This is a genomic window from Marinobacter sp. CHS3-4 (genome assembly GCF_030053415.1).
GTDB lineage: Bacteria > Pseudomonadota > Gammaproteobacteria > Pseudomonadales > Oleiphilaceae > Marinobacter.
Genome location: NZ_JASGBJ010000002.1, coordinates 171,719 through 402,404 on the forward strand (window position 1 = coordinate 171,719; position 230,686 = coordinate 402,404).

Consider the following 230,686-nt stretch of genomic DNA (forward strand, 5'->3'; position numbering starts at 1 on the left):
TTGCATGAGGTGTGGCAGTTGATCACGAACTCATCGCTTGGAGCCGTTGCTCTGTGGTTGACCTGGTTTACTGCCGACGGAAGAGGCAAGGCAAGCCTTATCGCCTTACTGGTAACCGGGGGCTTCCTCGCCGCGTTTGCCATGCAGGATCTTTATGGAGGATCCATGGTTCACCCAGATGGCACCGAAAAAACAGCCTTTGGCATCAACGTTGGTGTTCTGGGTTTTGGCTGGGTATTTCTTAGCTCCCTGTTTACGTTGGCGAGGGCAGCAAAAGACGCTTCCGCAAAGGCACAATCAGGAGTCTACCAATGAGCAACCAGCTGATTCTTTACCCGGTGCTGGCCCATATGTTTCTGGTATTTGGTCTGTATATCCTTCTGGGCAAACGAAAGTCTGCCGCTCGACGCAGCAAAACCGTCGACTTGAAGAAAGCAGCTCTGGATACGAATGCATGGCCTGGCGACGTTATTCAAGTGTCCAACTGCATCACTAACCAGTTTCAAACACCGGTCATTTTCTATGTGCTTGCGATGATTCTTTTAACTCAGGAGTTCACCAACGTTTATACCCTTGGGCTTGCCTGGGTATTCGTCCTTGCGCGTTACACTCACGCCTATGTGCACGTAGGCAGTAATTATGTGCCGATGCGATTACGATTCTTCTTGATCGCAACGCTCTCACTCTTAATCCTGACCGGGATGGTGATGGTGCTTCTTCTGATGCAATGAACTTTTCATCAATCCAAACGCAAACGAAGAACCCAAATTTATCGAGATGCCATCACAGTGATAGGCGCGACAGAAAAGACCGGAGATACGGAATATGCAAATGAATGTGATTGCGCTTGTAGTCGGCACCATCATTGCTGCGATAGTTATCGGGAAGCTGGGACGCGCTCGCTCTGCTAACAGCATCAAACTTTACGCAGTTTTCCTGGCAACATTTCCTGTCTATTACTTCGTTTTCGCAGTTTGGGCAGGGGATTTTGATGCACTCTTTAAAGAAATACTGGTGAGTCTCGGATTTTTATCCCTTGCCATCATTGCCCACAAGTCAAAAAGCCTTGCCAGTCTTATTGTGCTCGCCGTCGGATACATAGGGCATGCCATCTATGATGTGGCTCATGATGAACTATTCATTAACTCCGGTACGCCCAACTGGTGGCCGGAGTTCTGCGGCGCTGTCGACGTCATTATTGGGGCGTACTTGCTGTACATCGTGCACGTGACACTGCATGGGCGGGGAAAATCGCGAGAGGGATAAGGGAACGGTTTCCAACAATAAGCAGTTCTTCTTTCTGGATTCCACGACTAACCAATCGTGGTTGTGCTCAGTTTCTTCCATTCTCTGGGAGTCAGGCCGGTATTTTTTTTGAACGCACGAGCAAATGCCGATGGATCCTCATAGCCAACTTCGAGGCCTATGAGGGACATTGGCAGATCTTTCTTGATCCGTTTTTTTGCCGCTGCAATCCTTGCATTTTGCACATATTCACCGGGGCTCATTCCCAGTAGATTCTTAAAATTCTGGATAAAACTGGAACGGGACATGGCCACCACTTCCGCCAATTTATCGACCGTTAGATCCTGACTAAGATTAGCGTCGATAAAATTGATGACCTTACTCATCTGGCGATCTGCCAGCGCTGCCAGCATTCCTTTGTTCGAATTGCCGCCGGAGACAATATGCCTTAATACATTCACAAAAATGAGCTCCACGAGTCGATTCATGACCGCATCTCGACCTTCGTGGTTCGTTTCCGCTTCAGTAAAGAGAACCTCTACAAAAGCGCCCAATCCCGGCACGGAGTCTAAGGGTAGGGTAACGGTGGCCGGCAGGGCCTCTAAAACTGGGTGTCGTTCCCCGATCTGAAATTTAATTGAAGCACAGACCATCTCAGCGCCACTGCGATCTGCACCAAAGAGCCGGTGGGGCTGGGGCTTTACCGAAAAAATCAGAGTTGGTTCACTAAGCGTGCTTTTTTCGCCATTTGCACCAGTGATTTCCAGCACCCCCGACCGGAGCACATGAATGTAGCCGGTTCCTTCATCTTCAAACGACGCAAGTCCGCAGAGCTGCCCTCGGAAAAACACCCCTGCGTTCACATTCAATTGTTCGAGTATGAAAGATAGCCTGTCCATAATAAGTATCAGATTCCCAAGTCACTTAGACCAGGATGATCATCCGGTCTTCTGCCAAGAGACCAACGAAACAGCCTGTCTGATTCCTTGATCGGACTGTCATTGATAGACGCAAACCGGTTTTTCATCAGACCGTTCGCGTCAAATTCCCAGTTTTCGTTGCCATAGGATCGAAACCAGTTCCCGCTGTCATCGTGCCATTCGTAAGCATACCTTACAGCGATCCGGTCGTCTGAAAATGCCCATAACTCTTTGATCAGGCGGTAATCCAGCTCACGATTCCACTTTCGGGTTAAAAATTCCTCTACCTCTGTACGGCCATTTGCGAATTCTGCTCGATTTCTCCAGCGCGTGTCCTCAGTGTAAGCAAGCTTAACTTTGGCTGGATCTCTGCTGTTCCATCCATCCTCCGCAAGACGAACTTTTTTTATAGCAGCCTCGCGGTCAAAGGGCGGAATTGGCGGGCGTTCGTTGCTCATCATTGATCTCCATTGAAAGCAAAATAAAAACTAGACCGGTTGGTCTATTTTGATTATAGACAGATCTGTCTATATCTAGCAACATAGGCCAGTCAAAGATGGGGGGAAGAAATGGGACGACGGCAGCATTTGATCGACACGGCATTGAAACTGTTTTACGAGCAGGGGATTCATGCCACCGGTATCAATCAGGTCCTGGATGTAGCTCAGGTCGCAAAGCAGACGCTTTATAATCACTTTGAGAGCAAAGACAGCCTTGTTGAAGCGGCAGTTGTGCATCGCGACTTTGTTTTCTATGGCTGGCTGGCTGATCGATTGAGCCAGTGCGCAGCCGGCAAGGAAGCCCTACTGGAGGTATTCGATGCCATTCACGACTGGTTTAACAATAAAGTTCCCATGCTAAACCGCTTTTGCGGATGCTTCTTCATTAACACTTGTGGCGAGTTCAGTGACCCGGAACATGAGGTACACAAGCGTTGCGCTGAGCACAAAGCACGGGTGTTTGAGCTCTTGCTCGGCCACGCCAGGAAAGTGACCCGCTCCGAGGCCGAGGCCAAAAATCTGGCCTATGCACTCTCGTTATTGAAGGAAGGGGCCACGATCAAAGCACATGTTGAGGGCGATCTCGAAGCCGCTCTGTCAGCAAAGCAGATCGCCGCCAGAATGATCTCATCACACTGATTCAGGCTGCGTTGAGACCAACGGATCTTAGCGATACCGTGTAAGAGAAACGTTTATTCCTGAGCGTTTTTGCGAGGCCCCCCGGCCGACCACTTACCTAGCAAGAAAACGAAAAATGGCACGCAGTAGGTCAGTACAGCTGGTAACCAACGAATTTCATCGTGTCCCAACAGGGCATCCAGTTGATTAATGACCAATAGAACGGTACCAACCAGCAGAGCTACTTTTATTGCTTGCCGGGTGTGACGTTTAAACAATACGAGCAGTGGCATAAACATCCTCCTCATTCTGCGCTGTATCCAGCTGCGCGGCCGCATCTCTGAAGGCTGTGCGCACGCCCTCTTCAACCACCGGGTGGTAAAACGGCATCGCTAGAATTTCACCCACTGTGAGAGACTGTTGGACCGCCCAGGACAAAAGATGACCTATGTGCTCGGCTGCAGGGCCGAACATTTCGGCACCCAAAAAGATACCAGTGCGTTTCTCCACATAGACCTTAAGCATGCCTTGATTTTTTGCCATGACGCGGCTGCGACCCTGATTATGAAAGCCCACCTTGCCCGTAACAAAACTCTGCTCTTTCAGTTGCTGGGCTCGTTTTCCTACGCTAGAAATTTGTGGGTCGGAGAAGACTACACCCAGACCGGCGCGGCGATGGCCGACCTCAACCAAGGGAAAAACGCCCGCGTTACGACCCGCTATGCGCCCCTCATCTGAAGCTTCATGCAGGAGGGGGATTTCATTGTTAACATCACCCGCAATGAAAACATGGGGCAGGCTGGTCTGAAGGGTGTGCCGGTCAAATACAGGCACGCCACGACCATCTAGAACCAATCCCGTTTTCTCTAAATCGAGCTTGTCGGTATTCGGAACTCGTCCGGTCGCCGCAAGCACGTAGTCCACATCTTCCTTTCGCTGGACGCCAGTTGCATCGCGGTAGGCGAGCCTGACCCCGGAAGGGGTCAACTCCGTTCCGAGGACCTCAGCATTCAATCTCAGGTCAAATTCGGACTGGAATGTGGCGGCCGCGATACCGCGGATCTCTGGATCGCCTATACCGCCTATCGAATCACCGCGCGCCAGCATCGTAACGTTTACACCCAGGCGGCTCAGGGCCTGTCCCAGTTCAAGCCCAATCACGCCGGCACCAACAACGAGCACGGATTTCGGGAGTTGCTCCAGCTCGAAAATATCATCATTAATGACAACTCGATTGCCAGCACCCTCGAGTACTTGGGGAATAGAAGGCCTCGACCCGGTTGCGATGACAATCCGTTTGGCAATGATTTCGAGACCGTTATCGATCAATAGCCTGTGAGCGTCCAAAAACCGCGCGTACCCACGAACTTTGTGCTTATCATCGAACCCATCGACGTCGTTTTCGACGAATCCAACGAACCGATCACGCTCAGCCTTTACCCGCGCCATAACAGCTGCGCCATTGACCTCCACGGAAGGCACATTCACTCCAAAAATTTCTGCATGGCCGGCAGCATGGGCTGCTTCAGCTGCCGCTATAAGGAGTTTGCTCGGCATGCAGCCCACACGCGCACAGGTTGTGCCGTAGGGACCGCCTTCGATAAGCGCAATACTGTCGGTATGTTTTCGAGCCTCTCGATAGGCGCTCATCCCCGCCGTACCGGCACCAATAATCGCAACATCAACGTTCCGCTTGAGCATTTCTTTCTCCAATCTTTTCCGTTGCACCATTCGCACTGTTATTGAGCTTCTCAAGCTGCTCGGCGTCTTAGGTATTGAATGATTGCTTGAGACTCATAGAGCCAATGCGACTGACCATTAGAGTCAATTCTGAGGCAGGGGACCTGGGCTTTACCTCCGCCTTTGACCAGCTCTTCTCGATACGCCGAGTTACCTGCGATATTGCGCAGCTCTACTTCGGTGTCGATAGAGTTCAGCGCGCCCAAGGTGACCTGGCAGAAAGGGCAACCGGGCTGATGGTAGAGAGTCAAAGAAGTGATCTTAGGATTGAATGACATTAGCAATTTCCTCCGCTGTGTTTGTTAACGGTATTGTCATTGCAAATGTCAGGGATAAGGCGGCAGAAAGTTCATAAAAATGGGCTAAGTGTTCAGTAGAAGCACCAGGGAAGGTTTGAGAAACGATTGAATGCCTGACAATGCGTCTCTTCGGAACGCTGAAACTCTTGCAATCAAGTCAGGCTTAATTCATTAGAGAGCCGTTGTGCCATCAGGTCGATAAAACTTCGCACCTTTGAAGAGGACAGTCGACTTTCTCTGTGCACGATGTGAATCGGAATCCTTGGCAATTCATAATTCTCCAGGACGACCTTGAGCCGCCCCGCCTTCAGCTCATCGGCTACCTGGTAGGAGATCACCCTTGTAATACCGAAGCTTTCCAAGGCGGCATTAATCGCTGCTTGGTTCGTGGAGACCATTAATCTTGGATGAATATGAAACGCCGTCTTCCTACCTTTCAGGTCAAATTTCCAGTCGTGCGACATACTTCCGGACTGAGACGAAATCAAGGTGTGATTTTTTAGATCGTCCAGGTTTTGAGGTATGCCGCGTTGTGACAAATAGTCTGGCGAGGCGACCAGCAATACCCGAACATGCCCGACTTTTTTCGCTCTCATGCTGGAATCCGGCAACACGCCTATCCGTATTCCTACATCGAAACCCTCCTCGAGTAAATTCACCACCCGATCAAGGAAAATGGCTTCAACCTGGGTTTGTGGATAGCGATTGAGGTATTCAACCAGGCCAGGAACGATATAGCGCTGACCAAAAAGAACCGGAGCTGTCACGCTCAGAAGCCCCTTGGGCTCCGAGTTGATCCCTATTACGGCTTCATTGGCCAGTTCGATATCCTGGATAATTCGGCGTGCGTCCTCCAGATAACGTGAGCCTGCGTCGGTTGTTTTGACGATGCGCGTGGTCCTGGTGAAAAGCATGACCCCTAGCTCGCTTTCGAGCGCTGCGACGGCTCGAGTAACGGCTGGGGGCGACATGTTTAATCGTCGGCTGGCTGGTGCAAACCCTCCTTCCTCCGCCACCGCGACAAACACTTTCATGAGATGAAGTTGATCCATAGACATTCCCGGTCATTCCAGTGATTGGCGCCCTGATTATTCCGCTATTAGGAATAATGTATTGTGAATTTCGGGTATTCTTTAATCAAGGGTTTTTGGCCAAACTTGCTCTCGTCGGCGAATGAAAGCTTTCGCTAGATCGCCTAAACCACCATTAATTATTAAGGAGCAGACCATGAGCAGAATTAACCTAGTCACCAATGAGCATGCCAGCGATGAACAAAAAGAGCTTTATTCGGCCATTCACGGCCAGTTGGGCATGGTGCCGAATTTCCTGAAAATATTTGCGAACTCGCCTGCAGCACTTCGTGCTTTCCTGGGTCTGCACGGAATCGCAAGCGAAGGAACTCTTGATCCAAAAACCCGTGAACGAATCGCGTTAGGCCTGGCTGAGCAGAATGAATGTCAATATTGCGTGTCTGCACATACTGCAATCGGCCGTAAAGCAGGGCTGTCAAACGATGAAATCGAAGCGAACAGGGCCGGAGGAAGCCAGGATGCAAAAGCAGCGGTCGCAGTAAAATTTGCCAGATCTCTCGCTGAGCATAACGGCGCCGTTTCTACCGCTGAACTCCTGGAAGTTCGGGCTGCGGGCTACGACGATGCCGACATCGTCGAAATAATTACGCATGTCGGGATGAACGTACTCACCAATATCCTGGGAAAAGCCAGCCGGGTGGAAATCGATTTTCCCAAGATAGAGCTAAATACAGCGGCATAGTAGTAATCATTTGATCAAATTGTTGTTAACGCCGCGCTTTGGTTTTCAAAATATTAAGCGCGGTTCTTCAGCTCAGCGAGGCCAACGTCATGCCACATAAATATGCGCAAATAGCTTTTACGGACAGCGTTAGGCAAGTCCAAATTGAGCAAAACAGCCGGTCTGGCTACGCCAAAATGGACCAGGGCGAAGACTATAACCATTTATTGAGCCAGCACGAAGCTGACTTTATCCAGGAGAGAGATAGCTTCTACATGGCCAGTGTCAGCGAGACCAACTGGCCCTATCTGCAACATCGTGGTGGGCCGAAAGGTTTTATGCGGGTACTGGATGCGTCAACGCTGGGGTTCGCAGATTTTAGCGGCAATAGACAATATGTAAGTACCGGAAACTTTCAGACGAACGATCGAATCGCTCTGTTTTTTATGGATTACCCCAATAAACGGCGCCTGAAACTCATGGGCCGGGTGGAGCTGGTACCTAATCAGGACTGGGAAACCCTCGCGAAACTGGAGGTAGACCATTACCGAGCAAATGTAGAGAGAGCTTTTCTGATTCATGTAGAGGCATTTGACTGGAATTGCCCGCAGCATATTACGCCAAGGTTTACCGAGCAGGAGTTAGAGCGCCTGATTGCGCCGTTGGCGTCTGAAAATGAAAGGTTGAAGCAGCAAGTAAAGCGCGCTCAAACGCCCATACAACATCTGGATGAAAATGGCTTGGATGACCGAAAGGCGATGGGAGACGGAGAGCTGCCGCTGGTCATTAGTGGCATTCGGCAGTTGACGCCAAGGGTCCGGGCCTACGAGTTAAGAGATCCGGGTGGTAAAGCGTTGCCTGCCGTAAATGCGGGCTCTCACTTGCGAGTTCCCGTCCGTTTAAAAAGCGGGGAGCTGGTAGAGCGTCATTATTCTATTTGTTCCAATCCGAGACGAAGGGATATTTATGAGATCGCGGTCTTAAAGGACGAAAATGGGCAGGGCGGGTCAGTAGCACTGCATGAAACGTATCATTTGGGAATGCAGTTGAATTGCCATCCGGCGGAAAACCATTTCTCGTTACACCAAGATAGACGACCTGCGGTTTTATTGGCAGGAGGTATTGGTATTACTCCCATCAAAGCGATGGCACAAGCTTTAGAAGCTCGCGGCTCACGTTTTAATTTGCATTATGCCGGCCGCGGAAAAATGGAAATGGCGTTTAGAGATCGCCTGGAAAGAGCTTTTCCAAGCGAGATATCTCTTTATGACAGTCAGACACGGAAGTTAGATGTCAGGCATGTCATGGCGAGCGCTGACCCAGACAGTGTCTTTTACGTGTGTGGACCACAAAGCTTGATTGATACAGTGCTGGACGAAGGCAGGCAGCTTTCTATCGATGCTGATCGAATTCGCTACGAGCGTTTCAGTGCTGCGAAGATTGATAATTCAAACGCATTTACAGTTCACTTGGCGAATTCCGGTAAACAGATCCACGTGGACAAACAGACCAGTCTTCTTGACGCGCTGCTTGAGAACGGCATTGATCATCCCTTCAGCTGTAAAACCGGAGACTGTAAAACCTGTGCGGTCAAAGTCCTGGATGGTGAAGTTGATCATGCCGATAACTGTTTGAGTGAAACTGAAAGAACAGTTGAGCGGGTAATGTGTCCTTGTGTCTCAAGAGCCAAGGGATCGAGTCTGAAACTAAACTTGTAGTTTTTTAGGTGCTACATCGTGCACGTCAAATTAATGGAGCGCCGGCATGCGTGATAGAGCGATACACGCTCGTCGAGCGCTGACCTTTTAGCCTTGATATTTGCGATTCTTGTCTTCTAGTTTTCTTGCAGTGTCGTCGAAAGCTAAAAACTCGACGCACGACGGCAATTTCCAGAATCACCTTCCCTGATAGTTTCTATTTAACTAAAACAAACAGCCTTGATAGGCACCAAATAGGAGCTATCCAGATGTTCAAGCCTGCTTTAGGTTTTGCTGCCCTTGCTGCTTTGAGTCCGCTAGTAGCGACCGCAGCCCCCACCCAGGTCTTCTGGGGCGATACACACCTGCACACTTCCTTGTCTGGCGATGCGTTCGCCATGGGGAACGAAACCGCAGATCCCGACACCGCTTACCGTTTCGCCAAGGGTCAGCCGGTAGTGCATCCCTATAACCGTGTCCGGGTTCAGCTGGACCGTCCTTTGGACTTCCTGGTGGTTGCCGATCACGCCGCTTACATGGGCCTGATGCAGCAAGTCCGTGATGAAAGTGACCTGCTTGAGGGCAGTGAAAATGGGCAGCGTCTGATCGACCTGTGGAAGAACAAAGGTTCAAAGGCCGTTTACTACGATGCGGCCGGCTCCATCGTTCGCGACAAACCCTATCAGGATTTGCTGAAAGACAGCATGCGTGAACCCGTCTGGAATCGGATTGTCGAAGCTGCCGAGGACAACAACGAGCCCGGTAAATTTACCGCGTTCATTGGCTGGGAGTGGACGTCTTTTCCAAACGGCGCAAACCTGCACCGTGTTGTCTTTACAGATACCGGTGGAGAAGTTGCCAAGCAGTTTCTGCCTTATTCAACAACTGATAGCAGCAAGCCTGAAGATCTGTGGAACTGGCTTGACCAGACTTCCGGGTCAACCGGCGCGGACTTCGTGGCAATTCCGCATAACTCCAATATCAGTAAAGGCATGATGTTTAACGACGTGGACAGCAATGGTCATCCCATCACGGCCAGCTATGCCCGCACTCGTATGCGCTGGGAACCCATCGTAGAAGTAACCCAGGTAAAGGGTGATTCAGAGGCTCATCCCGATCTCTCGCCGAATGACCCCTTTGCTGATTTCGAAACCTTCGAGCACGTGATGTCGTTTGGTGCGAAGGAAGAAAAAGAATTTGACCAGGTAGGCAACTACGCCCGCAGTGCGCTCAAGCGCGGTCTCCAGATTGAAGACCGTACCGGCGTTAACCCCTACAAGTTTGGCATGATTGGTTCCACCGACTCTCATACTGGCCTGGCTTCGGCGGATGAGCCCAATTTCTGGGGCAAGTTCGGTGTTGATTCCATTCCGGAAAACAAAGACCGAGAAACGACACCGGGAGCCAGCGGCTGGGCAATGTCTGCTGCAGGCCTGGTGGGAGCCTGGGCGGAAGAAAACTCTCGCGAGTCCCTTTTCGCCGCGTTCAAGCGCAAGGAAGTGTATGCCACTACCGGTCCGCGAATGCAGGTTCGCATGTTCGGTGGCTTTGATTTCAACGAGAGCGATCTCCAAAAGAATAACCTGGCAGAAGTCGGCTATGACAAGGGCGTACCCATGGGCGGCGACTTGCTGGACGCTCCCGAAGGTGAAGCACCGCGTTTCCTGATTCAGGCGGTGAAAGATCCTGTTGGCGCCAATCTGGACCGGGTCCAGGTGGTTAAAGGCTGGCTGGACGAGGAGGGCAACAGCCATGAACAGGTGTTCAACGTTGCATTGTCTGACGGACGTGAAGATCGCGGTAACGACACCAAGCCCGTTGGTAGCACAGTTGATCTGAAAACCGGCCGTTACACCAATACCATCGGCGCAGAGGAGTTGGTGACAGTCTGGACCGATCCTGAGTTTGATGCCGATCAGCGAGCGTTCTATTACGTGCGTGTTCTGCAGATCCCGACTGCGCGTCACACGACTCTGGACGCCCTGGCATTGGGCAAGCCAAGAAATACGATTGCCTACCGGACGGTGATTCAGGAAAGAGCCTATTCCTCACCCATCTGGTACACCCCGGGTAAAGGAAACTAGGCCATGCTGGGTAAACTGTTAAAAGATCCGTTGGTGCATTTCACCCTGGCCGGCATGGCCCTGTTCGCAGGCTACTATGCGGTCGGTGGTCAGGAAGATCAGCTAGATGAAACCACCATTGTGGTAGATCGCAGCGCTCTATTGACGTTTATCCAGTATCGATCAAAAGCGTTCGACGCCGAGCAGGCAAATGAGAAATTGGCCTCTATGAACGAGCAGAAGCGGAAGGAGCTGATTCGCGACTACGTTCGCGAGGAGGCACTGTTCCGAGAAGCCAAGTTGCTGGGAATGATGGAGAACGACTATATCGTTCGTCGTCGCTCGGTGCAGAAGCTCGAGTTCATTGCTCAGGGTGTCGCCGAGAGACTGGGTGAAGTGAATGACCAAGAGCTGACGGCTTATTTTGAGAAATTCCGTGACGATTATTACGTGTCTCCTTCTTACAGCTTCACTCACGTTTTCATCAAAGATGGCGTGGATAATCCTGAGCTGAGGGCAAAGGCTCTACTGGAGAAGTTGAACGCAGAAAGGGTGGGCAATGCAGATGCGACGCCTTTTGGTGATCGTTTCCTTTACCACCGCAACTACGTGGAAAGAACACCCGACTTTATTGCCAGCCATTTCGGCAACCGGTTCAAAGACGGCCTTTCCCAGTTAGAAGCAAGCGTAGAGCGCTGGCAGGGGCCTATCGTGTCCAAATATGGTCTGCACCTGATCAAATTGAACGCCTATCGTCCCGGACGCGCGCCGGAGCTGGCTGAAGTTCGTCATCAGGTCGAAAGTGATTTCCTTCGCTGGCAGAAGATTCAGCAGCAGGAAGTGGCCATTCAGGGAATAGTGGAGCGGTACGATGTGGAAACTCGCCTTTAAACGGCTGCTGATTGCTGCCCTGATTCTGACGCCGTGCCTTACCCTCGCACACGATGCGCGGCCACTGTTCGTCCAGATCAATGAATCAGGCGGCACAGGCGCTGGCATTCACCAGTACACGGTGAAGCTTCAGGTGCCACCTACCGTTGTAACGGGTAATAGGCCATATCTTTCGCTGCCGGAAATCTGCACGGCAGAGCGGATGGGCGTTATCACTCAGCTGAAATGCAGTGCGCCTTTAACCGGTCAGGCCCTTACTATTGGATGGCCAGAACACAACCCGTCTATCAGCACTTTAATCCGGGTGAGCCTGGCATCGGGCGAGAGCTATCAGCAGCTACTGGGCCCTGATGAGAATAACTGGCAGGTTCCCGCAGAGAGAGATTCCCTTGCGGTCGTTAGCGAGTACAGCGTGCTGGGCATCGAGCATATTCTCATGGGTTGGGATCATTTGCTGTTCCTGCTATGCCTGATCTTTATAGCCGGTAATTTCAGGCGCATCCTGATCACGATATCTGGTTTTACCGTGGCCCACTCGTTGACGCTGGTGCTCACCACCCTGGGCCTGATCCGGCTGCCGATTGCCCCGGTCGAGGCCGTGATTGCACTGAGCATTCTGTTTCTGGCGACCGAGATCATCCGCGACCGGCGCGATACACTGGCCTGGAGATACCCGGTTGCCGTCTCGACCTTGTTCGGGTTGATTCACGGTTTCGGTTTTGCGTCTGTATTGCAGGAAATTGGGTTGCCCCAGAATGACCTTGGGCTGGCATTATTGTTCTTCAATATCGGCGTGGAGCTCGGTCAGATTCTTTTTGTGGCCGCAATTATGGCCGCTTTTGCGGTTCTCCGGCGGATCGAAACGTTTCCGCTGGCCCGAGCGCAAGGCGTCCTCGTGTATGGTGCTGGCAGCTTGGCGGCATTCTGGACCCTGGAGCGAGTTTCTGGATTTTAATACTTTGAGCTAGGAAGTATCTGACAGAGCTTCTCTCATTTTCAGAGTCACCAGTACCGTATTGAGGTGCGGCACCTCAATGTTGTAGCGCTTGGCAATTTCAACCACGTTGCCCAGAATGGCATCCCTTTCGATCGGTCGGTTATTCAGATAATCGAGCGCCATGCTGTTTTTGTAGGGCGGCATCTTGCGGGTGCCTTCTATCAGCTTATCAACCGCGTCTTTGGACATCTGGTAGCCATCGGCCGCCGCCACATCCATCACTTCACTGATCATCGCCCTGATCAAATATTCGCCGCCCTTGGCGTCAAGCATGGTTTTTGTGTCGGCGCCGTTTGCTATCACTGACAATGGATTAAAGGCGGTATTCCATAAGCACTTCCTCCAGCGTTCTCGCACGACGGCTTCGGTTAACTTTACTTTTATGCCAGCGCCGGTGAACAGGCTGGACAGGCGTTCACAGTGATCGTCCACCCCTTGGGGATAACGCCCCATCACCAACTGTCCGTACGAGGTATGCTCAACCACACCCGGATCGGTCCGGCTGACAGCGATGAATGCCAGGCAACTAATCAAAGGATTGTCCGGGAACGCTTCAGCCAGTTCGCGTTCAATGTCGATGCCGTTTTCAATAAGGACGAGGGCTGTCTCTTTGCCCATCCAGGGACGTACCAGGGCAGCCCGATCGGTTTGCGGGAGTACCTTTACGCACAGGAACAGGTAGTCCGGAGTTTCCCTGGGGGTGTCACCGTCCCGGTACACATTATCCGGTTGGAAGGACAGGTCGCCCATCGTGCTGTTGACTCGGATGCCGTGATCTTTCACAACCTCGTATTCGGAGCGCAGTACCAGGCTCACCCGGCATCCGGCTCTCTTTAAGAGGGCACCGTAAAAGCTGCCGATGGCCCCGGCGCCTACGACAAGAACCTCAGGTTTATCCGTCATTGAACCGAACTCCTTTCTTTTTGTTTCGGGGGTTCAGGGGGCAGTTGCAGTTTGAAGACTGTTTGCCTCAGATGCCAGTTGACCTTGCTATAGCCGGGAAGTCGCACATAAAAAAGCCACTGCGGTGCAGTGGCTTTGAGCGTGCTGTTGATGAGCCGCTATTGGCCAGGCTTGACCAGTATCTTCACGTCGTACTCAGGCTTAGCGAGGCGCTCGAACGCGTCGGCCATGCCGTCGAGGGAGACGGTATCGGAAATCAGGGCAGATGCCTCAAGATTTCCTTCGGCCAGGTTATGCAACGTTGCGCCAAACTCTTCCGGGCTGTAGAAGCTGGCAAAGCGAATATCCAGTTCTTTCAGAATCGGGAATGCCGGGACCATGGTGTCTTTCTCCATGCACAAGCCGACAACGACAACACGGGCACCAAATGGCGCACCAGCACAAATGTTCTGGATCAGCCCGGGTACACCCACGCATTCGAAGATCAATGAGGGCTTGAGGCCGTCGCCGCCAAACAGGGGAGAGACAGGTCCGTTCTCGTCGCCATTTGAGGTTGCCGCAGCTTCTGCCCAACTCTGATAAGGCGAGTTCTCTGCCGGGTTTACCACCACATCCGCACCCACCTTTTTGGCCAGTTCACGACGCGCCTTTGAAAAGTCAGACGCCACGATGGGTCCGATTTTCATCATTTTCAGGATGGCGATAATGGCAAGCCCGATAGGGCCACAACCGATAACCAGGGGCACATGGTTCTGGTTCGGCTCACCACGGTTAACTGCATGCTGGGCCACAGCCATAGGCTCGGTCAGTGATGCAATATCCGGGTCGAGACCGTTTGGCACTTTCATGGTCAAGCGTCCATCAACCAGCAGGTGCTCGGAAAACCCGCCCGGGATACCAGGCGTGCCGAAGCCCACCATGCGCAGGCCATCTTCTCGAAGGAGGAAGGGCAGGGAAACGACCTTATCACCCTCTTTAAAAGGCGATTCGGGCATGCGGCTCTCAAGCACTTCACCCACAAATTCATGACCCATCAGAATAGGTTGGTCTGTGTCGACGATGGAGGTTCCGACGATCTGGCGGGAACTTTCTGCCAGCTCGTGGGAGTGATGCAGGCAGTGAAGATCAGAGCCACAGATGCCGCAAACAAGCGATTTGACCAGCAGCTCGTTTTCACGGGGTTTGGGGTCTGGAAGGTCAACAATTTTCAGGGCGTCCTGCTGGACGATAGCGCTTCTCATAAAATGTCCTCTTAGTCTTGTTTTTCAACGCTGCTTAGTAGCCAGCGATACGGTCTCGAGGGTGCCGGGTGGATGATTCCACTCCAGGGTGGCGATAACGGAGAACTGTGAGAAGCGAGTAACATCGCTTTAAAAAGATACGACCACAGTGTCGCGCAAGCCAACCAGTGAGACCGCTTCGGAGCCGGCAATAGCCGGCTCTTGCTACCCATTGTTAAAGTGAAACCATGTCAGCGTAGTCAGGGAAGGGCGCCTTGATGTATACGGAAGGCTTCAGGCCTCGATCTGCAATTGCCCCTTCGATCATGGCGATAATTGAACTTGCATCCATGGTGCTGTGGTAGTTGCCCTCGTCATCAAAATTCACGTTGGCACCCTGAACAACCATGACCATTTCTGTGACTTCAGAGTTGTCGGCTGGTACTTCAAGGGTATGAACGCTTCCGCCCGGCTCGAACAGGTAGGAACCAGCGATCTGAGGCTGATCTTTATGCTCTACGTAGTTCCAGCGGCCTGACAATGTCCACAAGTGAACGGTACCGGTGTGGTAATGGGTGGGCAGCTTTACGCCCGGTGCCATGTAGGCGCGAACAACCCAGGTGCCATTGCATGGGTCCAGCATTAGAGGCTGGACATCCAGGCCTGGCACGAGAATGTCTTTGTATATGGGCGAGTCTTTGACGTTAAGCGTCAGTAGTTCTGTGTTGCTTTGTACGGTGACGGGTAGCATGAGCTTCTCCTTCTGGTTTTGTTGTAACTGTCAGAAGTATCTTGTGCTTTGGGAGAAGCTCATGGTTTCTCTTTTCACGACAAAGATTTGATAATTAAACCTCGGTTTTTGCCGTTAAAGAGCCTAAGGTTTCGTTTATTTAGACAGGGCCAGTTCCTCTCTGATGGCCTTTGGAGACTTGCCGAACCAGCGAATGCAGGCACGGTTAAAAGAGCTCTGCTGACCGTAGCCAACGAGGCCAGCGACCTGACTGATTGGCATGTCGCCTTCTTTTAAATAATCCTCGGCCAACTCGCGTCGGATCTCTTCAACCATTTCCTCGAAAACAACGTCTTCTTTCTTGAGAGCCCTTTGCAGTGTTCTTTCACTGACGGCCATATGGCGGGCAATCAGAGAAATCGTGCATCTTCTTTCGGCGGGTAAGAGAGAAATGAGCAAAGAGCGCACGTTGTTCTTCAGCGAGTTCACCGTGCTGTCCATCTTGCTGGCCACGTATTCTTCCATGGTGTTCAAGATCACCGGGTCATGTGTTGGTATCGCCCGGTTAAGATCTTCGGCATCAATCAGAACGGCATTGGAGCGTGAATTGAAGGTAACCCGGTTATTAAAAACCGTTCTGTAACGAGCCGCCGGGCTGATGCGCGCATGCCGGAATTGCACCGGGAACGTTTTGTCATTTTGGCCAATAAGTACCCTCATCAGGCTAACCCCCACGAGTATCGACATCTCCACCGTTTGCGCCCTGACATGGCCCTGCGTAATCGAGATATCGAATGTCAATGCCCATTGACGGGCATCGTTGGTGGGCTCCAGGCTCAGCTGGATACTCGGGCTGTGGTACCAGATGTATTTCAAGACACCTGTCAGTGCCTCTCTCACTGTCGCTGAGTTTTGCGCAATGAGAGCAATGGGCCCCAGCACCGCCATTCCCTGCCTGACGCCGACCCTCAGGCCAAAATCAGGGCAGTCAAATTCCTCTGCCGCTTTCTCCATCAACTGGATCAGCGTGGGGTAGGGCATCATGTGTTTGGGATCGTCGATCATCTCCCTACGGAGATTGAAGTCGGCAAGGAATCTGTCCGGGTTTCCACCCAGCTCTTCAATGATTTCGGGAACGCCAAGCAGTGCTCGCGTTCGAAGAAGTGAGTTCTGGATCATCTGACTGCTCTTTTATTGTGATTCGACGGCGTCGATAGATGATTTTTTTAAGTCCAGCCTGCTGTTCCAGCGCAAAAACCGAACGCTTATCAGTCATTATTTTTTTTAATTTCCAGTGTTTTACCGGCCTGATTTTAGAGTAGATCAAATCCTGTTTTTTCTCTCATTTTTATTTTTCCCCATCTTTCCGACTGTCGTCAAAGGCTAAAAACCTGTCATTACAAACCAAACATCCCGTCGCGCCTCTTTTTAATACTAGTCACCGTCGAAATCGATAAAAACAAACAATCGTTCAGGCAACGCTAGTTGTCGACGGGAGATTCTCAAATGAACCGATATGCTTCTTTCAAGCTGAGCAGGCTTACCGCCAGCATCATTCTGGCTACGACAGTCACTGGCCTCTCTACGACTGCAAACGCGGTCCGTTTCGATGCAGGTGAGTGGGACGGCACACTTAACACAACCATTTCATTCGGCACCAGTTGGCGGATGCAGGAACCGGATCCTGGTCTCTATTCGGCGGCCAATGCCGCGGAAATCGGCGTTGAGCCCGGCACCGGTGGCAAGTCCGATGGCGGCAACCTGAACTATGCCAAGGGCGACCGCTTCTCCACCGTGGGCAAGTTCCTAACCGAGCTTTCTTTGCAAAAGGATTACATGGGTGCCCTGGTGCGGGTGAAAGGCTGGTACGACCAGGCGCTGGAAGACGAGGGTGTCCGTTTCGGCAACCAGGCAAATGGCTACGAGCAGGGTGAGCCGCTTTCGGATCGCGGTTACGACAATCTGCTGAAGTACTCCGGTGTCCAGCTGATGGACGCCTTCGTATACAACACCTGGGACATCAACTACATGCCCCTGCAGGTGCGTCTGGGCCGTCAGGTGGTGAACTGGGGCGAGAGCCTGTTCATCCAGGGCGTCAACCAGGGCATCAACCCCATTGACGTTCCTGCCTTCCGTCGTCCCGGCACCGAGCTTCGTGAAGTGCTGCTGCCCAGCAACATGTTGTACGCCAACTTCGGTTTTGGCGGCGGTGCATCGCTGGAAGCCTACTATCAGTTTGAGTGGCAAAACTCTCCGGTCGAGGGCTGCGGCCACTACTGGGCGGTGACCGAGGCTGCAATTTCCCCAGATGTGCCCGGCTGTGTCATGAATCCGGGTGTTGGTCCCGGCTCCAGTGCCGACGATCTGGCCAACGGTATCTACTATCCACAGGGCGAGCGCAACGACACTGACGACATGGGTCAGTTCGGTGTGGCACTGCGCTTCCCGGTGGATGCCATTGACGCCGAGGTTGGCCTCTACGGTATCAACTGGCACGCGAAGTTTCCGGTTCTCCTAATTAACACCGGTAGCGGCTTTGGCTCCACCACCGACATCACTGGTGGATCATTCAATGGCGTTCCCACGAAGAATTTTGAGGCGGCCGGTCTGACCCCCGGCGATGTGTCCTGGTATTACCCGGAAGATATCCAAACCTATGGCATCAGCGTGGCCGCCAATATAGCCAGCTGGTCGGTGGGAGCGGAGTTGACGCATACCGTCGATCTGCCAGTGGTTCTCAACGGTGGTGACCTGGTTGCAGGTGCGGCTGCGGGCGTTGGCCCAATGGGCCAAGTTTTTACCAACGCTGGCGCCAACGCCAACGTCAAGGGTTATGACCTTTTCGACAAGACCCAGTTCCAGATCAACGGCCTGAATCTGTGGTCGAACGTGCTGGGCGCCCAGACCGCGTTGCTGATCGCCGAGGTTGGCTTCCAGTACGGCGGTGATATTCCAGATTCGTTCACCGGCCGGCGCTATGGCCGGGGCTTCACGTTCGGGCTGGGTCAGCATGCTGACGTTGCTGGCGGAGCCAACACCTGTTTGGCTCCAAATGCCTCCCCCGAAGGCTGCAAGAACGATGGTTACGTCACCGATTTCTCGTGGGGTTATCGGGTCCGTGGCTCCCTGGACTATCAGAACCCGTTCGGCTTAGGAATGCTGGTTCAACCCTCCCTTTTCGTTGGTCATGACGTGAAAGGTAATGCGCTTGACGGACAGTTCAGAGAAGGCCGGATTTCTGTCGCTGCGGGCACCGACTTCACCTACCTGAAGAAGCACAAGTTCGGCTTTAACTACGCCTACTTTGCCGATGTTGATTACAACGATCTGCGCGACCGCGACTTTGCATCTGTTAACTACAGCTACACGTTCTAAAACAAAAAACTGAGGTATTGATCATGCGAATTTTCAACACAACCGTATCGAAGGCAGTCACTCTGTCTGCCGCCTTTGCAATCGCAGGCCCGGCCTTTGCCGACCTCACTGCGGAGCAGGTTGCCAAACTGGGCAGCGAGCTGACCCCGATTGGCGCTAACCCGAATGCCAACGAAGACGGCACCATCCCGGCCTGGACGGGCGGTCTGAAAACGCCTCCCGAGGGTTGGGACCCAGAGCAGGGCTATATTGATCCGTTCCCCGGTGACCAGGTGAAGTTCACCATCACCCGCGAGAACATGGACCAGTACCGTGACAAGCTGAGTGCTGGCCAGATCGCGCTGCTCGAGAAGTATGACAACTTCAAGATGCCGGTCTACCAGACCCGTCGTACCGCAACGCTTCCCCAGGAAGTGTTTGAAGAGGTCAAGGAAAAGGCGCCAAGTGTTGAGCTGAACGGTTTTGGTATCAAAAACCTGAATGGCGTAAACGTGCCTTTCCCGATTCCGGAAAATGGCCTTGAAGCCATCTGGAACCACAACGTGCGCTACCTTGGCGGCGGCGTAAAGCGGAACTACCACTGGTTCCCGGTTCGCGGCAATGGCGATTACTACAAAGTCGGTTTCAACGAGAAGCGAATCTTTGATGAAAACATGGACCGTCAGTCCGAAAATCGCCTGTTGAACTACATTGCCGAGTTCACTGCGCCGCCCACTCTGGAAGGGACTATTCAGCTGGTTCACGAGCCGATCGATCAGGTTGAAGAGACCCGTTCAGCTTGGATTTACAACGTCGGTCAGCGTCGTGTGCGTCGCGCCCCGGATCTTGCCTACGACAACGCCAACGACGGTACTGAAGGTCTGCGTACGACGGACCAGTTTGACGCCTACAACGGTGCGCCTGACCGCTACAACTGGGAGCTGGTGGGCAAAAAGGAAATCTATGTTCCTTACAACACCTATAAGCTGAGCGACAAGTCCATCAATTACGAGGAAATCCTGCAGGAGAACACCATCAACGCGGACCTCGTGCGCTATGAGCTGCACCGGGTATGGGTCGTTGAGGCAAAGCTGCGTGACGACAGCAGCCACATCTATGGTAGCCGTACCTTCTACCTGGATGAGGACTCTTGGACCGTACTGCTTGAAGACGCCTATGACACTCGTGGCGACCTGTGGCGCGTTGGTGTGCATGGCCTTGTTCAGTTCTACGATGCACAGGTCCCCTGGTATCGCTTTAACCTGTGGCATGACCTGAACAACGGCGCCTACATGGTTTCAAACCTTTCAAACGAGGTTGAGGAGCCCTGGGAGTTCGGCGCGACAGGACGCTACATCGAATTTCAGCCGGATGCGCTCCGCCGTCGCGGACGCTAAGTGACAGAGGCGGGGACTGCGGTTCTCGCCCCCTGTAACTCTCTGAATTCTCTGAACAGGTATTCCTCTCATGTTTACTTCAATATTTCGTGCGGGCACTGCCGCACTCATGCTTGGCTCGGCGTCTTTCGCCGCCTGGGGGGAAAAGCCACCCCTTGAGTACGATATTTCTCCTAAGCATGTGGCGATCTTCGATGTGGCCACAGATGGAGAGCAGAGTTTTGCTGCTGGTGAGAGGGGTGTTCTCCTTACTAGCAGTATCAGCAATCCCGGTTTCTGGAGCAGCATGCGTCTGCCAGTGACTCAGTCCATCATGGGGATTGCACTAGGTGAGGGCGACAACGCGGTTGTCGTTGGTCACGGCGGAACCATTCTTTTCACCGAAGACTCGGGTTTCACCTGGGAATCGGTGGATGTGTCTGAACATTCCCGCGGCGACCCCTTCATGGATGTTGCTTATCTTGGGAATGATCGTTATCTGGCCGTGGGAGCGTTCGGGCTGGTAATGAGCTCCGAAGATGGTGGCCATAACTGGTCCGCTACTACGATTTCTGAAGATTATTTTGATCGTCACCTTTATTCCGTCGCAAATGCCGGCACCGACTGGTTGCTGATCGGTGAGAGCGGATCACTTTTCGTCAGTGCTGATCAGGGTGATAGCTGGACGAAACTTGAGTCGCCCTATGAGGGTTCGTTTTTCGGTGGCATGGGCACACCTGATGGCGCGTGGTTGCTGTATGGCATGCGCGGACAGGTTTGGCGGTCGGAAGACCGTGGCCAGAGTTGGCAACAGAGCCAGACCGATACAAAGGTCGCCTTTAATGCCCACGAGACCAACAGCAACGGAGACATTTTGGTGTTTGGCAATGGTGGCCAGGTTCTGGTCAGTGAAGACGACGGCAAGACATTTGCTCCGGCAACCCGCACAGGGGTACCTGGCGATATTACTGCGGTTGCCCGCGTGAACGGTGAGCTGCTGGTGGGCAGCACTGCCGGCATCCGTTTGTGGCAGGAGCAGGGAGAATAAAACAATGACTACGACAACCAATCAACAAGGCGGTATTACCCGCAAGATGGCCCAGGTGATCCTGCGTCATCGCAAGATTCTGCTGGTGTTCATGGCGCTACTGACACTGGGCCTGGGTTATTCCGCCAGTAAGCTTCGCATTGAAGCCGGTTTCATGAAGATGATTCCGTTAAGCCACGAATACATGTCAGCGTTCCTGGACTACCAGGGCGAATTCGTTGGCGCCAACCGGATCATGGTGTCTTTGCGCAACGAAGAGGGCTCGGTCTTTGAGAAGGAATTTCTCGCGTCGCTGAAAAAGGCCACCGAGTCTGTCTTCTACCTTGACGGCGTCGAGCGTAGTTCGGTCACCTCGATGTTTACACCGAATGCCCGATACTCGGAAGTCGTTGAAGAGGGCTTTACGGGTGGCAACCTGATTGAAGCGGATTACTCGGGAACCGAGGAAGAGCTCAAGGAAATCCGTGAGCGCACGCTCAAATCAAACTGGGTAGGGCAGATTGTTTCCAACGATCTCCGGTCCGCCATGGTGGTCGCCACTCTGCAAGAGGTAGATCCCACAACCGGCGAGAAGATTGATCTACAGGAAGTCGCTAACAAGCTGGAAAACATCCGCTCAGAGCTTGAAACCGAAAACGTCACGGTAAACATCATCGGTTTCTCCAAAGCGATTGGCGATATTGCCAACGGTGCCCAGGGAGTTCTGGTGTTCTTTGCGGTGGCTTTTGTGATTATCGCGCTGCTGCTGTACTGGTACACCCGTTCAAAGCGCCTGACCGCGCTTACGCTGGTTACCGCTGCCGTTCCGGTGGTCTGGCTGCTGGGCTTGCTGCCATTGATTGGCATGAGCCTGGACCCGATGTCGATCCTGGTGCCTTTCCTGATCTTTGCGATCGCGGTTTCCCACGCGGTTCAGATGTGCAATGCCTGGAAGCTGGATGTAGTTCAGGGTGCTGACATTCGCACTGCCGCTGAAGACAGCCTGGCGCAGCTGATGATCCCGAGCGTGGTAGCCCTTGCGGCCAACGTTCTTGGCTTCCTCGTTATCGCCTTCGTGGATATTCAGATGGTGCACGAACTGGCCATTACCGCAACTCTGGGTGTTGGCGTGATGATTCTGACCAACTCCTTGTTGCTGCCTCCGATGCTTTCGATGACGAAGATGGACGAGCATGCTCTGGACCGTCTTACCAGCAAAGGTTCTCACTACTGGTTCTGGGAAAAGCTCAGTGTGCTGGCTACGACTCCAAAGGCCTATATCCCGGTCTTTTGCGCTCTGGCCCTGACCGGCTACGGCATCTATCAGGCTGACAAGATGCACGTGGGTGACCTCGGTGACGGTGTGCCCGAATTGCGCGACGATGCGCGCTACAACCAGGACGTTCGTGCGGTAACTTCCCAGTATTCGGTCGGCGTTGATGTCTTGCAGGTTATTGTTGAAGCCAAGGGCGACAACATGCCGTGCGTGCAGCCAAACATCATGCAGCAGGTTGAAGAATTTGAGCTTTTCCTGCGCCAGCAGCCGGGTGTGGCATCCATCGGCGCGCTGCCCGGTTTCGTGAAGGGAGTGACTCAGAATTACGCAGAAACCAGCCCGAAGTGGCATGTGGTGCCGGGTAACAAAGCCCAGGTGGCGCAGGGTGTCGCGTTCGCGACACGTAATGGCAGCACCATGATGAATGCCGATTGCGACGCCATGGCCATCTCGGTCTTCCTGACCGATCACAAGGCCGAGACCATCTCGACGATCGTTGCCGCAGTGAAATCTTTCAAGTCTGTGTATGACAACGATGAGCTGACCTACCGCCTGGCATCGGGCAACGTGGGTGTTATGGCGGCCACCAACGAGGCCGTGACAGCTGCAAACCCGTGGGTTAACGGCGCGCTGTTCATGGCCGTAACGTTGCTGTGTCTGGCCATGTTCCGCAGCTTGAAAATCAGTCTGTGCATCATTCTGCCACTGGCGCTGGTTACCCTGTTGTGTAACGCCTTCATGTCACTGCTGGGCATTGGCCTAAAGGTAAACACTCTGCCGGTCATTGCACTGGGCGTGGGTAGTGGTATCGACTACGGCATCTATCTGTTCGAGCGCATGAAGTCCGAGCTCGACCGTGGTGCGAGCGTCCAGCAGTCATTTTACGAGGCACTCAAGCAACGCGGCACAGCCTCTGCGTTCACCGCTCTCACCATGACAGTGTCTGTAGCGACCTGGTACGTCTCAGCGCTCAAGTTCCAGGCAGACATGGGCATCTTGCTGGCGTTTATGTTCCTGGTGAATCTGTTCGGAGCAATCCTATTGTTGCCGGCGATCGCAGCGTTGTTGTTCCGTGACCGAAAAGCGCCAAAAGCAGTTGCGGACGCAACCACCAACGAGGAAAAGCAATATTCAGGCAACGCTCCGAGCTTTCAGGAAGCGAATGCCACGCACTGATTAAGACCCCAGGTCTTCCTCTGGAAACGATTTGGCCTCTCAGCCTAGAGAGAGTTTCCAGACCTTTCGCCACCCTCTCCCCGGGGGTGGCCTTTTTATTTCTGGCTGTTCGACATGTCGATGTCATGAAATGGCAAGAAGCTGACACATGATGAGAATCCGGGTTGTTGTGAATTTCGGCATGATCGTGTGATGGAAATTCATGACACGGGACACACCGAATGGACAGCAGCAACCTCTCAACACGATTTTCAAAAAGCTATTTAAGGCTCTCATTGAAATCAAGGTGGGCGGTTATTCTTGTCCGCTTGATCTTGCGACCCTTGCTGGCGTTCATCATGGCAGGTAAAGAAAAGCGTATAGCTTGGGGTCAGACACTGTTTGCAGGCCGATTCCCGAAAGAGGGCATTGCCGACTGCGAATACGATTTCTGGGGTGAAAACGGCGCTCGCATTCCTGGCCATGTCCTCGGAAAACCATTTTCGGGAGGGGAGGCGCCGGTCGTTCTCTGGCTCCATGGCGGAGCTTTCTTCTTGCCAGCCATGCCAGAAGGTCACCTCAAGTTTGCGCGCAGGCTTTGTGATGACCTATCAGCAAGCGCGTTTGTTCCAGATTATCGCCTTGCGCCTGCACATCCTTATCCGGCAGGGCTTGATGACTGTGAAGCCGCTTACCGATTACTGCTTGAGAGCGGGGTACCAGCCTCTTCGATTGTCATCGGCGGTGAGTCTGCCGGTGGCAACCTGACGGTGAGCCTGCTTTATCGAATTCGTCGCAAGGGATTGCCCATGCCTTCCTGCGCGGTTGCCGTTTCTCCCGCGCTGGACCTCAGTCGGCAGCATGGCTTCCCTGCGAGATCCCTGAATGCGAGGCGGGAGGCGATGCTGCCAGTCGCCTCTCTCTCTGTCGCGTTGAGCTGGTATCTCGGGGGTGCTGATGCCACGGATCCGGAGGTGTCTCCGCTGTACGGAGACTGCAAGGGGCTTATTCCGATGCTGGTATTTGCGAGTGAAGACGAAATTTTAAGGGACGACAGCATTGCCTTTGGAAATCGGTTAAGTGCTGCTGGCGTCAGAACCGAACTGGCCATCTGGCCACACTTACCCCACGCGTTCCCGCTGCTGGAAGACTGGTTTGCTGAAGCCTCTGAGGCCAGACAGCAGATATGCACTTTCATCGGGGAGCACCTCGGTAATAACAATCAAAAGCGCGGTACAGAATCATGAGCTTTGCAAAAAAAATGCTGCCTATGGATGCAGCTTTCGTTCAGATGGAAACGCCGAACACCCCGATGCATGTGGCGGGTTTAATGGTGTTCGAATTGCCTGAAAAGGCTGGTCGCAACTTTATTGCGAAACTGGTTGAGGATTGGCGAAACGAGACTCGGATCCAGGCACCCTGGAACCAGAAGCTGGTGTCGCCTTCACGCTGGCAATTAGCCCCAAGCGTGAAAACAAGCCATGACCCTGATCTTGAATACCACGTTCGCCATTTGTATTTGCCCAAGCCCGGTGGGCAGCGCGAGCTGGGGCAGCTGGTTGCCCGTTTGCACAGCCAGCCGATGGATTTCCGCAAGCTGCTGTGGGAATGCTTCATTATTGAAGGTTTGGCAGACAACCAGTTTGCGATATACATGAAAATCCACCATTCGATCGTGGATGGCGTCAGCGCCAGTTCTTTGCTGATGAATGGTCTCTCAGACAAGGCGTCGGACAAAAAGACACCTCCTTTCTGGATTCATCAAGCCCCGCCCAAGCCTTTCAGTAAGGTGCCGCTTGGCATCCCGACTCCAGAGGCGGCATTTAAGACGGTTAGAAATGTTGTGCGTCTGTTTACCAGAAGAGACGATCTGACAACCTTCCGTTCAACACCAAACACACCGCTGAATGGCTTGATTGGCGCACAGCGTCGGTTTGCTACGCAGAGCTTTGAGTTGGATCGAATCAAAGCGGTTGCAAAGAAAGGCGGCGTAACCATCAATGATGTAGTTCTATGCCTGGTGGGCGGCACCCTGCGAAAGTACTTGCACAGCATTACTGCGCTGCCTTCCGAGAGCCTGACGGCTGCCATTCCCATTTCTCTGCGTGCGGAAGAGGATAAGAGTGCCGGTAATGCGATTGGCATGATTTTCAGCATTATGGGCACCAATATTGCCGATCCGGTGGTTCGTCTGGAAAAGATCAGCGAATCCACTGAGTCCGCAAAGGAACAGGTCTTGGGTCTGTCACCGGAAATGCGTGTTCCCTACTCAATGGCCAGCATGGGCACCCATATTATCCGGATGATGACAGGCCAATCGGGTAAGAGATCTCCTCTCTTCAATACCGTCGTTTCCAACGTGCCCGGTGGTAAGAGTGATAAGTATCTGCGTGGCGCACGCCTGGTTAATGTTTACCCGGCCAATATTGTGTTCCCCGGTATGGCCGTTAGCTTCACCTTCTACAGCCATGCAGGAACTCTGAATCTGGGAATCACTGCCTGCCGCGATACCGTACCGCACATGCAAAAGTTGGCGGTTGGTATGGAGGATGCCCTGTGCGAGCTAGAGGAACGACTTGCCGACATTGAACCAAAAAACAAACCTTCAGAAGCAAGAAAGGAGGCTGCAAAATGACGCTCAGAAAAATGCCACTGTTAGACGCCGCCTCGCTTCAGCTGGATGGTAAGAACATGCCCATGCACATTGCGGCTTTGATGACCTTCGAGTACCCGGAATCACTGGACAAGGATGACCGCAAAACATTTATCAATGAGCTCATCGAACGTTGGCGAGAAGAGCCGAGGGTAGAGTATCCCTGGAATCAGGTACTGACCAGGCCAACCCGATGGCAGCTCAGGCCGGTAACCCGTGAAATCTATTCGTTGGATCTTGAGTACCACCTGCGTCACTGGTCATTGCCATCGCCCGGTGGCGAGCGGGAACTCGGGCAGATGATCGCATGGCTGCATGAGCAAAAAATGGACCTGGAAAAGCCGTTATGGGAAGTCCATATGATCGATGGACTTTGCGAAAGCCGGTTTGCTGTTTATGTGAAGATTCACCATTCGTTGGTGGATGGTGTAAGCGGCAGCAGCCTGGTTGTTAATAGTCTATCCAGCGATATTGAATCACTGACAACGCCGATTTGGGCAAAGAAGCAGCACGATGGTGGAGAGAAGAAAGTTGCCCCTAAATCCATCATGGACGCGGAAATGCCAACGATGGATGACGTTAAGAAAGTCGTTAATGAGGTCAAGGAAGGATTTTCAGCTTCCCAAAAGCTACGGAGTCATTCGTCTTCTGGCCTGACCACCTTCAAAGCGACACCGGATTGCATACTGAACGGTCGAATTGGTCCGCACCGTCGAGTTGCTACTCAGAGTATTGAGTTGGACCGCCTGAAGAAGTTGGCAAAAAAGGCGGAAGCTACTGTCAACGATGTGGTCCTGGCTATTGTGGGTGGTGCTTTGCGTGAATATTTGATTGATGCCAATGCGCTGCCCGAAGACTCGCTGACGGCTGCCTTGCCAGTGTCGACTCGCAAACCGGGTGATACGTCGATTGGCAACCAGGTAACCATTATGTACGGAAGTCTGGGTACCAATGTGGCGGACCCGGCTATGCGTCTTCAATACGTTAAGCAATCGACGAAGGCGGGCAAGTCCATGTTGAGTGAGCTATCACCCAATGCAGTGAATGCCTACTCCTTATTCTCAACCGGGCCCTTCCTATCGACGGTAATGCTTGGGTTGAACAAGTCGCCGAAGCATCTGTTCAATACGACCATATCAAACGTACCGGGATTGAGAGAGCCGAAATACCTGGATGGCGCGAAGCTTCTCCACGTTTTCCCGGTCAGCCTGATCATGCCTGGGCTGCCCCTGAACTTCACGTGTGTGAGTCACGAGGATCACCTGAACTTCGGCATCGTTGCGTGTCGGGACCGGGTGCCTCATGTGCAACGTCTGGCGGTGGCTTTGATGTGCTCAATGGAGGAGCTCGAAAAGCACATCCTTTGACTCATAGAAAGAAAGTAATTGGCTACACTGGAGAAGTGGGGTTTCCCGCTTCTCTAGCCATTGATTCTTTCTATTCATCACGCTTGGACAAGCCATGCCTTTTAAATTCGAAGACCTGAAAGCCAGCTGCCCTGATGATTGGCGAGCCTATATTCAACAAGAGTGGGGCATTTCGGAAGGGGAGCTTGCCAACCTCGATGAGTCCCGAGCCTCCATGGCGTATACTCGCTACGTGTTGGACGCGGGCAGTCGCGGTGATCTGCTGAATCTTCATGTTGCTCTCTCGCCCTGTATGGTGGGTTATGGAGAGGTAGCGAACTGGCTTAATAGTCGGTCTGAAACCGTTCGCGGCGAAAAGAATCCCTACAATGCCTGGATTGCGATGTATGAGAGCGATGAATTTCAGGAAGCCATGCGCGCAGAGCTGAACTGGCTCGATAAACACCTTGCTGACGTTTCGGAATCCGGCTTTCAACAGCTGACAAAGATATTTCGGGATGCAACCCGGTTGGAAATTGATTTCTGGGCAATGGGGTTGCAACTGAGTGATTGACAAGACGTTGGACTCAAGCCTGCTCGTTAATGCGCTTTTCGTGCTGATGTTCACGGCTGTCCTGTCATTTCTCATCATCAGTCGCAAAATCAGATCAGACGAATTTGATGCGGAATCGTCGAGATTCTACTGGATATATTTCCTATGCGCGCTCGTGGGGTGGGGTGTTCTCTGGATCAAAGAGACTCTGGGTGTTGTCTCTGACTTTCGTCTTTCCGTTTTCCTGTACGTCGGTGTCACTGGCATTCTGGTGATGGCGGTTCTTTCGCAACGAGAACGGCTGTGTTGCAGGGTGGTAGCGATCGTTGTGCACCTTGCAGTTGGCCTGTTGGCTTTCTTTATCAGCAGTAATCTGGACCTGTTGCTGCTTGCCTCCGGAGCAAGCATGGTTTCCTACAGCATAATTTCTGTGATTTCGTTTAAACGAGCCGCCGTCGAGAACAATCTCGGTCACTCGATCATTGGCTTTGCCGCACTGCTGGTGGGGATCGCAGCTCCTTTTCAGATCTACCAGGTGGTCTTCAGGGATAACTTCGAGCAGGGATTTGCCATCCTCTTTATGGCAACGACTTCGGGTTTTGTTCTGGTTGGGATTGGCTATTTGAGTTCTGTACTGGTTCGTGATCGGCAAAAGCTGACTGAATTCGCCCTGATGGACCCTCTCACTGGGCTCCATAATCGACGTGGCTTGACGCTGTCAATGGATGTGACACTGAATCAGGCCAGTCGCCACGACAGAAAGGTGAGTGTCATCGTTGCCGATATCGACCACTTCAAAAAAATCAACGACCGGCACGGGCATGATGCGGGTGATTCAGTGCTCAGGGCCTTCAGTGAGTCGTTAAAGAGGGAGTCTCGAGAGGGGGATGTTTGCGCGCGACTGGGCGGAGAAGAGTTTGCGCTGGTTCTGCCCGAGACCGATGCTGCAAGCGCCAGCGCTGTTGCCGAGAGAATCCGATCGACGGTGGCAAGCTCGCAAGTCACTTTCAAAAACCAATCGATTTCGATTACGTCCAGTTTTGGGGTGGCGACACATGCCGGTCAGATCAACCTTGAGTCCTTGTTTGCGGACGCAGACATGGCGCTGTACAAGGCAAAAAGCACAGGCAGAAACCAGGTCTGTGTTAATTCGTGATTGAAACTGGTCATAGTCCAAAGTTCTAGAATTGCTTAAACATTGTCGTATTGAAGGAAGCAACAATCCCTCTAAACGGCAGAGGGGGAGCTAACGCTCCCCCTCAATTCCTCACTCTTCTTTCTCTTATCCGATTTCGCCGATTTCTTTAAGCCATTCTTCTGAACGCTCAAGACCGTCTTTGAGCCTGACCTTCGGCTCCCACCCAAGCTGTTTACGGGCATTCTCGATCGAATAACCGCCTTTGCGGGCCCACATGCGCATGACGTCCGACGTGGTTTCATTCGGCCTGTTGAGTTTGCGATTCACCCACCAGATTCCATCTGTTAGCTTGAACGCGGCACTCAAAGGCATGCTTGGCGGGTTTCCTTTCTTACCGGCCCAGCGCCAGTGGTTAGAGAAAAACTCGCGACAGGTGACTTCTTCATCTCCCCAGAGAATGAAAATGCGGCCACTCCCGCTCTCCAATCCTGCGGCCAGAACAGTGCCATCGACCAGGTCATCAATATAGACCGGTGTGAAGATGCCTTTACCGCCATTCGGCAGGATCAATTTTCCAGCACGAGCCATTTCCAACGGCACGATCAGCCAGGGCCGTGACCCGGGTCCGTACACATCGCCGGGTCGTATGATCGTGCAGTCGATTTCACCAGCGGCATGAGCGGCAAGGACGGCGTGCTCGGATGCGCCTTTGGCGACGCCATATCGGTATTCTTCACCGATGGCTACGGGTGCCCTTTCATCTGCGCCCGGCTCGTAGTCCCAGCCCATTGCAGCGATGGAAGAGTAGTGAACAAAACGCTTTGCACCGCCGGCAATGGCAACGTCCAGAGAATTTCGGACACCTGCAAGTGACACGTCCTTATAGGCTTGCCAGTCACCGGCAAGGGAAACCAGAGAGGCAATGTTCAGAAACAGATCGCATCCCTTGGCGTGATCCCTCCAGGCTTCTGGCTTGGTTAAATCGCCGGCGATGACGTTGCGGGATTCATCCGCGACCAGGTCCATACCGCGAACTTCGCAGCCCAGGTCCTGGTACCGTTCATAGAGCTTCCGACCAATAAAGCCGGAAGCACCGGTGATAAACACTTTCTTTGGAAGCTCAGGCGTTTGCCCTTTGCTGCCCTTGGGAAGAGTTGACGTACTCATGATCAAATCCTTAACTTATCTGTTAGCGCAATTCGCGGCGCAGTATTTTGCCGACGTTGGACTTTGGTAACTCGTCCAGAACGATGACTTCTTTGGGCACCTTGTAAGCCGCCAGGTTCGCTCGGCAGTACTCGGTAACAGCGTCAACATCAAGGTCACCTTTGCCGGAAGGCGCAACGTACAGTTTTACCCGCTCGCCCGTTTTCTCGTCTGGGGCGCCGACACAGGCGGCCTCGGCAATAGCCTCCAATTCACAAGCTACGCTTTCGACTTCATTCGGATAAACGTTGAAGCCTGAAACAATCAACATATCCTTCTTGCGGTCAACGATTTCGAACTGACCGTTTTCGTGCATTACGGCAACATCGCCTGTGCGGAAGTACCCGTCGCTGGTGAAAGACTCAGCGTTGGCATCCGGCCGGTTCCAGTATCCCTTCATCACCTGCGGGCCCTTGGCGCAAATTTCGCCCGGCTCGCCGGCGGGTTGAATTTCTCCGTTTTCACCAAGAATCTTCACGTCAGTTGAAGGGACGGGGTAGCCAACCGTGCCACTGAAACTCTTTTCGCCCATCAGATTAAGGGTCAGGATTGGCGCGGTTTCAGACAGACCAAACCCTTCAAGAATGTCGTTGCCTGCGAATTTCTTCCAACGTTCTGAGGTGCTGGCAAAGATCTTTGAACCGCCGCCAAATGCAACCTTGTAAGCCGAGAAATCTACGTTCTCGAATTCAGGATGCATGGTCATACCGGCGAATAAGGTGTTCACGCCGCCCATAATCGAGAACTTGGCGTTTTTGATGGTATTGATAAAGCTATCCATGTCTCGAGGGTTCGGGATCAGAATGGCCTTTGAGCCAATCGCCGCATATGCGACGTAAATCATCAGGCCAAAGATGTGATACATCGGCAGTGCGAGAATCAAAATCTCTTTGCCTGGCTCGTTTGCGTCGGGTACGAAGGCCTTGAACTGCTCGGTGTTGGCAATCAGATTGCGGTGAGTCAGCGTTGCGCCTTTTGAAGGACCCGTAGTGCCGCCGGTGTATTGAAGAAAGAGAACATCTTCGCCATGAATCTCAACGGCTTCAGGCGAAGCCCCTTCATATTTGCTCAATACATCGGCGAGTTTCAGGGTGTCTCCCAGGTTGTCCGCCAAGGGCGGGGCAGGGATGTCTGGGTTAACGCCATCCCCTGGACCAACCGTGATGACATTCTGGATCTCTGTTTTTTCGCGCACAGCTGCGAGGGCAGCGGTGGAACCGGTATAGATAAAGATGTGTTGGGACCCAGAGTCGTTCAGCTGGTGTTCCAGTTCTCTGGGCGTGTACAGCGGGTTAACATTGACCTGAATTGCGCCGGTTTTCAGGATGCCCAGCATCGCAATCGGATAAGCAAAGAGGTTTGGTAACATGATTGCGACACGGTCACCTTTTTTCACGCCACACTCTTTCTGCAAAAACGCGGCGACCGCGTTGCCGGCGTCATCAAGCTGCTTGTAAGTCATAGTCGCGCCGAAACATTCGAGAGCGACATGGTCTGGATACTGCTCAACCGATGACTCGAACAGCTGAGTTACCGATTCATACTTATCAGCGTCGATAGTGTGGGGGACGTTTTCAGGGTAATTATTTAGCCAGGGCTGAATTGTCATATAATCGCTCTCCCGGAATCCTTTAAAAAGGGGCCGACTAACTCGGCCCCTATGAAAAAGTTGTAATAAAGGTTATTGGGCTCGGAAATCGCTAGTTAGAGCTTATTCGCGTGACCCACCTGAGGCGCACGAATGTACACAGCTGGCTCAAGTCCGCGCTCTTTGATGGCTTCTTCAATCATGGCAATAATTGAGCTTGCATCCATCGTGCTGTGGTACTCGCCGTTCTCATCAAAGTTGATGTTGGCGCCCTGAACAATCATCAGAGTCTCGGTGGGTTCTTTGTTATCTGCAGGAACTGAGAAAGTGTGTACGCTTCCGCCCGGCTCGAACAGATAGCTTCCGGCAGTTTGGGGCTGGTCAGGATGCTCAACGTAATTCCAACGTCCAGACAGGGTCCAGAGGTGAACCGTGCCAGTGTGATAGTGCGTTGGCAGAATAACGCCAGGCGCAAACCAAACGCGCAGTGTCCATACTCCGTTTGTTGGGTCCAGGAATAGGGGCTGTACATCAACGCCCGGAACCAGAATATCTTTGTAAATGGGGGAATCTTTGACGTTCAGAGTCAGAAGGTTCTCGTTGTCTTGAATAGTAATTGGCAACATGATGCTCCACCTTTTTTTTTGTCGTTAGTGACCATGAATATGGTGACTGACAATGGAAACAACATTTTTCGCCTTTCACGCCAAAGAATTTACAGATTGCACCTCGAACTCAGCCACTGAGCCTTTTTATCTTCATTGGCCCCCAATCATTAGCACAACTTTGCCTTTAGCCTGGCCACTGTCCAGAAGCTCATGAGCCTTCAAACCCTCTTCCAGCTTCATTCTATGGCTGACTTCAGGGCTGATCTTTCCCTCGGAAAGCCATTGGAAAAGGGTCAATAGATCTTCTTTAAACCAGTCGTGGTGCTTCCTATGCCAGGCGCCAATGGAATAAAACGCAGTGGAGGGCAGCCATGGCAACAAGTCCCACAAACTGACTCGTAAGAAGTCTTTTATTAAATCGGCCGACGAGGTTGAATTGTATGAGCCGTAGGCAACAAGCGTCCCATGGTTTGCGATCACTTTAAGGGAGCGCTTGAAGTGGTCTGTGCCCATGGCGTCGAATACCGCGTTGACACCCTTTGGGGCGTAAGACTTCATCCGGAGAACAAAGTCCTCCTTCTTATAGTCGATTGGCTCGCAACCCAGGTCCCGCAGGCGATCGTGATGCGAACCTGAGGCTGTCCCGTACATCTTCAGCTTCATTGCCGCTCCAAGTCGCACCAGTGCGTTTCCGACAGCACCTCCGGCACCGTGGATGAGGACACTGTCGCCCGCCTGGACTTTGGCCAACCGGGTCAGCATTTGAAAGGCGGTTACGTAGCTTAGGATCAGAGACAGGGCGTCAACGTCGTCAAGGCCGTCTGGAACCCGAACCAGTTGTTTGGCGTCGAGAATCATGTACTCCGAATAAGCGCCCAGGATAGTCAGTTCGGCAACCTTATCGCCTTCGGCAAGATTGTCTACGCCGCCACCCACTTTATCGACAACCCCAATCATGTCGTAGCCCAGCGTAATAGGGGGCTTTTGCTTCACGTCCGGATAGATGCCGCGTCTTATCAACGTGTCTGTATAAGCGGCGCTGCATGCCAGAACTTTTACGCGGGCCTCGCCAGACCCCGGCTCTGGAATCTCCGCAATGTTTTCAACCTTTAGAACATCCGGCCCCCCAAACTCATACAAGGTCACCTTTTTGTAGGGCATATCTTGTTAATCCCAGCTGGCCAAAAAATAGTCGTCATTTTACCCAGGAGGTAATCGCCGCAGGGATTGCCTGATGCGAGCATAGAAAAAGAGTCAGGTTGTGGAAAGCCCCGCCATCAGTCATTCAAGGCGGTGAGGAGGTTCAGTAAGTGTTCTGAGAGTTGATCGACTCCGTCTGACCCCAGTCTTTGGTCGATCAATTCGTTAATGGCGGCAAACGGGCGCTCCATTTTGCTCAGAGCAGCCTTGCCTTCTTCGGTGATGGTGAGATCCCAGGCCCTTCCATCGGTTGCGGATCGTCGTTTTGCGACATAGTCAGCTTTTTGAAGGCGAGTTGTCATTGTCATGACGGCACTTTCGCGTTGAGAAAGCTCGTTGGCTATGAATCGTTGAGAGACCGGTTCGTGCCTGGCGACTACCGATAGGGCAGCCGCCTGCGCGGTTGTCAGCTCTGCAGCCTCAGTTAGGGCAGCATCCGCATGCTTTTTAAGCCGATGCGCTGTGAGCTGGATGAGAAAATACAATCGCTTTTCTGACGCTGTCATATTTTCCTTTGCCGAATCTGCCAAGGGTGAGTCATTTAACTACATATGTGTAGGGCATAGAAGGCCCTTATGTCACAGCACGATGCAAAATATCCGTTCTCAACCATGATCCGGGAGGTCATCTATGAATTCTTTGGTGCTTCGAACGGCGCTTGGCGCCAACGCGTTTTTCTCCGGAATTTCGGGCATAGCTCTATTGGCCTATCCGAGCACATTCGCACAGCTTTTGGGAGGAATTGGTTCGGGCTGGTTGGTTGCGCTGGGAGGCGGTCTAGTTATTTTCGCTCTCGATTTGCTCCATCAGGTGTCGAGAACAAAAATGATGGGCTGGCGGGCTCTGATGGCATCGATTGCGGACTTTATATGGGTGATTGCATCCGTGGTCATTCTCATCGCTTTTCGAGATGTTCTTCCGGCAACAGGCGCGACAATTATCGGTGCTGTGGCGTGTGCCGTTACGCTCTTCGGAGTGACACAACTTTTGGGGCTTCATCTGCTGTACAAAGTGACGGGGAAACAGGTTTACCGTTACTGCCTGACGGTATCGTCGCCGCTAGCGGCTAGCAGAATGTGGGACGTAATTTGGGATTTGAAAAGCATTGACCGGTTTAGCGCTATGGTGAAATCGTCGAGCGTTGTAAACGATGAAGATCCAGCCATTGGTGTGGTCAGGCGTTGCGAGGACCAAAAAGGCAATTCATGGACCGAGGAGGTGATTGACGTTGACGAGGGAAAATCGTTCATGCTGCTATTCAATGCCGATGATCCGGACTTCCCGATGCCAGTCTCTGAGATGAGGGGAGGTTGGTTTCTTAATCCTGAGGACGGCGGCTGTGATGTCTCTGTTTGGTGGGAATTCAAGCTGAAGGCGCGATTCATGGGGCCTGTCCTCGTGCCTTTGTTTGCCCTGGGAATGGATCGTGACTTTGTTGATGTTGTCACCAACATGGCAGCCGAAGTGACGGGAAATCGTGCATCATCGATCGAGGGCATTCGTTTATTGCCTCGAATTTGTTGAGGAGGGTAAGTTATTGATCTTTATGGCATCGCTGATGCTCTGTCGCGAACTGAATGAGCCTGCTCTAGGCGCATTGGAAATTTATAGAACGAAGACTCTCATGGCATTGTTTCCCAGAAAGTTGCTTCTCTGTTCTTCCGACAAGCCAAGACTTTCAAGATGCTTCAAGCATTGGGCGGGTGAGAGCATCGGCCAATTTGTTCCGAACATCACCCGTTTTGACCCCATCCCTTTGAGGAAATCGACAAAACTCGTTGGCAAGCGATGTAAAGCGTAAGCGGACGTATCCACGTAGAAATTTGGGAACTTGATGGTGAGCGAAATTAATTCGTCGATCCATGGAAAGCCAACGTGCCCACCGACAACCTTAAGTTCAGGGAAATCGAGCAGGACATCTTCAAGATAGGGAATGGGCCTTCCTGTTTCGGAACGAAGTAGGGGGCCTGTATGCCCAATTTGCGTGCAGAAAGGCACGCCAAGATCAACGCAGGCGGTGTAAATCGGGTAGTACTTTCGGTCATTGGGTGGCAGATCCCATAGCCAAGGTACGACTCGAACCCCCACAAATCGGTCGTTATCCACCCAGCGACGTATTTCCCGAACGGCTTCCATCGGGCGATTGAGGTCAACTGACACGAGGCCGCGGAATCTCTCAGGTGCCTGATCAATCTGAGTGGCCACTTCCTGGTTGCTGATTAAAGATCCGCCGGGGCCGTGCCAGGCCGATAGGATCGAAATGTCGACCCCAGCCTCGTTCATTGCCTCAAGAGTAGAGTCAACGGAAGGTATGACCAGCGAGTCCGTCTGACCTGTCCACTTCAGAAGCGGTTCTAGCCAAGGCTCTTTGGCCATTCGCTCTGTCTGTATTTGAGACCATACGTCTATAACTTTCATCGTTGCCTCTCAATCTACTACATATGTGTAGTATAAGCTTAGTGCAAAAATGGCACGCGTTCACGAGCACAATCAGGCTCGTGACGTTGATTGTTGCCTTGAGGGCTCAATGGCCGCCATTACCCAAGAGGTAAATTGGTTCCAGGCGTCTGCAAACTATCGCTCGAAGGGGCTTCGCGCCATCAGGTTTTTTTGCAGCTCATTTGTTCCACCGGCCCAGAGAGCGAGCAAGCCTTCCCGCAGCCAGCGCTCAACTGGGTATGACAACAGATAGGCCCTGCCGCCCATAATCTTCATTGCGCTCATACTGACTTCTTGTTGCATAGTGGCGGCGAACGATTTTGCAGCCGCAATTGCGTTTGTAGGATTGCCGCCACTCAAGAAGGACTTAATCGCCTCGTTCACTAAGGCATCCGCAGCCCGAACCTGAATAGCGATGTCGACGATTTGATGGCTAATGTTTGTCATGTTGTACATGGCATGGCCAGCGATTTGACGTTCTTTGGCATAGCCGTGCAGGTACTCGCCAATAGTCCGGCTTAAACCAACACAACACGCTGCGACTAAAAGACGTTCGATTGCGCCGCCAAGCGCAAGGGCATCCCAGGCTACGTTTGCGCCTCCGACTGCGGCGTCGATTGGGACTCTTACATTTTTGAGCGTAATGTGACAGCTGGCGTATCCATTAACCGCCATCTTCGGGATAGGTTTGATATCAAGCCCTGGTGCATCCTTTGGAATGGCTATTAGAGAGGTGCCTCGATTCATTGGCACTTCCGGGTCCGAGCGTGTCACGATTAGCAAAACATCGGCGACCTCAGCTCCTGTCGTCAGGTACTTCTCACCATTTACTTGCCAGTGATCACCATCCCGATAGGCTGAAGCGCACAGACCTTGAACATCTGTCCCGGCCTGCGGCTCTGTTAAAGCAAACGCGGAGAGTTTCTGACCAGTCAGAAGCGAAGATGCAAGCTTTTTGTGATCACCTGCTCCATACCTTCCCAACATCATGGCGCATGCCGCATTTACGCAGATCATGTTACCCAGGACGCCGGAATAGCTGTTCACAATTTTGCACACCTCAGCCAAGCGAAAAAGGTTATCCGGGGCTTCGGTAATATCGGCAAACGTTAGCCAGCCACATTCGGCTAATTGTTTGTAAAGGGATATCGGGCATTCGCCGGCATCGAGCTGAGCTGCTTTTTCCAACGAAACATTTTCATCACACCAAGCGATGACGTCTTCTCGAAGTTCTCTAAGCATTACCTTCTCCAAACAGAAGTAAGTGTGGGATTGCCAGAAACTTCTCAGATCGGCGTCTCCGGATCGTCTCAGTCGGAGTCAGTTTTAGGAATTCATGTAGTCGCGGACTTCACCGAGACTGTATAGGCTTAGAGATAACCGGTTTGCAGAAGAAATCGAATGCGACTTACACCATGAGTATTCCAGTCATTCAATTGCTTGGCTCGCCCGAAATTGGCTTCGGCCAGAACGACGCCCTGCATTTGCGGAAGAAAAGTATCGAGCTACTTGCCTTTTTGGTTACGAATCCTCGCAGCCATCCCAGAGATCGGCTGGCAATGCTGCTATGGCCTGATGCTGTGGATTCTCGAAAATTATTGCGCAACGCGATTTATGAACTCAGGCAACGGTTAGGTCGGAACGCTTTGGTTGCCCATGCCGATGTAATAAAAATTGATGATTCAATAGCATCAGCCTGTGACATTGGTCACTTGAAGAGTCTCTCCGCCAGCAGTGCAAAGCACGCTCCCATTCTTTCTTTTGAAGAGATCGAAAGGCTGTGTTCCGGGGATTTTCTCGAGGGTTTTCAATTCGCAGATTGTGACGGAATGGCGGATTGGTGTTACGCGATGCGTGAGTCAGTGATGCGGTGGAGGTGCAAGCTTTTAGAGCAACAAACGGATATTCACCGCAGCCTTGGCAAGATAGACGTGACCTTGCAGTTACTGAGACTGTGGTACAGCCTGGATGAATACAACGAGTGCGTCGTACGCCAGATTATCGAAGCACTGATAGAGAAAAACCAGCTCTATGAGGCGGAGCGTCTTTACGAAGCATTCAAACGAAGGCTCCACGAACAGCTTGGCATTGCGCCATCAAATGACTTAGCCCGGTTAATCTTGAAATTGGGTCAGGCGCCGCGTGCCAGCAATAAAGACAATTTCGCAGCTGCCGTTCCAGAGACCCACTACCTGCAATCAAATGGTGTGTTCTTGGCCTACCAAACGTTAGGTACTGAGAGCCGCACTCTGATTGTCATCAACGGATTTATGTCCCACCTGGAGCAAATATGGGAAAACCCAGAGCTGGCTCGTTTTTACCGGCAATTAGCAAACCAGTTCCGGCTGGTTCTTTTTGATAAACGTGGCTGTGGAATGTCCGATCGCGTAGCAAGTGCGCCATCACCCGACGACATCGCACTTGATGTGCATGCAATCATGTCGAAACTGCACCTCAAACAAGCCGTCATTCTCGGATTCTCGGAAGGAGGAGCGGCAGCGATCACGTTTGCAGCCCGGTTTCCGAAACTCGTCGAACGACTCATTTTATACGGCTCTTCCGCCAAGTGGATGCGGACGCCAGATTACAAACCCGCTTTAACACCGCAACAATTTGACGTCTGGCAGGAGCAACTGGTCTCGCAATGGGGGAGCGGGAAAAGCATAGAAGAGTTTGCGCCCTCACAACGCTCAAGCATCCAATCCATCAACTGGTGGGCGAAAACAATGCGTCTCTCGTCCTCGCCCGGCGAGATTTCCAAAATCATGCTTTCGATTCGTGAGATAGATGTGCGAGCTCAATTGGAGAAGGTTAAACATCCAACGTTGATCTTACATAAAATCGATGACCGAATTGTTCGCTTTGATGCAGCAAAAGATCTTGCAAAACGGCTACCAAATGCTGTGCTGAAGCCTCTTGACGGGATAGATCACTGGTTTTGGACAGAGTGTGCCGACGAAATTCTCGACCTCATCAATGACCAATGCCGAGGCGCTGGTCCTGCCAATTGTGCTTCTCATTTAACACGGATCTGAACCTCCTTTCGTCATCAAACCTCGTCTAGTGTGTTTCGATCGCTGAAATAGAGGGAGTGTTTGAGTGAAATGGCTATCTAGAATCGTGTATGCCTATGATCGCCACCGATATCGTCAATGGATTCGATCACAAATAGCTTATAGTGGAGGACCTGAATACTTAAGGCGACTGGAGTGCGACCTTGGCCTTTGCACAGGCTACTTTGAAACAGAAGCGAAAAAGTCATTTTGGTCCACATGACAATTTCTCTTGTTGGTCACAGTTAACGGATCAGAGATTGGCCGCCATAAGCACTCTGCTGACTACGTGGGTTCGGTCTAAGATGCTTAAATTGTTCTGGTAAGAGCCGAAATGAATGAACAAAAAATATGAGGTAATTGCTGAGAAAATAACCCTCTGGATTAGTAATTCAAGCTACGGTCCCGGGGATCGATTGCCCAGCATTCGCGTTCTCTCGGCAAGAATGGATGCAAGTATCACCACCGTTGTGACCGCGTTGCGTTTGCTGGAAAGTCGCGGGCTCGTCCACGGCAGAGATCGAGCGGGATATTTCGTCACTCAATCGGGTGCCGAAACTGGCCTTGATCCTGCTGACACGTCGTCTGATTCGCCCGGCCTGAGAAAGCAGCGAGAGAGTAGGGACCACCTGAAACTCACCCTTAGGCACGATCAAGCGATACTGCTGAGCAGCACAACCCCGGTCGAGTCATACCTTCCTACCCGACAGATTCAGAAGTCGCTTCTGCGAGCATCAAGACGCGCCCTGGATTCGCTCAGCTATTCTTTTCCCGGTGATGCGCTGTACCTCCGCGCTATTGAGCAGCGAATGACGAAGCTAGGTATCAAAAGTGCTTCTTCAGAGATCATTGCAACTGGGGGCGCACAAGAGGCACTAGCATTGGCACTAAGAGCGGTGACTCGAGAAGGAGACACTGTCGCTGTGTTTGTCCCGTCCTCTCCAGGCATTCTCCAATCGATCAGTGCTCTTAACTTGAACATCGAAGAAATACCTTGTGATTCGGATGGTCGGCCGAACCTGAATATTATGGAGAGAGCTTTAGCCAACCCAGCAATCAAAGCGCTCTGTCTTTCCGCCAATGTCAGCAACCCAACGGGTTACACAATGACGGATCAAGACAAAATCCAGATGCTACGGATAGCAAACGGAAAGGGCATTCCGGTCATAGAAGATGATGTGTTCGGCGATTTGCATTGGGACGCAAACCGTCCGCTCCCCCTCAAGGCATTTGACGAGATGAACTCTGTGATTTATTGCAGCTCATTCTCCAAAACCATTTCTCCGGGCTTACGATCTGGCTGGATCTTGCCCGGTAAGTTTTACGCTCAGGTATCTGACGAAAAATACTCGTTTAATTTTTCGTCGCCGGCAGTGACTCAAATGGCCGTGGCCGACTATCTTCAGAGCCGCGCTCACGACCTGTATTTAAGAAAAGTCCGAAGTATCTACCAAAACAATCTCTCACGGCTGCGCGAGTTCGTAATGTCCGAATTTCCAGAAGGTACAACGTGCTCCGACCCCAATGGTGGATTCACGTTGTGGGTTCGCCTGCCGGGCAACATTGATACAACAAAACTATATCCTGTCGCTCAGGAGGCGGGCTTTTGTTACGCCCCAGGTCAGCTCTTTTCAATGCGAGGAGAGTTTTCGAATTGCTTGCGCATTTCGGGAGTACGACCGATTGATGATGAGTTTGAGCGTGGAATGGCCTTTCTCGCCAGTACATTTGCAAGAACGATGTAAGGAGCATCCTTTTTCTTTGGCAGAGCAGCTTCAGCAGCACTGCCAGAAGTGTTTGACGCCCCTGGGCAGTTGATCGAGCAATTCGTCGAAAGCCTTTTCATCGACATGCTTTCGTAGAGAGTCCGCTACTGACCGAATAGCAGAGTCGGGGGAGAAATTATGGGCTGCTCGTAGTTCCCGGACTTCGCGTCGCATCGCTTCACAGTCACCAAAGCACCGTATCTCTTCCTCGACGTCCCAATCTGCAGTAAAAAGGGCCCGCAATCCTACCGGCAGAACGGCCGCAAATTGGATGGCTTGGGCCAAACACAACCTCCTGCGGAACACTTGGAAAACTCCTTGAGTCATGGTGTAGGCGGCATGAGTGCTCCATAGACCTGACGCATCCCGCGCATCGACGAGAAATTCAACAAATTTACGAGATGCTAATTCGTACTCAAGGGGGACCGTCATATACTGGCTCTCTCTGATTCCAGATGGCGACACTTGGGAAATTCTTTTCCGGCGGCCATCGTTGGAATAATGACAAGCTTTTCGAGGCGAAAACATTCACAGAACCCGTCAAAAATACAGGCACAGATACTCGTCATCTGTGCTGCATTTTTTCGCAAGCTTTGTATCTGATAACGCAAGGGCGTCACCGTTACCTTATCCGGAGACTCATCTGGATGAACGACGTATGATTCAAAAAATCTTGAGGTCATGTATTCGAATCAGCCTTGCAATCACAGCCTGCTCGGCTCACGGGCACGATCAGATACAACATATCCGAAACGCTACCGTTAAAATCGACTACGCAGGCGTCACTTTTCTCGTGGATCCATTGCTGGCAAGAAAAGAGGCCTATCCTGGTTTGCCTGGTACTTTTAATGCTGAGACGAGATACCCAACCGTTGAGCTTCCTCTCCCAACTTCGCAAATAGTTGAGGGCGTGGATGCGGTTATTGTCACCCACACTCATCCCGACCATTGGGACCAAGCTGCACAGACGTTACTTCCGAAGGACACCAGGCTTTTCGTTCAGAATAATGCGGATGCGAACATAATCCGATCCCAAGAATTTCGAAACGTCGAAGTCTTGAACGAAAGCACCATCTTCAAAGGCGTAGAGTTATATAAGACGGGTGGCTGCCATGCCCCGGAATTTTTATATTCTGTTGAAACAATTGCCGCGATCCTGGGAGAGGTGATGGGCGTCGTTATGAAGGCGCCGAATCGTAAAACGATTTATTTGGCAGGCGATACCGTCTGGTGTGAGGAGGTGGAAGTTGCACTTAAAACCTATCGTCCTGATATAACCGTGTTAAATGCGGGCAAAGCCATGCTGGATGGTTTAGAGGAGTTTCCGATTCTCATGGGAGAGCTAGACGTACTTCGAGTGGTAAACGCGGCATCCGATACGCAGATCATAGCGGTTCATTTGGAGGCACTAAACCACAGCACTTTGTCTCGGTCTCAGCTTAGAACGTTTGTAAATGCGAATGGACTAGAAGGCCGAGTTCTCGTCCCCGAGGACGGTGAGGTTACCAGGTTCTGACCGTTTCGGTGCCAATAGAGCCACAAAAACTATGAAAAATGGGGTGATGGGAGTGAAAGTATACGGGGATCTGCAATCTGGCAATTGTTATAAGATAAAGCTGATGTGTGCGTTGTTGGGCATTCAGCACGACTGGGTGCATATGGACATATTGGCAGGCGATACGAGAAATGAAGCTTTCGGCGAGAAGAACCCAAATCAAAAGATCCCGGTTATTGAGCTTGCGGATGGCCGACTGCTTTGGGAATCGAATGCGATTATCAACTTTCTGGCGCAGGGCTCGTCATTGCTGCCTGAAGCCCCCTTCGATCTAGCCAAGGTTCAACAATGGCAGTTTTTCGAGCAGTATAGCCACGAACCCTACATTGCCGTTGCGCGATTCATTAACAAATATCTCGGTCTTCCTGAAGACCGAAAAGCTGAGTTTGAAACCAAGCAAGCCGGTGGCCGTAAAGCGCTGTCCGTCATGGAAAATCAATTAGCCCAGACGCAATACCTGGTCGGAGATTGTCTAACAACAGCCGACATTTCTCTTTACGCCTACACACATGTGGCAAACGAGGGAGGTTTTAGTCTGGACGCGTATCCTTGTGTGACGGCATGGCTTGAACGTATTCGATCGCAGCCTCAATTCGTGCCGCTCGGTTAAATCAGCGCAATCTACCGCTCCTCCATCCTGGAACTGGACGTCGTTAACGACCAGCTACAGAAGTCTATTTTGTCCGCCAGCAAATTACCGTTTGCTTGTAAAGACCTCTAGTGCTGCCTATTCTCTATTAGTTGGAGATAGCAAATCGTACAGGAAGTCGGCGTTACGTCACCCACATGATACGAAGAGGCACACTATGAGAACTCTAGCTTTTATCTCCCTGTTGATTATGTCGAGTTTTACATTCGGCGAAAATTTGGAAGACATCAGGTGGATTAGCGAACAGTATCCGCCCTATAACTATGTCGACCCTGATGATGGAAAACCCAAAGGTGTCACTTTCGACATATTGATGGTGATGTTCGACCGGCTCTCGGTCGATGTGGCTCCCGAGGACATTGAGTTTTTGCCCTGGGCCCGGTCATATCGAGATCTACAAAATGAGCCTCAAACAGCACTCTTTTCAATGACCTACACGCCAGAGCGTGAAAAACTGTTTGAGTTCGTTGGCCCCATCATTCCTTCGAAAATCACTCTTATGGCTCCGAAAAGCGCCGGGGTGAGTGTGGATTCAGTGGAAGAAATGAATCAGCTACAGATTGGCGCAATTCGGGACGATATTGGCGAGCAGCTTTTGCTATCGAAAGGTGTCGACCCCGGTCAAATCCAGCTATCCAGCAAGACCGATGCCCTGATCAGGAAACTACAGGCTGGTCGAATCGACGCCATTGCCTATGGTCAGGACATCGCGCTATGGACGATGAAAAGCATGGGCATGAATCCCAACGAATACGAGTCGGTATTCACACTGGCAGACGGCCAGATGGGTTATGCCTTCCATAAAGACACGGATCCGGCACTGCTGTCTAAGTTGCAAAAGACACTGGATGAGTTGATTGCCGACGGGACAGTTCAGTCCATCTCCGATGAGTATCTGAAATAACCGGACCGAAACGACATCCAAACCAGGGTTGAAAGGGGCGTGTTGGCGCCCCTTTCATGGGTTAAGGCCCCCAGCGCTTAGCCTGATACACCACCTCTTCAAGCTTCAGCCATACACCAGAAATTACCCTACCTCAAAAGCTCAGAATCTTTTTTGCATTTAGTGTGATCATTCTAATTATTGAGCCTACTGTGCATGTGTCGATTGAAAGAGCGGCCACACAAAAGTGAGCCGGCCGATGCAGATTTCAATTTCGAAAACATGCATTAAAACCTTTAAGGAAAGATCATGGGTAAGCTTAAAACATATCAGGAACAGCTTCAGGAAATCGTAGAGAAGGGTATCAACGCAGCTGAAGAGCAGCAGAAGAAGCTGGCTTCCAAGCCGTTCGAATACGCTGAGAAGTTTGAAAATGATGTTCGTGAGTACAGCGTTGCAACTCTTCGCACCCGTTACTACGGCTACAGCGAGAGCCTGTTCGAGCAACTGCGCGAACTGAACACCCGTTTCGGTAGCTTCGCTGCTGATCTGGTTGCCAAGCTTGAGAAAGAAGTTGTTGAAAGCGCTGACGAAGTTGCGGAAGCTGCCGACGCTGTTAAAGAGTCTTTCGAAGAGCCGAAGCCGGCTGCCGAAGAGACTACAACTGCCTCTGCCTGATAAGGCCGGGTACAGTTGTCGAGAGGCCGCCTTTGGGCGGCCTTTTTTTATGCATGTTTTGTGATTCCTAAGAGCGCTGGCGAACCGACTGACCAACTCCCCTCGAGTAAGTTAGACCCTCATCCTGGGTTTGAGATGCAGTAGTACGTCATTCTTCTTACCTGCTATTGCGTCGGAAAAGGAAAAGAACTATGAACATTTCCAAAACCCTATTGGCCCTCCTGTTTGTGGGTGGCCTCACAATCACACTGTCTGCTTGTGAAGATCAGGGGCCACTCGAGGAAGCTGGCGAAAACATTGATGAGTCAGTTGAAGAGACGGGCGATGCCATCGAAGACAAAACAGATGGCTAGTGAGTTAACGTTTGAACGATAAAGACTCAAGCCGGTCTGTTTCACGTTTAACAACGGCGTAGCACTCGCAGCACTGCGTCTCAAGCTCGGCGCGATCAACCACAGAGATGTGGCCGCGCCGATACTGGATAATGCCCGATTTCTGCAGTCTGCCTGCGGCTTCAGTCACGCCCTCACGCCGGACGCCAAGCATATTGGCGATCAATTCCTGAGTCATATCAAGCTCGTTGCCATGCAAACGGTCGAGTGACAACAACAGCCACCGGCAGGCGATAGGCAAACCCTTTGCTTTGAACGACTGCACGGTTCGTTGTGCTATCTCCACCCATTACGACCGTCACCCCGAGCATACCCTCGTTTCCGATGACCGCTATTTCAGCCGACTGTCCGCTAATCATCACGTTAAGCAGAGAGATGATGCAGTTTGTTGGAAAATAAACAAATTCAATGGGCTGGCCGGACTCGTAGATAGCGTCACCCAGCATCAGTTCCACCAGGGCCAGCTTTGAAAAACATCCTGGGTTCGAATTTTTCAGGATTGCTGCCAGCAACTGGTTCTGTTTCGGGTCAGCGGCGATCAACATCTGACTACTTTTTGCGACACGTTCATCGACAACAATCATGACGATCTCCTTGTCAGCAACATTCTGGTGCATCAATGCGGTTTCTGATCTAGAAGCCGATGTAAACATGTTTGTGGGAGGAAACATATGTATTTTTTCTATGCCTCAAGCTGTCGTTCTCAATGTCAAAAATTCGCCCCGACTGTGTTCGGTAGCGTACAGAACTCGTCTCCGTATCAGTCAATAATGTGGAAGCGGCGATGCGGAGGAGCAGTTGCAATTTCTCTCCCGTACCGCCTGTAACACAAGACTATTTCGAGGCATTGCTAAACCGCGGTGCACCTTATTAAGGGCAAGAAAGATATCGTGACTCTCTACGGCTTAAATCCCGATACCCGCGCTTCTGTGGCAGCGTTTGACACCGCCCTGGAACAGCTTGCGCTGACCCACCAAAGCAACCCTCTGGCGCCGAATACCGAGGTACTGGACGCGGCGCTTCAGGTCATGGCCGATCCCGGCGGACTTGATGCCTTGTACGATAGGGTGCCGGCAATGGAGGCCAAGGGCGTATTCGCCAACAGTGACTGGAACCAGCCTGGCATTTTGCGGCCAGCACTGGCCGTTCGAACGTTACGCCAGGGAGCGACTGCCTATACGGTCATCGAAGCCCTGAGTGAGCTTCGCCTACTGGCCGTGGCCATGGGTGATTATCGGCATCCTGGCATCTCGTCCGAACAGGCCAGAAACTTCCTGACTCAGGTGACAGCCCTGAACCTGGACCTGTTGTCAGGTCAGATGAGCGAAGCGGATCGGGAGCGGCCGCAAGGGCTAGGGCACATCGTCAATTCGCTTTATCAGTTTCTGCTTAACAGGCTGGGCTATGAGAGTATTCTCGACAGCCTGGTGGATGAAGTACGGCGTCTTCTGGCTCAACGCCCGATTCAGACAGACAGCATCAAACAGATGGTCAGCCAGATTGCCAAATGCCTGTTCGATCCGGCCATCGAGACGACGGGCATGTTCAAAGCGGCGCGTCTGGTCAGCGCTTTATTCGGGCCAACTCCGGGCAGCCGTGACGATCCGGGCCTTGCGGTCTACGGCGAACGCCTGGATGCCATGGACGATGCGGCACTGTTTGAAGAGGCGAAAGGCTTTGCCAGTGGGATGCAGGAGACCGGCATGGTTTCCCCCTATCATCCGATGCTGTTACGGCGGCTGCGGGAGCACCGGGATGACCTGTTACCCCTGGCATTGGGCCTGAGTATCACCGGCAACGATGGGCTCCAATGCTACCGCCAGATCGTTCATGAACTGATTGATCAGGTTATTCACCCGGAAACCTGCCAGGCGGTTTACGGCCTGGCCATGTTTCTTGAACGCGGGTCCCTGTTTACCCCGCCCGTGGCTGCGGGTTTATGGCGGCAACTGGAACTGAAGCTGTGTAAAACCGCTGAGGACAAACTGAGCACGGTTTTCGGTGATGCGCACCCGCCGCGGGTGTATCTGCTGGCCGGTGTGCTGAGCCTGCTGGGACAGCCGTTAGGCGTTGGCCAGGGTAACAACCCGACCTGCCAGTCAGTCATTGGCCTGTCCATGTGGGCCTTCAACGATGCTGACTTCCTGTTGCAACTGGTCGCCTGGGCTGCCCGTGATGACGATGTGGTTATGCGGTTCGAAGGCCAGACCATTAACTCTCAGCACCTGGAAGCTGGCCTCGCGAAGGAACCCCCAACCGATGTCGATCCGATTTCATTGATTTTGATCCCCCACCTTGACCGCTTATACGGCGAGATGGGGCGACTGTGCGGCGTGCGCGACGACGATTTGCATCGCTGGATCAATCCGGAAATGTATGGCTGGTGGGTAGGACACGGCTTTCTCAGTGTTATCAGCCGGGAGACAGGGAAAATCCATGATTATGAGGGTTTTGTTCGCCACTTTTATGCCTGCTATCACCCTTATTACAACGGCAATATACCCGTCATACACCCACAGCCAGCGGGTATAGCGGTAACCGATAGTGGAGGGCGCCTCGTTGGACGTCATGCCATAACCATTATTCGCGTCAATCTTGATCGCGATGGCTTGATGCGGCTCTATTTTTTCAATCCCAACAACGACAGCGGCCAGGATTGGGGCCAGGGCATTAACTGCTCAACACAGAGTAATGGTGAGCGCTATGGCGAAGCGTCGCTCCCATTCGCTGAGTTTGCTTCCCGTTTGTGTGTGTTCCATTACGACACGAGGGAAGTGGGGGACGTGTCGCTGGTTCCCGATACAGGCATTGCACGGGCCACAGAACTCGGCCGCACCAGCTGGGCTGCGGATTATGATCGGTAGTGATCTGTAAATGATCCGCGAGCTGGAAATTCCTTGCCTCAAGATTTAATTTTAAGGCAGGGAGGGGCTGCGCAATGCGTCAGAACTATAGCCACAAAATGAACAGCAGTTTGCCCGAACACAGCGCTGATATCCGGGTAGGCCAAGAGCTGCTTCAAGCCACCAAACCTTACGTTGAAGAGTCTTATGTCCAAAGTTGGTGGCAAGTCGGCCCGACTTTCGGGTTACTGATTGCGGCCCTAATAGCCGCAGGAGCGCTTCCGTGGTGGCCGCTTCAGCTTGTGTTTTCCCTGCTGGGCGCACTCTTGATGGTGCGGGCCTTTATCACCTTCCATGATTACCTTCACGGGGCCATACTCAAAGACTCACGCGCTGCTTACTGGCTTTTCCATACCTATAGCGCTTTTGTCCTGACGCCAAGTCGCTCGTGGAGAGCAAGCCACAACTATCATCATGGCCATGTGGGGCAGATCTCAGACGCCAGTGTGGGAGCGTTTCCGCTTTTGACCACCCGGATCTGGCGGGCTTCAACACGGTGGCAGCGCTTTGCTTATCGCGTTCAGCGCCACCCCTTGGTGGTGGTACTGAGTTATCCGATCGTTTTCGGCCTCAACATCACACTCATACCGTTAATTCGATCCCCAGCCCAACACCTAGACTCCCTCATTGCACTGATCGCTCACTTCGGGCTGATTGGATTGCTTTGGTGGCTGGGAGGCTTCAGCCTGGCATTTTTTGTCATTCTGCTGCCCATGTTCGTTGCCTCCGCGTTAGGGTGCTACCTGTTTTTTGCCCAGCACAGTTTCCGGCGTATGCAGATTGCTTCGCCCGAAGCCTGGACTTATTACCGGGGTGCCATGGAGTCTTCAAGCTTCATGCGGATGAATCGGGTCATGCAGTGGTTTACCGGAAACATTGGCTTTCACCATATCCACCATCTCAACGTCCGAATTCCTTTTTATCGCCTTCCAGAGGTGATGGCTGCGATTCCGGAGCTACAATCGCCGTTGACCACGACCCTGGCCCCGAGGGATATAGCAGACTGCTTTCGTTATGCACTTTGGGACGAAGACAAACAACGCATGGTTTCTTATCAGGAGGCTCTTCAATAGCTACTAGCTTCCTGATTCTCGATTTAGAGCGTTTTTTACCTTCCTTTTGTCCTGCGAAATGAGAAGCCTATGAAGGACGAGATAGCACTGGCTGGCGACACCATAATTGCCGAGTTTGCCAGCATCAATGACCTTGCCGAAATGGTTATTGTCCTGATCAGGCTTTTACTGGCCGGCTTCTTGGCGGCCTCCTGGGTTTAGAACGGGAACAACGCGGAAAGGCCGCCGGGCTGCGCACTCATATGCTGGTTTGTATGGGAGCCGCCTTGTTCATCCTGATTCCACAGACAGCCGGAATATCCGACTCGGAAATGAGCCGCGTTATCCAGGGTGTGATTACCGGGATCGGTTTTCTGTGCGCCGGCACCATCATTAACGGTAACGACGAACAACGTGCCAGCGGGTTGACCACGGCAGCAGGCATCTGGTTTACGGCAGGGATAGGGGTTGCGGTGGGGCTGGGTCGAGAACTGACAGCAATCGTATGCACCTTGCTGGCTTGGATCGTACTCTACGTGGTGCCGATGGTCGCGGGCTCAAGACGCCCAGGTGTAAAGGAAAACGGAAAGTATAGTGAGAGCTAGTTATCCCGAAGTGGCAGGAGGCCAAACCTTGCAGGGCCGAGTTTGGCTACGTCCTTGATCTGAAGCAGTGCGTGAACCAAAACTCTAACCAATACTGCGTATAATGTATATTATGTTAAACGCGAGATGGAATGAAAGCACATCTCACGGCAGGCTTTGGCCGACCAAGCGAACTGCTAAAGATTCGCCACCTAAAGAGCTAAATTTGCTCACAAAGTGCTGAAGTCGTCGTCCACCACCCTAACTTAATGATCCGAGCACATTTTATGGTTTTCGCTAAAGGCAGCTGATTGGACGTCGCATTTTGTTGTAATGTCAGAGAGACTAGATCCTTAAGGCTGATCCCTTTATGGACCGGCTGCAGGACGAACGACACCTTAGTGAAATTGGGTTAACGTTTCTGGGGTTTCATGATTACAGCGCGGCTCAATCGTCAACAAGCGATCATCGACACCGGGAAACGAAATAACACTTTTTTCGAGTCGGATGTTTTTACTGAAATGCTCGGCGTCAAAGCTGACGATAGTGAGCAGTTTCTGAATGTTCGGCGCGATCAGAACATGGTTTTTTGTGTTTCTTATGATTCGCGCGCCTTTTATCCAACTTTTCAGCTCGAAGGGATCGATCCTGGCAAATTTGAGTTGCTTCCTGAGATGCCAATGCTTCTTTAAGCCCTATTTGGTGCTGGCTTGAACGATTGGAACATCATGTTTTGGCTGGATTCTCCGAATAGATTTCTAGATGGCGATAAGCCCATAGACCTACTGACGATACCCCGTGATCGAACGAAAATCTTGAACGCTGCAGAGAAGCTTACCCAAGACGGAACGTATTGACACACATTATAAGCCGGTGCGTCGTAAACCTCGGTCGATTATGGAGTGTGTTTGAGCGCTTTGATTAAGTGCTTTGAGTGGAAAACTTTATAGTTGTCTCCCACCGGTCAATAATCCGTTAAAATAACATGTTGCAGTGGCAGCAAGGTCGCAAAACGAACATTCAGGTTCATCGCGAGAGCGAGCATACAGGCAAAGGGCAAATCAGCTCATAACCCCGATAGCCTGGGACGAAAAGCGCGGCTCCGCAAACAACCCGAGGAGCCAGCAGCTGGCGCCGAATTATTCAATAAACCAACCTCAGAAAATAAAATCTACCTTTTTACTGGTCGTGGCGGATGACAACGTCACTGAAATTCATCAGCAACGGGTCAAACCTTTACATCTTTCTCAATCAGTAAAGGTAAACAGAGCCTGCATTCGACGCAGAATTGTCAGATTGATCACCGTTAATTCCTGTGGCATTGCTATCTTCCCGGTTTGCAGAAACAGCGAGCACCCCGCCATTAGCAGACAGAACGACATCAGACTCGGCCGTGCCGAAAAAATCCCCTTCCTCGGTATTACTTGCTTTTACGTAAACATTCTGTGACCAGGCGCCATCTGTTAGTCTGAACAAATAAACAGCACCGGAACCGGAGGCAGAGCTATCGAGTTGATCTCCGTTAAGTCCAATCGAACTGCTATTGTCGCGGGCACCGACGGCCAGCGATTTTCCGTCGGCGGACAAGGCAACATTTAATCCAAACTGTCGGGAATTTGTGGTGCTGGCTTTGATATAAGCTTGATCAGACCAGATTCCACCCACTCGATTGAACATATAAACTGCACCGCTGCCGTATAGATCATTGTTGAATTGGTCACCATTCACTCCAGTGGAACTGCTTTTTTCAAAGGCAGCTCCAACAGCTAAGGTCTTGCCATCACCAGAAAGCGAGAGATCGACACCAAAGCGATCAGAAGGGTCGGTATTGCTTGCTTTGATGTACGCTTCTTGTGTCCATGTTTCTCCATCGCGACTGAATACGTAAACAGCGCCAGAGTCGGGTGCATCAATGTTGTTTTGATCACCATTTACGAGCACTGCACCGCTATCTTCTCCACTTGCGGCAACCGCCAATATATTGCCATCCGCGGACAACGACAGCTCCCGGCCAAAGAAATCCTGAGAGTCGGTATTGCTGGCCTTTACATAGGCTTGTTGGGACCAGACACTATTTTCTAAGGTAAAGACCCAGACGGCGCCAGAGTCCGGAGCCAGGTTATTGGTATCGTCGCCATTGACTCCAGTAGATCCGCTTTCCTCTTCCGACCCGCCAATAGCCAAGGTTGTCCCATCGGACGACAACGCCACGCTTTCACCGAAGAATAAAGGGCGCCCCGAACTAGCTTTGACATAGGCTTGCTGACTCCAAATCCCTCCAATTCGGTTGAAGATATAAACCGCACCTAACGCCTCTGATCCACTAGCGTTAATCGACTCATCACCGTTGACGCCAGTCGCAGTACTCAGTTCCCTGGGCGCTCCAACTGCAAGTGTGTCCCCGTCCGCCGACAACGTTACGCTGTAACCAAATTGGTCCAGAGCATCGGTATTACTTGCTTTGATATAAGCCGGTGCTAGCCACTCGCCGGCATCATCACGGGTGAAAACATAGACAGCTCCCGAATTTGAAGCACTGTTGTCGGCTGGGTTACCGTAAGCGCCCGTCGCACTACTGTCTTCGCGGCTTGCGCCAACCGCCAGCGTCGTACCATCAGCAGAAATCGCCAAACTGCTGCCAAATGTATCGTTTGCATCGGTAGCGCTGGGTTTTAAATACTCTGGGATTCGGTTTATTCCAAAGTCATACTCGAAAGTCATGGATGCGCTGAGACCAGTAACCGTATCCAATACTTCAACGGTAGCTTGATTGAAGTCCGCAGGAATCGTCAGACTCTGTGTGTCCGCGTCAATAGCAGTTAGCGTGGGCGTGCCACCTACAACATCGACGAGCTGGAACTCAAAGTTTGGGGTCACATTGATCCAGCGAAGACGAGCATTGATCGTCAGAACGGTGTCTGCAACTACAGGTTGAAGCAGGTCTGCCGGTTGGGCGGCCTCGGGCACTCGTAGCAATACTTCCGGGACAATATCCGTAAACCCGGTGGCATCGAAGGTACCGGATATGGAGTCAACACAGCCTTCCACGCTTGAGAGGCAACCCCGATCATCCGCCAAAGAAATGCTTACCGTGTGCGTACCCGAACGTTTAGGCGTCGCATAATAGACGCGATAGAGCCCCTGGGTCTGCGCCAGCGCATCAGCCTGAACCTGGGCCAGCTGAGCTGACAGCTCGGAGGTGTCGGCCGCACTGGCAATCCGGTCGCTGCTGCCGGTAAGCGCTGCCAAGGTTCGAACGTCTACCAGCTCACCAATTGAAATAGCAAACAGATCTTTGCCGGCCACGGCTGCTTGAGCTTGGCCTTCAGTGGCAAGGCCGGATGTGTCTTCCCCGTCAGAAATCAGTATGCCATAGCCAAACTGGGCGTTGTCCAAGCGGAAGAAGTTGTTGACTCTATCCATTGCAGTGACGACAGCACCATAAAGGTTGGTGGAATTACCGCGTTCCAAAAGGCTCTCAGGGATGGTATCTATGGCAGCATTGAGTACGCTGTTATTGGAGCTGAAGGTCTGCACCTGAGTCACCGCACTATCAAAAGTAAAGATCGCAATTTCCTGGTTGTCCGGTTTGGCTGCGACGACCGCTTTGGCGGCATCCTTGAGAGCGACGATGTCGGCTGGCAGCAATGAGGTTGAAATATCCAGAATTAATACTGATTGCAGGGCCAGATTAGCATCGCCCACCTGCTCTGCATCCACAAAGGATTCCAGTGGATTCACAGCTGTGCCATTTTCCAGCACGATGAAGTCTCCACCGGCCAGGTCGGAAAGGGGCAAACCGCTACCTAAATCCGTCACACGCAGGCTTCCCACCACTACTGATGGGGCTTCCTGGGAAATACCGTAGTCGGTAAGGGTAAAGCCGTCGCTGCCCAAGCATGTTAGTTGCACATTGGCCACATCAGCGTTTGAAACTGTCCCTGTAGCGTTGCTCAATGAGCAGGTGTCCGTAGAGGACTGGGAGTCGATGCTGACGACGTAGCCGTCACCATCCAGAAGTGTCTCGGTAAAGTTGAAGCTGGTGTCTCCGGCGTTAATGGTGACCATAGCACTGCCGTTCAGGGCAAGGGTATAGCTGCCATTGGTCAAATCGCTGACCGATCCGCTGACAGAAAAATTGGACAGTGTCGAACAACTCACGCTTACGTCGGTGACATCTGCGCTAGAAACACTCCCACTCTCGTTGGCTAGAATACAGATTTGATCTGAGGGCTGGCTCGCAATACTCACGGAGTAACCGGCACCATCATTCAGTTCGGCAGAAAATGTAAAGTTGCCATCTGCGCTTACTATCAAGTCGTCAGCGCCGTTATTCTGGAGGATCAAAGTTCCTGACAGTCCGGAAACACTTCCCCCAACGCTGACTTTCGGTGAAGAGTTCGTCTCACAGTTAATCAGAATATTGCTGACGTCTGCGCCCGATATGGAACCTGAACCGTTGGTGACTGTGCAGGTTTGCCCGGTTGGTTCCGTCAAAACAGTGATGTTGTAACTTGTGCCATCTGCGACGCTGGCCATGATGGTAAACTCAGAATTATCGCTAACTGTGAGATTCTCCGACCCATCGTACTGCAACGTCACCATGCCAGTTGCACCGGCGAGCGTTCCCGTGATCGAAAAAGTCTGCGCGGAAGGGCTTCCGCCATCATCGCCACCGCCACAGGCGATCAAAGAAAGAGAAAATAAACTAGTTAATAGAAACTTCAAAGCGGTGGTCAAATGCACGGAGAGTCCCTTCAGTGTGAATTTCCAATCAAAATATGGCCAACCAAAGAAAGCAATTGGCGGGCCAACTAGAAAAAACGACTACGTTATCAGGCTGGGACTGAAGAAATCTGGGTATTAGTCAGTGAATAAGGTGTAAAAAGAACTGACGGCAAGTATCCGATGTGGGCAAAAGCTTAAACCAGCTCTCAAAGCGCCCCATCACTGATCACGCGCATGTTTGCGGAAAACTACACGATAACGATTCGCTCGCGCTCAGGCTTTATGCGCGATTTCAATTACTGAAAGTTCGCTTTTTTTAGAAAGCGGTTCAAAAGAGGCTAATCTCTGTGAGCCCAAAAAATAGGGAACGTGAAATCTGAGCCCATCCAACAATGACGTGATTCGTTCGGCCAGTTTATTGTTGATTGACTAAAAGCCTTGGGTAGAAGAATTTTTAAGCTTCAACATTTGGAAAATGTTATCGGTAGAACCACACCACCATTCATGTCATTTGTGACGAGTGTGAATTGATCGCTAGTTTCCAGAAAAAATAATTATCTCCTAAGTTCCCTTCTCCCATCCTGCTTGTATCTTTTTTCGTTTTGTAGTTTTCTTGACCAACGTTAGATCGCTATCGAGAACGTGAATCTCATCGGATCGAGATTTTGGGTCCACATAGGGACAGGAACGCTCATACTTGTGTCGCATAATGCACGCTTTCTGGGCTAACCCTCTCCACGAGTACGAACCTCTCGCTCTTCAGATTTGAATCATCATTCTTCTCCGCGGTTTGTTAACGTGTAAAAGCAGAATGCGCTGATTTTTTTTAAACTGTGTATCTAAACTGGAGAGCTACTGTGAAAGAGTCGATTCGTGCTTTAATCTTGGGAATTCTTGTGTTCGTTTTTCCCTTTTTTGCAAATGCATCAAATGCTTATCTCGATGCGCCAGCAACCGATCCTACATCCGAACAATATAGCGAAGTGACCTCCCCAGCATCGCTGGATCTCGAAGAACTTCAGGCATTGGAAGCTGCGGAAATGGCAACCGGATCCGAGGCAGAACAGATCGTGGCAGGAGACGAAAGAACCGGCATTATGGTCGCTGGTGTGCTACTTTTCGTTGGCTTGATGACCCTTCTCTGGGCTTGATACAGCCTGTCAGGCGGGCAGACTGACAGCCTCAGCCAAGCTTTAAACTTGCAAAGCGATTAAATGTGAAATTCGAATCCAGGCTCTCAGCCTTTTGTTGCTCCCTACTCCTAACGGCGCTGTCTGGCTGTTCAATCCTGAGCACTCAGCAGATTGAACAGTCGGATCCAGCAAATTTTTCGGTTCGGAACAGACTGCAGGCAACGGAGCAATTAGAAAGCTACAGTTGTGGCTCGGCAGCTCTGTCTTCAGTCGTCAATTACTGGTCGTCTCCAGATGGCAAACAGCTCACTGAAGAGGAAATCCTTTCAAACTTTCCCCCACGCGATACCGATGCTGGTTACAGTCTGGGTGAGTTAAAAGCCATTGCCAAATCACAAGGATTTCGGGCATTCAGCTTTCAGTCTGATCTTAAATTTCTCAAAGGCCAGCTTGAGAAAAAAAGGCCAATCATCGTAGTCCTACGACTAAAACAGAAAATACCTGTTTTTAAATTTCTCCATTATTTACCCATCACTGGGAGCCTTGCCGAATGGCTTCTCGATGACTACGAACATATGGTTGTCGTGGTGGGGCTAGACGAAAAAGGGGTGCAAGTAATGGACCCCGCTGACGGAGAGTTTGTCGCTTTTAGAATTGAGGAATTCAATCAAAGCTGGGAGGCGCTAGGCAATCCCATTCTTCTCGTATCGCGTTAAGGCCCCAACTACAAAAGCACGCTTTCTATTCAAACGAATTGAGCTTTTCCGCTATCTCGAAATAATCGTTCACTGTCGATGATGATTAATAATTTGATTAGCCGCGGCATATCACCCGGCTCGAAACATCATTGATAGACTCAAGACCCAGACTCTATCTTGACATTGAGCCCCTCCAATTGCTCCTTGGCTAACGGGATTATGCTCTCAAGCTCAGATGAGAGTATTCCCTCTCTTTTCATCTTCTGCAGAATTTCGAGCACCTTCTCTAGAGGCAACTTTGCCTGCGCCCAATCCTCTTCAGCCTTATTTAGTTGAGAAAGCTTAAAATGAGAGAACATAAGAGCCCGCTGAAACTGAATGTTATGTGGCTCGAGCTCGACCAGTTTGCGAGCAATGGCCGTCCCCCTCGCGAAAGCGCTTTTTGCAGACTCAATTTCGTCTTTCATTAGCCCTAATTCGCCAACACTGTTGTAAATAAGAGATTGGTCGTTCAGAAACTCGAGGTTTTGAGGCTCGCGCTCAACTAACTTCTGGCTTATAGAGATACCCTCATCAAAAGCGCGTTGAGCCATCTGGATATCGCCAAATTGCAGATGCAGGCGCCCGAGGCGAAAATGCGAAACCCATACGATGCGCTGAAAAATGTTATTTTCGGGCTCGAGCGAGACCAATTTCTCTCCAATAAGTAAAGAATCTTTGTAGGCGTTTTTTGCCGCTGCGAAGTCTTCCCGGTCTTCCGCAAGGGACCCAGAATCTTGATGAGATACCGCAAGATTGTGCAAGTAATTGACCTTAATAGGATTGAGGCTAACCAGTTTCTTAAAAATGGCCATAGCTTCCTGATGGGCGCGCTGGGCCGCCTCGATATCACCTTGATGAGAAGCAAGATCGGAAAGCCTTCCGAGAGCTGAAGAAAGATTGTTCATCCATTCAACATTAGTTGGGTCAAGGTCGACCAGTTTCTTAAAAATGGCCACGCCCTCCGCGTAGGATCGTTGAGCCTCATCATTGGCGCCGCGACGCAAGGCTAAGTCTCCCACTTTGAGGTAACTTGAAGAGAGACTGCTCAGAAATTCGGTGTTCTGGGGATCGAACGCGACCTGTTTCTGGTCAATAGATAGGCTCTCCGCAAATGCACGTTCCGCGCCGTCGAGGTCACCGCGACGGCGCGCCAGGTCTCCGAGCCTGTCATGAGAGTTGGCGAGGTCCCTCATGTACTGGGTGTTCTGGGGATCGAGCATGACCAGTTTCTGGACAATAGATAGGCTCTCCGCAAATGCACGTTCCGCGCCGTCGAGGTCACCGCGACGGAGCGCCAGGTCTCCGAGCCTGTCATGAGAGTTGGAGAGGTCCCTCATGTACTGGGTGTTCTGGGGATCGAGCGCAGCCACTTTCTGGTGAATAGATAGGTTCTCCGCGAAAGCACGTTTCGCAGCCTCAATATCGCCCTCACTAATAGCGAGGTTGCCAAGCCTGTTCAAGGTGACCGCAAGGAAGCTCATGTCTCGGGTATTTTGTGGATTGAGCTCTACCAGCTTCTGTCGCAAAACCAAGGTTTCTTCGAAGGCCTTTCGGGCAGAATCGCGATCACCCTGGCGGACGGCGAGGTCGCCCAGTTCACGCTTGATGACGGCGATATTCCTCTTAAAGCTTGTGTTTTTGGGAAAGCGAGCGGCCAAACTTTCGTAAATAGCGAGAGATTCCTCCAACATCAATTTCGCACTGCCCAGATCGGACTCGCCACTGCTTAATATAGCAGCGGCTTTTTTACCCAATGCATATGCCTGCTCTATACGGTCCTCACCATGCGAGCCGTGGTTTTGACCCTGCTCTCTCAACACAGATAGCAAAGAGTCGATTTCACGGATTAACATCAGGCGCTGCTTTGAAGGCACATATGTGTCTAGTGCACTGCGTAGATCTACGTTCATGAAACTGAGATTTTGCCGTACAGTGGCAAGAAGATCTTCCGCACGCTCTCGCTGAATCTCAGCCTCGCGCCTCTGTTGTTCAGCCACAAATCCTGCACTAACAGCCAAAACCGCCAGGCACGCGACCCCCGCCAACCACTGGCGCAGGCGTTTGGCCCGTCGCTTTTCTTTGTTAAGTTGATGCACTTTATCCCGCTGGGTCAGTTCGCCCAGGGGCACACCAATAATGCCGGCGATGATTTTCAGCAGCATCAGGTTTAGTTGCTGCTCGTAGGCGTCGACTTTCTTTTTGATGTCACTGGAGGGTAGACCAGAGAGTTTGAGTGCCTGGCGGTAGGCCTCAGGTGTGGTCCATCCTTGTTGGAGCATGTCGTTATCGGCCACACGAAAATCCGCCGCAATCGGCTCGGCCAGCTTTTCAGTGGGTTTCCCATCCACATACTCGCGCTGTAGGGGTAGGGGGAAGCATTCGTCGGCGGCGGAGAAACCGCTGGATTGCTTGCCTAGGTCATGACCGGCGTTGGGTTCACCATCGATGATGGCAGCCAAAATTCTGTCGGAGCGTCCCAGCCTTTTGAAATAATCGATCTCATCGGCCACGTATGTGGACTCAACTGCGCGAGGCGTGCACAGCACGATCAGGCACTGAGAATCATCGAGTGCCCGTGTGATGGCACCTTCAAGATTGGCATCCGCAGGCAGCTCCTCTTCGTCCCTAAACATCGGGAAAATTCGCTGGGGAACCGTACCGCCGCCCGGCAGCGGCTGCCCTACAAGATCCTCTGGGATTTCATAAGTTTCAATAGCCTGGTGCAGCCAAGTTGCCCACTGACGCCCTTCCTCGCGGTTATCTGCGTGACGATATGAGATAAAAGCCAGATAACGGAGCCCAATATTTTGTTTTATCATCCCAAAGGCCCTCTAATGTAGTCTCCTTGAATTACTGACTACCGACCTCGAAGGTGCGAGACAAATCGAAAATCAACGATTGAGCTCTGCCCGAATATCTTCTGCAATTGAAGAGACAATTTTAAAAGCGAGTTCATTGATTGCCCTGCCGCTCGATTTTATGATCTTTTCGGTTTCTACCTTCTTGTCTGCGTCGACTATATGTTCGCGAAACAGGATCTCCCCGCCGGATATTTCCTTATTTTCCGTAGAATCAATAAGCGAATATTCTGCAATTGCAAAGAATTCAAGCGTGTTCTTCTTTTCACTTTCCTTTACCAGCTCAAACTTCCTAAGGCTGGTTTTGAGTTGCATTGAACCGACAGCCCCTGAGGCCCCCCTCACAACTGATGTGGCAAGACCTGACTGCTGAAGTCCAAAAAATAGGGCTTCTTCAAGTGTATTTTGTGGCGGACTCTCGAATCTGGCGTTTTGCAAAACGCGCACTTCGACAACATCACCTTTTGTGACGCTGACAATTTCGACGGATCCGGCGAGCCGTCCTTCTGCCTGAACATGTCGAACCGAAAGTGAATCGAAAACGGGTTGGTTAAAAAAAACATTTTCCTCGATGTTGACCTCGAGCCGGTAAACTTTCTCGGGGGCCTTTGCCTTGAATGCGCAACCAGAAACCAGAATAATTATAAAAAAGACCGCGGCCCGTCGGTAAATAGTTCGAAAATAATTGGAGTGCCTACCGTTCATAATCGTCTCCCTTACCTGATACAAAACCATATGGATCACGCTTAAGCCGTCTCGATATTTCAGAAAGGTTTCGAGTCGTCGCCAGCAGATTCTCAATGACTACGATTGACTGATTCGAGCTGGTAGAAACGAGGTCCTGGAAGTCAATTATGGATTTCTTCATGCTTTCGATTGTTTGAGGATCAAGAAGTAGGTCAAGCCTGTTGTTCAAATCCTGCCTGAGCGCCTTCACCTCCGGAGAAAGCGCCTCTATTGACTCATTACTGGTTAAAACCATTCTGTCGATATTAGAGAGAGAGCCCTCGACGGCCGTTGGTAGCTGATTCAGGCGCGAAATGAGAACTTCGAGTTCAGGCCCTATTCTTGAAATAGAGCCATCAACCGTCGAAGTTGTGCCTGCCAACGTGTCCATTATGTTATTGGCTTTAAATATTGTTGACCTCGCCAGACAAAGAATCTCGTCCATCTGATCAACCAGGCCGCCTATATCACCCTTATCTGCCTCGACCTTCCACGCTTCCCTGATACAAGCGCTTGAGATATTAGCGCCCCCAACGTTCTGCTCATTCGCTACCGGACACTCTAACGGAGGCTTTATATCTTCTGCCCGAGCGCGTGTGGAGCAGCTTTGAATTTCCGGGCTCATTTCCTTTTTGCTGTCTTCTGTTTTTTGCTGCACCAATTCTAGTCGTGCCAGAGTAATCGGCGAAGGCCTGAAGACGCGCACCCTGGCGTTTTCCTCGTCAAGCGATACTGGCGAACTCAAGTTAAAGTCCACCCTGAACATAGGATTTGATGCATCTAAATATCGCTCGCCATCGTCCGTAGTTTCATTGCGTGGATTGAAGATTGATACTTTGTTTACCGCTCCAACCTCCCGACCGGCAAGCATTATGATGCTACCTGGCTGGATGCCATCGACAGATCTTAGATAGGTGTGCAGCGACGGCCCCTCATAATTCTCACCATCGAGCCAATAAGAGAACGCTGTCGCAACTGCAAGAATCACCAGCGATACCGCAACTCCTGCGACTCGATTCTGGGCTTTTAGCCGATCTTCCCACCTACTCATAGTGAGGCTCCGAGAAATATTCAGGTTTTGATGGCGTATTTGAAGCCCTGCATTTTGCCAAGCTCCAACACGTTTGCACCGCTAACAAGGCGAGTGTCCGTTTCATTGCCGCTGGCAACAACCGTTGCCATTCTCTCATTCACTGGACAAAGCATTCTCAACAAAAGGTCTTTGGCGTATGCATCGACACCTGAAAGAATGTCATCCAGGATAAGGATGGCCGGTTGCATGACGTAGGCCCTCGCGACCAGCGCCAATCGAGATTGCCCCCGAGAAATCTCCGAGGGGCTTTTGTGCATTTCATCCACCAGACCCAGTTGAGAAATCATTGCCTCGGTTCTCAAAAAGATTGATCGGCGATCAGAAGACCCTTGGACCGCCAGCGGTAAAGCAATATTTTCAAAGACAGTAAACTGTTCCAGTAAACTATCGTTTTCAAATACGGCCCCTATCCCACCCGTCTTCACCAACCCAAAAGGCGAATACTTGCCGATTCGAATTGAACCACGTTGGGCTTCTTTTAAACCTGCTATTGCTTCCAACAAAGTAGACTTGCCACAACCACTATCGCCTGTCACCCATACCAGTTCACCCGCTTCCGCCTGTAGGTCTAAACCGGTGATAACGGAATTATGACCAAAACTCAAAACCAGTCCTGAAATGTTTAGAGGCAAGGCATGATGAGCCTGGTTCTGCTTTCTCTTTATCATCTTCATCTGAGAATTAAATCAGGTATCTGGTCAATTTTTGGCAGTACTACAACGACCTGCATCACCAGTACAACCAGATATGATTGAGTCATTGTTCTCATTCCAATAATCGAAACCCTGTTTTTATTCTTTGGTTGGCTGTAGCCATTCACCGCGCCAACGGAAATTACAAGCAATGCGGAAATTAAGACATGCACAAGCACAGATAAAATAGGCAAGCTTGAAACCTTCTCAAAAAAGCCGGAAACGAGAAAATATAAATCTAAATCCAGGCTTACGTACAAGTACAAAGTCGCAGCAGATATTGACATCAACATCGACAGAAAAGAATGAAATAGCGATGCGGTAGTAACCGCAATTGTTCTTGGAGCGGTGATCAACTGCCTCGTATCTATGCCCAGAATTTCAAGGGAGTGCGTTTGCTTTTTGTCGGCCATCGTACCGAGCTCAATGGACAGCGGTAACGCTCCTCTGGCGGCCAGCATGCCAGACGAGAGTGCCGGCGCCACCTGCTGTACCAATATGATTGAAACCAGCAGGATAACATCCTGATTTGTCAGCAAGCTTCCTGATGCATGACTAATAGCAAAGCTTACGGCAAACCCGAAAATGATGGACATGATGATAACACCCGATACAGGGGCACCGAACATCTCCATCACATCGCGCCCAAGCATTTTCTTATAGATTCCAACCCGGTCGTTGCCGGAGAGAACGAAAGCTGCAAGTTTGATGCTATCCGAGAACAGCCTGGCCCCCATGCCAACAATCTCAAAGGGAAACGCAACCACCTTCCCCAAACTGGAAAGCAAACTCGAACCCAAACCCCTAGCCATTCTCTGCCTCAATGCCGGAACCTTCGAATTGGGAGGCCGTAACTTTGATTTTCGCACTCGAAACAATTTCTAAATGGATAACATCGGGCGCCTGTGGACCGGGGAGTGACAGGTTCTGGTGGCTCAATAAAACGAAAAGGGCATCACCATAGCCAGCGTCGGAGTGATTACCAGCGCTAATGCCCGAATTGCCGACACACACATTGAAACCAGCATCCAACAGCCGATTGCCCCACAAAACATCATTTTCGCTAGATGCATTAACCTCAAAATATAGGACATTGGACTCGAATTCCGAGAGCACCATAGCCCCTACTGTGCGAGCAAATTTCTGCGAGGCAAGGCGAGGGTCGTAAACAGAGACAATTCGGGCGTTGATAACTGGTGCACAGCGCTTGCCGTCGAAGCTCAGTAACAGAGGAATGGAGCCTACAGCGCTTCTGTCTTTATCGATGACGGCCTCTGACAACTTTTCAAAGGGGATGAGATCAGGATGCAGCTTACGACTATCATCTCTTTGCTCGCCGAACTTCCACCCTTTCATAATCCTATTGACAGACCACCTGTCATGTTCAATGAACGCTAACTTTTCAGAAACGGATTGAATGTTGAAGGCCTTAGAATTTGATTGAAGGCTCGTATTCTGATCAATTCCCAAGCCGATGATTTCTGTTTTGAGCAGGATGCTGTCGGCCTGGCTTCGGTTCGCGTCTTTGTATCCATCATCCAGCTCCTCCCAGGGTCTCAGCGCTGGCGTACTGCCAAGTTTCTCCCCTCGTGACCAGGCTGACTCAAGATAATATTCATGGATGATGCGTGGCAGCCTGTCCTCATCGATTTCTGCACCTTGCAGTTTTTTGTCCAATGATTCCTGAATGTTGATGTTGACTGGTACCAAACCATTTCGAACAGCGTCACACAACAAGCTTTTTAATGAATCATCGATGGCGCATTGATGAAGCAAATAAGTGGCTTTAAGAGGCTTTAAATGCAATATCTCTTTTATCAGCTGTCTTGATTCATGCTCATCCGGAGCAAATATCAACGTTATTTCAGAATCTGCCTCGTGCAACTCGCCGATTGAAATAGTCTTGAAATTGAAAAGGCGGGAAAACTCCGGATGGGTGTCGACCAGGGAACCGAGCGCGTACTGGTCACAACCCATCAGATGAATCGTATATTTGTCGCGAAATGGTCGAACCAGCATTGGGCTGATTTGCGATAAAATTTCGATGGAAGTTGCAGAAAGTCCGATCAGGATAACGCGAATATCGTTCTCGCCATTGGCAACGAAATTATTCGCTAAAACGGGGAGAGACCGTCTGACGGCCGCACGAGCCCACAAACTGCCAGTTTCACAATTCTTGAAACCCCCAAAGTTTTCCGCCTTCTGCTTGTCTTGGTTTTCGATAAGTAAAAATCCTTTTCAACTGTGCTTTTCTCCAATTGCAGCCTTGGCAAAGAGCCACAATTCCATATCATGGCATGAAAGCCCGATAGGTAGGCTAGTTTTTTTTGTTGGACAGATCCATATTGCGAAACGGATTTCAGCATTTGGTGACCTACCTATTTCACACTGAGGAAACGGTCCTGCTGACATTGAATAATTAATCAGCAATACTGGCATTGGCCCAGTTCATGGGTCATACGATGGCTCTTAAATGCCGGATAATCGGGTGCGACACACGTCAGAACCGGGAGCAGGGTTTCCTCTAGTCCCCTCTGAGGATGAAGAAAGCCCTCAATCAGCCAAGGAAAAGCTTTTAGTAGCTGCGGTTTAAATAAAGATGTCAGACAAGCCCGAAAATCTCCGTTATCTCGCCTTCATTTCGTATCGCCACGCGGACAACAACGAGCCAGGCCGACAATGGGCCAACTGGCTTCATCAAGCGATTGAAACCTACCAGGTTCCTGAGGACCTCGTTGGCCAACCAATGCCTGGCGGTGGCGAAATCCCGCAACGCATCTTCCCCATTTTTCGGGATGAAGAAGAACTGCCAACCGATGCGAATCTTGAAGGCGCAATAACCCGGGCACTGGACGACTCCCAATGCTTGATCGTGTTATGCACACCCAGAGCCGTAGCTTCGACCTACGTGGCCGATGAAATCGACTACTTCAAAAAGATTGGTCGATCTGATCGCATCATGGCAGCGATCATTGATGGTGAGCCCAATACCCAGAATGATACTGCCAAACAAAACGCCGGATTTTCAGCAGAGGACGAATGCTTCCCATTGCCTCTGCGACGGGAATATGTGGACCGGAAACCCACCGACAAGTTGGCCGAACCCATCGCCGCTGACTTTCGCACTGTTGACGAAGGCAAACCCCGACAAGGCTGGACAACACCCGAAGCTTACCGCCTGGCGTTGAAAAAGTCGGGGCTGACTTCAAGCGACATCAAAGAACGAGTCGAAGCCTACGAACAGCAACTGAACCTGATGCTGCTCAAGATCATTGCCGGCATCATCGGTGTGCCGCTGGGCGACCTGACGCAGCGGGACAAGGCTTATCAATTGCAGCAGGAAAAGCAGCGAGCCAAAAGGCTGCGCCGATGGCTGGCTGGCGTGGTGTGCCTTGCGGTAATCGCGGTGGGGGCAGGTTTGGTTGCTTATGACCAAAGACAAACTGCGCTGGAAAACGAGCGGCAGGCAAAAGCACAACGTGACGAGGCATTGCTGATCCAGAGCAACTTTCTAATGGATCAGGCAAAGCAAGAGAATGACAAGGGGAATTACGATACAGCTCTGTTACTCGGTCTGAACGCCATCCCGGGCATCCATGGTGGCGAGCGGCCGATGCCGACTTATCTGGAGCCCTTGAATACAGCGATAAACAAAACGACGAAGATTGCGACTTTTGATAACCGGTTTGGTTTCATGCCAGTTTTCAGCCCCGACGGAATTCACCTCCTCACTGATCAGCCAAACCAGTCTGCGGTTCTCTGGGACATCCATACAGGTGAGCAAAAACACACGTTCCAATACGATAACGGTTTTCTCAATACAGTTTCTTTTAGCCCCGATGGGCGACGCCTTTTGACTGTTGATAATGCCCGAGGCGTAATAGTTTGGGACGTTTTCACTGGCAGGAGGCATCAATCTCTTCCGCGGGAAAAGGGCATATGGCGAGGGACTTTTGGTCCAGATGCTCAAACGATCCTTACCTCAAACCGCACGGAAATGGACGCCACTCTCTGGAACGCCGAAAATGGCGAAGAAATCCAACATTTTCCGCATGACGCAGACATTTATCATGTCGCATTCAGCTCGGATGGCCTGACCGTCTTAACGGCCTCTGACGACAACACTGCCGCCCTTTGGGACGCTCGCACTGGTAAGAAAATAACGACTTTCAGGCACAACGCTGGCGTTCTGCACGCTTCGCTTAGCCCGAACGGCCAGAAGCTGCTGACCGCCTCTTCTGACGGTACCGCAGTTCTCTGGGACGCCAGAACCGGCGAAAAACAACAAACCTTCCCTCACAAATGGATTAGTAAGGCGGAGTTCAGCCCCGACGGCCAATATATCCTTACTGCTTCGGAAGGCGATGCCATTCTTTGGAAAACTGCAAATGGCGAACAACACGAGCTGTTTTCAAGTGAGGAAGAGTTATCAAATGCCAGTTTTAGTCCCGATGGAAAATTTTTGGTCGTCGCAAAAAAAAGCAATGAGACAGTATTGTGGGATCTAAAAACCAAGGCAAAGATACAAGAATTTCAGCACACTGACTCCCCAAATCTCGTCAAGTTTGGCCCCAGTGGAAAACTCATCCTAACGTCCCACGGCTCTTCAGCCGCTCTTTGGAACATCATCGAGAGCGAAAGACGGAGTGGCATTTCGCACGACCTCGACGTCACTCAAATCGCCTTTAGCACCGATGGACAAAAGTTAATCACCGGATCCTACGATAAAACGGCCGTGCTTTGGGACGCCATTACAGGCAAAAAGCTTAAAACGTTCCAACATAGGGCAACCGTAAGCCATGCCGTAATTAGTCCCGATGACCAGATGGTCCTTACCTCATCACACGACAATACCGCGTCCTTATGGGAGGCTCGAACAGGCAAAAAACTGCTAAGCCTCTCCCATGAAAGTTTCGTTGTTCAGGCCGAATTTGATAACGACGCAAGCCTCATACTTACCGCCTCCTATGACAACACGGCAGCGCTATGGGACATCAAAACGGGCGAAAAAAAATACACTTATCACCACGACGATCCTGTCGAACACGCGGTTTTCAGTCCCGATGGAACGCTAATTCTTACAGTTTCCTGGGACGCAACCGCTGCACTTTGGGATGTTCAAACTGGCGAGAAAATCAGGGTCTTTCCGAGCTTTGCTGCTCAGCATAAAGCTTACGCATCATTTAGCAGCGACAGTAAATCTATTCTGATACCAGCTAATGAAAACGCCGCAACCCTCTGGAACATAGAATCCAGAGAAAAACAACAGACCTTCAAACACAACGGCGCTCTGCTTCATGCGGACATCAGCCCGAATGGCGACCTTGTTGTTACATCAGCTCAGGACAACATTTTCCATGTTTGGGATGCGAGGAACGGTAAGCTCCTGCATACCTTTCGAGATGGTGATTCTGCGGGTCACCCCTTTGATTTCTCTTCAGATGGTCACCTCCTACTGACTACATCCTCGGACAATTCGGCAAATCTGAGAAACTTGAAGACCGGCGAAACCCATGCATCCTTTCAAGAAGCAGGTCGCATTTCATTTGTCGCTGCCGGCCCTAACAATAAAGCCGCACTTGCCTCTGCTAGAAATAGCGATCTCGGTTTCAACATCCATTTACGATCATTTGCGAGGTCGCTATCTCAATTCCAATCGGCGGCTTGGCAAAGACTGCCATTAAGGAAGACCTGCCTCAGCCCAGAGCAAAGGGAGGCTTTCCGACTCAAGAAGCTGGACAGAAACGAATGGATCGCGAGGGGCTGCGGTCACTACGCCGACCCACCCGAAGACACTCACGGATTATTACCGGGTATTTACGCAATTCTTCGGGGCGATTTGGAATCACTCAGTAAGTCAGAGACTACACGACAAACACGTCTTGCCTTTGAGCTATCGCCTGTGACACCACTCATTGCATTCAAAAAAAGTGAGCATCCATCACCAGAATTAGCTGCCGCTATTCTAGGCTTGCTGGATGATGATTTCGTCGACGCAGAGAGACTGACCTTACAAGACTACCTTTCAGATGATGTTTTTTTTGAAGCTGCCCAAAAAGCCCGCAGTGATATTTCGGCCTCAGACTAAAACAAAGCCCGAAACCCGTTACTTTTTGAAAGAATCTAGGGAAGATGATTGAGTTTCAGGAAATACTCTAAGCAGCATTGAAGATGCGCGAACAAATACGAGGGGGTTCCAGCGTTTGCATTCACAAATCAGTCCATCTAAAGCCCGCAAGGGCCGGTACCCTGCCTTGCTCACACTTATGGCGGTAGTCTTTTTTACGGGCTCTGCAGTAGCATCCGAATCCGAAGACCTAGCCTGGCAGTATGATGGTCCGCTGAATCACATCTCGTTAGAGCAGATTCGCCAACTGCCAGCCGGTGTTTCTCTGGACGAGTTGGTGGAACGCTTTGGAGATCCCATCAAGTCCAGCATAAGAGCGGGCACCTGGCCGCGAGAAGAAGGCAGAGGCGTTGATAATGGGATTAATCAGTGGCGAATGGGGTACTGGTTTTTCTTCGAGCGTGGTGATAGAGGGCGGCTCAAAAAGCCGCTTACGCTGCAATACGTTGCCTCGCTCAAGCAGACGCCTGAGTCCCCGGTGCCGGCCATGTACGAGCTTATGCATCTCATGACGATCGACTGGCCGGAAGCGGATATAGGAAAAAACTTCCTCGAGCTTTACCAGTAAAGCGCCCTATTCCTGAGCTTCCCGCCTCCATCCGAGGAATGTCGCCCGCACCCAAGGCTTTAAAACCTTAACTCCAGGCCCGGGTAGTCTAGGGCAAAACAATCTCGTAGTTTGATGTCATACTTTGGCTCATAAACGGCTGCAAAGTACGCGAGATATTGCGTCGAGCGTCGCCTATGTTTTCGTCAACAAAAACAAGGAGATGAGTCTCCGTCCACTGAATGTTCGCAAAAGTCTCACTGATACCATTCATGCTCGCGCTTAGAATTCTCTCGTCGATTGCCAAAGCGAAGAATTTGGGATTCCCCTCATACAATTCCCTTGTTGAGTATTTGGCGTGATCGGCCGCCGAATATACGGTTAACACTCCCGGAGTTTGTTCTAAAGACAATTGCATTGAATCCACCAGCTCGACGTTTTGTTGATTCAATGCCTGGTCACGCTGGGTTTTGACGGTAACAATCAGGAGACGTTCCTTAAAACGTTTTTTCATAGCTGCGACTTCTGCGTCGAGCGATAGAACGTCGACATTATCCGTTTTCATGATGTCTGACGCTGACACCCTGACGACACCATGCTCGCCTGCCACCAGCGCAAAATTTTCATCAAGTGAGAGAATATCCGTCGTCCCTCGCACCCCCGGCAGTCGAATTGAGCTCCAGCCATCGTTTTGATTTTTTGTTACTCCAAATTCGGAGTTAGCCATCAACACGAGCTTTCCACCCAGATAAGCACCGGAAAACAGGTTATCCAGGACGCCGTTAACTTCGACCTTGTCCCAGACTTGGCCTTGACGTTCCGACGCGTAAAAGTAAGAACCACGAGGTAGAAGCAAAAGTAACTCAGGATTGACTTCAACTAGATTCAGAAAGGTCGTCTCTCCGTCATCCACGTTCACCGTCTTCCATGAGCGGGTTAGATCCTCTGATCGGAAAAAAACTCCATTCTCGCCGGCAACCAGAAATGCCTCATCCTTTGTTACCAGAACAGCATTCAAATTCCAGCCATTACGGTTATCTATCGCTCCACTTTTGTCCTCCCAACTTTTGCCACCATCTACGGTGCACAACAAAAGCCCAGACGGCCCTACTGCACAACCGACCTTCTCGTCAACGAAGGCCACGTCCGAAAATGCATAGTTACCGATTTTGGCAGCCACTTCCGCATCTTCTAAAGCGAACTTCACATCCTCTAATTCCCACTCCAGGTCGTCTAGCTTCTGCCCTGACGACCGCTTCATCTCCTGCTCGTATTCGGCCACCTGATTATCAAGCCTTCGAACCTTCATGGCACCGATGTCAAAACCATCGAGTTGCTTGCTCCAGGTCTTGCCGCCATTGGAGGTATTCAAAACAACACCGGCATGTCCTACCGCCCATCCCATTTTAGCGGACGGGAAATCAGCCGCCGTTAAAAGCACAGATACCGGAGACTCAGCCTGCTCCCAGGAATTGCCTCCATCTCTAGAGCTGATGATGATGCCCTGACGTCCAACGGCAACATAGGAGGCGCCGGCTTTTGCAACGTCCGTCATAAAAACCCGCTGAGGAGTATCAACCATAGGCGCTGGCCGATCAGGACCTGTAAAAACACCCCCAATGACGGTCCCCGGCAGCAGCAAAAACTGGATGACAAAGCAGAGTAACGTTCTCATTTTTATTCCTTTTAAGTCAGGGCCTTCACCCAAATTTAGGTTTGACAAGGAGTCTGAACCATCCGCCACTTCTAGCCGCCTATGCCGTATAAAATGAGCGCTCCACACAGAACCACGTAAAGGGCTATCAACCCAGAGTCATCACGACCTGCAGTTATTTCGCTAACCTGAGTGGATGAATCTTTTTCCATCAGAGCTAACTGCCCGCTTTCCTCTTCTGAGACGGTGACTGGATCAGAAATTTCTGACGGCAGTATAAGTTGGGAATCGAGAGATTTCTCAGGCTGACCTGAGGGTTGGCCATCCGAAGCACTGACATATACCGGGGATAGACCAAGAACAATCAAACTCAAAAGAACTGTGTAGACCCTGACTAGCATCGCAACTTCCCTATCAAGATTTTGAACACTATGCTTCAAAGGCAGCTTTCACTGCTCTTTTTTAATTTAATCGCACAATTTTCTATCCAAGGCAACTGTTCTCTTTACATGCTGCAAAGCTCCGCAGAGACAAGACAGATGCACAATCTTAATTCGTTTACTTTTTTATATACGAATCACCTTCCGCTTTCAGCTCACATTAGTCGGCAGTTACAAATTCTACCCGCTCATCCATTTGTTCAGAGCACCCTTAATCGAACAGTAAAGAGACCGATTAAACTCGTTGAGTCCAAATAACGATCTTTCAATGCCCATACTTTCTATTTTGAGCTTTACCAGTAAATTTCCCGACTCTGTCCGCGAATGTCGGCTTTTGTTTAATAGCTTAGGAAGTTCGGCCTGGTCGCAAAGCGGACATCGAGATGACAGGCATCAAAGTCACTGGATAAAAACTCTCTTGGCCGAGATGAACTCTGAGCAATATTGGTCTCTATAAAGAGTTTAAATTATTTGATTTCCAATACACTGTACGAATTATCTCGAGTACATCTACTTCCTGTCGCATTTCACGGGTAAAAGGGCAAAACGGAAAAATGTTGGTTTTTAAGGAGTCTAGGACAACCTGTCCAAACTCCCCGTTGCCAAAGGGGTCGACAATACGAAGATCTCTTAGAGATCCGTCGTAATTGATTCCGATTAATATTCTTCCCACATCTATTTTGACTTCTAGCGAACGGGCAACCTTCGCCAAAGTGCTTTGGGTTAAAGGATTTTTCTCCATCTGGTACAGAACAAATTCAACATAATCGGAAGTTTTTTTTACATCCTCACAAGTCTTAACGGGTATAGGCTCTGACTGTGTAAGAAATTCTGTTATCTGTATGTCGCCTGACTCATCGTAAGGAAGGGGCTTCACTGCAATAACACATACTGGAAATGCTAAAAGGCATATCATGCAGAGTCTAACCAATAGAAATTGAACTTTTCCCAAAACCTCATCCTTCAGTTTTTTTATTTTAACGCCGGCAATAAACGGCGTGATCTTGCAACACTTTGGTGGACACGTTAAAGCACTGAGCTTGTCATAGCTGTATTGATGAAGGCAATTGTTTGCCTCAGTTGTAGAATTCGGGTAGCTCGACTGGTGCGGCAAGAATGTCCGCTTTTGTTTAAATGCGTCTTCTTCAAACAGGGCTCGTTGCTTGCCTCCAGTCTTTCCGTTTCAGCGAGACCATTCCGAACTCCAAGTCGGACGCCAAATTTAGCACTTTGTGTGGAAACCGGAATGAGCGCCCTGTTCTGGAATCTGCTTTAAGTTTGTTTAGCACTTTGTATGGATTTTGGAGACTAACTTATTGATATACGGTGGCGGGAATTCAGTACTTTGTGTGGTCGTCCAGGACTCTATCCACTCCCACCTTTCCCCAGTGCTTCGGGTAAAAACGAACCATCGCGGTTTCGGCTCCTCGCCCCGCATTTTCAATATCAATTGCGCAGTTTTTTTAGAAATGGCCCAAAACCGTGAGATCCCATCCAATAGCGAAGGCTGTTTTCTACGCCCCGGCTGGTATAGGTGGCTCCGCTCAGTTGATCGACATGGTGAAGCGCGCTGGTTTCGCCCTGGCTCGAGTCCGGCCGTCCAACTGCTATGCGGATGTCTCCCGCCTCGTTTCTGATTTTTTTTCCTTCCCATTGCGCGAGCCATCTGGAGTTATCAACACGCCCTCCCATACCTGGCGTTTCTTCATGCTGATAGAAACTTATTGCGGCGATGGTGTTGCCATCCGGTTTTAATCCGACAAAGCCATGCAGAGTTGAAGCATAACCCTTGCCGTATATTGGCAAGATAATGAGTTGGAGACGCCCATCTTCTCGAATCTCGTAGACCCGCGCATACTTTGAACGGCGCTTGATGCCGGCCAGATCCAGCTCTGTCGGGATGTCGATGCTTTGGTCAGGATCGCGCGAGGATGCCACTGGGTCGAAGCTTGTGGCATCCATTGAAGGCACTGGTGCGCCGGTCTTCAACTCAATCAACTGTGCTCTGATACTGTCCGCACCAATCTGTTCGAACAGCTTTTCGATACCCGGCTGCTGCCGCGCAATGGTTAGCAGGTTTGCGCGTTGCTCGGCCACCTGGTTGGCAAGATAGCGCGGCTCAAGCAGTACCGTTGTTGTGGAGACCAGAAGTCCGCTGACAAGCGCTACGGCAAACGCAAGCGCGAGTGCGTGCGGGACACTGTTTTTGTTGTCCCTGGTCATGCGGTAGACGCGTTCCCACACGCCTTTGGATTCCGCATGCCGGGTCATCGGTCGCCTCAGTGGACCCTGGCTGCTGCTTCCCTCGCCCACTCGATGCTTTTATCGGTGTGGCAGGACATACAGACATAATCCAGCGTCAGATAGGCGCGCTTCTGCGAGTCAACCCGGACGAATTTACCGTCGTCGGTGAACATCCTCCAGTCCGGATCAAGTGTAATCCGGTGGATGTGTGCACGGATATCGCCCATTCGTACTTCGCCTCCATCATAGGCGATGGTTTTGGACAGCGCAGACGTGACAGCATTCGGCATGTGGCAGCTCTGGCAGTCGGCATCTTTTTTGTCGGGAAGCTTGATGGCCACATCCGCATGGCAGGTCTCACAGGTTTTGTCGGTACCCTTGAATCCGCCCTGCTGGTATTTCGTGCTCTGATGGGGGTCGTGGCAGGTGCCGCATGCAAGCGTCTGATGCGGCGAAGCCAGCAATGCCTCGTATTGCTCGTGGTGGCGTATTAACCCATTTTTCGCGTCAATCTGTGTGACGTCACCCCGCGAGTGGCAGCCACCGCAATTTTCCGCGGTCGTTGGCAATACCTGGCTAGGTGCGGCTGCATGGTCAGCGCTTGGACCGTGACAGGCCTCGCAGGTTACGCCGGGCTCCTGCCAGGTTCCGTGAATGCCGGGCAGCCCGTTCTGGTGAGGTCCGTCGGCACCGGTCTGTTGCCAGCCGGTGGTATGGCAGCTGCCGCAGACGTATGGTTTGCGGGAATGCTCCTTGCCGTCATAGGCAACCCAGTGGGGTTTGGAGCTAAGTTCGGGGTTGGCCAGGTTATATTGCCGCCCTTCGCCGGTGAGGATGTAACCTTCCTCGTCTATGAAACGAGCTTTCCAGCCGTAGCCGCCAATCACATAACTGATCTGTGCCCAGTCAAAACCCTGGGGCGGCTCTGGAACCCCCGGAGAGGTACCTTCGGGGTATATCGGAGGGCCGTCAGTCACGGCGATTAGTTTGTGGGGATGACCACTCCGCTGGACTTGTTTATGAATTTCAGTGTGACAACCTTTGCAGCTTTCCGAACCTGCAAAGCCATCAGCAAAAGTAGCTGAACTAAGAACTACTAGCGCAGCGATGAAAAAGCCTGACTGGAAAGAAAACTGATTCATTCGCCACCCTCCGTGAAAAGGCGAATATGAATGCGTGGGTTCTTCCTGAGGGAACGTAACCCTAAACAACGTATAGTAGGAAGATTGAGATTTGGCCAGAGTGAAGCGTTACTGATCGAATTTAAAACGCACCCGTCGAAGCAAGATCTCTGATGATCTGAACGGTATCGATGTCCGTCATTACGTAGGCTTGCTTTAGGTATTCATCATAGGGCATTGAATCCCCAGCGCTTTCTATGCTTCCTGCGTGGTAACTAAAGCGCACAAAAAGCGCTCCCGGTTCGGGCTCTTCGATGTCCATAACAAGGCTGCTTGCCGGCACAGTTTCCGAAGGGAGAATGCTGTAGTCCACCTGGTATTCTGCAAAGAATCGAACTTCGTCAATCACCTCGACCCCTGGCAATTGAACGCAGCGCTTCAAATAGCCGGGTGTTTGCTCAAGGATCTCGTAGTCTTCAACACCAACCAGGAATTTGTCCGGCCGCCTCGCCCGCAGAACCAAACCCTCCCAGACTTGGGATCGGGTCAAAGGTGGAATCTCCGGTTTTGTCAGATCGTTAATCTGGACAATGTGTTCGAACTTCATGCGCACTACCTTTTCGTACTACGAGTGTATGCTTCCAGCCAGCCTCTCACTTTCTGGACAGAACACGCAATGTAGCCGCCCTCTGACACAATCTGGCACTTAAATCTTGCGACATGGCGGCTATACTTTAAGACCAGCCTAAACAACTTTTGAGGTTTTAGCGTCAATGACCGTGCGAACAATCACCGCTTTCTGGATGTTGATGCTTTGCCTTTGCGCGCCGGTAGCTGCCGATAACAAGATCGTCCTCGCCAGCGGCGACTGGCCTCCCTATCTTGGTGAGCAGTATCCAGATGGCGGCTTCGCAGCGAGGATTATCACTGAGGCTTTTGAGCTGGAAGGCATTGAAGTTGAATACATTTACCTTCCCTGGTCACGAGCCCTTGCCTCTGTAAGAACGCCCGAAGTGCAGGCTTCCGCCGTTTGGTCTTGCACAGAATCCAGGGCTGTCGACTACCTCTACTCTGCGCCATTGCTGCCCTACCAGTATGTGTTTTATCACCGAGCGGATATGGCCTTTGATTGGGATTCACTTTCAGACCTTCAAGGGCTAAGCGTCGGCCTGACTCAGGATTACAGCTACGGTGAAATCCTGTCTGCTGCTATTGAAGATGGCGTGATTTTTGGGGACGTAACAACCTCTGATTCCGCAAATTTCAAAAAGCTGCTGCTTGGAAGAATTGATCTTTTTCCGATGGATCCGGTCGTGGGCGAGGCCATGATCAATGAGGAATTCCGCCCCCAGGCTGACAAGCTGACCTTTCATCCCAAGCCTTTGCGAAGGGCGTTCTACCATCTGGTGTTTGACAGGGAATCGGAGACCGCGCCCCAGCTGATCGAACGCTTTAACCGGGGGCTGCAGACACTGCGTCAAAACGGCAGATATGAAGAGATCATTGGCAATGCACTATCGAAAAGCAGCCAACCTGAAGCTGCGCTGATTCTGCGCCAGTCGTTAGTCGATTGGGATAGCGGAACAGAAAGCGGTATTTGTAACGACAGTTAGTATCCGTTGAAGTCGGCGAACGCCTCTCTGACATAAGAAGCCAGCGCGTCAGTGATCGGATTACTTTGTCCTCTGACCAACGAGATCTGGTAATCGCCAAGGTCGGGCAGGCTGCTGTCAGTAATTTTTCGCAGTGGTGAGCGCACCAGGCCCAATGGAAAGGCGGCAATTGCCAGATCCGCAATCATTGCTGCTTCCTGGCCTGTTGAATGCTCGCAAGTGTAAGCAATGCGATACGAAATGTTCTCCTGATCCAGCGCCTTCGTCGCCATACGGCGCCAGACACAACCGGTCGGCGCCAGTGCAATTGGCAGAGGCGACTGATGAGCTGCTATACCCCCTTCCCTGCCTACCCATACCAGGGGCTCCGAATGAACCACTTCGCCACGGGCATTCTGTCCTTCGTTGCCATTCACAATAAGAGCCATATCAAGCTCACCGGAGTCCACTCTTTTCAGGTTCGTTCGACTGCTGTCCACCATCACGTCGATCTGGACCGCCGGATAGGTGCGGGAGAACTGAGCAAGCAAGCTGGGTAATATGCGGGTGCCAACATCGTCTGACGTACCGAATCCAACCCTGCCTTCGAGCGTGGGACTCAAAAACTGCTCCATGGCTTCTTCGTTAAGCTTCAGCAACCGCCGCCCGTAGCTCAGTAATACCTCACCCTCTGATGTCAGTTGTACGTGGCGGGCATCTCGAATGAATAACGCCTTGCCCACTGTGTCTTCCAGACGCTTTATCTGCATGCTGATCGCAGATGGCGTTCGATGAACCTGTTTGGCTGCACGCGTGAAACTGCCACTTTCAGCAATGGCCACGAAGGTTCTCAAAACATCATTATCCAGTAGCTGCATGTCGCGGGTTCCGCTAATAGTCAGGCCTTAATGAAACTGGTCCAATGGCAAGCCAATCAAGGTTCAATTTATCTTAACTAAGGTATCAGGTCTTTTCGTTTGATTGAACCTTGAGCGTGAGCAATGATGATCGTGAACAAAGACATCCACCAACGTGTACCGGGAGGTAGACTATGAACACCGCCGAACTACAGTCCGCAGGACTTCACCATAAAGGTACTGTTGGTGGGCTGATGAGCGCCGCAGAAACCTGGACAAAGCGCATCTCCCGCCGGCAGCAGTTTCGCCAGACCTTTCTTCCGTTGCTGGAAGAGCGCGATCAGATTCTGTCGGACATCGGATATAGCCGCTTTGATATCCATCGCGCACTCAGATTGCCGCTTCGGCAAGACGCCATGGAGTACATGGAAGCCAAACGGCAATTCCATCAGAAGCAAGCGTCTTAAATCTTGCTCACGCGATGAATGCCGCTGATGGCCTCGCCATTCCAGACAAATTCGAAATGCGTGCTTTGAACCACGCTTTTCACATGTCTTGGAGTGAACAGGCCCCAACAAAGAGCGCCGGGGTTGCGTACGGAAAAGTATTGCAATCCCGAGGCGCCCTCTTTCTTTAGCGCCTTGCCCAAGGTTCTGGACGCGGTATAGCTGACCGGATCATAGATGGCGTTATTCGCACTCCATTCAGTGGCATCGTGCCAATCTGCCTCCCCCACTTTTACTCTCAAACCTCGGAAAACGAACCGGTCATAATCAAGGCCATGCACGCCTGCCCAATAGCGGCCCTGGTGGTATGCCACTTCCTTTACGGCTGTTGCCACCGAGTCCGCAATGTAAAGCACACCAAATTGGCCATCACTGAAACGACTACCGTCTGGATTCACATGCGTGAATGCGCTGATCGCGTATGAGCAACCGGTGATTCCGAACGGAATCTCTGACGGATTGATCAGGTTAAGATTGCCAATCTCTGTCTGTATCCGCGGGTTGGTGAGTGCTTGGAGTTGATACAGCAGTTGGAACTCACTCTCGTCAGCGACATCATCAAACAGGCTGATCGGCGGGAATTTGGAGTTGATCAGGCGGAAACCGGTAAATGGCTCCAGAGTGCGAACGGGCGGCAGAGAACTGTTTGCCGAGTCTGTCACCACAGCCCTCCGCGCAGGGCGTCGATCCGTTTAAAGGTTTCATAGAGCGCCGCAAACTGCCCGGTACTGATGATGTCCAACGGGCTTTTGCCGTTGAAGAACGGGTTATCGTTTTTCAACGCCATAAATCCATAGACGTTTTTGGGGTTTTCGAACAGTGTACGTAGCGCACTGTGAATGTTCAGCAGGTAGCTGATTCGCTCAAGCTGATCCTGGCTCAGGCTGGTTTGTGCCGGGTTCTTTCGGTATTTGTAATAGGCGGGCCGGGAAACCTGCAGAATCTTCTGAACCTGGTCTGCACTGCACCCCCAACGGTCCAGGATGGCAAACACTGCTTTCAGGCCAGCAGCGGACATTTGATCACTGTCATTTCTTGGAAGTGCAGACGCCTGGCTCATACCGGAAATCTCAACAGACCATGATTTAGTAGTCTCAGAATAGACAATGTAAATACAGGTGTCTATCGAAAGACTGAATCAGCATGGCCCTGAAGATCCGGAAAAAACGCAAGAAAGTGCTCTTCTAGCGCGGATTCGTGGTCGCAAATCTCTTCGATAATTCCATGAAACGAATGGGTAAAGCGAACACGATTGGCAACGCGATCAATCGCAAAGCCAATGTTGTCCAGCCTCCGGTAAGAGCGAAACCAGTCATACCGAACAATTCGGCCAGTCACCTTTTGCATTGGCTCTGGCATATGCTTGCGGTGACGTCGAAGCTCCCGATAGACCTGGCCGATAAATTCTTCCTGACTTACATCACTGAATCTGTCCCAGTGACGCAACAGAAAATGGTCATAAAGGATGTCCAGCGCAACGCCCGCGAATCGTCTGCGTTGCTTTGAGAAAAGCTGTTTGCTGGCAATCACTTCCGGATGCTGATCCGTAAAGGTGTCGACCGCCAGGTGATGTAAAAGGCCTTCCCGCACATCAGATGGCAATTCATCTCTGTCCACCCATTTCGCAAAATCCCCCATCAGACTGCCGACCCGGTGCAGTTCGCTGTCTGGTGCAAGAAACAAATGCGCGAGATGATTCAAGAGGATCTCCAGAGTCAGAAACGAATCGTAGCCCCCAGCCCCATTCCATCTATGATCGTGGTGCCATTGTCATAGTACTGCAAGTATTCGATGTTTCCAGACAGGCCGGGCGCAATCTCAATGTCCAGACCAGCACCGAATGAAAAATCGGAATCTTCTTCGGTGGTTGTACCGGCGGACGAGGTTGCAATGATCTCCACGTGGGAAGCGCCAAACAGAAAATAGGGCGTCACCGGCGATTGATTCGCCAAATGAAGCACTGCGTATGCACCCAAGGTATTATCCAGGGAATAGTCCACTCCTCGGAGATGATGGTCGTCAGTGCTGAAGCCAATTCTACCCTCAATACCAAAATACGGGTGTGGTTGGGCGCCGATTTTCGCAGACATCGTTTCCACACTTAGCCGATCAAAACCGTCGTCAATCGATGCAAAGTTATAATATACCCCCGCATAAATGTCCGGGCCGGACTTATAAGGATCCGCGAAAGCCGGGGAGCTGATAATGATCAGCGGAAAGATTGCCGCCGCTGCAGTAAGTAGGTTCATTCGATTGCTTGTATTCATCAGACGGTCTCCGGTTTGGCTGAACTGCGTTCCCTAGCAACTACTTCCTGAAGCCTGCCCTTACCTGACCAGCAAAACCAGCTCCCGAACCCCGCTTTACCTTAAATTTACCTGCCTTGAAACTGCCTGTAACACCCTGACACAACGGGGGTTCCACCTTGCGAATGGGGCATGCCGGATGTATTCTGACGCTCTCTCTGTTCAGCCGGCTTGAGCGTCCTTTGAGAAATCTGAGTCCTGTCGTTTTCATTGTCAGCATCATGTTCATACTTTTGAGTATTTTCATGGTCTTACCGGTGCTTCTTTTAGTTAATTCTGAAGCACCGAATGCTATGGCATTTGCGGAATCGTCTGCCATCTGTCTGGGCACGGGACTTATCGGGATATTGATGACCCGTCGCAGTGCTCAGGACCTGAAGCCACGCTTCATGTTTGTACTGACCGTTTCCAGCTGGTTCATTCTTTCCCTGCTGTCTGGCCTTCCCCTGTATCTGAGCGATCTTGATCTGACGCTTGGCGAAGCTTTTTTCGAAAGTACTTCCGGTATTACAACGACGGGCGCCACCGTACTGTCCGGACTGGACACCATGGATGCAGACCTGCTTCTGTGGCGCTCGATTCTTCAGTGGATCGGCGGCATCGGTATCATAGGCATGTTCGTTGCGGTACTGCCGTTCCTTCGGGTGGGCGGCATGCGGCTGTTTGCCACCGAGTCCTCAGAGTGGACAGACAAAGCCCTGCCCCGGATGAAAACACTCAGCCGCGGATTGCTGGTGGTTTACGTGGCTTTTTCCATAATCGCAGTGGTGGTGTACTGGCTATCGGGAATGAGCCTGTTCGATGCCTTCAACCACGGCCTGACCAGCATTGCCACAGGTGGCTTTTCAACCTCTGATTCGTCCATGGCTAAATTCGACTCGAATCTGATCTTGTTGGAAGCCACCTTCTTCATGATGATTGGTAGCCTGCCCTTCTTCCTGTTCGTCCGAGAAATGCATGGCCAACACGGCGTGCTGTTCCGCGATCAACAGGTCCGGCTGTTTGTCACCATTCTATTGGTGGTACCGGCACTGTTGACCTCCTATCGCTGGACGGTCTCCGGCGGTGAACTGGACCTGATCGACGGCTATGTGTCGACTCTGTTCAACGTTACCTCGGTGGTAACAACCACGGGATATGCGTCTGACGATTATTCGTCGTGGGGGCCGCTGGCCTTCGTTGTGTTTTTCTTCCTGATGTTCGTGGGCGGGTGTTCGGGCTCTACAGCGGGCGGCATGAAAATTTTCAGGTTCCAGCTATCGCTGCTGGTGCTGAGAGAACAATTGATGCGGCTTCTCCATCCTCGGGCGGTACTGACACGCAATTACAACGGGCGAGCCGTCAGTGACGAAATCATTGCGTCGATGATTGCCTACACGTTTATCTTCCTGCTTTGCCTTCTGCTGATTACAACCGCGATGGCGGCGTTGCAGCTGGATTTCATCACCAGCCTGACCAGTGCGCTGACAGTTTTGACGAATGTTGGCCCAGGTCTCGGGGAAATCGTGGGTCCGGCTGGCAACTTTGAGCCCATTCCAGAGATCGGCAAGTGGATTCTCTCGGTGGGAATGCTGATGGGCCGGCTCGAGATTCTCAGCGTTGTGATCGTGCTCTCGCCGGCCTTCTGGCGCAGTTAAATCACAGAACGTGTGCTTTCAGAAACTCACCGATATCGACGATCTCTTCCAGGCACACACTGTGTTCCATCGGATAGGTCTGGTAAGACGGGCTGAACCCTAACTCTTTTAGCTGCTCCACACTTTTGCGCCCCAGAGACTCTGGCACCATCGGGTCAAACGAACCGTGGTAGACCTTGATGGGAATGTCACGGTTACTATCAGAGATCTTTACGGTTTTAGCTGTCGCAAAATAGGTTGATAACGCGATGATTCCGGCCAGTCGCTTGGGATAACTCAGCCCCAACTCGTAAGCGACAGCCCCACCCTGGGAAAATCCGGCAATCACAATGTTATCGCTGCTGACACCACGTTCGATCTCTTGATCGACCAGCTTTGCCACAGCATCCGAAGAAGCCATCAATTGCTCGGTGTCCACCACCCGGTCAATGTCCATCGCCCGAATGTCATACCAGGCAGGCATTCTCATGCCACCGTTGATGGTCACTGGCAGGTTCGGTGCGTGTGGGAAAATAAAGCGCACGGCCGCGTCTGAAGGCAAGCCAAGTTCTGGAACAACGGGCTCAAAATCATGGCCACTTGCGCCCAGCCCATGAAGCCAGATCACAGAGGCTGTCGGGTTGGAATTGGTTTCTATCTCAATGGTTTTCAAAGCTTCCACAAATACCTCAGAAATCAGTTCGAAGATTCGTTTGGAGACGGATTTCGGCCATTCGCTTCCAGAGCGCTCACCACCGGGTTTGCGTACATATCCAGAAGATACGGCTGCGCGGCCGGAGCACAGGCGTCCAGCCGCCGCTTCATTTCCGCTTCGGCCGCGTCAATATCGGCAGGCGACCAGGTTTCTGCCGTTACCACAGAATCACTGACAAAGTCTTCCGTGCTACGGGCATCTGGATGAATGGATCGCTGCTGATAGGCCACCAGATTGGATAAGTGCAGATGGTAATTGGCGTGCATTTCGTGGTCGATTCTGGCGGCAAATTCTTTGGGGTTGTCTTCTGCATCGGCAATTGGCTTTCCGAAATGCACGTGCACGTGACCCTTGTAGCCGGTCAGGCCTTTCATGATGGATTCGGTGTCTTCGTCTTTGGTTTTCGCGTATTGGCCGGTTCTGGCGCGGGTCTCCAGCTCACGGGCCTTGTCCAGATCACAGGGGTCATACTCGTAAGCGATCGACACCGGAACAATGTGCAAACGGTTCATGGCTTCGGCAAAACTCAGGCCGGTCTTCTTCCGGCTCATATAAAACATCTTGATGATCGCCGGGTCTGTACAGTCCAGCCCGTCCTTTGCCCGCCCTTCCCGCTGAGCAATCCATATGCTCTCGTTGTTATCGATGCTGTGGTTGATAAACCCGGAAAGCGTCAGGTAGGCGTCACGCATCTCACGCGGGCTGGTCATGTTCCGACGAACCACAAAGCTCTTGTTTAGCCGCATCATTTCCGCAAATACACGATTCGACAGCAGGTTATCGCCGATCGCAATTCGCGTGGTATTAAAGCCGTTGGCGAACAGAAGGTAGTTCACCACCATGGGATCAAACACGATGTCCCGGTGATTGGAAATGAACAGATAAGCGCCGGTTTTATTAAGGTTCTCCAGACCGCTCTGGGTGACCCGACTGGTGGTGTCCCCCACCAGATCCCCCACATACCCGGACAACTTTGCCTGCAGATCGTTGATCCTGGTTACCTGGCCAAACTGGCGTATCAACCAGCGTCGAATCCAGCCCCGTAACAGGGCTGGCGCCCACCGCGAAACAACTGGCGCTTTGAAACGGCCAATCATGTCCAGAAACTCAGTGTCCCGGACCAATTGATTGATTGCCGTTTGGGTTTCGTCATCGCCGTATGGGCGGATGGCATCAAAGTCCTGCATGAATTTCCTGTCCGTTGATTGCAGAAAAAGCGGTATTGTAGCCTCCAAAGCCCCCGCCTGTCTTTTGCGTTTCTGGTACCATAGCGCGTTCGCAATGAACCCCCTACTAAACGCACGCTCTTGGCACCCGACCGGTTCGAATACACTATGGATTTTGAGCAGTTAAGCACCGTTCGCCCCGAAACGACCGGAGAAAGCCCCGAAGACGTTCTTCACCGGGTGTTCGGGTACGAATCTTTCCGGCTGTTGCAGGGCGACATCATACGGGAAGTCGTCGCTGGTGGTGATGCCCTGGTACTGATGCCGACTGGCGGGGGCAAATCTCTCTGTTACCAGGTGCCGGCGCTCGTTCGAACCGGCACCGCCGTGGTGATTTCGCCCCTGATTGCTCTGATGCAGGATCAGGTCGCAGCGTTGAAAGAACTGGGGGTAAAAGCCGCTTTCCTGAACTCGACCATGGACGTTGATCAAGCCATGGACACCGAAAACGCACTGATGACCGGTGAGCTTGACCTGCTCTACTGCGCACCAGAGCGGTTGATTCAGCCGCGCACCCTGAATCTTCTCAAGGAAGCTTCGCTGTCACTGTTTGCTATCGACGAGGCGCACTGCGTTTCCCAGTGGGGACATGATTTCAGATCCGACTACCTGGAACTCACCCGTTTGGCCACGGAGTTTCCAGGCATACCCAGAATCGCACTGACGGCAACCGCCGATGAACGCACCCGCAAGGAAATCGCTGAACGGCTGTCACTGACCCGGGCTCGTCATTTTGTCAGCAGTTTTGATCGGCCGAATATCCAGTACCGTATCGCCGCAAAAACCAACGCCAACCGGCAACTCCTGGATTTTATATCAGCAGAGCACAGCGGTGACTGTGGCATTGTCTATTGCCTGTCCCGAAACAAAGTGGACGCAACCGCCAAGTTGCTTCAGAAGCAGGGCTATGCGGCGCTTCCCTACCACGCCGGGCTGGACGCCCGCACGCGGGCTAGCCACCAGGAGCGCTTCCTGAGGGAAGACGGCATTATTATCGTTGCCACCATCGCCTTTGGCATGGGTATCGACAAACCCGATGTTCGATTTGTCGCTCACATGGACCTGCCCAAAAGCCTGGAAGCCTATTACCAGGAAACCGGGCGTGCGGGCCGCGACGGAAAACCCTCCACTGCCTGGATGGTGTATGGCCTTCAGGATGTCATCAAACTGAGGCAAATGCTGGAAGCGTCACAGGGGAACGACCAATTCAAGCGAGTAGAACGGCAGAAGCTGGATGCAATGCTGGGGCTTTGTGAAGTCACCCAATGTCGGCGTCAGGTGCTACTTCGCTACTTTGGTGACACGCTGGACACCCCCTGCGGAAACTGCGATACCTGCCTGAACCCACCAGAAACCTGGGACGGGAAAGTGGCTGTGCAGAAGGCTCTATCCTGCGTTTTCCGTACCGGCCAACGATTTGGCGTCACTTACCTGATCGATGTTCTGCGGGGTTCTGAAAACGAACGGATTATTCAGTCCGGCCATCAGGCTGTATCCACCTACGGTATTGGTCAGGAACTGTCAGCGAACGAATGGAAATCTGTGTTTCGCCAACTTGTCGCAAACGGTTACCTTCGGGCTGATCCGGATGGGTTTGGTGCACTGCAATTGACCGAAGAGTGTCGGCCTCTTTTGAAAGGCGAAGTGGATATCGAGCTTAGAAAGGACCCCGTTCAAAAACCGGGCAAAACCAGAGCGTCTGGCGGAAGTTCAAGCCGCAACCGTAAATACGTCGATGAAGTCGAAGACAAGGAAGCCTGGGAGGCACTGCGGGCTTGCAGAAAGGCGCTGGCCGAGGAAAAAGGCGTTCCGCCTTACGTTATTTTTCACGACGCCACATTGTTCGAAATCCTTGAAAAACAGCCCGCGACTTTGGCCGATATGGCCGACATCACGGGCGTTGGCGCTGCCAAATTGGAGAAGTACGGCGCTCAGTTCCTATCCGCGCTGAAGCCTTTCTTGCGAACCCGATAATGAGCGACGGAAGTAGCCACGTGGTTTCCCTCCTGATCGTACATCAGGCCCTCCAGCTCGAAGGCGGCCCGGCCGGTTGAATCCGCTTCGGCTTTTATCGCTTCTACAGCTTCCTCATCCAGTGAAAATTCAACAACCACATCGGAATTGGCCGCTTGCAGAAACTTCAACGTCATTTCTTTCAGAATCGGAGTGTAGGCCGGACCAAGATCAAACAGGGTCAACACCCCGCCCGGTATTTCAGCCACCAGGAAATAGGCCCCGGCATATAGGCTGCCAAAGTGATTTTTATTGCCCTTTAGCGGAATGTGCGCCTTGACGTAACCCGGCCGCAATTCGACGACGCGAAAACCGTTGCGGGGCGCAAAAGGAATGGAAAGTCCGATAATCCGATTCACAGCGGCATAACCGCTGGTTTTGCGCAACCACTTCAGAGGTGAGCCCAGGCCCGCCTCTGGGTCAGAACCGGCCACCCACTGCCCTGTCGCACCAATTACATTGTCGATCCACGCCATTCGTTTACCCCAAAACAATGATTAACAATTCAACGCTGTTGCCCGGCGGATTCTGATCTAGAATAAGACCGTATTGATATCAACCAGCCGAAACTATTCGCTTAGTGTAAAGCAAAGGAAGCATGAGTTGTGAACGGATGAAGTGTCTTCGGCGAGGGAATCTCGCCCTTTCTATCGCTGTAGTTTTGCATCTGGCAACTCCTGTGCAGGCTCTCGAAGTAAAGGCAGATCAGATTCAGGACCCGGATCGGTTCCTGCTCTGGTACCGCAACTACGACAGCCCCCCTGTTCGGGCGTTGGTCAAACTCGCCTTTGAGAAAACCCCGGAATACGGCCCCTATACCCTTGCCAGAAGCACTGAAATGTCCCAGGGGCGTGCCATCAGGGAATTGAAGAACCCGGAATCGGATCTTCTGGACATCATTAACGTTGCCAGCGACAGCCGGCGGGAAAAAGAGCTGAGCGCCATTCCCATTCCAATAGACGGCGGCTTGCTGGGCCTTCGCGTGTGCGTGGTCAGAAAAGACGACCTGAAGAAATTCGAAGGCATTAAGACCATCCAGGATCTTTCCCGGCGGGACATTCGCATTGGGCAGGGTACCCATTGGCCCGACACCAGCATATTGAAGGTCAATGGTGTGCAGGTAGTAACCCACTCGCGATATGAAATCCTGTTCCGGATGCTGGACAACGATCGTTTCGACTGTTTTGCCAGGGGCGTCAGTGAAGTGCTCTACGATCTTCGTCTGGAGAACAATCCGGAATATGTGGTAGAACCCGGCGTTCTGATTGCCTATCCCATGCCCTCATTCTTTTTCGTCAGCAGAGATGATTTCGATGCAGCTCATCGACTGCAACTGGGCATGGAGCGAGCTATCCTGGACGGCAGCTTTGCCAATTATCTCGACCGATACTACGGCCAGGCCATTGAGGAGCTGAACCTGGGTGAGCGGAATGTGCTCGTGCTTGACAACCCTTTTCTGGGTCAAGAGTCCTGGGACATTGGCCAGAGAACGCTCCAGGAGCTTCGAGAGCGCATCGAGCAGATGCGCGAATAGCCTCCTTACACTTTGAAGCGGGAAACGTTGTCGCTCAGCGATGTACCAATAGACTCGATCTGACCACTGTATACGTCGTTTTCGCTGGCAGCGGTTGCGGCCTCCTGCCCCTGATCCGCAATCCGGGTGATGGATGAATTCAGCTCTTCGGTAACCGAAGTCTGTTCCTCAGATGCGGTGGCAATCTGGGTCGTCATTTCACTGATTGAGGTAATCGCGTCTGCGATTCGCTTCAATGAATCCATCGCGTCCTGCGCTTTTTCCATACTCACGTTTGATACCGCGGTGGATGCCTGCATCACTTCTACCGCATTCTTCGCGCCGTTCTGAAGTTTCTCAATCATACTATTGATCTCTTCAGTACTGTCCTGCGTTCGACGGGCAAGATTGCGAACTTCGTCAGCAACCACTGCGAAACCTCGCCCTGCTTCGCCAGCCCGGGCAGCCTCGATAGCAGCATTCAACGCCAGCAGGTTGGTTTGCTCCGCAATGCCCTGAATGACTTCCAGAACCGATGTAATGTCTGTGACGTCTTTGCCGAGCTTATCGATAACTTCCGTCGCCGCGCCGATCTCTTTAGACAGCTTCTGGACCGCATCGCGGGAGGCCGACACGGTCTCTAGTGACTCGCGGCTGTCGGAATCGGCATTCTGGGACGCATCGGCCGTTTGCTGGGCGTTCTGGGCAATCTCGGCAGCCGCCGCCGACATCTCGTTGATTGCTGTTGCTACCTGATCAATTTCCGCCTGCTGCATCTCTACACTGTGACGGCTGGTACTGGCCGTTTGACGCAACGATGTCACGTTTTCCTTGAGCTCAGCGGTACCCCGCTGAACATCATTAACCACGGTTTGTATGTTCGCAACGAACTGATTGAAACCAGACGCCAATTCTCCGAATTCGTCTTTGGCACTGTCATCCAGACGGTTTGTCAGATCAGCGTCACCGCTGGCAATGTCAGCCATTGCAACATTCAAGCGGCGAACTGGTGCCATAAGCGCGCGGATACCGAACCGGAGAATCACGAGAGAGATAATCAAACCCACGGCCGCAATAATCAGACCAGTGATGCGGGCCTGCTGAACCGGTGCGTTGAGCTTATCCAGGTTGACGAATGTGCCCAGATACCAGTCTACGCCACGGGCGTTCTTGATCTGGTGGAACCGGGCAGACCAGTCAGCCTCCTCAGTTTCGTAGTTGTGTGGCTCTCCATCCAGGTTGGGCGCCTCATTCAACAAGGCTTTGATCTTCTTGCCCACCAACTTTTTGTCCGGATGGAACAGAACCGTCCCAGCTTTATTGATCAGCGTGGCGTAGCCAGTATCGGCAAGCGTGACGGTCGACAGCAGCTCTTCAATCGTCTTCAGAGCAATATCGCCGCCCACAACACCCTGGAAGTCACCGCGTGATACAGGGGCAAGAGTGGAAATAATCGTTCCGCCCGTACCCGCATCCAGATAGGGTTCTGTAAAGGATGCCTTACCTGTTGCCTTGGCCTTTTTGAACCAGGGCCGGACTCTAGGGTCATAATCATCCGGAAGAGTGGCTTCGGATTTGTCATCTTTCATCAACATATAGCCATCGTCACGACCGACGTACACATCGATAAAACCACCGCCGGAGGTCGCCTGGGCCAGAACGACTCGAGCTTCTTCGTCTGAGGTCGATGATTCCAGTGCCTTGGCTGTGGCGGTGGTCATTTCAAGTCGCGTATTCAGCCAATCCGCGATGCTCTGGGTACTCTGAGCCACCGTGTCGTCGATGAGGGCTTCGACATAGGTGTCGGTTGTATTCTGAAGCCTGAGATTTCCGCTGAAGGTAAACGCTCCCATGACCAGCACCAACAGTACGCTAAAAGCAATCAACAGCTTTTGCCCGAAACTCAGATTCATCGCAATGACCCTTTTATAAGTTCTTAATGCTTATTGTTCGGCACATCATGAAAAGTCTTTAACGGTATTCCGTGAAAGTCTTTAACCGTAATGAATATTAAGTGTGCAACCGACTCTGATAAAATATAGCCTCAAATCAGACATTTTTGGGATATTCACCAAAATCACCCGACCGGAGCTGTTTCTATGGCCCACGAAGAACTTCATCTGAATCTTCGTAATCTTGAAACCCAGGACTACCCACAACTTCAGGTACTGATGGACAGGATCTATGACGACATAGGCGGCTCCTGGCCTGAGGACACCATTAAAGGTCTTGTGGATCAGTTTCCCGATGGGCAAATGTGCATTGAGGAATCTGGCGAGCTGGTAGCTGTGGCGTTAACGGTGTGCGTTCAATATGAAAGGTTCAGCAATCCTCACACCTACGACGACCTGATTCTGCGCAACGAAAAGATCTGGCATAACCCCAAAGGTGACTCTCTTTACGGGCTGGACGTGTTGGTACACCCCGATTATCGCGGCTATCGCCTGGGTCGACGGCTGTATGAAGCGCGCAAGGAGCTCTGCCGCTCAATGAACCTGAGGGCCATCCTGGCCGGTGGTCGTATTCCTGGCTATTTCAAGTACTCGGATCAGTGTTCGCCGGAAGAATATATCCAGAGGGTCGACCGGAAAGACATTTACGACCCCATTCTGACCTTCCAGCTGTCGAACGATTTCCAGGTCACACGCCTGATGCACAAGTATTTGCCTGAAGACGAGAAGTCTCAGGGCTACGCAACGTTGCTGGAATGGCGAAACATTCTCTATACGCCGCCTTCGTCGCTTTTGAATGCCAAGAAGACTCAGGTCCGGCTCGGCGCTGTTCAGTGGCAAATGCGGGAATTTACGTCGGTGGATGAGGTTCTGGAACAGGTTGAATACTTTGTCGACGCTCTGTCTGATTACAAAAGTGACTTTGCACTGTTCCCGGAGTTTTTCAACGCACCCCTGATGGGCCTGACAGACCAGATGGACCAAACCCGTGCCATACGGTTCCTGGCTGGCTTTACGGAGCAGTTCCGTAGCGAGATGTCTGAGATGGCAGTTAGCTACAACATCAACATCATTACCGGCTCGATGCCATTGCTGGAAAATGATCGTGTCTACAACGTGTCGTATCTTTGCCACCGGGACGGGCGAGTCGACGAGCAGCGGAAAGTTCATATCACCCCACACGAGCGTCGGGACTGGGTCATTGAAGGTGGTGACCGCTTCCAGGTGTTCGACACCGACGCGGGCCGCGTGGCCATCATGATCTGCTACGACATCGAATTCCCGGAACTGGGTCGCCTCGCCGCCGCTGAGGATGTCGACATCATCTGCGTCCCCTTCTGGACAGACACCAAAAATGGCTACTTGCGCGTGCGGAATTGTGCACAGGCTCGGGCTATTGAGAACGAATGTTATGTGGTGATCACCGGCAGCGTTGGAAACCTTCCGAAGGTTGAAAATCTGGACGTTCAATACGCCCAGTCAACGGTGTTCTCACCGTCAGATTTCGCCTTCCCCCATGACGCAGTGATGGCCGAAACAACGCCGAATACCGAGATGATCATGTTCTCTGACATGGACCTGGAGAAGCTGAAACTGGTCAGGAACGAAGGGTCGGTCACGAACAGGAAAGATCGGCGCACGGATATTTACGAGGTCAATACCCTGAAAAATTCTGACTGATTGGCCGTTATTGACTTCAAATGACAGTGAGACATGGAACGTATGAGCCTGAATAAATTGCCAAACATTTCCAGTATGGCTATTGTTTAACCAGTGTTTGGCTTTTTTTACATTTGTAGGCCGTTAATTGACTTGAAACAGACAGTCTGTAGATAACACTTATGCTGACAATGAACGAAGCGCTTCCAGATCTATTTGCGCATTTCAACGTAAAACAGGGTCTGTTCCGCCGTAGGGAACGGGTTCAGGCTGCCCTGTTTGAGCTGGACGACTATGGTTGCGTGATGAAGACCGACAAGCTGTTCGAGCCAGGCGACACGCTGGTACTCGATCTAGTTATGGAAATGCCTTTTGACGACATTCGGGCAGACGGCATTAACGGACTGGTTACTGAGCGCAGAAAACATTGCAGCAACTTCTTTTATTCCATTGATTTTTCAGAACTTAACTCGGACGATCAAGCGGGTTTGCCAGGCAAACTCCGGCGCATAAGGGATGTGCTTAGCAAGAAGCAGTCACTCAGATCAAGGCGTGCAACAGGACCTGCGTCCAGCATTCGCCAATCGGCCTGAACCACTTCACTAAAGTCGCTACTGAACCATCAGGAGAAAGTGCTCATGGGCAAGAAAGCCAGCAAACCAAACGTCGACAAAGTCGTCGAGCGAGTCAACAAGGAATTTGAAAAGAGCTCCGAGCGCATCGAGAAGCTGATCAACGATGCTCTCAAGCAGTTCGATGGGCTTCAGAACCAGATTCAGGAGCCGGTCAAAAAACTGTTGAAAGAAGTTGATGAGTTGCGGGACCGTGAAGTAAAACGGTTCACCGATGAATTTGATCGTCGCATGGACGAATTCCATGAACTGCAGAACAGCGTCATGGAACGTCTCGGTATTTCCGGCTCTGGTTCAAAAGGTAAATCCAAGGCGTCTGCAGGCAAGAAAAAATCGACTGCATCCAAGACCAAGAAAGCGAGCACTAAAAAACCTGCGGCCAAGAAAACAGCTGCGAAGAAACCTGCGGCCAAGAAAACCGCCGCTAAAAAGCCCGCTGCGAAGAAGGCTCCAGCAAAGGCCGCTGACAACGGCGACCTGACACGCGTTAAGGGTATTGGGCCCGCCACTGCCAAGAAAATGAAAGAGGCAGGCATCAGCAGCATCGAACAGATTGCCAATCCATCCGCCGCTGACCAGGAGAAGCTAGCTGCGTTCAGCAACGTAAAAGGTTTTAGCACCTTCAGCGCAGAGGCCAAGAAACTTCTTTAATGCAACAAACTGACCAGCCTGTATTACGGGACATTGTCCTGATAGGCGGTGGACACAGCCATGTCGGGGTCCTTAAGCGTTTTGCGATGGACCCCGTGCCTGGCGTCCGCCTTACCCTCATCTGTCGTGACACCCATACACCCTATTCCGGAATGCTGCCCGGTTACGTTGCCGGACACTACAGCTACGACGAAGTCCATATCGACCTCAGTCGCCTTGCTGAATATGCCGGAGCGCGTTTTTACCGTGATGAAGCTATTGGCATTGATCGCCGGTCCAAAAAGGTACTGTGTCGCTCTCGCCCGAACGTTCCCTATGATCTGTTGTCGATCAACATTGGTTCCTCGCCGCGGGTAAGCGAAGTCGATGGTGCCAGTGAGCACGCTGTGCCGGTCAAACCAATTAACGGATTCAACCAGCGTTGGCTGTCTTTGCTGTCTCAGCTTGAAAATCACGACGGCCCTTTGAGTGTTGCCGTCGTAGGTGCCGGTGCCGGGGGTGTTGAACTTACACTGGCAATGCAGTTCAGGCTGCAGAACGAATTGAAAAAACGTGGCCACGATACCGATCAACTTCAGTTCCATTTATTCGATGCCCAGCCCCGGATCCTGCCCACCCACAATGACAAGGTTCGAAGCCTGTTTGAGGAAACCCTGAAACAGCGTGGCGTCAAGGTACACCTAGGCGCCGCTGTGTCCGGACTTGACGGGCAAACGCTGAAAACAGACAGCGGGGAGACTGTACGGGCAGACCATGTTCTATGGGTAACGCGCGCTGGCGGACCTGCCTGGCTTGAGGACACCGGCCTGGCTCTGGATGAAGGTGGATTTATCCGGACCCGGGATACCCTTCAGACCGAATCCGACGAAAATATCTTCGCCGCCGGCGACATCGCCAATGTGGTGAATCATCCTCGCGAGAAAGCGGGGGTATTTGCGGTTCGCCAGGGGCGTCCGCTGGCGGACAACCTGAAGCGTCTGGCGCTTGGTCAAAGCCCCAAGCCGTTCAAACCGCAAAAGAAATGGCTTGCGCTGATCAGTACCGGTGATAAATACGCCATTGCCTCCCGCGGAGACCGGTCTTTCTCCGGGGCCTGGGTATGGCAATGGAAAAACTGGATCGACCACCGGTTCATGGCGAAATTTAACGACCTTCCCGCCATGGAGCAGGAAGCTGCCCTGCCCGACACGGGCGCCGCTCAAAACCCGGAAGAAGCGTCGCAGGCTATTTCCGCCGTTGCGATGCGCTGTGGCGGATGTGGTGCCAAGGTTGGCAGCACGGTGCTCTCCCGGGCCCTGGGGGAACTTAAACCCATTGAACGGGATGACATCATCATAGGCCTGCATTCGCCGGATGATGCAGCCGTACTCAAGGTGCCTGAGGGAAAAGCCGTTGTTCACACCGTGGACTTTTTCCGGGCGTTCATAGACGACCCTTACATTTTCGGACGAGTCGCAGCCAATCATGCACTGGGCGATGTCTTTGCCATGGGTGCAGAAGCTCAGAGTGCCACGGCGGTTGCCACCGTGCCCTACGGCATTGAATCCAAGGTCGAAGATGTGGTTTACCAGATGATGTCGGGTGCCGTTGAGGTACTGAACGAAGCCGGTTGTGCGCTGGTGGGTGGCCATACCGGTGAGGGAAAGGAACTGGCGCTGGGCTTTGCGGTGAATGGCTTTATCGACCCTGAAGAGGTCATGAGCAAAGGCGGATTGCGGGCAGGCGATGCCCTGATTCTGACCAAACCCATTGGCACCGGCACCCTGTTTGCGGCTCATGCAAAACTTGAAGCAAAGGGTCGATGGATCGACAGCGCGCTGGCCTCCATGATTCATTCCAACAAGTCCGCTGCTGAATGCCTGCGTCGCTATGGTTCCAGGGCTTGCACGGATGTGACCGGTTTTGGGCTTCTGGGTCACCTGGTGGAAATGACCCGGCCGTCTGGGGTCGATGCAGAGTTGAACCTGAGCGCTATTCCGGTTCTGCCGGGTGCAGAAGAAACCGCTGCAGCCGGCATTCTCAGTTCACTTCAACCGGCTAACATCCGCCTGCGCCGTGGCATTCGGGATCAGGAAAAATGGGTCAAGCATCCAAGGTACCCGCTGATATTCGATCCACAAACCGCGGGCGGTCTCATGGCGAGTGTGCCTGCGGATAAAGTGGATGCCTGTGTGGCTGAGCTGAAATCGCTGGGTTATCCCCATACGGCTATCATCGGGCGAATTCTGCCTCAGGACGAGAGCGGTCCCATAGAGCCAATCACCCTGACCGAGTGAGTTCTGATCGCTGAGTTGTCGCCATTGTCACGGCGGCAGCGAGCGACGCTTTCTCGTTCTCCGGGCTGAAGTCGGAGGCCAGCTTGGCAACGGCGGCCTCCAGCTCCCTGACGAATTGCGGATTCTGTTCAGCTTTCAGCATCAGTGCCGCTAGGTCTTTTTCGTCACCAGTACGAAAATAGCCAGGGTACGCAGGCCCCAGCAAACCGGTATTGCCCGGAATGTCCGAGGCCAGAATCGGCAGCCCCATACGGCACGCTTCGGAAACAACGTTTGCGCCACCCTCCATGATCGAGCTGATCACCATCACGTCGGAATCCTGCATCAGCCGCCGGGTTTCATCGCGCCCTATTTCACCCATCCAACGGAAACGTGGATTCGTCTCCTGCTCTGTTCTAGCCCGGTTTTCCCACTCGGCTGTGTGAGCCTTCCCAGCATTAAGCACACGGATACCCGAATTCGCTGGCAGCAAACGGGCGGCCAGCGCAGCGCGCAACGAATCCTTTTCATCACGAAGATGCCCGATTACGCAAATCTGGAAACCTTCCCCACGAGAGCCAGTCTCTCTGCTGGATAACGCGGCCGATTGCAGAACGGTGATCAGTTTTTGCCTGAATTGGTCGGGGATATCCTGGTCAACCTGTCGATGGAGGCAAATCAGGCAGTCGGCCTGCTCCATCGAATAAGCCGTTTCTTGTGGAAACCGGTATTGGTGGTCGTAAATATCGGTGCCGGTGAGTGCAATAACCAGTGGCTTGGTGGGATAATCCATCCGGAATTGCTGCACCGCATCGTGGCTGCGCCAGGCGTGAAGTGCAATCAGCAAATCACAGGGCAAGTCAGGGTTGTATTCCGTTACAATGCAGACCTGATGCCCGTCTTGCTCGAGCAGCTCGGCCCAGCGCTCCGCTGTGGCCCGGTTGCCGGCCCGAGACCCCGCAGGCGCAGGCGTAATAAGAACAATCTGCATGTTTGGCCCAATTCTGTGCGTTGAGAAAATCAGTCATTTTTTTGTTCAAACTAAGCCGTTTGGCCTATCAAATCGTATACATGTTCCGACTCGCCGTAAATCACGGTATGCTGTTTGGGCCTGTATTTTCGGTACCTTACAAGACACAAGTCGACTTTGATAAGAATCATTCATCCCTTACAAAAAGGACATTCAAATGGCCCTGAATCTGATACGGAAGTTTGCCGCAGCAAGTGGTTTGTTGTTCGCGTTCTCCGCAGCTGTTTCGGCCCAGACGCTGGTTTTCACTGCTATCCCCGACGAAGACGAAACCAAGTTGGTCGAAAGGTTTCGTGGTATCGCAGATTATTTGTCAGAGAATCTTGAGGTAGACGTTCGCTATATTCCGGTTAAGTCCTACGCTGCTGCCGTTTCTGCGTTTCGCAACAATCAGGTTCAGCTAGCCTGGTTTGGCGGTCTGTCTGGAGTGCAGGCACGCTCTCTGGTCCCTGGTTCTCAGGCGATCGCGCAAGGCGTCGAAGACAAAGCGTTTTACAGCCACATCATTGCGCACGAAAGCACCGGCCTGAACGAAATGGACGAGTTAAGCGACGAACTGCGCGGCAAGACCTTCACCTTCGGTTCAAAGGGATCGACGTCTGGCCGTTTGATTCCTGAATACTACATCCGCGAAGCATTCAGCGAAGCGCCAGAAGACGTTTTCTCCCGCGTTGGTTTTAGTGGTAACCATACCCGCACTCTCCGTTTGGTAGAAGCAGGCACCTATGATGTTGGCGCCATCAATTTTTCAGTCTGGGACAAGGAAACCAAAGCGGGAAATGTCGATCAGGACGCCGTAAAGGTCATCTGGACAACACCCAGCTATCCCAACTATCAGTGGAGTATCCGCGGTGACGCCGACGAACGCTTTGGTGAAGGCTTTACGGATCGCGTTCAAAAGGCGCTGCTGAACATGAAAGACAAGGAGCTTTTGAACAGCTTCCCTCGTTCCGGCTTTATCCCGGTGTCCAATGACGCCTACAAGCCCATCGAAGTGGTTGGAAAACAGATCGGAATCATTGATTAATGTCAGGATTTGATCTGACTGGCCTTACGGCCTCATTCGGGGGAGAGAGGGTGATTGGCCCGCTCTCCCTTAGTGTTAAAAAGGGCGAAAAGGTGGCCCTTGTCGGGCGCAGCGGTGCGGGTAAATCCACACTCATCAGCCTTATACATCAGCAGGTCGGTCGTGCGTCGTCGCTGGTACCCCAGGACCTGGGCCTGGTGAACGCCTTGCCAGTGTTCCATAACGTATTTATGGGACAGTTGGACGCCCATTCGGCCTGGTACAACACCCTTACGTTGATACGGCCTTTCGCGAAAGATTCAAACGCAGTTCGTGGCCTGCTGAAAGATTTGTCCATGCCCGAAAAAATATGGATGCCAACGGCGTCTCTTTCCGGAGGACAGCGACAGCGGGTGGCGATTGCCCGCGCCCTTTTCCGACATTCGAATCTATTGTTGGCGGACGAGCCAGTGTCGGCACTGGATGGCCCTATGGCTCATCTGGTTATGAAAACCTTAAGCGGGCGCTTTGACACCAGCGTGATTGCGATGCACGACGTGGAGCTGGCCCTGAAATACTGCACACGGATTGTCGGCATTCAGGATGGGCAGATTGCCCTGGATGAAGCCAGCGAGCGCCTGACGCCTGCCGACATTTCGCCTTTGTACTGACGCGCCCCATGTTTTCCTCCCCCACGGTACGAGTCAGCTTTCTTTTCCTTGGCATTGCTCTGGTCGCACTCTTGTTTGCCGACATTGCAATCACCGCAGCAAACCCCTGGAAAGACCTGGGACGATTCTTTCTGGGTGTTGTCACACCGGATTTTTTCAGTTCTGAAGGCGTGGCCGTTGCCCTTCTGCGAACCGTAGCCTTCGCCTTCGTTGGGGTGGCCCTGGGCAGCCTCTGTGGTTTTGCGTTGTCCCTGGTCTATCGAAACCCCATCGTAAGAACCTTCTGTGCCTTTATCCGCGCCATTCACGAACTCTTCTGGGCGCTTATCTTCCTGCAATTCTTTGGCTTTCATCCGCTGACGGGCGTGCTGGCTATCGCCATTCCCTACTCTGGCATTTTCGCCAAAGTCTACTCCGAAATTCTTGAAGAAGCTGATCCGGTGCCCGGCCGTCTGCTGCCCCCGGGCACAAGCACCATTTCGCGATTCCTGTACACCCGTATTCCGGATTGCTGGGTTCAGCTTCGCACTTACACCGCGTATCGCCTGGAATGTGGTCTGCGTTCAAGCGCCATTCTCGGGTTTGTTGGCCTGCCTACTCTTGGCTTCTTTCTGGAGTCCGCTTTCTCTCAGGGGCACTACTCTGAGGCAGGCGCCATGCTGATTCTGTTCTACGTCGTGATAGCCACCATGCCGCTCTGGGTTAGGCCCAGGCTACTGCCCATTTACGTGTTGGGCGCACCCTTTTTTCTGGGCGAAGGCCTGCCTATCGTCTGGGGAAACGTTGAGCGTTTTTTCACGCAGGATATCGTGCCCTCGCCCATTCGGAATGGAGAGGGCTTCTCAGGACTGCTCACATGGCTGAACGACGTGATGGTCACGGAAGCCTTACCGGGCATCTGGAATACGCTGGTGTTGACCCAGATTGCGCTCGTGGCAACCGGCATTATTGCGTTACTGGCGTTTCCGCTGATTTCAGCTCATTTCGGTGGGCCGGTTCGCCGAACCGGCGGCCACATCTTTCTGGTCGTCGTCCGCTCAACGCCAGAATACATTCTCGCTTATATTCTGTTGCAGCTCTGGGGGCCGTCCATGCTGCCTGCCGTGATCGCGCTGGCGTTGCACAATGGCGGCATCATCGGCCACTTGATTGGCCGGCAGACAAGCGCGATCCGGCTCCGCCCGGATGCCCCGATTGGTTTTAATCGCTATACCTACGAGTTGGTGCCACGGGTGTACCGTTCGTTCCTGGCGTTCCTGTTCTATCGCTGGGAAATCATCATGCGGGAAACCGCCATTCTTGGCATCCTCGGCATCTACACCCTGGGCTTCTATGTCGACAGCGCCATTCAGAACATTCAGTTCGACCGCGCCATGATCCTTATCGTTATAACCGCCCTTCTCAACATTGGCATCGACGTTCTTGGACGATTTATCCGCCGAAAATTGGCCTTACAAACCATGCCAACCTGCTGATCCTGCCTACCCCATCACAGTTCCGAAGATTACCGGCGTCATTCAGGCCAATAGTGTTTAGAGGCGTGGGTAACAATTGGTTACACTCTGTATCCAGTACTTACATGGAATCTGAAGTGGTAAGGAATCGCTGAAAAATGAGTAGTCTGATTATTCTTCTGGAGCTGGGGCTGTTTGCGCTGTTGCTGCTATTGGCCTTCCGCGTGCTGAGTCTCACCCGAAACGAACCTCTGATACCCGCAACACCGACAGAGGTGTCAGACGCTCACCACTCTTATATCGAAAGCCGAATGGCGCAACCAGCCTCAAAAAGCTCGTTTCTCTCATCGCCCTTTGACAGACAACAGGCCATGAGCCGAAGCCATGATAAGTGCGAACTGATTTCCCGGCTGCATATTTTGACAAGCCTGCAGATTCGGGACTGTAAGGAACAGGATCTGGAGATTGAAACCGCGCACCTGGCTGTGAGGGAATACGCCGTTTGCTGGCTATACGGTGCCGCCTGTGCCTTAAGCGGCCCCACGGAGCGGAATTCTGAAGAGCTTGCCAGGCTCGTGAGTCAGTTTGCCAGCCGCAAAGCCGGCATTCGTCAATCCGAAGCCATGACCGTGATCGCGACCATCACCCGCCAGTCTTCGTTTCTATCCTGTTTCAGGGGTGGCATTGAAGGTGCAGAATTCTGGAAATCCCACCATTTTGTGCCCAGAGAAAAGAGCCTGTTTGAGGCAGTTACCTCAAACACATTCGTGTGACTGAATGGGGGCCTTTAGTGCCCCGCACCGACGGGCGAATCCACGGCCGTCAATTCCCAATCCTTGCCAAGCGACGTAACCTTGCCCGTTCCTTCCGACCCGTCTACCACGCCGGAAACCTCTGGCTTTCCAAAGCTACCGTCCTCGTTGCGCGTCATTGAATCCACTTCAACGGATCGAACCTGGTAAGTCACGCCATTGCTGACAACCTTTGAGCGATGGTTGAGCCCGAAAATAAACCGACAGTAGTCAAGTTTGAGCTGCATCAGGTCTTGTTCGGCCTTCTGAATCTTTCGCAACAGAACTTTTTGGACGCTATCGCCGTAATCCATGAGGTCGGAATCCCTTTCAGTACAATTTCTGGAATTCTACACAATTTAACAACGGTCTTGCGGGACTTTTTTCACCGATTGTTGAACTGATGACAGCGCTTCCTAAACGAATAGCCGTCATGAGAAACTAGCGTGCCCTGGAAACCAGCCACAGGACGACAAAGTGCAACCGGATATCTCCGTTAAACACCTGAACAAGACCTACGGTGATGGCTTTCGAGCCCTGAAAGACATCAATCTGGACATCGAACATGGCGAGATCTTCGCCCTACTCGGCCCCAACGGCGCCGGCAAAACCACGCTGATCAGTATCATCTGCGGCATTGTGAACCTCACTTCTGGTCAAGTCACAGCAGGTGGTTTTGATATCGTGAAAGACTATCGCCAGGCGCGAAAAACCATTGGTCTGGTGCCCCAGGAGCTGAACACCGATTCCTTTGAGACGGTTTGGGACACGGTCTCTTTCAGCCGTGGTCTGTTCGGTAAACCGGCTAATCCGGCGCACATCGAACAAGTGCTCAGAGACCTGTCGTTATGGGACAAGCGGGATAACCGGATCATGTCGCTGTCCGGCGGCATGAAACGGCGTGTCATGATTGCCAAAGCGCTGTCTCACGAACCTCAGATACTGTTTCTGGATGAACCCACGGCCGGTGTCGATGTGGAGTTGCGCCGTGATATGTGGAATATGGTGCGCAAATTGCGGGAGAGCGGCGTCACCATCATCCTGACGACGCACTACATCGAAGAAGCCGAGGAAATGGCCGATCGCATCGGCGTGATCCGACAGGGTGAAATCATCCTTGTGGAAGAAAAGACCAGCCTGATGAGCAAGCTTGGCAAGAAAGAGCTCAGGCTCCAGCTTCAGGCACCTCTCGAAAAAATACCGGGCGAGTTAACCCTCGAGCCTGTCGAGCTGTCCAGTGACGGCTACGAGCTGATTTACTCCTTCGATTCTCAGGAAGAGCAGGCTGGCGTGGCGCGGCTCCTGCGCATGCTGGGTGACATCGGTATCGAATACCGAGACCTGCGAACCCGTGAGAGCTCTCTCGAAGACATTTTTGTTGGCCTGGTCCACGAATAACCCAAACCTTTCAGGAGCCCTACCGTCATGAACCTTCATGGTGTGAGCGCAATCTATCGATTCGAAATGGCGCGTATGCGCCGAACGCTGATGCAGAGCGTGGCGTCGCCCGTTATCTCGACCTGCCTGTATTTCGTGGTGTTCGGTTCGGCGATCGGCAGCCGTATGGGCGATATCGACAACATCAGCTACGGTGCCTACATCATTCCCGGCCTGGTGATGCTGTCGCTGCTGATGCAGAGCATTTCCAACGCATCGTTTGGCATTTATATGCCCAAATTTTCCGGCACCATCTACGAAGTTCTCTCGGCGCCCGTCTCCTATGTGGAAGTTGTCCTGGGCTACGTCGGCGCTGCGGCCACCAAGTCGGTGATTCTCGGCATTATCATACTGCTGACTGCCAAGCTGTTTGTTAACTATGACGTGCTGCATCCCTTCTGGATGTTTGGTTTTCTGGTGCTCACCGCCATAACGTTCAGCCTGTTTGGATTCATCATCGGAATCTGGGCAGACGGCTTTGAAAAACTTCAGATTGTCCCGCTGATGATTGTGACGCCGCTGGTGTTTCTGGGTGGAACTTTCTACTCCATCAACATGCTGCCCGAGATCTGGCAGACCATCAGTCTGTTCAACCCGGTGGTGTATCTGATCAGCGGATTTCGCTGGGCATTTTACGGCGTCTCGGATGTGCACGTGGGCATCAGTGTGGCCATGACGTTCTTCTTCCTGACCGCCTGCATGGTGGGTGTATGGTGGATTTTCAAGACGGGTTACAGGCTGCGCTCATGAGGCTGGCTAAAGCAGCTTTGAGCCTAATCGCAGCGATGTCATTCAGCGTTGCTGCGCAGCCAGTACCTGCCTGCTTCCTGTCACTGACAGGTGACCGTCATGCGGTGAGCCTGGAAATTGCCCGAACACCCGCGGAGCGTCGGCAAGGCCTCATGGGGCGCGAGAGCCTGAAAACCGGCCATGGGATGCTTTTCATCTATCCCTCAGTGAACAAATCCAGTAGAGGCTTCTGGATGCGCAATACCCTGATCCCATTGGATATTGCTTACCTGGGTTCAAACAAGCGAGTGGCATCCATCCGTCACATGGAACCCTGCATTGCTGAATCGGACGCTGATTGCCCCATTTATTCCGCTGGCGTGCCTTATCAGTATGCTGTGGAGATGAATGCTGGCTTTTTCGACAAGCTCAACATCAAACCTGGCTACCAACTGTTGTGGGGGTCAGAGGCGCAGGTGTGCCATCAAGCTGAGCAAAGTCAGTGAACAGATCTTCAAGCGGCATGGGTCGACCAATTCCGTAGCCCTGTCCGTAATCGACGCCCAACTCCGTCAGAACCGCTAGAATACGGTCATTCTCGACATACTCGGCAACCGTCGTCAGGTTCATTTCAGAGGCCACATCACAGATCGCTTTTACCATGTGGCGATCCGTGTCATTGGTGTCTATCTGCCGCACAAACACGCCGTCAATCTTCAAGGTATCGAACTGAAAAGACCTGAGATAATCAAAGGTGGCCAACCCGGTTCCGAAGTCGTCAAGCGACACTGCGCAACCAAAACTACGCAATTTATCAATGAGGGATCTGGCACAGTCACGGCTCAGAATTTGTTGGGTTTCAGTCACTTCAAACCCGATTTTCTCCGGTGGAACGCCCGTCTGTTCGAACACCTCGGCGATATAGTCGATGACGTCGTCGGAGGACAAAGTCGCACCTGCCAGATTGATCGAACATTTCTCGGTTGCAGCCATCCACTTGGGGTTAGCGGCCAGAAATTCGAGTGTTTTGCGAATAACCCAGTAATCAATCTGTCGCATCAAGCCATGGGATTCGGCGATGGGCATAAAGCTGGCCGGGCTTAGAATTTGCCCATCAGGATCTCGCAGGCGAACCAGAATCTCGTAATGCAAGGCGGAGCTTTTGTCGCCAAGCCCACAGATAGGCTGCGCGAATAGCACCAGTTGATCCCCGGAGAATGCTTCTTTGAGCATTTCCAGGCGTTGGGTTCGGCTACGGCGTTCCTGAATCAGGCTTTGTAGATCCTCTACTACCTGAATGCGTGGCAGCTTGTCACGAGCCTGCCTTGCCGCCATCGTGGCTGCACTCAGATATCGATCAGGATTTCCGAGCGAGCCATCGATCTCAACCGCACCGATAGCGACCCTGACCCTCGTCTGCTGGTGCTCTGTGAAAAAGACCTGGTTATCAAACGCCTGGTAAATGTGGTCAAGATCCTGTTGAAGCCTCGCTGGTGTCGATGAAGGCAAGATCAGACCAAACACGCCCTTGCCCAATCTAGCCGGGCTGGCGTCTGCCCCCATTGTGCTCATTAGGCGGGCTACCAGGGCGCTTTCAAGTTGTCGGGCTGCTCGATAACCCATCAGGTCTTCGACCGGGTCGAAATCCAGGAACCGCAAATTAACGAGCCAGGCGCAGGTCTGTTGCTCAATCTCCGTCTGAACCAGGCGTGAAAATGCCCGGTCATTGTTCAGCCCGCTTACAAAATCTGTGTAAGCCTGCTCGCGGAACTTTGCAATCATCTGGCGGCGTCCGTAAGTCATAGTACCGATCACCTGAACCAGTACCGTCAGGCCGGCAAGCGAAAGCAGTGTTCTGACGGTTTCACCAATCGAAGTGATTTGAGGAAGACCACCGAGCCCGTTCAGGCTGAATACCACGAAGATCGACGCAAAAACCGGCAGCACAACCAGCACAGAGGGGCTTCGGGCCACCAGAACAAACCAGCAAAGCGCGGGAAAGAAACAAAAGCCAAGAGCCGCAGCGTAGGTGCGATCCAACAGGACCTGGGGCGCCACCAGCACCATGATAAACAGAATTGCGACAGTGCCGTACCATAGGGAAATTCGGCGGGTACGGGCGTCGCTTACCCATTCGGAAACAAATTGTGCGGGTTGTTTCAGAAAGAAGTAGGCCAGAGGCGCAAACAGCAAAAGCCCCATTGCTTCAAGCAACCAATACACAAGGAACAGATCGTAGAAAGCGAAGTCATCCTGGCCGAGATCTCCAAAGTAAAAGCCGGCGGCGCCCATGAGTGCGCTGATCGTGGCCGACAGTATGCCAGCACGGATGTAAAGATTGCGGCGCCAGTGATCACCCCGCTCACCCACACCAGACTGCATTTCCGACCTGATGATTAACCACAGAGCCCCATAGATCCCCACACCCTGGGCGATGGGAAGGTAAAGCGCGGTGGCAAGCGACGCTTCTTGCAGGACGAACAGCCAGGCCGCCAAAGCCAAACAAGAGACAACCAGTGCCGGCAATCCGAGAATCAACGTTGCCCCGAATATCACACCGCCCGGAGGCCAGATAAGGGAAATAGGCAGGCTTTCTACGGTGAGGTATCGCGACAGATCGGCCAGCACTACCACCGTGATTGCGAGGATTAGATAATCCCTTGCCTGGATCAGCCTGAATGTGGCTCTGCTCGAAATCAACGTCGCTTCCTGTTCGTCTTCCTAACATGGGTACAATACGAAGCGATCGTGATACGGTTTGCCCGCCTACCGGGATTGCGTCTGAGTTCTGCGAACCAGTGCCACTTTAACCCTCAATATGCCCTACACTAGCGAGGCAATACTTGCTCCGGAGACCAATTGGAACAAACACACCTTAAAGGACTGGGCATCGCCGCCCTCGGCGTGCTGTTTATCCTGCCAGACGCCCTGCTGGTAAAAATCACCTCTGTGGAGCCGGTGATTTTCCTGTTCTGGCGTGGTCTTATGCTGGCCAGCAGCTTCCTGTTAATTAGCGCCGTCCGTTATCGTGGACGTCTGGTGGGCGAAATCCGCAAATGCGGCCTCAAAGGGCTGTACTGCGCAGTGGCCTTTTCACTCAGTACGCTTGGCTTTGTGATGGGCATGAAGAATACCGCAGCCGGTAACGTGCTGGTTATCCTGAACATGGCCCCCATGATTGCCGCGTTGATTGCCTGGGCCATATGGAAAGAGACCCTGCCCTGGCGCACCTGGGTGGTCATTATCGTGTGCGTCGCGGGCGCCACCCTCATGGCCATCAGTGAATGGGGCCGCGGCGACCCTATCGGCTTGATCATGGCCGGCGTGGCCGCCACAGCACTGGCCACGAATCTCAATGTCGCCCGTTCAAAACCTGAAGCGGATATGAGCGTCATGCTTATATTTGGCGCGGCCCTGGTCGCAGTCGTGGCCGCCATGTTGGGAGGCGCCGTCATCCCCTCAACGCGGGACCTGCTATTCATCGCCCTGCTCTGCCTGGTATTCCTGCCGGTATCAAGCATCCTCATACAGACTGCTCCACGATACATACCGGCTGCCGAAGTCAGCCTGATGTTGTTGATGGAAACCGTCTTCGGGTCGCTGCTGGTGTGGATTTTCCTGGGTGAAGTGCCGCCCGAAATGAGCTTTGTGGGAGGGACTATTGTCTTTACTGCGTTGGCAGTACACGGGTGGCTGGAAGTAAGGCGGTATCGCAAATCCAGGAAGGTCAGCTTCTACTAACGAGGTTCGATGAACGGACACTTACAAATGGTCTGCGAATCAGGTCATTGTTTTGTAGAAACTACCCCTATTTCGAGTTAAATTAACAGAGAGCCCAATAGAGACATGGCATATGCGCAGGATTTCAAAGCGTGTGTCCTATGCAGCTGGCAGCGGGTCAACAGTACAGCACCTGCATAAGGGAACCAATGCTCATGCTGCATTCCTCCACGTTCGTGTGGATGGATGTTGGCTTAGTTCGTCTTCCGATTCTGGCTCTGCGCAATCATCGAAACCAAGGCCTGTTGCAGGCGCCTTGCGTCGTAGCTCGGTGTTGGCAGACTTTATCCATCATAAGCGGGCTCTGCGTTGCCGGGTATTACCTCGTCTGTCTCGAGATTACCTCACGCCTCTTTTGCTGCCTGACGGCAGTTATATTTCTGCAGAATCCTTCAGAGTGGGCGTCCACGAGGACGTTATCCGTCTTTTCACGGGAAAAGCGGAATCCAAGGCAAAGAGCGCCATTCCGGAAAGCAACCGAGTGCAGCTTGGTGCTCTTTCCCATGTGGCGCCCATGGGCCTGTTGCAGATTGATTTAACATGGAATTCGGTTTACGTAAACGAGAATTTCTGCAAATTGGCAGGGCTAAGCGCCGATGAAATGTCGGGACGCCAGTGGGTGCGAGCTATCCACCCGGAAGATGCGGAAAGAACTCTGACCGACATGCACGAAGCGTTTCTTTCGCTTACCACGTTTAAGGGGGAATTTCGGATTCGTACCCCCCTTGGTGAGTCGCTTTGGGTATTCTGCACAGCAACACCCGTGCGTACGCAACCCAGCGGAGTCACTTACCTTCTGGTAGTTCAGGACATTTCCCTATTGCACGAGGCCCAGCAAAAACTGCGCAGCCTCGCCCATTTTGATCCGTTAACCAAACTTGCCAACCGCGCGTTGCTGGATGAACGTCTTGCTAATGCCTGCGCCCGTGCCAAACGAGGCGCAAAACTGGCGGTTTTGTTTGTGGATCTGGACGGTTTTAAAATCGTCAATGACAGTTACGGACACCGTGTGGGCGACGAACTCCTCAAAACCGTGGCTCACCGGCTGCAGTTATGCGTTCGCGAAGAAGACACTATTGCCCGCACCGGCGGGGATGAATTCATCATCATTCTGGAAGATATGCGGTTCCCAAGCGATGCCATGAAAGTGGCAGAGCACATCCTGGACAGCCTGAGCCGCCCGACCCATATTGATGGCGAACCACAGATTGTCACTGCGAGTATCGGTATTTCGCTACCTGATGCCAACAACGCCAATCCGGATGAAATTATCCGGCAGGCAGACAGTGCGATGTACCATGCCAAGCGCGCTGGCAAGTCCACATACCGCCACTACACTGAGGATGTGTCGAAATCCGCCGAGCGTCATCTTTCGCTGGTGCGGGAGTTACGTGCGGCGTCGGTTGAAACCGATTTCTGCCTGTATTTTCAGCCGCAATACGATACAGCCAAGGGCAATCTGATAGGGCATGAAGCACTTTTGCGTTGGCAGCGCGACAACGGCGAATGGGTATCTCCGTCAGAATTCGTCCCCATACTTGAGCAGACTCACCTCATCCATGACATCAGTGAATGGGTATTTGAACAGGCTTTCAGCGCCCACTATCAGTGGTTGCGTGAGGGTCGTATAGGGCGTGATGTTCATATATCGATCAATCTCTCGCCCCAGTTGTTCCTGCGCAGCAGCGTGGCCTCCCAGCTTAGCCGCTACTTGCGCCGTTACAGACTAGAACCCAGCATGCTTGTGGCAGAAATTACGGAATCGGTTTTGCTGGATGAGCGACTCACGAACGTTTATGGCGACCTGAAACAGCTTTCGAAATTGGGTATCAGGCTATCATTGGACGATTTCGGCACCGGCTTCTCCTCGCTTCATTATCTCAAACGGTTTCCAATCAACCAGGTGAAGATCGACAAAACCTTCGTCAAGGATATTTTTGAGGATACGAATGACGCGGGCATTATCGCTGCCATTCTTCATCTCGCAAGCGCTCTCGATCTGGAAGTCGTGGCGGAAGGTGTTGAAAATGCTGAAACCTCGGACTACCTGTTGGCTCAGGGATGTACGCTTCAGCAGGGCTTCTTTCTTGGGCGGCCAGATCCTCACCCTGCCTCAATAATTCTTCCCGAATTCGAACGAAAGTGCCAGAACTAGTATGTAGGATGATACGTCATGAATGACGAACAGAAGCCAGAGGTCTCACCGCCACCGTTTGAAGAACTGGGAGACAAAGCTGATTATCCTCGCGTCGTGGGAATAGGGGCGTCTGCGGGCGGGCTCGAGGCGCTGCAGACTCTGCTGGAACAATTGCCGGACGATACCGGCGCAGCGTTTGTCATTACGCAGCACCTGTCAGCAGAATACAAAAGCTATATGGACGAAATACTGGCCAGGCGCACGACGATGCCGGTACGGATTGTTCAGGAACGGGAATCGATTCAGCCGAATACGGTGTACCTGAACGCGCCAAAATATGCCCTGAGTATCGTCGACGGCCATATAGAACCTGTTGTTCTGGATCAGGCAGACCTTCACAACCCCATTGATTTGCTGTTCTCGTCACTCGCCGAAGCCAGAGCCAGGGCAGACAGCGCCATTGTTGTGGTTTTATCCGGTACCGGTAGCGACGGCACCAGAGGGGCACGAATAGCCAAGGACGCGGGGGGGCTAGTGATTGTCCAGGACCCGATGGACGCCAAGTTTGATGGCATGCCCAACAGCGTCATACAGGCAGGACTCGCTGATATCACCATGGATGCGGGTTCAATTGGAGAGTTGCTGGGGCAGCTTCTGCGACATCCGTTAATGACAAATGATAATTCCATTAAGCAGCAGATTGCGACTCAAGACGATCTCGTACTGCGGATCTTCTGGCTACTGAAGCGGCGGTGGGACGTCGACTTTACGGCTTACAAACCTTCCACCATTGCCCGTCGGCTAGAGCGCCGAATTGCGCTGTCCAATATGGACTCGTTGCAGGAATATTTTGAATTTTTGCAAAGTAACACTCCGGAGGTGGACCGGCTGCGAAATGATTTGCTGATTGGTACGACCCAGTTTTTTCGCGACGTCGATGGGTTTGATTACTTAAGACACAAACTGCTCCCAGAAATGATTGCCCGAAAACACCGTGAACAATCAGAGCCACTTCGAATCTGGTCTGTCGGTTGCTCTACGGGTGAAGAAGCCTACGCACTGACAATCATTGCTCTCGAGGCCATGGAAGAAGCCGAAGTTGCCCTACCGCTCAAGGTGTTTGCCACTGATATTGATCCTGCAGCCATCCGCCGCGCCGCAGCGGCAGCGTACTCCCCGTCAATCCTTGCCGATGTCAGCGAGGAAAGACTGCAACGCTATTTCCATCAGACGGACGGGAATTACACCGTACGAAAAGACGTTCGACAAAATGTGGTCTTTTCAACTCACAATGTCCTGGCAGATCCGCCCTTCTCTAACATCGACCTGTGTGTCTGTCGCAATGTTCTGATCTATCTGACGACACCAACCCAACGTCGGGCTCTTTCGCTGATGCATTTTGCCCTACGGGATAACGGTATTCTGTTTCTCGGTAGCTCTGAATCCCTGGGCGAGCTTACGGGATATTTCTCGGTGGAGAACGAAAGCGAGAAACTCTTCCGTAAGCGGGGAGCTCAGCGCATACCGGTGGAAATGGGGCAGACCCGTCCTAATGACAGGTATAGCAACCAGGCCGGCACTCTTGCTCCACTGGTGCGCCATCGGCAGCCAGGGATCTCTACCCACTCCAACATGTCTTCAGTGCTGAATTATCTGGCAAATACCTATGCGCCGCCGACGATTGCGATCGATGAGAGTTATCAGGCGTTTCACAGCTTCGGAGATACAACTCCCTACACCTGCAAACCCAAGCCTGGGGTTGTGGACTTCAAGATCGATAGTTTGCTGATCGATGAACTTAGAATCCCTGTACTCAACGCCCTGAGCAGTTTCGAAAATGACTCAAAAGACATCAAAGTGGAAAACGTGCCCCTCTCTACCAATGGGAAAACCCGACCAGTAACGGTTCACATTCACCAGATTGGCGCCGAACGGGCGTACAGCCGGAACGCCCTTTTGGTTTCCTTTCTCGAACCCGAAGACACCGACGCATCAGCACTGGCCAGTGTCGACGCTAAGCCTTTTGACCACGAAGCGCAGTCGCTAGCCAGGATCAGACAGCTGGAGACCGAACTTCGTGACAATAAAGAGGAGTTGGAATCCTCAACTCACGATTTGGAAACAACGAACGAGGAACTTCAGAGCACCAACGAAGAGCTGATGACTGCGAACGAAGAACTGCAAAGCACCAACGAGGAGCTGCAGTCGGTCAATGAAGAGCTACACACGATAAACAGCGAATACCAGAACAAAATCATTGACCTGGTCGAGGCACAGAACGACATTGATAAGCTTCTCGAAATGACCCACCAGGCGGTTATCTTTCTCAATTCCGATCTACAAATACGGCGCTTCAGTAGTATCGTGAAGACTATGATCAATCTATTGGATCAGGACATCGGTCGTTCAATTTATGATGTCACCCACCAATTCGTTGATATGGACCTTTATAGCGTTGTTAAACAAGTCCACGCCTCGGGTGAGCCTCATCTGGAGACCACGAAAACCACGGACAACCGTCTGATTAAAGTGCATGTGCGTCCCTATATCACTATTGAGGGTCAAAGCGAAGGATTGATTCTGTCGTTGATTCAGTTAGATGCACCGTGAAAAAGATCGCGGGGCCTACCACGGCTTGCCCGTGCTCGAATTCAAGTGATTATCTATATCGGATGCTTCCAAAATTCGGAAGATCAAAGCCCCTCGGCGAACAATGCCTTTGCTTGCTGCAAGAAAGTATTTCAAGAATTTTATTTTAAATTAGTGCCTTGCAGGCATTTTTGACGGGAATGATGGTGCCCGGGGCCGGACTTGAACCGGCACGACCTAACGGTCAACAGATTTTAAGTCTGTAGTGTCTACCAATTTCACCACCCGGGCATCGGAGGGAACTGACAGCAGATTGCGGGGCGGAATTGTATAAGGCCGCGCCACGTAACGCAATTGGCAAACCGGCACTCTTCTCTTTTATAGCCTCTGTCGAAGCTTTCGGACCGGGACTGTCGCCATGTTTCATAGAGTGGGCGTATTCCAATATCTCCTTCATGCCGATGCATAAAAGCCAGCATCAGAAGAGTGGATAACAGGCACTAGTTACGAAAGCTGCCCTAGCTTTCTTTAGTCGCACGCCCCTTGTACACATAACCTGCAATTCTCGGCGCTTTTGGAATATACAGGTTCTCCAGTTCAACAATCGTAAAACCAGCATCGCGGATCAAATCGGCAATCCGTCGGTTCAGGTGACAGCCACCGGCTAGCTTTTTCCAACCCGGAGTGATCCGGTGTTGCCATTTACAAACACCCTCGTCTGGGGACTCCCCATGCTCCAGGAACAGCAGTTCGCCGCCTGGCTTGAGGACCCTGCGCATTTCAAGCAACGCTTGATGGGCGTCAGGAATGGTGCAAAGGGTGAACGTCAGCAACACCGTGTCAACTGAGCTATCCGCCAATGGAATTTTCTCACCGGGCAGATCCAGCCATTCCACCTTGATCGGCGACTTGGCCAGATTGGCTGCGGCCTTTCGGCGCATTCCGTGAGATGGCTCCAGGCCATACACAAGGTCTACTTGATCTGGTCTATAGAACTCCAGGTTGATCGCAGAACCGATGCCTACTTCCAGTACCCGGCCTTTTGCTCGTGGAACCACTTGGCTGCGCAGCTTCATGACTTGGCCCATAGAGCAGGCACAGTCAATGATATGAGGCAGTACGCTGTTTTCGTAAAAGCTCATAAGTGAGCCCTGTCCGCATTGCGGTGGAAGGAAGAGGTTGGTCAGCCCGGCTCACGGGCCGGATGCCCTACCGGGCTCCGACCGCGTGATTCACCCGGCAGGTTATCCGAAGGGTTAGCTGGTTTCGAGAACCTCGAATGTCAGCCCGGCCTTGCTGGTCAGGCGATCAAACAGCTTGCCATCCATCAATGAAGACGGTGTCCAGAATCCGCCCGGTTTATCTGCCATATCGAACGCCAGGCAAGCGCCTGCCTCGCCCAACATTTTGGACGTGGAACCGTAGCCCGGATCCCGGTCGCCAACCACCTTGGTTTTGATCGTCTTGCCATCTTCAGTTTTACCCACGAACCGCAGGTCATAGTATCCTGCTTCCTGTACTTCCGGGCTGGGGCCTTCGCCGGGCTTGGGAACGAACTTCTCTACTACCCAGCGGGATGGCTTGAACGCCGATGCGGTGACAAAACCACCCAATGCAGCGGTGACACCGTAAGCCGTCAGGCGACCCTGCAGGCCACGGCCAACGATCATGGCTTCGTCGTAGGTGAATTCCTTGCCATAGCGGGCATCCTGCAGCGCATTAGAGCGGTGAACGATACGGTTGTTGATCGCACTCATCACAAACGGAGCCAACCAGACATCAAGCTCTTTGTCGTGTTGAGCCCCTTTGATATTGGGCTGACGGACTTCAGAGCGATGGCCCTCGGGGCAAATGGAGAACGGATTGGCCATTTCCTTGCGCAACGCAGGATCGGCGGCCGCTTCTTTCACGGCGTTGACCAGACTGGCTACCGTACCGCCGGAGAACTCGCCTTTTGCCGCTTTCACACGCATGCGGACATCCCGGCAAGGCTTGCCAAAGGTCTGCTCCGCCTGCTGCTGAAGGAACCACACGCCCATATCAGAGGGGATAGAGTCGAAGCCACAGCTATGGACAATACGCGCACCGGAGGATTTGGCCGTGTCCTCGTATTTATCGACCATTTTGCGAATCCACTGCACTTCACCGGTCAGATCGCAGTAATCGGTGCCTGTTTCCGCGCAGACTTTCACCAGCGGCTCCCCATAGAGGGCATAGGGCCCAACGGTGGATATGACCACACGGGTCTGGTCACACAGGGCTTTCAGCGCAGATTCGTCAGAAGCGTCAGCGACGATCACCGGCAACTCAGAGCCGTCTTTTCCGAGATCCGATTTCAGCGTCTGCAGTTTGGATTCGGAACGGCCGCCAATGGCCCACTTCAGATCCTTGCCAGTGCCGTAGGTCTTTAACAAGTATTTGGTCAGTATCTGGCCCACGAAACTGGTGGCGCCAAACACGACGATATCGTAGGTTGTGTCCGTTTTATCGCTCATTCGTCATCCTTTAGATTCAGTGCATTACTTTGAGTTAGCTTTCTGCGCCGCTCTGGCGCCCATCAATACCAGGAACAAGGCGACACCCAGTCCCCAAAAGCCATTCAGAACCAGACCGCCGGTCCAGGTTTTGGCTGTTACTTCCAGCCCTTTCATCGGAAATACGACGAGCATAGCAACTGCCGTGGGGCCAATGGCACCCACAATCACGTTACCCAGCCAGAAAAACAGCCCGCTCAACCGGCCCAGAATCAGCCACAGCACCATGCCCCATAGTCCGCCAAAAAAGGCCAGCGACAATACGGCGGGAACGCCCAGAGGGGGAACCGGCGCGAGATTGTAAGGCGCAGACGGCACCATACCTGCCAGATAAAAAACCGCAAACAGCCCCTGATGAAATATCAGCGTCGCCAGCAAACCACTGATAAATGCCTTGAACCAGATCATTCGATTTTCCTTATTGGTATTTCCCTGTAAGTTGAGTTCCCGCGTCGCAACGGCCAATCGCTTCAGCCGCAGTTTCACGCACACTGTTTAAAATAACACTTATGTTGATGGAGGTTGTGTTTTGACCATCCTTTTGATCGTAGTAAGCACGATACTCGCATTGATCAGCGCCTGGCTGTTCTGGCAGGTACGCGCTCAAAAAGCCCTTATTGAAGATATCCGACAAGAAAGTCATGGGCCAGATTACAGCCGGGATCCAGAGATGCTACTTACGCTGAAAGTTCTGGATCCGATTGCCGTAGCACGGCGCGAATCGCGTTCCGCCCGGCTTCTGGCAGACCGGATGCCGATTATGGTGACTAAACTTGTATATCAGGAAGTTATGAAGGAATTACAGAAAGAACTTGAAGACAGAGAGATTGCAGTTGTGATGCAACTGGATTATCGATAGGAGACCTATGAACGCTCTACTTGTGTCCAGTTCTATTCTGACCCTCACCTCCGCTGGCCTTCTGGGCCTGGCGATTCCTGCGCATATTTCAAATTACAGGGCGCTGTTACGGTTGCGGGCTGCTCAGCGCCATGCCAACAGCCATGTCCAGAAAAGTCGCCTTGAGCTGATGGAAACACGAAATCGGGCTCGCCTGCTCGAGGATACCGTAAAACAGGGAACCAGTGCCGTTGAAAAGATGCACCAGGCCATCGCCACCACGACCTTCAGTCTTATAGACCACTTTGCGCGGGATGAAGAGTTTCGGGAAAGCGCACGGCGGGCCCGCGACACTCACCATGATACAAGCCGCAAGGTTTATCAGGCGGCACGCACCACCAACAAAGCCATTCACCTGCTTGCAGATTCACTGATTATCAGCCGTAAGGAAAAGAAACTGACAACGCAGGGGCTCCGTAAAGTCAAGAAGCAATAGCCTCACCCGGGTACCCACCCAGGCTGAAAAACGCCCAACAAAAAAGGCACCCGAAGGTGCCTTTTTTCTGATCACTGGACGTTACAGAACTTTCTTGAGTTCCGCTTCCAGCTCAGGTACTGCTTCGAACAGGTCTGCAACCAGGCCGTAGTCCGCTACCTGGAAGATCGGGGCTTCTTCATCCTTGTTGATCGCAGCGATCACCTTGGAGTCACCCATACCCGCTAGGTGCTGGATAGCACCGGAGATCCCTACCGCGATGTACAGCTGCGGCGCGACAATCTTACCAGTCTGGCCTACCTGCATATCGTTCGGGACGAAGCCAGCGTCAACTGCAGCACGGGATGCGCCGATAGCGGCACCCAGCTGGTCAGCAACGCTTTCCAGCATCTTGAAGTTGTCGCCATTCTGCATGCCGCGACCACCGGAAATAACGATGTCAGCGGAGGACAGATCAGGACGGTCAGACTTCGCCAGCTCTTCGCTCACGAATTCTGAAAGGCCAGAGTCCTTGACGATATCCAGAGCTTCGACAGACGCCGCACCACCTTCTGCGGCAACCGGATCAAAGGCAGTCGGACGAACCGTCACGACCTTGATGCTATCGCTCGCCTTCACAGTAGCGATGGCGTTACCTGCGTAAATCGGACGTACAAACGTGTCTTCAGATTCAACACGCATGATGTCTGATACCTGCGCAACGTCGAGCAAGGCAGCGACACGCGGCATGAAATCCTTACCGGTGGTGCCAGCAGACGCCAGGATGTGGCCGTAGCCCTTACCTACTTCGGCGACCAGCTCGGACAGGTTCTCAGCCAGTGTATGGCCATACGCAGCGTTATCTGCAACCAGAACCTTGTTAACACCTTCGGCCTTGGCCGCTGCTTCACCGACAGAACCACAGTTTTCACCGGCGACCAGAATGTCGATATCGCCACCGATGGCTTTAGCCGCAGCAACCACATTCAGCGTGGACTGCTTCAGGCTGCTGTTATCATGATCAGCAATTACAAGGATGCTCATTTAGATCACCTTCGCTTCGTTCTTCAGTTTGTCGACCAGCTCAGCTACGTCACCTACCTTGATACCTGCCTGGCGGGAAGCCGGGGCTTCAACCTTCAGGGTGGTCAGACGAGGTGACACCTCAACGCCCAGATCGGCCGGAGACATGGTGTCCAGTGGCTTCTTCTTAGCCTTCATGATGTTCGGCAGCGAAGCATAACGGGGCTCGTTCAAGCGAAGGTCAGTCGTAACAACCGCTGGCAGCTTCAGGCCAACAGTCATCAGGCCGCCGTCGATTTCACGGGTTACCTGAACCTTTTCGCCGTCAACAACCACTTCCGAAGCGAAAGTGCCCTGACCCATTCCGGTCAGTGCAGCCAGCATCTGGCCAGTCTGGTTGTTGTCAGAATCGATGGACTGCTTGCCAAGAATAACCAGCTTAGGCTCTTCTTTCTCAACAACAGCTTTCAGAAGCTTGGCCGCCTCAAGAGACTGAACTTCTTCATCGGATTCAATGTGGATACCACGGTCAGCGCCGAGTGCGAGAGCGGTACGAATCTGCTCTTGTGCAGCCTTCGGGCCAATGGTTACCACGACGATTTCACTGGCAACGCCCTTTTCTTTCAGGCGAACCGCTTCTTCTACAGCGATTTCACAGAAAGGGTTCATTGCCATTTTCACGTTGGCGAGGTCGACACCGGTGTTGTCCGGCTTAACGCGCACCTTTACGTTGTAGTCAATAACTCGTTTAACAGCGACCAGAACCTTCATAGATTCCTCGTTCTTCATACAATGAGTTTACAATTGAGGACAGCATCAACGTGCAGAGCTGCTGTCTGTCAGGGCGACATAATACTGCCGACAATGGTCAGTGGGGTCAATAGAACAACCGTACTCGCCCTGCTGAGTGAAACAATGCCAAAGCCCGACCCAAATTTCAAACAAACGTTTGTTTGATTTTCGATTTACGGTATCCTCTCATTGACACAAGCTGAGCACTTTCGGGTGGAAGCGGTCGTTTATAAAGCAATTTATCGTTATCATACGGCGTCAAAGATTGCTTCGAGCGCTTCTGAGTAGGCTATCTGGGAAGTGCCCATTGGCACCCAATAAATAGAGATGTTTGAGGAGACCAACGTGGAACGCGAATCGATGGAATTTGATGTTCTGATCGTCGGCGGTGGGCCAGCTGGCCTTTCGGCAGCCTGTCGCATCATGCAGATGGCACAGGAATCTGAACAGGAACTGACTGTCTGTGTGGTGGAAAAAGGCTCGGAAATCGGTGCGCATATTCTGGCCGGCACCGTATTCGAGCCTACGGCACTGAACGAACTGTTCCCTGACTGGAAAGATAAGGGTGCGCCGCTGAATACGCCGGTAACCCGTGACGATATCTTCCTGCTCAAGGGTCAGGACAACGCCAGCAAGATTCCGAACGCGTTCGTCCCCAAGAACATGCACAACCACGGCAACTACATCATCAGCCTGGGCAATCTGTGCCGCTGGCTGGCCGAACAGGCAGAGCAGCTTGGCGTCGAGGTATACCCGGGCTTTGCGGCAGCAGAAACCATCGTTGAAGATGGCCAGGTGAAAGGCATCATCACCGGTGACATGGGCGTGTCCCGCGACGGCTCCGAAAAAGACGGCTACATGCCAGGTATGGAACTGCGCGCCAAGTACACGCTGTTCACCGAAGGCTGCCGCGGTCACCTGGGCAAGCGCCTGATCAACGATTTCAAGTTGGACGAAGGCAAAGACCCGCAGCATTATGGCATTGGCATCAAAGAGCTGTGGGATATCGACCCGTCCAAGCACGAACCCGGCCTGGTCGTACACACCACTGGCTGGCCGCTGAATGAAAGCGGTACCACGGGCGGTTCCTTCCTGTACCACCTGGAAAATGGTCAGGTGTATGTAGGCCTGATTACAGACCTGTCCTACAGCAACCCTCATTTGTCCCCATTTGAGGAATTCCAGCGCCTGAAGACTCATCCCGAGATCAAAAAGCACCTGGAGGGCGGCAAGCGTGTGGCCTACGGTGCGCGAGCTATTACCAAGGGCGGCTTTAACTCATTGCCGAAGATGAGCTTCCCCGGTGGCCTGCTGCTCGGTTGCGATGCTGGTACTCTGAACAGCTCCAAGATCAAAGGCTCTCATACGGCGATGAAGTCCGGTATGCTGGGCGCTGAAGCGGTGTTTGAGGCTCTGAAAGAAGGCAAAGCCGGCGAGGAAATTACCAGCTTTGAAGATCGATTCAAGGACAGCTGGCTGTACAAAGAGCTCTACAACGAGCGTAACTTCAGCCCGGGCATGCACAAGTTCGGTAACTTTGTCGGTGGTGCTATCGCTTACATCGAGCAGAACATCCTGCGCAGCAGTCTGCCGATTACTTTCCACGACACCGTGCCGGACCATGCGACTCTGAAGCCTGCAGATCAGGCCAAAAAGATCGAATACCCGCGCCCGGACAACAAGCTCACGTTTGACCGACTGTCTTCAGTGTTCATTTCGAACACCAACCATGAAGAAGACCAGCCGGTTCATCTGAAGCTTACGAATCCGACTATCCCGTTGGAAGAAAATCTACCCAAGTACAACGAACCGGCACAGAGATACTGCCCTGCGGGCGTGTACGAAGTGGTCGAAAAGGACGACGGCAGTGGTCTGAAATTCCAGATCAACGCGCAGAACTGCGTTCACTGCAAGACCTGCGACATCAAGGACCCGGCTCAGAACATTACCTGGGTAACGCCGGAAGGCGGCGGTGGTCCGAACTACCCGAACATGTAACGCCCGGCCCATTAAAAAGCCCCTCAATCGAGGGGCTTTTTTTGTTCTAACGGATAGGCGAAAGGTCCATTTAAGTCTAGCGAATTTCAAAATAATCAATCGCACCGGAACTATACTTACGGTATCGCAAAACCGGTTGGTTTTTGCTGTATCCAACCTCCTGTTTCAGCTCAGAAGCGAAAGATGGAGGTCTTATGAACATCTCAAGCAAACTGCTTCTCTCCTGTGCCTTATCATTGTCGGCGTCACTGGTATCGGCTGAAAACCATCAGGCGTTGATCGATCAAGCCCGTTCTGCCGCTCCATCAATGGTGAGTTCCAAGGCAACCATCATGTATCAGGGAAAGGTTCTGTCTGAGGGCACCAATGGATGGGTCTGCATGCCAGAGACTATGCCCGGCGACAACTCCCCGATCTGTAACGATGCCACCTGGATGGAAATGCTCCACGCGGTTGGCACCAAAGGACCGTTTGAGGCCAGGGAAATGGGTCTTTCCTACATGTTGGGTGGTGATGGCGGGGTTAGCAACTCCGATCCCTATCACGCTGATCATGCAAACTCAGGCGATTTCATCAAAGAAGGGCCCCACCTGATGCTTATCGTTCCGAAAGCAATGCTTAAAGGGATCACCGACAATCCCCACGCGGGCGGGCCTTATGTGATGTGGAAGGATACACCCTACGCTCACATCATGATTCCGGTTGGTGAACGGGATTAGGAAATGCCCAGCAAGTCCGATGTTCGTTAACAGGCAGCGCCTGGAGGTTAATCATGAATAACGAAAAGATCTACCAAGGCAGTTGCTTCTGTGGGGCGGTTGAGCTGAGCGTTCGCGGGGATCCGACCGGAATGGGCTACTGCCATTGTGAATCATGCAGGCATTGGTCGGCATCTCCGGTCAACGGGTTCACCCTCTGGCAACCAGAGCAAGTCAAAATCAGCAAGGGTGAGGAATACATCGGGACCTATCACAAAACGCCTAACAGTTACCGGAAGTGGTGTATGCAGTGCGGTGGTCACCTTTTAACCGACCATCCCGGAATGGGGCTGGTTGATGTCTACGCCGCACTGATTCCGGACTTCCCTTTTGAGCCAGGCGTCCATGTCCACTATCAGGAGCATCGCCTGGCAATCAGAGACGGAGTGACAAAAATGAGGGACGTTCCTGCCGAGATGGGCGGAACTGGGGAAGTCATAGAAGAATAAACTCAATTCAATAGAGGCTAGGGTCATGATAAAAGTGGCTATTTCTCAGAAGCCGCCTGCGATCTTGGATCTAAAAGGGTCTGTTGCCCTGGCTGTGAAACTTATCCAAGAGGCTGCCAACAACGGCGCAAAGCTCATTGTTTTTCCCGAAGCCTACCTTCCGGGTTATCCGACCTGGATCTGGAGATTAAGACCAGGTGGCGATATTGGCCTCGCAAACGAGATCCACACCAGACTTCGTGAAAACTCGGTCGACGTAAACAAGGGCAACCTCGACCCTATCGCGCAGGCCGCTGCAGATAACAGGATAGTTGTCGTTATAGGAGCACACGAACTGGAATCTGAGTTCAGTGGCTCTACTTTGTTTAATTCCGTTTTCGTCTTCGATGCTGACGGTTCCTTACTGAATCGACATAGGAAACTTATGCCGACCAACCCGGAAAGAATGGTTTGGGGTTGTGGTGACGCATCCGGATTAAAAGTCGTGGAAACAGCGATCGGTCGTATCGGTTGCCTCATATGCTGGGAAAGCTACATGCCGCTGGCAAGATTCGCACTCTACAGCCAGAACATCGATATTTATATCGCACCAACCTGGGACAATGGGGATACCTGGATAGCATCAATGAATCACATCGCCAGAGAAGGTGGCTGCTGGGTATTGAGTACGGCTACGGCTATGACTGGGGCGGATATCCCGGCAGACTTCCCGGGTCGTTCAACACTGTTTGAAAACGATGAGTGGATCAATACAGGGGGCGCTGTGGTTGTGAAACCCTTTGGAGGAATCCTTGACGGTCCGCTGCATCGTGAAAAGGCGATACTCTATTCCGACATTGATATCGACGCTGCCAGGAACGCGAGGAAATCACTTGATGTGGCCGGGCATTACAACCGCCCGGATATATTCCAACTCCATGTAAATCGGAATGCATGTCCACCCGTGGAGTTCATAGAATGCAAGTGATACCCGGATTTCTGAGTTATTCAGGTAAATAGAAGCAAAAAAAAGCGGCCACTGGCCGCTTTTATCGTTTACGCCTGACGAATAGGCTGTTTAGTGAGCGTGACCGTGCTCTTGCTCTTCGTCAGTCGCCTCGCGGGCTTCTACCACTTCCACGTCGAAGTGCAGGGTCTGGCCGGCCAGAGGATGGTTTGCGTCAATCTTGACTTCCTCATCGCCAACTTCCACTACACGAACAACCTGAGGGCCGCCCGGAGTCTGAGCCTGGAACTGCATGCCTGGCTCGATGGTGTCTACGCCTTCAAAGGCAGAGCGAGGAACCGGCTGAATCAGTTCTTCGTTGACTTCGCCGTAGCCTTCGCTCGGCTCGACAGATACTTTGACTTGATCGCCAGCAGCTTTCTCGTTCAGGGCGTTTTCAAGTCCACCGATGATGTTCTGTGCACCTTCCAGATAAGACAGAGGCTCGCGACCTTCTACACGGGAGGAGTCCAGCTCTTCTCCCTGATCGTTGGTAAGCGTGTAATGGATGGTGACAACACGAGGTTGGGCCATGTGATCTCCTTGCGTGTCGCAATGACTGTTTAATGAATGTATGGGCAATCGAAAGTGATCGTGAACAGCCAGACTGCACAGAGGAACTTACGACCACCGGGCCTCGTTAGAGAGCCAGGCTCGGTAACAAGTTTGAAAACCCAGTTTAACAAGTGTCATCCTGCGTTTTCTACCGTCATTTGGTGGGGCCGCTACCGGTTTTTTCAACCGTCTCAGGCAATTTTATAGAAATTTCCGTGACTCCAGACACCTATCGGTGCTTCCGCATCCGGATTCTCGGCGGCAACAAGCTCGGCAAGATCGTAATACGCTGAGGTGACCAAGCGAGCTTCGAGACCGTGAGGCAATTTGATCACCGGGCGCGGCTCTCCGGTATCCGGATAGGTACCGACAGACAACGGGTGACTCTCATCAATATCGAGGACCTCACCCACATTGGTCGTCACCGAGAGGTTTCGAGCCTTGCCCTCGCCTTCGGAAACCAATGTATGGGCCAGCAACGGCGTGTCCTCAACCTGAATACGCCACTTCTCAACGGGCGTGACCAGGTAGAATTCGCCGTCCTCCTCGCGTCTCAAGATGGTGGAGAACAACCGAACAATGGCTTCCCTCGGAATGGGTTTTCCCTGGTATACCCACTCCCCTTTCCGGTTCACCACAATATCGATGTCGCCAGACAGTTCCGGATGCCAATTCTCGATCGGCGGCTTGGACAGGTTGCCAGTGCCTGACTTGATCTGTTCGGCGATCGCTTCGGGTTTCTGACTCATCAATAGCTTCCTTAGTGGCGTTACAGGCCACGCATCCACTCTTCCCGCAACGGCACAGCGCCCGGATTGGTGATGGCAAGGTTCACCTGATCCAACAGGCGCTGTTTGTCTCGACCAAGAGTGCCTTTAAGAACCAGATAGTTAGACGCGTGATCACTTCGGAAAATTGTTCTGTCGAGCTCCAGATGCTCCAGGAACAGTCGGATCTCTTCAAACAGGCTATTCTGCTCCAGCGGGACAAAATCTGACCCAAAACCTTCCCGAAAACGTTCTTCGCCCTGCGGAAAGCTCACCACCAGTGTCGACAGAAAATCCGGCTGGGTTTCATTGCACAGAGTGGCGGTATTGATAGCATGCTGCCTGGAGAGGGTTTCTCCACCCAGGCCGTTCAGGACCATCACTGAACTGGTCAGACCGGCTTCTTTGATCTTTAGCAACGCCGATCGGGTGGATTCCCAGGTTTCACCCTTGTTGACCCGGCGAAGAATCTCGTCATCACCGGATTCCATGCCGACGTAGAGAATGTCGAGCCCGGCTTCTTTGAGTTGCATCAGTTCATCAACCGATTTTTTGGCGAGGTTTCGGGGTAAACAATAGCTGGAAACCCTTTCAAGCTCTGGAAAGGCCTCCCTCAACTGGCCCAACACCTCCAGAAGACGACGGGTTGGCAGCACCATGGCGTCTCCGTCGGCGAGGAATACCCGCCGAACGCCGCCCAGGGTCTGCGACGCACGTCGAATGTCGGCCAGAACCTCGTCGGGTTTGCGGGCGCGAAACTTTTTTTGCGGCTGGGTGTACATCTCACAGAAAGTACACTTGTTCCAGGAACACCCGTTGGTGACCGGTAAAATCAGTGACTTCGCCTCACTGGGCGGCCGAAAAACCGGTTCTGTGTATTCAATAGGAAAGCTGTACATAGACTAAAAATCCAAGGAGCATCGACTCGTCTGGTCGGAGTGTTTACGGCATGAACTGCGCTTTCAGATCTGCGCAACCGGGGCCGGCAACCGGCATATCGAGTACGATAGCCTGGGCGGTCATCAGGGGAATGCCATGGCGATGACCATCTACAAACAGTGTGGCCAGGCTACCCACCAGCGGCATGTGCGACACGATCATCAGCGGAGACTCGGGTATTTCCAGTACCGCGTCGAGGCACTCGCCGGGGTCATCATCCGGCGTGATGAACGACTTCTCTTCCACCGGGCAGTTGAGTATTTCTGACGCGATGGCCGCCGTCTGGCGGGCCCTCACCAGCGGGCTGCACCAGATGGCACGCGGCCGCCAAGGCGATTCGGCGATCTGTGCAGCAACATCCGCCACCGACTGCCGCCCGAATTCCGTCAGTTCCCGCTGGCGGTCCAGAGAGTGATAACCCGCTTCTCCGTGGCGCATGATGATCAGTTGCATGAGGGCCTCCTCATTGGGTTCATGCCTACTGAGAAATGGTGCGTGGCAGAATGAATTCAACATCCGAGTTCTGGACGGACATCATCAGGCTATTGATCACAGCGTTGATAGACGCGCCGTCATACAGAATTTCGTAAAGGCCGCGTACCAGGGGCATGTATATGCCGATGGATTCGGATTTCTCTTTAACCAGCTTGAGGGTGTAGATGCCTTCAGCCACCTGGCCAAGCTCTGTTACGGCGTCATCCAGGTCTTTGCCCTGGCCAACGGCATAACCCACCCGGTAATTCCGGCTTTTTGAGGACGTACAGGTCACGATCAGGTCACCAACGCCTGCGAGGCCCATGAAGGTCATGGGGTTGGCGCCAAGGCTTACCGCAAACCGGCTCATTTCAGCAAGGCCACGGGTAATCAGCATCGCTTTCGCGTTCTCGCCCAGATTTTTTGCCGCGGCCATGCCGGCAATGATGGCGTAAATATTCTTCAGAGCGCCCGCCAGCTCAACGCCGTAAACATCCACATTGGCGTAAACACGAAAATACTCGCACCCCAACAACTCCTGAACGATGTTCCTAACATTCGGATCCTTGGCTGCGATGGTGGTGGCGGTAAGATCACGGCTGACAATTTCGCCAGCCAGGTTTGGGCCACCCAATACACCGATGCGGCACCGGGGAATTTCTTCAAGCAAAATCTCACTCATTAACTTGAAGCCGTGTTCCTCAATGCCTTTGGTCAGGCTGACAACCACTTGTCCGTCGTGAAACGCATCGCTGTTTTCGCGGATAACGGCGCGAAATGCCTTACTGGGGATGGCCACCAACACTGTGTCGGCTTTGCCAACCGCCTCTTTCAGGTCTGTCGTGGTCTGAATATCACCGTCCAGTTTCACGTCTGGCATATAACGGGAGTTGCAGCCGGTATCTCGTATCTCATCGGCCTGAGCCTGATCCCGCATCCAGAAATGCACTGTGTGGCCATTTTCCGCCAGCACTTTGGCCATGGCGGTACCGAAACTGCCTCCGCCAAGCACAGCTACATGCTTGCCACTGGCCGTTATAGGGGCCTGGTTTCCCTCTTCGTTCTCAGACATATCGGTTCCCTTAAGTCGGGTTCCCTTTCATGGTTGTAAATGGGGGTCAGCTGGGCTTAGCCCGGCTCTTCACATTCCAGGGCGCGAACAAGGTTCTTGAACTCTTCGCGGTTACGGGTATTCATCCCCATGAGTACTCGATGGGCTTCAAGCACTTTGTCACGAACTTCCTGTTCACTGGCCTTCAGCACCGGTATTTCTTCGAGTTCTTCAATGCGGGATGCCGGCTCGCGAACAATGATGAAAATCTTGTCGAAGCCCATGGAGGTCGCGATGCGGGTGATGTCTGGATTGGTCGAGATCAGGGTTGGAAGGAAATGACTGCGTTTATGAGCGGCCATGGCGATTTTGGCCAGCAAACCAAGCGTGGTGCTGTCAATGATCTCGGTTTCGGTGAGATCGATCACCACCGTTTTGAAATTCGGATCCTGCGTGATGGACTCAACAAGGTTGTCCAGCGTCGAACAGAGGTTTAGCCGGATTTCTCCGATAAACTTGAGGACATAAATGCCCTGTTGTTCCGCCTGCAGGATTTTATAGCCAGCCATTGAGTTCACTGCCACTTTGTCACGTATTCACGCTATCAAATAATTACGTTGGCCCGTTAATGACGGACCTTGTATCCGTCACTGATACAATAGCAATATCGTCCGGTAACTCTGTGATCTCGTCCAGATTCAGAGCATCGCTTAACGATGCGATAGTGTGACTACCTCCAGATACGACTTCAAGTAGCCTGCGTTCCTTTTCATCCAGAGACTTTTCCCGGATAACTTCCAGAATTCCATCGGAAAAGAGAATGAGATTAAACGGTTCGTACAAAGGCACTTCATAAACCTCCCATTCCGGCTCCTCGAACAGGCCTACCGGAAGTCCACTGCCTTCCAGAAATCGTTTCTCGCCACCCTCGAACGACAGTATCGGAAGCGGGAAGTGGGCACCGACGGAATATCGTAATGTACGCTCCGACATGGAGATGATCCCGACAAACACCGTTACGTGCTTACCCAACCCGGTATCAAGCAACTCTGTATTGATTCGCTCAAGGAACTGATCCGGATAAAGGATATCGCTACTGGAACCACGGCGGAGATTGCGCTGCAACCGGTTGGTCAGATTCTTCAGCAGCACTGTCACGAACGCTGAACTGGCGCCATGGCCGGATACATCGGCGATGTATACCAGTATTTTGTCGTCTGACAAAGGGAAATAATCGAGGAAATCGCCGCTCAAATACAGCGACGGCTTAATCAGATAGTCAATCGTCAAGCCGGTCATGACCTGTTCACGATCCGGCAACATCTTCAACTGAACCTTCCGACCCGCATTCTGATCTGCCCTGAGCTCTGCAATACCATCCCGTAAATCCCGGTTGGCCTCTTCCAGCTCCTGTCGGTAAAGGTGGTTCAGTCGGTTCAGTCGCACCCGGTCAAACAGTTTGCCGATAACATCGTCCAACGCCCCTTTATCGTCGGCACAGGGTTTCAGAACCACGTCGTCAGCGCCCGCCCGCATGGCTTCAATCACATCTCTCGCCTGAGTGGTGTGATAAATCGCCACGATCGGTGCAAATACTTGCGCGTCCTCCAGGCGCCCAGACAGTTCCTGAATGGCGCTGGGAGGTAGGTCCGCGAAAATGATGTCAGGCGAATCATCATTGAACAGCGAGCGAGCATAGCTCAGGTCAGGATAACCGGTGACATAGAATCCCCTGGCAACCAGATAACGGCCAAGCTCGGAACGGGCGTGTTCGTCAGAATCGATGATCAGTATGCGCTCGGTGCGCGAAGCCATGTTTGTGCCCTAAACTGCCAGCGTTAAAAGGAAAATCGCCCATCTGTTACCTATTCTGGCATGCCCTTGTGATATAACAAGGCATCTTGACCGGAATTTGGAGGAACGAAGCAATGCGAAGTGCTGTCAACGACCTGCTTGGTGCCTACGATAAGCTCATTATGGACCCCGTCCACGGTGGTATCCCTCTGTATCGGCACGAAATTCAGGTTATTGACCACCCATTGTTCCAGCGCCTCAGGAATATCTGTCAAAACGACATCCTTAGCCTGGTATTCCCCGGCGCCACACACTCCCGATTCCTCCATAGCATTGGCGTGATGCACGTCGGGACCCGCATGTTCCGCTCGATGATCGACGCCTATCTGAGAGAGCGCAAGCTCAGCGACCAATCGGATTTGAGCCTGAGCCAGCTGGATGCCATCGACTACCTCGCAAAAATCATCCGCCTGGGCTGCCTGCTGCACGACAGCGGACATTCCAGTTTTTCCCACCAGTTCACCCAGGCGCGACGAATACATGAACTGATGGCACGGCCGGGGCGGTTTGAAGATTTGTGGAAAGATGCCGACTACACCCTGTATCACACGTCAGACCCGGGCGAACTGGAACATGAACATTATTCAGTTCGAGTGGCCCATGACGTTCTGTCGGCCGTTGATATGAAAGACGCGGGCCTGGACGCCCGAGACGTCATCGGCATCATGGAGACGACCGACGTCCGGCCCAGCGACACTTTTTGCCAGCACGCCCGCACCTTCTGGCACTTCATTGCCGGACAGGACGCCGGTTCCGGCGTACTCAGCGAGTCAGACACCCCAAAACTGGTCATGGACCTTCTGTCTTCCATCGTCTCGGGTGAAATTGACGCTGACCGCGCCGACTATATGCTCCGGGACGGCTTTCACTCGTCGGTCACCATCGGCGGATTCAACCTTGACCACTTGCTGAGTAACCTGCGCTTTGGCTGGAACGTCAAAGAACCCTGGCTGGGGCTGGCGATCACCCAGAAAGGGCTGGGAGCCCTGGAGGATTTCGTCTACAGCCGCCACCAGATGTACCGGAAGGTCTATGCCCACAAAACCGCGCTTGGTTTTGACTGGCTATTGCGGGAGGCCATCAACGAAGTGCTGGATGACCCGGAGCAGTTCGAATGGGTCGATACCTGCCTGAGCGATATGCGGCTCTTTGCAGAGCTTACTGACAGCTTCTTCTGGGAGGCTTTTCGCAAAGTGTCACGGAACAACCCGGCCAGCTATTCCCGGTGCATCGTTGATCGAGTAAAACTGAACCACCTGGATACCCGGGAAGATCTGTCTCCCGACGGTATCAGCAGCCACAGCCATTGGCTGGCGAGTGAATTGGGACTGGATCCGGATCGGGTGGTCACCTGCTCAATGAAAGCGCGGTTCTCGAATATCCAGGACAATTTCAACGGCATCAAAGTGTTGGTGCGCGACCCGATAGACCGGTCCCGAACACTGAAAAAAATTACCGAAGTCAGCGCCTTTTTCAGCAAGTTTCAGGACGGCACTATCACTCACTTTTACACGCCGCCCGATTCGACCACAAAGAATTGAACCGTCAGGCTTAACGACTCAGCGCTTCAATCAGCGAGCTGGCACTGTTGAAGGCACCCTCTACACGCCCGCCATCCAGCCAGTCCCCTGCAAGTCCGATACGCTCATCGTCGAACCAGCGGTATCCGGGTGTTTCAGTGGCCGAGGACTTGGCGTACAGCCACCGGTGAGGCACCAGGCCATCGGGCTCAAGCTCTGTACCGGTGATCGCCCGGAATTCACTCACCATCTGTCGGGCTACCTCGTCCGCCGGAGTTTGTTCATTGGCGTGGGACCATTCGGGGGCGCCATGCAGTACCCACCACTGACCCACATCGTCCCGGCCAGGTTTGCTGGAATTGTTGGCGACCCAGCTCAGAATCTCGCTCATAGGCCTCATGCCGTCGTAATGGGCAAACGGTGATTCGGCAAAGTGAGCGGCCACCGCCCAGCAAGGCTGAACGTGTTGCACAGGTTTTTCCATTTCGGCCGCCAGCGCCGGAAGATTGCTGTTAGCAAGCAGCTCCATCGTCTGGGCGGGCGGTGCCGTTACGATCACTGCATCGTATGGGCCGTGGTTCTCGCCCTCAGTTGTAACCAATGACCAACGATTGGAATCCGTTGAACGGTTGAAACTATGAATTCGCGTTTGTGCTAACACATCTACATGTGCGGACAGCGCTCGGCTTATCGCTGTCATGCGCGGCACCCCTACGTAGCGGTCTTCTTCCGGGAAAGCTTCCCAGTGATTCTCGCCTTTCTGGTAGCCAAATCTTCCCTGCCAAGGCTGGTAAGTGTCGGTCCCTGCGTAGCGCTCCAGGAACTGACTGAATCCGGGGCTTCGTACCGTAAAGTACTGAGCACCAATGTCCGCCGAGCCCCCTTCCACCCTTTTCGACGCGAGACGGCCTCCTGGCCCCCGACTCTTTTCAAAGACAGTAACCTCACACCCTTTTTCTTTAAGCAATATGCCTGCGCAAAGCCCTGCCATGCCTGAACCAATAACGGCGACTGAACGTACATCTGACGGTAATTGCGTTTGGTTAATCATTGTTAAGAATGCATCCAACAAAGGTTGATTGAACGTAAGAGGTGTGAGCGTTTGGTTAAGTATCAAACAAGCGCACAACGAAGTTTAAACCATGAAACACAAGGCAAGCAGGGTATGACCCGAGTTCAAAACTGGCTCACAAACATTCTGAGATGGTTCGACTCCTCCGCAGGTTCGGATCACCTCAACGTGAGTTCCCGGTCGTTCAACATGATCAGGGTGCTTCCGTTTATTGCACTTCACCTCGCCTGTTTGTTGGTCATTGTGACCGGAACCAGCCCCTTTGCAGTTGGGTTTGCAATCGCGTTTTTTGCCGTTCGAATGTTTGCTATTACGGGCTTCTATCACCGGTATTTCGCCCACAAAACCTTTAAAACGAGTCGGGTTGCTCAGTTTTTGTTTGGAGTGCTTGGCGCCAGCGCCGCTCAACGCGGGCCGCTGTGGTGGGCTGCCCACCACCGCCATCATCACCAGCACTCTGATGATGAGAAAGACCTCCACTCACCACATCAGGGCGGTTTCTGGTGGGCACATGTTGGCTGGTTCACCTGCGACGCAGGCTTCGCAATGGACGAACGCAGGGTAAAAGACTGGCTGAAGTACCCGGAACTGAAGTTCCTCAATCGGTTTGACTCGCTTGTCCCTGCCCTGGCGGCTGTGGCGATTTATGGCCTGGGCGAGTTGCTGGCAGCCACCGCTCCTCAGCTTGGCACCAACGGTCTGCAGATGCTGGTCTGGGGCTTTTTCATCTCCACGGTTGTTCTGTTTCACGCCACGGTGTCGATCAACTCGCTGTCCCATGTGTGGGGCAAGCGACGCTTCGAAACCTCGGATGACAGCCGTAACAATTTCTGGCTGGCGCTCATTACGCTGGGTGAAGGCTGGCACAACAATCATCATCGCTGGCCGCAATCGGTTCGCCAGGGCTTCCGCTGGTACGAGATCGACGTAACCTGGTATGGGTTATGGCTACTGTCCAAGCTCGGCATCATCTGGGATATGAACCCGATTCCCAAGCACATACAGGAAGAAACCCAACAACTCGATAAAATGAGGAGGAAGTGACCATGAGTACTGCCTCGGTCATTGATATGGGTAAAGGGGGCGCGACTGTCACGCAGACGCTCAAGCAGTTCACCCAGCTGTTTAACAACCTGTCTTCTGGCAACGTCAAGGACATCAGGAACGTATACAGTGACGATGTTAAATTTCAGGATCCGTTCTCATCTGTTAACGGCATTGAAGATCTGACAGCCTACTTTTCTGGCGCCTACGCCAACGTTATTTCCTGTCATTTCGACTTTGGCGAACCCGTGATCAACGGCCGGGATGTTTGCATCCCCTGGATCATGCGGCTTCGTCACAAGCGCATCCGGAGCGGGAAGCAGGTTAATGTTGACGGCATCAGCCAGCTGGCGATCCATAACGGAAAGGTCACCCACCACCGTGACTATTTCGACGTCGGCCAATTGTTGTATGAAAATCTGCCAGTTCTGGGCAAGGCCATTCGCTGGATAAGGAGCAAGGCAGGATGAGCCAGCGTCTGCAATCCCCTTCCAACATCTGGATTACCGGTGCCAGTTCGGGCATTGGAGAGGCCGTGACAAAGGTCTTGGTAGAACACGGACATCACGTGATCGTTACCGGCCGTCGCCAGGAAGCGCTGGACGAATTGAAGCGTTCCGGTGATGACAAAATCACCACGGCACGCGCAGATACCACCAATCGTGAGGATCTGTCAGCGATTGAAGGTTCGCTGGAGAGCCATGGCAGCCTGAACATGGCAATCCTGAATGCAGGAACCTGCGAATATCTGGACGTAAGCCAGTACGACAGCTCTGTTATCGAGAATAACGTCGTGACAAACGTCGTGGGAACGGCCCGAAGCCTGGACATTGCCTTGCCCGCGCTTCGTCGGTCAGTTCAGAAAGGCGAGCCCGCCACATTGGTCATCGTAAGCTCATCAGCCTGGTGGTTCCCGTTTGGTAGAGCTGAAGGCTACGGTGCCTCAAAAGCGGCATTAACCTATTTCGCCCATGCATTGCGTGCGGATCTCGCCGCCGAGGGCATCGACGTGGTTGTGGTGTCGCCCGGATTCGTAAAAACGCCATTGACTGACAAAAACGACTTTCCCATGCCGTTTCTGGTGAGCGCAGAAGACGCCGCCAACCGCATTGTGAAAGGCCTTTCAAAGGGCAAACGGGAGATCGCATTCCCTAAAAGATTCACCTGGAGCCTCAAACTCCTGGGCGCGCTGCCCCAGACCCTGATAGACCGGATGTCTGCCAGCATGAGCCGGCAGCAAGCCTGAGCACTTAACATTGGAATATGAAAGGAAGAAGGAATGAGCCAACCCAGCCAGCGAATCGCAGTAATTGGTGCGGGCGTATCCGGATTAACGACTGCCTGGTTGTTGGCCGAAAAGCACGATGTCCAGCTTTACGAAGCGAGTGACTACGCAGGAGGCCACACCAACACAGAAAGGGTTCCCCTTGGCGGGAAGACCTGGCCGGTGAATACCGGGTTTATCGTTTTTAACGATTGGACTTACCCGAACTTCATCAAATTGATGGATCGGTTGGGGGTGGCGTCGGAAGTCAGTGATATGAGTTTCAGCGTGGATTGCCATGCCACTGGCCTGCAGTACAACGGTACCAGTCTCAATACGCTGTTTGCCCAGCGCTCAAACCTTCTCAACCTGCCGTTTCTGAAAATGATTCGGGAGATTCTTCGATTTAACAAGGAATCCCGGGAAGACCTCGCCTCTGGCGCCATAAACGATGAGGAAACCCTTGGCGAATACCTCAATCGTAATGGCTATTCCCGTTATTTCCGTAACTACTACATCGTGCCGATGGGGGCCGCGATATGGTCTGCACCGGAAATTGTGCTGGAACAGTTCCCTATTCGCTTCTTCCTTCAGTTTTTTAACAATCACGGCATGTTATCCGTGGACGACAGGCCCACGTGGCGAGTGATTTCAGGTGGCTCGGCCACCTACGTGGAAGCCATGATGAACCGCCTGGGTGACCGAACTCATCTGAACAGCCCGGTGCAGTCGGTCACCAGGGATGCGGACGGAGTGACTGTGGAGGTAAACGGAAAACGCGAACGTTTCGATCAGGTAGTGTTCGCCTGCCACAGCGATCAGGCCCTGCAAATGATCCAGAACCCAACGGATCAGGAACGGGAGGTACTGGGCGCCATCCCCTTCCAGAACAATGACGTAGTGCTGCACACAGACAGCTCGGTCCTGCCTTCTAACCGTCGGGCGTGGGCCGCCTGGAATTACTTTATCCCCAGCCACAGTACCGAGCCGGTATCGGTCACCTACAACATGAACATTCTGCAGAATTTTCATGACGCGGAAGAGACTTTCTGTGTGACGCTGAATCGCACTCGCGATATCGATCCGGAAAAGATCATCAAGCGCTTTGAGTATTCACACCCTGTTTTCAGTCTTGAAGGCGTCGCCGCCCAGAATCGCTATGACGATATCGGCAACCAGAACCGCAGTCACTTCTGTGGTGCCTACTGGTTTAACGGGTTTCATGAAGACGGGGTATGCAGCGCTTTGCGAGTCGCCAGCGCCTTCGGAGTGGAGTTGTAGCCATGACCGCCGCCTGGTCTCGCCACATCCTGGCAACCGGTCTGCAAAGCCAGTGGCTTGAGGGAACAATTCGCCACCGCCGGATAGCCCCGGTAAAACACGAGTTTTTCTACCACACCGGTATGCTGGCGCTGGACTTAAGGGAATGGGACTCGGTTACCGACATCAGCCGTCTGTTTTCTCTGGAGCGGTTCAACTGGCTGTCCCTCCGCAGAGCCGACTATTTCAATCCAGACGAGCCGGATATATTGAATGCGGTATCTGATCAGGTCGAAAAGGCCACTGGCTGGCGACCGGACGGCGCAATACAGCTGATCACCCACCCTCGCTACTTCGGTTACGTATTCAACCCGGTGAGCTTCTACTTTTGCTATGAAGCGGGAGCTCGGCCGTCCGAAGGCGCCGTGCCAAAAGTGATTCTGGCCCAGATTACCAACACGCCCTGGAAGGAACGCCACACCTACTGCCTGGAAACCCAGCGGACAGGACCTGCCGAAAGTGGCTGGTCGAGCGAGCGGTTCGAATTCAGCAAACGCTTCCACGTATCGCCATTTAACCCAATGGATCAGCATTACCGGTGGACCTTCAGTTTCCGGGGCCCAGAATTGCGTATTCACATGAACATCCTGCAAGACGACACCAAGCAGTTTGACGCAACTCTGGTGGTCTATCGCACCCCACTTGATCGTAAAACATTGCACAAGAGCCTGCGGGAATTTCCGCTGGAAGCTTTCAAGGTAACCGCCGGCATTTATTGGCATGCGCTGAAGTTGAAGCTCAAGGGAGTGCCGTTTTTTACACACCCCGACAAGCTCCCAGAGCAGGATCCAACGTACCGCCGGGGAACAGAAGACACCGGCCAAACGGTTTCACCAACCGACGATCGGGCAACAACAACCGGAAAGGTAAGCTCATGGAGAACCTGAATACACAGTATCCGACAACAGACGTTATTGATCGGGGAAGCCTGACCAGCCGGGTTGCCCGCTCACTGGTGTGCAAGCAGTTGTCGCAGCTAAGGTTTGGCACACTGAAAATTGCCGAAGGCAATGGTTCTACCCTGACCTTTGGTGACGGCGACACCAGGTTTCCTGCCGCCGAGATGAACATAAACCATCATAGCGCCTGGAAAGACCTCCTTACCGGGGGAAGTATTGGCGCTGCCGAGGCGTTTGTCGCCAAAGACTGGACCACGCCGGACCTGGTTGCCCTGTTGCGATTATTTACCCGCAATCTGGACGACATGAACCAGTTTGAAGACCGTTTCAGCTGGGTGACCAAACCCGCGCTGAAGGGTCTTCACTGGCTAAATCGAAACACCAGAGACGGTTCAAGGAAAAACATCAGCGCCCACTACGACCTGGGCAATGATCTGTTCGAGACGTTTCTGGATCCGACCATGATGTACTCGTCGGCCATTTACCCATCGGAAGACGCAACCCTGGACGAAGCAGCCGTTTACAAACTGGACACCATTTGCCGGAAACTGAACCTCCAGCCGGAAGACCGCGTCATTGAAATAGGCACGGGATGGGGCGGTTTTGCGGTACACGCAGCGAAGTACTACGGCTGCCACGTCACTACCACCACGATTTCACAGGAACAGCTGGATTTCGCCCGTGAAAAGGTCAAATCGGAAGGGCTGGAAGATCGCATCACTCTGCTGTTTGACGATTATCGGGATCTCGAAGGCCAGTTCGACAAGCTGGTGTCCATCGAAATGATTGAAGCGGTAGGTCCGCAATTTCTGGACAGTTACTTCTCTCAGATCAGTCGCTTGTTGAAACCAGACGGTCTGGCTCTGGTGCAGGCGATCAACATGCCGGAGCAACGGTACGAGCGCGCCCTGAAAAACGTCGATTTTATTCAGCGCTTTATTTTCCCGGGCAGCTTCATACCTTCGTTCGGCGCCATTCTGGGGTCTGTTCGTAAAGGATCGGATCTTGTGATGACTCACGCCGAAGACATTGGCTTCCACTATGCCCGAACCTTGCGGGATTGGTGCCAGCGTTTTATGGCGAACAGTGCTCAATTGACCCGGGCCGGCTATGACGATGAATTCCAACGACTCTGGGAGTTCTATTTCGCCTATTGCGAAGCGGGATTCACCGAAAGAGCCATTGGCGTCTCCCAACTGGTTTTCGCCAAACCCCAGAACAAACGCAGCAATATCCTGAGCCCATGATTCAGTCTGATACCGTCCGAAACGTCATCAACTTTGTTCTCTTTCAGGCTGGTTGGTTTGCGTGTGTGCTGTATCCGGGGCTGGCGGCTGTTGGTGGAGTGGCGGTGCTGTTGGCCTTTCACCTCACGTTTATCAGCCAGGCGCGCTCCAGCGAACTGCAATTTATCGGTTTTGGTGTGGTGCTTGGCGGTCTGCTCGATGGTCTATGGTTTAACCTGGGCGTGCTGGATAACGGCGTCAGCGACTTTCAGCTTACCCCTATCTGGATCATCGGCCTGTGGGCAGCCTTTATGACCACCCTTTCACACTCGCTGTCCTGGATTGGCAGTAAGCCCTGGCTGCCTTTCGTCTGTGCGCCTGTTGCCGGGCCTCTGGCCTATTGGTCCGCCAGTAAAATGGGGGCGGTTGATATGCCGGACCTGGCGTTTTCCCTGACTGCCCTCGCACTTGGTTGGCTCGTGATTTTCCCTCTACTGCTGTACGTCCGAAAAACGTTGTACCCGGAGCTGGCTCAATGAAAACACTGACCACTGTCGTCGCGCTCGCTTTGCCCGTCGCGGGGCTGGCCGCTGAAGCGCGCTTCACCGGAACAGCCAAACCTGTCGGCGGCGGTGACGTGATCTACAAGGAAACCCACACCATCACCGGTGAATGCCAGAGCGGCATTTTCCGGCCCAGAGAACACACTGTTGTCTATCGCCGTGGTGACACGGAACCGTTTGCCACCAAAGATCTGGATTACAGCCAGTCCGCACTCCGCCCGACCGTGGATTTTCAGCAACCGGACTTTTCCGAACGCATGGAGATTGCCAATCCAAATGACGAGTTAATCAGCATTGACTGGCAGACGCCGACCGGCAAGACGAAAAGCTTCACGGTTGACGTACATGAGGATCTGGTCGCCGATTCGGGTTTCGACAATTTTGTTCGTCAAAACTGGGCAGAAGTGGTTGAACGCGGCAATTCTGTGGATTTCGACATCCTGGCACCAACGCGCGGCGACTATTATGGATTCACTCTGGAGCCCAATGATGATGAGCGTATCGATGCCCCCTACCAGGTCAAGATTTTACCATCAGGCACACTGATGGGCTTTCTGGTTGACCCGATTCTACTTGGGTACAACTCCGACGGCATGCTGACAGATTATCTGGGGTTGTCGAACATCCGCAAGAACGAAGACACCAACTACATAACCCACATTCGCTATAGCATTGAAGCCGCCCCGGAGTGCGCCCTGACCCAATAACACTGGCCTTGTTACCAGAGCGTCAGAAGGCTTCAATGTGGTACGCTTCGGGTTTTCTGCTTTGAACTAGGAGCCCGATGCCCCATGATGTTCGTGTCTTTTAACGTCAACAGTATACGCACCCGTCTTCACCAGCTCGAAGCCGTCATCGAGGCGTTAAACCCGGACTTCATCGGCCTGCAGGAAACCAAAGTCACTGATGCGGAATTTCCGGAAGCAGCGATCCGCGAACTTGGCTATCACGTCCATTACCACGGTCAGAAAACCCATTACGGCGTCGCCCTGCTCTCACGGGCCGAACCTGTCTCTGTACAGAAAGGCTATCCCTGGGATGAAGAGGATGCTCAACGTCGCCTGATTACGGGTCGATTTGACGTCAACGGCCGAACTCTAACAGTGATCAACGGTTATTTTCCCCAAGGTGAAAGCCGGGATCATCCGGTCAAGTTCCCTGCCAAAGAGCGGTTTTACGCCGATTTGATGCGATACCTCGATGAGATCAAAGACACAACCGATGATCTTGTCGTGATGGGTGATATCAATATCTCACCGACAGATCTGGACGTCGGTATCGGTGCAGATAACGCCAAGCGCTGGCTCAGAACCGGTAAATGCAGCTTCCTGCCGGAAGAGCGAGAGTGGCTCGAACAGGTGCAAAGCCGCGGTCTGACCGACGTATTCCGCCAGCTTCACCCGAATGAGGCAGACACCTTCAGCTGGTTTGACTACCGTAGCCGAGGCTTTGAACGCGAACCCAAACGGGGCCTTCGAATTGATCTGATCATGGCCAGTAATGAGCTGTCTGCACGGGCCAAGTCCGCTGGAGTCAGCTATGATGTTCGGGCCATGGAGCGGCCATCAGACCATTGTCCGGTTTGGGCCAGCTTCGATCTCTAACCGCCAGATCCGGCAGGCGACATGAAAAAAGTCAAAACCCGCGATCGTATTCTAAATGCCAGCCTGGCGCTGTTTAACAGCATCGGCGAGCCTAATGTGACGACCTTGCTGATTTCAGACGAACTGGATATCAGCCCTGGTAACCTGTACTACCACTTCAAAAGCAAGGGCGACATTGTTGAGGAATTGTTCGACAGCTACGAGCACGAGATGGCGGACCTGCTGGCGGTTCCGGAAGATGCCGATATTTCCCTCGACCAGCAAAGCTTTTTCCTGCACTTGATGTTTGAGACAGTCGCCCGCTATCGCTTTCTTTATCAAGACCTGGTCAACGTCCTGTCGCGCTACGACCAATTGCAAACGCGTTTTCGCCGAATCCTTAAAAAGAAGACCGACGGTTTTCGCACCTTGTGCGAAAGCTTCCGGCGTCAGAAGCTGATGACAATCAGCGACAGCGAACTTCACGCTCTTTGTGAACAGCTCACTTTAACTGCTTGTTATTGGAGTAGTTTTGATAGCCTGTCTCATCTGGGAGATCGAGATGCGGTAGACCCGGGGCGTGGGGTGTATCAGATGATGTACCTGATGCTGCCGTATTTTGGTGAGGACGAGCAGACAGAAATTGCCATGATGAGCCAGGACTACATCAACTGACGATGACAGCCCTGGCCCAACGTGGCCAGGTGCTCACTCTTCTTCTGACCTGTCCTCATATTTGTCACGGAGGCCTTCGAGCTCCGCTTCCAGCGCCTGAATGCGGCGCTCCATCGCTTCTATTTCTTCCCGGCGATGAATCCCGAGGCGACGCAGTGCCCCGGAAACCCGTTCATCGAACATGTGCTCAAGTCGATCCCAGGTGCCCGTCGCTCTCTGGCGAACGTCACCAACCCGCTCTTCAACGGTTTTGATCTGCTTTTCCACCACGCCACGGGTTTTCGTTTCCAGCTGCTCGCCCTCCTGGACCAGCCGCTCGAAAAATTTACCGGCGTCATCCTCCGCTTTGGTATAAGCGCCCAGACCCGCCAGCCAGATTTGCCGTGCAGAACCTTTTATCTTGCCGGCGAGCTGGTCGTCGGTTTCCGGCTTTTGATCGTTTTCGTCAGACATGCAAAACCTCTGGAGCGTTGACTGGTTACAGAGCCTGATTGTATTACACCAGGGCGCCAAATAGCCATTTCATGCGCCTTAGTATAAGCGCTGCCTGAATATGCAAAAATGTGATCAATCAACCCATCAGCTACGCTTGATTTGCACAGATTTTGTACAATACTGGATAGACCGGTGTCCCTGCTGACATCGGTTGTCTGGAAGTCTTTCATGGATACTACTCGCACGCCTCTGCCCGGCCATCAGCGCCGGGCTTTTTTGTTCCCGCGTTTTAGTTATATACTTAGGTCATTAGGTTATAACTTGCTTAAATGAGGACATCATGATGGACATTGCCTGGGCACAATTCACCCCCTGGACCGCTTTGGCCGGCGGCGCCTTGATTGGTGCCGCTGCGGCTATCCTGCTTTTGTTTAACGGACGAATTGCCGGTATTAGCGGCATTCTCGGTAGCCTGCTGACAACGAGAGGCTCCGACCTGCCCTGGCGAATTGCGTTCATCAGCGGGTTACTGCTCGCGCCCCTGCTCTGGTTGCTGGCTGCCGAGCGGCCGGCAATTGAAATCAATGCTGGCTACCCGGCATTGATCAGCGCCGGACTGCTTGTTGGCATTGGTACACGATACGGCTCGGGTTGTACCAGCGGCCATGGCGTTTGCGGGCTCTCGCGATTTTCGATGCGCTCACTGGTTGCCACGCTGAGCTTTATGGGCGCCGGTTTCGTCACTGTTTACATCATCCGACACCTGATTGGAGGAGCCTGAATCATGGCCTACAGCATTGCATCGCTCATCGCAGGCCTGGTCTTCGGTTTCGGGCTTATTCTCAGTGGTATGGCCAATCCCGAAAAGGTTCTAGGTTTCCTGGACCTGGCGGGCCAGTGGGATCCCTCTCTGGCACTGGTGATGGCCGGTGCCATTGTCATTGGCGTTTTCGCGTTTCAGTGGGCAGGAAAACGTCCGATGACGTTCTTCGGACGTGAGTTTTCCATCCCGAACAAAACCTCTATCGACAAACGCCTGGTGGTCGGTAGCCTGATGTTCGGTGCCGGCTGGGGGATTGCCGGCTTCTGTCCAGGGCCCGCCATGGTCGCTCTGGGTGCGGGTGAGCAGAAAGCCTTCGTGTTTGTCCTGGCGATGGTCGCCGGCATGATGATTTTTGAAGTTGCCGAAAAACTTCGGGCTCCGGCCTAAACCAACCTCAAAGGCCTCTGACAGTCAATGCCGCCTGTGGCATGATGGCTGTCGCTTTTTTTGTTTCCGATCAGGAGATTCTATGGACATCAGACCGATTGATGACCGCATTGCGGTTTCCCCGCAGCTGGCAGTCAACGATATCGCAGAGTTGGCAAAACAAGGGTTCAAAACCATCGTTGCAAACCGACCCGACCGCGAAGAGCCGGGCCAGCCACCCATGAGTGACCTGGAAGCGGCCGCGGAAGCAAACGGTCTGAAATGGATCTATCAACCCGTAGAGTCCGGTAATATTCTTGACAGTGATGTTGATCGGTTTGACCAGATGATCCGTGAAGCAGACACCCCCGTACTAGCTTTCTGTCGCAGTGGCACCCGCTGTACCGTGCTCTGGGCCCTCAGCTCAGCCAGACGAGAGCCTGCAGATGAAATCATCAATAAAGCTCGCGGCGCCGGTTACGACATCAGTGGCCTGACTCCTCGCATGGCACAGCAGGCCGGACAATAAACCCGATTCGCACCAGCAGCAGGATCCACCATCATGCAGTACACGGGTACCGCGAACTTCAGTCACGACCACCCAGAAAAAATAGGCGTATTGGTTACCAATCTAGGCACTCCGGATGCGCCCACCACCTCTGCCCTTCGTCGTTATCTGGCCGAGTTCCTGTGGGACCCGAGGGTGGTTGAAGTACCCAGACCCATTTGGTGGATGATCCTGCACGGAATCATCCTGAGGATTCGGCCCAGCCGCTCGGCGAAAGCTTATTCTGGAGTCTGGCAACCAGAGGGTTCGCCGCTGCTCATACACACTGCCAACCAGGCAGAGGGCATCAGAAAGGAACTGCAGGGCAAATACGGCAACAATCTGTTGGTGGCTTTTGCTATGCGCTACGGCAATCCTGGCATTGGTCAGGTGCTGGACGAGCTGCAATCGCAGGGTGTCCGCAAGTTACTGGTTCTTCCGCTGTATCCTCAGTATTCAGCATCTACCTCCGCGAGCACCTTTGACGCTATTGCAAAGGATTTTACCAAGCGACGCTGGTTACCGGATCTGCGATTTATTTCCCATTACCCGGACTACCCGCCTTACATCGAGGCCATGGCCGAGCATATTCAGGCCCACTGGAAGGCTCATGGCCGTAATCAGAAACTGATTCTGTCCTATCACGGCGTGCCCCTGAAATACCTCACCAAAGGCGATCCGTACCACTGCGAGTGCCATAAAACCTCTCGCCTGTTGGCCGAGCGGCTGGGTTTATCGAGTGACGATTACATGACCACCTTCCAATCTCGATTCGGGCGCGAGGAGTGGTTGCAGCCCTACACCGACGAAACGCTGAAGTCCCTGCCGGAAAAGGGTGTAAAATCGATAGATGTCTTCTGTCCTGGTTTCTCATCGGATTGTCTGGAAACCGTCGAAGAGATTGATGAGGAAAACCGGGAGTACTTTGAGGAAGCGGGCGGAGAAAGCTTTAGCTACATTCCGGCACTGAACGCAACCAGCGGCCACATCCGTGCGCTGAGCCAGCTGATTGAAGAAAATCTTCAAGGCTGGCAGATTCCCAAGAACAGCCCGGAGGAGCTCTCCGCGAGAGTTGAGCGTGCACAGGCGCAGAAGAACGCACAGTATGCCGGCCGGGACTTGTGATTCCAGAGTCAGGTAATCCAAGAGACCAACGATGAAACTGAATTGCGATCTGGGGGAAAGCTACGGCGCCTGGCAAATGGGCCAGGACGAACAGGTCATGCCGCTGATCGACATGGCGAACGTCGCCTGCGGTTTCCATGCGGGGGACACCAGCGTCATGCGCCAGACAGTAGCCCTGGCTGCCAGACATGGCGTTGCCATCGGCGCTCATCCCTCCTATCACGATATTGCCGGTTTTGGCCGGCGCTCGATTCCCCATTCGCCAGATGAAATTGAAGCCCTGATGCTCTACCAGCTGGGGGCACTAGATGGCATCTGCCGCGCAGAGGGATTAAAGCTCTCGTACGTGAAACCCCACGGCGCCCTGAACAACGACATGATGCGGGACATGTCGACCCTTGAAGCCGTCATGGCGGCCATTCACAAGTACGACAGTTCACTTCCCCTGATGCTGCCCGTAACGGTGAACCACGACCGTCATAAAAAGCTGGCTGCCTATGTAGGCATTCCGGTGCTTCTGGAAGCATTTGCAGACCGCGCCTATGACGATGAAGGCCAACTGGTCTCCCGGCGCCTGCCAGGCGCAGTGCATCAGTCTGTCGATAAGATCGTCGATCAGGCAATATCCTTCGCCAACAAGGGCGGCGTTCAAAGCACTTCGGGCCAGTGGCTGGACCTGCCGGCGGACAGCCTGTGCGTTCACGGTGATACAGAAGGGGCTCTGGCCGCTATTCGCCACATCAGAGACGCGCTTCAGAATCCAAAGGCATGATCAGGCCGGTTTCTGAAAATGCCCTGCTTGTCACCCTGGCTGACGAAATCCGCCAAGAGCTTCCTGCCCAACTCCGCTCGCTGTGCGAGCAACTTGAGGCACAGAAATGGCCGTGGCTGGAAGACCTGATTCCGTCCTACACAACCCTTTTAATCATTTACGACCCCGACCAGCTGGATTTCCGGCAGGCGATCGCAGCAATCAGACCGATACTGGCTGCCGAGGGCTCAGGTTCGGCGAATAAGCCCGAAAGCAGGACGATCGAACTTCCGGTCTACTACTCCCCGGAATCCGGTCCAGATCTTGAAGCGCTGGCCGCTGCCTGTTCACTTTCCGTCCCCGACGTTATCGAAATGCACACAGCACAAACCTATCAGGTGTTCGCCATGGGCTTTGCGCCCGGTTTCGGGTTCCTGGCAGAGGTAGACCCTGCAATCGCCCATCCAAGAAAAACCACGCCAAGAAAATCCGTGCCCGCAGGCAGTGTTGGGATTGCCAATCGCCAGACCGCTGTCTATCCGGTGAGTTCGCCCGGCGGGTGGCAGCTGATTGGTCGTTGCCCAACAAGGCTATTTGATCGAGATTCCCTGTCCCTGCTTGCCACTGGCGATCAGGTACGTTTCCGCAGCATCAGCCGCGAAGACTATCTGGCACAGGGAGGTGAATTGTGAGCTTCGGACATAAAGGCCTTTTGATTAGCAAGCCCGGCGCCAGTGCTACCGTTCAGGATGTTGGACGCACGGGATTTCGACATCACGGATTGGCAAAAGGCGGCGCAATGGATCTGCACGCTTTTTACTGGGCCAACAAACTGCTGGGCAACGCATTGGACGCGGCCTGCCTTGAAATCCTGCTGGGGGGATTCGAAGCCCGGGCTGAAACCGACATCACCATAGCCGTCACCGGTGCCTGTGCAGATGTTGCTGTAAACGGTCAGGCGTCGGACCTCTGGCAGACCATTGAACTTAAAGCTGGCGACACCCTCAACATTGGTCATGCTAAATCCGGCCGAATCCTGTATTTGGCCCTGCCCGGCGGTATAAAAAGCCCTGAATGGTTCGCCAGCCAGTCCGTTGTGCCGCGAGAAAAGATAAAAGGACTGGAGCCTCTTAAAGTGGGTGGTCACCTGGCCGCCGCAAGACCTCAACAGAACATTGGTCGTCGCTGGCTTCCTCTCGCTGACAGGCCCGACTATTCGAGAGATCTTCGTCTAACACTCATTCCCGGCTATCAGCACCACCAGTTCAGCAAACAAGATTTGCTGCGTTTAACCACCCACGACTATCAGGTTACCCAGCAATCCGACCGAATGGGCTATCGCCTGCAGGGGCCAGCCCTTCAGGACGTGCCCTCCGGAATTATTTCGGAAGGCATCGCCGACGGCGCTCTGCAAGTTCCAGGCGATGGTCAACCCATTGCGCTTATGAACGATTGCCAAACCATTGGCGGCTACCCGAAACCCGGCGTTATCGCAGCCGTCGGGCGCTATCGGCTCTCACAACGTTTACCGGGACAATCGATTCGGTTCGAATTTGGTGATTTGGCAGATGCGCAGAACGAATTGCGGTTGTTCAATCGCTTCTTTGCGAAGAGCCAATGGCGTTCAGAAAAGGAATGCTGGACTTGGGAATAAAAAGAGAGGAAAAGTGGCGGTGGGCCAGGGATTCGAACCCCGGGAAGGCTACTAACCTTCGGCGGTTTTCAAGACCGCTGCATTCAGCCACTCTGCCAGCCCACCGTTTTTCCACAGCCGTCGTTGCGACAGCGGGGTGAATGATACCGGAATTGCCTGTGCTGTCAACGCCCTGCAACCAAACTGATGATTGTTGAAAGGAAGAATCGATTCATTCAGGTCTGAGGGCTTGGATTACACGTATTTAACGGAATCTTTCCCAACGTTTGGGGTCAGAAACGATTGAAAGTTGGGAATTCGCCATTATTATGGACTTAACACATTTTGGAATGGGCGAATGGTCGCCCAGACCTACAGGCTGTACAAACCGGAGATGACTGAGAATGGATAACAGACAGTATAGCGTTCAGAGTCAGAGAACCACGGTTCACCGCGGTTCGGCTTCTACGCCAATCGGCGCGGAAGCGAAAAAGGTACTGCGCAATACCTACACTTTACTGGCCATGACTCTGCTGTTCAGCGCAGGCACGGCGGGCGTTTCCATGGCCATGGGCCTGAGCCACATGGTGGGTCTGATGTGCAGCATCGGTGCCCTTCTGCTGATCTGGCTGGTTCTGCCAAGAACCGCTAACAGCTCTGCTGGCATTGGTGTTGTCTTTGCCTTCACAGGCCTGCTTGGCCTCTCGCTTGGCCCAATCCTTTCCTATTACCTGGCCATGTCCAATGGCGGCCAGATTGTAATGCAGGCGCTGGGCGGCACTGGCGTTGTGTTCTTTGGTCTTTCCGGCTACGTGCTGACAACCAAGAAAGACTTCAGCTTCATGCGCGGCATGCTGGTCGCCGGCCTGATGGTTGTGATCGTCGGTATGCTGGGTTCGCTGGTTGCCAGCATGTTTGGCGTTGACGTGACTGTCTTCAGCCTTGCGCTGAGCGCTGCGATCGTGTTCCTGATGTCTGGTTTCATCCTGTATGACACCAGCCGCATCGTGAACGGCGGTGAGACCAACTACATCCTGGCGACAACAGGTCTGTACCTGAATATCTACAACCTGTTCGTAAGCCTTCTGCACATCATCGGCGCGTTCTCCAACGAATGACCGACGCGCAGTCTGAGCTGACAGGAACCCCGGCACATGCCGGGGTTTTTACGTTAGTGATCACCGGAGCGCCTTATTCTTCCCAGGCTCCGCAGACAGCCCTGGACTTTGCCCGTGCCGCATTGAAGGCAGGCAAGCAGATTGACCGGGTGTTTCTGTATGGTGACGGTGTCCATCTTGCGTCCGCGTTACTGGCTCCGCCATCAGACGAAGCAAATCTTGCCCGGGCCTGGGCTGATCTGCTGACAGAACACCAGATCCCCGGCGTCGCCTGTATCGCATCGGCACTGCGTCGAGGCCTGGTGGACGAATCAGAGCAGAAGCGATACCAATTGCCCGCCTCCAACCTGGTTGCTCCGTTTGAAATTGCGGGGCTGGGTGAATGGGTAGCGAGCACCGCTTCCGACTCTCGCGTCCTGTATTTCCACAAAGGCGCCTGACCATGAGTACCCCGAAACGCACACTGATCATTATTGACCAGGCGCCCTATGGGTCCTTCGAAGGGCGCGAAGCACTGGATATGGCTTTCTCTCTGGCTGCCTTTGACCAAACCGTGTCGATACTATTCAGTGGGCCCGGCGTAAACTGGCTGCGCAAAGGCCAATTGGCTGCAGATATTCATCAAAAGTCCGTTGAAAAGAACCTGGCAGCGGCACCGATCTTCGGCGTCCAGGCGTTACTTGCGAATGCGGCGGACTGCGAGTTGTTTAATCTCACCCAGGACAATCTGCTTGAACAGGTCGAACTGGTGAAGCTCACACCAGAATTGACTGGCCAGTTTAACCACATCACCTTTGCGGGTTAGGAGCTGACGTCGTGGCACCGATTCATACGCTTCATATCCTGAACAAAACGCCAGGCCACCAGAGGCATGAGGCGTGCCTCGCTGCGCTGGGGCCACAGGATGCTCTTGTGCTGATCGAGAACGGGGTGCTCGCCCTGGCCAAAGGCCTGGATACAGACGTTGCCTGTTATGCCCTCATGCCGGACGCATCGGCCCGAGGCATTGAGGATCCAGCCTCCGAAGTGACAATGGTTTCCTTTGACGATATGGTGGCGCTTACCTCTGCGGCCGAGAACGTGATTAGCTGGTGAACCATGTCAGATTTGACGATGCCCGAACGTAACAACGAAGGCTTTCTGGAAAACGCGTGGGACTGGAACGACCGGGTCGCGGAAACGATTGCCGAAGACGATGGCTTGGAGCTGACCGAAAAACACTGGGAAATCATAAGGTTTCTGCGAACTTTTTATGCTGAATATGAAGTTTCGCCGCCTTCAAACCGGCTCTTCGTCAAAGCTGTGAAAGAAGCACTGGGCGAGGAAAAGGGAAACAGCATTTACCTGATGCAACTGTTTCCCGGCACGCCGGCGAAAACTGCGTGCCGAATTGCCGGTCTGCCGCGTCCGACCAACTGCCTCTAGGCTCATCGGTCTCCAGAATTCCTACGCCCCCCATCGGGGGGATCACCCAGCAGACTGCTCAGTCCGTTCTCGAATAAGCCGGAGCCAAACCGGCGAAACTGACGCGAGGACTCTTTCAGGGTTGCCTCTGGTAAGTCCTTGAAGGTCTCTTCCACGCCTTCCCGAACACCGCGTTTAACGCCGGGTTCGATCTGACGCGCCGCTTCAATGACCTCGCCTACTTTCTTATCGAGATATGGCCGCACGACGGCGATCCAGAAACCCGCAAGTACCAGCAACACGGTCAGGCCCGTGGCAACCACCACGGCAAGCAATGTCCATCCAAATGCCATATCGGTTCTCCTTGTCGTGGTGTGATCTAACCCACGAATCCAGTAAGTGCAAAGAACTGAACTGCGCCTGCCAACAACCCCAGCAAACCGCCAACAGCCATCAGTTCCCACTCTTCCTCACGAAACGCAGGGCGAAGGATGTCCTGGAATTCCGCAGGGCCCAGAGCTTTCATTTGTTCAGACAATACACTGGCCACAACCGGTGCCCGTTCGCGATTGAAAGCGGGATCAGAAAATACATCATGCGTCGCCAGAACCGCTTTCTGATTCATGGCCTTTTTCAGGTCCGTGTATCCGGTCATACCAACCGTCACCTGTGCCGTCAGTTTCATCACGACGGAGTTGTCCAGCAAAGGCCGCAGGTGTTTCTGGATAATAGCGCGGGTTCGGTCCCCGTGACGGCCGTTAATCATGGCATCTGCCACTTTCTCCACCGTTATCAACTCCTCCGCCACGAGCTTTGCCCAGACATCGCTGATTTCAGGCTGACGCTTCAGAAACAAGCCCTGCACCTTCCAGAACAGAAACCTGCGAGGCTCCAGAGGCCGAAAAATAAGATTGATGGCTATCCAGTTGGTGAGAAACCCCACTGCAAAACCTCCGACCGGTAACAGCCAGGGTTCCGGAAATCTCAACCACAGCGGCACCAGAATCGCACCCAACAGGCCGCCGATGATGGCACCACGACTGATCACCGAGCGCAGCTCCGCAGAGCCTGCCTGTTGGAAAATACGGTTCATCAGGTCCGGGTGCTCCGCAAGTTCGCGGCTTAGCAGTGCTTTGAGATCCACAAGGTCATTCAAATCGTCGCCGAAATCTTCAACCAGAGACTCAATGCGGTTGGGCAACTGCTCTCTTCCCCAGCGGTATATCCGGTTTCTGACAAACAGCGGCAAGTTATCCCAGAGCACCGGCTGAAGGTCGTACATGACCTCGTCAATGTATTCGTCCATTCGAGGGCCGACCTGGGAGATCACCTGCTCAACGATCTTCTCTGGCTCCAGTTTTCGGTAAACTGCGTTCAGGTCTCCAAACTGCTGAAGTGTCCGGTCAATGCAGATGTGAGCCATCTTTTCAGCTTTTCGGGGGATAACGCCCTGCCAGCCAATGGAGCCGACCCCCAGAAACTGCACCGGATAAAACGACATCTGAATCGCGAGCCAATTGGTAAACCAGCCCACAGCTGCTGCCACTAAAGGCACTGAAATAAGCGCTACATCAAGCAAGTGGTGCCCCAACCAGATAAATAAAAGCGCATGATAGCCATCCTTTGATCGTCATTATGTGATGATCATGCGGAAATGGGACTTCAAGGACATTGGCCGAGTCGACCTGGAATCCGCGGTTAAATGGCAGCAACCCCCAATCCTCGGCAAACAGGAACGAAAAAGCCGGCAAATGCCGGCTTTTAATGACGCGAGCGTAGTAAATCGTCGTCTTGGCTTACTGGTAGTAGGCGTTTTCTGTGTAAGAGTGGTCAGTCACGTCGCGAACCGCCGTAATCTCTGGCACACGCTCTCTGAGCGTGGTTTCAACGCCTTGCTTGAGCGTCAGACTTACAGCACTGCAACCCTGGCATCCGCCGCCAAAACGAAGGACGGCAATGGATTCGTCAGCCACTTCAACCAGCGACACCTCACCACCATGAGCCGCCAGGCTGGGATTGATTTCAGAAGCCAGCACGTACTGAATCCGGTCTGGAAGCGGCGCGTCATCGTCCACTTTGGGCACCTTGGCATTGGGCGCCTTGATGGTCAGCTGACCGCCCATCTGATCCTTGGAGTAGTCCACATACGCTTCTTCAAGGAAAGGCACCGAATTATGGTCCAGGTACAGGGTGAACTTCTCCAGATCAACCTGCTCGTCAGTCGGCACGACCTCATTTGGCGGGCAATAGGCCAGACAGGTCTCAGCATTCTTGGTGCCGGGCTGAGTTACGAAAATGCGGACACCCATGCCTTCTACATCCTGCTTTTCGATCAATTGTGCAAGATAGTCCCGAGCGGGATCAGTCACTGTCACCAAAGCCATAGTTACAACCCATTGGAAAGTTTCCCCCGTATTTTAAGTGAGATCGCGCCAACATGAAAGACCAAGTAAATTACTCAGGCTTTAGTTGCAGATCCGTGTCTGGAAGTTGACATGGCAACGGGACGACCTGACCCAATTTTGCTATGATCCCGCGCCTTGGAACCAATCATGAAATCCGGAAGTTATTATGACCGATCGCGAAACCCGTCTGAAACAGCTTCATAAAGCCCTGCAAGAGCGCATCGTGGTGCTCGATGGTGGTATGGGCACGATGATTCAGAACCTGAAGCTGGACGAAACAGCGTTCCGCGGCGATCGGTTTGCTGACTACGACCGGGAAGTTCAGGGCAACAACGATCTGCTGAACCTGACACAACCTGCCCTGCTGCGAAATATCCACGCCGATTACCTGGAAGCCGGCGCCGATATCATTGAGACCAATACCTTCAACTCAACGCAGCTTTCGCAAGCCGATTACGGCCTCGAATCCATTGCCAGAGAGCTGAATGTGGCCGCAGCAGAATTGGCAAGGGAGATTGCAGACGATTTCACGGCCCGCAATCCTGACAAGCCCCGGTTTGTGGCGGGTGCCGTTGGACCAACCTCCAGAACCGCGTCGATTTCTCCGGATGTGAATAATCCCGGCTATCGCAACGTGGATTTTCAGACCCTGGTCGACAACTACTACGAAGCGGTGGATGGGCTTGTCGCGGGTGGTTGCGACCTGATCCTGATTGAAACCATTTTTGACACCCTGAATGCCAAGGCGGCCATTTACGCCACGCAGCAGTTCTTCGAAGACAGCGGCGTTGCTCTGCCGATCATGATCTCCGGCACCATTACAGATGCGTCTGGCCGCACGTTGTCTGGCCAGACGACCGAAGCTTTCTGGAATTCAATTGCGCACGCCAAACCCATCTCTGTGGGCCTGAACTGCGCCCTGGGTGCCGACGCATTGCGGCCTTACATCGAAGAGCTGTCGACCAAGGCCGACACCTATGTCAGCGCCCATCCCAATGCGGGCCTGCCCAACGAGTTTGGTGAATACGACCAGACCCCAGAGGAAATGGCCGACATCATCGAGGGCTTTGCCCGGGATGGATTCCTTAACATCATTGGAGGCTGCTGTGGGTCCAGGCCGGACCACATCGAAGCCGTAGCCAACGCGGTCGCCAAATACCCGCCCCGCAAAATCCCCACACCCAAGCCGGCGTTACGCCTGTCAGGGCTGGAACCCTACACTGGCGACGAAAACACTTTGTTTATCAACGTCGGTGAGCGCACCAACGTCACCGGTTCCAAGCGTTTCCTGCGCCTGATCAAGGAAGAGCAGTACGAGGAAGCCCTGAGCGTTGCCCGTGATCAGGTTGAAAACGGTGCCCAGATCATCGATATCAACATGGACGAGGGCATGCTGGACTCAAAGGAAGTCATGGTGACTTTCCTGAATCTGGTTGCCTCGGAGCCAGATATCTCCAAAGTTCCATTGATGATCGACTCCTCCAAATGGGATGTGATCGAAGCTGGCCTGCGCTGCATCCAGGGCAAAGCGGTGGTGAATTCCATCAGTCTGAAAGAAGGCGAAGACGAATTCCTGAAGCGGGCCAAAGACTGCATGCGTTACGGCGCTGCGGTGGTTGTTATGGCGTTCGATGAAGACGGTCAGGCCGATACTTTCCAGCGCAAGACCGAAATCTGTAAACGGTCCTACGACCTGCTGGTTGACGCGGGCTTTAACCCGGCAGACATCATCTTCGACCCCAACATTTTTGCCATTGCCACCGGCATCGAAGAACACAACAACTACGCTGTGGATTTCATCAATGCAGCGCAGTGGATTCGCGACAACCTGCCCCACGCGTCGATTTCCGGCGGTGTCAGCAACGTGTCCTTTTCTTTCCGGGGCAACGACGCAGTGCGGGAGGCTATCCACTCGGTATTCCTGTACCACGCCATCAAAGCTGGCATGAACATGGGCATTGTGAACCCGGGCCAGCTGGTAATCTACGACGAGATCGATCCGGAACTGAAAGAACTCGTGGAAGACGTGGTGCTGAATCGCCGGGAAGACGGCACTGATCGTCTGCTTGAGATTGCCGAACGCTACCGCGGCAAGGGCGGCAAAACCCAGGAAGAAGACCTGGCGTGGCGGGAGTGGCCCGTCGAGAAGCGCCTTGAGCATGCCCTGGTCAAAGGCATCACCAGTTATATCATTGACGACACGGAGGCCTGTCGCCAGCGAGCAGAGCACCCCATTGAGGTGATCGAAGGCCCGCTTATGGACGGCATGAACGTGGTGGGCGACCTGTTCGGCGACGGCAAGATGTTCCTTCCACAGGTCGTCAAAAGTGCCCGGGTAATGAAACAGGCTGTTGCACACCTGATCCCTTACATCGAAGCGGAAAAATCCGAGGGACAACAGGCCAAAGGCAAGATTCTGATGGCCACGGTAAAGGGCGATGTTCACGATATCGGCAAGAACATTGTCGGCGTCGTCCTGCAATGCAACAACTACGAAGTGATTGATATGGGCGTCATGGTGCCCTGCGACAAGATTCTTGAGAAAGCCCGAGAAGAAAACGTCGACATCATCGGCCTGAGCGGGCTGATCACCCCGTCGCTGGACGAGATGGTTCATGTCGCCCGCGAGATGCAACGACTGGACTTCCACGTCCCATTGATGATCGGTGGCGCTACCACCTCAAAGGCTCACACGGCGGTCAAAATTGAGCCTCACTACGAGAACGACCTGTCGCTGTACGTTTCCGATGCGTCACGCTGCGTCAACGTGGCCTCGCAGCTGCTGAGCAAGACTGCGAAGGGCAAGCTGGTTGAGGATACACGCAAAGAATACGACGAGATTCGCGAGCGCCGGAAAAACCGCGGCGAACGAACCAAGCTGGTATCACTGAAAGAAGCCCGCGACAGAGCTCCGGAAATACCCTTCGAGGGTTATCAGCCACCCAAGCCGGCTTTTACCGGTATTCGCACCTTTGAAACCTGGGATCTTGAAGAGCTGGTTGACTACATTGACTGGTCTCCGTTCTTTATTTCCTGGGACATGTCCGGCAAATACCCGGCCATATTCGATGACCCCAAGCGTGGAGACGCTGCCAGAACGCTCTTTAACGACGCCCAGGAAATCCTCCGACAGATGATCGAGGACAAGCGGGTGTCAGCCAAAGCCGTCATTGGTTTCTGGCCGGCCAATCGTCGCGGCGACGACATCGTGTTATACACCGATGAAACCCGATCAGAAGAGCTGACCACCCTGCACCACCTGCGTCAGCAAGATGAAAAGGCCAAAGGCAAGCCTATGACGGCACTGTCTGATTTCGTGGCACCTGAAGGTGATGGCCCCGTCGATTATGTGGGCGGGTTTGCCGTGACCACCGGCATCGGCGCCGAAGAATTCTCGGTGGAGTTCAAGGACCGGAACGATGACTACAACGCCATCATGGTCAAGGCACTCGCTGATCGTCTGGCCGAAGCTTTTGCCGAACGCATGCATGAGCGTGTCAGAACCGAGTTCTGGGGCTACGCAAACAACGAGAACCTGAAGAACGAAGACCTTATCCGCGAACGCTACCGCGGTATTCGTCCAGCGCCGGGTTACCCGGCCTGCCCGGACCACACCGAGAAAGCGACTTTGTTCGAGCTATTGAAAGCGCCGGAAAACGCCGGAATCGAACTGACCGAACATTTCGCCATGTATCCCACCGCTGCCGTGTCGGGATGGTACTTCTCCCACCCGGACGCCAAATATTTTGCCGTGGGCAAGATTGGCGTCGACCAGGTGGAAGACTATGCTGACCGCAAAGGCATCTCCAAAGCTGACGCAGAACGTTGGCTGGCTCCAAGCCTGGCCTATGATCCCGCCGAGTAATCGTCGGCGGGATCATAGGCATACTTCGAGAACGGACCAATACACCGAGCAAGACAGGATTCGCGAAATGAAACAGGATGAGCAGGAGAAAAGCGGTAAGCCTCGCAAAGGCCCGGGCGTTCTTAAGGTACTTCAGAGCGTTCTCGCGGGCGCTATTGGCGTTCAATCCAATAAGCGCCGCGAAGAGGATTTCTCAAGCCACAGTCCGTGGCCCTATATCGTGGCAGGCATCATTTTCACGGCCGGGTTCGTGATCACCCTGGTGGTCGTCGTGAAGATGGTTCTGGCCAGCCAATAACTTACTGGCCGGAAACCCAAACAACCGCAAAAGCGACAACGAGCATGACCAGCAGCACCGCTGCAACGGCATCGGCCTGACTATCGGTCGTTGAAGACTTCTTCATAAACCCTTCTCCTTGTTGTTCTCTGTTAATTATTGATTATTGTCAGAATGACACGGACTTAAACAAACAATCTATGCCTTTAGCGGCGTTGAGTCTACCCCCGCACCGCCCGTTTCATATCGCTAAAATCGATTAACATATTTGAAAATAATCATTTTAACAATAATGAAGCGGTGATATTCTGCCGCCCATATTGGTGCAGATCCCGTTTTTAGCGCTTCAGCAGGACATCCCACTATGTACGTTTATGACGAACACGATCGGCAGATCGCTGCCGAGCGGGTTGAGCAATTTCGTGACCAGACCCGTCGAGCACTGGCCGGCGAGCTTGCCGAAGAAGAGTTTCTTCCGCTTCGCCTTCAAAATGGCCTTTACGTTCAACGCCTCGCGCCTATGCTGCGCATCGCCGTGCCCTATGGCATGCTGAGTTCAAAGCAGTTGCGCGCGCTGGCACGCATTACCCGCGACTACGATAAGGGTTATGCGCATTTTACCACCCGCCAGAACGTTCAGCTTAACTGGCCGGCCCTGGAAGACGTGCCTGATATCCTCGCCGAGCTGGCCGAGGTAGAGATGCATGCCAACCAGACCAGCGGTAACTGCATCCGAAACACGACAACCGATCAGTTCTCTGGCGCCCAGGACGACGAAATAGCCGACCCTCGCCCCTACTGCGAAATCATCCGCCAGTGGTCGACGTTTCACCCTGAATTTGCTTTTCTGCCGCGGAAGTTCAAGGTAGCAGTGAATGCTTCCGAGCATAGTGATCGTGCAGCGATTCAGGTTCACGACATCGGACTGCAACTGGTTCGCGATAACAACGGCGAATTGGGCTTCCGAGTGCACGTCGGAGGCGGTCTTGGACGCACCCCCATGGTGGGGCCCGTCATTCGTGAGTTCTTGCCAGAAAAGGACTTGCTGACCTATCTGGAAGCTGTTCTTCGTGTATATAACCGGTACGGCCGTCGTGACAACAAATTCAAGGCGCGGATCAAAATCCTGGTGAAGGCGCTGACGCCCCAAGGATTCGCAGAAAAAGTGGAAGCGGAATGGGCTCACATTAAGGATTCCCCTACTCAGCTGACACAGGACGCCATTGAGAAGTTCAAAACCTACTTCACTGAGCCGGCCTATGAGCAGGTGCCCGATGTGAAGGAGACCCTGGCCACGCAGCGTTTCGAAAATCGTGCTTTCGATCAGTGGATCGCACACAACGTGGATGCCCATAAGAAGCCGGGGTATGCCATCGTCACGCTGACCATGAAAAAGACCGGTACTCCTCCGGGGGACGTCACCGACCGGCAGTTGGAGCAAATTGCTGATGTGGCGGATCAATACAGCTTTGGCGAAGTGCGCGTAACCCATCAGCAGAATGTCGTGCTGGCCGATGTGCGGCAGGACAAGCTGTTTGAGCTTTGGGAAGCCATCACACCGATGGGTTTTGCAACGGCCAACCTGAACACCCTGACGGACGTTATCTGCTGCCCCGGTGGCGACTACTGCTCGCTGGCAAATGCCAAGTCTATTCCGGTCGCAGAAGCTATCCAGCGCAAGTTTGACGACCTGGACTACCTCTACGATATCGGCGATGTGGACCTGAATATTTCGGGCTGCATGAACGCCTGTGGCCATCATCACGTTGGGCATATCGGCGTACTCGGTGTCGACAAGAAAGGCCAGGAGTTCTATCAGATCAGCCTGGGTGGCTCCTCCCATCACGATGCGGCCATCGGCAAGATTCTTGGTCCGTCGTTTGCCCGTGAAGACATGCCAGATGTTGTGAAGAAGATCATCGATGTGTATGTCGATAACCGCACTCAGGAAGAGGCCTTCCTGGACACCTATCGCCGAATCGGGATTGATCCATTCAAGGAGCGCGTTTATGCCTGAAGTGATTACACATGATGGGGCCATTCTCAACGACGAATGGATTGTGGTTGAACGCCCGGCTGAAGGTGAATCCCTGGATATTCCAAGTCGCCCGGCATTGATCCCGGCCGACTTGTGGCTGGCGGGGAAAGAGCATTTTCTCGGCCGCCAGGACATTGGCGTGTGGTTTGACAGCCACCAGGAGCCGGAAATGCTGGAAGGCCTGGTGAACGAGCTTTCCGTGATTGCGGTGAATTTCCCGAAATTTGCGGATGGTCGCGGCTACAGCATCGCCAGATTACTTCGGGAGCGCCTGGGATACGAAAACGAACTGCGGGCTATTGGTGACGTACTGCTGGATCAGCTTCAGTTCATGAAGCGCTGTGGTTTCGACCGCTTCGTGCTCCGGGCCGATAAAAATGCCGAAGAAGCGGCTCGCTGCCTGAACTTCTTTACGCAGGGTTATCAGGCGGCAACGGACACCGATATTCCGCTGTTCCGTCGCCGCGCTTCCTGATATCAGGGCTGAATCACAGCCTCTGACTCACTGATCAGAGGCTGTGATCGAGAACGATTTTCCCGGACGACATTCCTTTCAGAAACGCGCTCAGCGCATCATCCAGGTCACCTCGCCCAATATCTCTGGCAGACGCTTCCGTGACCGGGCACGCCCAATCACCCGCCAGGCGCCCCCAAACAAGCTGCTTCTCGGCCAGCGGAATCTCTACCGAGTCGACACCCAACAGATTATTTCCCCTCAGAATAAACGGCAAAACGGTGGTTTCCAGCTGCGGGCCGGCCACCAGGCCGCAACAGGCCACAGAGCCACCGGGTATAATCTGCTTCAGCATTTCAGCGAGTGGTGAACCACCCACCGTATCGATGCCGTTTGCAAAGATGGGCTTGAGCATCGGCTTTTTGGTGGCATCGAATGTATCTCGCCCCAAAACTTCACTGGCTCCCAGTTCTTTCAGATTCTCGGCGTGCTCAGCCTTGCCGCTCACCGCCACAACGTCAAAACCAAGACGCCCCAGGATTTCAACCGCAACACTGCCTACAGCACCACTGGCACCACTGACCACAACTTTACCCTGCTCCGGTTCGGCACCCATGCTAAGAAGTTTCTTGACGCACAAACCGGCTGTAAGGCCGGCGGTGCCGTATATCATGGCCGTGCGCGCATTCCATCCGGAAGGCATAGGTACGCACCAGGCCGCTGGCACTCGAATATACTCACCGAAACCACCGTCGGTGTTCATGCCGAGATCGTAACCGGTTACAAGCACTGGATCGCCGGCCTTCAAAGGCCCGGCTGAGGCCTCCACAACCTCCCCGGCCGCATCAATACCCGGGGTGTGCGGAAACTCCCGGGTAACGCCCTTATTTCCGGACGCAGACAGCGCGTCCTTATAATTGAGGGAAGAATGAGTCACTTTGATCAGCACTTCGTTATCCGGCAGATCAGACAACTGCAGCGTCTTTTCAGAACCAGCATAACCGCCATCGACTTCTTCAACGCGCCACGCTTTAAATTCTGTTGTCTCTGTCATCATGCTTCCCCGTTGTGGTTGGCTTTACTGTATTTTCTGATTCCGAAACGCCCCGATGACGCGCCACACTGTGTGCTCAAGCGCGGCACTGGTCGCAAGGCCAAGTTTTTCCGGCAGCGTACGTTTACGCTGATAAGTCACCGAGATTACGTCTGCGCGATCACAGGCTTCAATGAGATATTCGTCTGAGGTCTTGATCTCATCAATCAGGTTGACCTCAAGAGCCCTGCGGCCAAACCAGATATCCCCGTTTGCAACGGCGGAGACGTCCAGGCTCGGCCGCCGCTCGCTGACGTAGTCCTTGAACAAAACGTGGGTGTCTTCCAGATCCTCCAGGAACTTGGCCCGCCCTTTATCGGTGTTTTCGCCGAACATGGTCAGCGTGCGCTTGTGCTCGCCCGCCGTCAGAACTTCGAAATCCACATCGTTCTTTTTCAGCAGCCGATGGAAGTTAGGCAACTGAGCAACGACACCGATGGACCCGAGGATCGCGAAAGGCGACGCGACTATGCGATCCGCAACGCACGCCATCATATAGCCGCCACTGGCAGCGACTTTATCGACACAGGCCGTTAACGAGATGCCCTTGGCACGAATGCGGTCCAACTGGGCTGCGGCCAGGCCGTAGGAGTGCACCATGCCACCGCCACTTTCAAGCCGGACAACCACTTCGTCTTTTTCCGGATCAGCAATGCTCAATACGGCAGTAATCGAACGGCGCAGCGGGTCCGTGTCACTGGCTTTGATATCGCCATCAAAATCCAGCACAAAAACTCGAGCCGCCTGCTCTGGAGACTCGTCACCGGACTTTTTCTGTTTGGCCTTCTCTTCTTTTTGCTTGGCCTTGTCTTTCTTCTTGCGCAGTTTCTCAAAGCGCTTTCGTTCGCCGTCGGAGCGCAGCTTGTCCTGTAAATGCTCACGGAGTTTGCGGTACTTGTCATTGAGCTTGCGAACTTTAAGCTCACCTTCGTCACTGGCATCACCCTTGTCTTTCTGCGCAGCGGAAGCGATGACTGAAATAATGACGAGTATCGCCACTACCAGCGTGACAGTTTTAGCAATGAACAGTCCGAAATCGGTCAGGAATTCCAAGTTATTTCTCCAGAATGAATCTTGTAGCGCTCGATTGTAACCGAGGAGTTTCAGGGTACAAGCCAACTGACGATTAAAGCGCTGGAGGCAAATTAAAACAAGCGTTCGATCGGGCTTGACACCGCTTTTCACTCACCCTAAAGTCGGATGGCGATGCTGGCTCACATAAAGCCAATACCAATCATACAAAAGGGTAACCACATGTCAGTAGCAGAGGTTTTCGACAAACTCGAACAGAATTTCAACGCCGATGCAGCCCAGGGCCTGGACCTGGTGTTTCAGTTCGACATTGAAGACGACAAGACCTACCACCTGGTCATCAAAGACGGCAGCTGCACCAAGGCCGAAGGTGCACATGATGATCCGTCCGTCACTCTGATCATGAACTCAGAAACGTTGAAGGGTATCGTTTCAGGTGAGACCGATGGTATGCAGGCGTTCATGGCCGGTCAGCTTCGCGCCGAGGGCGACATGATGCTGGCTACTAAGCTGGGCGAGCTGTTTGATATGGGCTGATCGCCGCTTCAAACAAAAAACCCTGCTCGATGGCAGGGTTTTTTTATACCTGATAAAAGACATCTCCATCAGCCGTCTTCGTCACTACAACCCCACATCGTCCAGAGACGACTCTGCAAGTTTCAACAGGTCTTTGTTGCTTTCCTCATGGCGCCCGACACTCTCGATGTAGTACTCCAACGATGTCAGCCCGTCGGCCAGGGCTTCCAACACCTGCGCTGCAGGCGCTTCTTTTGAATCCAACAAACGATACTGTATCGATTGCGCGACCCGCTCCAACACTTCTGCGGCGGCGGAATCATTCAGCATCTGAAGCCCGCCCCATATGCTGTGCAGGGTTCCTGGGAGATTGGCAAGGTGCAACTTGTCGTAATCGGACTCGATAAACGCAGTAATGGCCCGTTTTGCCAGGGTGAGTGCACTTTTGGCCTCGTCTGCAACCACAAAAGTGGCTTCCCGAAGGTACAGGGATTCTTCCCGGGTACGCTGACCACCCGCCAGCGCATCGGTTTCAGACGTAATTCCGCGAGTCACGATCTGCAATACGGCGTCTTCAATCCCCAAGACGGAGTCTGCCAGCAAATACAGCTCGCTTTCTCCAGGAAGCCGATTCTCTTCTTCCCAACCTCGCAGTTTGGCCGCTTCGCTTCTTGCCATTGCACCCAGCTGATTCAAATCCAACATGACCAGGGTGTTGGACAAACGCTCAAGTGCGTCGGCAATCGAACTCAGCTCTGCAAGATCCGGTTCAATGCCCCGCTCCACAATATCCAGTTTGTCCTTCAACTGATTGAGCTCATCCTGCAAAGCGCTAGACAGCGATTGCAGAACATCGGTGCCGGGGCCGTATAGACGACGGGCGTGCGCCTCAAACATGCGATCCGGAAATTCGGCGGGTGCCAGATCAAACGCCGATAAAACGGAGACTACTTCGGGGTTGGCGGAACCACTCCGGTAAAGCAGATAAACCAGATCCCTTATTAGAGAATCGGGCGCATCCTTGGCGGTCGCAACCTTGCCCACGTATACCACTTCTCGTGAGTATTTCTCGATGCGCATGAACAGGCGCTTGCGAGCCTTACTGAAACTCATGGAGCGATCCAGCATGGCATCTGCCACCATGGCCACCAGGCACCACATCTGACCCATAGGCGCGCCCTGGCACAGCCTCACAAATCCACGGGCAGCCCTGCTGAAAAGTTTCTGACTGACGACCGGGTTTTTTTCTCTCAGCACTCCCAGAAGCGCCACCTGAAAGGTCAGGCGCATTCGGCGAGCCAAAATCTCATAATCTGCTTCGTTACCTTCGAACCCCTCCACAGATACGTTCGTGCAGAAATCAGGGCGTTCTTTGACGTCAACATCGAAAAAACAGGATTCCGGGTAGGGCTTCTCGCGGCGGGCTTCCCGCAAATCGTTGATCACAGGCAACAGGAGCTCTGGATGATCAACCCGCTGTTGGTGGTAATACTCGACGTAGCGCCGAAGGATAAACAGGGCGCTGTTCAGAGTCGTCAGCAGAATGTTCTTGTCATCGTTGGCGCCAACCGGAACGTCGTTGGCCATGGTAACCGCTTCCTGGCACAGCAACGTTCCTGCTCGCAACTCAACCAGAATAAAGATACCCCGAAGCTGGTTGAGAAAATCCACGCAGTTTTGCAGGTCCTCGCCACTTTCCCGATTTTCCTGAAAACGTTCCAGGCTGGATTCTGCGTTTTTTATGGTCTGTTCGATCTCGCTTTTCACGAGATCAAAGGACTGCGATTTCGTCGCCAGAGACGATTGAACCATAAACGCTTCCTGTTATTTGTGCGGACCTTCTTGGCGCAACGCTTCTTGCATTGCATTTCCGCCGCGCGTCCCAACGCGCCATGTTCCCGGATGCTGCCTTGCTTGTTTTTCTGCATGGCGTTTATAAACGTCCGCAAAAAAATGGCGAACTAACCATTACTTATAACACAAAACTCAAGTAGCTCAAGAAAGCGGAAATGTAACAGTACGTGACTTAATTTGACGTTTGAAGCCGATCCCACACTGTCTGACCCGACTTTTTGGCAAGCGTAGCCATAAACTCGTCGTGGGCCGCCGCTTCTTCTTCATTGGCAGTCACGACCGGCAAGACCTCGCGACTGGAAGGCAGGCGCCGAACACCCAGTCCGCCACCGGCGGTATCGCTGCCGGCATCCAGGGATAGCGCTGTCTGACCGCCCGTCAGTAACAGGTAGACGTCGGCAAGGATTTCGGCGTCCAGCAAAGCGCCGTGAAGGTCACGACTGCTGTTATCCACGCCATAGCGCTTACACAGGGCGTCCAGGTTGTTCTTCTGGCCCGGGTGCTTCTTTCGCGCCACCGCCAGGGAGTCCACAACGGAACAATGTTCGTTCGTCTTACGAACCGGTTTCAAACGGGCGAACTCGGCGTCCATAAACCCGATATCGAACGCCGCATTATGGATGACCAGCTCAGCACCCTTGATGAACTCGAAGAACTCGTCTGCAACGTCCTCAAACCGCGGCTTATCCGCAAGGAATTCATTGGTAATTCCATGGATTGTGATGGCTTCGGCCTCGACTTCACGCTCTGGATTGATATAGACGTGATAGTGCCGACCGGTAAGCTGTCTCTCCATGAGTTCCACACAGCCGATTTCGATAATCCGGTGGCCTTCAGCCGGATCGATGCCAGTGGTCTCTGTATCCAGCACGATTTGTCGCATTGCCTAGTTTCTCCCGCTTAAAAGATCATCGACACCCTGATTGGCAAGCTGATCTGCCATCTCATTACCCGGGTTGCCAGCGTGCCCTTTGACCCAGTGCCAGTTAATCTGGTGCCGACCGACTTCTTCGTCCAACTGACGCCAGAGGTCTTCGTTTTTTACTGGTTTTTTTGCGGCTGTTTTCCAACCGTTCTTCTTCCACCCATGCATCCATTCCGTGATGCCCTTCCTGACGTACTGGGAATCGGTGTAGAGCTCCACCTCGCAGGCACGTTTGAGCGCTTTCAGGCCTTTGATCGCAGCCATCAGTTCCATGCGGTTGTTGGTTGTGTCCCTTTCACCTCCGTGGAGGCACTTTCTCGCATCGCCGTAATTCAGTACGGCGCCCCAACCACCCGGGCCAGGGTTGCCTTTGCAGGCTCCATCCGTATAGAGAACCACCTTGCCTGCCATTTATTCTCCCATATAACTATTCCTGGATACGCCACGGGAAGCGCCCACTGTGCCTCTTGCTGGCATCGGAATGACCTTCTGACTGCGCCATACCGGCTTTCGAGGTAAGCGCGAGTAAACCCGTTTTTTGGCAAGGATACAGTAATAGGCCCCGACAGGCAGGAACCGATTACCGCACAAGCGCTCGACAATTCCCCGCCCTTCACTGAGTGCAGCGGCCTGTAGCGGCATTTTGAAGAATCCCGATTCTGTAGATTCCACCGAAAAGTCCAGCAACCTGAGCCAGTCTTCCATCCGCGATTTCAGCATAAACCTGCCACCCCAAGGGCCCAGCTTGTGCCGGGAGACCAACCTGCGGATGCCCCAGAGCCCGATCGGGTTAAAGCCCATCAACACGATAGAGCCCTCACCTCTCAACACTCTGGAGGCCTCCCTCAACGCCTGGTGCGGGTGCGGGGAAAAATCTGCGGTGTGATGAAGAATAACCAGGTCCATGGATTCACCGGGAAACGGTAACTCGTCTGCGTCACAGACCGCGACGCCATCGGGCATACGATCATGCCAATTAGGGGTTGTGAGAATTTTCTGTGAAAAATCCGTACCTGTTGCCAGAGGAAGCCGATGACTCAGGGCCACATGCAGCTGCCTCGCCCCGGTCAGGTCACCGGCCAGCCGATCAATCCGGGCGCGCTGGTCCGCCAGCAGAGATCGGCCAAGGGGCGTCTGATACCAGTCTTCAAAACTGATGTGACGGGCCGAAAAATCGATCTGGCGTGACTGTTTTGGGCTCATGGCTGATTCTTGCTCATGGCTGTATTCCTCTATGGGTGATGCTCTATCATAACAGCCACATTCCGACTGCACATGGGGTAGACCAATGCTGACCATGACACCAATTCCGGCCTTCAGCGATAACTACATCTGGTGCCTTGCCAACAGTGAAGACGGCAAAGCCCTGATTGTCGATCCCGGCCAGGCTGACCCGGTCGTTGATCATCTGAGCCAGAACCATCTGACACTGGACACTATTCTGGTCACCCACCACCACCCCGACCACACGGGCGGTATCCGGCAGTTGGCCTCTCGATATCCGGATTGCCGCATTGTAGGCCCAGCAGACTCGCCCTTCTCCGGAGTGACAGAGTCTGTGAACGCCGGGGATTCGGTGTCCTGGAATGGCCTTAACTTCGATGTCTACGAAGTTCCGGGGCACACGCTTGACCACATTGCCTTTTACTCAGAAACCGAAGTGGGCGGCCACCAGATACTTTTCTGTGGCGACACCCTGTTCGTGTGCGGCTGCGGTCGATTGTTCGAGGGCTCACCAGCTCAGATGAAGCAGTCCCTGGCTTCGCTGCGCCAGCTGCCCGATACGACGGCAGTGTACTGTGCCCACGAATACACCCTTGCCAACCTCAAGTTTGCCCGCCACTGGCTGCCGGATGATACCGACCTCGCCGCCTTTGAGAGCCGATGTAAAGCGCTGAGAGACAAGGGTGAGCCAACCGTGCCTTCAACCATCGGGGACGAGAAGCGACTGAATCCATTTCTTCGCTGGGATGACAGGATGGTGGTCAGTTCGGCCCATCGTTACGCAGAACATCATCAGCTCCAGTGCAACAACGAGACCGAGGTTTTTGCCGCTGTCAGACATGGCAAGGATCACTTCTGAACACTTATTAACCGATTCTGTCGCTGCTGTAACACAGGGCCTGTTGACCGCTCAGAAAGGCATCCAATAGACTCAAGGTAATGTTTTTGCATTCTTGAACCCGCCGGGAACCCGCAACATCGGCGGGTTTCACCCATCCGGACGCGCTATTATGACCCATCGCCACCTGCCGACCCTGATACTGATTGGTGCCCTCATCAGCGGCTGCCAGTCGTTTAGTTCCAAGGAACAGGCTGCGAAAGAAGACGTACTGGACTCGGAAACACTGACCGTAGCAGCTGGCGATGAAGGGCTAAAAGAGGCGGTAGAGAGCGGCTCAGAGTCGCAACAACAGGAAGCCATAAAGGCGACCCGTACGAAACTCGATGACGCAATCGAACCGTCCATGAAAGAAGCGGCCGAGAATGCGCGGGAAAAACTGGATACTCCTGCCGATGGCGTTGCGGAATCAGAGGCCAATCCCGAACCCAAGACACCGCCAGATCCGGACCTGTGGGTGAGACTTCGTGCCGGATTCAAGCTGGATCATGACGTGGATGAACGCCGGATCACTTCGCAGTTGAACTGGTACAAAAGACATCCGCGTTATATTGACCGGGTTGCCGAACGCGGTAGCCGGTATCTGTTCCACATTCTCAATGAAGCAGAGAAACGTAACCTGCCGACGGAGTTGGTGCTTCTACCCGTTGTCGAAAGTGCCTTTGATCCCTTTGCCTACTCCCATGGGCGCGCCGCTGGCCTGTGGCAATTCATTCCATCAACCGGCAAATATTTTGGCCTGACCCAGAGCTGGTGGCATGACGAACGTCGGGACGTCATTGCTGCCACTGACGCTGCATTCAATTACCTCGAGCGCCTGGCCAACCGCTTTGACGGCGACTATATGCTGGCGCTGGCTGCGTATAACAGTGGCGGTGGCACCGTATCCAGCGCCATGCGCAAGAACCGCAAACGCAATCAGCCCACCGACTTCTGGTCACTGGATCTACCCCGGGAAACGAGGCATTACGCCCCCAAACTTATTGCACTGGCGCGAATTTTTGCCGACCCAGAGAAATACGGCATTGAGCTCCCACCGTTGAAAGATGAGCCCTACTTCGAGGTTGTCGATACGGGTTCACAGCTGGATCTGGCGCAAGCCGCCAAACTGGCGAATGTGGACATTGACGAAATCTACCTGCTCAATCCGTCCTTTAACCGATGGGCGACCTCTCCTGATGGCCCTCACCGTTTGCTGATTCCCAAGGAGAACGCTGAAACGTTCCGGACCGCTCTGGCCGAAATTGCCCCGTCGGAACGCGTGTCCTGGCACAGTTACGAAGTGTCTTCCGGCGACACGCTGGGGTCCATCGCCTTGCGCTACGGCACCACTCCCTCGGTGATTCAGCAGGTGAACAAGTTGAACAGCCACATCATCCGTATCGGACAGCGCTTGATGATTCCGTCCGCCAGCCAGGACGCCGATACCTACAGCCTGAGCGCATCAGAACGCCTCAGCCGCAAGCAGGACAACGCGGGCAAACGGGCCGGCGGCAAGCGCGTGGACTATACAGTGCGCTCTGGCGACACGTTCTGGGACATTGCCCGGGAACACAAAATTGGCGTTCGAGAGCTTGCCTCCTGGAACGGCATGGCACCCGGTGATCCGCTAATGCCGGGTCAGGACCTGGTGATCTATTCCAAATCACCGCAGGCCGCAAAAATGGCGAGCCCACCGGTGACCACATCCCGAGGCGACGGCATGGTCCGTAAAGTGGGTTATCGGGTACGCAAAGGCGACTCGCTATCCCGCATCGCCAGCCGTTTTGCCGTCAATGTGAGCGACATCGCAAGCTGGAATAACCTGAACACCTCTCGTTATCTTCAGCCCGGACAAAGTCTGGTACTCTACGTGGACATCAGAAACAGCCCCTGAACCTTTCAACTGAACGTGCGAGTTCTATGATAACGACTAATAACGCTTACCCGTCTGTTTTGACCCGGCAAGTACGTCGGTTCCTACACTCAGTTATTGTCTTGGGAGCCTGTCTATCGGCTTCCATCGCAGCGCCGCTGAGCGCCGCACCTGTGGCTCAACACGGGCTGGCTCTTCATGGGGAAGTGAAATATCCGGAAGACTTTAGTCACTTCGATTACGTGAACCCTGATGCCCCAAAGGGTGGGACAATACGAAGAGCCGTGATCGGAAACGGTTATGATTCCTTCAATCCGTTTGTAGCCAGGGGCATTCCAGCCGCAGGAATTGAGAACTACCTGTACGACTCGCTTCTTGAATCATCCGCTGATGAACCATTCTCAGTTTACGGCCTAATTGCAGAATCCATCGAAATTCCAGAGGACCGTAGTTACGTCATATTCAACTTGAGAAAGGAAGCCCGATTTCAAGATGGAGAGCAGATCACCGCTGCAGACGTAAAATTTACTTTCGATTTGATCAAGACTAAGGGACATCCTCGCCGCAAGGTTTATTACGAAGATGTAGTTGAAGCCATAGTAATAAATCCGCATCGCATTAAATTCGAATTCTCAGAGAAACGAAACCGAGAACTTCCGCTGATAATCGGTCAGCTTTCTATTTTTCCAAAACACTACTGGAAAGATCGAGAGTTTGGTTAAAATGGCCTAGATCGTCCTATTGGTAGTGGACCTTATAGGATTGGTGATTTCGAGGCAGGCCGGTCGATAAGCTATGAAAGGGTCGAAGACTACTGGGCTGAAGATCTGGGTGTTCGCAAAGGACGGTTCAACTTCGGAGAAATAGTTTTTGAATACTACACCGACGAAACGGTGGCACTGGAATCGTTTAAAGCGGGAAATTACGACTTCAGGATAGAATATATGGCCAAGAATTGGGCTACCGCATACACAGGTGAGGCGTTCGACTCAGGTAAAATTGTCAAAGAGTCTATAGACCATGATCGTCCAGTAGGCATGCAAGCCTTCGTATTCAATACCCGCCGGGCAGTATTCGAAGATCCGGCCGTGCGCCAAGCTCTATCCTACGGCTTCGACTTCGAATGGGCCAATAAGGACTCATTTTTCGGTCAGTACAAGCGCACCAAAAGCTATTTCGAAAACAGCGAGCTTGAATCATCAGGCCTCCCAACTGGCAGAGAACTGGAAATACTAGAGCCTTATCGTGAACAATTACCAGATTCGGTGTTCAATTCCGAATACCAGCCGCCGACGACGTCCGGAGAGAGGACCATCCGCGACAATCTTTTTGAGGCCCAAAGCCAACTAAGAGCTGCAGGATATGTAGATCAGAATGGCACCATGGTAAAAGAAGACTCGGGAGAGCCTTTAACGTTTGAAATCCTGCTCGATCAAAAAACCTTTGAACGAGTGGTCTTGCCGTTCAAGAAGCAACTGGGAAGACTAGGAATTGAAGTTACCGTTCGCATCGTCGACACAAGCCAGTACGCCGAACGCTGGCGTACGCGAGATTTCGACATGACCGTCTTTACGTTTCAGCAATCTGATTCACCTGGTAATGAGCAAAAAGATTATTGGCACTCTTCTTCTGCTGATGTAGATAGTTCCGGTAACTTGGCGGGCGTGAGCCATCCGGTGATCGATGAACTCGTGGATTACCTGATCCAAGCACCGAATCGTGAGGAGCTGGTTTACCGCACGCGCGCACTCGACCGGGTGCTTCTGCATCATCACTACGTAATTCCCAACTGGTACGTGCCCAGTGACCGGATCGCCTACTGGTCATTCCTTAAGCGGCCAGACACCGTCCCCAAAGACGGCGCCGACGTGAACAATTGGTGGATCGAACGCTGATTGATACTGCCCTTGCCTGACCGAACGCAGACGGAGCACCTGTAGATGGGTAGTTACATACTCAGGCGCCTGGCGCTGATTATCCCCACCCTGGTGGGCATCATGCTGCTGAATTTCGTGATTGTTCAGGCGGCACCAGGCGGCCCTGTAGAGCAGATGATCGCTGAAGTCGAGGGATTTGGCGGTGACGCTCTGGATCGCGCGAGTGGCGGAGGATCCGGCGGGGAAGTATCAGGCAATGGAGACAGCCGGGGCTCTCGGGGCCTGCCGCCAGAACTGTTAAAAGAAATTGAAGTGATGTACGGCTTCGACAAGCCCGCCCACGAACGCTTTCTGAAAATGCTTGGCGACTACGCCACTTTCGACTTTGGCGAGTCTTTCTATCGCCAACGAACGGTAACGGACCTCATCGTCGACAAGATGCCCGTGTCCATTTCGCTGGGGCTCTGGTCCACGCTGATCATCTATCTGATTTCAATTCCTCTGGGCATTCGCAAGGCCGTCACCGACGGCTCGCGTTTCGATGTCTGGACCAGTTCGGCCATCGTTATCGGGTATGCCATCCCCGGCTTCCTATTCGCGATTCTGTTGATCGTTCTGTTTGCCGGCGGCAGTTATCTAGACTGGTTCCCGTTGCGGGGTCTGACCTCCTCCAATTTTGACGAGATGACCTGGTACCAGCAGATCGGCGACTACTTCTGGCATCTGGCACTGCCCGTCACAGCGAACGTCATCGGGGGCTTCGCTACCCTGACCCTGCTGACTAAAAATTCGTTTCTGGATGAGATTGGCAAACAATATGTGGTGACCGCCCGCGCCAAGGGCCTGGAGGAAAAGCGAGTCCTTTATGGCCACGTATTTCGTAACGCCATGCTGATTGTCATTGCGAGCCTGCCCGGCGTACTGGTTCAGCTCTTTTTCACCGGATCGTTGCTGATTGAAGTCATCTTTTCACTGGACGGTCTCGGGCTGCTTGGTTTTGAAGCGGCTTTGAACCGGGATTATCCGGTGGTATTCGGAACACTCTACATTTTTACTCTGATGGGTCTGGTGCTGAAATTGATCAGCGACATTACCTATGTGCTGGTGGACCCACGCATTGATTTTGAAAGTCGGGAGGGCGCATGAGCCTGGCCCCGACACTGACTCCAATCCAGCAGCGGCGTTTACGTAATTTTCGCAACAACCGACGCGGCTATTGGTCGTTGTGGATATTTCTGGCGCTGTTCGGGCTCTCGCTGTGCGCGGAATTGATCGCCAACGATAAACCGCTGGTTGCTTCCTACAAGGGCGAGCTTTATTTCCCGGTGTTTGAGGTGGTCTCCGAAGAGACCTTTGGCGGATTCCTACCCACCGAAGCCGATTACCGCGATGACTTCGTGGCGGACGAAATCAACGCCAACGGCTGGATGCTGTGGCCACCCATCCGCTTCAGCTATAACACCACCAATTACGACCTTGAGGTGCCTTCGCCTGCGCCGCCCAGTGAGGTCAACTTGATTGGTACCGACGATCAGGCCCGCGACGTGGCTGCCAGGGTTATCTATGGCTTTCGTATCTCGGTGCTGTTTGGCCTGATCCTGACCATTCTGAGTTGCATTGTGGGCGTGGCCGTCGGCGCCGTTCAGGGCTTTTACGGCGGCAAGATTGACCTGCTTGGTCAGCGTTTCATTGAGATCTGGTCCGGTCTGCCGGTTCTGTACCTTCTGATTATTCTATCGAGCATTGTTCAACCGAACTTCTGGTGGTTGTTGGGCATCATGCTGTTATTCAGCTGGATGGGTCTGGTCGATGTGGTTCGGGCAGAGTTTCTTCGAGCCCGTAATTTCGAGTATGTCAAAGCGGCGCGGGCTCTGGGCCTGGGCAACCGTAAGATCATGTTCAGGCACATTCTGCCCAACGCCATGGTCGCCACCCTGACCTTTCTGCCGTTCATTCTGACGGGCGCCATAACCGGACTGACCTCATTGGACTTTCTGGGCTTTGGCCTGCCCTCCGGCTCGCCGTCGCTGGGTGAGCTCATTGCTCAGGGCAAAGCCAACCTGCACGCGCCGTGGCTGGGTATCTCAGCCTTCGTTTCACTGTCGATCATGCTGACGCTGCTGGTGTTTGTGGGCGAAGCCGTGCGCGATGCGTTTGATCCGAGAAAGAACTGATATGTCATCATTGCTTGAAATCAACAATCTATCGATCAGTTTCGACGGCGCGAAAAACGTTGTAGACGGGCTGTCTCTGTCCATACAGAAAGGCCAGACGCTGGCGCTGGTCGGTGAAAGCGGATCCGGCAAATCTGTCTCTGCGCTTTCCATTCTGCGCTTACTGGACGAACGGCACGCCCATTATCCGTCGGGCAGTATCGTGTTTCAGAGTGAAAACATGCTGTCCATCAGCGACAAGCGCTTGCGTAAAATCCGCGGCCGGAAAATCAGTATGATTTTCCAGGAGCCAATGACGTCCCTGAACCCGCTTCATACCGTTGAGAAACAGATTTCCGAAGCTCTTGAGCTTCACCGTGGCCTGCGTGACGCCGCGGCAAGGAGTCGATGCATCGAATTGCTGGAGCTTGTCGGGATACCCCAGGCCGAAGAACGGCTGAATAGCTATCCGCACCAGCTGTCAGGCGGACAAAAGCAGCGGGTCATGATTGCCATGGCGCTTGCGAACGAACCGGACCTGCTGATCGCCGACGAGCCGACCACCGCGCTCGATGTTACCGTTCAGATGCAGGTGCTGGAGTTACTTCGCGAACTTCAGAAAAAGCTCGGCATGGCCATCCTGCTGATCACGCACGATCTTTCGGTTGTGCGCCGGTATGCCGATCAGGTGGTGGTCATGGAACAGGGTAAGGTGGTCGAGAACGCAGCGACCGAATCCCTGTTTACTGATCCCCAGCACCCGTACACCCGAAAGCTGCTGGACGCAGAGCCGCCCTCTTCTCCATCCCATACGAATATTCAGGATGAACCGCTGCTGGAAGTCTCGAATCTTGACGTGCGTTTCACCACTCGCCGTTCCTGGCTGGGCAAGCCCAAGGCCTGGTTCCAGGCGGTCGACAATGCCAGCTTTGGCCTGAATCGTGGCGAGACCCTGGGCATTGTTGGCGAGAGCGGTAGCGGCAAGACCACGATCGGCCATGCGCTGCTAAAACTGACCGCCTGCACAGGCTCGGTACGCTTGTCTGGTAACGATCTCGGTCCGATGAATCAGAAGCAGTTCCGACCCTACCGGCGCCAGATTCAGATTGTGTTTCAGGACCCGTTCGGAAGTCTCAGCCCGCGGATGTCAGTGGCAGAGATTGTCCGAGAGGGACTGGAGATCCATACGCCTGCTTCTGCGGAGGAGCAGGACAGGCGCGTCATCCAGGCGCTCACTGATGTGGGGCTGGACCCGGAGGCACGCCACCGCTATCCCCATGAATTTTCAGGTGGCCAACGTCAGCGCATTGCCATCGCCCGGGCGCTGGTGTTGCAGCCGGAACTGATCATTCTTGACGAGCCTACGTCTGCGCTGGATCGCACCGTTCAGAAACAGGTGATTCACCTGCTGCGAAATCTGCAGGAAAAATATGGTCTAAGCTATGTGTTCATCAGCCATGACCTTTCCGTGGTAAGAGCCTTAAGCCACAAGCTGCTGGTACTGAAAACCGGAAAAATTGTTGAATACGGCAGTGCCGAAGAGATATTCAACCACCCACAACACACGTACACGCGGGAGCTGCTCAACGCCTCGCTGTTCTACAACTGATATTACTACGACCAATTGGGCGTTACTTATCAGGCGCCGGTTCAGGGATAATTCCCCGAACAGCATCAAAGGGAGAATCATAATGGGATTACTCAGCGGAAAACGGGCATTGATCGTCGGTGTGGCCAGTAAGCACTCCATTGCTTACGGCATTGCTCAGTCGTTCTACGAACAGGGCGCAGAACTGGCGTTCACCTACCAGAACGAAAAATTGAAGTCCCGGGTAGAATCCTTTGCGGAAGGCTGGGGCAGCAACCTCATATTCCCCTGCGACGTGGCCAGCGATGAGGAAATCGAGAATGTCTTTACAGAGCTGGGAAAGCATTGGGACAAAATCGACATCATCGTTCACTCGGTGGGTTTTGCCCCCGGCGAAGAATTGAACGGCAACTATGTCGACGTAACCACTCGCGAAGGCTTCCGCATTGCCCACGACATCAGTTCCTACAGTTTTGTGGCACTGGCGAAGGCTGGCAAAAAGATGCTGCACGAAAACAGCTCACTGCTGACCTTGAGCTACCTGGGCGCAGAGAAAGTTCTTCAGAATTACAACGTGATGGGGCTGGCAAAGGCCTCTCTTGAGGCAAACGTACGCTATATGGCCAACAGCCTGGGCCGGGACGGCATTCGCGTGAACGCCATTTCAGCAGGCCCCATCAAGACCCTTGCGGCCTCTGGTATCAAAAGCTTTCGCAAGATGCTTTCGGAAAACGCCAGACGGGCACCATTACGGCGCAATGTGACGACTCAGGAAGTGGGCAATGCCGCGGCGTTCATGTGCTCGGATATGGCCAGTGGTATTACCGGCGAGATCATGTATGTAGACGGTGGCTTCAACATTACAGGGATGGGCGAGCTGGAAGACTGACGTTCAGTCTTCAGCCATCGCCCTGGCAACAGCCTCAACCCATTCCAGATAAGAGGTGTCGTCCGACTCCAGAATTCTCAGGCCCACCAGCCACTGGCCTGACGAAGCGGGGCGACACCACACCACATCGACCATCAACTGAAAAGCGTCGGATTCACCATCCAATCGAATCGAGGCGCTGAGCAGTGCGTTTTCCGTCAGGGGCTCACGCGTCAGCAGGCAAAACCCCTGGGCTGAAAGATCCCGGGTCCTGGACACCAGCGTCCGGCCGGGAGACTCTTCGGCCGCCTCTGGCTCTGAAGATTCCAATTCGAGAGTTACGTGCGCACTACCCGTCAATCGGTACTCAGAGCGGTTGTCAGAGGATAACTGGCCATCATCGTTGCCGAAATCGTAGTCAATATCACTCATAACCTGCATCCATCATTGTTTCCCCACCCGTATGCGGCCAACCACTCTGGACAGGGTGTCATCGAATTCTGCCGAGGCTCCCAGTACCCGCACTTTGCCGGACAAAACGTCTTCAATCAGTTCTTCTTCGCCGTATTCCCGCCGGTTCAGACCGAGCCTGTCCACGAAAACAAGCTTGCGGGACGCGTTGATTCGAACCGCAAGTTTCAGGCGCTGCGATTCCTCAGGCTTGTCGGAATTTTCCAGAACGATCCAGCCGCCGAGCTTGATCCCCTCAACCAGCGATCGTGCGGCCGCTTCTTTTTCCTGCAACAATCGCTGAGCCTCGGCCTCTTCATCCGCCATGCGCTGAGCCTCGGCTTCCTGCCGCTTACGTTCCTTATCCGCCTCCAGCGCTGCACGTTCTTCTTGCCGTTTCTTCTCGGCCTTTTCTTTTTCCAGGCGAAGCTTTTCTGCGCGTTCTTTCGCCTCGGCCGCGGCCTTTTTGCGTTGCTGAACCTGGCGTTTGAGAACCGAGAAAAGTGCCGTAACAGTTTCCGCGAGAACCTCACCAAACGGTCGTATGGGCGGCAAAGGACGCAACGATTCCTCATCGTACTGCGCCTTGAAACGGCTCCAGGACAGGACGCCAAGTTTTACACCGGCGCCATTGGTCCAAAGAACTTCCTGGGTATCCTCCAGAAACGCCAGGAAGTATCGCCGCTGCTCTTTCGCGCCCTCGCCTTCCACGTACCACTTGTGCTGAAAATCGGTGTATTCATGGGACTGCACTGGCTTTAGATTGAGCCACGCCGAATCCCAGTTGAACTTGTCCTCCGGCGGCAACGCCGGGACAAGCTCGGGCACCTCGCCACGCAGACGCGCAACCATCACCGATTCAACACCAGCCAGCGCTTGCGGCGGTAGGGGCTCTTTGTTCAACCGCCCCCAGACATCTGTGATGCGATCGCCAATCTGCTCACCCACGGTGTACAGGCGATTCTGGTCCTTATCCGAGAGCTTGGGATCACCGATCCAGACCAACCATTCGAGCAGTTTGCTGGCATGGCGCCAATTGTCGCCGTCCAGACCTTCTTCCCAGACGATTTGCTTTAGCAAGCCAAACCAGGTGTTCATGACGAAGTCCACAATGGGTTGTGGCAGCTGTCGGCCCTTCATCGCCCGACCAATCAATGCCCGGGCCGTGTGTTCAGCCCGCCTTTGCCGAGCAGCGCCTTGTTCGGTTTTGAGGAGCCTTTCCCGAAGTCGCCCTGTCTGCTGCTCACGTTTTGCAGCATCGTCCTGCCATTGCTGACAAAACGCCATAACCGGCGAGACATCCTCGGATTCAAAGGCACTCGCTACTTCGATGGTGAGGGAATCCAACTGATCAAGCAGTACTTTCGAGGACCGACCGCCGTTGGCGCTCCAACCTCGGTGATTCTGAAAGCTGTCAAGCCATTCCAACAGGGTGTCATTGAAGACACCTGCTCCCTCCAGATTCATGCGCCAGGCGAGAAAAAATCTCAGCCTGGCGATGCGTTTGGCCAGCTCAGGATGAAGCCCGCTGGATTTCAGAAACACATCCATAATGCGGTCGGCAACATAAGCCGCATTGATTTGTCGGACCGACCAGGTGAGTGATACCGAGCGAATAACGTGGCTTACGGGCTCGTCGCGCTGTTCCGTCCAACAGGACATCATCAGCGGCTTCCAATCGCTGATGGCGTCGCTTTCCAGCTTACCCACGGGGTAAGGAAGATCCGGCACCCGAATGTGCGAAAGCACATCGCCGATTCGTTGTGTGGCCTGCTCTAGAGACAGTAATTCACGCTTGTTCTGCCTGCCTTGCTGCATCCATTCTCCGCGCGTCAGAAGCGTTGAAAAGGTGGTTCAAATAACGCAGTATAACCACCTCTCCGGGGTTTACCGCAATCTTACCGGACGAACATGATTTTAATGGGACAACAAGAGTATGTCGGGCACCAAACTAGAGAATCTGAATGTGGCGAGTCAGGAACAATTAATTACCCCTGAGGCGCTGAAGCAGGAATTACCACTGTCTGATAAGGCAGCGGAGACGGTCGAGAACGGTCGCCAGGCCATTTATGACATCATGGATGGCAAGGACCACCGGCTGTTCGTCGTTGTTGGCCCCTGCTCTATTCACGATGTTGATGCGGCCCGAGAGTACGCCAGCAAACTCAAAAAGCTGGCCGATGAACTGAGCGATACCCTGTTGATCGTGATGCGGGTGTACTTCGAAAAGCCGCGCACCACCGTGGGCTGGAAAGGTTTGATCAACGATCCTCACCTGAACGATACCTTTGATATTGAACAGGGGCTGCACATCGGCCGCCGCCTGCTGCTGGACATCTCGGAACTGGGCCTGCCCACCGCCACCGAGGCGCTGGATCCGATTTCGCCACAGTATTTGCAGGACACCATTTCCTGGTCCGCAATTGGTGCACGCACGACCGAGTCTCAGACTCACCGTGAAATGAGCAGCGGCCTTTCGATGGCCATCGGCTTCAAGAATGGCACCGACGGCAGCCTGGATGTGGCCGTCAACGCCATGAAATCGGTTTCCCATCCTCACAGTTTCCTGGGCATCAACCAGCAGGGGCAAGTCGCCATCATCCGTACCCGTGGCAATAATTACGGACACGCCGTTCTGCGCGGTGGCGGTGGCAAACCCAACTACGACTCGGTCAGCGTGGCTCTGTGCGAGCAGGCGCTTGAGAAAGCAAATCTGCGCAAATCCATCATGGTGGATTGCAGTCACGCCAACTCAAGCAAGGATCCGGCCATTCAGCCGCTGGTCATTCAGGACATTGCCCACCAGATTCTGGAAGGCAACCAGTCTATCCAGGGCCTGATGGTGGAAAGTCACCTGAACTGGGGCAACCAGTCGATTCCGGAGAATCTGGACGATCTGAAGTACGGCGTTTCCATCACGGACGCCTGCATCGACTGGGAAACCACCGAGAAGGCTCTGCGTGATATGCGGGACAAACTGAAAGACGTTCTGCCGGGCCGCAACAAGGCCTGATATTCAGTTTTCCGAATCGGCAGGTTGGCCAGGCACACTGGCCAGCCAGTCGAGACGCTGTCTGAGGCCAACCACCTGACCAATGATAACCAGCGTCGGCGGCGACACAGTTTCACCGTCCACCTTTTCCACGATCGTAGACAGGTCCCCCACCACCACCTTCTGTTCTGACGTGGTGCCCTTCGAGACCAATGCCACTGGCATATCCTCTGCCATACCGTGAGCGATGAGTTCACGACAGATAATGGGGAGGCCTACCAACCCCATGTAGAACACCAGAGTCTGGTTATTTTGTACAAAATCTTTCCAGGGGAGATCGCAAGTATCGTTCTTCAGATGCCCAGTAACGAAACGCACGGATTGGGCGTGATCACGGTGTGTCAGCGGAATACCGGCGTAGGAAGCACAGCCGGAAGCCGCGGTAATTCCCGGCACAACCTGGAAACGAACCCCCGCATCCGCCAGGGTTTCTATCTCCTCGCCGCCACGACCAAAAATAAACGGGTCTCCGCCCTTCAGCCTGACCACTTTGCGACCACTGCGGGCCAGCTCAACCAGACGATTGTTGATCTGATCCTGCGGCAATGTGTGCTTCGAACGCTGCTTCCCAACGTGAACCTTCATCACGTCATCCGGAACCAGCGCCAGGATTTCCTGAGAAACCAGGCGATCGTATAGCACGACATCGGCCTCTTGAATCAACCGCCAGGCCTTAAGGGTCAGCAATTCCGGATCACCTGGGCCGGCACCTACCAGCGCCACTTCGCCTTCCGAACTGTTCGGGTTATCGGTAATCGGGTTTTTGCGATACCTCACCGGCGAAGGCGTTACGCCAACGCCTTTCCAGGGAGCTACGTTGCTGTCTTCGCTCATTGGATCCTTTCCAGTCCGCCCATGTAGGGCTTCAGCACTTCCGGTACCTCGATGCTGCCATCTTCCTGCTGATAGTTTTCGAGAACCGCGATCAAGGCTCGCCCAACTGCGAGGCCCGAACCATTCAGCGTATGAACCGGTTCCGGCTTTTTGGTTTCAGGATTACGCCACCGGGCGTGCATGCGGCGTGCTTGGAAATCACGGGTATTCGAACAGGAAGAGATCTCACGGTATTTGCCCTGCCCTGGCAGCCATACCTCGAGGTCATAGGTGCGAGCAGCAGAGAAGCCCATATCACCGCCACACAGGTCGACCACCCGGTATGGGAGTTCCAGAAGCTGCAACACTTTTTCAGCATGGCCGGTCAGGGCTTCCAGTGCTGCCTCTGAATCCTCTGGGCGAACTACATGGATAAGCTCCACCTTGTCGAACTGATGCTGGCGAATCATGCCACGGGTATCGCGCCCATAAGACCCTGCCTCGCTCCGGAAACAAGGCGTGTGACAGACGAATTTAAGGGGCAATTCGTCAGCATTAACAATGGTATCGCTGACCAGATTGGTTGCCGGAACCTCCGCTGTAGGAATCAGGTACAGAGGGTTTTCTCCCTCCATCTTGAACAGATCTTCCTCAAATTTGGGCAATTGACCGGTGCCGTATAGGGTATCTGCGTTCACCAGGTACGGCAGATAGGCTTCCAGATAGCCGTGTTCTTCCGCATGGAGGTTAATCATGAACTGCGCCAGTGCGCGATGCAGGCGCGCAACCGGGCCACGCATGACAGCAAACCGGGAATGCGCCAGACGGCTGGCTGTTTCGAAGTCCAGGCCTCCGAGAGCCTCCCCCAGGGCAACGTGGTCCTTGGGCTCAAAGGAAAAGGCCTTCGGCTCGCCCCAGGTACGGATTTCAACGTTATCGTCTTCGCTGGCGCCCTCAGGAACGGTTTCGTCGGGCACATTGGGAATGCCGGACAAAAATCCGTTTATTTCTTCCTGTAGCGCTCTCAGCTCATCTTCAGCGGCTGACCGATCCGCTTTAAGCTGCTCAACCTCGTCCAGTAACGGCTGAATATCCTCACCGGCCGCCTTGGCCTTGCCAATGGACTTCGAACGACGATTCTGTTCACTCTGGAGAGTTTCGGTCTTCACCTGCAGCGCACGGCGGCGCTCTTCCAACTGATCAAAAGTAGACTGATCGAATGTGAAACCTTTTACCAGCAATCGGCGGGCAATCTCTTCGGTCTGAGAACGAACACGTTTGGGGTCGAGCATGATGATCCTGAATCTGTCGGTTCTAATAAAGTTGGGTATCGTAATGTCACAACGAGAACTGGGCATTATACCGTTGAAGGGCGTTGTGACCACACCGTGGGGCGTCACCAGTGGTGAATCAATCCTGCGGATAGCGTTTTTGCGGGCTATTGCGGTTTTTCTCTGCCAGCCGGTCCAGTTTCTCGGACAGTTTGATTTCCAGACCACGCTGGACCGGCTGGTAATAGCGCCGCTGGTGAATTGCCTCCGGAAGATAGGACTCGCCGGCTGCAAAGGCGTCTGGTTCGTCATGGGCATAGCGGTAGTCATCCCCATGCCCCATGCTTTTCATCAGTTTGGTGGGTGCGTTACGTAAATGCACAGGCACTTCGTAATCCGGATCTCTCGAGATATCGGCCATGACCTGATTAAACGCGGTGTAGACCGCATTGCTCTTGGGAGCAACTGCCAGGTAGGTCACCGCCTGGGCCAATGCCAGCTCGCCCTCGGGCGATCCGAGTCGTTCCTGAGCTTCCCAGGCGTCCATGGAAAGCTGCAAGGCTCTTGGGTCGGCGTTGCCAATGTCCTCACTGGCGATTCTCACCAGGCGCCTGGCAACGTAAAGTGGGTCGCAGCCGCCATCGAGCATCCGACACATCCAATAAAGCGCCCCGTCAGGATCCGAACCCCGGACCGATTTGTGAAGCGCAGAAATCTGGTCATAAAAAACATCGCCACCCTTATCAAAGCGACGAAGGCTGGTCTGGAGCACCTGCTCCAGATGCTGGGAGGTAATCCTGGATGGGCCGCCCTCTTCGGGTTCTGCCAGGTCTGTGGCCACTTCGAGGATGTTCAGGGCGCGACGGGCGTCTCCGGATGCGGCCGCCGAAATCAGCTCGAGAACCGCCCTTTCGGCGACATACTCACCATTGAGCCCATCGGCTGACGACAACGCTCGCTCAAGAAGCTCTATCAACTCCTCTTCGCTGAGATTCTTCAGCACATAGACACGGGTCCGGGACAGAAGCGCGCTGTTTAATTCAAAGGAGGGGTTTTCCGTGGTCGCACCGACGAAAATAAAGGTTCCGTCTTCAATATGAGGCAGAAAAGCATCCTGCTGGCTTTTGTTGAAGCGATGCACCTCATCAACAAACAGCAGGGTATCCCTGCCCTCCATGTGCTTGCGGTCCTTTGCACGATCGACCACAGCGCGAATGTCTTTGACACCGCTGAGGACCGCCGATACCGTTTCAAAGCTCAAATCGCTCAGATTGGCCAGTAAACGGGCAAACGTGGTCTTTCCAACCCCCGGCGGGCCCCACAGAATCATGGAATGCAGCTGATGCTGCTCTACCGCTCTGCGAAGCGGCTTGCCGGCGCCGACCAGATGGCTCTGGCCAACGTATTCATCGAGACTGTTTGGGCGCATACGCGCGGCCAGTGGCTGGAACCCACCGCTGGTCTCAAACAGAGTCTCTTGCATCAGGCGCCATCCCGGATGACGTCCACGGAGTCAGGATAATCGAGGCTGAAAGTGCTTTTGGGTATGGAACCATTCACCTGAATGTTGTTGAAACTCAGAACGCTCAACTGAGCGAGTGAGTCCTGCATTCTCATTTCCTGCAACTCGCCACCGTTAAATGTCAGCCTCAGAGACACGAACAGAGAATCCTGATCTCGGGGTTCCAGCGTAAATTCGCGGCTGTTTTCGCCAAATGAACGCACGGAAACCCGGTAGCTTTCGTCCAAATTATCGACCTCACCACTCAGAAGCAGGGCCGGTGTGGTCGCAACCCGATCGTCCAGTGTATGAATGGTCACTTGTTCCAGATCGGGGTCGTAGACCTCAACCTGCTCACCATCACTGACAACGAACTGGGAATGCGGAGACGAGGTTTCCCAATAAAAGAGTCCGGGACGCCGCGCCTTGAGCTCGCCTCGGGTTTCCTGAACACGGCTACCGTTCTCGTTGACCACTATCTGAATAAACGTAGCTGAAAAGGACTCATAGCCCCCCAGCAAACCGGCCAATTCAGCGGCGGCGTCAGAACCGTCGTTCGCGGCACTGACGGAACACCAGGGCACTATCAGAAAGGCCAACAGCGCAACAACTGACCAACGATTGAGACCTTGCTTGCTTTTGATCACGGACCTACTCCTAGTCTCTGGGGGGCGGCGGCGCCAGAACTTCTCGGGCGCCATTGTTGCCGGCCGCACTAACAACCCCGGAGGCTTCCATTGCCTCCACGAGATTGGCGGCGCGGTTGTAGCCGATCTTGAATTTGCGTTGAACCGAAGAAATTGAAACCCGTCGCCCCTCGGTCACAAAGGCCACGGCCTCGTCGAACAGAGCGTCGCCTTCGCTGTCTCCGCCACCTTCACTCAATGTAGGTACGCCTGGCAGGCTCTCGCCTTCCGCGCCATTCAGCACGTCGTCCACATAAACGGGCTCACCACGGTCTTTCCAGGCGCTGACAACCCGATGCACTTCGTCGTCGTCCACAAAGGCGCCGTGGACCCTCACAGGCAGCCCGGAGCCAGGCGGCAGATAAAGCATATCGCCGTGCCCGAGAAGCTGTTCTGCGCCGCCCTGATCCAGCACCGTACGGCTGTCAATTTTTGACGACACCTGGAAAGACATTCGGGTTGGAATGTTCGCTTTGATCAAACCGGTGATAACGTCCACGGAGGGGCGCTGGGTTGCCAGAATCAGATGGATACCCGCAGCTCGGGCTTTCTGGGCAATCCGGGCGATCAGCTCTTCCACTTTTTTACCGACAATCATCATCATGTCGGCAAATTCGTCGATCACCACCACGATGGCAGGCAGTGTCTCAAGCTCCGGTCTTTCCTGCTCATCATTGGCCAGGTATTCGTCCGGCTTCCAGAGCGGATCCAGAATTGGCTCACCGGCAGCGGCAGCGTCTCGAATTTTACGGTTATAACCCGCAATGTTCCTGACACCCAGGCTGGCCAGCAGCTTGTAGCGGCGCTCCATCTCTGCCACACACCAGCGCAATGCGTTGGCAGCATCCTTCATGTCAGTCACCACCGGTGACAACAGGTGCGGTATGCCCTCGTAGATGCTCAGCTCGAGCATTTTCGGGTCAACCATGATGAACCGCACTTCTTCTGGCGTTGCCTTGAGCAACATGCTCAGAATCATGGCATTCACGCCCACGGATTTACCGGAACCGGTCGTACCCGCAACCAACAAGTGGGGCATCTTGGCCAGATTGGCAACCATGGGGTTACCGCCAATGTCGTTACCCAGCGCCAGCGTGAGCGCAGAAGACGATTCCTGGAATACCTTAGCATTCAGCACTTCGCTGAGGCGCACCATCTCGCGCTCTTCGTTCGGTATCTCAATACCGACAACGGATTTGCCAGGAATCACCTCAACCACGCGCACACTCAGCACAGCCAGAGACCGGGCCAGGTCCTTAGCCAGGTTGGAAATCTTGCTGACCTTCACCCCGGCGGCCGGCTTGATCTCAAACCGTGTGATTACCGGGCCAGGGTTTACCTCAACCACTTCGACCGACACCCCGAAGTCTGCAAGCTTCTCTTCCAGCAACTGGGACATGTGCTGCAGTGATTCTTCGGAGTAACCTTTTTCTTTATGCTCCTCCGGCGGATCGAGCAACGTAATGGGAGGAATGGGACTTTCTATATCCTCAAGTAACGAGCCCTGCTTTTCCTGGGCTTTTTTCTCTTTCGACTGCTCGTCCCGCTTGAAGGGCGATATTTTCAGAGACTTGGCGGATTTGCTGTCCTGAGATGGCGTGTTGGTCGACTTTTTCGGCGCGTCGGACACGTCCCGAGAGCTAAAACTTTCCAACCGCGGTTGATCTTCAAAAGAGCCGGCTGGCATACCCTCTATTGCCGGTTCCATGCGTTCTCTGGCAAGCGATTTAGCTTTCTTCTTGCCATCCGGCAGCCATTTCTTCCACCAGGACGTCTTTTTGGGTTTCGGGTAGTGCGTCACCTCATCCCGAACCACAGGTGGATCATTTTTTGGTTTGGCGTTGTCTGCCGTTTTGACCTTTTCAACGGCGCCCTTGTTGGTCTTATTCGATGTTGAGCCCTGGAATATCATCCGGAGGCTGTTTAAGAAGCGAAGGGTGATGGCGCCGATCCGATCCATTAGCCAGAACCAGGACAAACCGGTGCTGACGGTGATTGCAAACAGGAAAATTGCGATCAATAACAGAGTAGTAGCGGGCAAATTGAAAAAACGCACCATGGACTCGGATACAGCGGCACCCAGCACGCCACCGGAAGACACACCCAGTCCGAATACCGAATACAGCGACAACAAACTGGTGGCCGACAAAAGAATCAGCAAAAAGCCGCCGAATCGCACCAGAAACAAAGGAATATGGGGATCGATGGGTCGACTGCGCAGGCGAATCAACATCAGCGCATAACCGGCCACCATCAACGGGAAGAGATAGGCCACATCACCAAAAAAATCCCGCAACAGGCTGGCCAGCCAGGCACCTGTGCGCCCCGCGTGGTTCTGCACCGCGGTCTCGTGGCCAATGGACGCCCAACCCGGATCAGACGGGCTGAAGGTAACCAGAGCCATGCCAAGGTAGATACACAGGGCAACCAGCGCGATCACAGCGCCTTCGCGGGCACCCTGGGCTACGAACCGCTGGAACCGTTCACGTTTTTCGTCCTGTTTGGCAGAAAGTCCCTGCTGTTTCTTCGCTTTTTCGCTCTCAGCCATGAATGCTCAGACGTTTCCCTGACGATGATTATCGAGCGCCTCAAAGCCTCTCTGCAGATCGGCTTTGAGATCGGACACGGCCTCAATCCCAACTGAAATCCTAACCAGGTTTTCAGTGATACCCGCCTGTTCCTTGTCTTCGTCGGACAGACGACCGTGGGTAGTCGTTGCAGGATGGGTGATGGTGGTTTTTACATCGCCCAGATTGGCAGTAATCGAAATCATTCGGGTCGCGTCAATAAACGCCCACGCCTGCTCTCGACCGCCTTTTACGCGAAAAGAAAGCACGCCACCAAAGCCACTTTGCTGTTTCCTGGCCAATTCATGCTGGGGATGGCTTTCAAGCCCGGCGTAATAAACTTCCTCAACGGAATCCTGCGTTTGAAGCCATTGGGCCAACTCTAACGCATTGTCACAGTGAGCGCGCATACGGATTGGTAAGGTTTCCAGGCCTTTCTGGAACACCCAGGCGTTGAATGGGCTCATGGTAGGCCCGGCCGAACGCAAAAACCCGTAAATTTCTTCCATCAGCTTTGCCGAGCCAACGACGGCGCCGCCAACGCAGCGCCCCTGCCCGTCCAGATACTTGGTAGCGGAGTGAATGATAATGTCGGCACCCTGCTCTAGCGGGCGCTGGAGAACTGGCGTACAGAAACAGTTATCCACCACAAACAGCGCATCGTTACGATGGGACAGAGCCGCCAAATACTCCATGTCCGCCACTTCGCACAGAGGGTTTGACGGGGTTTCAATAAAAATCATCCGGGTTTCCGGCCGGATGGCAGCTTGCCATTCAGCCTTGTCGGTCAGTTTGACGAATGACGTTTCAACGCCAAACCGCGCCAGGTATTTCTGAAACAACACATTGGTTGTACCAAACACACCCCGCGAGCAGATGACATGGTCACCCGTCGTCAACAGCGACATACAGGTCGCCAGGATTGCCGACATGCCAGAGGCCGTCGCCACGGCTCGCTCTCCACCTTCCATCGCCGCCAGTCGGGCTTCAAAAGCCTGTACTGTCGGGTTGGTGAATCGGCTGTATATGTTTCCGGGTTCGTCACCGCCGAACCGCGCAGCCGCCTGTGCGGCGCTACCATATACAAAGCTGGACGTGGGGAAGATGGCGTCGCTATGTTCCAGCTCACCGGTACGTATCTGGCCGGCTCTAACAGCAAGCGTATCCACGGACATGCCTTCCAGATCAGATTCTGGAATCTGGACATGTTGGTCGCGGTGTTTGGTCATAGCCTGCTCCTGGTTACACAGAGACGGTTTCAGCCGTCAATCAGTCTTCGTCGTTATAGAGATCGATAATACCGTTGTCTGACGAATCGACATTGCCCGTACTGAACCGCTGCTCGTCATTGCGCGCAGCTTCCAGCTTCTGAAGATAAGCGTCGTCAACATCGCCGGTAATATAGTTACCGTCGAATACCGAGCATTCCCAGCCTTCAATATCCGGATTCACATCGTTGACACAAGTAATCAGGTCATCGAGGTCCTGGTACAACAGCCAGTCAGCGCCGATCAACTCGCCGATTTCCTGAACGGAACGGTCGTGAGCAATCAGCTCATTCACCGACGGCATGTCGATGCCATAAACGTTCGGGTAACGGACAGGCGGCGCAGCAGATGCGAAATACACCTTTCGTGCACCGGCGTCGCGTGCCATCTGAACAATTTCCTTGCAGGTTGTCCCGCGAACGATCGAGTCGTCCACCAACATCACGTTCTTGTCACGGAATTCCAGATCGATGGGGTTCAGCTTCTGTCGCACGGACTTTTTGCGCATCTTCTGGCCGGGCATGATGAACGTGCGGCCGATGTATCGATTCTTGATGAAGCCCTCTCGGAACTTCACCCCCAGACGGTGGGCCATCTGCATTGCCGACGTGCGGCTGGTGTCGGGGATTGGCATGACCACGTCAATATCGTGGTCCGGATGATCCCGCAATACTTTTTCCGCGAGGGTTTCGCCCATCCGCAGACGCGCCTTGTAAACGGAGACCTTATCAATGATGGAATCCGGGCGAGCGAAATACACATGCTCGAAGATGCAGGGAAACAGATGCGGATCTTCTGCACACTGCTCGGTATACAGGGTTCCGTCGGTCTCGATGTAAACCGCCTCACCCGGATCAATATCGCGAACCAGCTTGAAGCCTGCCGCATTGAGGGCAACACTTTCCGAGGAGATCATGTACTCGTCACCCTCGTCGGTGTGACGAACGCCGTAACAGGCCGGACGAATTCCGTTGGGATCACGGAAACCGACGATGCCGTAGCCGGTAATCATAGCAATAACGGCGTAGGCCCCTCGACACCGCTTATGTACGGCACGAACCGCAGCAAAAATCTCGTCCTTGGTAGGGTCTAGCTTGCCCAGCTTCTGCAGCTCGTGCGCAAACACGTTCAGCAGGACCTCCGAATCAGAGTTGGTATTGATGTGGCGCAGATCTGTCCGGAACAGGTCGTTGCTCAGATCGTCAGCATTAGTGAGGTTGCCATTGTGGGCCAGTGTGATGCCGTAGGGGCTGTTCACATAGAACGGCTGTGCTTCCGCGGAGCTTGAGCTGCCCGCCGTGGGATAGCGAACATGCCCGATACCCACGTTGCCCACCAGACGTCGCATGTGGCGGGTACGGAAGACATCCCTGACCAATCCGTTGTCTTTACGCAGGTAAAACCGTTCATCCTGAAAGGTCACAATGCCAGCAGCATCCTGGCCTCGATGCTGCAGAACCGTCAGCCCGTCGTAGAGCGTTTGGTTGACGTTAGAGGTACTGACTATGCCGACGATGCCACACATGGCTACGGTATTCTCCCAAGCGTTAAAACTGAATGTTAACGGGACGCAGACGCAGGTTCCACGATATTACCCGTTTGCAAATCGGTGGGAAGATCCGTATTCCCTCGTTCAGGCGTTCCATTCGAAATTCCTCCGGACTCACCCGCAGGCCCAAGGAACCGGGCGAACTCATCGCCCAGGGTTCTTCTGGACCAGTCTTCTACCACCGCAAGGTGGTTAATCATCACAGACGTGCGCCACCAGGTGTCTTCAGCCAGAGGCGTATAGCGGGTAAACGCAATACCCACGATCACCACAACAACACCACGCAAAAGCCCGAACCCCATGCCCAGAACGCGATCTGTCGCCGATAGCCCGGTTGCACGCACCAGATGGCCGATCATATTGTTGATGATGGCTCCAACGATGAGGGTTCCGAAAAATAGAATGGCGAAAGCCGCAATCAGTCGCACAAGTGGCGTTTCCACTGTACTTTGAAGAAGAGACTGCATTTGCGGGTGAAAGGTGCGGGCAAGAATAAAGGCGCCAACCCAGGTCACCAGTGAAAGCGCTTCTCTGACAAAGCCACGCTTCAGACTGATGAGAGTGGATACGGCTATCAGGGCAATGATGACCCAATCGATCCAGATCAGCGTGTCCATTGGAAACCCGGTGCAAAATAAGAAGCGCGAATTCTATCAGGAATCCGCATCTGACCAAACCGCACTTTCACGGATCTGCAGCCAAAGCGCCAGACTCTTTCCGACTGGCTATTTACCGCCGGACGTAACAAGGCTATTGAGACCAAACGCTTTATCCAGCACCTGCTTGGCCTTTTCCGCCTCTGCTTTTTCGGCAAAGGGCCCGCTGAACACTCTGGTCAGCTCTGCATCGCCACGTGTGACGCTCTGTAGGTGGGAGTTATAGCCCTTCTCGCGCACTCTTTCCCGCAGCCGCGTTGCGTTCTCGGCGCTGCCGAAGCTGCCCAGCTGAACGACCCAGGCCCCTTCCAGCGAACGCGTATACTCCTGCGCTTTAACCGGCTCCCGCTCTGCTTCTGGCGACTCTTCCGCAGGCTCGGGCCCAGCGGTCGGCTCTGATTGAACAGACTCTACATCTTCAGAGACCGCTGCACCGGGAGAAGAGCCATTCGAAGAAGATTGCTCGGCCCCTGATTCTGTATTGCCCTGATCCAGCTCTTCAATGCGGTATTCGGGTGGGGATTCAGCGTCCGGCTCTGGCATATCGACTTCTGGAAACGGGGGCTCTTCCGGAATCTTGATGGTGCTGGTTTCGCGCTCTGAGTGTGGCTCATCGAACATCATGGGCACGAAGATGACAGCCAGTGAGACCAGCACCAGTGCACCAATAATCCGCTGTTTCAGTCCGTCCACGCTGCGAGTCCCCTTTGCTGCCCTGTGATGAAGAATGAAATAGCCGGTGCATCGATTCTAGCCCGATACTAACTGTCCGAGCCACGGAACTCAAAACATCACCAGCGTGATGACGAAGATTTAAGAAAGGCTCATAAAACCGCAGCCCGGCCTTCTGCAACTGTGTAAAAAGACCCGAAAATCAGAACCATATCTTGACTATCGGCCTCTGACAGAGCGGTAGCCACGGCCTTGCTTACAGTCTCGAAGCAACGGGCATCGGGTATGTCAGTGGCAAGCCCAACTCGACGGGTCAACTGCTCACACCCCACTCCCCTTGGAACAGCCAGCGCAGCCAGTAACCACTCGTCAACCTGACTTTTCATGGCGCCGGTCACTCCTTCTATATCCTTATCACCCAGCGCGCCATAAACCGCAATGACTCTCTGGCCAGGTCTTTTGAGAGCACTGACCCGCTCTGAAAGCCATCGCGCCGCATGAGGGTTGTGCCCCACGTCGGCGATGACCAGCGGCGACTCTTTCAAATGCTCAAAGCGGCCAGGCAAGCGAAGCGACTGCAGAGCCTGCTCGATCCGCTCAGCTGGCAGATCTGGTTCCAGTTTCCGTATCGCGACCACAGCAGCCGCCAGACTTTTGACCGGCAGACTGGCTGAGGGAACTTCCACGGAAAAAGAATCTTCGTCGATCGAAAGGCAAGTTGACGGCGGCGTGTCAGCAGAAACGGCAAGCTCATATCCCTGCCCTGGACGCAGCAGCCGGATTTTCTGTGCAGCTGCCTGTTGCAATATGGATTGCGGCGGGTCAAAGTCCGCGAAAATCGCCGTTTGGCGCGGACGTAGTATTCCAGCCTTTTCAAATCCAATGGTTTCCAGGTCATTCCCCAGAAACGCCTGATGATCCAGGTCGATGGAGGTAATGATGGCGATGTCGGCATCCAGAATGTTGACTGCATCAAGACGGCCCCCAAGACCGACTTCGAGCAACCAGTCCTGAACTCCGGCATTACTGAAGGCAACGAACGCAGCCAGAGTCCCGAACTCGAAATAGGTCAGTGAAGTCGATCCTCTCGCCTTCTCGACTGCCTCAAACGCCCGCACCATCGCTTCATCGGATATTTCTTCACCGCCTATACGAACTCGCTCGTTGTAGCGTGCAAGGTGCGGCGAGGTGTAAGCGCCCGTGGTTCTGCCAGCCGCCATCAGCATGCCTTCAAGGGCTGAAACCGTACTGCCTTTTCCGTTGGTGCCACCCACGGTGACAATCCGCGCGTTCGGGTTGCGACGAAATAGCCGGCGAAAGACGACCAGAACCCGATCAAGACCCAGATCAATCTCGGTGGGGTGTATGGACTCCAGGTATTGAAGCCAGCTTGCAAGAGAAGAGTCAGGGCCCGGCGCAGAGAGAGGCCGGGCCGACGTGTTATTCGGCAGGGACATCAGATTCCGGTCGTTCGGATACCTCAAATTCGATGGGTTGCTCTGATTTGGTTTGTTCCAGGCCACTGAACTTCGCCAGCAGCGCGGCTATCCGCTCACGCATCTGGTGACGGTGCAGGATCATGTCGATAGCACCATGCTCCAAAAGAAATTCGCTGCGCTGGAAGCCTTCCGGGAGCTTTTCCCGAACCGTCTGCTCAATGACCCGCGGTCCGGCAAAACCAATCAATGCATAGGGCTCAGCGATGTTCAGATCGCCCAGCATTGCCAAACTGGCGGACACGCCACCAAATACCGGATCGGTCATCACCGAAATATAGGGAATGCCTTCCTGCTTCATGCGCTCAAGAACAGCAGCCGTCTTCGACATCTGCATCAGCGACAGGATGGCTTCCTGCATACGGGCACCGCCACTAGCCGAGAAACACACCAGCGGAATGCGCTCTTCAAGACACACGTTAGCTGCCTGAACAAAACGCTCACCAACCACCTGACCCATGGATCCGCCTAGGAAATTGAACTCGAAGGCGACCGCAACGAGTGGGATGTCGAGCGTGGAGCCCCGCATGGCAACCAGTGCGTCCTTTTCCCCGGTCGCCTTCTGATTCTGACTCAAGCGATCCTTATAGCGCTTGCTGTCCTTAAACTTCAAGCGATCCCAGGGCTCCAGATCGGCGCCGATTTCCAACCGGCCGTCCGGGTCCAGGAACACATCCAGGCGACGCCGCGCGGTAATTCTCAAGTGATGATTACACTTCGGACAGACATCCAGATTCTTGTCCAGCTCGGGCTTGTACAAAAACGCTCCGCACTTGGGACACTTCTTCCAGAGCCCCTCTGGCACGCCCATCCTCTGCTTGGAATCCGAGCGGATCTTGCTCGGCATGATCTTGTCCAGCCAGTTACTCATCGTCTCATCCTATCCTGTGAACACCGCCTGAGAGTTCCGGTCAGACGGTCAGGTTGTCCAACGCCTCTCGCATCGGGTGAAGCAGATCAGTTAGCGCTTTGTTCAACTGCACCGGATCTGCCTGATTACGGGCTATTGTATCGACCAGCACACTACCGACAATTACACCATCGGATACCCGGCCGACAGCTGCCGCCGTTTCAGCATCACGAATACCAAAGCCAACACCCACCGGAAGTGCCGTCAGCTCGTGGATATGGGCAACCTTGGAGGCCACCTCATCGATATCGATGGTGCCCGATCCGGTGACGCCTTTGAATGAAACATAGTACACATAGCCGGAAGAGTGTTCGCTGATTGCCCGAATACGGTCATCCGTTGTTGTTGGTGCCAAAAGAAAGATGGCGTCGAGGTTGCGCTCGGTAAACAGTGGCGCGACTTCGTCGGCTTCTTCAGGAGGCAGATCCACGGTCAGAATGCCGTCCACCCCCGCCTCCTTTGCGGAATTGGCAAACAATTCGTAGCCCATCGCTTCCATGGGGTTGAGATAACCCATGAGCACAATAGGGGTCTGGTCGTCGGTTTCACGGAAGGTTTTAACCATTCCGATGACCTGGCGCAGCGATGTGCCATGAACCAGAGACCGTTCACAGGCCTGCTGAATCACCGGGCCATCCGCCATAGGATCAGAAAACGGTACCCCCAGCTCAATGATGTCGGCACCTGCCTTCACCAGAGTGTGCATCAGCTCGACGGTCTGATCCGGATGCGGATCACCTGCCGTGATGTAGGGGATCAGTGCTTTCCGACCCTGGGATTTAAGGGATTTCAGAACCCCTTCAATTCGACTCATGCGTGCTCCTGTTCGTCCTTTATTGCCGTTACATCTCAATGCCATCGAGTTTGGCAACGGTCTGAATATCTTTGTCGCCACGACCGGACACGTTGATTACCACAACCTGGTCCTTCTCCATCGTCGCTGCCAGTTTGATTGCATAGGCAACCGCATGGGCTGTTTCCAACGCCGGCATAATACCTTCCACCCGCGTTAATTTCCGAAAGCCTTCCATCGCCTCATCATCCGTCACCGACACGTAATTGGCCCGACCAATATCCTTCAACCAGCTGTGTTCAGGGCCGACTCCCGGATAATCCAGACCTGCACTGACCGAATGAGTGCCTGCAATCTGGCCGTTCTCATCTTCCATCAAATAAGTCCGGTTGCCGTGCAGAACACCAGGACGTCCGGCGCTCAACGGCGCAGCGTGCTTACCGGTTTCGATACCCAAGCCACCTGCTTCGACGCCGTACATCTGTACGGACTCATCGGTGAGGAAGGGATAGAACATGCCAATCGCGTTTGATCCACCGCCAACACAGGCAACCAGCGCGTCTGGCAGTTTACGGGCCTGTGCCAGACACTGCTCACGGGTCTCGCGGCCAATGACCGATTGGAAGTCCCTGACCAGCAGCGGATAGGGATGTGGCCCGGCTACGGTGCCGATGATGTAAAAAGTGTCGTCAACGTTAGCAACCCAATCGCGCATGGCGTCGTTCATGGCGTCTTTCAGGGTTTTTGTGCCGCTTTGAACGGAATGTACGGTAGCGCCCAGAAGTTTCATTCGGTAAACGTTGAGCGATTGACGCTGCACGTCTTCTGCTCCCATAAACACATGGCATTCCAGCCCAAGCCGGGCACAGACCGTTGCAGTGGCAACGCCGTGCTGGCCGGCTCCGGTTTCGGCAATGACGCGCTTTTTACCCAGAAAGCTAGCCAAAAGGGCCTGCCCTATGGTGTTATTCACCTTGTGCGCACCCGTGTGGTTCAGGTCTTCGCGCTTGAGCCAGATTTGCGCTCCACCGGTCTCGCGGGAAAGTCGCTCTGCAAAATACAGAGGAGAAGGACGCCCCACGTAATGGGCCAGGTCCTTGTCGAACTCAGCCTGAAAATCCGGATCGTTCTTGAGCCGCTTGTATTCTTTCTCAAGCGTCATCAGCGAATCGAACAGGGTTTCAGACACAAAACGACCGCCATAGGCACCGAAGTGACCCCGCGCATCGGGAAATCCGCTCAACATTTCTTCAGTCAGTTTCATCGACACGGTGTACCTCACTTATAAAATCAATCATTTTGTCGGCGCTCTTGATGCCTTTGCTTATCTCCACCCCACCGCTTACGTCGACACCCCACGGGCGGACCTGTTTCACAGCGGTGGCTACGGTATCAGAAGCAAGACCACCGGCCAATATCAGGGGCAGCGGGCGTTCATCAGGAATCAACTCCCAGTTGAAAGACTGCCCGGTGCCTCCGTATTTATCGGCGACCCAGGCATCCACCAGCAAACCACTGGCACTGGAAAAGCGCTCAAATGCCTGCTCAATTTCGCCCTGTTCACGGACCCTGATGGCCTTCATCCAGCGAGCCGGGAAGCTGTTACAGAATTCAGGTGTTTCGTCACCGTGAAATTGCAGCAAGTCCAGCGGCACAGACGCAAGAACCTCTTCCACGAATTGCCTGCTCGGATTCACGAACAGGCCTGTTGTTACTACAAAAGGCGCCACTGAACGCACAAGCCGTGCAGCCGCGTCCACAGACACGCTTCGGGGGCTGGGCTCATAAAACACGAAGCCTACCGCGTCTGCGCCCGCTTCAACCGCTGCGGCGACGTCCTGCAATCGAGTAAGACCACATATTTTTACCCGTGTTCTCATAGCGACACTGTTACTTACGATGAATGTGCGTGGGCTTGATGGGTTGATTATCGCGATCGTCAAACCAGGGAGCAACGAAACCAGGCCCGCATTCGGCTGCGGGAATACCGAAATCCGATGAATACCCAACATCCACCAGATAAAGACCATGGGGCGGCGCCGTCACCCCAGCGCGCCGCCTGTCTCGTGATTCGAGTATCTCACGAATCCATTCCGGGCGCTGCTCTTCCTTGCCAACGGCCATTAGCGCACCGGCAATGTTACGCACCATGTGGTGTAGGAACGCATTGGCTTGTACGTCAATGACCAGGTAATGGCCTTTTCTGTGGACCTGAATGGATTCTAAAAAACGAATCGGAGACCGTGACTGACATCCCGCTGCGCGGAAGGCCGAAAAATCGTGCTCTCCAACCAGTTGTTGCGCGGCCTGATGCATCAGCGATTCATCCAGCGTTCGATATATCCAGGAAACCTGCCCATGCTGGATACCCGGGCGTACCGGGTGGTTATGAATAACGTAACGGTAACGGCGGTAAGTCGCTGAAAAGCGCGCATGAAAATCGTTCTCGCCCTGCCCCGCCCAGTGAACCGCAACATCGGCTGGCAACGCGGTGTTGATCCCCATCACCCAGGAACGAAGGCTTCTTTCAGAAGTGCTCTCAAAATGCGCGATCTGGTAGCTGGCATGGACACCCGCATCCGTTCGCCCCGCGCACACCAGCTCAACCGGATGATCCGCCACTTTTGCTGCGGCTTTACTTAACTCGCCTTCCACGGTTCGTAAACCGGACTTTTGATACTGCCACCCGTGAAATTTTCGGCCGTCATACTCGAACGCCAATACGACCCGGCCGTTGCCGATAGACTTTTCAGTGGTCAGTGCCTGAGGTTGTTGAAACAAAGGACTTCCTGAATGGGCTGGTCACACACGAGAAACGCCGGACTAACCCGTGCTGAACACACGAGTCGCCGGCGTTTCTTATTTCAGATCCTGATTATAACGAATCAGGAGAGATTTTTGAGCAGATCCTGTGCTTCGGCTTTCTGCTCATCGTTACCTTCAAGAGCGACTTCCTCAAGAATATCACGGGCACCATCCACGTCGCCCATTTCGACGTAGGCTCGGGCCAGATCAAGCTTGGTTGCCGCCTCATCGGTTCCTGCCAAGAAATCGAAATCGTCGTCATCACCAAGATCCGACTCATCAAGATCCTTTTCAGCCCCGTCTCCGCTATTGTCCGGGGAAGCAACCGGAACCGAAGAGTCATCAGCATCATCTTCTTCAGGCAGCTCCGGCTTTTCTTCGGCCAGGGTTTCATCGGCCTGTTCCGCACCTTCCACTTCCTGCTCAGGATCTGCCGGCTCGTCGCCCTGCAAAGCATCCTCGAGACCTAGCTCTTCTTCCAGCGACGCGTCTTCAGACGGCTCATCACTCGAAGCCTTCTCAGACTCTGTATCGTCGTCCGACTCTGAAAACTCTTCCATCAACGCAAGGTCTTCATCGGAGACGTCCAGCTCCAGATCATCCAGCTCAGAGCTTTTCTCGGCGCTGGACGACCCGTCTTCATCAGCTACCTTGTCCAGTTCCGCATCCAATTCATCGAGGAAGGACTCGTCGAGCGAATCTGCGTCAAAATCACCACCGTCAATATCAATTTCATCCGTATCGGATGATTCGGCAGACTTGGTGGGAGCTTCCTCAGTCGGACCATCCGATTCCAGATCCGATTCCAGATCCGAAAGGTCAAGATCGCTGCTGTCGTCATCCTCGGACTGAACGTCCAGACTTTCTAAATCAGTTTCGTCTGCGTCAGAATCCTCAAGCTCTGAAGTGTCAAAGTCAAAGCTCAGATCGTCCTCATCGGAATCAGTCTCTGAGGTCTGCTCAAGGTCCGCTTCGTCCAGAGAATAGTCCAATGATTCGTCAGCATCCGACTCTTCGTCGTCCGACGACTCGAGGCTAGACAGATCGTATTCGATCATGTCGTCGCGGCTGTCTTCCTCATCTTGCTTCTCGTCAGCGTCTGACGACTTCGGTTCTTCATCCGGGAGGTCCAGATCCATGTCCTCGAAGTCTGACTCGTCAGAGGATGTTTCTGACTCGGAAAGGTCTTCCTCTCCGGTTTCTGCAGTGTCTGTTTCGTCGTCCGGGAGCTCTGACTCAAAATCGGAACTCAAATCATCGGTGTCTTCAGACTCATAGCCGGAAGTGTCACCACCGTCGGAACGCAGCTGGGACTCAAGATCATCAATGCTCGGCATTGACTCCGCTTCTTCCAAACGCGCCTGAATGGCTTGAGCTTCCGCAGTGGCATCTTCATCATCCAGCGCTTCAACTTCACGGAATTGCTTGTCGAAGGATTCACGGTCCTGGCTGTCTGCATAAACACCCAACAGCTTCAACCGGAGATCTGTGCGACTGGGCTCACGTGAAATAGCGGTTTCGAGCGTCTGTGCAGCCTGGTCCAGACGACCATAGGCAATGTAGGCGTCCGCCTCAGCAACCGGGTCATCGTCAGAGGCCTGGTCACCGTCTTCCTCATCAAATGTCAGATCGAAGGAATCGGTTTCGTCGCCCTCGCCTTCACTGTTCAGTTGATCGTAAAACGCCTTTTCCCGATTGGCATTTCGTCTTGCGAGCAGCAAAAGCAGCAACAACAGAACAATCAGTCCGCCGCCAAGAGCCACTTGATAGATAAAGTTGTTGGTAATGGCATCAATAACATTGCCCGGGAACGGCTTTTCAGCAGGGGCGGTGCTTACTGGCTCAGAAACCGGATCAGCGGGTTCTTGCTCAACAGGTTCCTCCGCAACGACGGGCTCAGAAGACTCTTCCGGCTCTTCTCCTGTCGCGGAGTCGTCAGCGCTTTCCGCCATTTCACCGGCAGGTGCGTCGCCTTCGCTGCCCTCGGCCATTTCAGACTCATCCGTGCCTTCTTCCGCCATACCTTCTTCAGGCATCGACTCTTCAGGCATAGACTCTTCCGGCATCTCCCCATCGGCCATTTCCTGCTCGGCCGCCATTTCGCCAGACTCCGAAGCGGCATCAGACTCACCAGTCACAGCGGATCCATCGGCCATTTCGTCGGCTTCCGAAACCTCACTGCCGGCGTCGCCCACTTGTTCGGTATTCTGCATCTCAGCGAGCTGGCTGTTCTTGAGCTCAAGCAGTCTTTGAAGCGTCTCAACCTGGTTCTGAAGGTCATCTACACGACCTGTCAGTTCCTCATTCTCCCGACGGGCACTTTCAAGCTCTTCCATGGCGACCGCAGTTCCGGCATCAACGCCACCTGCTGTTTCACCATCACCACCGGCAGACCCACCGTCTTCGGGGTCCCGGCTGGAAGCATCATCGGCCGTGACCAGACGGAGCTCATCGCCTCCGCCCGTTGCGGCTTCTTCTGTTGCAGATTCTGTAGCCGTTCCGGAGGCATCAACCGTGCGGGTTGGCGCCGAAAATTCACGATTCTGTACTGCGACTTCCTGATTAGCCCTGGCCTTGCTGCGGCTGCGAATCTGGCCCTCATCCGGGACACGCAATATTTCACCGCGCTTGAGACGGTTGATATTGCTGTTGATGAACGCATCAGGATTCAGATCTTGAATGGCCAGCATGACCTGCTGCATGGATACGTCATTGTTTGGACGTACCTGAGCCGCAATCGTCCACAGGGTGTCCGCAGAGTTGGTCGGACCCAGGGTACGTGCGCCGTAGGAGCGGGTCTGGGTTACCTGGGAGCTCGTCTGCCTGGTGGGCTGAGACGGCGCAGACTGCTGCTGAGGCTGGCTTTGCTGACTCACGGTTGGCGTAGTCACCGACTCCTGTACGCCGGATTCTTCCGCGTAAACGGGCGGGTCAACCAATACGGCGTATTCCCGCATCAGCCTGCCATTGGGCCAGGTCACCTCGACAAGGAAATTCAGGTAGGGTTCGCGAAGCGGTTCGCGGGAAGACACGTTGACGACCAGGTTGCCATCTGGCGCGGTCGTCACCTGGAAATTCAGTTTGGTAAGGAAATAACTTCGATTTATGCCGACTCGCTCATAAGCGGAATCGGGCGCAAGGTTAACGAACACCTCGCCTGGTGCGACCCCGGCACTTTTTCGCAGTTCGATGTCTGCGTCCAGAGGTTCATTCAGGTAGGACTGTAATTCTATCTCTCCCAGCCCCAGTGCCTGAGCGACACCTGAACCGAGCCCTCCCGCTAGAGCCAGAGCAACCGCAAGCTTGCGTACCTTCATGCTTTTTCCTTACCAGTCTCCGTTGTTCGTTACTGTTCTGCAGAACAGGATCGGACGAGGTTGGATGACTTCCGCCGAATTTTCTATCGTTATTATGTAATCTTTTGAACAATCAGTCCGGCAAGTATTGTTGATAAAACCTCTTTTATCAATCAATCAGCCGCATTCCTTGTACCGATTTTTCACTTTTAGAGGGGAAGATGTTGTTAGGAAACGATGATCCCCGTCTGTATATGCCTCGTTTAGGCGTCAGATTATCGCCGGTTTCCGCTATTCAAGCTGAAAATAACAGGGGCGGAGGCATATTTCAGCCTCCGCCCCTGTTGGTTTCTTCGAAATCGAACGCAGTTGGCAGAAACCTGCCTTCATAAACGACTGGTTACTGCTCTTGCAGTACCCGTAGCATCCTGCGCAGTGGCTCTGCAGCCCCCCACAGCAACTGATCGCCGACGGTAAACGCGGAAATGTATTCCGGCCCCATGGTCAGTTTACGGATTCTACCAATCGGCACACTCAGCGTGCCGGTAACCTTGGCGGGCGTCAGTTCCTGAATGGAGGCATCCCGTTCATTAGGAACAACCTTCACCCAATCGTTGGCACCTGCCAGGATGGATTCGATTTCAGACACCGGAAGGTCTTTCTTTAGCTTGATGGTCAATGCCTGGCTATGTGAGCGCATCGCGCCGATCCGTACACAGATGCCATCAATTGGAATCGGGCTGTCGCTGCGACCCAGTATCTTGTTGGTCTCAACGCCCGCTTTCCATTCCTCCTTGCTCATTCCGTTATCAAGCTGCTTGTCGATGAACGGGATCAGGCTGCCAGCCAGCGGCACTTCGAAGTGCTCGGTGGGAAAGCCATCAGACCGCATGGTCTCAGTAACCTTGCGATCAATGTCGAGTATTGCCGATGAAGGATCTGCCAGTTCTTCACTGACGTTGCCGTTCAGCTCGCCCATCTGGTTAAGCAACTCTCGCATGTTCTGGGCACCGGAACCGGATGCCGCCTGATAGGTCATGGGCGAAATCCATTCGATCAGATCCTTCTCAAGAAGCCCGCCAAGAGCAAGCATCATCAAGCTAACGGTGCAGTTGCCGCCAATGTAGTCTTTCACACCCTTCGCGAGGGCGTCATCGATGACGTTACGATTGACTGGATCCAGAACAATCACTGAGTGATCTGCCATACGAAGCGTTGATGCCGCGTCAATCCAGTAACCAGTCCAGCCAGCGTCTCGCAGCTTCTGATACACCGCGTTCGTGTAATCACCACCCTGGCAGGTGACAATCACATCCAGCGCTTTCAGAGCGTCAATGTCGAACGCATCCTGAAGAGGCGGAACACCCTCTTTGCCTACATCCGGCGCCGGCTTCCCGGTCTGGGAAGTGGAAAAGAAAACCGGATCGATATCGGCAAAATCATTTTCTTCGCGCATGCGCTGCATGAGGACCGAGCCCACCATGCCACGCCAACCTACAAGTCCAACTCGCTTCATGTGCGACCTTTGAACCTCATTTTATGCCCGCCCGCTGACTCTATCGCTGTCAGGGACGGGATGGATTATCCCGCAGCGACCGCATCGCGTCGCTATCGGGAACTGAATATCGTCTTCGCCTTTCGCGGAGCTTAGAGCGCGGCCAGAACCGCGTCTCCCATCTCTCGGGTAGACACCTTGCGGCCTTCCGGTGACATGATGTCTGCTGTGCGCAGCCCCTGATCCAGTACCTTGCTGACAGCGGCTTCGATCGCCGCAGCCGCTTTCTCTTCGTTCAGGCTGTACCGCAGCATCATGGCTGCACTCAGGATGGTCGCCAGCGGATTGGCAATACCCTGACCCGCAATATCCGGGGCCGAACCGTGACAGGGCTCATACATGCCCTGCTTGTCAGAGTTCAGAGACGCCGAAGGCAACATGCCGATCGAGCCAGTAAGCATGGCCGCCTCGTCAGAGAGAATATCACCAAACATGTTACCCGTCACAATCACGTCGAATTGCTTGGGCGCGCGGACCAGCTGCATGGCGGCGTTATCGACGTACATATGGGACAGTTCGACATCCGGGTATTCCCGGCGCAGGTCTTCCATGATTTCCCGCCATAGAACAGTCACTTCCAGTACGTTTGCCTTGTCGACAGAGCACAGTTTCTTGCCACGCTGCTGTGCGGTTTCAAAGGCCACTCGACCAATCCTGCGGATTTCGGATTCGGTATAGGCATAAGTGTTGTAACCCTGACGGTCGCCGCTCTCCAGTTCTCTGACACCACGTGGCTGTCCAAAGTAAATGCCGCCGGTCAACTCCCGGACGATCATGATGTCCAGCCCAGACACGACCTCCGGCTTCAGCGAAGACGCAGAGGCCAGCTGAGGGTAAAGGATGGCCGGACGCAGATTGGCGAACAACTCCAGGTTCGAGCGCAGTCCGAGCAAACCCTTTTCAGGGCGACTGGCCATCGGCCGGCTATCCCACTGAGGGCCACCTACGGCACCCAGTATGATTGCATCGGCTGCCCTGGCTTTGGCCAGGGTATCGTCTGGCAGCGGGGTTTCGTGCTGCTCGATTGCGGCGCCACCCACCAGGGCAGTTTCAAAGCTCAGATTCAGGCTGAAATTTTCATTGACCTTGTGCAACACCTTCTCGGCTTCCGCGACGATCTCGGGGCCAATTCCGTCGCCGGGTAGCATTAATACGTTTCTAGACATCTTCTTCCCTTGTACAAGTCGTATTGATTGAATCCTTATCTGGCCGCGGTCCTGCTCATGCGCCGCGACTGAACAGCCAGGGCGCGGTCTTGCGACGGCTTTCTTCGTAAGACTGAATCAGCTCAGCGTCCTCAAGCGTTACGCCGATGTCGTCCAGGCCCTTGAGCAGGCAGTGACGGCGAAAGTCGTCAACCTCAAAATTGAACACCTGCCCCGAGGGAGTAGTTACGGTTTTGGCTTCCAAATCCACTGACAGCTGATAGCCTTCCTCCGCCTTAACTTCAGCGAACAGCTGGTCTACTTTTTCTTCATCCAGAACAATCGGCAACAGACCATTCTTGAAACAGTTGTTGTAGAAAATATCGGCAAAGCTGGGCGCAATAATGACTCTGAACCCAAAATCCTCCAATGCCCAGGGCGCATGCTCACGGCTCGATCCGCAGCCAAAATTTCTACGTGCCAGCAGAATGCTGGACGCTTTGTACCGGTCCTGATTGAGCACGAAATCCGGGTTGATCGGTCGCTGCGAACAATCCTGGTCCGGCTTGCCCTCATCCAGGTAACGCAACTCATCAAACAGGTTAGGACCAAAGCCCGACCGTTTGATGGACTTCAGAAACTGCTTGGGGATAATCATGTCCGTATCCACATTGGACCGGTCCATGGGGGCAACGACGCCCTTGTGCTGTGTAAACGCTCTCATGGTTCTTCTCCTGGTCTACTAGTGGATCAGTTCATCATTTCTCGAACATCGACAAAATGGCCGTGGATGGCAGCAGCAGCGGCCATTGCGGGGCTGACCAGGTGGGTTCGGCCCCCAAAGCCCTGCCTGCCCTCAAAATTCCGGTTGGACGTCGACGCGCAATGCTCGCCCTGCCCCAGTTTGTCGGCGTTCATCGCCAGACACATGGAGCAGCCCGGATCACGCCACTCCAGGCCGGCTTCGATGAAGATCTTGTCCAGACCTTCCTGCTCCGCCTGAGCTTTGACCAGACCAGAACCCGGTACCACCATGGCTTGCTTGAGAGACGGAGACACTTTCCGGCCTTTAACCACTTTTGCCACTTCGCGCAGATCTTCGATACGGCTGTTTGTGCACGAACCGATAAACACACGATCAAGCTTGATATCACCAATCGACATGTTGGGCTGAAGGCCCATGTATTTCAGCGCCCTGACAATGCCTTCACGCTTGATAGGATCCGCTTCGGCCTCTGGGTCGGGCACGTTGCCACCCACTGCCGAAACCATTTCCGGAGAGGTTCCCCAGCTCACCTGAGGCTGGATGGCGGAGCCGTCCAGTTCAACGACTTTGTCGAAGACTGCGTCTTCGTCACTGTGGAGCGTTTTCCAATACTCGATGGCTTTATCCCGCATGTCTCCTTTGGGTGCAAACGGGCGATCCTTCACGTAATCAATGGTGGTTTGGTCCACCGCGACCATCCCGACACGTGCACCGGCCTCGATCGACATATTACAAATGGTCATGCGGGCTTCCATGGAAAGGTCCCGAATGGCTTCGCCACCAAACTCGATGGCATATCCGGTACCGCCAGCGGTACCGATCTTGCCGATAATCGCCAACACCACGTCTTTGCCAGTAACCCCCGGACCAAGCTTGCCATTCACCTTGACCAGCATGTTCTTCATTTTTTGCTGAACCAGACACTGAGTGGCCAGCACATGTTCGACTTCTGACGTGCCGATGCCGTGGGCAAGGCAGCCAAAGGCACCGTGAGTCGAGGTATGGGAGTCACCACAGACAATAGACATTCCAGGCAGCGTAGCGCCCTGCTCGGGGCCGATCACGTGCACAATGCCCTGGCGCTGATCTTTGATCTTGAATTCCAGAATGCCGAACTCGTCGCAGTTCTTATCCAGGGTTTCCACCTGAATCCGGGAAACCGGATCAACGATCCCTTCAACACCCCGCTCTCGATCGGTTGTAGGTACGTTATGGTCCGGCGTGGCCAGATTGGCATCCAGGCGCCACGGTTTCCGGCCTGCCAACCTGAGACCTTCAAAGGCCTGAGGCGAGGTGACTTCATGGAGCAACTGGCGATCGATATAGATCAGTGCAGAACCATCATCCCGCTGCTTGACAAGATGATCGTCCCATAATTTGTCGTATAAGGTTTTGCCCGCCATGACTCTCTCTCACTGTGTTGGTATCGGGATTGTTTGACCAATATTACCGCAGCCCGCAGAATAACCTCAATTCATGTTTTTTATAGATACCATTCCATATAGGAATGCACGAGAGATAAAGCGATGGATGCCCACCTTCTTGAAGCGTTCGTGACCATCATTGACCAGGAATCGTTTTCGGAAGCCGCCGAACGATTGCACCTGACCCAACCGGCCATCAGTAAAAGGCTTTCTGCACTGGAGAGCCTGGCTGGGAACCGGCTGATCGACCGAAGCAACCGGCAGATTCAACTGACCGATGCCGGCGCCCGGCTGCTGCCCCATGCCCGCAGGATCATTGATGAAGTCCACAATGCCAAATTGGCGTTGTCGGATAAGCGAGACACCGTCGCCGGACGCCTGTCGGTGATCGCCAGTCATCACATTGGCCTGCACCATTTACCGGCCTGGCTGCGGAGACTGAACCGTGAGTTCCCGGACGTTTCATTGGAACTTAAATTTATGGATTCCGAGAGCGCACTGGATCAGATGGAGAAGCGGACAGCCGAGCTCGCGTTCGTCACCCTCAGTGAAAGCATGAGCCATTCGTTTGAAGTTCAGGTTCGTTGGGAAGATACGATGGCGTTCGTGGTGTCGCCTGAACACCCGCTGGCAAACCTGGAACAGCCGACGCTCACTGATCTCGCCCGTTACGACGCCCTGTTGCCGGAGGCGGGAACCGCAACCTACCGAACGGTCAGCCGATTGTTCCTGGATCAGGGGCTAACCCTGAAACTGCAGATGCCAACCAACTACATGGAAACCATCAAGGTGATGGCAGGTGTCGGGCTTGGCTGGAGCGTTCTGCCGGTAAACATGATGGACTCGACCCTGGTTCGGCTGCCAATGGAGCCGAGGGTCAGCCGCTTGCTCGGAGGCATCGGATTGGTCGGCCGAACCCTCAGCCCGCAGGCCCGGGCCCTTCTGAAAATCGCATCGGAATTACGCTGATTCGTCTGTTTCGGCAGGTGGCGGACGCAGGCCCCACCAGGTCAACACGATGGCAATGGCCATGGCCACAGCACCACCCCAGAACGCGGCTGACGTGTGAAAGCCATCCACCAGGAATCCGGATAACCAGGCACCAATCGCCCCGCCCGCTCCGAAAGTTAGCCCGCTGTATAGAGCCTGCCCCTGGCCATGATGGTGCTTTCCGAAGAATCCCTGAATGTACTGCACGGAAATGGCGTGCAAGGCGCCGTAAGACGCTGCGTGAAGCAATTGGGCGAAAATCAGGACAAACACCAGGTCCGTCACTTCCGCAATCAGAATCCAGCGAATCATGGTAAGCGCGAGGGCTGAAATGGCAATCTGACGAACTGTGAAGTGTCGGGTAAGGTGGTGCATCACAAGAAACAGACCGATTTCCGCCAGCACACCTAACGACCAGAGCAATCCAATGGAAAGCTTGCCGTATCCATGCTGTTCCAGGTGGATACTGAAAAAGGTGTAGTAGGCGCCGTGCGACACCTGAAGCAGGAAATTCATCAAGAAAAAGGTCATCACCGCAGGGTGTGTGACGATCGCTTTCAAGCTGCCTTTAGGGGCAGGAGGTTTCCGCTCGCCACGTTCCGAGGGAACCAGAAAGGCAGAGACCGCGATGCCGGCAAACACCGGCAACAGAAGCCAGGGCAAATTCGTGACAGGCACGTAGTCCAGAATGGCGCCCACCAAAGCCACGGCGCCAATGAACCCAACCGACCCCCAGAGCCGCACCTTGCCATATTTTTCTTTGGCAGTGCCCAGTGTGCGCAGGGTGATCACTTCATAAAGCGGGAGAATCGCGTTCCAGAAAAAGGTGAAGGCCAGCATGACCAGCAACAACCCGTAAAAACCGGGCTCCATGAACACGCCGGCGAAAAACAGCGATCCGATCAGCGCGCCAGCCCTTACCAGCCTCACACGCTGGCCGGTGCGATCGCCGAGCCAACCCCAGAGGCTGGGCGCAACGATCTTGGTCAACTGAATCGTTGCCATCAGCGTGGCAATTTCAAGGTAGGAAAAGCCCCGCCCTTCAAGGTACAGGGACCAGTACGGTAGCAAACCGCCCAGTAGCGCAAAAAACCAGAAGTAGAGGTTCGATAGCCGCCAGTAGATGGTACTGCCTCCGTTCTGTGGTATCAGGACTGGCCGATGTCAGGCGTTGACACGGTTACGTCGCCGTTCTGGCCCCGGTGTCTGAGGTAATGATCCATCAGTACGATGGCCATCATCGCTTCGGCGATCGGGGTTGCACGAATGCCCACACAGGGATCATGACGCCCTGTGGTAATCACTTCCACCGGATTTCCGTCCACATCAATACTGCGGCCTGGAATACGGAGGCTGGAAGTCGGCTTGAGGGCAATACTGGCCAGAATCGGCTGACCGGAGGAAATGCCGCCCAGAACGCCGCCGGCCTGGTTCGACAAAAAGCCGTCGGGCGTCAGCTCGTCACGGTGCTCCGTCCCTTTCTGCTCAACGCAGTCAAAACCAGCACCAATCTCGACACCCTTTACGGCGTTGATGCTCATCAGCGCGTGAGCCAGATCCGCATCCAGTCGATCAAAAATCGGCTCGCCCAGCCCTGGCGGAACCCCGTCAGCAACAACATTGATGCGAGCTCCAATGGAATCACCGCTTTTTCGCAGTGCGTCCATATAGTTTTCCATCTCGGACACTTTCGATGCATCCGGGCAGAAAAACGGATTCTGGTTCACCTGATCCCAGTCAAATTGCTCTGCGCGGATGGGCCCGAGCTGAGACAGATAACCACGAACCTTGATGCCCAGGCGCTGGTGCAGGTATTTGCGTGCAATGGCGCCTGCCGCCACTCGCATCGCTGTTTCACGGGCTGACGATCGACCACCTCCCCGATAGTCCCGCACGCCATACTTGTGCATGTAGGTGTAATCCGCGTGGGCAGGCCTGAACTGCGTGGCAATTTTGGAGTAATCCTTGGAGCGCTGATCCGTGTTTTCGATCACCAGGCCTATTGGCGTGCCTGTGGTTTTTCCTTCGAACACGCCGGACAGAATCCGGACTTCATCGGCCTCCCGCCTCTGGGTGGTGTGTCGCGACGTACCGGGTTTGCGCCGGTCCAGATCTCCCTGAAGATCAGCTTCAGAAAGTTCAAGCCCGGGAGGGCAACCATCTACGATGCAACCCAGGGCAGCACCATGGCTTTCGCCAAAAGAGGTTACCGTGAACAATTTTCCAAAGCTGTTTCCAGACATATCAGTATCTTAAATAGGTTTTATGAGAATCGTGTTTAAGTCAGGACCTAACCTGCTCCAGATCTTCCGCAGTGAGAAGGAATACCCCGTCACCGCCATGTTCAAATTCGAGCCAGGTAAAGGGAAGATCCGGATACGCTGCTTCCAGAGCTGGCCAGCTATTACCTACTTCAACAATCAGCAGTCCGCCGGGATTCAAATGATCGGCAGCCCCGGACAATATTTTATGGGCAATATCCAATCCATCCTCGCCGGCAGCCAGGCCCAGCTCAGGCTCATGCCTGAATTCGGCTGGCATATCCGCCATATCTTCGGCATCCACGTAAGGCGGATTGCTGATAATCAGATCGTATCGCCCTTCTATCCGATCAAATACGTCTGACTGGATGGTGCTGACGCGATCGGACACATCGTGGGTGTCGATATTAATGGCAGCCACCTCCAGCGCATCGGTTGATAGATCCGACAGATCCACTTCCGCTTCCTCAAATACCAGGGCGGCCCCAATGCCGATGCAGCCACTACCAGTGCACAGATCCAGAATCCGCTCCGGATACCGGTCACCAAGCCAGGGTTGTATACCGTTCTGAATCAACTCTCCCAAAGGCGATCTGGGCACCAGCACCCGCTCATCAACAAAGAACGGCAACCCCATAAACCAGGCCTCTCCGAGAAGATAGGCAAGAGGCACCCGCTGATCGACTCGGCGGGACAGACGCTGAAGTATCAGCTCTTTTTCAGCCTTGGTCAGCCGAGCATCCAGAAACAGGGTATTGTTCTCGAGCGGCAGGTGTAATGACCGCATGACGAGCTGAACCGCTTCATCCCAGACATTGTCGGTGCCATGACCATAAAACAGCGGTGACTCTGCAAAACGGGAACACACATAGCGCAGATAATCACGAATGGTCTGGAGATCGTCGGCAACGGCAGTCACTGAAACGTCCTGTTACTGAAAATTGAGCGGGGATTATACGCGTTTTCGGTCGCGCCCTACAGCACCGCGTCTAAACTCAGGGCCAGCGCTTAGAGGGCGAGAGGGCCAGAACTGTTTTGATCCTGCTCGTACCGATCCAACGCCGCAGCCATTCTCTCCCGGCCAAGCTGAATGAGCTCTGGCGCACGGTGATAATCGTAACTGCGGCTGGCATTTTTCGGGACATTCACCAGCAAGTCCGGCGGGTATCCGGCAATTTTGTACTGAACCAGGGCACTTTGCATGGTTTCGATGGTCAGGTTCATCACATCGAACTTACCGATACCCAATTTGTTCCAGTCGATCGTTTCGTAGTCTTCTTTCTTTTTGCTGGCAGGCTTCGACGTTGCTTTTTTCTTTTCGGCCTCTTTCCTTGCGAGGGCATGCCCAAGCTTGTCCTCTGTAGAGGATTCATCACCCAGGCCTTTGTCACGCCACGCGGACAACGTTTTCAGCGTGTCCAGGTCGAACCAGCGCGATGCCTTATCCCGAAGCTTCTCTGTCCATTCGTCCTCGTCCGATTCTGCAAGGCTTGCCTCAATGGCGGCGTCGGCGATTCGCTTGCGGCGATCGTCCTCGCCACTGAGGTTCACGGCGACAATCAAATCAGCATGGGATGAAATCGTCGGGATAATAGGCAGAGGGTTCAGTGCGGCACCATCTACCAGAACACGGCCGTTGAGCACGAGCGGAGTCACTACTGATGGGATGGCAACGGAAGCCCTGATCGCCTGGTCCAGAGGACCTTCCTGGAACCAGACTTCTTTGTGACCGAGCAAGTCTGTGGCAACGGCGGTGTAGGCAATTGGTAAATCTTCGATACGTATATCGCCAATCATATCCCGCACCACCGAGAAAATTTTCTCTCCGCGGATCGCACCCATCGAGTTGAATGTGACGTCCAGAAGCTTGAGCACATCGAACTGACCAAGGCCGGTTACCCAGTCTTTGTAGTCTTTCATCTTGCCCGCCGCGTAGACACCGCCCACCAATGCTCCCATCGAACAGCCAGAAATGGCGATAATGTCGTAATTCCGCTCTTGCAGAACCTCAATGGCGCCAATGTGGGCATACCCCCGGGCGCCACCGCTTCCCAAAGTTAACGCAACGGTTTTGCGCTCACCCGTCATGCTCACTTATTCACCTCGTAATAACCATGATTTCTACCCGATTTCCCTGGCGGTCCGGGTTTGGAATAACGATCGACGGCCCTGCGATGATGCGTTTCTGCTGACTTTCAGATACCCCACTTTTCACAAGCACCCGAGACAGCGAATCGACCGCCCGGCCAGCCCTCTTCATGGCATCTTCCAGAGTTTCGTTTTCCCCCAGTTCGCTATATCCCACCAGAACCACTTCCGCGCCCTCAAGACCGGCCCATTCGTTCACCAGTCGACGGTCAGTCGCGGTCCACTCGAAATTGTAAGTAATGCTGCCCTTCCATGGCACCAGAACAGGGCCTTTTATTCTGGCGCTGGCAGTGCCCAGACCGGGTATCGAGGTGCCTGGGGGAGATTCAAGTTGTTCCACCCACACATACTCACGTTTGTTCGCTCGAGTCACTGTATAAATCAATGTCAGCGACGGCTTACCGTTCTCGTCAATCGATCCGGCAATCAGATAGTCCTGGTTTTCATCCCGTCCATAGAGATTAGACTGCTCGAAGACCTGATTGGCCCACACGTTACTGCGACCGCAGCCACGTCCCGAACATTCGAAAATTATCTGGGCACCTCGAGCCTTCAGCCTGCGAAGGTAATGGTCGCGGGCCTCTTCACGGCTGGCACCTTCGAGAATGCGGTAAAGATGGCCAGAACCTTTGATCGGCAATCTGGCCATTGAGGCCGAGCGAATCTCGTTATTCACCTCCCGAACCGGACTAAAAAGCACCAAACGCCCCGGAGAGGACAGCGTTACCTTCTCCTCCAGCACCGATTCCTCAAAAGGCTCGGGTGGCAATTGGTTGGCCAACACAGTCTCTGCCAGCATCATGGACAACACCAGGGCCGCGGCACGCTTAAGACACATCAATAAAATTCCTCACTGCGTGAATAACTGGGCGTACATCGCCCTCGAGATGACAATGATGACCACCAGGCACAGATACAAGTTCCAGCCCCTTGATGGCATCAATACGGTGATCAAGTTCGGGCCGGCTAGCAAGCAGGCCTTTCTCTGCCCGTAAAAATCCAACGGGAAGTTTCACCGCGTTCAGGCATGCCGTGACCTGGGCTTCGTCCATCATCATCATTGAGGGATACCTCAATTCTGCATCAGTGGACCACTGAAACTTTTCCTCGCCCTCTTTATTCAACTGCTTCAGATTTCGGGGCACAAGCAACATGGCAGCCTGATGTGACAGAGGAATCATTCCCCCTTCCCGCGCCCTGGCAGCCTCTTCCACACTCGAATAGACAACCGGTTCGCCTGACCCCGCCAACCGCTTCCTGATCGCTTTGCGGAGCTGAGGAATCACCTCAGACGGTTCCCGGCTGAGCGGCCCAAGACTGTCAATCATTGCCAGACGGCGTACTCGCTCGGGAAAAGCCGCGCCGTAAAACAGCGAAATGATGCCGCCCAATGAATGGCCCACCAGATCAATGCCTTGCGGATAGGCTTCCTTGTCGAAGTGATTCGCCACCAGCTCGGCCAGATCGGCCACGTAGTCAGGCAAGGGATAGCCCTGCCCTGCGGCCCTGTGCCCTGATTTACCGTGGCCTGCCAGATCAAGTGCAAACACGTCCCTGTCTTCGGCAATCGCCGGAGCAAGCTTTGCAAAAGACATGGCATTATCCAGCCAGCCATGAACCATCAGAACCGGAACTTTGTTTTTCTGGGAAACGGCGGGCCAATGAAGACCAGCGAGGGAGAGATGACGCAAAGGCCAGTCTATTTCGTGCGGAGCGACGCCCTGCCCGGACAAAGAATCAGAATCAGGTGCCGCACCCTGGAGTACCTCATTCATTGAAGGCCTTACATTGTGTGGGTGGGACGGTCCGAGGTCAGAGACCCTGCCAGGTAGGATTCAATTTTAGTGCGTGCAGTTTCATCATCACCATTAAACTGAACGCCAATACCCGCAGCCCGGTTGCCCTGGGCGCCTTTCGGCGTAATCCAGATAACCTTTCCCGCAACGGGTATTTTTTCTGGTTCGTCCATGAGATTCAGAAGTAGAAACACTTCATCGCCTAACTGATACTGCTTCTGGGTAGGTATAAACAGACCGCCCTGACGGATGTAAGGCATGTAGGCCGCGTAAAGGACCGCTTTGTCCTTGATAGTCAGGGTGAGAATACCACTGCGTGCTCCGAAACCCGGGCCCATAGAATACACCTGTGTTAAAACTTTCGATATTTCGCAATCATAGCAGCACTTTTTAACGGCTGCCTAGACTACCCCGCCCGCTTCACTGGCATCAGCTTCTGCCAGGCAATCAGTAATCGGCTTGCCTCAAGCTCTACACTGACGTTATACACTCCTGCTGACCGTGACTCGTGGATCAGATCAATAAGCTCATGGGCCCGCCAGACCGGGTTATTCTTTGCCAGAAAATCCAACATATCCGAAGCCTGCTCGTCCCTGGCAACGCCACCTGCACCCAATCTAGCCAGATCGGCCGCCCATCCTTCGAACAGCCACAGTGAAGCCTCAAGGCCCAGAGTCTTGAACGGTTTTGCAGCCTCACCCACGGAAACTTGGCCTTTCATGAAACGTCTGAACTGGTCGAATGCCTCGTCACGAACCGATAGAAAATCTTCCGTCAGATACTCGAGAGCCAGCCGCGGTGCATTGGCGGCAAGCCTGAGAGCTCTGGCCTTCTGGTTCTGATCTGGTCGTGCGTCGGGATCCAGCTCATCCAGCTTCTGATCAAGCCAGATCCTTGCCTGCTCCATATTGGGCGTAGGCAGATTCTGAGTCTGACAGCGAGAACGGATGGTCGGGAGAATGGGTCGGCCACTCTCCTGCAGCAGAATCAGCACCACGTCATCAGCCGGCTCTTCCAGGGTCTTCAGCAAAGCATTCGCGGAATTGATGTTCAGCTGGTCGGCACGATCAATCATCGCGATTTTACGCGCAGCCACCTGTGGTGAGGCCACAGCAAAGCCCGCGAGCGATCGGATCTGGTCAATCTTGATCATCCGGCTCTTTTCAGGGGCATAGCGGCGAATATCCGGATGGGTGCCAGCAGAAACTAGCTCGCACTGCTTGCAGCTACCACAGCGATTCCCGCTGGCGATATCCGGACGATCACAAATCAACAGGGCGGCCAGTTCATCAGCAAAAATTCGCTTGCCAACGCCCTGCTCGCCTGTGAGCAATAGCGCATGAGGCAATCTGTTTTCAGCGAACATCTGACGAATTCGCTCCCAGGGAGCATTCAGCCAGGCCATGGATTCGATGGGCATAATTCAGGAACCACTGTAGTCGGTCATGAGTGACGGCCTCGGTTCCGTCTGACCTGTTTTTTCAAGGTTGCCAGCAACCGTTTCATTCGTCCGAAATCTTCGGGGGCACCGAAACGCTGGTCTGATGCATAGTAATATTTGTTCACCAACCGGGCAAAAGTCAGGGCCGAAGTCGCCGCGGCTGGCTGTGCCTTGGCAAGCCGTGATGCCTGCTGGGACGGCGTTTCTCCATGGCGGGCCGGCACGCCTGCCTCCTGACACAGGTTATTCCACCGCATTAACAGCCTCGAAAAAGGGTCCCGCCGGCCGAAAGAACGCCCCTGCAGCGCAGAGAAGACTCCTGCGAGCAACAATGCACCCCCGACAAGCGCTGCAGTTACGTAGCCTAACTCCTTCAGGCTGAATCCTCCCGGCAGCCTGGACATCAAATCCATTTGAGACTGGCCCTGGTAGCCTACGACCCAGCGTTGCCACTGATAATTGATTTTATCAAGCTGCAGTGACGCCCATTGCAATACCGCCATGTCACCGTATCGCTGCGGGGAGGTCCAGTCATTTTCGAGGAACGAGCCCTCTTCCTGGACCGCTTCTCGCAATCCGGATTCAATGCGCTCCGGCGAGATCGCTGCCGTGGGATCAAAGCGGGTCCACCCCGTGTCGGGCATCCAGGCTTCAACCCAGGCATGGGCATCGTACTGACGTACTATGAGGTAGTCGTTGTCAGCGCCGGGCTCCCCACCCTGGTAACCCACAACCACCCTGGAGGGAATGCCCGCAGCTCTCAGAAGAAACGTCATCGCGCCAGCGTAGTGGGCGCAAAAGCCCCGCTTGCTGTCAAACAGAAGCGCATCTATGCCATCCCGGGGCATTTGCGGAGGCCTCAGGGTATAGAAGTATTGCTGATCCCGAAACCGCGAGAGCAAGGCATTGGCAAAATCCCGCGGAGACGAAGCCTGGCTTTTCAGGGTTTGTGCCAATTCGCGGGCCCGGGGGTTTCCAGTGATAGGCAACTGCAGATATTGCCTGGCATTACCAAGTCGTCCGGCCCGATCAGTACCGTCCGAGTCGAGGGATAAACGATAGCGCACAGTCGTGTCTGCAGGCCTGTCAAAGCGGAAAAGACCGTTTTCGTTCTTTTTCACATTACTTGATACAGCGGACGAACCCTTGAGTGCGTAGGCCCAGGTCTGATCAGTCGGCTCCAGAAGCACGTCATATTCATTGGGTTGAAGCTCACCTATGCCCCCGTCCACCGCCACCCGCCCGGGTCGTCTGAAAGGCTGCCCGCGGCTCTGACGCCATGTTTCGCCGTCAAGTCGATCCAGGAACAACCCTCGCCAATAACGATCGCGATGGGCGGGAATGTCATCACCAAAAGTGACACGAAAAGCTCGCTCGCTGCTTTGGGCAAGACTGGAAATGTCACCCGGGGTCATGGTGTCACTGATACCCGAGCGTGCTTCCCCGGAGACCAATGGAACACTCCAAAGTGGCGACATTCGGGGAAAAAACACGAACAACAGAACGACAATGGGCAAGGTTTTCAGAAACATCATGCCAAGTCGCTTCCAACCGGACCTGGCCGCAGCGGGTGCCTCCGGGGCATTCAACACCTGCAGACCAATGAACATCAGCAGGACCGACGCCAGATTTACCGCCGTCCAATGTATCTCCTGATGGAACAGGAAATTGACCGAGCTGAGGTAGATCAGAATAAACAACAACACATAGAAATCCCGGACGGTGCGGGTTTCCAGCCATTTGAGGCCTACGGCCAACACGAAGAACGAGGCCGCAGTATCGACGGTAAAGCGGCCCTGAACCGTCGCTATGTAGATAGCTACCAGAACCACCATCAATCCGGCCCTGGACCATTTCCCGGGCAGCCTGAGCCTGCCTTTCTGAGCCAGCCAGCGCCACGCCGCCAGCAGCACACAGCTCACCATTAGCCATATTGGCAACCGGTCCCACTGCGGCACAAGTAAAAGAGCGAACGCTGCCATTAACCAGATCAGGGCGGCACCGGGGATCAACTGTGGTGCTGCTGTAGCGGCTGAGCCGCGGAGCATTCTGCGAATCATGATCCGGTGCCTCTGTTGAGCTCACTGGAGGCATACCTGGCTGAATCGGTCCTGCGCGTGCCGAATGGCAGATTTTCACCTTCTCTGGGCTTTTCCAGCCCAAAGACCGCGAGGGCTTTCAGGCAACGGATTCCGTGTACAGAGCCGACGTCAGGATCTATCGCCTGCCCAGGAAGGCTCAGACCAAACGGTTGTTTCGTTTTCATGCGCTCAAGTACCTGTGATGCGAGGTAACTCAACCGGAGCTCTCGATCAACGCCCTGAAAGGCATCGTAATCCAGCCATTGCGGGCTTCCCTGTTCGCCCTCCCAATCTGCAATGACCATCTCTCCCGTTCGGGCAAACCGCTTCCAGAGTACACGCTGACTTAAATCACCCTCTCTCCAGGGCCTGAAATCAGCATGATCGTTGCCATCGAGTGAGCGGGATTGAGATGCCTGGTCGCCATCCTGAACGGTACTTTGCGCGTCGGGCGCAGGCAAAGGCCTGGGATAGACAATGCCGAACGACTCTGGCCGAAGCCATGACCAGGCCTTCAGCAAGCCGAAAGGAAAGCGGGACTCGACGCGGACTCTGTCCGGCCTTATATATCCTCGCCTGCTCGGATACACCATAAGCGGTATTTCCTTGGACTCTCCCTGCAACACATGTTGCTGCTCAACCTGTGAGCCCTCGCAAATCAGAGATATAGCCAATGAATCGTGACCTTTGACACTGGCCCGAAACAGAAAACTGACCGCTTCGCCCGGAAAACCTTCCCCACCTTTCAGCAAGACCATATCAAGGCCCGCCAGATTTTTATGGGTTTGATGCATGGCTGCTACAAAGACAGCCCCAAGGATAAATGTAAGCAGGTAAATCAGACTGTTCTGGTAGTTGATGGCTGTAATCAGCATGATCAGAAGAAGCAGCCCAAATACGAGCCCAGCGCCCGTTGGCAGGATAAAAATATTACGTTGGCCAAGAATCTGATGGTCGCGACGGGGGATACGATGATTCACCCACCGTTGCCAACGGTTTTGTATTCGGCTGTTCATTGTCATTCAGGATGTTACTCGTTGTTGGTCACTCACAGACGGAATTCACAGGGGCTAACAAAACAATACTCGATTAACACGGCAATTGATCACAAACCTGCGTGGGAGCCCTTGAATTAGACTAATCAGCAGCGAATACTAGTCAAAGTATTTAATCACGATGAATCGAGGCAAAGTCATGAACAGGCTCAAGTATCTGTCCACTGCATCTCTGGGGCTTGGCGTATTGATCAGCGCGCCTGTCTTATCCGGTGTAAAAACACTTTCCTCGGATGAAATGGTAGAAACTTACGTTGAAGATTCCGCGCTCATTCTGGTTCGTCCTGACTCAGAAGAGCGACAGGAAGAACGCGAAAGAGTTCTTCAAACCCTCACGATCTCCCCAGGCGAACCCGTATTAACGGAAGCCGAAGAAGAGGCCTACCGGGAAGCACTGGCACGTCTGGAACAGGAAGGAAAGTTGGATGCGCTGCAAAGCGCTGAAGAGGAGTTCCTGAGAAGAGCACTGGCGCTATCCCAGGAAGAGTTGGCCCGAGCCCAGCCTCAGCGAGAATTCACTCCACAGATTCCGCCGATTATATTTGGGCAACAGGCAGAGATTCCCGACGAGCCTTTCACACAGAACTTTCTGAACAACCAGTTGGGCATCAATTACGATGGCGAGAATCTGAACTTTGGCATCGGTAGCCCACCGGGTATCGATAACATTCAGGTACCCAGAGCCATTAACGAAGGACCAATTTCCCTCGTTCCGCGCCCAGGCGGCGGCTTCGATTTGTCGATAAAAGTACCAGACCAGTAAGCATGACTCGCGGGACTTGTTTTGCCCTCCGCGGAACCAGGGCTATCGCATAGCCCTGGGGTTTATTCTGGGACTCAGGGTTTGAGGGTAATGATGGTGTCTGAAATCTGAAGATTGTCCAAGGCCATTCGCCCCATATCGGCCGTTCCAACCGAAATATTCTGAGCGCCAATGTCGGCAGCAAATCCGGATACCTCAATGGCCAGGGTATCACTTACTGCGCCCTGCTCTCCTGCGGCCAGAGAGTACACAGTGTACTCTGACGCTGCGAAGCCAGCCCGGATATCATCCATCGGCGTGGTTGACCTTGCTCTCTGGGCGCCCGCCCAGGATGGAATCTGATCGGTCAGGTCCATATCGTCCACGGAATTACCGGCAAAATCCGGGCTTTCGATATAGCCGCCCTCGATACCGATAGTTCGGCGGTTTTTGGTTGTTTTAAGGTTCTCAACGGTAAACGCGAGGTAATTGTAGGAAACATCGCGACCAATACCAGACAGAGACGCAGAGAGCACGCTGTGCTGTGCCGTTTGTAAAAAGCCCCACGCCTGAAGCCCGTTGAATACAGGTGTCTTCGGCCCCGGATTGCCATCGCCCAACGCAACGCGACCCACATCCAGGCCCCAGTCGATCGGCTGACCATTCTGGGACTGCCAAAGCACATCCAGCCCGCCATCTGATGCAACATCAAATGTCAGCCTGGCGTTATCAAAATTGTCACCGTAACCAGCAGCCATACCTGCGTCTGTCAGGCCTGCGCCACCAGAACGAATGTCTTCAGCGACGTATTCGCCGTCGTTTTCGTAACGGAACTCCTGCATCGACACTTGACCACTGTAGTCAATGGTCAGGCCACTCTGACCTGTCACTTTCGACAGCTCACCATCCTCAATCGATTCCATTTCTGCATAGGCGCCTGAAGACACGCCGAGCAATAGAACCAGACGGACTATTTTATTCATTCGAGTGGACATAGCAGCTCCGGACTTTCCTCGTTGAGCCAAAACGAAAAAAGGCGCCCCAAACGGGCTGGGGCGCCTCTTCTCAGGTTACTTGCGTATCCTGATTCCCTACGTCTTAGTGACCGTAGATCTTCATGTCGGCAGTCACAACCAGATCGGTCATGTACAGGCTACCGATGCTAGCAGTGCCACCAGTGTTGATGTTCTCCAGGTCGACGTCAGCGGAGAAATCTGTGACGTTAACGCCCAGAACATCTTCGCCCGCTGCGTTTTGAGTTACACCAACATCAGCCTGGGCGTGAGCAAATGGTCCAGCACCTCCGCCGCGCTTGTTGCCAATGTACAGGTCGAAGCTGGTGCCAATAAACGGCATATCGATGTTACCGTCAGCGTTGAAGTAAGCGTTGATGTTCATGTTGTTTGATGAACCATCAATCACGATGTCGACAGGACCGATCAAACCGTCCAGGCTCAGGTTAGAGACCAGAACAGTTCCGCCGCTTCCAGCTACGTCACCGATGGTAGAACCTGAACCGCCCAGGGCTACAGAGTCGATGCCCAGGTTGAAGTCGACAGGGTTACCAGACTGCGAGCGCAGCGAAATAACCAGGTCGCCGTCATCAACGGCCACGTCATTATGAGTAGGAAGAGCGTCGGCGCCCAGGTACGCACTAGCCATGGCTGTATTGCCAAGATCTGTGCCGTCACCAGCTACGTCGATAGTCAGACGAATGTCGTCAAGATCGCTGCCAGCCTGGCCAGTCAGGCTAACGCCGGAGAGAGCCAGGAAGCCCTGATCCTGATACGCGATTTCGCCGATAGAAACGTTGGCAGACAGGTCGATGGTCACACCAGCCTGACCAGTCACTGAACCCATGGCAGAGTCGTCAAGTGCGGTCATTTCGGCGTTAGCGGCAAATGGCGCCAGGGCCACTGCTGAACACAATGCAATTTTTTTCAGGCCTTTCATTTGTTTCTCCTTGAAGGATATTTCTATTTTTGTGTGCGGCTTTCTCCAAACCGCAGAGTCAGTTTCCCAGAGCTTATCCCTATTTTCTGAGATTTCGCGCACACAATCTGACGTAATTTATACAAACCGTAACAATTTGAACCAGTCGACATTACATGCTTTCTGCGTGCGAGAAACCGACCTCACTGCTCTGCGGAACCGGTGCTACCGAAACCCGCAAACACCTTTGCTTCAAACGACTGGCTACCGGAGGTGGTGTATTCGATGCCGTCCTCACCCTGCTCATACTGCGTGGCGATCACTTCTGCGTAGCCATTCAGGTACTCGAGCTCGGTATTGATCTGAAGTTGAGTCTCGCCATCCACCTCTTTCTGGTACTGGTAGACGACAGCAGAACCGAGAATTCGACCTGCTTGCGCCTGACTGGAAAGCGCCCTTCTCACCGCATTCAAGACCATGACCGGATTAACACCTTCGGTGCTTTCACCTGGCTTGATCGCCCAGACGTACTTGACCTCCCCCTCCTGAAACATCCCTGCACCAAAAGGCGCAAACTCGCCATAGGCATCCAGAAGCGCTTTTGCCTTCTTGAGCGACTGGGCGGCCAGGTATTTTGTATTCGCCTGCGCTTCCTTCCTGGCTTCCTCCGGGGATGGCATCACCAGATTTTCGGTTCCCTCCTGCGCCTGAACACCAAAAACACATCCAGCGAAAATCAGGGCAGCAAAAATCTGTTTCATTGGCATAGGAAAACCTCTTTCTCTTTGTATGTTTGTATTTGTCGTATCTGGACCAGAAGCGAAGACAATAAGGTAAGATAGTCATGGCTTCAGTTCCGGCCGTTGCGGCAGGCCTGCCATTAGAGCAATTGCCATATGGTGCCTACAACGGCATTTTTGTGGCCGGCTTATCATTCTTTCCAATTTCCCGAGGGCACATTGAGTCACGCTGACTGCATTCCGATCGAACCGGAGATTTACGAAAGACTTCTTTCCCACGCATCTCAGGAAAATGATTTTGTATACCTTGGCAGCGTCGGTAAGGGAGATAACCGGGGGCAACTGACGGGGTTTTCAGCCCTCGCGAGTGAGAAACTGAGCCGCTCTTTCGATAGCAATAAACCATGTGGTCCAGATTCAATAGCGAATCTGATCGAAGAAAGTCTTGAGCCCTTTTCCCTACCTGTTTCTGATAACGCCGGTTGCCTGAAAGGTGGCTGGATCGGTTTTATAAGTTACGAATTCGGGCATGAAGTCGAAACCAGACTACACACCCATAGACGAAAGATGCCCGCGCCCCTTATCAACGCAGGCCTCTACCTGTGGATGGCAAGCTATGACCGCCCTACCGGTTCGCACTGCTTATGGGTTCACCCTGGGGCTCCTCACTGGCTTCGCGAAAGACTCGACGCCTGGCAAACAACGCCTACTGCTCCTATCGCAATGTCCTGGAAAACCCTCAGTCCTTTTCAGGCTCGCCAGGACAAAAGCCAGTTTGAAGCAAGCGTAGAAAAAGTGCGGGACTACATAGCAGCGGGAGACTGTTACCAGGCCAACTTATCCCAGGAATTTACCGCTCCCTACACCGGAGACCCCTGGCAGGCCTTCCGGGCCCTTGCCGAAAACAACCCGACACCCCATAGCGGCTTTATTCGCAGCGATGGCGCAGCCGTTCTTTCTGTCTCGCCCGAACGGTTTCTGCGAATTGAAAACAACACGGTGACCACCAGCCCCATTAAAGGCACCCGCCCCCGGGGGCACAACCCAAGTGAGGACGAAGCCCTTGCCAGAGAGCTGCAGAATTCCGAAAAGGACCTGGCAGAGAACCTGATGATCGTGGATTTACTGCGAAACGACCTCAGCAAAAGTGCGGTCGATGGCAGCGTTCAGGTCGACGGTCTTTTTGCGCTTGAGTCCTACCGCAACGTTCATCATCTGGTCAGTCACATTCGCTGCCAACTGGCTCCGGGCGTATCGCCCATGAAAGCCCTGTTCGATGCCTTCCCGGGCGGTTCTATCACCGGCGCACCAAAAATACGGGCCATGGAAATCATCCGGGAACTGGAACCACACGACCGCGGCCCCTATTGCGGTTCGGTGTTTTATCGGAGCATGGACGGTTTACTGGAGAGCAATATCGCCATCAGAACGCTTTACGCTGACGATAACGGCGTTGTTCATTGCTGCGGAGGTGGAGGAATCGTCGCTGACTCAGATCCCGAAAGTGAATACCAGGAAACCCTCACCAAAGTGAAATCGCTAATGGAATTTCTGGAGACACTCGGAGGTGGTTCGTAATCGGGCAGACCTGTTCAGAACACGCTGTAAATACGTCCCTGTACGCTCGGCCTCCGCCATCCATGGCTCCGGACGGTTCTGAACAGGTCTGCCCGATTACTCGATCAATCTGCGGAATGGACCTGACTGGCTTTCAGGAATTCTTGCTTTAGATCTTCAAACTCATGCACCGCGGGGTACTGAGGGAATTCGCCAATCACGTTTTCCGGGGCATGGAACAGAATCCCGGCTTCTGCCTGGCCCAGCATGGTGGTGTCGTTGTAGGAATCACCCGCCGCGATTACACGATAGTTCAGCAACTGGAACGCACGCACTGACTGGCGCTTTGGATCGCGCTGGCGCAGCAGGTAGTTGGTAATCTGCCCGGTCTCGCTCACTTCCAGTTTGTGGCACAGCAGCGCCGGATAGCCAAGCTTCTTCATTAAGGGCATGGCAAACTCATAGAAAGTATCCGACAGAATGACCACCTGGAAGCGCTCCCGCAGCCAATCCAGAAACTCCCGCGCGCCTGGCAGCGGGTCAAGCTCGCCGATCACTTCTTGAATCTGTGGCAGCCCAAAGCCGTGCTGGTCCAGCAGCTTGAGGCGCTGGCGCATCAGTACATCGTAATCAGGGATGTCACGGGTCGTCGCCTTGAGTTCTTCGATGCCGGTTTTTTCAGCAAATGCGATCCAGATTTCGGGGATCAGAACACCCTCAAGGTCCAGGCAGGCCAGTTCCACAGTATTCTCCTGTTCATGTTGGACGTTGCCGGTAGAAGCCAGCACGTGAATTCAGGGCGACATGATAAGAAAAACCGGCCATGAATGCACCGTTGGCAAGGCGCTATATCCTTATACGCTAGGATTCCTTCAGACCCCGGCCGCTTAATGTTAGATTAATCACACATTTACTGGTGCAGGTTACAGATTCAATGACGGACATTGCAGGGTTGCAGAACGAACTGGAAGGTCAGAGCCCAAGGGCCATCCTCAAGGCCGCTTTCGCGAAGTACGACAATATTGCCATCTCCTTCAGCGGCGCTGAGGACGTTGCCTTGATTGAGCTCGCCCACAGGCTTACTGACAACCTGCAGGTGTTTTCACTGGATACCGGGCGCCTTCATGCCGAAACCTACGAGTTCTTCGAAAAGGTGCGTAATCACTATGGCATCAACATCCAGTTTCTATTTCCGGATGCCGAGGAAGTTGAAGATCTGGTAACCCGCAAAGGTATGTTCAGTTTCTATGAGGATGGCCACTCGGAATGCTGTGGCATTCGCAAGGTAAACCCTTTGCGCCGCAAACTGAGCACTCTGGACGCCTGGATTACCGGCCAGCGAAAAGACCAGAGCCCTGGCACCCGCAACGATGTACCAGTAGTTCAGATTGACGACGCGTTTTCCACCGAAGACAAGCAGCTGGTGAAGTTCAACCCACTGGCAAACTGGTCTTCAAAAGAGGTCTGGGACTACATCCGCATGAGCGAAGTTCCCTTCAACGAACTGCATAACAAAGGCTTTGTCAGTATCGGTTGCCAGCCTTGTACCAGGCCCATTCTGCCGGGCCAGCACGAGCGCGAAGGCCGCTGGTGGTGGGAAGAAGCCACGCAAAAAGAGTGCGGGCTTCACGCCGGCAACATCATCGCCAACGATTAGTCGTTGCGGACGCTATTTCAGTTCTCGAGTTATCAGTAGGTGGGCAGATCCACATCGGAGAACAGATCCTCAATCTCTGATCGACTGCCCTGGTGACTCACGGCCTCATCCACCCTTTCCCTGGTCAGGTGCGGAGCGAATCGCTGGATGAAGTCGTACATATAGCCTCGCAGGAATGTCCCTTTACGGAAGCCGATGCGGGTTACGCTTGGACGAAAGAGGTTGCGGGCATCGAGGGCAACCAGATCGGAATCCGTGGCCTCGTCGAACGCCATACTGGCAATAATACCGACCCCCAGACCCAATCGAACGTAAGTCTTGATAACGTCCGCATCCGCGGCGGTGAACACTACTTTCGGCGTCAGCCCCTGAGCCTGAAAGGCTTCGTCCAGTTTGGACCGACCGGTAAAACCAAAAACGTAGGTGACCAACGGGTATTTCGCGAGTTCCGTAATCGACAACTCGGAAGCCTGTGCCAACGGGTGGTTTTTAGGAACGATGACGCTTCGATTCCAGCGATAGCAAGGCATCATGATCAGATCGTTGAACAGCTCCATCGCTTCCGTGGCAATGGCAAAATCAACAGCGCCATTGGCGGCCATTTCGGAGATCTGCATGGGTGTGCCCTGATGCATGTGCAATGAGACTTCCGGAAACGCCTCGATGAAACCGCTGATAATAGGGGGCAAGGCGTAACGGGCCTGGGTATGCGTCGTAGCAATGCTCAGTTCGCCACGACGCTGATTGCTGAATTCCTGGGCAATCTTTTTGATGCCCTCAACGCGGCGAAGGATTTCGCCCGCTTCCCGGATAATAATCTCGCCACCGGGCGTGATACGGGTCAGATGCTTGCCGCTGCGGGCAAACACCTCGAGGCCGAGTTCATCCTCCAGCAATCGTATCTGTTTGGAGATGCCGGGCTGAGAGGTAAACAGGCTCTGCGCGGTCGCCGAAACGTTGAGATCGTGGTGCGCTACTTCCCAGATATACCGTAGCTGTTGTAGTTTCATTATCAGTGCCACTCCCAACTAATATCGACGTGCCTGGATGCAATGTCGCCTGAACTCAGTAGTGGGATCTTACGTATAAGGACATTTGTTTTCATTCTTTTGGAGTATACCGCTGATTGTTTTTCACAGTTTAGACCAAAACTGGAGAAACGCAGCCAGCCTACAACCCAAATGCGGAGGTGGTACCGTCGCTGCTGCCCTTGACTTGGCTGTGACAAAGCACACAATCCCCTATCGAACCTGTTACCGGTATTCAACGACGTTCAAAGACGCCCAAGAGACCCGATGCTCCTAACCACTAAATTCCTGAGACCTTCCCCCGATCCTCGTTCTGTTGACCGGCAGCGCCTGTCTTCATTGCTGGAAGGGTCAGATACGAAACGGCTCAATCTGGTGGTTGCCCCGGCTGGTTTTGGTAAAACCACATTGGTTTGCCAATGGTGTTCAAGCGCCACAAGACCCACTGCCTGGTTGTCACTTGATGAACATGACGATGAGCCCCGGCGTTTCTGGCAATACGTGGTTGGAGCTTTTGAGGCCAATGGCCTCACAGGTCTGGAAGAATGCCGTCAGCAACTTGCTCAGTGCAGTCTACAGGAGCTTGAAGGCCCGATTACCTCATTGATCAATGCGCTGACGTCGGATCAGGCACCCTGGTCCCTGGTGCTGGACGATTATCATTTTATCCAGGACACCCAGATCCAACGACAGCTGTCTTTTTTCCTGGATTACCTGCCCCCGGAAGTGCTTGTCACTCTGACCTCCAGAACAGAACCTGCGTTGCCACTCGCCAGATGGCGTGTGCGTCGCTGGGTTGAAGAAATTCACCCCAGCCTCCTGGCTTTCTCAGAAGAGGAATGCCGTGATTTTTTCCGGGATACGATGGGCCTGACGCTCAGCGACCATGAAGTGAGCCGCATTTGCGCCAGAACGGAAGGCTGGGTGGCCGCCATGCAGCTATCCGCCTTGTCCGGCGGTCGGTTTGAGTCGCAAGACCAGCCGTTCGCCAAACCACAATTGGACGTCGACGAACGAAAAATAAGTGACTACGTGCTATCCGAGGTTCTGGAACAGCAACCCCGGCCTATCAGGGATTTCCTGCTCGATACGGCATTCTGCCCTCGGCTTTGCGCATCACTGTGCGATGCCGTCCGTCAGGCCTCCAACAGTCAGGCGCTTCTGGAACAATTACTGCGCGAGAACCTGTTTCTTATTCCTCTGGACACTCGCAATGAGTGGTTCCGGTATCACGACCTGTTCCGGGAAGCATTATTACAACGGGCGAAACAACTTGACCCTGAGCAGGCCGAATCCAAATGGCGGCGAGTGGTGGAATGGCTGCTGGCACATGGTCACGTCCAGGAAGCCATTGGCCAAATTGTTCTGCAACGGGACTGGTCCTGGCTGGCAAATGTTCTGGCTGAGCACGGAAACAACCTGATCCATGCAGGATTTCATCTCCAGGTTCTGGACTGGCTGGATTCGCTTCCCGGAGACATTCTGTCTGAAAGCCCCCAGCTCTTAATGCTTCAGGTCTGGGCGCTGTTCTTTGGCAACCGGGTCGATATGCTGGATCCTCTGCTCACCGAGCTTGAAGACATGCTGGACAAGAGGGTCGCCGATTCTCATCCGGATTCTGCAGGTGCTCTTGGCCTGCAAAGCGAGATATCGCTAATACGGTCTTACCTGGCCCGGTCTCGGAGCGACGACAAAAGTGCCAGCGACCTGACTCAACAGGTCCTGAGGGATATCGACTACACGAGAATACCCCTCAAGTCCGTGACTTATTATGGTCTGGGTCTGGATTACTATGGCAAGGGCGCCCTGGCTGATGCCGAAGAAGCACTAAAATCCTCGGTCCGTTATGGCCAGGTTGAGCGGAAACCCAGCACGGTACTTTCTAGCGGTGGGCTGCTGGCCTGGATCCAATACAATCGTGGCGACATTGATACTGCGCTGGAAACCTGCACGTCCGTGCGCCAATGGGTCGATCAACATCACAGTGATCCGCGTCAGCCCATGCTGATTTCCTGCTGGCAGAACAGCGCACTGATCGAAATCTATCGGGAACGGAACCAGCCCCAGCTAGCGGCTTCCTACCTGGCACCACTTCTGGATCATGTAAATAGTGGCACCGAGCCAGGCCAGCACGTCATCATACAATTCGTACGCGGCCACCTTGCGTTTAGCGAAGGCCGATTCCAGGAAGCCATCGAAGTGCTTGAGGATGCGGTTAGCGTGGCCAGACGCAAACGAGACCACATCCTGTTCGAGCCGCCCGCCTGCTCCGCTCTTCTCGCTCGCTGCTATCTCGCCACCGGGCATCTTGATCTGGCCGAAGAATGGCTTGAACAAGTTACTTCAGAAACCTTCACTAACCCTCTGAATCAAGAGCAGAATCAAATAAGCGTAGCTCGAGTTCAGGTTGCTCAGGGCAAACCCAGAAAAGCGACCTCCACACTGGTACCGCTGCGTTTGAGTGCTGAAAAAGATCAACACTACCGACATCTTGCAGAAATTCAGCTGGTGTACAGTGAAGCTTTGGCAGCAGAGGGCAAACACTTGGATGCTGAAAAGATGCTGACGTTGGCCATTCAGCGGGCCTCCGAAGCTGGCTTCATGCGTCTGCTGGCAGAAGAAAGCAAAACCATTCAACGCATGTGCCTCAACCTGCCAGCCCTTCGTGCACCCGGGCAGTGGAACAAACGTGTACTGAGGATGCTGGAAGAACTTCAGGAAAAAGTCGCGGAGACATCAAGCAACTCCGAATCTGGGCAGAAGGCTGCGGAAGAAAACGAACGGCTGGTGGAGCCTCTGAGCCAGCGGGAAATACAGGTGCTTGAATTGATTAACCGCGGTTTGGCCAACAAGAACATCGCCGCTGATATGGGGGTCGCTCCAACGACCGTAAAAGCGCACATTCGAAACCTCTATGGCAAGCTGGCCGTTGGCTCCAGAACAGAGGCGCTGGCGAAGGCTCGCAGACTTGGCTTGCTGAGCTGAGCGCTCTTTTTTGTGACGCACGTCACACTTTTTTTAGCTTTTCTAATCCCTCTACGCCCTTTGGACGATCCAGATACGCCCTCTACTCCCCTATTATTCACTCAACGCTGAGGGAAACCTCAGACAGAATTCTGAAATTCAGGCCTTCAGACTTCTTGTTCTGCGTTATTTCGACGCCCGGGTTCAGATCGAACCCTTTTCATAAGAGCCATCCCCTAAAGGTTGGCTCTTTTTTTATGTTTGGCGCTTTCAGGATGCTTTACGGCTCAATGATTCGGCGAAATGGGGGAAGCGCGTCAAGTAATAGCTGGCCGTAACGCCGAACAATAATTCTGCGGTCCAGAATCGTGACGCGGCCAGTATCCGACTCGGTTCGCAGAAGCCGGCCAACGGCCTGCACCAATTTGATGGACGCATCCGGTACCGTTATTTCCATGAACGGGTTGCCACCTCTGAGTGTTACCCATTCGGCGAGGCTGGCCTCAATCGGATCGTCTGGCACGGAGAATGGCAGCCGAGTGATCACAACGTGGCTTAGGTATTTGCCTGGCAAATCGATGCCCTCAGCAAAACTTGCCACCCCGAACAGGACGCTCGGCAAACCTTCATCCACGCGAGCACAGTGACGCCTCAGCACTTCACCTTTTGCCATATCGTCCTGAGTAGTGATCAGTTCGGGGAATTCTGGCGAAAGCACTTCATGAACCATTTTCATCTGGCGCCTGGAGGTAAACAACACGAGGGTTGCCTTTTCTCCCGCCCAAAGTTCCGGCAATCGCTGCACCAGAGCATCACCGAACCCTTCATCGGTGGGCATCACCTTGATATTCGGCACTTCAACCGTCGCCATTTCCTGGTAACGGAACGAGCTGGGCACTACCACGAAGCGACTGTCTGCTGGCAGCCCTGCCCGGGATTTGAGGCGATCAAAGCGCCCGAGTGCTGTCAGGGTGGCGCTGGTCAACACAGCGCCGAACGCTCGTGACCAGAGACGTGTGAACAACAAATTGTCGGCAAGTACCGGGCTGCTATAGAAAGTAATGTCTTCTGCGTGGTCCCAGCGCTGACGGATAGCCCACCGTGCCGGGGGAGGTCCTGATTTTCTGGCTGACTGCGAATCGGAATCGTCCTGGTCGGTTGCTAGGACTGCCGGGTTGTCGCACCAGGCTACCCAGAGGCGCAGCTGATCCTCCGCTCGACTGTGAAAAGACCCAAGTATCGGATACCAGGCTTCGGCGGTGTCTCGGTCAATATCGCTTTCCTTGCGGTCATCAAAAGCGGCCTGAAGTTCATCAACCATCACACCTAACTGGCGCACCAAAGCTGCCGTCGCCAGTCTCGATTCAGTGGCCAGCTCAGCCAGCCCGTCCGGTAACTGGCCTTCGGGATAGCGCCATTGGGCGGAGCGCCGCTCCTCACTGAATTCCCAACCGGTATTTTCTTCCGCTTCGGAGTAAATATTGGCCAAAGCCCCATCCAGTTCGCGGGAGGCGGAACTGATTTTGTCGATGCTCTTGGCTGCCGTTGTCCCAGGCGCGAAAAACGGCTGCATCTTCCCCAGTGCCTGGGAAAGCTGCTTCAGCCACTGCCGCGTCGCGTTGAGAGGCACAGACGCAGCGAAATGATTGAGAGCCTTCTCCGGCAAATGATGTGCTTCGTCGAAGATAAACAGGGCGTTCTCCGGCTCAGGCAGTATGGCGCCCCCGCCCAGTGCCAGGTCAGCCAGCACCAGATCATGATTCGCAACGATAATGTCCGCTTCATCAAGATCTTTCCGTGCCTCGAAGAAGGCGCAGCTGTCGAAATAGGAACAGTGGCGATTGGTGCACTGCCGGTGATCGGTGGTCACCTGGCGCCAGATATCATCAGGAATCTGATCCGGCCAATGATCCCTGTCGCCATCCCAGCGACGAGCGCCATAACTGGCCAGCATATCTTCAAAAAATTCCCGGGTACCAGGTTCCTGTTGCCCCGGTTCATCCATGAGAAACAATGGCATGGTGTCGCTGTCGCCATTTCCCTCATCGTGAAGACGGGCTTCGAGACGGGAAAGGCACAAGTAGCGCCCCCGGCCTTTGGCAAGTGTCCAGTCGAAGTCCAGATGACTGTGTTTTCGAAGGTCAGGCAGATCCTTGTTCACGATCTGATCCTGTAGCGCCACCGTCGCGGTGGAAATCACCAGGGTTTTTCCCAGGGCTTTGGCAACAGGAATGGCCGAGATCAGGTAGGCCAGGGTTTTACCGGTACCCGTGCCTGCTTCCACTACGCACGCTGCGGGGGGCGAGGTACGCAGGCCATCCTCTTCAGTAATCCCGCCCATGTAGCGGGCGATTTCTGCGATCATCAGCCGTTGCCCATATCGGGCTTTGATGTCCTTGCCCGCCAGTACATCACGGTATGCCTGCTGTATGGTCTGTTTGGTTTCCTCTGTCAGTGCCATATTATTCGGGGCTCACCCAGTCTCGAACACTGCCAACCCTGAACTGCCGGCCATTCTTACTCAGCACAACGCCTTGTTCGGTAATCTGATCAACCCGGATGCCCGAAAAGCTATCTCCCGCTCTCAGATATTGGTTGTTAATCATCACGCGGCGGGATGAAGGTTCGGACGCATAGATATGACTGTTAAAAACCAGATCGGGAACGGACTTCTGGAACGGCAGAGGCATTTCAACAAGGTGTGGCACTGAGCTTGCGGACGATGGCTGGGCCTGAACCTCGTCGCTCGCTGGCTCAGAACGTCTCCGGGAAGGCACGATAATTGTCGGCTTCTCCTGCTCCTCGGCACTGCTGGCTACTTCTGGCCGCTCTACCTGCTGAGCGGGTTCTGACAATGCCTCCTCAGACTCGTTCGTTTGAGCGTTGCCAGTCGCATCTACTTCGGTCTTTGGCTCAGTGACCGGCTCCGGTTCCGGTGCTGTGGAGGGTGCGGGGTTTTCCGCGGCCTTTGGCTCTATAGCGGGAACAAAGGCGCTGGGCCGGAAAATATAGATCAGCACTGCCGCATTCAGCATCAGCCCAACACCAACCCAGACAAGCACCATAGAAGATCTCTTCTTGGGTTTGTGGATCAGTTGTACCTGTTGACCGAGGTCTGGTACCCGGCCCTGCCGCCTTTCAGATTCGGATTTTCGCAGCGCATCCAGTATGTATGACATATCAACCAGCCCCGCCTTGCTTTGCCAGCCGATCAAGCCTGGGAACCGGCGCATTCAGATCGTTGTTCATCTGTATGATAGTCATGGCACCGGCGATGCCGTCCACGGTCAACCCTTTCTTCGACTGATACCATCGAATCTGTTCGTCCGAATTCATCCGGACAACCTGATTTTCTTCGGTGCGATTGGCCGACTGCTGACCAGCCAACTCCATTAACCGCGCACTGAGCCAGATCTGCTTATCCGTCAGAGCATCGGGAGAGTCACCGGAAACCTCAGAATCAAAAGGAGGAACCTCCCAAAGCACCGTAAACCGCCCATGCCAGTAGGGCTCCACGCTGCTGAAGGCGACTGTCCTGCTGCCCTGCGCGTTCACAATGCTGGCTTCCCCGTCATTCAACGAGTTCAGAACCACAAACCCGGTCTGGCCCGCGCTATCGCGCAGGTAAAGAATGGCAGGTCGGTTCAGAAACATCAGGCCCTGACGAGACATGCGGTTGTCCAGGCACCGTAACCCCTGTGTTTCGGCGAAATCGCAGGCAATGGGCGCGCTGGATGGTTCATAGTTGCGACCCCAACGGTCAAACAAGGCACCAAAGGCACCCGCCAGAGACGTCATACGCTGATCAAAGCTGAATTCGTTTAGCTCGGAAGTAGCTTCGGCTGTTTCGCTCGAAACGGCGCTTTCCGGTGCGTCTTCAATCCTGTCGACAGTGCCGACGAAGGCTTCATTGCTGATGGTTTCAACGGCGTTATCCAACACCTCTCCCGAATCGTCACCAACCCAGGTAAGGGTAAGCAACAGGGCCAGAACGCCACTTAAAGAAACCATGGTAAGTCGCAGGGGCCGGTCAGCAAGTAGCCGGGACTTGCGTGACTTCGGGCCATTCACTTCAGCCGCTGCCCGGCGAATGTGTCTGGCAGTGATGTGGTGCTCGCTCTGTGCATAAGCACCCAGCAATGCCCTATCACAAATCAGATTGATCAACCGGGGAATGCCCTGACTATGCCGGTAGAGGGCTTTGATGGCCCCCTCACTGAATATTTCGCCACGCATGCCCGCCACGCCCAGTCGGTAGCGGATATAGGCATCGAGTTCGTCCCGCACCAGACCCTCAAGGTGATAGCGCGCAGTAACCCGCTGGTTTAGCTGCCTGAGTTGCGGCAACGCCAGCATGTCCTGCAACTCGGGCTGTCCCAGAAGAACGATCTGCAACAGTTTTTTCTCAGTGGTTTCGAGATTCGTGAGCAGGCGCAGTTGCTCAAGGACTTCGGCAGAAAGGTTCTGGGCTTCGTCGATCATGAGGACTTTATGGCGCCCGGCCGCATGGGCCTCAAGCAGATCATCATTAATCAGGCCAACCAGCTCCTTGATGGACGCACGGGCAGAATGTTCGATCTCAAGTTCATCACAGATGGAAGACAGCAGTTCCCTCGCAGAAAGACGCGGGTTCAGAACCAGCGCGATATCAACGTAGTCGGGCGCATTCTCAATGAAGCAGCGGCTAACCGTTGTCTTCCCAGTACCCACTTCCCCCGTAATCACGATAAAGCCGCCCTGGCCTTGAACGCCGTACATCAAATGCGCCAGCGCCTCTTTGTGGCGTTCGCTCAGGTAGAGGTAGCGAGGATCAGGAGCAATGGAGAAGGGTGGCTCTCTAAAGCCAAAGAAATCATTGTACATTTCAGGACTTACCGGATTCAGCCGGGCTTACAAGGCGCAGATCCGCCGTGGAACGTCGCTGTTCGCTTTTTAACCGACGTATACAGCGCTCAAGGGTTTTCGAAATTCTCGCATGGGAACGAATCATGGAAATCTTGGGCCAGGTTGCCCTCTCCCCCTGTAGGATCATCTCTTTCACCCAGGCCGGATCCGGATTCGCCAAAATCCGCCGATAATCCTTCAGGCGATAGGATGGCGCAATCGTCACGTCACCGGTGTAGCGCTGCCCCAGTATGGAATACATCTGGCCGGACATCTGTCTGAGCAACTCCGGCCGTACCCTCTTGCGCAAATAGTCGAAGACGCCTTGTCCATGAAAGCTGACCTCGGACTTCAGCAAATGCATGGGAATGTTGCTGAGTTTCAGCTTTTCATCCCGGCCACGATTGTTCAGAAAGGGCACCACGTGGGGGTTGGTCTGGCTGACTATCGTGAAATTCACATCGTAAAGGTGCATCAGACGGTCGATCGGGAGATCACTAACCACCGAGCCATCCACAAATTTAAGGCGGGACATGTAGGGTAGCACGTTCCCGGATATGTCCTTCTTCATCAAGGTAACCGGTGGGAAGATACCGGGGACGGCAGCGCTGGCAAGCACGGCGCTCCATACAAGCAGGTAGGGCGAGGTATAACCGCACAACAGACGGGCCTGCTGGTGCACCTGTACCGGCGATACGCTCACGTTGATTGATCGACCGGAGCGCTGGAACGCCTCCTCGAAGGTGTATTCTCCGATATTCGCCCTGAGGCATTCCTTCAGCGTCTGCTGATCCATCAATCCATCGCCACGGATCGCACTGAACAAACCGCGCCATTTCCAGGCCTTCAGATTATGGGTTTCAGGCACCAGCATATCGGGAACTTCGGCGTCGCTGTGCACGCCAAGAATCCCGGCGATGATGGCGCCAATGCTTGAGCCAGCGACTACCTGTGGCAAAAGCCCTTTTTCCCACAGCGCCTTGATAACGCCGAAGTGGAATATACCGAGGGAGGCGCCACCGCTGAGCAACAACGCGGGACGACCAAAACTGGTCAATGTGTCGCGGAAAAACTGAATTTTATCGATCGTCGGGAAGTTACTGTCTTCCGTATCACACAGATAATCGAGAGATTCGCAAACCTGCGTGATGTATTCTTCAATCAGATGCTTGGTGCCCACTCGCGACCGGGTATAAAGCGCCGGGTTGCCCATATTTCCAAGGTCGTGGTGCAATCCTTCCCGTAACGCGCGCTTGAGGCGATCCATGTCGTTCTGCAGACGATAGTGCCGAAGGTTACTTAGCCGGTCGTAAACGAGTTCGTAATGGTAGAGGTCAGACGCAAAGTCTTCTTTCCAATCGACATTCCCCTCGAGAAAATCCAACTCCAATGCAGCCGCCTTCCAGGCTTCATAGTTCGGCGCCTCGGCAAGCATTTTTCGGAATTTTCGGATTCGGCTATCAGCCATCGCCCTACCCTCTATGAGCCCCGTGAGATCAGTCACCGACCAATGGAATCAGGAATCAGAAGTCTTCCAGCATCAGATCTTCGTCATCGTCACTGGCAAACGGATCATTGACCGTTCGCCCATCGTTGATCAGAAATTCCCGACGTTGCAAGTAGGCGTTGCGGACGAAGGTGTACTCATCGCCGGAAATGAAGCCTTCTGCCGGAATCAGGTCAGCTCGCTTGTCTACGATTTGAAGCGCCCGCGCAAAGTATACCTCTGGTTCCTCGACTTCATCCCAGGCTGAGGGTAAAACAAGACTATCGGTCAAAAAACCACCCAGATCCCTGGGGTTGGAAGGCCCCATGAAAGGAAGCATCAGATAAGGTCCGGAATTCACTCCCCAGTACCCCAGGCTCTGGCCAAAATCCTCCGGCCGCTCCGGCAGGTCAAAAGCCGTTGCTACATCGAACAGGCCACCAAGTCCGAAAATCGTGTTGTAGGTGAAACGCCCTGTGGCTACGACTGCGGATTCCGGTTTCAGCTGAAACACGCTGTTGGCGAAATTGCGCAGTTCCGTCAGGTTGTTGAAGAAATTGGTGACGGCTCGGTCTGCGACGCCGGGCATCACTGCTCGATAAGCTTTGGCAACGGGCCTGAGGAACCAGTCATCGATCGTCCGGTTAAAACCATAGACCTCACGATTCCAACCCTCATACGGGTCCCGATCTGAGGTGTTATCGCCGTAGCTGCTGTCATAGCCGGACGCCGTTTCGGCTTGAACGCTCTGAGCCAGGGCATTCTTGGGGCCTGCAATCAGGGCCAAAAAAAGAAAAAAGACGGTATGCCGGAGTGCTATCTGCTTCATTCAATAACCCGAGGTTGTGAAATCCTAAAAGTTCTGACAAAAATACCGGCACTTGAACCAGCTGAGATCCCTGAACTAGGAGCTAAACGATGTCCGTACCTGGAAACCTGGTAAGCACTCTATCCATGCCGCTCAGATGGGGGGACATGGACGCTTACGGTCACGCCAATAATACGGTTTATTTCCGCTTCTTCGAAGAGGCTCGAATTACCTGGCTAGCCTCACTCAAGCTGGGAAAAGAGGGTGACCCTGACGGCCCCGTTATTATCAAGACCAGCGCCACATTTCTCAAGGAAATGGCGCACCCTGCTACCGTCGAGGTAAGAACATACGCTGACAAGGCGGGCAATACCAGTCTTGACACCTATCACACCCTGACAGATGCCGAGACTGGCGACGTTTACGCGGAGGGCTACGCAAAGATTGTGTGGTTTGACCGTACCGCACGGACCTCAACCCGTCTTCCGGACGCGCTGAGGTCACTGGCAGCATCTGGCGCTTGACCTTACCGGCGTCTGACCACCACACTTCCAATGGAATAGCCTGCACCGAAGGAGCAGATCACACCCAGATCGCCGGTGGTGAAGTCATCCCTGTGCTTATGGAACGCGATGATAGACCCTGCGGAACTGGTGTTGGCGTATTCGTCCAGAATAACCGGAGCTTCTTGAGTTGATGCGTCCCGACCGAGCACTTTGCGAGCAATAAGCTGGTTCATGTTCAGGTTGGCCTGGTGCAACCACATGCGTTTCAACTCATTTGCACCCACAGATAGCGAAGCCAGTTGCCCCAGAATGGTTTCTGCCACCAGTGGTGACACTTCCTTGAACACCTTGCGGCCCTGCTGAACAAAGAGTTTGTCGGGCTTGTTAACCCCGGATTTATCGGCGCGATTGAGAAAGCCGAAATTGTTACGAATGGCATTCGAAAACTTGGTCTTCAGACGAGTGCCAAGAATCTCGAATCCTGTACCCGGAGAAACGTCTTCTTCCCTTTCCACAAGGATCGCAGTACAGGCGTCGCCGAAAATAAAATGACTGTCACGATCACGGAAGTTCAGGTGGCCGGAACATATTTCCGGACTAACGACCAGCACTGATCGCGCAGCGCCGTTCTCAACCGCGTTCACGGCGGCCTGAAGCCCAAACGTTGCGGAACTGCAGGCCACGTTCATGTCATAGGCAAAACCTTCAATGCCCAATGCATCCTGCACTTCAACCGAGACCGCTGGATAGGCTCGCTGCAGGTTAGAACAGGCAACGATCAGTGCATCGACATCTGCCGCCGTTTTACCCGCCTGCTCCAATGCCTGATTACAGGCAGTGATGGCCATTTCACATTGAACAGAGGGTTCATCATTAGGGCGATCCGGGATGTTCGGACACATGCGTTCCGGATCCAGAATGCCTTCTTTGTCAATGACATGGCGGGACTTAATGCCCGATGCTTTCTCAATGAAGGCCGATGATGACGGCTGAAGGGCTTCTATATCACCCCGGGCGATTTCGTCAGCGTGCTCCGAATTGTAGCGCTCGACATACGCATTGAAAGCAGCGACCAACTCATCGTTACTGATGCTCGCTGGCGGAGTGTAGAGCCCGGTTCCGCTGATGACGGCTTTAATCACGCTAACCCCTCGTCGTATTGATAAAAAACAGTGATGAAACAACAAACGAACTATCGTTTCTCATGCACCAAATACTAACACAGTCCTGTGTTTTTGCTCCCGGCGACAAAGGTCTTAAACGCGGGCCTTTTCCCACTGCCTCTCCAGCCGCTTGACCGATACCGGCATGGCGGTGCCCAGTTGTTGTGCAAAAAAAGACACCCGGAATTCCTCCAGCATCCAGCGATACAGTTCCAGCTCCGGGTCGCGCACGCCCTGACGAGCCTGTTGATCTTTTTTGCTCGCATATCGGGACCAGAGTGGTTCTATGGTATGGAGAAACTCTCTTTCCCGGCCCATCTCACGGCGCATTTTCTCGTGGCGTATGGCTGCTGCCTCAAAGTATCGCCCAAAGCAGGCCAGCCATTCAGGCGGTGTTTCCACCAGGAAGCCCGGATATACCAGGTTCTGCATCTGAAATTTCAAATCTGCCATGCTGTTGGCAACCGCAAGATCGATTTTGCCTTTCAGCTGCTTCATTACTGCGTGATAACCCGTCATCGCCTGATGCAGTTGCCGATCCGCCTCTTCCAGTGCCGGAATAAAATCCGCACGCTGCGACTCAAAACAATCGACAAACTCGGCTTCCGTGCGAGGGATCTGGCCCCTCAGAAAATGCTCGATGGCGGTACTGATCAGCAAATCATCCAGCAGCACGCGGGACTGACCCACCGGAGCGAACATCAGGCCCGATTGCTTGAAATGTGGCAGCTTGCGATCAAGCCCTTCCAGAGTGTTACCAAAGCGAATCAGAATCAGCCGTGCCAGAGCCCGCCGGGTACAATCCTCGGCAGTCAAAGGGTCGAGACACTGAATCTGGCGAACCGAGTCCCCCAGGTCTTCCAGAGCAGGATAAACAGTCACTTCCATGCCGCTTTTCTGAGTCGTCACTGACGTCGGCATGTCTCCGAACGCCCATGCGGTGGACGGCGCTGAATCACGGGGCTGGTGCTCACTGGATGTCGCCTGTGCCAGGGCTTCCTCCGCCTGGCCCTCAAGTTCGCTTTGGAGATTATCCGTCTCCCGGCTTTCCGCGATGGGGTTGCCAGCGTCGTCAACCACACGAAGGTTCATCCGCAGGTGATTCGGCAGCTCAGACTCAGACCAGGCATCCGGCGGTATGGCCACACCGGTCATCTTCCTGAGCTGCTCACCGAGCTGAAGGGTCAAGGGTTCATTGGACGGCTGAAGGTTTTCAACCGCTGCATCCACAAAATCCGGCACCGGGACAAAGTTCCGCCGCAAGGCCTTAGGCAAGCCTTTCACCAGCGCGATGCATTTCTCCCGAAGCAGGCCTGGTACCAGCCATTCCAGGCGCCGTGCTGGCAGCTGCTTGAGCGCCATCACCGGTGCCTGAAGCGTCACACCGTCCCTTTCACTGGTAGGCTCGAATTCGTAGCTAAGCGGGTATTTTACCCCTTCCCATTCCAGGAAGTCCGGGTAGAGCGCGTCCGCATGCTCGTCGACCGGGCGCTGAAGAATATCGGCTTCGGTAAGTTCCAGGCCTTTCAATGTTTCAGCATCCAGTGACTTCCACCAACTTTCAAAGTGCCTGCCGCTGACAATATCCGCTGGCAACCGTTGATCGTAGAAATCCACCAACGTTTCGTCGTCTACCAGCAGATCTCTGCGTCTGGTTTTTTTTTCCAGATTCTCGACCGAGTCAAGAAGTGCGCGATTTCGTTCTATAAACGGTGCCTTGGACTGGTAATCGCCCTCCACCAGAGCGCGACGAATAAACAG

General features: G+C 53.4%; 208 protein-coding genes, 2 tRNA genes and 3 pseudogenes (2 of these 213 cut by a window edge). 102 read left to right on the top strand and 111 right to left on the bottom strand.

The features are described from left to right. The 3 genes from QLQ17_RS08775 to QLQ17_RS08785 all read left to right on the top strand — a co-directional run. Positions 1-315, top strand: the 3' portion of a protein-coding gene (locus QLQ17_RS08775) for a hypothetical protein (RefSeq protein ID WP_283209209.1). 114 nt of this gene lie to the left of the window's left edge; 315 of the gene's 429 nt are visible here — the last part of the coding sequence; its start codon lies beyond the left edge, outside the window; it ends in the stop codon at positions 313-315. Beyond that, entirely contained in the window at positions 312-731 is a 420-nt protein-coding gene (locus QLQ17_RS08780) for an MAPEG family protein (RefSeq protein ID WP_283209210.1), read from the top strand. Before QLQ17_RS08775 ends, QLQ17_RS08780 begins: the two co-directional genes overlap by 4 nt. A gap of 100 nt (positions 732-831) precedes the next feature. Then, on the top strand, positions 832-1,266 hold the full coding sequence (locus QLQ17_RS08785; protein ID WP_283209211.1) for a hypothetical protein: 435 nt from the start codon (positions 832-834) through the stop codon (positions 1,264-1,266). 47 nt (positions 1,267-1,313) lie between these two features. Here QLQ17_RS08785 and QLQ17_RS08790 read toward each other — a convergent pair whose 3' ends face one another. Both QLQ17_RS08790 and QLQ17_RS08795 read right to left on the bottom strand, forming a co-directional pair. Further along, on the bottom strand, positions 1,314-2,144 hold the full coding sequence (locus QLQ17_RS08790; RefSeq protein ID WP_283209212.1) for an AraC family transcriptional regulator: 831 nt from the start codon (positions 2,142-2,144) through the stop codon (positions 1,314-1,316). A gap of 8 nt (positions 2,145-2,152) precedes the next feature. Continuing rightward, complete coding sequence (locus QLQ17_RS08795) at positions 2,153-2,623, bottom strand: nuclear transport factor 2 family protein (protein ID WP_283209213.1); 471 nt, start codon at positions 2,621-2,623, stop codon at positions 2,153-2,155. A 111-nt stretch (positions 2,624-2,734) separates the two neighbouring features. Between QLQ17_RS08795 and QLQ17_RS08800 the strand changes: the two genes are divergently transcribed. Then, a complete protein-coding gene (locus tag QLQ17_RS08800; RefSeq protein ID WP_283209214.1) occupies positions 2,735-3,304 on the top strand; it encodes a TetR/AcrR family transcriptional regulator in 570 nt (189 codons plus the stop codon). 53 nt (positions 3,305-3,357) lie between these two features. On the opposite strand, the gene nrtS is transcribed toward QLQ17_RS08800, so the two are convergent. The 4 genes from nrtS to QLQ17_RS08820 form a co-directional block, all read right to left on the bottom strand. Continuing rightward, positions 3,358-3,576 (bottom strand): nitrate/nitrite transporter NrtS, encoded by a 219-nt coding sequence (gene nrtS / locus QLQ17_RS08805; RefSeq protein WP_283209215.1) that lies wholly within the window; start codon positions 3,574-3,576, stop codon positions 3,358-3,360. After that, positions 3,554-4,984, bottom strand: coding sequence for a dihydrolipoyl dehydrogenase (locus QLQ17_RS08810; RefSeq protein WP_283209216.1), 1,431 nt, complete (start codon positions 4,982-4,984; stop codon positions 3,554-3,556). The genes nrtS and QLQ17_RS08810 overlap by 23 nt, the downstream gene beginning before the upstream one ends. 50 nt (positions 4,985-5,034) lie before the next feature. Beyond that, a complete protein-coding gene (locus QLQ17_RS08815; protein WP_283209217.1) occupies positions 5,035-5,301 on the bottom strand; it encodes a glutaredoxin family protein in 267 nt (88 codons plus the stop codon). Positions 5,302-5,474: 173 nt separating this feature from the next. Then, on the bottom strand, positions 5,475-6,374 hold the full coding sequence (locus tag QLQ17_RS08820; protein ID WP_283209218.1) for a LysR family transcriptional regulator: 900 nt from the start codon (positions 6,372-6,374) through the stop codon (positions 5,475-5,477). Positions 6,375-6,549: 175 nt separating this feature from the next. Here QLQ17_RS08820 and QLQ17_RS08825 point away from each other — a divergent pair, with 175 nt between their 5' ends. From QLQ17_RS08825 to QLQ17_RS08845, 5 genes are all read left to right on the top strand, one after another. Continuing rightward, positions 6,550-7,095, top strand: a complete 546-nt coding sequence (locus tag QLQ17_RS08825; RefSeq protein ID WP_283209219.1) for a carboxymuconolactone decarboxylase family protein — start codon at positions 6,550-6,552, stop codon at positions 7,093-7,095. Positions 7,096-7,184: 89 nt separating this feature from the next. Continuing rightward, a complete protein-coding gene (locus QLQ17_RS08830; RefSeq protein WP_283209220.1) occupies positions 7,185-8,792 on the top strand; it encodes a 2Fe-2S iron-sulfur cluster-binding protein in 1,608 nt (535 codons plus the stop codon). Between the two features lie 248 nt (positions 8,793-9,040). Next, the gene (locus tag QLQ17_RS08835; protein ID WP_283209221.1) at positions 9,041-10,855 is read left to right on the top strand and encodes a DUF3604 domain-containing protein; all 1,815 of its coding nucleotides are present in this window, start codon (positions 9,041-9,043) and stop codon (positions 10,853-10,855) included. 3 nt (positions 10,856-10,858) lie between these two features. After that, a complete protein-coding gene (locus tag QLQ17_RS08840) occupies positions 10,859-11,725 on the top strand; it encodes a peptidylprolyl isomerase (protein ID WP_283209222.1) in 867 nt (288 codons plus the stop codon). After that, positions 11,706-12,680, top strand: coding sequence for a HupE/UreJ family protein (locus tag QLQ17_RS08845; RefSeq protein ID WP_283209223.1), 975 nt, complete (start codon positions 11,706-11,708; stop codon positions 12,678-12,680). The genes QLQ17_RS08840 and QLQ17_RS08845 overlap by 20 nt, the downstream gene beginning before the upstream one ends. A gap of 9 nt (positions 12,681-12,689) precedes the next feature. On the opposite strand, the gene QLQ17_RS08850 is transcribed toward QLQ17_RS08845, so the two are convergent. From QLQ17_RS08850 to QLQ17_RS08865, 4 genes are all read right to left on the bottom strand, one after another. Then, positions 12,690-13,625 (bottom strand): ketopantoate reductase family protein, encoded by a 936-nt coding sequence (locus QLQ17_RS08850; protein ID WP_283209224.1) that lies wholly within the window; start codon positions 13,623-13,625, stop codon positions 12,690-12,692. 158 nt (positions 13,626-13,783) lie between these two features. Continuing rightward, entirely contained in the window at positions 13,784-14,866 is a 1,083-nt protein-coding gene (locus QLQ17_RS08855) for a zinc-binding dehydrogenase (protein WP_283209225.1), read from the bottom strand. Positions 14,867-15,080: 214 nt separating this feature from the next. After that, a complete protein-coding gene (locus QLQ17_RS08860) occupies positions 15,081-15,596 on the bottom strand; it encodes a 2,4'-dihydroxyacetophenone dioxygenase family protein (protein ID WP_283209226.1) in 516 nt (171 codons plus the stop codon). A gap of 135 nt (positions 15,597-15,731) precedes the next feature. Further along, positions 15,732-16,754 carry an AraC family transcriptional regulator gene (locus tag QLQ17_RS08865; protein ID WP_283209227.1) on the bottom strand — a complete coding sequence of 341 codons (1,023 nt, stop codon included), beginning with the start codon at positions 16,752-16,754 and terminating at the stop codon, positions 15,732-15,734. A gap of 327 nt (positions 16,755-17,081) precedes the next feature. Here QLQ17_RS08865 and QLQ17_RS08870 point away from each other — a divergent pair, with 327 nt between their 5' ends. The 9 genes from QLQ17_RS08870 (at position 17,082) to QLQ17_RS08910 (ending at position 29,471) form a co-directional block, all read left to right on the top strand. Further along, positions 17,082-18,950 (top strand): DUF1302 domain-containing protein, encoded by a 1,869-nt coding sequence (locus QLQ17_RS08870; RefSeq protein WP_283209228.1) that lies wholly within the window; start codon positions 17,082-17,084, stop codon positions 18,948-18,950. Between the two features lie 23 nt (positions 18,951-18,973). Continuing rightward, positions 18,974-20,326: a DUF1329 domain-containing protein gene (locus tag QLQ17_RS08875; protein ID WP_283209229.1), complete on the top strand. Its 1,353-nt coding sequence runs from the start codon at positions 18,974-18,976 to the stop codon at positions 20,324-20,326. Between the two features lie 70 nt (positions 20,327-20,396). Continuing rightward, positions 20,397-21,353: a YCF48-related protein gene (locus tag QLQ17_RS08880; protein ID WP_283209230.1), complete on the top strand. Its 957-nt coding sequence runs from the start codon at positions 20,397-20,399 to the stop codon at positions 21,351-21,353. Between the two features lie 4 nt (positions 21,354-21,357). Next, positions 21,358-23,784, top strand: coding sequence for an efflux RND transporter permease subunit (locus tag QLQ17_RS08885; RefSeq protein WP_283209231.1), 2,427 nt, complete (start codon positions 21,358-21,360; stop codon positions 23,782-23,784). A 338-nt stretch (positions 23,785-24,122) separates the two neighbouring features. Beyond that, the gene (locus QLQ17_RS08890; protein ID WP_283209232.1) at positions 24,123-25,010 is read left to right on the top strand and encodes an alpha/beta hydrolase; all 888 of its coding nucleotides are present in this window, start codon (positions 24,123-24,125) and stop codon (positions 25,008-25,010) included. Further along, on the top strand, positions 25,007-26,398 hold the full coding sequence (locus QLQ17_RS08895; protein ID WP_283209233.1) for a WS/DGAT/MGAT family O-acyltransferase: 1,392 nt from the start codon (positions 25,007-25,009) through the stop codon (positions 26,396-26,398). Before QLQ17_RS08890 ends, QLQ17_RS08895 begins: the two co-directional genes overlap by 4 nt. Next, on the top strand, positions 26,395-27,783 hold the full coding sequence (locus QLQ17_RS08900) for a wax ester/triacylglycerol synthase family O-acyltransferase (protein WP_283209234.1): 1,389 nt from the start codon (positions 26,395-26,397) through the stop codon (positions 27,781-27,783). The genes QLQ17_RS08895 and QLQ17_RS08900 overlap by 4 nt, the downstream gene beginning before the upstream one ends. 94 nt (positions 27,784-27,877) lie before the next feature. Further along, positions 27,878-28,336, top strand: a complete 459-nt coding sequence (locus tag QLQ17_RS08905) for a TenA family protein (RefSeq protein ID WP_283209235.1) — start codon at positions 27,878-27,880, stop codon at positions 28,334-28,336. Continuing rightward, on the top strand, positions 28,329-29,471 hold the full coding sequence (locus QLQ17_RS08910) for a GGDEF domain-containing protein (protein WP_283209236.1): 1,143 nt from the start codon (positions 28,329-28,331) through the stop codon (positions 29,469-29,471). Before QLQ17_RS08905 ends, QLQ17_RS08910 begins: the two co-directional genes overlap by 8 nt. Positions 29,472-29,597: 126 nt before the next feature. On the opposite strand, the gene QLQ17_RS08915 is transcribed toward QLQ17_RS08910, so the two are convergent. The 5 genes from QLQ17_RS08915 to QLQ17_RS08935 form a co-directional block, all read right to left on the bottom strand. Beyond that, positions 29,598-30,620 carry an NAD-dependent epimerase/dehydratase family protein gene (locus QLQ17_RS08915; RefSeq protein WP_283209237.1) on the bottom strand — a complete coding sequence of 341 codons (1,023 nt, stop codon included), beginning with the start codon at positions 30,618-30,620 and terminating at the stop codon, positions 29,598-29,600. 22 nt (positions 30,621-30,642) lie between these two features. Then, the gene (locus tag QLQ17_RS08920) at positions 30,643-32,268 is read right to left on the bottom strand and encodes an AMP-binding protein (protein WP_283209238.1); all 1,626 of its coding nucleotides are present in this window, start codon (positions 32,266-32,268) and stop codon (positions 30,643-30,645) included. Between the two features lie 95 nt (positions 32,269-32,363). Next, positions 32,364-32,873 carry a 2,4'-dihydroxyacetophenone dioxygenase family protein gene (locus QLQ17_RS08925; RefSeq protein ID WP_283209239.1) on the bottom strand — a complete coding sequence of 170 codons (510 nt, stop codon included), beginning with the start codon at positions 32,871-32,873 and terminating at the stop codon, positions 32,364-32,366. Between the two features lie 132 nt (positions 32,874-33,005). After that, positions 33,006-34,016 carry a medium chain dehydrogenase/reductase family protein gene (locus QLQ17_RS08930; RefSeq protein ID WP_283209240.1) on the bottom strand — a complete coding sequence of 337 codons (1,011 nt, stop codon included), beginning with the start codon at positions 34,014-34,016 and terminating at the stop codon, positions 33,006-33,008. Between the two features lie 116 nt (positions 34,017-34,132). Next, positions 34,133-34,585 carry a MarR family winged helix-turn-helix transcriptional regulator gene (locus tag QLQ17_RS08935; RefSeq protein WP_283209241.1) on the bottom strand — a complete coding sequence of 151 codons (453 nt, stop codon included), beginning with the start codon at positions 34,583-34,585 and terminating at the stop codon, positions 34,133-34,135. Positions 34,586-34,685: 100 nt separating this feature from the next. Between QLQ17_RS08935 and QLQ17_RS08940 the strand changes: the two genes are divergently transcribed. Continuing rightward, on the top strand, positions 34,686-35,579 hold the full coding sequence (locus QLQ17_RS08940) for an SRPBCC family protein (protein ID WP_283209242.1): 894 nt from the start codon (positions 34,686-34,688) through the stop codon (positions 35,577-35,579). 81 nt (positions 35,580-35,660) lie between these two features. Here QLQ17_RS08940 and QLQ17_RS08945 read toward each other — a convergent pair whose 3' ends face one another. After that, positions 35,661-36,431 carry an amidohydrolase family protein gene (locus tag QLQ17_RS08945; protein ID WP_283209243.1) on the bottom strand — a complete coding sequence of 257 codons (771 nt, stop codon included), beginning with the start codon at positions 36,429-36,431 and terminating at the stop codon, positions 35,661-35,663. Positions 36,432-36,629: 198 nt separating this feature from the next. Beyond that, positions 36,630-37,736 (bottom strand): acyl-CoA dehydrogenase family protein, encoded by a 1,107-nt coding sequence (locus QLQ17_RS08950; RefSeq protein WP_283209244.1) that lies wholly within the window; start codon positions 37,734-37,736, stop codon positions 36,630-36,632. A 143-nt stretch (positions 37,737-37,879) separates the two neighbouring features. Between QLQ17_RS08950 and QLQ17_RS08955 the strand changes: the two genes are divergently transcribed. Beyond that, positions 37,880-39,529, top strand: a complete 1,650-nt coding sequence (locus tag QLQ17_RS08955; protein WP_283209245.1) for a bifunctional AfsR/SARP family transcriptional regulator/alpha/beta hydrolase — start codon at positions 37,880-37,882, stop codon at positions 39,527-39,529. Positions 39,530-39,885: 356 nt separating this feature from the next. Beyond that, positions 39,886-41,292 carry an aminotransferase-like domain-containing protein gene (locus QLQ17_RS08960; protein WP_283209246.1) on the top strand — a complete coding sequence of 469 codons (1,407 nt, stop codon included), beginning with the start codon at positions 39,886-39,888 and terminating at the stop codon, positions 41,290-41,292. Between the two features lie 30 nt (positions 41,293-41,322). Here QLQ17_RS08960 and QLQ17_RS08965 read toward each other — a convergent pair whose 3' ends face one another. Further along, complete coding sequence (locus QLQ17_RS08965) at positions 41,323-41,745, bottom strand: DUF2267 domain-containing protein (RefSeq protein WP_283209247.1); 423 nt, start codon at positions 41,743-41,745, stop codon at positions 41,323-41,325. Between the two features lie 226 nt (positions 41,746-41,971). Here QLQ17_RS08965 and QLQ17_RS08970 point away from each other — a divergent pair, with 226 nt between their 5' ends. The 5 genes from QLQ17_RS08970 to QLQ17_RS08990 all read left to right on the top strand — a co-directional run bounded on the left by QLQ17_RS08970 (position 41,972) and on the right by QLQ17_RS08990 (position 45,431). Next, positions 41,972-42,829 carry an MBL fold metallo-hydrolase gene (locus QLQ17_RS08970; protein WP_283209248.1) on the top strand — a complete coding sequence of 286 codons (858 nt, stop codon included), beginning with the start codon at positions 41,972-41,974 and terminating at the stop codon, positions 42,827-42,829. Positions 42,830-42,860: 31 nt separating this feature from the next. After that, complete coding sequence (locus QLQ17_RS08975) at positions 42,861-43,478, top strand: glutathione S-transferase family protein (protein WP_283209249.1); 618 nt, start codon at positions 42,861-42,863, stop codon at positions 43,476-43,478. Between the two features lie 196 nt (positions 43,479-43,674). Beyond that, positions 43,675-44,421, top strand: a complete 747-nt coding sequence (locus QLQ17_RS08980; RefSeq protein ID WP_283209250.1) for a substrate-binding periplasmic protein — start codon at positions 43,675-43,677, stop codon at positions 44,419-44,421. A gap of 288 nt (positions 44,422-44,709) precedes the next feature. Beyond that, positions 44,710-45,078: a hypothetical protein gene (locus tag QLQ17_RS08985; RefSeq protein ID WP_283209251.1), complete on the top strand. Its 369-nt coding sequence runs from the start codon at positions 44,710-44,712 to the stop codon at positions 45,076-45,078. A gap of 191 nt (positions 45,079-45,269) precedes the next feature. Beyond that, on the top strand, positions 45,270-45,431 hold the full coding sequence (locus QLQ17_RS08990; protein WP_283209252.1) for a hypothetical protein: 162 nt from the start codon (positions 45,270-45,272) through the stop codon (positions 45,429-45,431). 4 nt (positions 45,432-45,435) lie between these two features. Here the strand turns inward: QLQ17_RS08990 and QLQ17_RS08995 are convergent. Further along, positions 45,436-46,015 (bottom strand): annotated as a pseudogene (locus QLQ17_RS08995) (Crp/Fnr family transcriptional regulator). A gap of 345 nt (positions 46,016-46,360) precedes the next feature. On the opposite strand from QLQ17_RS08995, the gene QLQ17_RS09000 reads away from it, so the two are divergent. The 5 genes from QLQ17_RS09000 (at position 46,361) to QLQ17_RS09015 (ending at position 50,701) form a co-directional block, all read left to right on the top strand. After that, the gene (locus tag QLQ17_RS09000; RefSeq protein ID WP_283209253.1) at positions 46,361-48,334 is read left to right on the top strand and encodes a hypothetical protein; all 1,974 of its coding nucleotides are present in this window, start codon (positions 46,361-46,363) and stop codon (positions 48,332-48,334) included. Positions 48,335-48,408: 74 nt separating this feature from the next. Next, complete coding sequence (locus QLQ17_RS09005) at positions 48,409-49,446, top strand: fatty acid desaturase family protein (protein ID WP_283209254.1); 1,038 nt, start codon at positions 48,409-48,411, stop codon at positions 49,444-49,446. A 69-nt stretch (positions 49,447-49,515) separates the two neighbouring features. Next, positions 49,516-49,647, top strand: a complete 132-nt coding sequence (locus tag QLQ17_RS17135) for a hypothetical protein (RefSeq protein WP_349306792.1) — start codon at positions 49,516-49,518, stop codon at positions 49,645-49,647. A 29-nt stretch (positions 49,648-49,676) separates the two neighbouring features. After that, complete coding sequence (locus QLQ17_RS09010) at positions 49,677-50,030, top strand: MgtC/SapB family protein (RefSeq protein ID WP_349306796.1); 354 nt, start codon at positions 49,677-49,679, stop codon at positions 50,028-50,030. A 410-nt stretch (positions 50,031-50,440) separates the two neighbouring features. Then, positions 50,441-50,701: a hypothetical protein gene (locus tag QLQ17_RS09015; protein WP_283209255.1), complete on the top strand. Its 261-nt coding sequence runs from the start codon at positions 50,441-50,443 to the stop codon at positions 50,699-50,701. A gap of 559 nt (positions 50,702-51,260) precedes the next feature. Here the strand turns inward: QLQ17_RS09015 and QLQ17_RS09020 are convergent. Further along, the gene (locus QLQ17_RS09020) at positions 51,261-54,755 is read right to left on the bottom strand and encodes a VWA domain-containing protein (RefSeq protein ID WP_283209256.1); all 3,495 of its coding nucleotides are present in this window, start codon (positions 54,753-54,755) and stop codon (positions 51,261-51,263) included. 839 nt (positions 54,756-55,594) lie between these two features. On the opposite strand from QLQ17_RS09020, the gene QLQ17_RS09025 reads away from it, so the two are divergent. Next, entirely contained in the window at positions 55,595-55,888 is a 294-nt protein-coding gene (locus QLQ17_RS09025) for a hypothetical protein (protein WP_283209257.1), read from the top strand. A 65-nt stretch (positions 55,889-55,953) separates the two neighbouring features. Continuing rightward, entirely contained in the window at positions 55,954-56,586 is a 633-nt protein-coding gene (locus tag QLQ17_RS09030; RefSeq protein ID WP_283209258.1) for a cysteine peptidase family C39 domain-containing protein, read from the top strand. Positions 56,587-56,726: 140 nt separating this feature from the next. Here the strand turns inward: QLQ17_RS09030 and QLQ17_RS09035 are convergent, their stop codons facing one another. From QLQ17_RS09035 to QLQ17_RS09060, 6 genes are all read right to left on the bottom strand, one after another. Then, positions 56,727-59,429, bottom strand: a complete 2,703-nt coding sequence (locus QLQ17_RS09035; RefSeq protein WP_283209259.1) for a toll/interleukin-1 receptor domain-containing protein — start codon at positions 59,427-59,429, stop codon at positions 56,727-56,729. Positions 59,430-59,501: 72 nt separating this feature from the next. Then, positions 59,502-60,173: an ABC-type transport auxiliary lipoprotein family protein gene (locus QLQ17_RS09040; protein ID WP_283209260.1), complete on the bottom strand. Its 672-nt coding sequence runs from the start codon at positions 60,171-60,173 to the stop codon at positions 59,502-59,504. Continuing rightward, positions 60,163-61,245 (bottom strand): MlaD family protein, encoded by a 1,083-nt coding sequence (locus tag QLQ17_RS09045; RefSeq protein WP_283209261.1) that lies wholly within the window; start codon positions 61,243-61,245, stop codon positions 60,163-60,165. The genes QLQ17_RS09040 and QLQ17_RS09045 overlap by 11 nt, the downstream gene beginning before the upstream one ends. Before the next feature lie 20 nt (positions 61,246-61,265). Then, positions 61,266-61,961, bottom strand: coding sequence for an ATP-binding cassette domain-containing protein (locus tag QLQ17_RS09050; RefSeq protein ID WP_283209262.1), 696 nt, complete (start codon positions 61,959-61,961; stop codon positions 61,266-61,268). Further along, positions 61,958-62,791, bottom strand: coding sequence for an ABC transporter permease (locus tag QLQ17_RS09055; RefSeq protein WP_283209263.1), 834 nt, complete (start codon positions 62,789-62,791; stop codon positions 61,958-61,960). Before QLQ17_RS09055 ends, QLQ17_RS09050 begins: the two co-directional genes overlap by 4 nt. Beyond that, a complete protein-coding gene (locus QLQ17_RS09060; RefSeq protein WP_283209264.1) occupies positions 62,784-64,136 on the bottom strand; it encodes a RyR domain-containing protein in 1,353 nt (450 codons plus the stop codon). The genes QLQ17_RS09055 and QLQ17_RS09060 overlap by 8 nt, the downstream gene beginning before the upstream one ends. A gap of 442 nt (positions 64,137-64,578) precedes the next feature. Between QLQ17_RS09060 and QLQ17_RS09065 the strand changes: the two genes are divergently transcribed. Together QLQ17_RS09065 and QLQ17_RS09070 are read left to right on the top strand one after the other, a co-directional pair. Then, positions 64,579-68,067 carry an eIF2A-related protein gene (locus QLQ17_RS09065; protein WP_283209265.1) on the top strand — a complete coding sequence of 1,163 codons (3,489 nt, stop codon included), beginning with the start codon at positions 64,579-64,581 and terminating at the stop codon, positions 68,065-68,067. 166 nt (positions 68,068-68,233) lie between these two features. Continuing rightward, complete coding sequence (locus tag QLQ17_RS09070) at positions 68,234-68,674, top strand: hypothetical protein (RefSeq protein ID WP_283209266.1); 441 nt, start codon at positions 68,234-68,236, stop codon at positions 68,672-68,674. 88 nt (positions 68,675-68,762) lie between these two features. On the opposite strand, the gene QLQ17_RS09075 is transcribed toward QLQ17_RS09070, so the two are convergent. The 4 genes from QLQ17_RS09075 to QLQ17_RS09090 form a co-directional block, all read right to left on the bottom strand. Continuing rightward, the gene (locus QLQ17_RS09075) at positions 68,763-70,328 is read right to left on the bottom strand and encodes a WD40/YVTN/BNR-like repeat-containing protein (protein WP_283209267.1); all 1,566 of its coding nucleotides are present in this window, start codon (positions 70,326-70,328) and stop codon (positions 68,763-68,765) included. A gap of 1,865 nt (positions 70,329-72,193) precedes the next feature. Next, entirely contained in the window at positions 72,194-72,970 is a 777-nt protein-coding gene (nqrC, locus tag QLQ17_RS09080) for an NADH:ubiquinone reductase (Na(+)-transporting) subunit C (RefSeq protein ID WP_283209268.1), read from the bottom strand. Positions 72,971-73,026: 56 nt separating this feature from the next. Beyond that, positions 73,027-73,968, bottom strand: coding sequence for a cytochrome c3 family protein (locus QLQ17_RS09085; RefSeq protein WP_283209269.1), 942 nt, complete (start codon positions 73,966-73,968; stop codon positions 73,027-73,029). Positions 73,969-74,254: 286 nt separating this feature from the next. Next, positions 74,255-74,719: an SRPBCC family protein gene (locus tag QLQ17_RS09090; RefSeq protein WP_283209270.1), complete on the bottom strand. Its 465-nt coding sequence runs from the start codon at positions 74,717-74,719 to the stop codon at positions 74,255-74,257. 166 nt (positions 74,720-74,885) lie between these two features. On the opposite strand from QLQ17_RS09090, the gene QLQ17_RS09095 reads away from it, so the two are divergent. Beyond that, positions 74,886-75,725 (top strand): substrate-binding periplasmic protein, encoded by an 840-nt coding sequence (locus QLQ17_RS09095; RefSeq protein WP_283209271.1) that lies wholly within the window; start codon positions 74,886-74,888, stop codon positions 75,723-75,725. Here QLQ17_RS09095 and QLQ17_RS09100 read toward each other — a convergent pair. Further along, positions 75,722-76,582 carry a LysR substrate-binding domain-containing protein gene (locus QLQ17_RS09100; protein WP_283209272.1) on the bottom strand — a complete coding sequence of 287 codons (861 nt, stop codon included), beginning with the start codon at positions 76,580-76,582 and terminating at the stop codon, positions 75,722-75,724. The two genes, QLQ17_RS09095 and QLQ17_RS09100, sit on opposite strands and share 4 nt — an antisense overlap. Positions 76,583-76,755: 173 nt before the next feature. Between QLQ17_RS09100 and QLQ17_RS09105 the strand changes: the two genes are divergently transcribed. After that, positions 76,756-77,028, top strand: a complete 273-nt coding sequence (locus QLQ17_RS09105; protein WP_283209273.1) for a hypothetical protein — start codon at positions 76,756-76,758, stop codon at positions 77,026-77,028. On the opposite strand, the gene QLQ17_RS09110 is transcribed toward QLQ17_RS09105, so the two are convergent. The 4 genes from QLQ17_RS09110 to QLQ17_RS09125 form a co-directional block, all read right to left on the bottom strand. Beyond that, positions 77,025-77,729: an RES family NAD+ phosphorylase gene (locus QLQ17_RS09110; protein WP_283209274.1), complete on the bottom strand. Its 705-nt coding sequence runs from the start codon at positions 77,727-77,729 to the stop codon at positions 77,025-77,027. The two genes, QLQ17_RS09105 and QLQ17_RS09110, sit on opposite strands and share 4 nt — an antisense overlap. Continuing rightward, positions 77,726-78,127, bottom strand: a complete 402-nt coding sequence (locus QLQ17_RS09115; RefSeq protein WP_283209275.1) for an MbcA/ParS/Xre antitoxin family protein — start codon at positions 78,125-78,127, stop codon at positions 77,726-77,728. The genes QLQ17_RS09110 and QLQ17_RS09115 overlap by 4 nt, the downstream gene beginning before the upstream one ends. Positions 78,128-78,189: 62 nt before the next feature. Beyond that, positions 78,190-78,768: an acyl carrier protein phosphodiesterase gene (locus QLQ17_RS09120; RefSeq protein WP_283209276.1), complete on the bottom strand. Its 579-nt coding sequence runs from the start codon at positions 78,766-78,768 to the stop codon at positions 78,190-78,192. A gap of 14 nt (positions 78,769-78,782) precedes the next feature. After that, the gene (locus tag QLQ17_RS09125) at positions 78,783-79,334 is read right to left on the bottom strand and encodes an outer membrane beta-barrel protein (protein ID WP_283209277.1); all 552 of its coding nucleotides are present in this window, start codon (positions 79,332-79,334) and stop codon (positions 78,783-78,785) included. 260 nt (positions 79,335-79,594) lie between these two features. On the opposite strand from QLQ17_RS09125, the gene QLQ17_RS09130 reads away from it, so the two are divergent. Beyond that, positions 79,595-81,010: a TrkH family potassium uptake protein gene (locus tag QLQ17_RS09130; protein WP_283210138.1), complete on the top strand. Its 1,416-nt coding sequence runs from the start codon at positions 79,595-79,597 to the stop codon at positions 81,008-81,010. 1 nt (position 81,011) lies between these two features. Here the strand turns inward: QLQ17_RS09130 and QLQ17_RS09135 are convergent, their stop codons facing one another. Together QLQ17_RS09135 and QLQ17_RS09140 are read right to left on the bottom strand one after the other, a co-directional pair. Continuing rightward, complete coding sequence (locus tag QLQ17_RS09135) at positions 81,012-81,671, bottom strand: alpha/beta hydrolase (protein WP_283209278.1); 660 nt, start codon at positions 81,669-81,671, stop codon at positions 81,012-81,014. A gap of 14 nt (positions 81,672-81,685) precedes the next feature. Next, entirely contained in the window at positions 81,686-82,891 is a 1,206-nt protein-coding gene (locus QLQ17_RS09140) for a lysophospholipid acyltransferase family protein (RefSeq protein WP_283209279.1), read from the bottom strand. Positions 82,892-83,038: 147 nt separating this feature from the next. Between QLQ17_RS09140 and recQ the strand changes: the two genes are divergently transcribed. Next, positions 83,039-84,904 (top strand): DNA helicase RecQ, encoded by a 1,866-nt coding sequence (gene recQ / locus QLQ17_RS09145; protein ID WP_283209280.1) that lies wholly within the window; start codon positions 83,039-83,041, stop codon positions 84,902-84,904. On the opposite strand, the gene QLQ17_RS09150 is transcribed toward recQ, so the two are convergent. Continuing rightward, positions 84,862-85,419, bottom strand: coding sequence for a PaaI family thioesterase (locus QLQ17_RS09150; RefSeq protein ID WP_283209281.1), 558 nt, complete (start codon positions 85,417-85,419; stop codon positions 84,862-84,864). The genes recQ and QLQ17_RS09150 overlap by 43 nt on opposite strands. 203 nt (positions 85,420-85,622) lie before the next feature. Here QLQ17_RS09150 and QLQ17_RS09155 point away from each other — a divergent pair, with 203 nt between their 5' ends. After that, positions 85,623-86,477, top strand: coding sequence for a transporter substrate-binding domain-containing protein (locus tag QLQ17_RS09155; protein ID WP_283209282.1), 855 nt, complete (start codon positions 85,623-85,625; stop codon positions 86,475-86,477). 5 nt (positions 86,478-86,482) lie between these two features. Here QLQ17_RS09155 and QLQ17_RS09160 read toward each other — a convergent pair whose 3' ends face one another. Continuing rightward, positions 86,483-88,369 (bottom strand): methyl-accepting chemotaxis protein, encoded by a 1,887-nt coding sequence (locus QLQ17_RS09160; RefSeq protein WP_283209283.1) that lies wholly within the window; start codon positions 88,367-88,369, stop codon positions 86,483-86,485. Between the two features lie 186 nt (positions 88,370-88,555). On the opposite strand from QLQ17_RS09160, the gene QLQ17_RS09165 reads away from it, so the two are divergent. The 4 genes from QLQ17_RS09165 (at position 88,556) to selD (ending at position 93,626) form a co-directional block, all read left to right on the top strand. Further along, positions 88,556-90,088, top strand: a complete 1,533-nt coding sequence (locus QLQ17_RS09165; RefSeq protein ID WP_283209284.1) for a bifunctional GNAT family N-acetyltransferase/carbon-nitrogen hydrolase family protein — start codon at positions 88,556-88,558, stop codon at positions 90,086-90,088. A 170-nt stretch (positions 90,089-90,258) separates the two neighbouring features. Continuing rightward, positions 90,259-90,660 (top strand): hypothetical protein, encoded by a 402-nt coding sequence (locus QLQ17_RS09170; RefSeq protein WP_283210139.1) that lies wholly within the window; start codon positions 90,259-90,261, stop codon positions 90,658-90,660. Between the two features lie 45 nt (positions 90,661-90,705). After that, positions 90,706-91,350 carry a helix-hairpin-helix domain-containing protein gene (locus tag QLQ17_RS09175; protein WP_283209285.1) on the top strand — a complete coding sequence of 215 codons (645 nt, stop codon included), beginning with the start codon at positions 90,706-90,708 and terminating at the stop codon, positions 91,348-91,350. Continuing rightward, the gene (gene selD / locus QLQ17_RS09180) at positions 91,350-93,626 is read left to right on the top strand and encodes a selenide, water dikinase SelD (RefSeq protein WP_283209286.1); all 2,277 of its coding nucleotides are present in this window, start codon (positions 91,350-91,352) and stop codon (positions 93,624-93,626) included. The genes QLQ17_RS09175 and selD overlap by 1 nt, the downstream gene beginning before the upstream one ends. Here the strand turns inward: selD and senB are convergent. Then, positions 93,610-94,596, bottom strand: a complete 987-nt coding sequence (senB, locus tag QLQ17_RS09185) for a selenoneine biosynthesis selenosugar synthase SenB (RefSeq protein WP_283209287.1) — start codon at positions 94,594-94,596, stop codon at positions 93,610-93,612. The two genes, selD and senB, sit on opposite strands and share 17 nt — an antisense overlap. 196 nt (positions 94,597-94,792) lie before the next feature. Between senB and QLQ17_RS09190 the strand changes: the two genes are divergently transcribed. The 4 genes from QLQ17_RS09190 to QLQ17_RS09205 all read left to right on the top strand — a co-directional run bounded on the left by QLQ17_RS09190 (position 94,793) and on the right by QLQ17_RS09205 (position 98,539). Further along, positions 94,793-95,662 (top strand): putative selenate ABC transporter substrate-binding protein, encoded by an 870-nt coding sequence (locus QLQ17_RS09190; RefSeq protein WP_283209288.1) that lies wholly within the window; start codon positions 94,793-94,795, stop codon positions 95,660-95,662. Continuing rightward, on the top strand, positions 95,662-96,312 hold the full coding sequence (locus QLQ17_RS09195; protein WP_283209289.1) for an ATP-binding cassette domain-containing protein: 651 nt from the start codon (positions 95,662-95,664) through the stop codon (positions 96,310-96,312). The genes QLQ17_RS09190 and QLQ17_RS09195 overlap by 1 nt, the downstream gene beginning before the upstream one ends. Positions 96,313-96,320: 8 nt before the next feature. Beyond that, positions 96,321-97,787, top strand: coding sequence for a PhnE/PtxC family ABC transporter permease (locus QLQ17_RS09200; RefSeq protein WP_283209290.1), 1,467 nt, complete (start codon positions 96,321-96,323; stop codon positions 97,785-97,787). A gap of 137 nt (positions 97,788-97,924) precedes the next feature. Continuing rightward, positions 97,925-98,539 carry a hypothetical protein gene (locus QLQ17_RS09205; protein WP_283209291.1) on the top strand — a complete coding sequence of 205 codons (615 nt, stop codon included), beginning with the start codon at positions 97,925-97,927 and terminating at the stop codon, positions 98,537-98,539. Between the two features lie 14 nt (positions 98,540-98,553). Here the strand turns inward: QLQ17_RS09205 and QLQ17_RS09210 are convergent, their stop codons facing one another. Beyond that, entirely contained in the window at positions 98,554-98,871 is a 318-nt protein-coding gene (locus QLQ17_RS09210; protein WP_283209292.1) for a hypothetical protein, read from the bottom strand. Between the two features lie 163 nt (positions 98,872-99,034). On the opposite strand from QLQ17_RS09210, the gene QLQ17_RS09215 reads away from it, so the two are divergent. The 3 genes from QLQ17_RS09215 to QLQ17_RS09225 are packed head-to-tail and all read left to right on the top strand — an operon-like array spanning position 99,035 to position 101,229. Further along, positions 99,035-99,955 (top strand): ABC transporter ATP-binding protein, encoded by a 921-nt coding sequence (locus QLQ17_RS09215; protein ID WP_283209293.1) that lies wholly within the window; start codon positions 99,035-99,037, stop codon positions 99,953-99,955. A 27-nt stretch (positions 99,956-99,982) separates the two neighbouring features. Continuing rightward, a complete protein-coding gene (locus QLQ17_RS09220) occupies positions 99,983-100,744 on the top strand; it encodes an ABC transporter permease (protein WP_283209294.1) in 762 nt (253 codons plus the stop codon). Further along, entirely contained in the window at positions 100,741-101,229 is a 489-nt protein-coding gene (locus QLQ17_RS09225) for a DUF192 domain-containing protein (RefSeq protein WP_283209295.1), read from the top strand. The genes QLQ17_RS09220 and QLQ17_RS09225 overlap by 4 nt, the downstream gene beginning before the upstream one ends. Here the strand turns inward: QLQ17_RS09225 and QLQ17_RS09230 are convergent. Then, positions 101,159-103,423, bottom strand: coding sequence for a sensor domain-containing phosphodiesterase (locus QLQ17_RS09230; protein WP_283209296.1), 2,265 nt, complete (start codon positions 103,421-103,423; stop codon positions 101,159-101,161). The two genes, QLQ17_RS09225 and QLQ17_RS09230, sit on opposite strands and share 71 nt — an antisense overlap. Before the next feature lie 159 nt (positions 103,424-103,582). Between QLQ17_RS09230 and QLQ17_RS09235 the strand changes: the two genes are divergently transcribed. The 3 genes from QLQ17_RS09235 (at position 103,583) to QLQ17_RS09245 (ending at position 109,250) form a co-directional block, all read left to right on the top strand. Further along, positions 103,583-104,464, top strand: a complete 882-nt coding sequence (locus QLQ17_RS09235; protein ID WP_283209297.1) for a DMT family transporter — start codon at positions 103,583-103,585, stop codon at positions 104,462-104,464. Between the two features lie 295 nt (positions 104,465-104,759). Further along, on the top strand, positions 104,760-106,658 hold the full coding sequence (locus QLQ17_RS09240) for a putative bifunctional diguanylate cyclase/phosphodiesterase (RefSeq protein WP_283209298.1): 1,899 nt from the start codon (positions 104,760-104,762) through the stop codon (positions 106,656-106,658). Positions 106,659-106,676: 18 nt separating this feature from the next. Beyond that, complete coding sequence (locus QLQ17_RS09245) at positions 106,677-109,250, top strand: CheR family methyltransferase (protein WP_283209299.1); 2,574 nt, start codon at positions 106,677-106,679, stop codon at positions 109,248-109,250. Between the two features lie 183 nt (positions 109,251-109,433). On the opposite strand, the gene QLQ17_RS09250 is transcribed toward QLQ17_RS09245, so the two are convergent. From QLQ17_RS09250 to QLQ17_RS09265, 4 genes are all read right to left on the bottom strand, one after another. Continuing rightward, positions 109,434-109,520 (bottom strand) — tRNA-Leu (locus QLQ17_RS09250). A gap of 227 nt (positions 109,521-109,747) precedes the next feature. Next, positions 109,748-110,371, bottom strand: a complete 624-nt coding sequence (locus QLQ17_RS09255) for a class I SAM-dependent methyltransferase (protein ID WP_283209300.1) — start codon at positions 110,369-110,371, stop codon at positions 109,748-109,750. Between the two features lie 114 nt (positions 110,372-110,485). Next, complete coding sequence (locus QLQ17_RS09260; RefSeq protein ID WP_283209301.1) at positions 110,486-111,724, bottom strand: saccharopine dehydrogenase family protein; 1,239 nt, start codon at positions 111,722-111,724, stop codon at positions 110,486-110,488. Between the two features lie 24 nt (positions 111,725-111,748). Next, positions 111,749-112,171, bottom strand: a complete 423-nt coding sequence (locus QLQ17_RS09265) for a hypothetical protein (protein ID WP_283209302.1) — start codon at positions 112,169-112,171, stop codon at positions 111,749-111,751. A gap of 121 nt (positions 112,172-112,292) precedes the next feature. Between QLQ17_RS09265 and QLQ17_RS09270 the strand changes: the two genes are divergently transcribed. Both QLQ17_RS09270 and QLQ17_RS09275 read left to right on the top strand, forming a co-directional pair. After that, entirely contained in the window at positions 112,293-112,622 is a 330-nt protein-coding gene (locus QLQ17_RS09270) for a hypothetical protein (RefSeq protein ID WP_283209303.1), read from the top strand. Between the two features lie 7 nt (positions 112,623-112,629). Then, entirely contained in the window at positions 112,630-113,097 is a 468-nt protein-coding gene (locus QLQ17_RS09275; RefSeq protein WP_283209304.1) for a hypothetical protein, read from the top strand. 81 nt (positions 113,098-113,178) lie between these two features. Here QLQ17_RS09275 and QLQ17_RS09280 read toward each other — a convergent pair whose 3' ends face one another. Beyond that, positions 113,179-114,120 (bottom strand): electron transfer flavoprotein subunit alpha/FixB family protein, encoded by a 942-nt coding sequence (locus QLQ17_RS09280; RefSeq protein WP_283209305.1) that lies wholly within the window; start codon positions 114,118-114,120, stop codon positions 113,179-113,181. Continuing rightward, complete coding sequence (locus QLQ17_RS09285) at positions 114,121-114,870, bottom strand: electron transfer flavoprotein subunit beta/FixA family protein (RefSeq protein ID WP_283209306.1); 750 nt, start codon at positions 114,868-114,870, stop codon at positions 114,121-114,123. A 366-nt stretch (positions 114,871-115,236) separates the two neighbouring features. Between QLQ17_RS09285 and QLQ17_RS09290 the strand changes: the two genes are divergently transcribed. The 4 genes from QLQ17_RS09290 to QLQ17_RS09305 all read left to right on the top strand — a co-directional run bounded on the left by QLQ17_RS09290 (position 115,237) and on the right by QLQ17_RS09305 (position 119,063). Continuing rightward, a complete protein-coding gene (locus QLQ17_RS09290) occupies positions 115,237-116,889 on the top strand; it encodes an electron transfer flavoprotein-ubiquinone oxidoreductase (protein WP_283209307.1) in 1,653 nt (550 codons plus the stop codon). A 194-nt stretch (positions 116,890-117,083) separates the two neighbouring features. Then, entirely contained in the window at positions 117,084-117,608 is a 525-nt protein-coding gene (locus QLQ17_RS09295; protein WP_283209308.1) for a hypothetical protein, read from the top strand. A gap of 53 nt (positions 117,609-117,661) precedes the next feature. Next, positions 117,662-118,096, top strand: a complete 435-nt coding sequence (locus QLQ17_RS09300; RefSeq protein WP_283209309.1) for a GFA family protein — start codon at positions 117,662-117,664, stop codon at positions 118,094-118,096. Between the two features lie 25 nt (positions 118,097-118,121). Continuing rightward, positions 118,122-119,063: a carbon-nitrogen hydrolase family protein gene (locus QLQ17_RS09305; RefSeq protein WP_283209310.1), complete on the top strand. Its 942-nt coding sequence runs from the start codon at positions 118,122-118,124 to the stop codon at positions 119,061-119,063. A 90-nt stretch (positions 119,064-119,153) separates the two neighbouring features. Here QLQ17_RS09305 and QLQ17_RS09310 read toward each other — a convergent pair whose 3' ends face one another. The 7 genes from QLQ17_RS09310 to QLQ17_RS09340 all read right to left on the bottom strand — a co-directional run bounded on the left by QLQ17_RS09310 (position 119,154) and on the right by QLQ17_RS09340 (position 124,682). Then, entirely contained in the window at positions 119,154-119,615 is a 462-nt protein-coding gene (locus QLQ17_RS09310) for an FKBP-type peptidyl-prolyl cis-trans isomerase (protein WP_283209311.1), read from the bottom strand. 212 nt (positions 119,616-119,827) lie between these two features. Then, positions 119,828-120,385 (bottom strand): DUF1285 domain-containing protein, encoded by a 558-nt coding sequence (locus tag QLQ17_RS09315; RefSeq protein ID WP_283209312.1) that lies wholly within the window; start codon positions 120,383-120,385, stop codon positions 119,828-119,830. 20 nt (positions 120,386-120,405) lie between these two features. Then, positions 120,406-121,302: a radical SAM protein gene (locus tag QLQ17_RS09320; protein ID WP_283209313.1), complete on the bottom strand. Its 897-nt coding sequence runs from the start codon at positions 121,300-121,302 to the stop codon at positions 120,406-120,408. A gap of 43 nt (positions 121,303-121,345) precedes the next feature. Then, the gene (locus tag QLQ17_RS09325; RefSeq protein ID WP_283209314.1) at positions 121,346-121,795 is read right to left on the bottom strand and encodes a SixA phosphatase family protein; all 450 of its coding nucleotides are present in this window, start codon (positions 121,793-121,795) and stop codon (positions 121,346-121,348) included. A 25-nt stretch (positions 121,796-121,820) separates the two neighbouring features. Next, positions 121,821-122,888: an NAD(P)H-dependent glycerol-3-phosphate dehydrogenase gene (locus QLQ17_RS09330; RefSeq protein WP_283209315.1), complete on the bottom strand. Its 1,068-nt coding sequence runs from the start codon at positions 122,886-122,888 to the stop codon at positions 121,821-121,823. Positions 122,889-122,944: 56 nt separating this feature from the next. Then, positions 122,945-123,436, bottom strand: a complete 492-nt coding sequence (locus tag QLQ17_RS09335) for an STAS domain-containing protein (RefSeq protein WP_283209316.1) — start codon at positions 123,434-123,436, stop codon at positions 122,945-122,947. A gap of 43 nt (positions 123,437-123,479) precedes the next feature. Further along, a complete protein-coding gene (locus QLQ17_RS09340) occupies positions 123,480-124,682 on the bottom strand; it encodes a PP2C family protein-serine/threonine phosphatase (RefSeq protein ID WP_283209317.1) in 1,203 nt (400 codons plus the stop codon). 113 nt (positions 124,683-124,795) lie between these two features. Here QLQ17_RS09340 and QLQ17_RS09345 point away from each other — a divergent pair, with 113 nt between their 5' ends. Beyond that, positions 124,796-126,262, top strand: coding sequence for an HD domain-containing protein (locus tag QLQ17_RS09345; RefSeq protein WP_283209318.1), 1,467 nt, complete (start codon positions 124,796-124,798; stop codon positions 126,260-126,262). A gap of 10 nt (positions 126,263-126,272) precedes the next feature. On the opposite strand, the gene QLQ17_RS09350 is transcribed toward QLQ17_RS09345, so the two are convergent. Beyond that, positions 126,273-127,292, bottom strand: coding sequence for an NAD(P)/FAD-dependent oxidoreductase (locus QLQ17_RS09350; RefSeq protein ID WP_283209319.1), 1,020 nt, complete (start codon positions 127,290-127,292; stop codon positions 126,273-126,275). A 114-nt stretch (positions 127,293-127,406) separates the two neighbouring features. Between QLQ17_RS09350 and QLQ17_RS09355 the strand changes: the two genes are divergently transcribed. The 10 genes from QLQ17_RS09355 (at position 127,407) to QLQ17_RS09400 (ending at position 135,887) form a co-directional block, all read left to right on the top strand. After that, complete coding sequence (locus QLQ17_RS09355) at positions 127,407-128,357, top strand: acyl-CoA desaturase (RefSeq protein WP_283209320.1); 951 nt, start codon at positions 127,407-127,409, stop codon at positions 128,355-128,357. A 2-nt stretch (positions 128,358-128,359) separates the two neighbouring features. Further along, positions 128,360-128,827, top strand: coding sequence for a nuclear transport factor 2 family protein (locus QLQ17_RS09360; protein ID WP_283209321.1), 468 nt, complete (start codon positions 128,360-128,362; stop codon positions 128,825-128,827). Beyond that, positions 128,824-129,603 (top strand): SDR family NAD(P)-dependent oxidoreductase, encoded by a 780-nt coding sequence (locus QLQ17_RS09365; protein WP_283209322.1) that lies wholly within the window; start codon positions 128,824-128,826, stop codon positions 129,601-129,603. Before QLQ17_RS09360 ends, QLQ17_RS09365 begins: the two co-directional genes overlap by 4 nt. Positions 129,604-129,636: 33 nt before the next feature. After that, a complete protein-coding gene (locus QLQ17_RS09370; RefSeq protein ID WP_283209323.1) occupies positions 129,637-130,902 on the top strand; it encodes an NAD(P)/FAD-dependent oxidoreductase in 1,266 nt (421 codons plus the stop codon). A 41-nt stretch (positions 130,903-130,943) separates the two neighbouring features. Further along, complete coding sequence (locus QLQ17_RS09375; protein ID WP_283210140.1) at positions 130,944-131,828, top strand: DUF1365 domain-containing protein; 885 nt, start codon at positions 130,944-130,946, stop codon at positions 131,826-131,828. Continuing rightward, positions 131,816-133,087, top strand: coding sequence for an SAM-dependent methyltransferase (locus tag QLQ17_RS09380; RefSeq protein ID WP_283209324.1), 1,272 nt, complete (start codon positions 131,816-131,818; stop codon positions 133,085-133,087). The genes QLQ17_RS09375 and QLQ17_RS09380 overlap by 13 nt, the downstream gene beginning before the upstream one ends. Beyond that, on the top strand, positions 133,084-133,605 hold the full coding sequence (locus tag QLQ17_RS09385) for a DUF2878 domain-containing protein (RefSeq protein WP_283209325.1): 522 nt from the start codon (positions 133,084-133,086) through the stop codon (positions 133,603-133,605). The genes QLQ17_RS09380 and QLQ17_RS09385 overlap by 4 nt, the downstream gene beginning before the upstream one ends. Further along, the gene (locus QLQ17_RS09390) at positions 133,602-134,336 is read left to right on the top strand and encodes a hypothetical protein (protein WP_283209326.1); all 735 of its coding nucleotides are present in this window, start codon (positions 133,602-133,604) and stop codon (positions 134,334-134,336) included. Before QLQ17_RS09385 ends, QLQ17_RS09390 begins: the two co-directional genes overlap by 4 nt. A gap of 84 nt (positions 134,337-134,420) precedes the next feature. After that, entirely contained in the window at positions 134,421-135,233 is an 813-nt protein-coding gene (gene xthA / locus QLQ17_RS09395) for an exodeoxyribonuclease III (RefSeq protein WP_283209327.1), read from the top strand. Between the two features lie 21 nt (positions 135,234-135,254). Next, positions 135,255-135,887 carry a TetR/AcrR family transcriptional regulator gene (locus tag QLQ17_RS09400; RefSeq protein WP_283209328.1) on the top strand — a complete coding sequence of 211 codons (633 nt, stop codon included), beginning with the start codon at positions 135,255-135,257 and terminating at the stop codon, positions 135,885-135,887. Between the two features lie 33 nt (positions 135,888-135,920). Here the strand turns inward: QLQ17_RS09400 and QLQ17_RS09405 are convergent, their stop codons facing one another. Beyond that, on the bottom strand, positions 135,921-136,340 hold the full coding sequence (locus QLQ17_RS09405) for a phasin family protein (RefSeq protein WP_283209329.1): 420 nt from the start codon (positions 136,338-136,340) through the stop codon (positions 135,921-135,923). A gap of 325 nt (positions 136,341-136,665) precedes the next feature. Here QLQ17_RS09405 and QLQ17_RS09410 point away from each other — a divergent pair, with 325 nt between their 5' ends. The 7 genes from QLQ17_RS09410 (at position 136,666) to QLQ17_RS09440 (ending at position 141,588) form a co-directional block, all read left to right on the top strand. Continuing rightward, a complete protein-coding gene (locus QLQ17_RS09410; protein WP_283210141.1) occupies positions 136,666-137,103 on the top strand; it encodes a YeeE/YedE family protein in 438 nt (145 codons plus the stop codon). 3 nt (positions 137,104-137,106) lie between these two features. Further along, positions 137,107-137,532, top strand: coding sequence for a YeeE/YedE family protein (locus QLQ17_RS09415; protein WP_283209330.1), 426 nt, complete (start codon positions 137,107-137,109; stop codon positions 137,530-137,532). An 82-nt stretch (positions 137,533-137,614) separates the two neighbouring features. Beyond that, positions 137,615-138,040 (top strand): protein tyrosine phosphatase family protein, encoded by a 426-nt coding sequence (locus QLQ17_RS09420; RefSeq protein ID WP_283209331.1) that lies wholly within the window; start codon positions 137,615-137,617, stop codon positions 138,038-138,040. Between the two features lie 33 nt (positions 138,041-138,073). Continuing rightward, positions 138,074-139,183 carry a ferrochelatase gene (hemH, locus tag QLQ17_RS09425; protein WP_283209332.1) on the top strand — a complete coding sequence of 370 codons (1,110 nt, stop codon included), beginning with the start codon at positions 138,074-138,076 and terminating at the stop codon, positions 139,181-139,183. Positions 139,184-139,214: 31 nt separating this feature from the next. Continuing rightward, complete coding sequence (locus tag QLQ17_RS09430) at positions 139,215-139,955, top strand: 5-oxoprolinase subunit PxpA (protein ID WP_283209333.1); 741 nt, start codon at positions 139,215-139,217, stop codon at positions 139,953-139,955. Then, positions 139,952-140,626 carry a 5-oxoprolinase subunit PxpB gene (pxpB, locus tag QLQ17_RS09435; RefSeq protein WP_283209334.1) on the top strand — a complete coding sequence of 225 codons (675 nt, stop codon included), beginning with the start codon at positions 139,952-139,954 and terminating at the stop codon, positions 140,624-140,626. Before QLQ17_RS09430 ends, pxpB begins: the two co-directional genes overlap by 4 nt. Beyond that, the gene (locus QLQ17_RS09440; protein ID WP_283209335.1) at positions 140,623-141,588 is read left to right on the top strand and encodes a 5-oxoprolinase subunit C family protein; all 966 of its coding nucleotides are present in this window, start codon (positions 140,623-140,625) and stop codon (positions 141,586-141,588) included. The genes pxpB and QLQ17_RS09440 overlap by 4 nt, the downstream gene beginning before the upstream one ends. Before the next feature lie 14 nt (positions 141,589-141,602). Here QLQ17_RS09440 and QLQ17_RS09445 read toward each other — a convergent pair. Further along, positions 141,603-141,693, bottom strand: a tRNA-Ser gene (locus QLQ17_RS09445). 278 nt (positions 141,694-141,971) lie between these two features. On the opposite strand from QLQ17_RS09445, the gene QLQ17_RS09450 reads away from it, so the two are divergent. Genes QLQ17_RS09450 through QLQ17_RS09470 form a run of 5 tightly spaced genes read left to right on the top strand, consistent with a single transcriptional unit; the run spans position 141,972 to position 144,110 of the window. After that, the gene (locus QLQ17_RS09450; RefSeq protein WP_283209336.1) at positions 141,972-142,685 is read left to right on the top strand and encodes a Bax inhibitor-1/YccA family protein; all 714 of its coding nucleotides are present in this window, start codon (positions 141,972-141,974) and stop codon (positions 142,683-142,685) included. Continuing rightward, the gene (gene tusD / locus QLQ17_RS09455; protein WP_283209337.1) at positions 142,682-143,125 is read left to right on the top strand and encodes a sulfurtransferase complex subunit TusD; all 444 of its coding nucleotides are present in this window, start codon (positions 142,682-142,684) and stop codon (positions 143,123-143,125) included. Before QLQ17_RS09450 ends, tusD begins: the two co-directional genes overlap by 4 nt. A 2-nt stretch (positions 143,126-143,127) precedes the next feature. Continuing rightward, a complete protein-coding gene (locus QLQ17_RS09460; protein WP_283209338.1) occupies positions 143,128-143,490 on the top strand; it encodes a DsrE family protein in 363 nt (120 codons plus the stop codon). A gap of 11 nt (positions 143,491-143,501) precedes the next feature. After that, positions 143,502-143,780: a sulfurtransferase complex subunit TusB gene (gene tusB, locus QLQ17_RS09465; RefSeq protein ID WP_283209339.1), complete on the top strand. Its 279-nt coding sequence runs from the start codon at positions 143,502-143,504 to the stop codon at positions 143,778-143,780. 3 nt (positions 143,781-143,783) lie between these two features. Beyond that, positions 143,784-144,110 (top strand): TusE/DsrC/DsvC family sulfur relay protein, encoded by a 327-nt coding sequence (locus QLQ17_RS09470; RefSeq protein WP_283209340.1) that lies wholly within the window; start codon positions 143,784-143,786, stop codon positions 144,108-144,110. 2 nt (positions 144,111-144,112) lie between these two features. Here the strand turns inward: QLQ17_RS09470 and QLQ17_RS09475 are convergent, their stop codons facing one another. From QLQ17_RS09475 to nfuA, 3 genes are all read right to left on the bottom strand, one after another. Next, the gene (locus tag QLQ17_RS09475) at positions 144,113-144,442 is read right to left on the bottom strand and encodes a hypothetical protein (protein WP_283209341.1); all 330 of its coding nucleotides are present in this window, start codon (positions 144,440-144,442) and stop codon (positions 144,113-144,115) included. Positions 144,443-144,468: 26 nt separating this feature from the next. Next, entirely contained in the window at positions 144,469-145,635 is a 1,167-nt protein-coding gene (locus QLQ17_RS09480) for a DUF445 domain-containing protein (RefSeq protein WP_283209342.1), read from the bottom strand. Between the two features lie 250 nt (positions 145,636-145,885). Continuing rightward, a complete protein-coding gene (nfuA, locus tag QLQ17_RS09485; protein WP_283209343.1) occupies positions 145,886-146,473 on the bottom strand; it encodes a Fe-S biogenesis protein NfuA in 588 nt (195 codons plus the stop codon). A 187-nt stretch (positions 146,474-146,660) separates the two neighbouring features. Between nfuA and metH the strand changes: the two genes are divergently transcribed. From metH to QLQ17_RS09505, 4 genes are all read left to right on the top strand, one after another. Further along, positions 146,661-150,359, top strand: coding sequence for a methionine synthase (metH, locus tag QLQ17_RS09490; RefSeq protein WP_283209344.1), 3,699 nt, complete (start codon positions 146,661-146,663; stop codon positions 150,357-150,359). A 67-nt stretch (positions 150,360-150,426) separates the two neighbouring features. After that, positions 150,427-150,657, top strand: coding sequence for a DUF2970 domain-containing protein (locus QLQ17_RS09495; RefSeq protein ID WP_283209345.1), 231 nt, complete (start codon positions 150,427-150,429; stop codon positions 150,655-150,657). A 343-nt stretch (positions 150,658-151,000) separates the two neighbouring features. After that, a complete protein-coding gene (locus QLQ17_RS09500) occupies positions 151,001-152,653 on the top strand; it encodes a nitrite/sulfite reductase (RefSeq protein ID WP_283209346.1) in 1,653 nt (550 codons plus the stop codon). Then, the gene (locus QLQ17_RS09505; protein WP_283209347.1) at positions 152,646-153,149 is read left to right on the top strand and encodes a DUF934 domain-containing protein; all 504 of its coding nucleotides are present in this window, start codon (positions 152,646-152,648) and stop codon (positions 153,147-153,149) included. Before QLQ17_RS09500 ends, QLQ17_RS09505 begins: the two co-directional genes overlap by 8 nt. Positions 153,150-153,183: 34 nt before the next feature. On the opposite strand, the gene QLQ17_RS09510 is transcribed toward QLQ17_RS09505, so the two are convergent. Continuing rightward, positions 153,184-154,182: a YhdH/YhfP family quinone oxidoreductase gene (locus QLQ17_RS09510; RefSeq protein WP_283209348.1), complete on the bottom strand. Its 999-nt coding sequence runs from the start codon at positions 154,180-154,182 to the stop codon at positions 153,184-153,186. A 24-nt stretch (positions 154,183-154,206) separates the two neighbouring features. Then, positions 154,207-155,274, bottom strand: coding sequence for a protease SohB (gene sohB / locus QLQ17_RS09515; RefSeq protein WP_283209349.1), 1,068 nt, complete (start codon positions 155,272-155,274; stop codon positions 154,207-154,209). A 201-nt stretch (positions 155,275-155,475) separates the two neighbouring features. Between sohB and QLQ17_RS09520 the strand changes: the two genes are divergently transcribed. Then, positions 155,476-155,790: an SCP2 sterol-binding domain-containing protein gene (locus QLQ17_RS09520; RefSeq protein WP_283209350.1), complete on the top strand. Its 315-nt coding sequence runs from the start codon at positions 155,476-155,478 to the stop codon at positions 155,788-155,790. A gap of 84 nt (positions 155,791-155,874) precedes the next feature. Here the strand turns inward: QLQ17_RS09520 and QLQ17_RS09525 are convergent, their stop codons facing one another. From QLQ17_RS09525 to QLQ17_RS09540, 4 genes are all read right to left on the bottom strand, one after another. Next, the gene (locus tag QLQ17_RS09525) at positions 155,875-157,581 is read right to left on the bottom strand and encodes a FimL-related protein (protein WP_283209351.1); all 1,707 of its coding nucleotides are present in this window, start codon (positions 157,579-157,581) and stop codon (positions 155,875-155,877) included. Positions 157,582-157,795: 214 nt separating this feature from the next. Further along, on the bottom strand, positions 157,796-158,506 hold the full coding sequence (gene dnaQ, locus QLQ17_RS09530; protein WP_283209352.1) for a DNA polymerase III subunit epsilon: 711 nt from the start codon (positions 158,504-158,506) through the stop codon (positions 157,796-157,798). 3 nt (positions 158,507-158,509) lie between these two features. Then, entirely contained in the window at positions 158,510-158,959 is a 450-nt protein-coding gene (gene rnhA / locus QLQ17_RS09535) for a ribonuclease HI (RefSeq protein WP_283209353.1), read from the bottom strand. Beyond that, the gene (locus tag QLQ17_RS09540; protein ID WP_283209354.1) at positions 158,960-159,751 is read right to left on the bottom strand and encodes a class I SAM-dependent methyltransferase; all 792 of its coding nucleotides are present in this window, start codon (positions 159,749-159,751) and stop codon (positions 158,960-158,962) included. It abuts the gene before it with no gap. Between the two features lie 85 nt (positions 159,752-159,836). Here QLQ17_RS09540 and gloB point away from each other — a divergent pair, with 85 nt between their 5' ends. The 7 genes and pseudogenes from gloB (at position 159,837) to QLQ17_RS09575 (ending at position 169,032) form a co-directional block, all read left to right on the top strand. Next, positions 159,837-160,631 carry a hydroxyacylglutathione hydrolase gene (gene gloB, locus QLQ17_RS09545; protein ID WP_283209355.1) on the top strand — a complete coding sequence of 265 codons (795 nt, stop codon included), beginning with the start codon at positions 159,837-159,839 and terminating at the stop codon, positions 160,629-160,631. Positions 160,632-160,782: 151 nt separating this feature from the next. Next, entirely contained in the window at positions 160,783-162,546 is a 1,764-nt protein-coding gene (locus tag QLQ17_RS09550; protein ID WP_283209356.1) for a LysM peptidoglycan-binding domain-containing protein, read from the top strand. A 26-nt stretch (positions 162,547-162,572) separates the two neighbouring features. Next, a pseudogene (locus QLQ17_RS09555) lies at positions 162,573-164,420 on the top strand (extracellular solute-binding protein). 45 nt (positions 164,421-164,465) lie between these two features. Further along, positions 164,466-165,548 carry a microcin C ABC transporter permease YejB gene (locus QLQ17_RS09560; RefSeq protein WP_283209357.1) on the top strand — a complete coding sequence of 361 codons (1,083 nt, stop codon included), beginning with the start codon at positions 164,466-164,468 and terminating at the stop codon, positions 165,546-165,548. Then, on the top strand, positions 165,545-166,576 hold the full coding sequence (locus QLQ17_RS09565) for an ABC transporter permease (RefSeq protein WP_283209358.1): 1,032 nt from the start codon (positions 165,545-165,547) through the stop codon (positions 166,574-166,576). Before QLQ17_RS09560 ends, QLQ17_RS09565 begins: the two co-directional genes overlap by 4 nt. A 1-nt stretch (position 166,577) precedes the next feature. Continuing rightward, positions 166,578-168,164: an ABC transporter ATP-binding protein gene (locus QLQ17_RS09570; protein ID WP_283209359.1), complete on the top strand. Its 1,587-nt coding sequence runs from the start codon at positions 166,578-166,580 to the stop codon at positions 168,162-168,164. Positions 168,165-168,246: 82 nt separating this feature from the next. Continuing rightward, positions 168,247-169,032, top strand: a complete 786-nt coding sequence (locus QLQ17_RS09575) for an enoyl-ACP reductase FabI (RefSeq protein WP_283209360.1) — start codon at positions 168,247-168,249, stop codon at positions 169,030-169,032. A gap of 3 nt (positions 169,033-169,035) precedes the next feature. Here QLQ17_RS09575 and QLQ17_RS09580 read toward each other — a convergent pair whose 3' ends face one another. Together QLQ17_RS09580 and QLQ17_RS09585 are read right to left on the bottom strand one after the other, a co-directional pair. Next, complete coding sequence (locus QLQ17_RS09580; protein WP_283209361.1) at positions 169,036-169,443, bottom strand: PilZ domain-containing protein; 408 nt, start codon at positions 169,441-169,443, stop codon at positions 169,036-169,038. A 12-nt stretch (positions 169,444-169,455) separates the two neighbouring features. Next, positions 169,456-171,279: a DUF1631 family protein gene (locus QLQ17_RS09585; protein WP_283209362.1), complete on the bottom strand. Its 1,824-nt coding sequence runs from the start codon at positions 171,277-171,279 to the stop codon at positions 169,456-169,458. Between the two features lie 118 nt (positions 171,280-171,397). On the opposite strand from QLQ17_RS09585, the gene QLQ17_RS09590 reads away from it, so the two are divergent. Continuing rightward, complete coding sequence (locus QLQ17_RS09590; protein ID WP_283209363.1) at positions 171,398-172,474, top strand: 3-deoxy-7-phosphoheptulonate synthase; 1,077 nt, start codon at positions 171,398-171,400, stop codon at positions 172,472-172,474. Between the two features lie 3 nt (positions 172,475-172,477). Here QLQ17_RS09590 and cobA read toward each other — a convergent pair. The 20 genes and pseudogenes from cobA to leuC all read right to left on the bottom strand — a co-directional run. After that, positions 172,478-173,398, bottom strand: a pseudogene (cobA, locus tag QLQ17_RS09595) (uroporphyrinogen-III C-methyltransferase); the annotation flags it as partial. After that, a complete protein-coding gene (gene serS, locus QLQ17_RS09600) occupies positions 173,344-174,618 on the bottom strand; it encodes a serine--tRNA ligase (protein WP_283209364.1) in 1,275 nt (424 codons plus the stop codon). The pseudogene cobA and the gene serS, both read right to left, overlap by 55 nt. Before the next feature lie 118 nt (positions 174,619-174,736). Further along, entirely contained in the window at positions 174,737-176,080 is a 1,344-nt protein-coding gene (locus tag QLQ17_RS09605; RefSeq protein ID WP_283209365.1) for a replication-associated recombination protein A, read from the bottom strand. Continuing rightward, positions 176,080-176,700, bottom strand: coding sequence for an outer membrane lipoprotein periplasmic chaperone LolA (gene lolA, locus QLQ17_RS09610; protein WP_283210142.1), 621 nt, complete (start codon positions 176,698-176,700; stop codon positions 176,080-176,082). The genes QLQ17_RS09605 and lolA overlap by 1 nt, the downstream gene beginning before the upstream one ends. A 55-nt stretch (positions 176,701-176,755) precedes the next feature. Continuing rightward, the gene (locus QLQ17_RS09615) at positions 176,756-179,332 is read right to left on the bottom strand and encodes a DNA translocase FtsK (RefSeq protein WP_283209366.1); all 2,577 of its coding nucleotides are present in this window, start codon (positions 179,330-179,332) and stop codon (positions 176,756-176,758) included. Positions 179,333-179,338: 6 nt separating this feature from the next. After that, positions 179,339-180,580, bottom strand: a complete 1,242-nt coding sequence (locus tag QLQ17_RS09620) for an O-succinylhomoserine sulfhydrylase (protein WP_283209367.1) — start codon at positions 180,578-180,580, stop codon at positions 179,339-179,341. A gap of 40 nt (positions 180,581-180,620) precedes the next feature. Continuing rightward, positions 180,621-182,144 carry an amidophosphoribosyltransferase gene (purF, locus tag QLQ17_RS09625; protein ID WP_283209368.1) on the bottom strand — a complete coding sequence of 508 codons (1,524 nt, stop codon included), beginning with the start codon at positions 182,142-182,144 and terminating at the stop codon, positions 180,621-180,623. 35 nt (positions 182,145-182,179) lie between these two features. Further along, positions 182,180-182,785, bottom strand: coding sequence for a CvpA family protein (locus QLQ17_RS09630; RefSeq protein ID WP_283209369.1), 606 nt, complete (start codon positions 182,783-182,785; stop codon positions 182,180-182,182). Positions 182,786-182,893: 108 nt separating this feature from the next. Then, a complete protein-coding gene (locus tag QLQ17_RS09635; RefSeq protein WP_283209370.1) occupies positions 182,894-183,517 on the bottom strand; it encodes an SPOR domain-containing protein in 624 nt (207 codons plus the stop codon). A 131-nt stretch (positions 183,518-183,648) separates the two neighbouring features. Further along, a complete protein-coding gene (gene folC, locus QLQ17_RS09640; protein ID WP_283209371.1) occupies positions 183,649-184,953 on the bottom strand; it encodes a bifunctional tetrahydrofolate synthase/dihydrofolate synthase in 1,305 nt (434 codons plus the stop codon). Next, positions 184,937-185,863 (bottom strand): acetyl-CoA carboxylase, carboxyltransferase subunit beta, encoded by a 927-nt coding sequence (gene accD / locus QLQ17_RS09645; protein ID WP_283209372.1) that lies wholly within the window; start codon positions 185,861-185,863, stop codon positions 184,937-184,939. Before accD ends, folC begins: the two co-directional genes overlap by 17 nt. Before the next feature lie 40 nt (positions 185,864-185,903). Beyond that, positions 185,904-186,716, bottom strand: coding sequence for a tryptophan synthase subunit alpha (trpA, locus tag QLQ17_RS09650; protein ID WP_283209373.1), 813 nt, complete (start codon positions 186,714-186,716; stop codon positions 185,904-185,906). A 28-nt stretch (positions 186,717-186,744) separates the two neighbouring features. After that, positions 186,745-187,959: a tryptophan synthase subunit beta gene (gene trpB, locus QLQ17_RS09655; RefSeq protein WP_283209374.1), complete on the bottom strand. Its 1,215-nt coding sequence runs from the start codon at positions 187,957-187,959 to the stop codon at positions 186,745-186,747. Continuing rightward, the gene (locus QLQ17_RS09660; protein ID WP_283209375.1) at positions 187,946-188,575 is read right to left on the bottom strand and encodes a phosphoribosylanthranilate isomerase; all 630 of its coding nucleotides are present in this window, start codon (positions 188,573-188,575) and stop codon (positions 187,946-187,948) included. The genes trpB and QLQ17_RS09660 overlap by 14 nt, the downstream gene beginning before the upstream one ends. A gap of 10 nt (positions 188,576-188,585) precedes the next feature. Beyond that, the gene (gene truA / locus QLQ17_RS09665) at positions 188,586-189,476 is read right to left on the bottom strand and encodes a tRNA pseudouridine(38-40) synthase TruA (RefSeq protein WP_283209376.1); all 891 of its coding nucleotides are present in this window, start codon (positions 189,474-189,476) and stop codon (positions 188,586-188,588) included. A 104-nt stretch (positions 189,477-189,580) separates the two neighbouring features. After that, entirely contained in the window at positions 189,581-192,817 is a 3,237-nt protein-coding gene (locus QLQ17_RS09670) for a FimV/HubP family polar landmark protein (RefSeq protein WP_283209377.1), read from the bottom strand. A 379-nt stretch (positions 192,818-193,196) separates the two neighbouring features. After that, entirely contained in the window at positions 193,197-194,312 is a 1,116-nt protein-coding gene (gene asd / locus QLQ17_RS09675; RefSeq protein ID WP_283209378.1) for an aspartate-semialdehyde dehydrogenase, read from the bottom strand. 131 nt (positions 194,313-194,443) lie between these two features. After that, entirely contained in the window at positions 194,444-195,517 is a 1,074-nt protein-coding gene (leuB, locus tag QLQ17_RS09680; protein WP_283209379.1) for a 3-isopropylmalate dehydrogenase, read from the bottom strand. Positions 195,518-195,572: 55 nt separating this feature from the next. Then, entirely contained in the window at positions 195,573-196,220 is a 648-nt protein-coding gene (gene leuD / locus QLQ17_RS09685; RefSeq protein ID WP_283209380.1) for a 3-isopropylmalate dehydratase small subunit, read from the bottom strand. A 26-nt stretch (positions 196,221-196,246) separates the two neighbouring features. Further along, positions 196,247-197,665, bottom strand: coding sequence for a 3-isopropylmalate dehydratase large subunit (gene leuC, locus QLQ17_RS09690; protein WP_283209381.1), 1,419 nt, complete (start codon positions 197,663-197,665; stop codon positions 196,247-196,249). A 123-nt stretch (positions 197,666-197,788) separates the two neighbouring features. On the opposite strand from leuC, the gene QLQ17_RS09695 reads away from it, so the two are divergent. Beyond that, positions 197,789-198,655: a LysR family transcriptional regulator gene (locus tag QLQ17_RS09695; RefSeq protein WP_283209382.1), complete on the top strand. Its 867-nt coding sequence runs from the start codon at positions 197,789-197,791 to the stop codon at positions 198,653-198,655. On the opposite strand, the gene QLQ17_RS09700 is transcribed toward QLQ17_RS09695, so the two are convergent. The 10 genes from QLQ17_RS09700 to QLQ17_RS09745 form a co-directional block, all read right to left on the bottom strand. Then, positions 198,647-199,828 carry an MFS transporter gene (locus QLQ17_RS09700; protein ID WP_349306797.1) on the bottom strand — a complete coding sequence of 394 codons (1,182 nt, stop codon included), beginning with the start codon at positions 199,826-199,828 and terminating at the stop codon, positions 198,647-198,649. The genes QLQ17_RS09695 and QLQ17_RS09700 overlap by 9 nt on opposite strands. Further along, on the bottom strand, positions 199,825-200,919 hold the full coding sequence (gene aroC / locus QLQ17_RS09705) for a chorismate synthase (protein ID WP_283209383.1): 1,095 nt from the start codon (positions 200,917-200,919) through the stop codon (positions 199,825-199,827). Before aroC ends, QLQ17_RS09700 begins: the two co-directional genes overlap by 4 nt. 40 nt (positions 200,920-200,959) lie before the next feature. Then, positions 200,960-201,856 carry a 50S ribosomal protein L3 N(5)-glutamine methyltransferase gene (gene prmB, locus QLQ17_RS09710; RefSeq protein ID WP_283209384.1) on the bottom strand — a complete coding sequence of 299 codons (897 nt, stop codon included), beginning with the start codon at positions 201,854-201,856 and terminating at the stop codon, positions 200,960-200,962. Between the two features lie 89 nt (positions 201,857-201,945). Beyond that, positions 201,946-203,025 carry a patatin-like phospholipase family protein gene (locus QLQ17_RS09715; RefSeq protein ID WP_283210144.1) on the bottom strand — a complete coding sequence of 360 codons (1,080 nt, stop codon included), beginning with the start codon at positions 203,023-203,025 and terminating at the stop codon, positions 201,946-201,948. Between the two features lie 10 nt (positions 203,026-203,035). After that, a complete protein-coding gene (locus QLQ17_RS09720) occupies positions 203,036-203,923 on the bottom strand; it encodes a DUF4892 domain-containing protein (RefSeq protein ID WP_283209385.1) in 888 nt (295 codons plus the stop codon). Further along, the gene (locus QLQ17_RS09725; RefSeq protein WP_283209386.1) at positions 203,913-204,860 is read right to left on the bottom strand and encodes an alpha/beta fold hydrolase; all 948 of its coding nucleotides are present in this window, start codon (positions 204,858-204,860) and stop codon (positions 203,913-203,915) included. The genes QLQ17_RS09720 and QLQ17_RS09725 overlap by 11 nt, the downstream gene beginning before the upstream one ends. Before the next feature lie 8 nt (positions 204,861-204,868). Continuing rightward, positions 204,869-205,219, bottom strand: coding sequence for a PilZ domain-containing protein (locus QLQ17_RS09730; protein ID WP_283209387.1), 351 nt, complete (start codon positions 205,217-205,219; stop codon positions 204,869-204,871). A gap of 68 nt (positions 205,220-205,287) precedes the next feature. Continuing rightward, a complete protein-coding gene (gene holB, locus QLQ17_RS09735) occupies positions 205,288-206,301 on the bottom strand; it encodes a DNA polymerase III subunit delta' (RefSeq protein ID WP_283209388.1) in 1,014 nt (337 codons plus the stop codon). A 23-nt stretch (positions 206,302-206,324) separates the two neighbouring features. Next, positions 206,325-208,382: a transglutaminase TgpA family protein gene (locus QLQ17_RS09740; RefSeq protein WP_283209389.1), complete on the bottom strand. Its 2,058-nt coding sequence runs from the start codon at positions 208,380-208,382 to the stop codon at positions 206,325-206,327. Beyond that, positions 208,379-209,425, bottom strand: coding sequence for a DUF58 domain-containing protein (locus QLQ17_RS09745; RefSeq protein WP_349306793.1), 1,047 nt, complete (start codon positions 209,423-209,425; stop codon positions 208,379-208,381). Before QLQ17_RS09745 ends, QLQ17_RS09740 begins: the two co-directional genes overlap by 4 nt. A 172-nt stretch (positions 209,426-209,597) precedes the next feature. On the opposite strand from QLQ17_RS09745, the gene QLQ17_RS09750 reads away from it, so the two are divergent. Further along, complete coding sequence (locus QLQ17_RS09750) at positions 209,598-210,221, top strand: hypothetical protein (protein ID WP_283209390.1); 624 nt, start codon at positions 209,598-209,600, stop codon at positions 210,219-210,221. A 74-nt stretch (positions 210,222-210,295) separates the two neighbouring features. Here QLQ17_RS09750 and QLQ17_RS09755 read toward each other — a convergent pair whose 3' ends face one another. The 3 genes from QLQ17_RS09755 to QLQ17_RS09765 all read right to left on the bottom strand — a co-directional run bounded on the left by QLQ17_RS09755 (position 210,296) and on the right by QLQ17_RS09765 (position 212,893). Next, a complete protein-coding gene (locus tag QLQ17_RS09755; RefSeq protein ID WP_283209391.1) occupies positions 210,296-211,195 on the bottom strand; it encodes a DUF6160 family protein in 900 nt (299 codons plus the stop codon). A gap of 103 nt (positions 211,196-211,298) precedes the next feature. Continuing rightward, positions 211,299-212,153 carry a DUF6160 family protein gene (locus QLQ17_RS09760; protein ID WP_283209392.1) on the bottom strand — a complete coding sequence of 285 codons (855 nt, stop codon included), beginning with the start codon at positions 212,151-212,153 and terminating at the stop codon, positions 211,299-211,301. A 182-nt stretch (positions 212,154-212,335) separates the two neighbouring features. Further along, on the bottom strand, positions 212,336-212,893 hold the full coding sequence (locus QLQ17_RS09765) for a hypothetical protein (protein ID WP_283209393.1): 558 nt from the start codon (positions 212,891-212,893) through the stop codon (positions 212,336-212,338). 135 nt (positions 212,894-213,028) lie between these two features. Here QLQ17_RS09765 and pabB point away from each other — a divergent pair, with 135 nt between their 5' ends. Further along, a complete protein-coding gene (gene pabB / locus QLQ17_RS09770) occupies positions 213,029-214,450 on the top strand; it encodes an aminodeoxychorismate synthase component I (protein WP_283209394.1) in 1,422 nt (473 codons plus the stop codon). Between the two features lie 104 nt (positions 214,451-214,554). On the opposite strand, the gene thrH is transcribed toward pabB, so the two are convergent. Then, positions 214,555-215,172, bottom strand: a complete 618-nt coding sequence (gene thrH, locus QLQ17_RS09775) for a bifunctional phosphoserine phosphatase/homoserine phosphotransferase ThrH (protein ID WP_283209395.1) — start codon at positions 215,170-215,172, stop codon at positions 214,555-214,557. 191 nt (positions 215,173-215,363) lie between these two features. Here thrH and QLQ17_RS09780 point away from each other — a divergent pair, with 191 nt between their 5' ends. Beyond that, the gene (locus QLQ17_RS09780) at positions 215,364-216,086 is read left to right on the top strand and encodes a phosphoadenylyl-sulfate reductase (protein ID WP_283209396.1); all 723 of its coding nucleotides are present in this window, start codon (positions 215,364-215,366) and stop codon (positions 216,084-216,086) included. A gap of 32 nt (positions 216,087-216,118) precedes the next feature. Here QLQ17_RS09780 and cysB read toward each other — a convergent pair whose 3' ends face one another. Continuing rightward, complete coding sequence (cysB, locus tag QLQ17_RS09785; protein WP_283209397.1) at positions 216,119-217,096, bottom strand: HTH-type transcriptional regulator CysB; 978 nt, start codon at positions 217,094-217,096, stop codon at positions 216,119-216,121. A 285-nt stretch (positions 217,097-217,381) separates the two neighbouring features. On the opposite strand from cysB, the gene QLQ17_RS09790 reads away from it, so the two are divergent. Next, entirely contained in the window at positions 217,382-220,099 is a 2,718-nt protein-coding gene (locus QLQ17_RS09790; protein ID WP_283209398.1) for a winged helix-turn-helix domain-containing protein, read from the top strand. Positions 220,100-220,358: 259 nt separating this feature from the next. On the opposite strand, the gene dinG is transcribed toward QLQ17_RS09790, so the two are convergent. The 5 genes from dinG to QLQ17_RS09815 are packed head-to-tail and all read right to left on the bottom strand — an operon-like array spanning position 220,359 to position 227,277. After that, the gene (gene dinG, locus QLQ17_RS09795; protein ID WP_283209399.1) at positions 220,359-222,539 is read right to left on the bottom strand and encodes an ATP-dependent DNA helicase DinG; all 2,181 of its coding nucleotides are present in this window, start codon (positions 222,537-222,539) and stop codon (positions 220,359-220,361) included. A gap of 1 nt (position 222,540) precedes the next feature. After that, on the bottom strand, positions 222,541-223,257 hold the full coding sequence (locus tag QLQ17_RS09800; RefSeq protein ID WP_283209400.1) for a general secretion pathway protein GspB: 717 nt from the start codon (positions 223,255-223,257) through the stop codon (positions 222,541-222,543). A 1-nt stretch (position 223,258) separates the two neighbouring features. Further along, the gene (locus QLQ17_RS09805) at positions 223,259-224,941 is read right to left on the bottom strand and encodes an ExeA family protein (protein ID WP_283209401.1); all 1,683 of its coding nucleotides are present in this window, start codon (positions 224,939-224,941) and stop codon (positions 223,259-223,261) included. 1 nt (position 224,942) lies between these two features. Further along, on the bottom strand, positions 224,943-226,430 hold the full coding sequence (locus QLQ17_RS09810) for a DUF3336 domain-containing protein (RefSeq protein WP_283209402.1): 1,488 nt from the start codon (positions 226,428-226,430) through the stop codon (positions 224,943-224,945). A gap of 55 nt (positions 226,431-226,485) precedes the next feature. Continuing rightward, entirely contained in the window at positions 226,486-227,277 is a 792-nt protein-coding gene (locus tag QLQ17_RS09815) for an MlaA family lipoprotein (RefSeq protein ID WP_283209403.1), read from the bottom strand. Positions 227,278-227,366: 89 nt separating this feature from the next. Here QLQ17_RS09815 and QLQ17_RS09820 point away from each other — a divergent pair, with 89 nt between their 5' ends. Further along, positions 227,367-227,780, top strand: a complete 414-nt coding sequence (locus QLQ17_RS09820) for an acyl-CoA thioesterase (protein ID WP_283209404.1) — start codon at positions 227,367-227,369, stop codon at positions 227,778-227,780. Between the two features lie 2 nt (positions 227,781-227,782). Here the strand turns inward: QLQ17_RS09820 and QLQ17_RS09825 are convergent, their stop codons facing one another. Next, positions 227,783-228,904 (bottom strand): beta-ketoacyl-ACP synthase III, encoded by a 1,122-nt coding sequence (locus QLQ17_RS09825; RefSeq protein ID WP_283209405.1) that lies wholly within the window; start codon positions 228,902-228,904, stop codon positions 227,783-227,785. A 114-nt stretch (positions 228,905-229,018) separates the two neighbouring features. Beyond that, a protein-coding gene (hrpA, locus tag QLQ17_RS09830; protein ID WP_283209406.1) for an ATP-dependent RNA helicase HrpA crosses the window boundary here: on the bottom strand, positions 229,019-230,686 show its end. It continues 2,247 nt past the right edge of the window; 1,668 of the gene's 3,915 nt are visible here — the last part of the coding sequence; the start codon falls outside the window, past its right edge; the stop codon is at positions 229,019-229,021.

Bases quoted from the DNA above. Each gene is read 5' to 3' on its own strand.
- QLQ17_RS08780 (WP_283209210.1), top strand. From the start codon at position 312: ATGAGCAACCAGCTGATTCTTTACCCGGTGCTGGCCCATATGTTTCTG.
- QLQ17_RS08785 (WP_283209211.1), top strand. From the start codon at position 832: ATGAATGTGATTGCGCTTGTAGTCGGCACCATCATTGCTGCGATAGTT.
- QLQ17_RS08790 (WP_283209212.1), bottom strand. From the start codon at position 2,144: ATGGACAGGCTATCTTTCATACTCGAACAATTGAATGTGAACGCAGGG.
- QLQ17_RS08795 (WP_283209213.1), bottom strand. From the start codon at position 2,623: ATGAGCAACGAACGCCCGCCAATTCCGCCCTTTGACCGCGAGGCTGCT.
- QLQ17_RS08800 (WP_283209214.1), top strand. From the start codon at position 2,735: ATGGGACGACGGCAGCATTTGATCGACACGGCATTGAAACTGTTTTAC.
- nrtS (WP_283209215.1), bottom strand. From the start codon at position 3,576: ATGCCACTGCTCGTATTGTTTAAACGTCACACCCGGCAAGCAATAAAA.
- QLQ17_RS08810 (WP_283209216.1), bottom strand. From the start codon at position 4,984: ATGCTCAAGCGGAACGTTGATGTTGCGATTATTGGTGCCGGTACGGCG.
- QLQ17_RS08815 (WP_283209217.1), bottom strand. From the start codon at position 5,301: ATGTCATTCAATCCTAAGATCACTTCTTTGACTCTCTACCATCAGCCC.
- QLQ17_RS08820 (WP_283209218.1), bottom strand. From the start codon at position 6,374: ATGGATCAACTTCATCTCATGAAAGTGTTTGTCGCGGTGGCGGAGGAA.
- QLQ17_RS08825 (WP_283209219.1), top strand. From the start codon at position 6,550: ATGAGCAGAATTAACCTAGTCACCAATGAGCATGCCAGCGATGAACAA.
- QLQ17_RS08830 (WP_283209220.1), top strand. From the start codon at position 7,185: ATGCCACATAAATATGCGCAAATAGCTTTTACGGACAGCGTTAGGCAA.
- QLQ17_RS08835 (WP_283209221.1), top strand. From the start codon at position 9,041: ATGTTCAAGCCTGCTTTAGGTTTTGCTGCCCTTGCTGCTTTGAGTCCG.
- QLQ17_RS08840 (WP_283209222.1), top strand. From the start codon at position 10,859: ATGCTGGGTAAACTGTTAAAAGATCCGTTGGTGCATTTCACCCTGGCC.
- QLQ17_RS08845 (WP_283209223.1), top strand. From the start codon at position 11,706: ATGTGGAAACTCGCCTTTAAACGGCTGCTGATTGCTGCCCTGATTCTG.
- QLQ17_RS08850 (WP_283209224.1), bottom strand. From the start codon at position 13,625: ATGACGGATAAACCTGAGGTTCTTGTCGTAGGCGCCGGGGCCATCGGC.
- QLQ17_RS08855 (WP_283209225.1), bottom strand. From the start codon at position 14,866: ATGAGAAGCGCTATCGTCCAGCAGGACGCCCTGAAAATTGTTGACCTT.
- QLQ17_RS08860 (WP_283209226.1), bottom strand. From the start codon at position 15,596: ATGCTACCCGTCACCGTACAAAGCAACACAGAACTACTGACGCTTAAC.
- QLQ17_RS08865 (WP_283209227.1), bottom strand. From the start codon at position 16,754: ATGATCCAGAACTCACTTCTTCGAACGCGAGCACTGCTTGGCGTTCCC.
- QLQ17_RS08870 (WP_283209228.1), top strand. From the start codon at position 17,082: ATGAACCGATATGCTTCTTTCAAGCTGAGCAGGCTTACCGCCAGCATC.
- QLQ17_RS08875 (WP_283209229.1), top strand. From the start codon at position 18,974: ATGCGAATTTTCAACACAACCGTATCGAAGGCAGTCACTCTGTCTGCC.
- QLQ17_RS08880 (WP_283209230.1), top strand. From the start codon at position 20,397: ATGTTTACTTCAATATTTCGTGCGGGCACTGCCGCACTCATGCTTGGC.
- QLQ17_RS08885 (WP_283209231.1), top strand. From the start codon at position 21,358: ATGACTACGACAACCAATCAACAAGGCGGTATTACCCGCAAGATGGCC.
- QLQ17_RS08890 (WP_283209232.1), top strand. From the start codon at position 24,123: ATGGCAGGTAAAGAAAAGCGTATAGCTTGGGGTCAGACACTGTTTGCA.
- QLQ17_RS08895 (WP_283209233.1), top strand. From the start codon at position 25,007: ATGAGCTTTGCAAAAAAAATGCTGCCTATGGATGCAGCTTTCGTTCAG.
- QLQ17_RS08900 (WP_283209234.1), top strand. From the start codon at position 26,395: ATGACGCTCAGAAAAATGCCACTGTTAGACGCCGCCTCGCTTCAGCTG.
- QLQ17_RS08905 (WP_283209235.1), top strand. From the start codon at position 27,878: ATGCCTTTTAAATTCGAAGACCTGAAAGCCAGCTGCCCTGATGATTGG.
- QLQ17_RS08915 (WP_283209237.1), bottom strand. From the start codon at position 30,620: ATGAGTACGTCAACTCTTCCCAAGGGCAGCAAAGGGCAAACGCCTGAG.
- QLQ17_RS08920 (WP_283209238.1), bottom strand. From the start codon at position 32,268: ATGACAATTCAGCCCTGGCTAAATAATTACCCTGAAAACGTCCCCCAC.
- QLQ17_RS08925 (WP_283209239.1), bottom strand. From the start codon at position 32,873: ATGTTGCCAATTACTATTCAAGACAACGAGAACCTTCTGACTCTGAAC.
- QLQ17_RS08930 (WP_283209240.1), bottom strand. From the start codon at position 34,016: ATGCCCTACAAAAAGGTGACCTTGTATGAGTTTGGGGGGCCGGATGTT.
- QLQ17_RS08940 (WP_283209242.1), top strand. From the start codon at position 34,686: ATGAATTCTTTGGTGCTTCGAACGGCGCTTGGCGCCAACGCGTTTTTC.
- QLQ17_RS08945 (WP_283209243.1), bottom strand. From the start codon at position 36,431: ATGGCCAAAGAGCCTTGGCTAGAACCGCTTCTGAAGTGGACAGGTCAG.
- QLQ17_RS08950 (WP_283209244.1), bottom strand. From the start codon at position 37,736: ATGCTTAGAGAACTTCGAGAAGACGTCATCGCTTGGTGTGATGAAAAT.
- QLQ17_RS08960 (WP_283209246.1), top strand. From the start codon at position 39,886: ATGAACAAAAAATATGAGGTAATTGCTGAGAAAATAACCCTCTGGATT.
- QLQ17_RS08965 (WP_283209247.1), bottom strand. From the start codon at position 41,745: ATGACGGTCCCCCTTGAGTACGAATTAGCATCTCGTAAATTTGTTGAA.
- QLQ17_RS08970 (WP_283209248.1), top strand. From the start codon at position 41,972: ATGATTCAAAAAATCTTGAGGTCATGTATTCGAATCAGCCTTGCAATC.
- QLQ17_RS08975 (WP_283209249.1), top strand. From the start codon at position 42,861: ATGAAAAATGGGGTGATGGGAGTGAAAGTATACGGGGATCTGCAATCT.
- QLQ17_RS08980 (WP_283209250.1), top strand. From the start codon at position 43,675: ATGAGAACTCTAGCTTTTATCTCCCTGTTGATTATGTCGAGTTTTACA.
- QLQ17_RS08985 (WP_283209251.1), top strand. From the start codon at position 44,710: ATGGGTAAGCTTAAAACATATCAGGAACAGCTTCAGGAAATCGTAGAG.
- QLQ17_RS08990 (WP_283209252.1), top strand. From the start codon at position 45,270: ATGAACATTTCCAAAACCCTATTGGCCCTCCTGTTTGTGGGTGGCCTC.
- QLQ17_RS09005 (WP_283209254.1), top strand. From the start codon at position 48,409: ATGCGTCAGAACTATAGCCACAAAATGAACAGCAGTTTGCCCGAACAC.
- QLQ17_RS17135 (WP_349306792.1), top strand. From the start codon at position 49,516: ATGAAGGACGAGATAGCACTGGCTGGCGACACCATAATTGCCGAGTTT.
- QLQ17_RS09015 (WP_283209255.1), top strand. From the start codon at position 50,441: ATGATTACAGCGCGGCTCAATCGTCAACAAGCGATCATCGACACCGGG.
- QLQ17_RS09035 (WP_283209259.1), bottom strand. From the start codon at position 59,429: ATGATAAAACAAAATATTGGGCTCCGTTATCTGGCTTTTATCTCATAT.
- QLQ17_RS09040 (WP_283209260.1), bottom strand. From the start codon at position 60,173: ATGAACGGTAGGCACTCCAATTATTTTCGAACTATTTACCGACGGGCC.
- QLQ17_RS09045 (WP_283209261.1), bottom strand. From the start codon at position 61,245: ATGAGTAGGTGGGAAGATCGGCTAAAAGCCCAGAATCGAGTCGCAGGA.
- QLQ17_RS09050 (WP_283209262.1), bottom strand. From the start codon at position 61,961: ATGAAGATGATAAAGAGAAAGCAGAACCAGGCTCATCATGCCTTGCCT.
- QLQ17_RS09055 (WP_283209263.1), bottom strand. From the start codon at position 62,791: ATGGCTAGGGGTTTGGGTTCGAGTTTGCTTTCCAGTTTGGGGAAGGTG.
- QLQ17_RS09065 (WP_283209265.1), top strand. From the start codon at position 64,579: ATGTCAGACAAGCCCGAAAATCTCCGTTATCTCGCCTTCATTTCGTAT.
- QLQ17_RS09075 (WP_283209267.1), bottom strand. From the start codon at position 70,328: ATGAGAACGTTACTCTGCTTTGTCATCCAGTTTTTGCTGCTGCCGGGG.
- nqrC (WP_283209268.1), bottom strand. From the start codon at position 72,970: ATGACCAGGGACAACAAAAACAGTGTCCCGCACGCACTCGCGCTTGCG.
- QLQ17_RS09090 (WP_283209270.1), bottom strand. From the start codon at position 74,719: ATGAAGTTCGAACACATTGTCCAGATTAACGATCTGACAAAACCGGAG.
- QLQ17_RS09095 (WP_283209271.1), top strand. From the start codon at position 74,886: ATGACCGTGCGAACAATCACCGCTTTCTGGATGTTGATGCTTTGCCTT.
- QLQ17_RS09100 (WP_283209272.1), bottom strand. From the start codon at position 76,582: ATGCAGCTACTGGATAATGATGTTTTGAGAACCTTCGTGGCCATTGCT.
- QLQ17_RS09105 (WP_283209273.1), top strand. From the start codon at position 76,756: ATGAACACCGCCGAACTACAGTCCGCAGGACTTCACCATAAAGGTACT.
- QLQ17_RS09115 (WP_283209275.1), bottom strand. From the start codon at position 78,127: ATGAGCCAGGCGTCTGCACTTCCAAGAAATGACAGTGATCAAATGTCC.
- QLQ17_RS09125 (WP_283209277.1), bottom strand. From the start codon at position 79,334: ATGAATACAAGCAATCGAATGAACCTACTTACTGCAGCGGCGGCAATC.
- QLQ17_RS09130 (WP_283210138.1), top strand. From the start codon at position 79,595: ATGTTCATACTTTTGAGTATTTTCATGGTCTTACCGGTGCTTCTTTTA.
- QLQ17_RS09140 (WP_283209279.1), bottom strand. From the start codon at position 82,891: ATGCAGGACTTTGATGCCATCCGCCCATACGGCGATGACGAAACCCAA.
- recQ (WP_283209280.1), top strand. From the start codon at position 83,039: ATGGATTTTGAGCAGTTAAGCACCGTTCGCCCCGAAACGACCGGAGAA.
- QLQ17_RS09150 (WP_283209281.1), bottom strand. From the start codon at position 85,419: ATGGCGTGGATCGACAATGTAATTGGTGCGACAGGGCAGTGGGTGGCC.
- QLQ17_RS09160 (WP_283209283.1), bottom strand. From the start codon at position 88,369: ATGAATCTGAGTTTCGGGCAAAAGCTGTTGATTGCTTTTAGCGTACTG.
- QLQ17_RS09165 (WP_283209284.1), top strand. From the start codon at position 88,556: ATGGCCCACGAAGAACTTCATCTGAATCTTCGTAATCTTGAAACCCAG.
- QLQ17_RS09170 (WP_283210139.1), top strand. From the start codon at position 90,259: ATGAACGAAGCGCTTCCAGATCTATTTGCGCATTTCAACGTAAAACAG.
- QLQ17_RS09175 (WP_283209285.1), top strand. From the start codon at position 90,706: ATGGGCAAGAAAGCCAGCAAACCAAACGTCGACAAAGTCGTCGAGCGA.
- selD (WP_283209286.1), top strand. From the start codon at position 91,350: ATGCAACAAACTGACCAGCCTGTATTACGGGACATTGTCCTGATAGGC.
- senB (WP_283209287.1), bottom strand. From the start codon at position 94,596: ATGCAGATTGTTCTTATTACGCCTGCGCCTGCGGGGTCTCGGGCCGGC.
- QLQ17_RS09190 (WP_283209288.1), top strand. From the start codon at position 94,793: ATGGCCCTGAATCTGATACGGAAGTTTGCCGCAGCAAGTGGTTTGTTG.
- QLQ17_RS09195 (WP_283209289.1), top strand. From the start codon at position 95,662: ATGTCAGGATTTGATCTGACTGGCCTTACGGCCTCATTCGGGGGAGAG.
- QLQ17_RS09200 (WP_283209290.1), top strand. From the start codon at position 96,321: ATGTTTTCCTCCCCCACGGTACGAGTCAGCTTTCTTTTCCTTGGCATT.
- QLQ17_RS09205 (WP_283209291.1), top strand. From the start codon at position 97,925: ATGAGTAGTCTGATTATTCTTCTGGAGCTGGGGCTGTTTGCGCTGTTG.
- QLQ17_RS09210 (WP_283209292.1), bottom strand. From the start codon at position 98,871: ATGGATTACGGCGATAGCGTCCAAAAAGTTCTGTTGCGAAAGATTCAG.
- QLQ17_RS09220 (WP_283209294.1), top strand. From the start codon at position 99,983: ATGAACCTTCATGGTGTGAGCGCAATCTATCGATTCGAAATGGCGCGT.
- QLQ17_RS09225 (WP_283209295.1), top strand. From the start codon at position 100,741: ATGAGGCTGGCTAAAGCAGCTTTGAGCCTAATCGCAGCGATGTCATTC.
- QLQ17_RS09245 (WP_283209299.1), top strand. From the start codon at position 106,677: ATGAATGACGAACAGAAGCCAGAGGTCTCACCGCCACCGTTTGAAGAA.
- QLQ17_RS09255 (WP_283209300.1), bottom strand. From the start codon at position 110,371: ATGAGCTTTTACGAAAACAGCGTACTGCCTCATATCATTGACTGTGCC.
- QLQ17_RS09260 (WP_283209301.1), bottom strand. From the start codon at position 111,724: ATGAGCGATAAAACGGACACAACCTACGATATCGTCGTGTTTGGCGCC.
- QLQ17_RS09265 (WP_283209302.1), bottom strand. From the start codon at position 112,171: ATGATCTGGTTCAAGGCATTTATCAGTGGTTTGCTGGCGACGCTGATA.
- QLQ17_RS09275 (WP_283209304.1), top strand. From the start codon at position 112,630: ATGAACGCTCTACTTGTGTCCAGTTCTATTCTGACCCTCACCTCCGCT.
- QLQ17_RS09280 (WP_283209305.1), bottom strand. From the start codon at position 114,120: ATGAGCATCCTTGTAATTGCTGATCATGATAACAGCAGCCTGAAGCAG.
- QLQ17_RS09285 (WP_283209306.1), bottom strand. From the start codon at position 114,870: ATGAAGGTTCTGGTCGCTGTTAAACGAGTTATTGACTACAACGTAAAG.
- QLQ17_RS09295 (WP_283209308.1), top strand. From the start codon at position 117,084: ATGAACATCTCAAGCAAACTGCTTCTCTCCTGTGCCTTATCATTGTCG.
- QLQ17_RS09300 (WP_283209309.1), top strand. From the start codon at position 117,662: ATGAATAACGAAAAGATCTACCAAGGCAGTTGCTTCTGTGGGGCGGTT.
- QLQ17_RS09305 (WP_283209310.1), top strand. From the start codon at position 118,122: ATGATAAAAGTGGCTATTTCTCAGAAGCCGCCTGCGATCTTGGATCTA.
- QLQ17_RS09310 (WP_283209311.1), bottom strand. From the start codon at position 119,615: ATGGCCCAACCTCGTGTTGTCACCATCCATTACACGCTTACCAACGAT.
- QLQ17_RS09315 (WP_283209312.1), bottom strand. From the start codon at position 120,385: ATGAGTCAGAAACCCGAAGCGATCGCCGAACAGATCAAGTCAGGCACT.
- QLQ17_RS09320 (WP_283209313.1), bottom strand. From the start codon at position 121,302: ATGTACAGCTTTCCTATTGAATACACAGAACCGGTTTTTCGGCCGCCC.
- QLQ17_RS09325 (WP_283209314.1), bottom strand. From the start codon at position 121,795: ATGCAACTGATCATCATGCGCCACGGAGAAGCGGGTTATCACTCTCTG.
- QLQ17_RS09330 (WP_283209315.1), bottom strand. From the start codon at position 122,888: ATGTCTGAGAACGAAGAGGGAAACCAGGCCCCTATAACGGCCAGTGGC.
- QLQ17_RS09335 (WP_283209316.1), bottom strand. From the start codon at position 123,436: ATGGCTGGCTATAAAATCCTGCAGGCGGAACAACAGGGCATTTATGTC.
- QLQ17_RS09340 (WP_283209317.1), bottom strand. From the start codon at position 124,682: ATGGCTTCGCGCACCGAGCGCATACTGATCATCGATTCTGACGAACAC.
- QLQ17_RS09345 (WP_283209318.1), top strand. From the start codon at position 124,796: ATGCGAAGTGCTGTCAACGACCTGCTTGGTGCCTACGATAAGCTCATT.
- QLQ17_RS09350 (WP_283209319.1), bottom strand. From the start codon at position 127,292: ATGATTAACCAAACGCAATTACCGTCAGATGTACGTTCAGTCGCCGTT.
- QLQ17_RS09355 (WP_283209320.1), top strand. From the start codon at position 127,407: ATGACCCGAGTTCAAAACTGGCTCACAAACATTCTGAGATGGTTCGAC.
- QLQ17_RS09360 (WP_283209321.1), top strand. From the start codon at position 128,360: ATGAGTACTGCCTCGGTCATTGATATGGGTAAAGGGGGCGCGACTGTC.
- QLQ17_RS09365 (WP_283209322.1), top strand. From the start codon at position 128,824: ATGAGCCAGCGTCTGCAATCCCCTTCCAACATCTGGATTACCGGTGCC.
- QLQ17_RS09370 (WP_283209323.1), top strand. From the start codon at position 129,637: ATGAGCCAACCCAGCCAGCGAATCGCAGTAATTGGTGCGGGCGTATCC.
- QLQ17_RS09380 (WP_283209324.1), top strand. From the start codon at position 131,816: ATGGAGAACCTGAATACACAGTATCCGACAACAGACGTTATTGATCGG.
- QLQ17_RS09385 (WP_283209325.1), top strand. From the start codon at position 133,084: ATGATTCAGTCTGATACCGTCCGAAACGTCATCAACTTTGTTCTCTTT.
- QLQ17_RS09390 (WP_283209326.1), top strand. From the start codon at position 133,602: ATGAAAACACTGACCACTGTCGTCGCGCTCGCTTTGCCCGTCGCGGGG.
- xthA (WP_283209327.1), top strand. From the start codon at position 134,421: ATGATGTTCGTGTCTTTTAACGTCAACAGTATACGCACCCGTCTTCAC.
- QLQ17_RS09400 (WP_283209328.1), top strand. From the start codon at position 135,255: ATGAAAAAAGTCAAAACCCGCGATCGTATTCTAAATGCCAGCCTGGCG.
- QLQ17_RS09405 (WP_283209329.1), bottom strand. From the start codon at position 136,340: ATGTCTGACGAAAACGATCAAAAGCCGGAAACCGACGACCAGCTCGCC.
- QLQ17_RS09410 (WP_283210141.1), top strand. From the start codon at position 136,666: ATGGACATTGCCTGGGCACAATTCACCCCCTGGACCGCTTTGGCCGGC.
- QLQ17_RS09415 (WP_283209330.1), top strand. From the start codon at position 137,107: ATGGCCTACAGCATTGCATCGCTCATCGCAGGCCTGGTCTTCGGTTTC.
- QLQ17_RS09420 (WP_283209331.1), top strand. From the start codon at position 137,615: ATGGACATCAGACCGATTGATGACCGCATTGCGGTTTCCCCGCAGCTG.
- hemH (WP_283209332.1), top strand. From the start codon at position 138,074: ATGCAGTACACGGGTACCGCGAACTTCAGTCACGACCACCCAGAAAAA.
- QLQ17_RS09430 (WP_283209333.1), top strand. From the start codon at position 139,215: ATGAAACTGAATTGCGATCTGGGGGAAAGCTACGGCGCCTGGCAAATG.
- pxpB (WP_283209334.1), top strand. From the start codon at position 139,952: ATGATCAGGCCGGTTTCTGAAAATGCCCTGCTTGTCACCCTGGCTGAC.
- QLQ17_RS09450 (WP_283209336.1), top strand. From the start codon at position 141,972: ATGGATAACAGACAGTATAGCGTTCAGAGTCAGAGAACCACGGTTCAC.
- tusD (WP_283209337.1), top strand. From the start codon at position 142,682: ATGACCGACGCGCAGTCTGAGCTGACAGGAACCCCGGCACATGCCGGG.
- QLQ17_RS09460 (WP_283209338.1), top strand. From the start codon at position 143,128: ATGAGTACCCCGAAACGCACACTGATCATTATTGACCAGGCGCCCTAT.
- QLQ17_RS09470 (WP_283209340.1), top strand. From the start codon at position 143,784: ATGTCAGATTTGACGATGCCCGAACGTAACAACGAAGGCTTTCTGGAA.
- QLQ17_RS09475 (WP_283209341.1), bottom strand. From the start codon at position 144,442: ATGGCATTTGGATGGACATTGCTTGCCGTGGTGGTTGCCACGGGCCTG.
- nfuA (WP_283209343.1), bottom strand. From the start codon at position 146,473: ATGGCTTTGGTGACAGTGACTGATCCCGCTCGGGACTATCTTGCACAA.
- metH (WP_283209344.1), top strand. From the start codon at position 146,661: ATGACCGATCGCGAAACCCGTCTGAAACAGCTTCATAAAGCCCTGCAA.
- QLQ17_RS09495 (WP_283209345.1), top strand. From the start codon at position 150,427: ATGAAACAGGATGAGCAGGAGAAAAGCGGTAAGCCTCGCAAAGGCCCG.
- QLQ17_RS09500 (WP_283209346.1), top strand. From the start codon at position 151,001: ATGTACGTTTATGACGAACACGATCGGCAGATCGCTGCCGAGCGGGTT.
- QLQ17_RS09505 (WP_283209347.1), top strand. From the start codon at position 152,646: ATGCCTGAAGTGATTACACATGATGGGGCCATTCTCAACGACGAATGG.
- QLQ17_RS09510 (WP_283209348.1), bottom strand. From the start codon at position 154,182: ATGACAGAGACAACAGAATTTAAAGCGTGGCGCGTTGAAGAAGTCGAT.
- QLQ17_RS09520 (WP_283209350.1), top strand. From the start codon at position 155,476: ATGTCAGTAGCAGAGGTTTTCGACAAACTCGAACAGAATTTCAACGCC.
- QLQ17_RS09525 (WP_283209351.1), bottom strand. From the start codon at position 157,581: ATGGTTCAATCGTCTCTGGCGACGAAATCGCAGTCCTTTGATCTCGTG.
- dnaQ (WP_283209352.1), bottom strand. From the start codon at position 158,506: ATGCGACAAATCGTGCTGGATACAGAGACCACTGGCATCGATCCGGCT.
- rnhA (WP_283209353.1), bottom strand. From the start codon at position 158,959: ATGGCAGGCAAGGTGGTTCTCTATACGGATGGAGCCTGCAAAGGCAAC.
- QLQ17_RS09540 (WP_283209354.1), bottom strand. From the start codon at position 159,751: ATGAGCCCAAAACAGTCACGCCAGATCGATTTTTCGGCCCGTCACATC.
- gloB (WP_283209355.1), top strand. From the start codon at position 159,837: ATGCTGACCATGACACCAATTCCGGCCTTCAGCGATAACTACATCTGG.
- QLQ17_RS09550 (WP_283209356.1), top strand. From the start codon at position 160,783: ATGACCCATCGCCACCTGCCGACCCTGATACTGATTGGTGCCCTCATC.
- QLQ17_RS09560 (WP_283209357.1), top strand. From the start codon at position 164,466: ATGGGTAGTTACATACTCAGGCGCCTGGCGCTGATTATCCCCACCCTG.
- QLQ17_RS09565 (WP_283209358.1), top strand. From the start codon at position 165,545: ATGAGCCTGGCCCCGACACTGACTCCAATCCAGCAGCGGCGTTTACGT.
- QLQ17_RS09570 (WP_283209359.1), top strand. From the start codon at position 166,578: ATGTCATCATTGCTTGAAATCAACAATCTATCGATCAGTTTCGACGGC.
- QLQ17_RS09575 (WP_283209360.1), top strand. From the start codon at position 168,247: ATGGGATTACTCAGCGGAAAACGGGCATTGATCGTCGGTGTGGCCAGT.
- QLQ17_RS09580 (WP_283209361.1), bottom strand. From the start codon at position 169,443: ATGAGTGATATTGACTACGATTTCGGCAACGATGATGGCCAGTTATCC.
- QLQ17_RS09585 (WP_283209362.1), bottom strand. From the start codon at position 171,279: ATGCAGCAAGGCAGGCAGAACAAGCGTGAATTACTGTCTCTAGAGCAG.
- QLQ17_RS09590 (WP_283209363.1), top strand. From the start codon at position 171,398: ATGTCGGGCACCAAACTAGAGAATCTGAATGTGGCGAGTCAGGAACAA.
- serS (WP_283209364.1), bottom strand. From the start codon at position 174,618: ATGCTCGACCCCAAACGTGTTCGTTCTCAGACCGAAGAGATTGCCCGC.
- QLQ17_RS09605 (WP_283209365.1), bottom strand. From the start codon at position 176,080: ATGCAAGAGACTCTGTTTGAGACCAGCGGTGGGTTCCAGCCACTGGCC.
- QLQ17_RS09615 (WP_283209366.1), bottom strand. From the start codon at position 179,332: ATGGCTGAGAGCGAAAAAGCGAAGAAACAGCAGGGACTTTCTGCCAAA.
- QLQ17_RS09620 (WP_283209367.1), bottom strand. From the start codon at position 180,580: ATGACCAAACACCGCGACCAACATGTCCAGATTCCAGAATCTGATCTG.
- purF (WP_283209368.1), bottom strand. From the start codon at position 182,144: ATGTGTGGCATCGTCGGCATAGTCAGTACCTCTAACGTCAACCAAACG.
- QLQ17_RS09630 (WP_283209369.1), bottom strand. From the start codon at position 182,785: ATGGACACGCTGATCTGGATCGATTGGGTCATCATTGCCCTGATAGCC.
- folC (WP_283209371.1), bottom strand. From the start codon at position 184,953: ATGTCCCTGCCGAATAACACGTCGGCCCGGCCTCTCTCTGCGCCGGGC.
- accD (WP_283209372.1), bottom strand. From the start codon at position 185,863: ATGAGTAACTGGCTGGACAAGATCATGCCGAGCAAGATCCGCTCGGAT.
- trpA (WP_283209373.1), bottom strand. From the start codon at position 186,716: ATGAGTCGAATTGAAGGGGTTCTGAAATCCCTTAAATCCCAGGGTCGG.
- trpB (WP_283209374.1), bottom strand. From the start codon at position 187,959: ATGAAACTGACTGAAGAAATGTTGAGCGGATTTCCCGATGCGCGGGGT.
- QLQ17_RS09660 (WP_283209375.1), bottom strand. From the start codon at position 188,575: ATGAGAACACGGGTAAAAATATGTGGTCTTACTCGATTGCAGGACGTC.
- QLQ17_RS09670 (WP_283209377.1), bottom strand. From the start codon at position 192,817: ATGAAGGTACGCAAGCTTGCGGTTGCTCTGGCTCTAGCGGGAGGGCTC.
- asd (WP_283209378.1), bottom strand. From the start codon at position 194,312: ATGAAGCGAGTTGGACTTGTAGGTTGGCGTGGCATGGTGGGCTCGGTC.
- leuB (WP_283209379.1), bottom strand. From the start codon at position 195,517: ATGTCTAGAAACGTATTAATGCTACCCGGCGACGGAATTGGCCCCGAG.
- leuD (WP_283209380.1), bottom strand. From the start codon at position 196,220: ATGAGAGCGTTTACACAGCACAAGGGCGTCGTTGCCCCCATGGACCGG.
- leuC (WP_283209381.1), bottom strand. From the start codon at position 197,665: ATGGCGGGCAAAACCTTATACGACAAATTATGGGACGATCATCTTGTC.
- QLQ17_RS09695 (WP_283209382.1), top strand. From the start codon at position 197,789: ATGGATGCCCACCTTCTTGAAGCGTTCGTGACCATCATTGACCAGGAA.
- aroC (WP_283209383.1), bottom strand. From the start codon at position 200,919: ATGTCTGGAAACAGCTTTGGAAAATTGTTCACGGTAACCTCTTTTGGC.
- QLQ17_RS09715 (WP_283210144.1), bottom strand. From the start codon at position 203,025: ATGACGGGTGAGCGCAAAACCGTTGCGTTAACTTTGGGAAGCGGTGGC.
- QLQ17_RS09720 (WP_283209385.1), bottom strand. From the start codon at position 203,923: ATGTGTCTTAAGCGTGCCGCGGCCCTGGTGTTGTCCATGATGCTGGCA.
- QLQ17_RS09725 (WP_283209386.1), bottom strand. From the start codon at position 204,860: ATGAATGAGGTACTCCAGGGTGCGGCACCTGATTCTGATTCTTTGTCC.
- QLQ17_RS09730 (WP_283209387.1), bottom strand. From the start codon at position 205,219: ATGGGCCCGGGTTTCGGAGCACGCAGTGGTATTCTCACCCTGACTATC.
- holB (WP_283209388.1), bottom strand. From the start codon at position 206,301: ATGCCCATCGAATCCATGGCCTGGCTGAATGCTCCCTGGGAGCGAATT.
- QLQ17_RS09740 (WP_283209389.1), bottom strand. From the start codon at position 208,382: ATGATTCGCAGAATGCTCCGCGGCTCAGCCGCTACAGCAGCACCACAG.
- QLQ17_RS09745 (WP_349306793.1), bottom strand. From the start codon at position 209,425: ATGACAATGAACAGCCGAATACAAAACCGTTGGCAACGGTGGGTGAAT.
- QLQ17_RS09750 (WP_283209390.1), top strand. From the start codon at position 209,598: ATGAACAGGCTCAAGTATCTGTCCACTGCATCTCTGGGGCTTGGCGTA.
- QLQ17_RS09755 (WP_283209391.1), bottom strand. From the start codon at position 211,195: ATGTCCACTCGAATGAATAAAATAGTCCGTCTGGTTCTATTGCTCGGC.
- QLQ17_RS09760 (WP_283209392.1), bottom strand. From the start codon at position 212,153: ATGAAAGGCCTGAAAAAAATTGCATTGTGTTCAGCAGTGGCCCTGGCG.
- QLQ17_RS09765 (WP_283209393.1), bottom strand. From the start codon at position 212,893: ATGAAACAGATTTTTGCTGCCCTGATTTTCGCTGGATGTGTTTTTGGT.
- pabB (WP_283209394.1), top strand. From the start codon at position 213,029: ATGGTGCCTACAACGGCATTTTTGTGGCCGGCTTATCATTCTTTCCAA.
- QLQ17_RS09780 (WP_283209396.1), top strand. From the start codon at position 215,364: ATGACGGACATTGCAGGGTTGCAGAACGAACTGGAAGGTCAGAGCCCA.
- cysB (WP_283209397.1), bottom strand. From the start codon at position 217,096: ATGAAACTACAACAGCTACGGTATATCTGGGAAGTAGCGCACCACGAT.
- QLQ17_RS09790 (WP_283209398.1), top strand. From the start codon at position 217,382: ATGCTCCTAACCACTAAATTCCTGAGACCTTCCCCCGATCCTCGTTCT.
- dinG (WP_283209399.1), bottom strand. From the start codon at position 222,539: ATGGCACTGACAGAGGAAACCAAACAGACCATACAGCAGGCATACCGT.
- QLQ17_RS09800 (WP_283209400.1), bottom strand. From the start codon at position 223,257: ATGTCATACATACTGGATGCGCTGCGAAAATCCGAATCTGAAAGGCGG.
- QLQ17_RS09805 (WP_283209401.1), bottom strand. From the start codon at position 224,941: ATGTACAATGATTTCTTTGGCTTTAGAGAGCCACCCTTCTCCATTGCT.
- QLQ17_RS09810 (WP_283209402.1), bottom strand. From the start codon at position 226,430: ATGGCTGATAGCCGAATCCGAAAATTCCGAAAAATGCTTGCCGAGGCG.
- QLQ17_RS09815 (WP_283209403.1), bottom strand. From the start codon at position 227,277: ATGAAGCAGATAGCACTCCGGCATACCGTCTTTTTTCTTTTTTTGGCC.
- QLQ17_RS09820 (WP_283209404.1), top strand. From the start codon at position 227,367: ATGTCCGTACCTGGAAACCTGGTAAGCACTCTATCCATGCCGCTCAGA.